The organism is Brevundimonas sp. EYE_349 (genome assembly GCF_023147505.1).
In the GTDB taxonomy this organism is placed as follows: domain Bacteria; phylum Pseudomonadota; class Alphaproteobacteria; order Caulobacterales; family Caulobacteraceae; genus Brevundimonas.
Genome location: NZ_JAHXPB010000003.1, coordinates 221,756 through 411,992, shown reverse-complemented (window position 1 = coordinate 411,992; position 190,237 = coordinate 221,756). Strand labels below are relative to the sequence as shown.

The 190,237-nt window shown below is 66.8% G+C and carries 167 protein-coding genes, 3 tRNA genes and 3 pseudogenes (1 of these 173 only partly in view); 103 read left to right on the top strand and 70 right to left on the bottom strand.

From position 1 onward, the window contains the following. Nucleotides 1-167 precede the first annotated feature (167 nt). From uraH to KZX42_RS08215, 3 genes are read right to left on the bottom strand one after another with little or no spacing between them, the layout of a single operon-like run. Nucleotides 168-575: a hydroxyisourate hydrolase gene (uraH, locus tag KZX42_RS08225; protein WP_248118715.1), complete on the bottom strand. Its 408-nt coding sequence runs from the start codon at nucleotides 573-575 to the stop codon at nucleotides 168-170. Nucleotides 576-631: 56 nt separating this feature from the next. After that, nucleotides 632-1,186 (bottom strand): lipocalin family protein, encoded by a 555-nt coding sequence (locus tag KZX42_RS08220; protein WP_248118714.1) that lies wholly within the window; start codon nucleotides 1,184-1,186, stop codon nucleotides 632-634. A gap of 44 nt (nucleotides 1,187-1,230) precedes the next feature. Further along, nucleotides 1,231-1,608: a hypothetical protein gene (locus KZX42_RS08215; RefSeq protein ID WP_248118713.1), complete on the bottom strand. Its 378-nt coding sequence runs from the start codon at nucleotides 1,606-1,608 to the stop codon at nucleotides 1,231-1,233. Between the two features lie 143 nt (nucleotides 1,609-1,751). Here KZX42_RS08215 and KZX42_RS08210 point away from each other — a divergent pair, with 143 nt between their 5' ends. Both KZX42_RS08210 and KZX42_RS08205 read left to right on the top strand, forming a co-directional pair. After that, the gene (locus tag KZX42_RS08210) at nucleotides 1,752-2,543 is read left to right on the top strand and encodes an SDR family oxidoreductase (protein WP_248118712.1); all 792 of its coding nucleotides are present in this window, start codon (nucleotides 1,752-1,754) and stop codon (nucleotides 2,541-2,543) included. Between the two features lie 50 nt (nucleotides 2,544-2,593). Continuing rightward, nucleotides 2,594-2,959 carry a hypothetical protein gene (locus tag KZX42_RS08205; RefSeq protein ID WP_248118711.1) on the top strand — a complete coding sequence of 122 codons (366 nt, stop codon included), beginning with the start codon at nucleotides 2,594-2,596 and terminating at the stop codon, nucleotides 2,957-2,959. Here the strand turns inward: KZX42_RS08205 and KZX42_RS08200 are convergent, their stop codons facing one another. From KZX42_RS08200 to fsa, 4 genes are read right to left on the bottom strand one after another with little or no spacing between them, the layout of a single operon-like run. Continuing rightward, complete coding sequence (locus KZX42_RS08200) at nucleotides 2,960-3,907, bottom strand: NAD(P)-dependent oxidoreductase (RefSeq protein WP_248118710.1); 948 nt, start codon at nucleotides 3,905-3,907, stop codon at nucleotides 2,960-2,962. Between the two features lie 9 nt (nucleotides 3,908-3,916). Then, complete coding sequence (locus KZX42_RS08195) at nucleotides 3,917-4,846, bottom strand: tyrosine recombinase XerC (RefSeq protein ID WP_248118709.1); 930 nt, start codon at nucleotides 4,844-4,846, stop codon at nucleotides 3,917-3,919. Then, entirely contained in the window at nucleotides 4,828-5,541 is a 714-nt protein-coding gene (locus tag KZX42_RS08190) for a DUF484 family protein (protein WP_248118728.1), read from the bottom strand. Before KZX42_RS08190 ends, KZX42_RS08195 begins: the two co-directional genes overlap by 19 nt. Nucleotides 5,542-5,577: 36 nt before the next feature. Beyond that, entirely contained in the window at nucleotides 5,578-6,231 is a 654-nt protein-coding gene (gene fsa / locus KZX42_RS08185) for a fructose-6-phosphate aldolase (RefSeq protein ID WP_248118708.1), read from the bottom strand. 30 nt (nucleotides 6,232-6,261) lie between these two features. On the opposite strand from fsa, the gene KZX42_RS08180 reads away from it, so the two are divergent. Next, nucleotides 6,262-8,439, top strand: a complete 2,178-nt coding sequence (locus KZX42_RS08180; RefSeq protein WP_248118707.1) for a primosomal protein N' — start codon at nucleotides 6,262-6,264, stop codon at nucleotides 8,437-8,439. Between the two features lie 13 nt (nucleotides 8,440-8,452). On the opposite strand, the gene KZX42_RS08175 is transcribed toward KZX42_RS08180, so the two are convergent. Further along, the gene (locus KZX42_RS08175; RefSeq protein WP_248118706.1) at nucleotides 8,453-8,857 is read right to left on the bottom strand and encodes a Tat pathway signal protein; all 405 of its coding nucleotides are present in this window, start codon (nucleotides 8,855-8,857) and stop codon (nucleotides 8,453-8,455) included. Between the two features lie 36 nt (nucleotides 8,858-8,893). Further along, a complete protein-coding gene (locus tag KZX42_RS08170; RefSeq protein ID WP_248118705.1) occupies nucleotides 8,894-10,378 on the bottom strand; it encodes a globin-coupled sensor protein in 1,485 nt (494 codons plus the stop codon). A gap of 197 nt (nucleotides 10,379-10,575) precedes the next feature. Between KZX42_RS08170 and ahcY the strand changes: the two genes are divergently transcribed. Both ahcY and KZX42_RS08160 read left to right on the top strand, forming a co-directional pair. Then, entirely contained in the window at nucleotides 10,576-11,967 is a 1,392-nt protein-coding gene (ahcY, locus tag KZX42_RS08165; RefSeq protein ID WP_248118704.1) for an adenosylhomocysteinase, read from the top strand. A gap of 24 nt (nucleotides 11,968-11,991) precedes the next feature. Further along, nucleotides 11,992-13,209, top strand: a complete 1,218-nt coding sequence (locus KZX42_RS08160; RefSeq protein ID WP_248118703.1) for an NAD(P)/FAD-dependent oxidoreductase — start codon at nucleotides 11,992-11,994, stop codon at nucleotides 13,207-13,209. Nucleotides 13,210-13,519: 310 nt separating this feature from the next. Here the strand turns inward: KZX42_RS08160 and KZX42_RS08155 are convergent, their stop codons facing one another. Beyond that, on the bottom strand, nucleotides 13,520-14,134 hold the full coding sequence (locus tag KZX42_RS08155) for a malonic semialdehyde reductase (RefSeq protein WP_248118702.1): 615 nt from the start codon (nucleotides 14,132-14,134) through the stop codon (nucleotides 13,520-13,522). 157 nt (nucleotides 14,135-14,291) lie between these two features. Here KZX42_RS08155 and KZX42_RS08150 point away from each other — a divergent pair, with 157 nt between their 5' ends. Then, nucleotides 14,292-14,621, top strand: a complete 330-nt coding sequence (locus KZX42_RS08150; protein WP_248118701.1) for a YbaB/EbfC family nucleoid-associated protein — start codon at nucleotides 14,292-14,294, stop codon at nucleotides 14,619-14,621. After that, nucleotides 14,621-15,223: a recombination mediator RecR gene (gene recR / locus KZX42_RS08145; RefSeq protein ID WP_248118700.1), complete on the top strand. Its 603-nt coding sequence runs from the start codon at nucleotides 14,621-14,623 to the stop codon at nucleotides 15,221-15,223. Before KZX42_RS08150 ends, recR begins: the two co-directional genes overlap by 1 nt. A gap of 6 nt (nucleotides 15,224-15,229) precedes the next feature. On the opposite strand, the gene KZX42_RS08140 is transcribed toward recR, so the two are convergent. Further along, nucleotides 15,230-15,586 (bottom strand): hypothetical protein, encoded by a 357-nt coding sequence (locus KZX42_RS08140; protein ID WP_248118699.1) that lies wholly within the window; start codon nucleotides 15,584-15,586, stop codon nucleotides 15,230-15,232. A 140-nt stretch (nucleotides 15,587-15,726) separates the two neighbouring features. Here KZX42_RS08140 and KZX42_RS08135 point away from each other — a divergent pair, with 140 nt between their 5' ends. From KZX42_RS08135 to leuA, 6 genes are all read left to right on the top strand, one after another. Continuing rightward, nucleotides 15,727-16,938 (top strand): DNA recombination protein RmuC, encoded by a 1,212-nt coding sequence (locus KZX42_RS08135; protein ID WP_248118698.1) that lies wholly within the window; start codon nucleotides 15,727-15,729, stop codon nucleotides 16,936-16,938. 87 nt (nucleotides 16,939-17,025) lie between these two features. Continuing rightward, nucleotides 17,026-17,484 carry a hypothetical protein gene (locus KZX42_RS08130; RefSeq protein ID WP_248118697.1) on the top strand — a complete coding sequence of 153 codons (459 nt, stop codon included), beginning with the start codon at nucleotides 17,026-17,028 and terminating at the stop codon, nucleotides 17,482-17,484. 3 nt (nucleotides 17,485-17,487) lie between these two features. After that, nucleotides 17,488-17,682 carry a helix-turn-helix transcriptional regulator gene (locus KZX42_RS08125; protein WP_248118696.1) on the top strand — a complete coding sequence of 65 codons (195 nt, stop codon included), beginning with the start codon at nucleotides 17,488-17,490 and terminating at the stop codon, nucleotides 17,680-17,682. Nucleotides 17,683-17,835: 153 nt separating this feature from the next. Further along, nucleotides 17,836-18,813 (top strand): TraB/GumN family protein, encoded by a 978-nt coding sequence (locus KZX42_RS08120; protein ID WP_248118695.1) that lies wholly within the window; start codon nucleotides 17,836-17,838, stop codon nucleotides 18,811-18,813. Between the two features lie 85 nt (nucleotides 18,814-18,898). After that, nucleotides 18,899-18,972, top strand: a tRNA-Gly gene (locus KZX42_RS08115). A 233-nt stretch (nucleotides 18,973-19,205) separates the two neighbouring features. After that, a complete protein-coding gene (gene leuA, locus KZX42_RS08110) occupies nucleotides 19,206-20,924 on the top strand; it encodes a 2-isopropylmalate synthase (RefSeq protein ID WP_248118694.1) in 1,719 nt (572 codons plus the stop codon). A 121-nt stretch (nucleotides 20,925-21,045) separates the two neighbouring features. On the opposite strand, the gene KZX42_RS08105 is transcribed toward leuA, so the two are convergent. From KZX42_RS08105 to KZX42_RS08095, 3 genes are all read right to left on the bottom strand, one after another. After that, nucleotides 21,046-22,050 (bottom strand): bile acid:sodium symporter family protein, encoded by a 1,005-nt coding sequence (locus KZX42_RS08105; protein ID WP_248118693.1) that lies wholly within the window; start codon nucleotides 22,048-22,050, stop codon nucleotides 21,046-21,048. 81 nt (nucleotides 22,051-22,131) lie between these two features. Next, entirely contained in the window at nucleotides 22,132-24,069 is a 1,938-nt protein-coding gene (gene acs / locus KZX42_RS08100; protein ID WP_348983620.1) for an acetate--CoA ligase, read from the bottom strand. 21 nt (nucleotides 24,070-24,090) lie between these two features. Further along, a complete protein-coding gene (locus KZX42_RS08095) occupies nucleotides 24,091-25,446 on the bottom strand; it encodes a DcaP family trimeric outer membrane transporter (RefSeq protein ID WP_248118692.1) in 1,356 nt (451 codons plus the stop codon). A 177-nt stretch (nucleotides 25,447-25,623) separates the two neighbouring features. Between KZX42_RS08095 and KZX42_RS08090 the strand changes: the two genes are divergently transcribed. Further along, on the top strand, nucleotides 25,624-26,235 hold the full coding sequence (locus KZX42_RS08090; protein ID WP_248118691.1) for a response regulator transcription factor: 612 nt from the start codon (nucleotides 25,624-25,626) through the stop codon (nucleotides 26,233-26,235). Here the strand turns inward: KZX42_RS08090 and KZX42_RS08085 are convergent, their stop codons facing one another. The 4 genes from KZX42_RS08085 to folE form a co-directional block, all read right to left on the bottom strand. Further along, nucleotides 26,236-29,604 carry a PAS-domain containing protein gene (locus KZX42_RS08085; protein ID WP_248118690.1) on the bottom strand — a complete coding sequence of 1,123 codons (3,369 nt, stop codon included), beginning with the start codon at nucleotides 29,602-29,604 and terminating at the stop codon, nucleotides 26,236-26,238. Between the two features lie 90 nt (nucleotides 29,605-29,694). Next, a complete protein-coding gene (locus tag KZX42_RS08080) occupies nucleotides 29,695-31,368 on the bottom strand; it encodes an MFS transporter (protein WP_248118689.1) in 1,674 nt (557 codons plus the stop codon). A 134-nt stretch (nucleotides 31,369-31,502) separates the two neighbouring features. Beyond that, entirely contained in the window at nucleotides 31,503-32,660 is a 1,158-nt protein-coding gene (locus KZX42_RS08075) for an acyltransferase (protein ID WP_248118688.1), read from the bottom strand. A 55-nt stretch (nucleotides 32,661-32,715) separates the two neighbouring features. Next, nucleotides 32,716-33,300 (bottom strand): GTP cyclohydrolase I FolE, encoded by a 585-nt coding sequence (folE, locus tag KZX42_RS08070; RefSeq protein ID WP_248118687.1) that lies wholly within the window; start codon nucleotides 33,298-33,300, stop codon nucleotides 32,716-32,718. Nucleotides 33,301-33,419: 119 nt separating this feature from the next. Between folE and fliQ the strand changes: the two genes are divergently transcribed. Genes fliQ through KZX42_RS08050 form a run of 4 tightly spaced genes read left to right on the top strand, consistent with a single transcriptional unit; the run spans nucleotide 33,420 to nucleotide 37,630 of the window. Next, complete coding sequence (fliQ, locus tag KZX42_RS08065; RefSeq protein ID WP_017505641.1) at nucleotides 33,420-33,683, top strand: flagellar biosynthesis protein FliQ; 264 nt, start codon at nucleotides 33,420-33,422, stop codon at nucleotides 33,681-33,683. Between the two features lie 16 nt (nucleotides 33,684-33,699). After that, nucleotides 33,700-34,473 carry a flagellar biosynthetic protein FliR gene (gene fliR, locus KZX42_RS08060; RefSeq protein ID WP_248118686.1) on the top strand — a complete coding sequence of 258 codons (774 nt, stop codon included), beginning with the start codon at nucleotides 33,700-33,702 and terminating at the stop codon, nucleotides 34,471-34,473. Beyond that, nucleotides 34,466-35,542 (top strand): flagellar biosynthesis protein FlhB, encoded by a 1,077-nt coding sequence (flhB, locus tag KZX42_RS08055; RefSeq protein ID WP_248118685.1) that lies wholly within the window; start codon nucleotides 34,466-34,468, stop codon nucleotides 35,540-35,542. The genes fliR and flhB overlap by 8 nt, the downstream gene beginning before the upstream one ends. A gap of 51 nt (nucleotides 35,543-35,593) precedes the next feature. Further along, a complete protein-coding gene (locus tag KZX42_RS08050; RefSeq protein WP_248118684.1) occupies nucleotides 35,594-37,630 on the top strand; it encodes an ATP-binding protein in 2,037 nt (678 codons plus the stop codon). Between the two features lie 24 nt (nucleotides 37,631-37,654). Here KZX42_RS08050 and KZX42_RS08045 read toward each other — a convergent pair whose 3' ends face one another. The 3 genes from KZX42_RS08045 to KZX42_RS08035 all read right to left on the bottom strand — a co-directional run bounded on the left by KZX42_RS08045 (nucleotide 37,655) and on the right by KZX42_RS08035 (nucleotide 39,606). Next, the gene (locus KZX42_RS08045) at nucleotides 37,655-38,470 is read right to left on the bottom strand and encodes a protein-glutamate O-methyltransferase CheR (protein WP_248118683.1); all 816 of its coding nucleotides are present in this window, start codon (nucleotides 38,468-38,470) and stop codon (nucleotides 37,655-37,657) included. Beyond that, nucleotides 38,467-38,844 (bottom strand): response regulator, encoded by a 378-nt coding sequence (locus tag KZX42_RS08040; protein ID WP_248118682.1) that lies wholly within the window; start codon nucleotides 38,842-38,844, stop codon nucleotides 38,467-38,469. The genes KZX42_RS08045 and KZX42_RS08040 overlap by 4 nt, the downstream gene beginning before the upstream one ends. Nucleotides 38,845-38,934: 90 nt before the next feature. Beyond that, complete coding sequence (locus KZX42_RS08035) at nucleotides 38,935-39,606, bottom strand: histidine phosphotransferase family protein (protein WP_248118681.1); 672 nt, start codon at nucleotides 39,604-39,606, stop codon at nucleotides 38,935-38,937. Between the two features lie 96 nt (nucleotides 39,607-39,702). On the opposite strand from KZX42_RS08035, the gene cysQ reads away from it, so the two are divergent. Beyond that, nucleotides 39,703-40,545, top strand: coding sequence for a 3'(2'),5'-bisphosphate nucleotidase CysQ (gene cysQ, locus KZX42_RS08030; protein ID WP_248118680.1), 843 nt, complete (start codon nucleotides 39,703-39,705; stop codon nucleotides 40,543-40,545). An 8-nt stretch (nucleotides 40,546-40,553) separates the two neighbouring features. Here the strand turns inward: cysQ and KZX42_RS08025 are convergent, their stop codons facing one another. The 4 genes from KZX42_RS08025 to KZX42_RS08010 form a co-directional block, all read right to left on the bottom strand. Continuing rightward, nucleotides 40,554-41,777, bottom strand: coding sequence for a hypothetical protein (locus KZX42_RS08025; protein ID WP_248118679.1), 1,224 nt, complete (start codon nucleotides 41,775-41,777; stop codon nucleotides 40,554-40,556). A gap of 121 nt (nucleotides 41,778-41,898) precedes the next feature. Further along, nucleotides 41,899-42,243, bottom strand: coding sequence for a hypothetical protein (locus tag KZX42_RS08020; RefSeq protein WP_248118678.1), 345 nt, complete (start codon nucleotides 42,241-42,243; stop codon nucleotides 41,899-41,901). A gap of 96 nt (nucleotides 42,244-42,339) precedes the next feature. Beyond that, the gene (locus tag KZX42_RS08015; protein WP_248118677.1) at nucleotides 42,340-44,004 is read right to left on the bottom strand and encodes a peptide chain release factor 3; all 1,665 of its coding nucleotides are present in this window, start codon (nucleotides 44,002-44,004) and stop codon (nucleotides 42,340-42,342) included. Nucleotides 44,005-44,035: 31 nt separating this feature from the next. Then, nucleotides 44,036-45,607, bottom strand: a complete 1,572-nt coding sequence (locus KZX42_RS08010; RefSeq protein ID WP_248118676.1) for a hypothetical protein — start codon at nucleotides 45,605-45,607, stop codon at nucleotides 44,036-44,038. Between the two features lie 247 nt (nucleotides 45,608-45,854). Between KZX42_RS08010 and KZX42_RS08005 the strand changes: the two genes are divergently transcribed. Continuing rightward, nucleotides 45,855-46,013: a hypothetical protein gene (locus KZX42_RS08005; RefSeq protein ID WP_248118675.1), complete on the top strand. Its 159-nt coding sequence runs from the start codon at nucleotides 45,855-45,857 to the stop codon at nucleotides 46,011-46,013. A gap of 26 nt (nucleotides 46,014-46,039) precedes the next feature. Here the strand turns inward: KZX42_RS08005 and KZX42_RS08000 are convergent, their stop codons facing one another. After that, nucleotides 46,040-46,414, bottom strand: a complete 375-nt coding sequence (locus KZX42_RS08000) for a hypothetical protein (protein WP_248118674.1) — start codon at nucleotides 46,412-46,414, stop codon at nucleotides 46,040-46,042. 242 nt (nucleotides 46,415-46,656) lie between these two features. Between KZX42_RS08000 and KZX42_RS07995 the strand changes: the two genes are divergently transcribed. Continuing rightward, nucleotides 46,657-48,801, top strand: coding sequence for a malate synthase G (locus KZX42_RS07995; protein WP_248118673.1), 2,145 nt, complete (start codon nucleotides 46,657-46,659; stop codon nucleotides 48,799-48,801). Here KZX42_RS07995 and KZX42_RS07990 read toward each other — a convergent pair. The 3 genes from KZX42_RS07990 to cysD form a co-directional block, all read right to left on the bottom strand. Continuing rightward, on the bottom strand, nucleotides 48,789-49,838 hold the full coding sequence (locus tag KZX42_RS07990; RefSeq protein WP_248118672.1) for a mechanosensitive ion channel domain-containing protein: 1,050 nt from the start codon (nucleotides 49,836-49,838) through the stop codon (nucleotides 48,789-48,791). The genes KZX42_RS07995 and KZX42_RS07990 overlap by 13 nt on opposite strands. A 64-nt stretch (nucleotides 49,839-49,902) precedes the next feature. Continuing rightward, on the bottom strand, nucleotides 49,903-51,816 hold the full coding sequence (gene cysN, locus KZX42_RS07985) for a sulfate adenylyltransferase subunit CysN (RefSeq protein ID WP_248118671.1): 1,914 nt from the start codon (nucleotides 51,814-51,816) through the stop codon (nucleotides 49,903-49,905). Continuing rightward, the gene (gene cysD / locus KZX42_RS07980) at nucleotides 51,816-52,766 is read right to left on the bottom strand and encodes a sulfate adenylyltransferase subunit CysD (RefSeq protein ID WP_248118726.1); all 951 of its coding nucleotides are present in this window, start codon (nucleotides 52,764-52,766) and stop codon (nucleotides 51,816-51,818) included. The genes cysN and cysD overlap by 1 nt, the downstream gene beginning before the upstream one ends. 180 nt (nucleotides 52,767-52,946) lie before the next feature. On the opposite strand from cysD, the gene KZX42_RS07975 reads away from it, so the two are divergent. Beyond that, a complete protein-coding gene (locus tag KZX42_RS07975; protein ID WP_248118670.1) occupies nucleotides 52,947-53,498 on the top strand; it encodes a lipocalin family protein in 552 nt (183 codons plus the stop codon). A 57-nt stretch (nucleotides 53,499-53,555) separates the two neighbouring features. Here the strand turns inward: KZX42_RS07975 and KZX42_RS07970 are convergent, their stop codons facing one another. Beyond that, nucleotides 53,556-54,125, bottom strand: coding sequence for a hypothetical protein (locus KZX42_RS07970; RefSeq protein WP_248118669.1), 570 nt, complete (start codon nucleotides 54,123-54,125; stop codon nucleotides 53,556-53,558). Nucleotides 54,126-54,455: 330 nt separating this feature from the next. Here KZX42_RS07970 and KZX42_RS07965 point away from each other — a divergent pair, with 330 nt between their 5' ends. From KZX42_RS07965 to KZX42_RS07940, 6 genes are all read left to right on the top strand, one after another. Further along, nucleotides 54,456-56,255: a long-chain-acyl-CoA synthetase gene (locus tag KZX42_RS07965; RefSeq protein ID WP_248118725.1), complete on the top strand. Its 1,800-nt coding sequence runs from the start codon at nucleotides 54,456-54,458 to the stop codon at nucleotides 56,253-56,255. 90 nt (nucleotides 56,256-56,345) lie between these two features. Continuing rightward, nucleotides 56,346-57,212, top strand: a complete 867-nt coding sequence (gene motA, locus KZX42_RS07960; protein WP_248118668.1) for a flagellar motor stator protein MotA — start codon at nucleotides 56,346-56,348, stop codon at nucleotides 57,210-57,212. 104 nt (nucleotides 57,213-57,316) lie between these two features. Beyond that, nucleotides 57,317-57,610: a hypothetical protein gene (locus tag KZX42_RS07955; RefSeq protein ID WP_248118667.1), complete on the top strand. Its 294-nt coding sequence runs from the start codon at nucleotides 57,317-57,319 to the stop codon at nucleotides 57,608-57,610. An 88-nt stretch (nucleotides 57,611-57,698) separates the two neighbouring features. Then, nucleotides 57,699-59,528: an FAD-dependent 5-carboxymethylaminomethyl-2-thiouridine(34) oxidoreductase MnmC gene (gene mnmC, locus KZX42_RS07950; RefSeq protein WP_248118666.1), complete on the top strand. Its 1,830-nt coding sequence runs from the start codon at nucleotides 57,699-57,701 to the stop codon at nucleotides 59,526-59,528. 26 nt (nucleotides 59,529-59,554) lie between these two features. Beyond that, nucleotides 59,555-59,944 (top strand): DUF6491 family protein, encoded by a 390-nt coding sequence (locus tag KZX42_RS07945; protein WP_248118665.1) that lies wholly within the window; start codon nucleotides 59,555-59,557, stop codon nucleotides 59,942-59,944. An 87-nt stretch (nucleotides 59,945-60,031) separates the two neighbouring features. After that, nucleotides 60,032-60,487, top strand: coding sequence for a hypothetical protein (locus KZX42_RS07940; protein ID WP_248118664.1), 456 nt, complete (start codon nucleotides 60,032-60,034; stop codon nucleotides 60,485-60,487). Nucleotides 60,488-60,524: 37 nt separating this feature from the next. On the opposite strand, the gene gyrB is transcribed toward KZX42_RS07940, so the two are convergent. The 5 genes from gyrB to rpsT all read right to left on the bottom strand — a co-directional run bounded on the left by gyrB (nucleotide 60,525) and on the right by rpsT (nucleotide 67,748). Next, nucleotides 60,525-62,951: a DNA topoisomerase (ATP-hydrolyzing) subunit B gene (gyrB, locus tag KZX42_RS07935; protein WP_248118663.1), complete on the bottom strand. Its 2,427-nt coding sequence runs from the start codon at nucleotides 62,949-62,951 to the stop codon at nucleotides 60,525-60,527. Nucleotides 62,952-63,095: 144 nt separating this feature from the next. Continuing rightward, on the bottom strand, nucleotides 63,096-64,217 hold the full coding sequence (gene recF / locus KZX42_RS07930; protein ID WP_248118662.1) for a DNA replication/repair protein RecF: 1,122 nt from the start codon (nucleotides 64,215-64,217) through the stop codon (nucleotides 63,096-63,098). 29 nt (nucleotides 64,218-64,246) lie between these two features. Then, nucleotides 64,247-65,365: a DNA polymerase III subunit beta gene (gene dnaN / locus KZX42_RS07925; RefSeq protein WP_248118661.1), complete on the bottom strand. Its 1,119-nt coding sequence runs from the start codon at nucleotides 65,363-65,365 to the stop codon at nucleotides 64,247-64,249. Between the two features lie 193 nt (nucleotides 65,366-65,558). Continuing rightward, nucleotides 65,559-66,989 carry a chromosomal replication initiator protein DnaA gene (dnaA, locus tag KZX42_RS07920; protein WP_248118660.1) on the bottom strand — a complete coding sequence of 477 codons (1,431 nt, stop codon included), beginning with the start codon at nucleotides 66,987-66,989 and terminating at the stop codon, nucleotides 65,559-65,561. A gap of 489 nt (nucleotides 66,990-67,478) precedes the next feature. Continuing rightward, nucleotides 67,479-67,748, bottom strand: a complete 270-nt coding sequence (rpsT, locus tag KZX42_RS07915) for a 30S ribosomal protein S20 (protein ID WP_248118659.1) — start codon at nucleotides 67,746-67,748, stop codon at nucleotides 67,479-67,481. Nucleotides 67,749-68,088: 340 nt separating this feature from the next. Between rpsT and KZX42_RS07910 the strand changes: the two genes are divergently transcribed. The 4 genes from KZX42_RS07910 to KZX42_RS07895 all read left to right on the top strand — a co-directional run bounded on the left by KZX42_RS07910 (nucleotide 68,089) and on the right by KZX42_RS07895 (nucleotide 73,732). Next, on the top strand, nucleotides 68,089-70,818 hold the full coding sequence (locus KZX42_RS07910; RefSeq protein WP_248118658.1) for a TonB-dependent receptor: 2,730 nt from the start codon (nucleotides 68,089-68,091) through the stop codon (nucleotides 70,816-70,818). 237 nt (nucleotides 70,819-71,055) lie between these two features. Continuing rightward, on the top strand, nucleotides 71,056-71,769 hold the full coding sequence (locus tag KZX42_RS07905; RefSeq protein ID WP_248118657.1) for a 2,3-bisphosphoglycerate-dependent phosphoglycerate mutase: 714 nt from the start codon (nucleotides 71,056-71,058) through the stop codon (nucleotides 71,767-71,769). Further along, the gene (locus tag KZX42_RS07900) at nucleotides 71,766-72,395 is read left to right on the top strand and encodes a bifunctional diaminohydroxyphosphoribosylaminopyrimidine deaminase/5-amino-6-(5-phosphoribosylamino)uracil reductase RibD (RefSeq protein WP_248118656.1); all 630 of its coding nucleotides are present in this window, start codon (nucleotides 71,766-71,768) and stop codon (nucleotides 72,393-72,395) included. Before KZX42_RS07905 ends, KZX42_RS07900 begins: the two co-directional genes overlap by 4 nt. Before the next feature lie 65 nt (nucleotides 72,396-72,460). Continuing rightward, nucleotides 72,461-73,732 carry a pentapeptide repeat-containing protein gene (locus KZX42_RS07895; RefSeq protein WP_248118655.1) on the top strand — a complete coding sequence of 424 codons (1,272 nt, stop codon included), beginning with the start codon at nucleotides 72,461-72,463 and terminating at the stop codon, nucleotides 73,730-73,732. A 7-nt stretch (nucleotides 73,733-73,739) separates the two neighbouring features. On the opposite strand, the gene metK is transcribed toward KZX42_RS07895, so the two are convergent. After that, on the bottom strand, nucleotides 73,740-74,945 hold the full coding sequence (gene metK, locus KZX42_RS07890; protein WP_248118654.1) for a methionine adenosyltransferase: 1,206 nt from the start codon (nucleotides 74,943-74,945) through the stop codon (nucleotides 73,740-73,742). A 157-nt stretch (nucleotides 74,946-75,102) separates the two neighbouring features. Here metK and KZX42_RS07885 point away from each other — a divergent pair, with 157 nt between their 5' ends. The 4 genes from KZX42_RS07885 to KZX42_RS07870 are packed head-to-tail and all read left to right on the top strand — an operon-like array spanning nucleotide 75,103 to nucleotide 76,748. Further along, the gene (locus KZX42_RS07885; RefSeq protein WP_248118653.1) at nucleotides 75,103-75,549 is read left to right on the top strand and encodes a helix-turn-helix transcriptional regulator; all 447 of its coding nucleotides are present in this window, start codon (nucleotides 75,103-75,105) and stop codon (nucleotides 75,547-75,549) included. A 33-nt stretch (nucleotides 75,550-75,582) separates the two neighbouring features. After that, complete coding sequence (locus tag KZX42_RS07880; RefSeq protein ID WP_248118651.1) at nucleotides 75,583-75,915, top strand: hypothetical protein; 333 nt, start codon at nucleotides 75,583-75,585, stop codon at nucleotides 75,913-75,915. A 14-nt stretch (nucleotides 75,916-75,929) separates the two neighbouring features. After that, nucleotides 75,930-76,394: a hypothetical protein gene (locus tag KZX42_RS07875; protein ID WP_248118649.1), complete on the top strand. Its 465-nt coding sequence runs from the start codon at nucleotides 75,930-75,932 to the stop codon at nucleotides 76,392-76,394. A 3-nt stretch (nucleotides 76,395-76,397) separates the two neighbouring features. Then, entirely contained in the window at nucleotides 76,398-76,748 is a 351-nt protein-coding gene (locus tag KZX42_RS07870) for a hypothetical protein (RefSeq protein ID WP_248118648.1), read from the top strand. A gap of 28 nt (nucleotides 76,749-76,776) precedes the next feature. Here the strand turns inward: KZX42_RS07870 and KZX42_RS07865 are convergent, their stop codons facing one another. From KZX42_RS07865 to hemC, 4 genes are all read right to left on the bottom strand, one after another. Then, nucleotides 76,777-77,130, bottom strand: coding sequence for a helix-turn-helix domain-containing protein (locus tag KZX42_RS07865; RefSeq protein WP_248118646.1), 354 nt, complete (start codon nucleotides 77,128-77,130; stop codon nucleotides 76,777-76,779). Nucleotides 77,131-77,307: 177 nt separating this feature from the next. After that, nucleotides 77,308-77,383: transfer RNA gene (locus tag KZX42_RS07860), tRNA-Thr, on the bottom strand. 42 nt (nucleotides 77,384-77,425) lie between these two features. Further along, a complete protein-coding gene (locus KZX42_RS07855) occupies nucleotides 77,426-78,136 on the bottom strand; it encodes a uroporphyrinogen-III synthase (protein ID WP_248118644.1) in 711 nt (236 codons plus the stop codon). After that, nucleotides 78,133-79,098, bottom strand: coding sequence for a hydroxymethylbilane synthase (gene hemC, locus KZX42_RS07850; protein WP_248118643.1), 966 nt, complete (start codon nucleotides 79,096-79,098; stop codon nucleotides 78,133-78,135). The genes KZX42_RS07855 and hemC overlap by 4 nt, the downstream gene beginning before the upstream one ends. Between hemC and tsaD the strand changes: the two genes are divergently transcribed. From tsaD to KZX42_RS07835, 3 genes are read left to right on the top strand one after another with little or no spacing between them, the layout of a single operon-like run. Beyond that, entirely contained in the window at nucleotides 79,097-80,287 is a 1,191-nt protein-coding gene (gene tsaD / locus KZX42_RS07845) for a tRNA (adenosine(37)-N6)-threonylcarbamoyltransferase complex transferase subunit TsaD (RefSeq protein WP_248118642.1), read from the top strand. The genes hemC and tsaD overlap by 2 nt on opposite strands. A gap of 26 nt (nucleotides 80,288-80,313) precedes the next feature. Continuing rightward, nucleotides 80,314-81,312, top strand: coding sequence for an NAD(P)H-dependent glycerol-3-phosphate dehydrogenase (locus tag KZX42_RS07840; RefSeq protein ID WP_248118724.1), 999 nt, complete (start codon nucleotides 80,314-80,316; stop codon nucleotides 81,310-81,312). Continuing rightward, nucleotides 81,305-81,682 (top strand): Rieske (2Fe-2S) protein, encoded by a 378-nt coding sequence (locus KZX42_RS07835; RefSeq protein ID WP_248118641.1) that lies wholly within the window; start codon nucleotides 81,305-81,307, stop codon nucleotides 81,680-81,682. The genes KZX42_RS07840 and KZX42_RS07835 overlap by 8 nt, the downstream gene beginning before the upstream one ends. 12 nt (nucleotides 81,683-81,694) lie before the next feature. On the opposite strand, the gene ppk2 is transcribed toward KZX42_RS07835, so the two are convergent. Then, complete coding sequence (ppk2, locus tag KZX42_RS07830) at nucleotides 81,695-82,444, bottom strand: polyphosphate kinase 2 (RefSeq protein ID WP_248118640.1); 750 nt, start codon at nucleotides 82,442-82,444, stop codon at nucleotides 81,695-81,697. A gap of 131 nt (nucleotides 82,445-82,575) precedes the next feature. Here ppk2 and KZX42_RS07825 point away from each other — a divergent pair, with 131 nt between their 5' ends. After that, nucleotides 82,576-83,337, top strand: a complete 762-nt coding sequence (locus KZX42_RS07825; RefSeq protein ID WP_248118639.1) for an extensin family protein — start codon at nucleotides 82,576-82,578, stop codon at nucleotides 83,335-83,337. Between the two features lie 197 nt (nucleotides 83,338-83,534). Then, on the top strand, nucleotides 83,535-83,738 hold the full coding sequence (locus KZX42_RS07820; protein ID WP_248118638.1) for a cold-shock protein: 204 nt from the start codon (nucleotides 83,535-83,537) through the stop codon (nucleotides 83,736-83,738). Between the two features lie 77 nt (nucleotides 83,739-83,815). Here the strand turns inward: KZX42_RS07820 and KZX42_RS07815 are convergent, their stop codons facing one another. From KZX42_RS07815 to KZX42_RS07805, 3 genes are read right to left on the bottom strand one after another with little or no spacing between them, the layout of a single operon-like run. Further along, nucleotides 83,816-84,721 carry a DMT family transporter gene (locus KZX42_RS07815; RefSeq protein WP_248118637.1) on the bottom strand — a complete coding sequence of 302 codons (906 nt, stop codon included), beginning with the start codon at nucleotides 84,719-84,721 and terminating at the stop codon, nucleotides 83,816-83,818. A gap of 59 nt (nucleotides 84,722-84,780) precedes the next feature. Further along, the gene (locus KZX42_RS07810; protein WP_248118636.1) at nucleotides 84,781-86,955 is read right to left on the bottom strand and encodes a histidine kinase dimerization/phosphoacceptor domain -containing protein; all 2,175 of its coding nucleotides are present in this window, start codon (nucleotides 86,953-86,955) and stop codon (nucleotides 84,781-84,783) included. Next, nucleotides 86,952-87,539: a biliverdin-producing heme oxygenase gene (locus KZX42_RS07805; protein ID WP_248118635.1), complete on the bottom strand. Its 588-nt coding sequence runs from the start codon at nucleotides 87,537-87,539 to the stop codon at nucleotides 86,952-86,954. Before KZX42_RS07805 ends, KZX42_RS07810 begins: the two co-directional genes overlap by 4 nt. Before the next feature lie 143 nt (nucleotides 87,540-87,682). Here KZX42_RS07805 and KZX42_RS07800 point away from each other — a divergent pair, with 143 nt between their 5' ends. Beyond that, nucleotides 87,683-88,459: a transglutaminase family protein gene (locus KZX42_RS07800; RefSeq protein ID WP_248118634.1), complete on the top strand. Its 777-nt coding sequence runs from the start codon at nucleotides 87,683-87,685 to the stop codon at nucleotides 88,457-88,459. 7 nt (nucleotides 88,460-88,466) lie between these two features. Here KZX42_RS07800 and KZX42_RS07795 read toward each other — a convergent pair whose 3' ends face one another. Continuing rightward, entirely contained in the window at nucleotides 88,467-90,203 is a 1,737-nt protein-coding gene (locus KZX42_RS07795; protein ID WP_248118633.1) for a M1 family metallopeptidase, read from the bottom strand. A gap of 111 nt (nucleotides 90,204-90,314) precedes the next feature. Then, the gene (gene rpmB / locus KZX42_RS07790; RefSeq protein WP_248118632.1) at nucleotides 90,315-90,611 is read right to left on the bottom strand and encodes a 50S ribosomal protein L28; all 297 of its coding nucleotides are present in this window, start codon (nucleotides 90,609-90,611) and stop codon (nucleotides 90,315-90,317) included. A gap of 217 nt (nucleotides 90,612-90,828) precedes the next feature. Here rpmB and KZX42_RS07785 point away from each other — a divergent pair, with 217 nt between their 5' ends. Continuing rightward, on the top strand, nucleotides 90,829-91,338 hold the full coding sequence (locus KZX42_RS07785; RefSeq protein ID WP_248118631.1) for a DUF3617 family protein: 510 nt from the start codon (nucleotides 90,829-90,831) through the stop codon (nucleotides 91,336-91,338). Between the two features lie 203 nt (nucleotides 91,339-91,541). On the opposite strand, the gene KZX42_RS07780 is transcribed toward KZX42_RS07785, so the two are convergent. Together KZX42_RS07780 and fdxA are read right to left on the bottom strand one after the other, a co-directional pair. Then, complete coding sequence (locus tag KZX42_RS07780) at nucleotides 91,542-92,072, bottom strand: CarD family transcriptional regulator (RefSeq protein ID WP_017505911.1); 531 nt, start codon at nucleotides 92,070-92,072, stop codon at nucleotides 91,542-91,544. 302 nt (nucleotides 92,073-92,374) lie between these two features. Then, the gene (gene fdxA, locus KZX42_RS07775) at nucleotides 92,375-92,716 is read right to left on the bottom strand and encodes a ferredoxin FdxA (protein WP_017505910.1); all 342 of its coding nucleotides are present in this window, start codon (nucleotides 92,714-92,716) and stop codon (nucleotides 92,375-92,377) included. 197 nt (nucleotides 92,717-92,913) lie between these two features. Between fdxA and KZX42_RS07770 the strand changes: the two genes are divergently transcribed. Next, nucleotides 92,914-93,540, top strand: a complete 627-nt coding sequence (locus KZX42_RS07770; RefSeq protein WP_248118630.1) for a YceI family protein — start codon at nucleotides 92,914-92,916, stop codon at nucleotides 93,538-93,540. Here KZX42_RS07770 and KZX42_RS07765 read toward each other — a convergent pair. Genes KZX42_RS07765 through KZX42_RS07750 form a run of 4 tightly spaced genes read right to left on the bottom strand, consistent with a single transcriptional unit; the run spans nucleotide 93,527 to nucleotide 98,406 of the window. Beyond that, nucleotides 93,527-93,805, bottom strand: coding sequence for an RNA-binding S4 domain-containing protein (locus KZX42_RS07765; protein WP_248118629.1), 279 nt, complete (start codon nucleotides 93,803-93,805; stop codon nucleotides 93,527-93,529). The two genes, KZX42_RS07770 and KZX42_RS07765, sit on opposite strands and share 14 nt — an antisense overlap. Next, nucleotides 93,802-96,291: a helicase-related protein gene (locus KZX42_RS07760; protein WP_248118628.1), complete on the bottom strand. Its 2,490-nt coding sequence runs from the start codon at nucleotides 96,289-96,291 to the stop codon at nucleotides 93,802-93,804. Before KZX42_RS07760 ends, KZX42_RS07765 begins: the two co-directional genes overlap by 4 nt. A 34-nt stretch (nucleotides 96,292-96,325) precedes the next feature. After that, a complete protein-coding gene (locus tag KZX42_RS07755; protein WP_248118626.1) occupies nucleotides 96,326-96,937 on the bottom strand; it encodes a response regulator in 612 nt (203 codons plus the stop codon). Beyond that, entirely contained in the window at nucleotides 96,934-98,406 is a 1,473-nt protein-coding gene (locus tag KZX42_RS07750; protein WP_248118623.1) for an ATP-binding protein, read from the bottom strand. The genes KZX42_RS07755 and KZX42_RS07750 overlap by 4 nt, the downstream gene beginning before the upstream one ends. Before the next feature lie 261 nt (nucleotides 98,407-98,667). Here KZX42_RS07750 and KZX42_RS07745 point away from each other — a divergent pair, with 261 nt between their 5' ends. The 25 genes from KZX42_RS07745 (at nucleotide 98,668) to KZX42_RS07625 (ending at nucleotide 125,996) form a co-directional block, all read left to right on the top strand. Then, complete coding sequence (locus KZX42_RS07745) at nucleotides 98,668-99,351, top strand: TorF family putative porin (protein WP_248118621.1); 684 nt, start codon at nucleotides 98,668-98,670, stop codon at nucleotides 99,349-99,351. Nucleotides 99,352-99,375: 24 nt separating this feature from the next. Continuing rightward, a complete protein-coding gene (locus KZX42_RS07740) occupies nucleotides 99,376-101,310 on the top strand; it encodes a methyl-accepting chemotaxis protein (RefSeq protein ID WP_313432194.1) in 1,935 nt (644 codons plus the stop codon). Beyond that, nucleotides 101,310-101,585 carry an STAS domain-containing protein gene (locus tag KZX42_RS07735; RefSeq protein WP_248118619.1) on the top strand — a complete coding sequence of 92 codons (276 nt, stop codon included), beginning with the start codon at nucleotides 101,310-101,312 and terminating at the stop codon, nucleotides 101,583-101,585. The genes KZX42_RS07740 and KZX42_RS07735 overlap by 1 nt, the downstream gene beginning before the upstream one ends. After that, complete coding sequence (locus KZX42_RS07730) at nucleotides 101,582-101,947, top strand: response regulator (RefSeq protein ID WP_248118617.1); 366 nt, start codon at nucleotides 101,582-101,584, stop codon at nucleotides 101,945-101,947. The genes KZX42_RS07735 and KZX42_RS07730 overlap by 4 nt, the downstream gene beginning before the upstream one ends. Before the next feature lie 27 nt (nucleotides 101,948-101,974). Further along, complete coding sequence (locus KZX42_RS07725) at nucleotides 101,975-104,188, top strand: chemotaxis protein CheA (RefSeq protein ID WP_248118615.1); 2,214 nt, start codon at nucleotides 101,975-101,977, stop codon at nucleotides 104,186-104,188. Between the two features lie 3 nt (nucleotides 104,189-104,191). Continuing rightward, a complete protein-coding gene (locus KZX42_RS07720) occupies nucleotides 104,192-104,647 on the top strand; it encodes a chemotaxis protein CheW (protein ID WP_248118613.1) in 456 nt (151 codons plus the stop codon). Continuing rightward, nucleotides 104,644-105,504, top strand: coding sequence for a protein-glutamate O-methyltransferase (locus KZX42_RS07715; protein WP_248118611.1), 861 nt, complete (start codon nucleotides 104,644-104,646; stop codon nucleotides 105,502-105,504). Before KZX42_RS07720 ends, KZX42_RS07715 begins: the two co-directional genes overlap by 4 nt. Then, on the top strand, nucleotides 105,501-106,538 hold the full coding sequence (locus KZX42_RS07710) for a chemotaxis response regulator protein-glutamate methylesterase (RefSeq protein ID WP_248118610.1): 1,038 nt from the start codon (nucleotides 105,501-105,503) through the stop codon (nucleotides 106,536-106,538). The genes KZX42_RS07715 and KZX42_RS07710 overlap by 4 nt, the downstream gene beginning before the upstream one ends. Before the next feature lie 15 nt (nucleotides 106,539-106,553). After that, entirely contained in the window at nucleotides 106,554-106,943 is a 390-nt protein-coding gene (locus KZX42_RS07705; RefSeq protein WP_248118608.1) for a response regulator, read from the top strand. Continuing rightward, nucleotides 106,940-107,482 (top strand): chemotaxis protein CheD, encoded by a 543-nt coding sequence (locus KZX42_RS07700; protein ID WP_248118606.1) that lies wholly within the window; start codon nucleotides 106,940-106,942, stop codon nucleotides 107,480-107,482. Before KZX42_RS07705 ends, KZX42_RS07700 begins: the two co-directional genes overlap by 4 nt. A gap of 2 nt (nucleotides 107,483-107,484) precedes the next feature. Continuing rightward, nucleotides 107,485-107,835 (top strand): hypothetical protein, encoded by a 351-nt coding sequence (locus KZX42_RS07695; RefSeq protein ID WP_248118604.1) that lies wholly within the window; start codon nucleotides 107,485-107,487, stop codon nucleotides 107,833-107,835. 4 nt (nucleotides 107,836-107,839) lie between these two features. Then, entirely contained in the window at nucleotides 107,840-108,427 is a 588-nt protein-coding gene (locus KZX42_RS07690) for a response regulator (protein ID WP_248118602.1), read from the top strand. Next, a complete protein-coding gene (locus KZX42_RS07685; protein WP_248118600.1) occupies nucleotides 108,424-108,894 on the top strand; it encodes a hypothetical protein in 471 nt (156 codons plus the stop codon). Before KZX42_RS07690 ends, KZX42_RS07685 begins: the two co-directional genes overlap by 4 nt. A gap of 220 nt (nucleotides 108,895-109,114) precedes the next feature. Continuing rightward, nucleotides 109,115-109,191 (top strand) — tRNA-Arg (locus KZX42_RS07680). 302 nt (nucleotides 109,192-109,493) lie between these two features. Further along, nucleotides 109,494-111,254, top strand: coding sequence for a P-loop NTPase fold protein (locus KZX42_RS07675; protein ID WP_248118598.1), 1,761 nt, complete (start codon nucleotides 109,494-109,496; stop codon nucleotides 111,252-111,254). Nucleotides 111,255-111,629: 375 nt separating this feature from the next. Further along, on the top strand, nucleotides 111,630-112,040 hold the full coding sequence (locus KZX42_RS07670) for a hypothetical protein (protein ID WP_248118596.1): 411 nt from the start codon (nucleotides 111,630-111,632) through the stop codon (nucleotides 112,038-112,040). A 71-nt stretch (nucleotides 112,041-112,111) separates the two neighbouring features. After that, on the top strand, nucleotides 112,112-113,302 hold the full coding sequence (gene qatC, locus KZX42_RS07665) for a Qat anti-phage system QueC-like protein QatC (RefSeq protein WP_248118595.1): 1,191 nt from the start codon (nucleotides 112,112-112,114) through the stop codon (nucleotides 113,300-113,302). Then, nucleotides 113,293-114,057 carry a Qat anti-phage system TatD family nuclease QatD gene (gene qatD, locus KZX42_RS07660; RefSeq protein ID WP_248118593.1) on the top strand — a complete coding sequence of 255 codons (765 nt, stop codon included), beginning with the start codon at nucleotides 113,293-113,295 and terminating at the stop codon, nucleotides 114,055-114,057. The genes qatC and qatD overlap by 10 nt, the downstream gene beginning before the upstream one ends. Nucleotides 114,058-114,170: 113 nt before the next feature. Continuing rightward, a complete protein-coding gene (locus tag KZX42_RS07655; protein ID WP_248118591.1) occupies nucleotides 114,171-114,845 on the top strand; it encodes a hypothetical protein in 675 nt (224 codons plus the stop codon). 131 nt (nucleotides 114,846-114,976) lie between these two features. After that, a complete protein-coding gene (locus tag KZX42_RS07650; RefSeq protein WP_248118590.1) occupies nucleotides 114,977-115,567 on the top strand; it encodes a hypothetical protein in 591 nt (196 codons plus the stop codon). A gap of 651 nt (nucleotides 115,568-116,218) precedes the next feature. Further along, nucleotides 116,219-117,040 carry a TnsA endonuclease N-terminal domain-containing protein gene (locus KZX42_RS07645; protein ID WP_248118589.1) on the top strand — a complete coding sequence of 274 codons (822 nt, stop codon included), beginning with the start codon at nucleotides 116,219-116,221 and terminating at the stop codon, nucleotides 117,038-117,040. Next, the gene (locus tag KZX42_RS07640) at nucleotides 117,037-119,205 is read left to right on the top strand and encodes a Mu transposase C-terminal domain-containing protein (protein ID WP_248118588.1); all 2,169 of its coding nucleotides are present in this window, start codon (nucleotides 117,037-117,039) and stop codon (nucleotides 119,203-119,205) included. Before KZX42_RS07645 ends, KZX42_RS07640 begins: the two co-directional genes overlap by 4 nt. Further along, on the top strand, nucleotides 119,202-120,140 hold the full coding sequence (locus KZX42_RS07635; protein WP_248118587.1) for an ATP-binding protein: 939 nt from the start codon (nucleotides 119,202-119,204) through the stop codon (nucleotides 120,138-120,140). The genes KZX42_RS07640 and KZX42_RS07635 overlap by 4 nt, the downstream gene beginning before the upstream one ends. A 625-nt stretch (nucleotides 120,141-120,765) precedes the next feature. Further along, nucleotides 120,766-122,019 (top strand): hypothetical protein, encoded by a 1,254-nt coding sequence (locus tag KZX42_RS07630; protein ID WP_248118586.1) that lies wholly within the window; start codon nucleotides 120,766-120,768, stop codon nucleotides 122,017-122,019. Between the two features lie 554 nt (nucleotides 122,020-122,573). Further along, a complete protein-coding gene (locus tag KZX42_RS07625) occupies nucleotides 122,574-125,996 on the top strand; it encodes a DNA methyltransferase (RefSeq protein WP_248118585.1) in 3,423 nt (1,140 codons plus the stop codon). 330 nt (nucleotides 125,997-126,326) lie between these two features. On the opposite strand, the gene KZX42_RS07620 is transcribed toward KZX42_RS07625, so the two are convergent. Genes KZX42_RS07620 through KZX42_RS07610 form a run of 3 tightly spaced genes read right to left on the bottom strand, consistent with a single transcriptional unit; the run spans nucleotide 126,327 to nucleotide 129,612 of the window. Next, nucleotides 126,327-127,217 (bottom strand): plasmid partitioning protein RepB C-terminal domain-containing protein, encoded by an 891-nt coding sequence (locus KZX42_RS07620; RefSeq protein WP_248118583.1) that lies wholly within the window; start codon nucleotides 127,215-127,217, stop codon nucleotides 126,327-126,329. Further along, nucleotides 127,217-128,089, bottom strand: a complete 873-nt coding sequence (locus KZX42_RS07615) for a plasmid partitioning protein RepB C-terminal domain-containing protein (RefSeq protein ID WP_248118581.1) — start codon at nucleotides 128,087-128,089, stop codon at nucleotides 127,217-127,219. The genes KZX42_RS07620 and KZX42_RS07615 overlap by 1 nt, the downstream gene beginning before the upstream one ends. Further along, nucleotides 128,086-129,612, bottom strand: coding sequence for a recombinase family protein (locus tag KZX42_RS07610; protein ID WP_248118580.1), 1,527 nt, complete (start codon nucleotides 129,610-129,612; stop codon nucleotides 128,086-128,088). The genes KZX42_RS07615 and KZX42_RS07610 overlap by 4 nt, the downstream gene beginning before the upstream one ends. A gap of 170 nt (nucleotides 129,613-129,782) precedes the next feature. Between KZX42_RS07610 and KZX42_RS07605 the strand changes: the two genes are divergently transcribed. The 4 genes and pseudogenes from KZX42_RS07605 to KZX42_RS07590 form a co-directional block, all read left to right on the top strand. Continuing rightward, a complete protein-coding gene (locus tag KZX42_RS07605; protein ID WP_248118578.1) occupies nucleotides 129,783-130,103 on the top strand; it encodes a hypothetical protein in 321 nt (106 codons plus the stop codon). Nucleotides 130,104-130,332: 229 nt separating this feature from the next. Then, nucleotides 130,333-130,683 (top strand): annotated as a pseudogene (locus tag KZX42_RS07600) (transposase); the annotation flags it as partial. Nucleotides 130,684-130,774: 91 nt separating this feature from the next. Continuing rightward, a pseudogene (locus KZX42_RS07595) lies at nucleotides 130,775-131,123 on the top strand (transposase); the annotation flags it as partial. Nucleotides 131,124-131,194: 71 nt separating this feature from the next. Further along, nucleotides 131,195-131,416 (top strand): annotated as a pseudogene (locus KZX42_RS07590) (transposase); the annotation flags it as partial. A 291-nt stretch (nucleotides 131,417-131,707) separates the two neighbouring features. On the opposite strand, the gene KZX42_RS07585 reads toward KZX42_RS07590, so the two are convergent. Together KZX42_RS07585 and KZX42_RS07580 are read right to left on the bottom strand one after the other, a co-directional pair. Further along, nucleotides 131,708-132,163, bottom strand: a complete 456-nt coding sequence (locus KZX42_RS07585; RefSeq protein WP_248118576.1) for a hypothetical protein — start codon at nucleotides 132,161-132,163, stop codon at nucleotides 131,708-131,710. Nucleotide 132,164: 1 nt separating this feature from the next. After that, nucleotides 132,165-132,356 (bottom strand): hypothetical protein, encoded by a 192-nt coding sequence (locus KZX42_RS07580; RefSeq protein ID WP_248118574.1) that lies wholly within the window; start codon nucleotides 132,354-132,356, stop codon nucleotides 132,165-132,167. A gap of 434 nt (nucleotides 132,357-132,790) precedes the next feature. Here KZX42_RS07580 and KZX42_RS07575 point away from each other — a divergent pair, with 434 nt between their 5' ends. Both KZX42_RS07575 and KZX42_RS07570 read left to right on the top strand, forming a co-directional pair. Beyond that, nucleotides 132,791-133,519 (top strand): Crp/Fnr family transcriptional regulator, encoded by a 729-nt coding sequence (locus KZX42_RS07575; RefSeq protein WP_248118573.1) that lies wholly within the window; start codon nucleotides 132,791-132,793, stop codon nucleotides 133,517-133,519. Between the two features lies 1 nt (nucleotide 133,520). Beyond that, nucleotides 133,521-133,742 carry a hypothetical protein gene (locus KZX42_RS07570; protein ID WP_248118571.1) on the top strand — a complete coding sequence of 74 codons (222 nt, stop codon included), beginning with the start codon at nucleotides 133,521-133,523 and terminating at the stop codon, nucleotides 133,740-133,742. 89 nt (nucleotides 133,743-133,831) lie between these two features. Here KZX42_RS07570 and KZX42_RS07565 read toward each other — a convergent pair whose 3' ends face one another. From KZX42_RS07565 to KZX42_RS07555, 3 genes are read right to left on the bottom strand one after another with little or no spacing between them, the layout of a single operon-like run. Beyond that, nucleotides 133,832-135,010, bottom strand: a complete 1,179-nt coding sequence (locus KZX42_RS07565; RefSeq protein WP_248118569.1) for a zinc-dependent alcohol dehydrogenase — start codon at nucleotides 135,008-135,010, stop codon at nucleotides 133,832-133,834. 18 nt (nucleotides 135,011-135,028) lie between these two features. Beyond that, nucleotides 135,029-135,595, bottom strand: coding sequence for an SRPBCC family protein (locus tag KZX42_RS07560; RefSeq protein ID WP_248118568.1), 567 nt, complete (start codon nucleotides 135,593-135,595; stop codon nucleotides 135,029-135,031). 33 nt (nucleotides 135,596-135,628) lie between these two features. After that, nucleotides 135,629-136,174 (bottom strand): hemerythrin domain-containing protein, encoded by a 546-nt coding sequence (locus KZX42_RS07555; protein WP_248118566.1) that lies wholly within the window; start codon nucleotides 136,172-136,174, stop codon nucleotides 135,629-135,631. A gap of 188 nt (nucleotides 136,175-136,362) precedes the next feature. Between KZX42_RS07555 and KZX42_RS07550 the strand changes: the two genes are divergently transcribed. Together KZX42_RS07550 and KZX42_RS07545 are read left to right on the top strand one after the other, a co-directional pair. Then, nucleotides 136,363-137,271: a manganese catalase family protein gene (locus KZX42_RS07550; RefSeq protein WP_282438851.1), complete on the top strand. Its 909-nt coding sequence runs from the start codon at nucleotides 136,363-136,365 to the stop codon at nucleotides 137,269-137,271. A gap of 73 nt (nucleotides 137,272-137,344) precedes the next feature. Next, nucleotides 137,345-138,061 (top strand): helix-turn-helix domain-containing protein, encoded by a 717-nt coding sequence (locus tag KZX42_RS07545; protein WP_248118560.1) that lies wholly within the window; start codon nucleotides 137,345-137,347, stop codon nucleotides 138,059-138,061. A gap of 38 nt (nucleotides 138,062-138,099) precedes the next feature. On the opposite strand, the gene KZX42_RS07540 is transcribed toward KZX42_RS07545, so the two are convergent. The 4 genes from KZX42_RS07540 to KZX42_RS07525 form a co-directional block, all read right to left on the bottom strand. Next, nucleotides 138,100-140,184, bottom strand: coding sequence for a glycoside hydrolase family 65 protein (locus tag KZX42_RS07540; protein ID WP_248118555.1), 2,085 nt, complete (start codon nucleotides 140,182-140,184; stop codon nucleotides 138,100-138,102). Next, nucleotides 140,181-140,465, bottom strand: coding sequence for a hypothetical protein (locus KZX42_RS07535; protein WP_248118553.1), 285 nt, complete (start codon nucleotides 140,463-140,465; stop codon nucleotides 140,181-140,183). The genes KZX42_RS07540 and KZX42_RS07535 overlap by 4 nt, the downstream gene beginning before the upstream one ends. Further along, on the bottom strand, nucleotides 140,462-141,067 hold the full coding sequence (locus KZX42_RS07530; protein ID WP_248118551.1) for an isochorismatase family cysteine hydrolase: 606 nt from the start codon (nucleotides 141,065-141,067) through the stop codon (nucleotides 140,462-140,464). The genes KZX42_RS07535 and KZX42_RS07530 overlap by 4 nt, the downstream gene beginning before the upstream one ends. 437 nt (nucleotides 141,068-141,504) lie before the next feature. Next, the gene (locus tag KZX42_RS07525; RefSeq protein ID WP_248118549.1) at nucleotides 141,505-142,074 is read right to left on the bottom strand and encodes a DUF1826 domain-containing protein; all 570 of its coding nucleotides are present in this window, start codon (nucleotides 142,072-142,074) and stop codon (nucleotides 141,505-141,507) included. 80 nt (nucleotides 142,075-142,154) lie between these two features. On the opposite strand from KZX42_RS07525, the gene zigA reads away from it, so the two are divergent. After that, a complete protein-coding gene (gene zigA, locus KZX42_RS07520) occupies nucleotides 142,155-143,372 on the top strand; it encodes a zinc metallochaperone GTPase ZigA (protein ID WP_248118547.1) in 1,218 nt (405 codons plus the stop codon). A gap of 437 nt (nucleotides 143,373-143,809) precedes the next feature. Here zigA and KZX42_RS07515 read toward each other — a convergent pair whose 3' ends face one another. Together KZX42_RS07515 and KZX42_RS07510 are read right to left on the bottom strand one after the other, a co-directional pair. Continuing rightward, entirely contained in the window at nucleotides 143,810-147,817 is a 4,008-nt protein-coding gene (locus KZX42_RS07515) for a YadA-like family protein (RefSeq protein ID WP_248118545.1), read from the bottom strand. A gap of 149 nt (nucleotides 147,818-147,966) precedes the next feature. Next, nucleotides 147,967-150,114 carry a PAS domain-containing protein gene (locus KZX42_RS07510; protein ID WP_248118542.1) on the bottom strand — a complete coding sequence of 716 codons (2,148 nt, stop codon included), beginning with the start codon at nucleotides 150,112-150,114 and terminating at the stop codon, nucleotides 147,967-147,969. On the opposite strand from KZX42_RS07510, the gene KZX42_RS07505 reads away from it, so the two are divergent. From KZX42_RS07505 to KZX42_RS07450, 12 genes are all read left to right on the top strand, one after another. After that, nucleotides 150,044-151,189 carry a DUF3182 family protein gene (locus tag KZX42_RS07505; protein WP_348983619.1) on the top strand — a complete coding sequence of 382 codons (1,146 nt, stop codon included), beginning with the start codon at nucleotides 150,044-150,046 and terminating at the stop codon, nucleotides 151,187-151,189. The genes KZX42_RS07510 and KZX42_RS07505 overlap by 71 nt on opposite strands. Next, entirely contained in the window at nucleotides 151,186-151,944 is a 759-nt protein-coding gene (locus tag KZX42_RS07500) for an alpha/beta fold hydrolase (protein WP_248118538.1), read from the top strand. The genes KZX42_RS07505 and KZX42_RS07500 overlap by 4 nt, the downstream gene beginning before the upstream one ends. Before the next feature lie 269 nt (nucleotides 151,945-152,213). Continuing rightward, a complete protein-coding gene (locus tag KZX42_RS07495; protein ID WP_248118537.1) occupies nucleotides 152,214-154,736 on the top strand; it encodes a TonB-dependent receptor in 2,523 nt (840 codons plus the stop codon). A gap of 31 nt (nucleotides 154,737-154,767) precedes the next feature. Next, entirely contained in the window at nucleotides 154,768-157,359 is a 2,592-nt protein-coding gene (locus KZX42_RS07490) for a M14 family zinc carboxypeptidase (RefSeq protein ID WP_248118535.1), read from the top strand. A gap of 326 nt (nucleotides 157,360-157,685) precedes the next feature. Next, nucleotides 157,686-158,846, top strand: coding sequence for an aminotransferase (locus KZX42_RS07485; RefSeq protein ID WP_248118532.1), 1,161 nt, complete (start codon nucleotides 157,686-157,688; stop codon nucleotides 158,844-158,846). 307 nt (nucleotides 158,847-159,153) lie between these two features. After that, nucleotides 159,154-160,089, top strand: a complete 936-nt coding sequence (locus tag KZX42_RS07480) for a LysR substrate-binding domain-containing protein (protein ID WP_248118531.1) — start codon at nucleotides 159,154-159,156, stop codon at nucleotides 160,087-160,089. Continuing rightward, nucleotides 160,086-160,322 (top strand): DUF6356 family protein, encoded by a 237-nt coding sequence (locus KZX42_RS07475; protein ID WP_248118529.1) that lies wholly within the window; start codon nucleotides 160,086-160,088, stop codon nucleotides 160,320-160,322. Before KZX42_RS07480 ends, KZX42_RS07475 begins: the two co-directional genes overlap by 4 nt. 96 nt (nucleotides 160,323-160,418) lie before the next feature. After that, on the top strand, nucleotides 160,419-161,408 hold the full coding sequence (locus tag KZX42_RS07470; protein WP_248118527.1) for an ATP-binding cassette domain-containing protein: 990 nt from the start codon (nucleotides 160,419-160,421) through the stop codon (nucleotides 161,406-161,408). Next, nucleotides 161,408-162,067 carry a methionine ABC transporter permease gene (locus KZX42_RS07465; RefSeq protein WP_248118525.1) on the top strand — a complete coding sequence of 220 codons (660 nt, stop codon included), beginning with the start codon at nucleotides 161,408-161,410 and terminating at the stop codon, nucleotides 162,065-162,067. Before KZX42_RS07470 ends, KZX42_RS07465 begins: the two co-directional genes overlap by 1 nt. A 16-nt stretch (nucleotides 162,068-162,083) precedes the next feature. Then, complete coding sequence (locus tag KZX42_RS07460; RefSeq protein WP_248118522.1) at nucleotides 162,084-162,878, top strand: MetQ/NlpA family ABC transporter substrate-binding protein; 795 nt, start codon at nucleotides 162,084-162,086, stop codon at nucleotides 162,876-162,878. A gap of 311 nt (nucleotides 162,879-163,189) precedes the next feature. Continuing rightward, nucleotides 163,190-164,695 carry a tryptophan halogenase family protein gene (locus KZX42_RS07455; RefSeq protein ID WP_248118521.1) on the top strand — a complete coding sequence of 502 codons (1,506 nt, stop codon included), beginning with the start codon at nucleotides 163,190-163,192 and terminating at the stop codon, nucleotides 164,693-164,695. 174 nt (nucleotides 164,696-164,869) lie between these two features. Then, nucleotides 164,870-167,965 (top strand): TonB-dependent receptor, encoded by a 3,096-nt coding sequence (locus KZX42_RS07450; protein ID WP_248118519.1) that lies wholly within the window; start codon nucleotides 164,870-164,872, stop codon nucleotides 167,963-167,965. A 61-nt stretch (nucleotides 167,966-168,026) separates the two neighbouring features. On the opposite strand, the gene KZX42_RS07445 is transcribed toward KZX42_RS07450, so the two are convergent. Both KZX42_RS07445 and KZX42_RS07440 read right to left on the bottom strand, forming a co-directional pair. Continuing rightward, the gene (locus KZX42_RS07445; RefSeq protein ID WP_248118517.1) at nucleotides 168,027-168,902 is read right to left on the bottom strand and encodes a hypothetical protein; all 876 of its coding nucleotides are present in this window, start codon (nucleotides 168,900-168,902) and stop codon (nucleotides 168,027-168,029) included. Then, nucleotides 168,902-170,428, bottom strand: coding sequence for a tryptophan halogenase family protein (locus KZX42_RS07440; protein ID WP_248118515.1), 1,527 nt, complete (start codon nucleotides 170,426-170,428; stop codon nucleotides 168,902-168,904). Before KZX42_RS07440 ends, KZX42_RS07445 begins: the two co-directional genes overlap by 1 nt. A gap of 142 nt (nucleotides 170,429-170,570) precedes the next feature. Between KZX42_RS07440 and KZX42_RS07435 the strand changes: the two genes are divergently transcribed. From KZX42_RS07435 to KZX42_RS07425, 3 genes are all read left to right on the top strand, one after another. Then, a complete protein-coding gene (locus KZX42_RS07435) occupies nucleotides 170,571-171,614 on the top strand; it encodes a LacI family DNA-binding transcriptional regulator (protein ID WP_248118513.1) in 1,044 nt (347 codons plus the stop codon). A 150-nt stretch (nucleotides 171,615-171,764) separates the two neighbouring features. Beyond that, nucleotides 171,765-174,290: a glycoside hydrolase family 3 N-terminal domain-containing protein gene (locus KZX42_RS07430; protein WP_248118511.1), complete on the top strand. Its 2,526-nt coding sequence runs from the start codon at nucleotides 171,765-171,767 to the stop codon at nucleotides 174,288-174,290. A gap of 26 nt (nucleotides 174,291-174,316) precedes the next feature. Beyond that, a complete protein-coding gene (locus tag KZX42_RS07425; protein ID WP_248118509.1) occupies nucleotides 174,317-175,624 on the top strand; it encodes a cation:proton antiporter in 1,308 nt (435 codons plus the stop codon). Nucleotides 175,625-175,666: 42 nt separating this feature from the next. On the opposite strand, the gene KZX42_RS07420 is transcribed toward KZX42_RS07425, so the two are convergent. Beyond that, the gene (locus KZX42_RS07420; protein WP_248118507.1) at nucleotides 175,667-177,523 is read right to left on the bottom strand and encodes a glycoside hydrolase family 9 protein; all 1,857 of its coding nucleotides are present in this window, start codon (nucleotides 177,521-177,523) and stop codon (nucleotides 175,667-175,669) included. Nucleotides 177,524-177,723: 200 nt separating this feature from the next. Between KZX42_RS07420 and KZX42_RS07415 the strand changes: the two genes are divergently transcribed. The 6 genes from KZX42_RS07415 to KZX42_RS07390 all read left to right on the top strand — a co-directional run bounded on the left by KZX42_RS07415 (nucleotide 177,724) and on the right by KZX42_RS07390 (nucleotide 186,536). Next, nucleotides 177,724-178,968, top strand: coding sequence for an MFS transporter (locus tag KZX42_RS07415; RefSeq protein WP_248118505.1), 1,245 nt, complete (start codon nucleotides 177,724-177,726; stop codon nucleotides 178,966-178,968). Between the two features lie 60 nt (nucleotides 178,969-179,028). Next, nucleotides 179,029-180,279 carry a TetR family transcriptional regulator gene (locus KZX42_RS07410; RefSeq protein WP_248118503.1) on the top strand — a complete coding sequence of 417 codons (1,251 nt, stop codon included), beginning with the start codon at nucleotides 179,029-179,031 and terminating at the stop codon, nucleotides 180,277-180,279. Nucleotides 180,280-180,551: 272 nt separating this feature from the next. Beyond that, nucleotides 180,552-182,777, top strand: coding sequence for a TonB-dependent receptor (locus KZX42_RS07405; RefSeq protein ID WP_248118501.1), 2,226 nt, complete (start codon nucleotides 180,552-180,554; stop codon nucleotides 182,775-182,777). 58 nt (nucleotides 182,778-182,835) lie between these two features. Then, entirely contained in the window at nucleotides 182,836-184,146 is a 1,311-nt protein-coding gene (locus KZX42_RS07400) for a serine/threonine protein phosphatase (RefSeq protein WP_248118499.1), read from the top strand. Next, entirely contained in the window at nucleotides 184,143-185,714 is a 1,572-nt protein-coding gene (locus tag KZX42_RS07395) for an alkaline phosphatase D family protein (protein WP_248118497.1), read from the top strand. The genes KZX42_RS07400 and KZX42_RS07395 overlap by 4 nt, the downstream gene beginning before the upstream one ends. A gap of 24 nt (nucleotides 185,715-185,738) precedes the next feature. Then, complete coding sequence (locus KZX42_RS07390) at nucleotides 185,739-186,536, top strand: phosphatase PAP2 family protein (RefSeq protein ID WP_248118495.1); 798 nt, start codon at nucleotides 185,739-185,741, stop codon at nucleotides 186,534-186,536. Nucleotides 186,537-186,562: 26 nt separating this feature from the next. Here the strand turns inward: KZX42_RS07390 and KZX42_RS07385 are convergent, their stop codons facing one another. Continuing rightward, nucleotides 186,563-186,877 (bottom strand): hypothetical protein, encoded by a 315-nt coding sequence (locus tag KZX42_RS07385; RefSeq protein WP_248118493.1) that lies wholly within the window; start codon nucleotides 186,875-186,877, stop codon nucleotides 186,563-186,565. A gap of 115 nt (nucleotides 186,878-186,992) precedes the next feature. Here KZX42_RS07385 and KZX42_RS07380 point away from each other — a divergent pair, with 115 nt between their 5' ends. The 4 genes from KZX42_RS07380 to KZX42_RS07365 all read left to right on the top strand — a co-directional run. Continuing rightward, nucleotides 186,993-187,340, top strand: a complete 348-nt coding sequence (locus tag KZX42_RS07380) for a hypothetical protein (RefSeq protein WP_248118491.1) — start codon at nucleotides 186,993-186,995, stop codon at nucleotides 187,338-187,340. Continuing rightward, on the top strand, nucleotides 187,340-188,020 hold the full coding sequence (locus tag KZX42_RS07375; RefSeq protein ID WP_248118489.1) for a response regulator transcription factor: 681 nt from the start codon (nucleotides 187,340-187,342) through the stop codon (nucleotides 188,018-188,020). The genes KZX42_RS07380 and KZX42_RS07375 overlap by 1 nt, the downstream gene beginning before the upstream one ends. Next, a complete protein-coding gene (locus KZX42_RS07370) occupies nucleotides 188,017-189,456 on the top strand; it encodes a sensor histidine kinase (protein WP_248118487.1) in 1,440 nt (479 codons plus the stop codon). The genes KZX42_RS07375 and KZX42_RS07370 overlap by 4 nt, the downstream gene beginning before the upstream one ends. Before the next feature lie 66 nt (nucleotides 189,457-189,522). After that, nucleotides 189,523-190,237, top strand: the 5' portion of a protein-coding gene (locus KZX42_RS07365; protein WP_248118485.1) for a DUF1206 domain-containing protein. Its footprint extends 200 nt past the window's final position; the window shows 715 of its 915 coding nt (coding positions 1-715); its start codon is at nucleotides 189,523-189,525; its stop codon lies off the right edge, out of view.

The window sequence follows — 190,237 nt, the reverse complement described above, 5'->3', positions numbered from 1 at the left end:
TCCAGCTTCCACACGTTGACCTTCCCCCCGTCCAATCAGAGCCTTGGCGATCTCCTAACCAACCGAGTCGCGCACTGCCACCATGACCGACGAAAGCGACCACACGGCCGTCCCCTCGGCTCCACCAGGCCTTTGGTTCTAATCCTAATGATGTCGGCGCGGGCGGCTTAGTTGCCGCGATAAGTGCTGTATCCGTAGGGGCTGACGACGACCGGCACGTGATAGTGGACGCTGGGGTCGCGGACCTGGAACACGACGTCGATTTCGGGGAAGAAGGGCTGGGTTTCGGCCTCGCCGTAATGGGACATGTCGAACGTCAGCTTGTAGGTGGCGGCGCGGGTGGTGATCTGATCGCCGAATGACCGCACGCGGCCGTTTTCGTCCGTGCGCGCGGCGGCCAGTTGTCGCCAGCCGCCGTCATCGTCCTTGATCGCCAGAGTGACCGGCACATCGCGCCCGCCGACGCCGCGCGCCAGGTCCAGAACATGGGTCGAGATGGTTTCGGCCGATGCGGCGCTGGGGGACAGGAGCAGGGCGGGTGCGGCGGCGAGGGCTGCGATGGCGGAACTGCGCATGGGAAATCCTCAAGGTCGGAGGGATTGTGGGGGAGGGTTCAACCGTCCGTGCGGCCTCAATGCTGGGTTGGTCTAACCAGATCCAGATCGTATCCCAACGCGCGTGTGCGGTTCATGATGACGTCGCGCGTCTCGTCCGAGGGACGGGCCGAGCGGCTGAGCAACCACAGATAACGACCGGAGGGTTCGCCGACGATTGACCAGGAATAGTCGTCCGCGTGATCCAAAACCCAGTAATCTCCGACGTAGAAGGGGCCGAAGAAGGAGACCTTCAGCTTGGCGTTCTGGCTGCCCGGAACGATCTTGGCCTTGCCTTGGGAAGTCTTCTGCGGGCCGGACACGCCGCCCTGTCTACAGGTGTTCAGCACGCCGACCCGTCCGTCTTCACGCATGGTGTACTGGGCGGTGACGCCTTCGCAGCCGCGTTCGAAGCCGTTTTCGTAGCGTCCTATCTCATACCAGAGGCCGGCGTACCGCTCGAGATCGACGGGCTTGGCCGGTTGCGGGACCGCCATGTTGCCGACCGGCCCGCGTTGCAGGGTGGCGCAGGCCCCAAGGGCCACGGCGCCGCCGACGAGAAGCAGGGGAAGAAGGGTTCGTCGAAACGTCATGGCGCCCCAAACGGCCATCGTCGCTGCGGGTTCCCGACGTCGTTTCACCGCAGGACGACATAGCCCCGTTCGATGATGCGGCGCAGCGCTTCATAGGCTTCGGCGAGTTCGTCATAGGCTGTGCGGGCCGAGGTCAGACGGGCGATCTGGTCGGGGGTGACGGCCGAGCCGGAGTGGGCCAGGCGCAGGGATTCCGCCACCCATTTGGCGCGGGCCGTGGCGGTCATGACCGCCAGCTTCTGAAGGGATGAGGGGTCGACGCCGGTCAGGGCCTGGCCGATCACCTCCCTGTTGGCGATATAGGCGGCGTAGTCGATCTGCTCCAGTTGGCCGCGCAGGCGCCGCTGTTCCTGCGGATCCGTGTCCTGCGGCTCGAAATGGTCGCTGTGGCGGCGGGTGCTGGACGTCATCTTGGTCGACATGGGCTTTAGCCCTCCCCGGCCTGTCCCGACGGCCTTCGGCGCCGCGTGAGAATAAGGGTTGCGCCGTATCGGTTAACGCCGCGTTTGCATCGCCGGGCGGCGCGTCCGATATCGCTTGGGCAAACCGCAGCGTGGAGACGATCATGGACCTGAAACTTCAAGGGAAGCGCGCCCTGATCTGCGGCGGCTCGTCGGGCCTGGGGCGGGCGGTGGCGACGGCCCTGGTCGCTGAGGGCGTCCATGTCGTCCTGCTGTCGCGCGACGGCGCCGCCTTGGCCGAGGCGGCCGAGGCGCTGAACGCCATGGGGCCGGGGCGGGCGGGCTTCGTACCGGCGGACCTGGCCGATCACGCCGGCCTGCTGAAGGCCGTCGATCAGGCCGAGGCGCTGCTGGGCGGGCCGGTTGAGATATTGCTGAACAACACCGGCGGGCCGCCGCCTTCCGGGGTCTCCGGGCTGGAGCCCGCCATCTGGCGCGACCATTTCGAAGCCATGGTGCTGTCGATCTTTCGTCTGACGGATCGGGTGCTGCCGGCCATGCGGGCGGCGGGATGGGGGCGCATTCTGAACGTCGCCTCCATCACCGTAGTCGAACCGTCGGCCGCGCTGGGGGTGTCAAATACGTTGAGGGCCTCGGTCGCCGCCTGGGCCAAGACCCTGGCGGGCGAGGTCGGGCCGGACGGCGTGACCGTCAACACCCTGTTGCCGGGCCGGATCGACACGCCGCGCATAGCGCGGCTGGACCAGGCGGCGGCCGAACGGAAGGGCGTGACGCCGCAGCAGGCGCGCGCGGATTCCGTCAGGTCCATCCCCGTCGGCCGCATCGGCGCGCCCGAGGAGTTCGGCGCCGCCGCCGCCTTTTTGGCCAGCCCGCTGGCGGCCTATATCACCGGCTCGCTGATCCGGCTGGACGGCGGAGCGATCAAGGCGATCTAGGCAATCGGCAGTTGTGAGTGTAGCCTGCCGGCTCGGACTGGAGGTTTGTGATGTTGCCCCTGTTGATGCGGATCGTCGTCGATGGCGCGGCCATCGCCCATTCCGCTGCCGCGATCGATCCGGCGATGGTTCGGCCGGCGCCGGTCGTGAATCGGACGGCGGTCGCCTGCGATCCCATGCTGCAGGAGGCGGGGGCGAAGCCCGTGGCCGCGGTTGATCGCCCTGGCGCCCTTCTGGACCGCTCGCGCGACGCGGGGCAGGCGCGACGGTATCTGCTGTTCGATCTGCGCGATCAGAGCAACTGCCCCACGCCGATCAGCTTCGATGTGCCGGGTCAGGGCGTGGCGCTGGGGCGCAATCTGCTTCGGCCGGACCCGGCGCCGGCGCCCCGACCCTTCGCGCCGCCCCCTCGCTGATCAGTTGGGAACCGGGCTGACCGGCTGGCGGTCCGATAGCACGGCCTCAAGATTGTCGATCATCAGCGCGGCCATTGCCTCTCGCGTTTGGACGGTGGCCGAGGCGACGTGCGGCGTCAGGACACAGCGGTCGCTGTCGATCAGGGCCTGGGGCGCGTTCGGCTCGTCGGCGAAGACATCCAGGCCCGCGCCACCCAGCCGGCCCGTGGTCAGGGCGGCGACCAGAGCGTCCTGATCCACCACCTCGCCGCGCGCCACATTGATCAGAACGCCGGCGGGGCCCAGGGCCGCCAGCACCTGGGCGCAGACCAGGCCGCGCGTCGATGCGCCGCCCGGAACGATGACGATCAGCACATCGACCTGGGCCGCCAGATCGACCAGGTTCGGCACGTGCCGCCAGGGCGCGTCGGCGACGGGGCGACGGGTGTGATAGGCGATCTCTCCGGCCAGCGGAACCAGCCGCTCGGCGATGGCCCGGCCGATGCGGCCCAGACCCAGCAGACCGTACTTCAGGCCGGATGCGCGGCGCGACAAGGGCGCCGGCCCCTCGGACGCCCAGCGCCCGGCGCGGACATAGGCGTCCATGGCGGGCAGTCGACGCAGCGTCGCCAGCGCCAGCAGCAGGGCCAGGTCCGCCACATCGTCGTTCAGAACGTCTGGCGTATGGGTGACGACCACGCCGCGCGACCGGGCGTGGGCGACGTCGGTCAGATCATAGCCGACGGCGTGGACGGAGATGATCTTCAGCCCCGGCATTGTGTCGATCAGCCGGGCGTCCACGGTTGCGGCGCCCGAGGCGGCGACACCGACGATCCGGCCCGCGACTTCGGGCGGCCCCAGGCCGTCCGGGCCGGGACGATGCAGGGTCCAGCCCCGCTCGTACGCCTGCCGTGTCAGGATGTCGTCGGCCAGGGCGGGCAGGCCGATCACCAAGATGTCGATGCTCATCCGACCGTTCTAGGCGCGGGGATGGGCGGCCGCATAGGCGTTCAAAAGTCTATCCGCGTCGACGCCGGTGTATTTCTGGGTCGTGGAAAGGCTGGCGTGGCCCAGCAGCTCCTGGATCGAGCGCAGGTCGGCGCCGGCGCCTAGCAGATGGGTCGCGAAACTGTGGCGCAGGGCGTGGGGCGTGGTCCGGTCGGGCAGGCCCAGTCGCCCGCGCAGCCGCTGGACCGAGGCCTGGACGTGGCGGGGACTGAGCGGTCCCCCGCGCCGGGCGCGAAACAGGGCGTCAGCGGGTTGGAGCGGAAAGGGCAGAAGCGCCAGATAGTCGTCCACCGCCTGACGCACGGCGGGCAGGGTCGGGACGATCCGGGTCTTTGATCCCTTGCCGACGATCCGCAGGGTCTCGCCCAGCGGCGCATCGGCGCGTGTCAGCGACAGCCCCTCCGATATCCGCAGGCCGCAGCCGTAGAGCAGGGTCAGGACGGCGCGGTCGCGGGCGGCCTCCCACGGTTCGGCGTCGGGATCGGCGTCGGGTTCGGCCAACAGGCCGCGCGCCTGATCCTCCGTCACCGGGCGGGGCAGGCTGGGCTTGGCCCTGGGGCCGCGCACCAGGGCCAGCTGCGGCGCAGGCGTCTCCAGCCGCCGGTCCAGAAAGGCGTGAAAGCCGCGAATGGCCGACAGGGTCTGGCTCAGCGAACGGGCGGCCAGCGGATGACCGCCGCTGCGCCGCTCGGCCATATGGGCGCGCACCTCGGCGGCGGTGATGGTTCCCATGTCATTCAGCGACGGGGCTTCGCCGCGATGGCGCTCCAGAAAGGCGACGTACAGCCGTCCGATGTGGCCATAGGCTTCCAGGGTGCGGGGCGACAGCCGCCGCTCATGCGCCAGATGATCCAGCCAGGCGCGCAGGGCGTCGGGGGCGGTCAGTTCAGGATGGGCCATCGCTCGGCCATCCGCTCGACCACCCGCGCCAGGAAGGCGGCCAGCTCGCAGCCCATGTTGGGCGTGAAGCCCTCGGGCTCGGGCGAGCCGAAGGCGCACAGGCAGGGGCGCGGCGGACCGCCGGGCGTCAGGTGCGGCGCCATGCGGACCAGGGCGATGGACTTCACCTCGTCCTCGGCGGCGCCGAAAAAGTTCAGCCCCGCGATCATCGGCCCCAGCCAGGTCAGGCCGTGCTCGCCCAGCAGGTTGTCGACGTCGCCTTCTTCCAGCGCGCGCCAGCCGAAAGGCACGCCGCCGGGCTTTTCCAGGGCGATGGCGGCGCCCGCCAGGCCGAACCTCCCTTGCGCCGCCCCGTCCAGGCGACGGGCCAGATCGGAGTGATTGCGCGCCTCCATCAGGTCCAGGGTGGAGACGTGGGTCTGGGTCTGGGCGGCGAAGTTGGCGCGGGCGACCATCTCGATCTCGCGCCGGGCGCCCGCCTCGCGCTCGGCGACGGCCTCCAGTCGTGTCAGGGCGGCGGCGCCGAAGTCCACCACATTGCGCCCATGGGGACGCAGGCCGATCTCTTCCAGCAGGGAACGGTCGTCCAGCAGGGTCTGGGCGTGGGTCTGCAACCAGCCGCGCACCTGGGGCCAATGCAGACCGTCGCCGATGGGGGCGCCTGCGTCCGTTTCAGACGTTTCGAAAAGGTCCAATGAGCCGCTCAACAGACCTCTCCGGGACGTGAAATGCTACAGAATCGACTGACCCGTCTTGGCCCAGTCCGCCACGAAGGCATCAAGACCCTTGTCGGTTAACGGGTGGTTCACCAGCGCCTTGAAGGTGTCCGCTCCGAAGGTGGCGGCGTCCGACCCGGCCACGGCGGCGGCGGCCACGTGGCCGACATTCCGCAGGCTGGCGGCCAGGATCTGGGTCTCGAAACCGTGGACGTCGTACAGGACGCGGATTTCCTCCAACAGGCCGATGCCGTCGGCGCCGTTGTCCTCAAGCCGGCCGACGAACGGCGAGACGAAGGTGGCGCCGGCCTTGGCGGCCAGCAGAGCCTGGGCGGCCGAGAAGCACAGGGTGACGTTGGTCTTGATCCCCTTGTCGGAGAAGACGCGGCAGGCGCGCAGTCCATCCCAGGTCAGGGGCAGTTTCACCACCACGTTCGGCGCGATGGCGGCCAGCGTGTCGCCTTCCTTGACCATGGTCTCGAAATCCAGCGAGACGGCCTCGGCGGAAATCGGCCCCTCGACCAGGGCGCAGATTTCGGCGATGACCTCGGCGATGTTCCGACCCGACTTGGCGATCAGCGACGGATTGGTGGTGACGCCGTCCACCATCCCGGTGGGGACCATGTCCTTGATGACGGCGACGTCGGCGGTATCGAGAAAGAGTTTCATGAGTGGCTTCATAGCCGAGGGCGCAGTTCGGTGAAAGTCGCCTCGGTCCTCATTCCCCTGCCGGTGCCGGAGGCCTTCGACTATGAGGTTCCCGAGGCGCTGACGCTGGCCCACGGAGATTTGGCGCGCGGCGATCAGGTCGCCGTGCCGCTGGGGCCGCGCCTGATCCGGGGCGTGGTGTCGGAGGTGTTCGAGACGACCGGATCGAACCGGCGGCTGAAGGCGGTGGACAGTCGGCTGGACGATCCTGCCCTGCCGGCGGGCGTGATGGAGTTCGTGGAATGGGCCGCGCGCTGGACCCTGTCGCCGCCGGGCGAGATGGCCGCGACGGCGTTGAAGGGTCTGCGCGCGCCGCGTCCCCGGCCGGAACGCCGGGTGCGGAGGGTGGGCGAGCGGGCCCCGTCGCGAGCGACCCCGGCGCGGACGGGCGTGCTGGACGCCTTGGGCGACCGGGCGATGACGGCCGCCGATCTGGCGCGCGCGGCGGGGGTCTCGTCCGGCGTGGTCAAGGGTCTGATCGACGAAGGCGTGCTGGAGATCATCGAGATCGCGGCAGAGGCCGCGTTCGAGCGACCCGATCCCGACCATGCGCCCGCCTTGCTGAACGGCGACCAGGCGGCGGCGGCGGCGGCCATGGCGGACGGCGTGACGGGCGGCGGCTTTCGGCCCTTCCTGCTGGACGGGGTGACGGGATCGGGCAAGACCGAGGCCTATCTGGAGGCCATCGCGCGGGTGCTGCGCGCCGATCCGGCGGCGCAGGTCCTGATCCTATTGCCCGAGATCGCCCTGACCCAGGCCCTGATCGAGCGGATCACGGCTCGGTTCGGCGCGGCCCCGGCTGAATGGCATTCCGGCGTCGCTCCGCCGCGCCGTCGTCAGGTGTGGGAGGCGGTGGTCGCCGGGCGCTGCAACATCGTGGTCGGGGCGCGCTCGGCCCTGTTCCTGCCCTTCGTCAATCTGCGCCTTATCGTGGTGGACGAGGAACACGACGGCTCGTTCAAACAGGAGGAAGGGCTGGTCTATCACGGCCGCGACCTGGCGGTGGCGCGCGCGCGGATCGAGGGGGCGGCGGTGGTCCTGGCCTCGGCGACGCCCTCGCTGGAGACGCTATGGAACGCCCACAGCGGTCGCTACGACTGGCTGAAGCTGGGCGCGCGGCACGGGAAGGCCGTCCTGCCGGACATCGGCCTGCTGGACCTGAGGCAGAACACGCCCGATCCCCAGACCTGGCTTTCGCAGCCGCTGCGGCTGGCCATCGGCGAGACCTTGCTGCGGGGCGAGCAGACGCTGCTGTTCCTGAATCGGCGCGGCTATGCGCCCGTCGTCCTGTGCCGCGCCTGCGGTCATCGGCTGACGGCGCCGGACACTGACAGCTGGCTGGTCGAGCATCGCTATACAGGGCGGCTGGTCTGTCACCTCACCGGCTTCTCCATGGCGCGGCCTAAACTGTGTCCGTCATGCGGGGCCGAGGACTCGCTCGTCTCGGTCGGACCGGGGGTCGAGCGGGTCGAGGAAGAGGTGCGCCAGCTATTCCCCGAGGCGCGCACGGCGGTGTTCAGTTCCGACACCGCGCCTGACGCCCGGTCGGCCCGCGCCCTGATCCAGCGGATGACGGAGGGGGAGATCGACATTCTGGTGGCGACCCAAGCCGCGGCCAAGGGGCACAATTTCCCGCGCCTGACCCTGGTGGGCGTGGTGGACGCGGATCTGGGCCTGCGCGGCGGCGACCTGCGGGCGGCCGAACGCACCTATCAACTGCTGGCCCAGGCGACGGGCCGGGCGGGGCGGTCGGACAAGCCGGGGCGGGCGCTGTTGCAGACCTGGACGCCCGAACATCCGGTGCTGATGGCCTTGGCGGCCGGCGACCGAGACGCCTTCGTGGAGGCCGAGATGGCCGAGCGCGCGGCGGCGTCCCTGCCGCCCTATGGCCGGCTGGCGGCGATCATCCTGTCCAGCGAGAATGCGGTCGCGGTGGAGAAACTGGCCAATGATCTGGCCCAAGCCATTCCCAACGCCGAGCGGCTGGAGGTTTACGGACCCGCGGATGCGCCGCTGGCCCTGGTGCGGGGACGAAGGCGCAAGCGCCTGCTGGTGCGGGCCGACCGCGACGTGAACCTCCAAGCCTTCCTGCGGGCGTGGCTGCAGCGGGTCAAGGCGCCGGGCTCGGTGCGCCTGACCGTCGACGTGGACCCCTATTCGTTCCTCTAGGGGCGGCTCGGTCTCAGACGGCCATGACCGTGCCCAGCAGCAAACGCGCGCCGGGACGGCCCAGGGTGGCGTTGGTGGCGGTCTGGAGATCGGCGGCCAGTCGGTCGACGTCGGGCACGGCGCCGGGACGAAGGCCCGCGCCGAACCGCTGGGCCACGGTGTTGTAGGCGGCGCGCAGACGCGGCGCCGACTGCTGGGCGCGGGTGCGAAGCGCGGCGTCCGGCACGTCCACCCCGGTCTCGATGGTCAGGACCCCGCGTCGCCCGTCGCCGTGAATGATCGCGGCGGTGATGATCGGCAGGCGGAAATAGGTGTCGGGCGAAGCCGCGCCGCCGCCCGAAGAGGCGCGGGCGGCCGGGGTGGTCGTGGCGGAGGCCGTCGCGACGACGGCGAGACCAAGAAGAGCGCGGCGTTCCATGCGCCTGACTTTTAGGCGTCGGCGCTTAAGAAAGCCTCACGCCGCGCGACGCGCCTGAGATTCTGGCTGCGCATCGGTCTCGTCGAAGCGGAAGCCGGCGATCTGGCGGGCCAGGGTCTCGGCCTCGTTGGCCAGTTGGCGGCTGGCGGCGGTGGCCTGTTCGGTCATGGCGGCGTTCTGCTGGGTGATTTCGTCCAACTGTGCCAGGGCCTGGCGCACCTCGGCCAACCGATCCGCCTGGTGGCGCGAGGCCGAGGCCATGCCGCCGGCCAGGTCGTCGACCGCCGCGACCCGCTGACCGATGCTCTGCAAGGCCTCGCCGGCCCGTTCGACCAGTTCGACCCCGCGCGCCACCTGGGCGGCGGAGGTTGCGATCAGGGTTCGGATCTCGCCCGACGCATCGGCCGACCGCTGAGCCAGGGCGCGGACCTCGGCGGCGACGACCGCGAAGCCGCGACCGGCGTCGCCCGCGCGGGCCGCCTCGACCCCGGCGTTCAGGGCCAGCAGATTGGTCTGGAAAGCGATCTCGTCGATCAGGGAGGTGAAGCGGGCGATCTCATGCGAGGAGTCGCGGATGGCCGTCATGGCCTGGGTGGTCTCGTCCACCACGGACCCGCCGTGTTCGACGTCTCGGCGGACGGCGACGACGGCCTGAGCGGTGTTCTGGGCGCCCGTGGCGGCCTGTTCGACCCCGGCGGCGATCTCCTCGGTGGTGGCGGCGGTGCGCTCCAGCCCGGCCGCCTGGCGTTCGGTGCGCACGGCCAGGTCGTCCGAGGCGATGGCCAGTTCGCCCGAGCCGGTCCGGACCGCCTCTGCGCTGTCGGCGACGGCGCCGAAGGCGAGGCGCAGGCTGGCGGCGGCGGCGTTGAAGTCGTCCTTCAGCGTCTCGTATTCGGGTGGGAAATCCGCCCGGATCGACACGCCGAGATCGCCTTGGGCCAGGGTCTTCAGGGCCTTGCCCAAGGCGGCGACCACCTGGCTCTGGCGCGCCTCGGCCTCAGCCTTTGCGGCGGCGACCTGGTCGCGTTCGGCCTCGAGCGCGTCCAGATAGGTGGAGATGGCCAACTCCATGTCCAGCAGGGCGCGCTGGTTCAGTTCGGCCAAAGCCTCGCCGGTCTGACGGTCGTGGGCGGCGCCGGCGAATGGCTTGCGCGGCCGCATCGCCACCGCCTTGATCAGTTCGCCCAGCAGCACGCCGTAGCCGCCGATGTACCAGCGCGGCTCCAGCCCGATGCGGGCGTGGGTGCGGCCGATGACGGCGACGGCCCGGGCGTAGTCGTCGTCGATGCGTCCTGCGATGATGGCGTCCCAGTGTCCGACCTGGGCTGACTTTGCGCGGCCCATATGAGCGTCGTCGTGGAAGAAGCGCCGCGTCTCGGCTGTGGCGCGGATGCGGTCGTAGAAGGCGTCTAGGGCGCCCGGCGCGGCGGCGCGCAGGATGTCCTGCATGGCTCGATAGGCGGCGGACGGCTGGGTCAGACCGGCGAAAGTCGTGCGTTGCTGAATCGCGACGTCGGACATGGCGTTGAACTCCACTGATACTGGCCGGACGCCCCCGTCACGGCCTCCCCGCCTTTAGCGAGCGGGGGTTTGGGTCACGTTAACACGCGGCTTGACGGAAGCTGGATCGCATAAGGATATCTTTATACGATCGTTGCCCCCAAGACATTGTCGGGGTATGAGGCGCCAAATCCATCCTTCGGCCAGGAGCCCGAGCCATGACCGACTACATCGTCCGCGACATTTCCCTGGCCGACTGGGGCAATAAGGAAATCGCCATCGCCGAAACCGAAATGCCGGGCCTGATGGCGCTGCGTGACGAGTTCGGCGCCGCCAAGCCGCTGAAGGGCGCCCGCATCGCCGGATCGCTGCACATGACCATCCAGACGGCGGTCCTGATCCAGACGCTGGAAGCCCTGGGCGCCGAAGTGCGCTGGGCCTCGTGCAACATCTTCTCGACCCAGGACCACGCCGCCGCCGCGATCGCCGCCAACGGCACCCCGGTCTTCGCCACCAAGGGCGAGACGCTGGTGGAATACTGGGACTATGCGCACAAGATCTTCGAATGGGCCGACGGCGGCTATCCGAACCTGATCCTGGACGACGGCGGCGACGCCACCCTGCTGACCGTTCTGGGCCCCAAGGCCGAGAAGGACATCTCGGTCCTGGCCAACCCGCAGAACGAAGAGGAAGAAGCCCTCTTCTCCGTCATGAAGCGCTACATCGCCGAAAAGCCCGGCTTCTATTCGGCGATCCGCGACGCCATCGGCGGCGTGTCGGAAGAGACCACCACCGGCGTTCACCGCCTGTATCAGATGGCCGAAAAGGGCGAGCTGCCCTTCCCCGCCATCAACGTCAACGACAGCGTCACCAAGTCCAAGTTCGACAATCTGTACGGCTGCCGTGAATCCCTGGTCGACGCCATCCGTCGCGGCACCGACGTGATGCTGTCGGGCAAGGTCGCCGTGGTCTGCGGCTATGGCGACGTGGGCAAGGGCTCGGCCGCCTCGTTGCGCCAAGGCGGCGCCCGCGTGATCGTGACCGAAATTGACCCGATCTGCGCCCTTCAGGCCGCGATGGAAGGCTATGAGGTCCAGACCCTGGACGACACCGCCGACCGCGCCGACATCTATGTGACGACGACGGGCAACAAGGACGTCATCACGGTCGATCACATGCGCCGGATGAAGAACAACGCCATCGTCTGCAACATCGGCCACTTCGACTCGGAAATTCAGGTCGCGGGCCTGAAGAACTTCAAGTGGGACGAGATCAAGCCGCAGGTCCACCACGTCGAGTTCCCGGACGGCAAGAAGATCATCCTGCTGTCGGAAGGCCGTCTGGTGAACCTGGGCAACGCCACGGGCCACCCGTCCTTCGTGATGTCGGCGTCCTTCACCAACCAGACCCTGGCCCAGATCGAGCTGTGGACTAACGCCGACAAGTACGAGAACAAGGTCTACACCCTGCCCAAACACCTGGACGAGAAGGTCGCCTTCCTGCACCTGGCCAAGCTGGGCGCCAAGCTGACGACCCTGACCAAGGACCAGGCGGACTATATCAATGTGCCGGTCGAAGGCCCCTTCAAGGCGGATCACTACCGTTACTAAGCCCCTGTTCGCGGGGGTCGTCCGATGACGAGGGCGTCCTACGACGTCCTTGTCATCGGGGCGGGCGCGGCCGGCATGATGTGCGCCATCGAAGCCGGGCGGCGCGGACGCCGGGTGCTGGTCGTCGATCATGCCGACCGCCCGGGCGAGAAAATCCGCATCTCGGGCGGCGGGCGCTGCAATTTCACCAATCTTGGCTGCGGACCGGCGAACTTCCTGGGCGAGAACCCCCGGTTCGCCACCTCGGCCCTGCGCCGCTACACCCAGCACGACTTCGTCAAACGCATCGATAAGGCCGGCATCGCCTGGCACGAAAAAACGCTGGGCCAGCTGTTCTGCGACGACAGCGCCAAGCAAATCGTCCGTATGCTGACGGACGACATGGCGGCGGCGGGCGTGACCCTGAAAATGAAGACCGGGGTGGAGCGTCTGGCCCGCAGCGGCGACGGTTTCACAGCCCATCTGTCGGATGGATCGCAGGTCACGACGGCGGCTCTGGTCGTGGCGACGGGCGGCAAGTCCATTCCCAAGATGGGGGCCACCGGCTGGGCCTATGAGGTGGCGCGTCAGTTCGACATCCGCGTCACCGACACCCGCCCCGCGCTTGTCCCCCTGACCTTCGAGGCGGGTCTGCTGGAGACGCTGACGCCGCTGGCCGGCGTGGCGGTGGACGCCGTGGTCGCCTCATCCCCGGAAACCAAGGCCGAGGCAAAGGCGCGAAAGGCCAGCTTCACCGAGGCCATGCTGTTCACCCACCGGGGGCTCAGCGGCCCGGCCATCCTGCAGATCAGTTCCTACTGGCGCGAGGGCGAGGCCATTGTCGCCTCCATGGCGCCGGGTCGGAACATCTTCGACGAACTGAAGGCGGCCAAGGCGGCGAATGGCCGCCAGGCCATCCACACGGCGCTCAGCCACATCATCCCCCGCCGTCTGGCCGAGACCCTGTGCGCGCGTGAGGGGGCGGCGGGCAATCTGGCCGACCTGTCGGACAAGGTGCTGCGGCGGCTGGATCAGGCGGTGAACGCCTGGAGCGTCAAGCCCGTAGGTTCAGAAGGCTACCGCACCGCAGAGGTGACATTGGGCGGCGTCGACACCGCGGCCCTGGACCAGCAGACGATGCAGGCCAAGGCCGTGCCCGGCCTCTACTTCATAGGCGAGGCGGTCGATGTGACCGGCTGGCTGGGCGGCTATAATTTCCAGTGGGCCTGGTCGTCCGGCTGGGCGGCGGGGCAGGCGTGCTGATTTTTAGGGTGCAATCCGTGCACTTTTTCGGCGATGGGGCCGAGACGGGGGCGGCGACGAAACGTCCTGCGGCCGCGCGACGCATGGCGGCGGGGCGGGGCGGCGCCTAGCTTGAACAGGCGGAACGGGCCCTCTGGCGTCACCGCGACCTGGCGTTTTCCCCTTCCTTTCGCCGGGCCGCTGGACGCGATGTCGGACCGCACGGGTGCGTCGACGCGGCGGGGCTTTCTCCCCTCCTGGCCTGTCGCGTCGACCGCCCGACCATTCTGGACGGAACGCGGCCAATGACGCCGCCGCTTGAAGGTCGGCCTCAGAGAATCTGCGCCGCCTCCTCGAACGACAGGCGCGGCGAGCGGGGGAAGAGGTTTTCGTCCGAGCCATAGCCCAGGTTGAGGATGTAGTTCGGCTCGACGTTGCTGTCAGGGAAGAACTCGGCCTTCACCGCCGCCGCGTCGAAGCCGGACATCGGCCCGACGTCCAGACCCAGGGCGCGGGCCGCGATGGTCAGATAGCCGCCTTGCAGCGAGGCGTTGCGGAAGGCGGTCTCGCGACGACCGGCCTCGTCGGCGAACCAGGCGCTGGCGCCCGGCGCATGGGGGAACAGGGCGTCCAGATGATCGTGGAAATCCATGTCCTGACCGATGATCAGGGTGACGGGCGCCTGGCGCGTCTTCTCGCGATTGCCCTCGCTCATCAGCGGGATCAGGCGCGCCTTCGCCTCGGGCGAGGTCACGAAGACGAAGCGAGCCGGCGAGCCGTTGACCGCCGTCGGGCCGAACTTGGTCAGCTCGTACAGCCGGCGCAGCAGCTCCGGCGCGACGGGACGGTCTGTCCAGCCGTTGCGCGTCCGCGCCTCGGTGAACAGTTGCGACAGGGCGGCGTCAGACAAGGGGGCGTCGCGTGAAGTGGTGGCGTCGTAGGCCATGGAATGCCATCCTGATTGGAACAGAAACGATTGCCGGTGCTAATTGGGGCGGATCGGGATGGTCGCAAGCGCGAATGCGGCGCCTCAGCGTTTCCGATTCTGCGATCCGCCGCCGAACCCCCTGTCGCGCCGGCCGTCTTCGCCCTATCTAGGACGGATGAAAGATCTGACCCAACTGATGCAGCAGGCCCAGGCGATGCAGCAAAAGCTGCAGGACGCCCAGGCCAAGATGGCCGAAACCGCCGCAGACGGCTCCTCGGGCGGCGGCCTGGTGTCCGTGTCCCTGAAGGGACCGGGCGAGATCACGGCCATCAAGATCGACGACAGCCTGCTGACGCCGGGCGAGGGCGACATCCTGGCCGATCTGATCGTCGCCGCCCATGCGGACGCCAAGCGCAAGCTGGACGAACAGAACAACGCCCTGATGCGCGAGGCCGCAGGCCCCATGGCCGGGATGAATATTCCCGGAATGCCGAAACTGTTCTGATGGCCGCCTCCGCCGGGCCGGAGATCGAACGGCTTATCTCGCTTCTGGCCAAACTGCCGGGCCTGGGGCCGCGCTCCGCCCGGCGTGCGGCCCTGGCCCTGCTGAAGCGGCGCGAGCAGTTGCTCGTGCCGCTGGCGGCGTCTCTGGCCGAGACGGCGGAGAAGGTGGTTTCCTGTTCCGTGTGCGGCGCGCCCGACACGCGCGATCCGTGCGCCATCTGTTCGGACGGCGCGCGCGACAACGGCCTGATCTGCGTGGTCGAGGAGGCGGGAGCCCTATGGGCGATGGAGCGATCCGGCGCCTTTCGCGGCAAGTATCACGTGCTGGGCGGCCTGTTGTCCGCCCTGGACGGGGTGGGGCCGGAGCATCTGCGGATCACTGAACTGATCGGGCGGGCGCGGGGCGGCGGCGTGCGCGAGGTCGTGCTGGCCCTGCCGGCCACGGTCGACGGCCAGACGACCGCCCACTATGTGGCCGAGAGGATCGCCGGGCAGGGGGTGGAGGTCACCTCCCTGGCGCGAGGCGTGCCGGTCGGGGGCGAACTGGACTGGCTGGACGACGGCACCATCGTCCAGGCCCTCAAAGCGCGTCGCCCGACTTGATCGGCCCTAGTTCGAGGGCTGGGTCGGGGCGTTGACGTTGGGCGCCTCGCCGGTCGGAACGGGTTGGGCGCGGCCCGTGGAATCGGTCGGCGCGTCGGCGGCGGGCGGCGTCTGGCTGTCGCCGTCGAAGGCGCGAGCGTCCGCCGCCTGTTCGCCGGTCGTCGGGTTCTGAGACTCAAAGGCGCCGTTCGACACGAACCAGAAGCCCAGCAGAAGCACCGCCGCCGCCAGGGTGGACACCACCAGCAGCACCAGGATGCGCGGGTTCTTCTTGCCGGAACGGACGTATTCGGCGTCCACCGGCCGGCCCTGATGCACGGCGTCGGCGGCCTTGTCATGGCGGGCGGGTTCTTGCGGGTTCATGGGATCCTCCTCCGATTTCAATCAAACCAACGTGATCCGAACCGCTGTGTTCCTGACCGCGACGTCAGGCCGCCTGTTCGCCGTTGGGAGCTTGGGGTCGGCCGCTTCTCATCGCCGGCGACTCCCGCTAGGAACGGAGCATGAACATGATCGTCGTCGTTCTCGCCCTCTTCGCCGCCGCGTTTGCGGGCGGCTTTCTTTGGGCCTTCATGGGGTGGCAGAGGACGCGCGGCGAACTGGCGGCGGCCGAGGCGCGGGTGGAGGCGGTCGAGGACAGCCGCGTGACCATGGCCGAACTGCTCAAGGCCCAGGCCGCCCAGTCGGCCCAGGTCGTCGCCGACCAGATGGTCAGCCGCGCCACCGAAACCTTCCGCGCGCAGGACCAGCTGGCCCGCGAACGGATGGCCGCCCAGTTGAAACCCGTCTCCGACACCCTGACCAGGTTCCAGGAGCATGTCGCCGCGCTGGAGAAGACCCGTTCGGAAGAGACGGGCGGCTTGCGCGAACAGCTGGCGGCCCTGATGGCGGCCTCCTCGGCCACGCGCGACGAGGCGCGCAAACTGACCGAGGCCCTGCGCGGCAACACCGGCCGTCGCGGACGCTGGGGCGAACAGACCTGCCGAAACGTGCTGGAGGCGGCCGGCATGGCCGGGCGGTTCGACTTCACCGAACAGACGTCCAGCGCCGACGACGAGGGCCATCAGAACCGACCCGACTTCATCGTGCGCCTGCCCGGCGGCGGCATGTTCGTGATCGACGCCAAGGTGCCCCTGGCGTTCGAGGACGACGACGGCGACGAGGAGGCGCGCGCCCGTTCGGTCGGCCTGCGCACCGCCGCCAGCCTGAAGACCCACGTCCGCCAGCTGTCGTCCAAGGCCTATCAGGACCAGTTCAAGCCCAGCCCGGACTTCGTGGTCCTGTTCGTGCCCGGCGACAGCTTCCTGGCCACCGCGCTGGACCATGCGCCGGACCTGCTGTCCGACGCGATGGAGTCGCGTGTGGTCATCGCCACCCCGTCGACCCTGTTCGCTCTGTGCAAGGCTGTCGCCTATGGCTGGCGGGCGGAGGAGCAGGCCGCCAACGCCGACAAGGTCGCCGCCCTGGGGCGCGAGCTCTACAAACGACTGTCCGTCATGGGCGGCCACGCCTCGGCCGTCGGCCGGGCGCTGGATCAGGCGGTCGGCAAATACAATCAGTTCGTCGGCTCGCTGGAGAGCCAGGTCATGGTCTCGGCCAGACGGTTCGAGGACCTGCAGGTCGACCACGAGGGCAAGACCCTGCCGAACCTGACGCCGGTCGAGACCGCGCCGCGCGTCTTGAGCCGTCCCGAACTGATCGCCGCGAAGGACTGAAATCTCTTCTCACTTGGAAAGGGCGCTTGACTTGGACCGGCTTATGTTGTCAATGGAACTTGTCAATTGGACAAGGGATATTGACGTATGAGCAAGTGGGGATCGGTTATCAGGGCGATCGTCGTCACCTTTGGCGGCGGCTTGGCTTTCGCCTTCCTCGGCGGTTTTCTGGTCGGCTACGGCGCCAATGCGGGTTGGCTGGACGCCACGGTGGGCGAACTGATCGTCACCGCCGCGGTGACCGTCGCGATCATGGCGGGCGCACTTTGGATCGGTGCGGAATGGATGCGCGCCATCGACGAGGCGGCGCGCGAAGCGCACAAGGCCGCCTGGTATTGGGGCGGAACAGCCGGCATGTGCGTTAGCGGCGTCGCGCTGGTTCTGTCCTCGTCCGGCTCCTGGCGCGACATCATAGCGCGCACGGCCGGAGACGGCGCCCAGCCTATCGACTATCTGTCTTTGGGGGCGGCCATGATGATCGCGCCCATGCTGATCGGCTATCTGGTCGTCTGGGGCTGGTGGTGGCTGGCGCGGATGCGGGGCTGAGCCATGAACAATCGTCTCAAGGTCCTGCGCGCCGAGCGCGACTGGAGCCAGGCGCAGCTGGCCGAACAGCTGGGCGTGTCGCGCCAGACCGTGAACGCGCTGGAGACCGGCCGTTACGACCCCTCCCTGCCGCTGGCCTTCAAGATCGCCCGCGTCTTCGGCCAACCCATCGAATCCATCTTTTCCGACGCGCAGTAGCCGACGACATGGCGTTGCACTCGTCAACGGCATGTCGGCCGCGCGGCGCGCGGACCCGGCGACCCATGCCGCCTCCTCATCCGGGCGATGTCCCGCGCGGCCTAGCCTGACCCTTTGGTTTTCATTCCTTTCCCTACACTCAGAGAGACAATCATGACCTTCACCGCCCGCCTTCGATCCGCCACCTCCACCCTCGCCCAAGGCGCCGTCGGCGTAGCCGGAGGGCTGGCCTTGTTCGCCGCCATCGCCGGCGCGCCGGTCGACGCCCAGGCCCAGGCCCAGGCCCAGCCGGCCGCGCCCGCCGCCGCCCCGGCGCCGATCCAGGGCAAGGGGCCGGCCCTGTGGGTGATCAAGGACGCCGATTCCACCCTGTATCTGTTCGGCTCAGTCCATGTGCTGCGCCCGACCACGGGCTGGGCCAGTCCCCGCGTCCAGGCCGCCTTCGACAGCGCCTCGGAGATCTGGTTCGAGATCAGCAATCCCGACGACCAGGCCGCGCTCATGCCGCTGATCCAACAGCACGGCCTGTCGCCCGACACGCCCCTGTCGAGCCGCCTGACGCCAGAGGAGAACGCCGAACTGGACGCGGCGGCCCAGGCCCTGGGCGCCTCGGGCCTCCAGCTTCAGCCGATGCGGCCGTGGCTGGCGGCCCTGACCCTTTCGGTCGCGCCGCTGGTCAAGGCGGGCTATGATCCCAAGTCGGGCGTGGAGTTGGTGCTGAAGGCCCGCGCCGAGGCGGCCGGCAAGCCGATCCACGGCTTCGAGACCATCGACAAGCAGATCGGCATTCTGGCCGGCCTGCCCGACGACGTGCAACTGGTTTTCCTGCGCGAGACGCTGAAGGACTACGAGAACGCGGCGACCAAGCTGGACGAAATGGTCTCGGCCTGGGCCAGTGGCGACGTCGATGTCCTAGGCCGCGTGATGGTCGAGGAGATGAAGGACGCCTCGCCGGCCCTGTATCAGTCCGTTCTAGTGGACCGGAACACAGACTGGGCGAACCAGATTCAAACCCTGCTGCAGGGCTCCGGCACCGCCTTCATAGCCGTGGGCGCCGGGCACCTGGCGGGCGACGACAGCGTTCAGGCCCAGCTGAAGGCGCGGGGCGTGCAGGTCGAAGCTGTCGAATGAAGCGTATCGCGCGCTTGAGCCGGCGGCGGCGCGCGGCTAAGAGTTGGATCGAGGGCGTGTCCACGCCGCCCTCGATCGACCCGGCGCGGGCATGATGTAGTGGTAGCCTGGCAGCTTCCCAAGCTGCTCGTGCGGGTTCGATTCCCGCTGCCCGCTCCAGTCGGTCGTCTTCTCCGAAGAATCTATTCTTTCGGGTGGATTGTTTCCTTAGGCGGCCCTTGGTATCGTCGGACGTGGTAAATCTTTCCGCACAAATCCTGATCTGGTCACCCGGAGCGCTTTCGCGCGCGGGACTGCGACTTATCGGCTGCCGCCGGGACTGACGGCTGCCCGGCGGCGGAAATCGCTGTCGTAACCCCCTTTCAGATCGCAAGACGTTCAGGAGACGCACGGTGTTGCGCGACCCCTCCATCAAATATCGCCCCTTCCCGACCGTCGATCTGCCGGATCGTCAGTGGCCCAGCCGCACCATCGACAAGGCGCCGCGCTGGCTGTCGACCGATATGCGCGACGGCAATCAGGCCCTGATCGACCCGATGAACGCCGAGAAGAAGCAGCGCTTTTTCGACCTGCTGGTGAAGATCGGCGTCAAGGAAATCGAGGTCGGCTTTCCCTCGGCGGGGGCGACCGAGTTCGATTTCATCAGCGGCCTGGTGCGCTCGGGCGGCGTTCCCGACGATGTGGTGGTGCAGGTGCTGACCCAGGCGCGGGCCGATCTGATCGCCCGTTCGTTCGAGAGCCTGGAGGGCGCCCGGAGCGCCGTCGTCCATATGTACAACGCCCTGTCGCCCGCGTGGCGTGAGATCGTCTTCGGCATGGATCGCGCGGGCGTCAAACAGATCGCCATCGAGGGCATGTCGCGGATGCGCGAGGAGGCGGAGCGCCGCCCTGACACCGACTGGCGCTTCGAATATAGCCCCGAGACCTTCTCCACCGCCGAGCTGGATTACAGTCTGGAGGTCTGCGAAGCGGTTCTGGACGTGATCGAGCCGACGCCGGAAAAGCCCATCATCTTCAACCTGCCGGCCACCATCGAGGCGGCGACGCCGAACATCTACGCCGATCAGGTCGAGTGGTTCTGCCGCAACATCTCGCGTCGCGACAGCGTGATCGTATCGGTCCATCCGCACAACGACCGGGGCACGGGCGTGGCGGCCGCGGAACTGTCGGTCATGGCCGGCGCCGACCGGGTCGAGGGCTGTCTGTTCGGCAATGGGGAGCGCACCGGCAATGTCGATCTGGTGACCCTGGCGCTGAATCTGTACACCCAAGGGGTCGATCCCGAGCTGGATTTCTCGGACATGGATGCGGTGATCGAGACGGTGGAGCACTGCAACGCCCTGCCGGTCCATCCGCGCCACCCCTATGCCGGCGAACTGGTCTTCACCGCCTTCTCGGGCAGCCATCAGGACGCGATCAAGAAGGGGTTCGCGGCCCAGGCCAAACGCAACGACCACATCTGGAACGTGCCCTATCTGCCGATCGACCCAGCCGATCTGGGCCGGTCCTATGAGGCGGTGATCCGCGTCAACTCCCAATCCGGCAAGGGCGGCTTCGCCTGGGTGCTGGAACAGGACAAGGGGCTGAAACTGCCCAAGCGGATGCAGGCCGATTTCAGCCAGCATGTTCAGGCCTATGCCGACCAGGTGGGCCGCGAACTGACCGCCGCCGACATCTGGGACGTGTTCCGTTCGGTCTATGCGCCGGAGGGCGGCCATGGCCCGTTCGCCTTGGTGGATTATGAAGAAGGCCGCTCGGCGCCGGGCAAGGAGCGCCGGTTTACGGGCCGCATCCGCCTGAACGGCGAGGAGCGGCGGATTTCAGGACGCGGCAACGGCTTCCTGTCCAGCGTGCTGGACGCGCTGCGCGAAGACTGCGGTCTGGCGCTGGATATCGAGGACTACCACGAACACGCCATCGGCCAGGGCGCTGACGCCCAGGCGGCGGCCTATGTCGAATGCCGCACGGCGGATGGACGGACCATCTTCGGCGTGGCGACCGACCCGGATGTGGCCACAGCCTCGCTGAAGGCGCTGCTGGGCGCCGCCAACCGCGCCGATGCAGCGGGCGTTCGCGTGGTGGAGAGGGCGCCGAGCCTAGCGGACAGCTAGGCCTAATCGACATTCAGCCCCAAGCCGTCATTCCGGGTTCTTCGTTTCGCTCCGCCCCGGAATGACGATCGAAGATTTCGGCCGACTGAATGTCGATTGGTCCTGGGTCGGCGCGATCAGATCAGCCGGCCTTGATCTGCGGCTCGTCTTTCCGGCGGGCTGCATTCTCGCGCGCGTAGCGCTGGGCGATCACGGTGCAGGCGAACAGCTGGATCTGATGGAACAGCATGATCGGCAGGACGATCAGCGGGACCGAGGCGCTGGCGAACAATATGCCGGCCATCGGAATGCCGGTCGCCATGCTCTTTTTCGAACCGCAGAACAGAATGACGATCCGGTCGGGGCGGTCGAACCGCAGCGCCCGCCCGATGAACAGGGTCAGAGCCAGAACCACGGCCAGCAGCACGACGTTCAGGCCGATCACCTTGGCCAGGTCCATCGGCGCGACCTGAGACCAGACGCCGGCGACGACCCCCTCGCTGAAGGCGGCGTAGACGATCAGCAGGATCGAGCCGCGATCCACCAGGCCGGTCAGTTTGGCGTGGCGGCCCAGCCAGTCCTTCAGCAGCGGCCGACACAACTGCCCCACCGCGAAGGGCGCCAAAATCTGCAGGCCGATGTCGAGGATGGACTGCAGATGTATCCCCCCGCCGGCGCCCCCGATCAGCAGCGCCACCAGCAGCGGCGTCACGATCACGCCCAGCAGGTTCGACAGACTGGCGCTGGTCAGGGCGCCGGCGACATTGCCGCCGGCGATGGAGGTGAAGGCGATGGACGACTGCACCGTGGACGGCAGCAGGCACAGATACAGCATCCCCGTCAGCAGATCGGGCTGAAGGGAGCCGCGCATCAAAAAGACCAGCCCCAGCCCCAGCAGGGGAAACAGCAGGAAGGTCGACAGGAAGACCGTGCCCTGCAGCCGCCAGTGCAGCAGACCCGCGCCGATGGCCGCAGGCGACATCCTCGCGCCATACAGGAAGAACAGCAGGGCGATGGCGACCTTGACCACCCAGTCCATGACCACGGCGGCCTGTCCGCTGGCGGGCAGAAGCGCCGCCAGGACCACCATGCCGATCAGGGCCAACAGATAGCCGTCGATCGGCAGGCGGGACAGGAAACGAGGCATGGGCGGCTCAGGCTGCGGCGGGTCGCCGCAGTGATAGACCGCCAAGCGACGGGCTTGAAGCCCGCGCCCTTATTTCAGCCCTCACGCCCAGGCGCGGTTCTTGACCAGATCGTCCACCACCGACGGATCGGCCAGGGTGGAGGTGTCGCCAAGCGCGCCGATGTCGTTCTCGGCGATCTTTCTTAGAATTCGGCGCATGATCTTGCCCGACCGGGTCTTGGGCAGGCCCGGCGCCCACTGGATCACGTCGGGCGCTGCGATGGGACCGATCTCCTGACGGACATGGGCGATCAGGGCCTTGCGCAGTTCCTCGGTCGGCTCGACCCCCTTGTTCAGGGTGACATAGGCGTAGATGCCCTGGCCCTTGATGTCGTGGGGGAAGCCGACCACCGCCGCCTCTGCGACATCGTCGTGGAGCACCAGGGCGCTTTCGACCTCGGCGGTGCCCATCCGGTGGCCCGAGACGTTGATGACGTCGTCCACCCGGCCGGTGATCCAGTAATAGCCGTCCGCATCGCGACGGCAGCCGTCGCCCGTGAAATAACGGCCCGGATAGGTCGAGAAATAGGTGTCGAAAAAGCGCTGGTCGTCGCCATAGACGGTCCGCATCTGACCGGGCCAGCTGTCGGTGATGCACAGATTGCCGGACACGGCGCCCTCCAGCGGCCGACCCTCGGCGTCCACGATCTCAAGCTCGACGCCCGGCAGGGGCAGGGTCGCCGATCCGGGCTTCAGGTCCGTAGCGCCGGGCAGCGGCGTGATCAGATGGCCGCCCGTCTCGGTCTGCCACCAGGTGTCGACGATGGGGCAGCGGCCGTCGCCGACCACATCGTGATACCAGCGCCAGGCCTCCGGGTTGATCGGCTCGCCCACCGTGCCGAGCAGCCGCAGGGAGGCGCGCGAGGCCGCCTTCACCGGCGCGTCGCCCTCGCGCATCAGGGCGCGCAGGGCCGTGGGGGCGGTGTAGAAAATCTCGACCTTGTGCTTGTCCACCACCTGCCAGAACCGGCCGGCGTCGGGATAGTTGGGCACGCCCTCGAACATCAGGGTCGTCGCCGCGTTCGCCAGCGGCCCATAGACCATATAGGAGTGACCCGTGACCCAGCCCACGTCGGCGGTGCACCAGAAGACCTCGCCGGGGCGATAGTCGAAGACGATCTCGTGCGTCCAGGCGGCCCAGAACAGGTAGCCGCCCGTGGTGTGCAGCACGCCCTTGGGCTTTCCGGTCGAACCCGAGGTGTAGAGGATGAACAGCGGGTCTTCGGCGTTCATCGGCTCGGGCGGGCAGTCGGCGTCGACCTTGGCGGCCTCCAGCCCATAGTCGAAGTCGCGCCCATCGGTCATCGGCACGTCGCGGTCGGTGCGGCGCACGACCAGGACGGTGTCGACCTTCACCTTCTTCAGCGCCTCGTCGACATTGGCCTTCAGCGGCACATGCTTGCCGCCGCGCAGGCCCTCGTCGGCGGTGATGACCAGGTTGGAGCCGCAGTCCTCGATCCGGCCGCACAGGCTGTCGGGCGAAAAGCCGCCGAAGACAACCGAATGGATCGCCCCGAGCCGCGCGCAGGCCAGCATGGCGTAGGCCGCCTCGGGGATCATCGGCAGATAAAGGGTGATGCGGTCGCCCTTCTTGGCGCCATGCGCCTTCAGCACATTGGCCATGCGGCACACCTCGGCGTGCAGTTCGCCATAGGTGATGCGGCGGCTGTCGGCGGGATCGTCCCCTTCCCAGATGATCGCCGTCTCGTGCCTGCGGTGGGGAAGGTGGCGGTCGATGCATTCGGCCGAGACGTTCAGCACCCCGTCCTCGAACCAGCGGATGCGGAAGTCTTCCTTCTTGAACGAGACGTCCTTGATCCTGGTCGGCGGAGTGATCCAGTCCAGCCGCCCGGCCTGTTCGGCCCAGAAGGCGTCGGGATTTTCGCGCGCCGCGATCCGCGCCCCCTCATAGGCCTGCCGGTCCATGTGGGCCTTCTTGGCCCAATCTGCGGGAACGGGATAGAGGTCGAGATCAGGCACGAAAGGCGTCTCCGGCGGAAATCAGAATCCGTATTTGGCGAACAGGATCAGACGGGTCATGTCGCCGCTGGCGCCGGTCTCGATCTCGCGATCCGCGAACATCAGCTCGGCCCCGACATCAAACGCCGTAACCGGCGACCAGATCAAGTTGGCGTGGAGGCTCTGGGCCGATCGGTTGGCGGACAGGCCGGTGAATGCGACGTCGTTGTCCACCTTCTGCGCCGACCAGATCAGGCTGGAGCGCCAGCCCGGCGCCCAGACGTGGCGATAGGCGGCGAAGCCGGCGACCACGCCGATGGCGTCAAGATCGCCCGAGGCGTTCAGCACCGCGTCGTTGGAGAAGTTCAGCCCCACATAGCGGCCGATGCCCTCGCCGCCGGTCACCATCAGGCGCAGATCGTCCTTTGATCCGACCTTGATCTTGGTCGAGGCCGACAGACCCCAGCCGGTCGCGGTGGAATCGATGTTTGTCGCCGGGTTCTGATACTTCAACTGGCGCAGCAGGCCGGCGACCTGGAAATCCCCCCACGGACGGGACACCGCATAGCGGGCGGTGAAGTCCGGCAAGCTGTTGTCGTCGGCGATGATGCGCGCGCCGCCGCCGAATGGCGTCACGGTCGTCTCGGGGTTCTCGACCGAGACCGAGAAGGGACCGCGCGTGTAGCGGACCTGGACCTGACGGGCGAAGACCGTGCCTTCCGCCGCGCCGACGAAATCGGCGGATTCGGGCAGGACCGCGGTGTTCTGGAAGTTGGTCCACTCCTGGCCGATCAGCCAGTTATCGATGGTGATGAAGGCGCGGCGCAGGGCCGGGTTGGCCGGGCTGGTGGTGCGTTGATCGCCGGCGCCGGGCAGGGTCTGGAAGTCCATCTCCATCCGGGTGCCGATCTTGTGGCCGCCGACCACGCCGTCGGTGGTCAGCCAGAAGCGGGTCTGGCGGGCGTTGAAGTCGGTCGCCGTATCCTCCTTGGAGCCGCCGATGGGGATGGAGCCGGGAATGTGGAACTCGCGCAGGGCGTCGCCATTGACCGGATCACCGCCGGAATAGCGGCTGGCGTAGGCGTCCACCTTGACGAAGCCGCCGAACTTGACCGTGTGGTCGCCGATGCGGAAGCCCTCGCCGGGCGACGCCGGCGCTGCGGCCTGCTGGACCGGAGCTGGCGCGGCCGGGCGGGTTTCCAGGCGGATGATGTCCTGGGCCTGAGCGGCCTGTTGGGTGCGGGCGGCGACGACCTCGCCCTTCAGGGCGTTCAACTCGGCCTCCAGTTGGGCGATGCGGGCCTCCAACGCCGCCTGGCTGGACTGGGCCGCGGCCATGCCGGGTGCGGACAACAGGGCGACGACGGCGGCGCCCGCGAAAAGGGTGGTCCTGGTCATGCTGAGTTCCTCCGCGCCCGTCTTCGCAGGCGTCCCTGATCCCAGCTTTCCGCCTATGTCCTCGCCAGGCCATTGGCCATTGGTCTAGTTTCGACCAAAGTCGAACGGCGCCATGGTGGCGACGACGCGGCCGGTCAGACACCGCGCATGGGAAGGACGCCCAAGGGAAGGACGCCTATGGATCGCATCGTCGTCGCCGACGACCATCCCCTGTTCCGCGCCGCCCTGCGCTCGGCGGTCGACAAGGCCGCGCCGGGGGCCCAGGTGGTCGAATGCGCCAGCCTGGCCGAGGCGCGGGCGGCCTTGCAGGCGGCGCCGGCGGACCTGTTGCTGCTGGACCTGAAACTGTCGGACAGCGAAGGGATGGCGGGGTTGGCGGCTCTGCGGGCCGAACATCCGGCTGCGCCGGTGGCGGTGGTCTCGGCCAGCGAGGAGGCGGCGGTGGTGCGAAACGCCCTGGGGCTGGGCGCCGCCGGCTTCATCCCCAAGTCCACCGCCCTGCCGCAGATGGTGGAAGCGATCGCCGCCATCCTGGCCGGCGACGGCTGGGCGCCGGACGTGCCCGAGGCCGAGGACGACGGTCTGGCCCAACGGGTGGCCAGCCTGACGCCCTCTCAGCTACGTATCCTGGAGGGGCTGAAGGCGGGCAGGCTGAACAAGCAGATCGCCTTCGACCTGGGCGTCTCGGAGGCCACCATCAAGGCGCATCTGACCAGCGTGTTCAGGAAACTGGGCGTCCACAACCGCACCCAGGCCGTCATACTGGCCAAGCAGATGGATCCGCTGTGATCAGCTGGACAAAAAGGCCTTCAACGCGGCCGGCTTGATCGGCTTGGGCAGCAGAACGGCCCCGGCGGCCGTGGCCTGTTCGTTCAAGCCGTCGCGCGTGTCGGCGGTGACCAGGGCGATGCGGCGCACGCCGTGCGGCCGCAGCCAGTCGATCACGGCGAAGCCTTCCGGCCCGTCGCCCAGATGAAGATCGACCACGGCGGCGTCGAATGGCCCCGGCGACGCCATGGCCGCCTCGACGCCGGCCGCCAGCGTCGGGCGAGCGCCCCAGCGGGTCAGAAGGGCGTTCAGCGCATCCAGGATCACCGGCTCGTTGTCCACGCACAGCACCCTCAACCCCGCCAGCGGCAGGCGCACCTCGTGCGAGGGCGCCGCCTCAGCGACCACGTCGGGCGCGCAACGTCTCAGGTCGATGCGGAAGGTCGCGCCCGCCCCTGGCTCCGAGGTCAACGACAGCGGATGGTCCAGAAGGCTGGACAGGCGTTTGACGATGGCCAGGCCCAGGCCCGCGCCCGGTTCGTCCACCGCCGCGCCGGGCAGGCGGACGAACTCGTTGAACACCGTCTCCTGCTGCGCCTTGGGGATGCCGCGCCCGGTGTCGCAGACGAACAGCCGCACCGTCTCGCCCCGCCGCCGCACCCCGACCAGAACCCGGCCCCGGTCCGTGTAGCGGATGGCGTTGGCCACCAGGTTCTGCAGCATGGAGCGCAGCAGATCGCGATCCGACGTCACCCACAGCCGCGTCGGCATCAGGGTCAGACACAGGCCCTTGGCCTCAGCCACCGGCGCGAACTCGCGTCGCAGATCGTCGAACAGGCCGCCCAGCGACACCCGCGCCACATTGGTCCGCACCCCGCCGGCCTCCAGCTTGGACAGATTCAACAGGGCGGTCAGCAGCCGGTGGGCGCTGTCGATGGCGCGGTCGGCGTTGACGGCCAGGGCGCGGCTGGCGGTTTCCTGAAGCGCCGGCTCCTCCTTCAAGGCGGCGATGAACAGGCGGGCGGCGTGCAGGGGTTGCAGCAGGTCGTGGCTGGCGGCGGCCAGGAACCGGGTCTTGGAGGCGGTGGCGTCCTCGGCCACCTGGCGCGCCTCGTCCAGCCGGGCGGTGCGGTCCGCCACGCGCGCCTCCAGCCGCTCATTGGCCTCTTCCAGCTGACGCGCGGCGCGGCGCAGGGCGGTGATGTCGGTATAGCTGGTGGCGTAGCCCCCGCCGGGGATTGGCGCGCCGGATGAGCGCAGCACCCGTCCGTCCGGCTGCTGGCGTTCGTGATCGTGGGGGATGCGGCGGCTCAGGGCCTCCAGCCGCCGCTCGACCCAGGCCTCGATATCGTTGGGGCTCTCGCCGCGCTCGGCGTTCAGCCGATAGATGCTCGCGATGGGCAGGCCGACGTGGACGAAGCCGACGGGCAGGTCGAACATGGCGACATAGCGCCGGTTCCAGGCGGTGACGCGCAGATCCTCGTCCACCACGATCACGCCCTGGTCGATGTTGTCCAGCGTGGTCTGCAACAGGTCGCGGTTGAACTGGACAGCCTGGGACGCCTCGTCCAGCATCCGCACCACGTCCTCGGGCGCGCGGCCGACCCCGGCCAGGGCGGCGGAGATGACGCGCCGGGCCGAGGCCGCGCCGATGGCGCCCGCCAGCATTCGCTCCGCCGCCCGCGCCAGCGCCGCATCGGCGGGGTCTGCGTCACGCAGGCGCGCGGCGGTTTCCCTCCCCCACGCGGAAAAGGCGCGCTCGGCCCGTTCGTCGCCGATGAAGCGGGCGACCAGGGCGCGCAGGTCCCCGACCGAGGCCCCGGATGGCGCGGGCTTGGCCTCCATCCAGTCCGGCCCCAGCCGGTCCACGAAGGCCCGCGCCTGAACCCGGTCGATCAGCCGGGGCTGGGCCAGACGCGACACCCCGACATAGGCCGCCAGGTTCAGCCCCAGGCTGACGAAGACGCCCAGGGCCAGCGGGTCCTTGATCCCCAGCATGACATAGATGTGCCAGGGCGCGCCCGGCGCCAGTTGCGGCAGGGCCAGCATCATGATCCAGACCAGAACCCCCACCGCCATGCCCGCCAGCGCGCCGTGGGCATGGCCGCCGCGCCACAGGACCGCGCCGAACAGGGCCGGCGCCAGCTGCGCCAGGGCGGCGAAGGACACCAGCCCCATGGCCGCCAGACCGTGCGACTGGTCCGTCGCCTGATAATAGAGCCACGCCAGCAGCAGGACTGCGACGATGGCCCCGCGCCGCACCTGCAGGATGATGCCCGCCATGTCCGAGGCGTCGCCGCGCATCCGCCAGCGGTCGCGCGCTAGAAAGGGCAGGATCAGGCTGTTGGACACCATGGCCGACAGGGCCACGGCCTCGACGATCACCATGGCGGTCGCCGCCGAGAAGCCGCCGACGAAGACGACGGCGGTCAGCAGGGTCTCGCCGCGCTGGAACGGCAGGGCCAGCACCAGAAGGTCGGGGTTCACCGTGGGCGCGAACAGGGCGCCGGCCGCCACCAGCGGCAGGACCGCCAGACTGGTCAGCATCAGATAGAGGGGAAAGATCCAGCGCGCCCGCCGCACGTCCGACGGCTGGGCCCCCTCCACGAAGGCGACGTGGAACTGACGCGGCAGGCAGAAGATCGCCAGGGTCGAGACCAGGGTGATGGCGGTGAAGCGCGGCGTGACGGCCGGCGGCGCGGCCAGGGCGCCCAACCCTTGCGCGATACGCGCCGGCGATCCTTGGTTCAGCAGCAGGACCAGGGCGAAGACGGCGACGAACAGCAGGGCGCCCAGCTTGACCATCGATTCCAGGCCAATGGCCTGGATCAGGCCGCGATTGTGCTCGGTCAGGTCGGGTCGTCGTGCGCCGAACAGGATGGCGAAGAAGGCCAGCACTCCGGCGAGAACCAGCACCGTCAGCCGTTCCGACCCCGCGACCGGCGTGCCCGCCGTCAGAAGGGCGCCCGCCATCGACAGCGACTTCAGCTGCAGCGCGATATAGGGCAGCGACCCCAAGATGGCGACCACGGTGACGGCCGCGCCCAAGGTCTGGCTCTTGCCGTAGCGGGAGGCCACGAAGTCGGCCATGGAGCCGACGTTTTCGCGCCGGGCCGCCGCCGCGATGCGCCGCCAAAGCGGGAACAGCAGGGTCAGGCCGATCACCGGCCCGATATAGATGGGCAGATATTCCCAGCCGTCCCGCGCCGCCGTGCCGACCGCCCCATAATAGGTCCAGGAGGTGCAGTAGATCGCCAGGGACAGGGCGTAGACCGACGGCCCCAGCCCCTTGCCCCGCGCCCTGGCCGCCGGACGCTCCTGATGCCAGGCGACGGCGAACAGCACCGCCATATAGGCGGCGACCAGGCCGAGGATCGTCAGGCTGAACATGGGGGCATCTGAACCGGCCAGAGGGTGTTTCACAAGCGAAAGGCGGGCCGTCTTTCGACGACCCGCCCCTCGTTCCACCTGAAAGCAGGATCAGGCGTTCAGGTCGACGTCCTTGCCTTCCTTGACCAGCAGGAAGCCCAGCACGACCGTCCCCAGGGCCACCACGATCGGGTACCAGAGGCCAGAGTAGATGTTGCCCGTCGCCGCCACGATGGCGAAGGCGGTGGTCGGCAGGAAGCCGCCGAACCAGCCGTTGCCGATGTGATAGGGCAGGGACATGGAGGTGTAGCGGATATTGGTCGGGAACATCTCGACCAGGGCCGCCGCGATCGGACCGTAGACCATGGTCACATAGAAGCCGAGGATGAACAGGATCAGCACCACCATCGGCTTGTTGACCAGGGCGCTGTCGGCCTTGGCTGGATAGCCGGCGGCGGTCAGGGCCTCGCCCAGGCTCTTGTCCCAGGTCTTCTTCTGGGCGGCGAAGTCGGCCGGGGCCATGGCGTCGCCGCGGAAGCTGGGGACCACCACCTGATCGCCGATGCGGACCTGGGCCACCGCGCCGGCCGGCGCGGCCTCGTTGGTGTAGGTCACGCCCGCCTTGGCCAGATAGGATTTGGCCACGTCGCAGGAGTGGTTGAACACTGTCTTGCCGACCGGATCGAACTGCAGGTTACAGTCGGCCGGATCGGCATAGACCATCACCGGAGCCGAAGCGGCTGCGGCGGCCAGTTTCGGATTGGCGGCCTGGGTCAGGGCGTTGAACAGCGGGAAATAGGTCAGGGCCGCGATCAGACAGCCGGCCAGGATGATCGGCTTGCGCCCCACCTTGTCCGACAGCCAGCCCCAAAAGATGAAGAAGGGCGAGGCGGCCAGAAGCGCGATGGTCAGCAGCACATAGACCAGGGTCGCGTCGACCTTCATGACCCGTTCCAGGAAGAACAGGGCGTAGAACTGGCCGGTGTACCAGATGACGGCCTGACCGGCGGTGAGGCCCAGAAGGGCGATCAGCACCAGCTTCAGGTTCGGCCATTTGCCGAAACTGTCCTTCAGCGGCGTCTTGGAACCTTTGCCTTCGGCCTTCATCTTCTTGAACGACGGGCTTTCGGCCAGCTTCAGGCGAATCCACAGGGAGACGCCGAGCAGCAGGATCGAGACCAGGAAGGGAATGCGCCAGCCCCAGGCGGCGAAGGCGTCTTCCCCCACGGTGTAGCGCACGCTCAGGATGACCAGCAGGCTCAGCACAAGGCCGGCGGTCGCCGTGATCTGGATGAAGGAGGTGTAGAAGCCGCGCTTGCCTTGCGGGGCGTGCTCGGCGACGTAGGTGGCCGCGCCGCCGTATTCGCCGCCCAGGGCCAGGCCCTGGATCAGGCGCATCAGCACCAGGATGATCGGCGCCGCAATGCCGATGACCGCATAGGGCGGCAACAGGCCGACCACGAAGGTCGACAGGCCCATCAGCAGCATGGTCACCAGGAAGGTGTTCTTGCGACCCCAGAGATCGCCCAGCCGTCCGAAGACCACGGCGCCGAACGGACGCACGGCGAAACCGGCGGCGAAGGCCATCAGGGCGAAGATATAGCCGGTCGTCTCGTTGACGCCCGAGAAGAACTGGACGGTGATGATCGCCGCCAGCGAGCCGTAAAGATAGAAGTCGTACCACTCGATGACGGTGCCGACAGAGGAGGCGAGGATGACCAGCCGATCGCTGCGATCGACCGTGTGCTCCCCGTCCCCGGACGCAAGGGGTGCGTCGGTTGCCATGATCCATTTCCTCCCGTGTCGCCGTTATCGGCCGTTCTGCACATCCTTAAGGATGCGTGGACGCCGACATTGACCGAGAGCGGGGCGGCTGGAGAGAGCGACTTTGGTCGAGGATCGTCGATCGCCCGGCCGGATCAGCCGTCGATGGAGATGACCGGCCCCAGTTTCGGCTGCAGCCGGCCGCGACGGACTGTGCGGCGTTTCAGCGCCGCACGGATCCGGTTCTGTATCGGATTGTCGATGGCGAAGTGGAAGGCGAAGGCGAAGCCGACCGCCGCCAGCACGCCCAGACCCCACAGGCTCCATTGGGCGGCGAGGGGCAGGGCGAAGCGGGCCACCAGCGCATTGACCACGCCGAACCAGGCGATGCGGACCACCTCGTTGGAGATGAACATGGAGAAGGACACCATGGCGGCCGTCTCGACCAGTTTGGACGGGCGCGTCACCGGCACGGCGCCGGCGGCCAGGATGATGATCGAAATCAGGGCCAGGGCGACGAGGGCGTGCTTGTCGTGAAGCTCCAGCGCGAAGAAGCCGACGGCGGCCAGCACCCCGGCCCAGCCGGCCAGACGCGGCGCGATCCAGACCTTCTGGGCGAACCACGCCAGGCACATGCCCAGCAAGAACAAGGGCAGGGCGCGCACGATGCCGTAGCCCATCGGCATCTGATAGACGGGATAGCCCAGGAAGGCCCAGCACAGCTGGTTGGCCGCCAGATAGACGCCAACGCCCAGCGCCAGCGCCGACCACGGCCCCAGCCGCATCAGGCCGCGAATGATCCAGGGGAAGGCCAAGTAGCAGCCGATCAGGGCCGAGATCGACCAGGTGGGCGCATTCCAGCCCAGGCCGCCATGGACGCCATAGGATTGCAGCAGCAGCAGTTGGGCCGGCAACTGATCCCAGGCGAACCATTCGGGATTGCGCGGCGGCGCGCCGGCCGCCGTCGCCAGCAGCACCAGTCCGACCAGCGACAGGCCCATGATCAGGTGGGCCGGCACCACGCGCAGGAACCGCTTCAGGAAGAAGTCGCCCGGCGACATCCGGCCCTTGTCCACCGCCGCCCCATAGACGCGCATCAGCACATAGCCGCTGTCGATCAGGAAGAAGTTGGTCAGCAGGAAGCCGCCACGCTCGAAGATCGGATTGATCAGATGCGCGAGGGGCTCGGGCCCGGCCGCCTGGAAGTGATGCAGGATGATCAGGAAGGCCACGATGAAACGCAGCGCGTCCAGCCAGCCGCCGCGGGCGATCTGGACTGTCTCATTGCGGGTCGAAATCAGGGACCAGGGCATCGTCAGCGCCTCCTTCGGCCCGTTCAACGCAAGGGCGGCGCCAGTTCGCGTGAAATCAGCCCCTGACCAGCCGCAGGAACTCCTCGCGGGTGCGGGGATCGTCGCGCACGACGCCGATCAGATGGCTGGTCGACAGGCTGGCGCCCGGCGCATTGACCCCGCGCAGGGTCATGCAGGAATGCTCGGCCTCGATGACCACGCCGACGCCGTGCGGACGCAGGACGGTCTGGATGGCCTCGGCGATCTCCGACGTCATCTTCTCCTGGATCTGCAGGCGACGGGCGAAGCCGCGCACCACCCGGGCCAGCTTGGAGATGCCCACGACCCGGTCGGTCGGCAGATAGGCGACGTGCGCCTTGCCCACGACCGGCAACATGTGATGTTCGCAGAAGCTGACGAAACGGATGTCCTTCAGCACGACCAGCTGGTCGTAGCCGCCCGTCTCCTCGAAGGTCTTCTCAAGATAGGACAGGGGATCGACCTCGTAGCCCTGGAACAACTCGCGATAGCTCTTGGCCACGCGGGCGGGGGTTTCCAGCAGGCCCTCGCGCGTGGGGTCGTCGCCGGCCCATTCGATCAGAGTGCGCACGGCGGCTTCGGCGTCGGCCTGGGAGACTTTCGGGGAGCGAGCGTCGGTCATGGCGGCTACATAGCCACAAGCGAAACGGAAGGGGAGAGGCTGCGAGCATCAAGCGTTGGTTAGCGGCCTGTTAACCATCCTGTCGGCATTTTCTGCCCAGTAGTTGCTGGAGTGGGCCGATGAACGGCGCGGAAGTTCTGGACGTCGGGAGGGACGCCATCTGGCTGACGATCCAGCTGTGTCTGCCGGTCCTGCTGGTCGGACTGGTGGTCGGCGTGGTGATCGGCCTGTTCCAGGCCCTGACGCAGATCCAGGAACAGACCCTGATCTATGCGCCCAAGATCATCGCCATCTTCGTTTCGCTGATCCTGTTCCTGCCGCTGATGGGGGCGCTGCTGGGCGGCTTCATGCGTCAGATCGCGGCCCGCATCGCGGGAATGTAGTGGGCGGCCTCTAGACATGGATTCGTGGGCGACCGCCGATCAGGTCTGGGCCGGGGGGCTGATCTTCGCCCGGGTCGCGGCGATCCTGATGCTGATCCCCGGCTTCGGCGAGGCCTATGTGCCGCCGCGCGTGCGGCTGTCGTTGTCGCTCGTCATCAGCCTGGCCCTGTGGCCGGTGGTGCGCGGCGCCCTGCCGGGCCTGCCCGACAGTTTGGGCCTGATGGTCGGCTGGATCATCCGCGAGGTGGTGGTCGGCCTGATGATCGGCCTGTTGCTGCGGATGTTCATGACCGCCCTGTCGACGGCGGGTGAGATCGTGTCGCTGCAGACGACCCTCAGCTTCGCCCAGACCGCCAACCCCATGCAGGCTCAGCCGGGCACGACCATCGCCGCCTTCCTGACCCTCTTGGGGGTGACGCTGCTGTTCGCCACCGACACCCATCACCTGTTCATCGCCGGGATCGTCGGCTCCTATCAGCTGATCGCCCCGGCCAAGCCCCTGATCATGGCGGACTTCACCCAGATGGCGGTGCGGACCCTGGGCGACAGCTTCATGCTGGGGGTTCAACTGGCCGCGCCGGTCTTAGTGTTCGCCCTGATCTTCAACCTGGCTTCGGGTCTGGTGGCGCGGGTCATGCCGGCCTTTCAGGTCTATTTCGCCGCCGCCCCGCTCAGCGTGATCCTGGGCCTGTCGATCTTCGCCCTGAGCCTGGGCGCGCTGGGCGCCATCTTCATCGACCGCTACCGCCGCCTGGCGGAGTATTTCGTATTTGGGGGCGCCGGTGGCTGAAGGCGCCGATCCCGAATCGAAAACCGAAGAGGCGACCCCGCGAAAGCTGGAGGACGCGCGAAAGAAGGGCGACGTCGCCAAATCGCCGGACGTCGCCCAGGTCCTGTCTCTGGCGGGGGCGGCGGCGGTGATCCTGATGGCCGGAGGCTGGTTCGCCTCGTCCATCGCCGAACAGATGCTGCCCTTCATCGCCGCCCCGCATCAGATGCTGGGCACGCTGAACTCCGGCGCAGGCAATCAGATCATGGTGCGCGCCGTCTGGGCCGTCGCCCCCTTCCTGGGGGCGGTCATGCTGGCCACCATCATCGGCGGGGCCGGGGGCAATCTGGCGCAGTCGGGCCTGATCTTCACCGCCGAGAAGCTGAAGCCCAAATGGTCGGCGGTCAGTCCGATGCAGGGGTTCAAGCGGATCTTCGGTCCCGACGGCCTGGTGCAGTTCCTCAAGACCTTCCTCAAGCTGGTCGCCGTCTGCCTGGTCTGCTGGATGGTGCTGAAACCCCATGCCCGCGAGTTCGAGAACCTGGTCGCCGTCAGCCCCCTGGCCATCCTGCCGCTGGCGCGCGACATGGCGATCTCGCTGTTCGTCTCGGCCATCATCCTGCTGGGCGCCACGGCGGGGGCCGACTTCATCTGGCAGAAGATGCGCTTCGCCAAGCGGATGCGGATGACCAAGGAAGAGCTGAAGGAAGACTTCAAACAGTCCGAGGGCGACCCGCACATCAAGGCCAAGCTGAAGCAGATCCGCATGCAGCGCAGCCGCCAGCGGATGATGGCGAACGTGCCCAAGGCCACCGTCATCGTCACCAACCCGACCCACTATTCGGTCGCTCTGCGCTACGAGCCGGATCAGGGCGACGGGGCGCCGATCTGCGTGGCCAAGGGCGTCGACGCCCTGGCCCTGCGCATCCGGGAGGTGGCGGCCGAGCACAATGTCCCCATCGTCGAGAACGTGCCCCTGGCCCGCGCCCTCTACGCCACGGTCGATGTGGACGAGGTCATTCCGCGCGAACATTTCGACGCCGCCGCCAAGATCATCGGCTTCGTCTTCCAGTCGCGGGCGCGTCGGTAAGGGTGCGTCAGGATTTGAGCGTATGATGAAGTCCTTGATTCGCGAGGCCGTATGACGTCCACCCGCCGCTCTCCGTTCGATCTGTTGTCCGCCGTGATGGCGTTCGGCGTCGTCGTGGCGATCGCGGCTCTGGCCTATCCGGCGTTTCGCGACAATCCGGTCTCGGCGCCGGGTCTGGTGCTGATCCTGACGGTGGGGATGATCGCGTTGATCGGCCTGTTCGGTTTTCGCCGCGCCGCCGGCGCCCGGCCCAACAGCGATGCGGCCATAGAGGTGCTGGACGCCATGGCCGAACCGGCGGCCCTGGTGTGGGATTCAGGTCAGATCTTGGCCTTCAACGCCGCCTGGGCCGAAGCCAACGGCTCCACCACCGCCCTGCCGCGCGGCAAGTCGGCCCAGGCCCTCTATATGGCCTTCGCCCAGGCGCGGAAGGGCGAACCCGGTCGCGCCATCGTCCTGATCGGCCAGCGCGAGGTCGAGGTGGTGATCGGCCGGGTGGCCGAGGGGCGGTTCCTGATGCGGGCGGCCCCGGACGCGGTCCTGCCCATCGCCTCGGCCCATCTGCCTTCCCCGGTGGCCGCCGCGACCGGAGAGGCCCGCGCCATGGCCGCCGGGGCGCCGTTCGGGTCGGCCGTCATCGGCGGGGGCGACCTGTTCGCCGGCCGGGCGGAAGAGGCCAATCCGGCCCTGGCGGTCCTGACCGGCCCAGCGGCGGCGCGCGACGCCGCCTTCGGCCATCTGTTCGATCCGCCCGGCGTCGCCGAGGCGCGGGCCAAACTGGCGGCTGGATCGTCGGGCCCCATCGAACTGGTCGCCCGCGCCTATCCCGACAAGATGCTGCACCTCTATGTGGCGCCCGAGGGCGAGCGTCGGCGGATATGGTTGTTCGACGTCTCGTCCCAAAAGTCGATGGAGCTGCAGCTCAACCAGGCCCAGAAGATGCAGGCCGTGGGCCAGCTGGCCGGGGGCGTGGCGCATGATTTCAACAATCTGCTGACGGCGATCCAGCTTCAGCTGTCGGGCCTGCTTGAACGCCATCCGGTCGGTGATCCGTCCTACGAAGGCCTCAACGAGATTCGCCAGACGGCCATTCGCGCCGCTGATCTGGTGCGCAAGCTGCTGGCTTTCTCGCGCAAGTCCACGGTGCGGCGCGAACGGCTGGACCTGGGCGAGTTGGTGGGCGAGTTCGCCATCCTGCTGCGTCGCCTGCTGCGCGAGGACGTGCGGCTGGAAACCGACTACGGCCGCGACCTGCCGGTGGTGCTGGCCGACAAGAGCCAGCTGGAGACGGCGGTGATGAACCTGGCCGTCAACGCCCGCGACGCCATGCGCGGCGTGGTCGAGCCGGGTGCGGGCGTCGTCACCATCTCGACCCGGCGCCTGACGGCGGACGAGGCGCGCGGCCTGGGCTGGGCCGACGCCCCGACCAGCGAGGTCGCCCTGATCGAAGTGTCCGACACGGGCCCCGGCGTGCCGCCCGAACTGCTGGACAAAATCTTCGAGCCCTTCTTCACCACCAAGGCGGTCAACGAGGGCACCGGCATGGGCCTGGCCACCGTCTATGGCATCGCCCAGCAGGCTGGCGGTCATATCGCGGTCAGCAATGTCGAGGGGGGAGGCGCCGCCTTCCGCCTGTTCCTGCCCGCCGCCGGCGAGGCGGAGCTGGCCGAGGTGCAGCCGGTCGAGGTCAAGGCCAAGGCGCCGCGCGACCTGTCCGGCGCCGGCCGCATCCTGTTCGTGGAAGACGAGGACGCCGTGCGAGGAATCGCCGCCCGGCTGCTGCGCCAGCGCGGCTATGAGGTGATCGAGGCGGCGGACGGCGAGGAGGCGCTGATGCTGGCCGAGGAACATGCGGGCCAGATCGACATGATGATCTCCGACGTCATCATGCCCGGCCTGGACGGTCCGTCGCTGTTGAAAAAGGCGCGGCCCTATCTGGGCGACGCGCCGGTCATGTTCATCTCGGGCTATGCCGAAAGCGACTTCTCGGACCTGTTGCAGGACGAGACGGGCGTGTCCTTCCTGCCCAAGCCGTTGGACATCAAGACCCTGGCCGAACGGGTGAAGCAGGAACTGCACGCCGCCTGACGAGGACGGCGCCTGTCGCGTGGTTCAGGCTGCGCGGCGCAGGGCGGACGGGGCCTTGACATACAGGCCACGCCGGCCGTTCACCGGACGGAAGGCCACCGTCTCGCCCTCCAGACGCTCGTCGGCGCCCAGGAACAGACAGCCGTCGTCGACCAGCCGCCGCTCCAGCCCGTCCAGCAGCCGCGCGCGTCGCGACGGCTCCATGTCGCCGAGCACATTGCGGCAGAAGATGACGTCGAAACGGGCGTCGTCGGTCGGTTCGTCCAGCAGATTGGCGCGGCCGAAGCGCACCGCGTCGGCCAGTTCGGCCTTGACGATCCACTGGTCCTCCATCGGCTCGAACCAGCGCAGCATGGTCCGCGCCGTCAGGCCGCGTTGGATTTCGAAACCGGTGTAGAGGCCCGAGCGCGCCTTCTCGATGGCGCGCTGCGACAGGTCGGTGGCGATCAGATCGACGGCGGTGTGCGTTTCCAGCGCCGCCATCGCGATGGACCAGGCCTCCTGGCCCGTGGAGCAGCCAGCCGACCAAATCTTGACGCGGCCGTCCGGGCGGGCCTTGGCCAGGGCCGGCAGCAGTTCGGTCTCCAGGATGCGGAAGGGCGTGCGGTCACGCCGGAACCACGTCTCGGCGTTCAGCAGCGCCTCGATCACCGACCAGGCCAGGGAAGCGACCGGATTGGCCCACAGATTGGCCAGCAGCGCCTCGACATTGGCATAACCCTCGCGTCGCGCCACCGGACCCAGCCGGTGTTCGGCCAGATGGATGCGATCCCGCGACAGGCGATAGCCGGCGCGGGTGGCGAGAAGGGACTGCAGCTTGTCGAAATCGTCCGGCGTCATGCGGCGATCGCTCCGACCTCCGCCAGCTTGGATTGCAGGATTTCCCCGTCGAAGGGCTTCATCACATAGTCGTCGGCGCCGGCGGCCAACGCCTCTGCGATCCGTTCGGGCCGGGTCTCGATGGTGCAGAACAGCACCTTGGGCCGGTCCCCGCCCGACGCGGCGCGCAGGCGGCGCAGGAAGGTGATCCCGTCCATCACCGGCATGTTCCAGTCGAGCAGCACAACGTCCGGCATGGCGCCGATGCAATAGGCCAGGGCCTCGGCGCCGTCCGCGGCCTCATCGACCTCATAACCCAGGCCTTCGATGATCCGGCGCGCGACCTTGCGGATGATGCGGCTGTCGTCGACGATCAGGCAGGTTCGAAAATTCATGGCCCTCTCCTCGATGTCGCGACGGCTCGCCCCACGGATTCGGGCGGAATATTGCCCTGATGCCAGTTAACGAGTCGTTTGGAAACGGCCTCAGGCGGGCATTCGGGCGACCAGGGCGACCTTTCCGTCCTCAACCTTGACGTGCAGGGCGCCGCCAGCCTCGGTCACCGTCAGCCAAAGCCAGTAGGGTTGGATCCACTGACCCGCCAGCCCCTCGGTCAGGCGTTCGCCCGCCAGACCCGCCGCCGCCTCGGGCTTCAGTCGGGCGCGCGATCCTTCCGCGAAGCCTTCCAGATAGACGAAACCGTCCTCGACCCGCGACTGGATCACCGCCGACCCGCCCATCGGCAGGGCGCCGACGGTCAGATAGGCCAGGTTGGTCAGGGCCCGCGCCTGGGGCTTGGAGAACTCGGCCTCCGCGATGCGCCAGTCCAGAGTGGCGCGGCCTCCCTGCGTCATGCCGACGAGCAGGCTCTCCAGTTCGCGCGCCGTGAACCGCTCGCTGGTGGTCGCCGCGCCGAAGGCCACCCGGGCGTAGTGGACCAGAGCCACCATCTTGCGGGCGCTCTGTTCGATCAGGGCCAGGGCGTCGTCGCGCATGTCCTGCGCCGCCGGGTCCTGCATCAGGTCCAGGCCCGAGACGATGGCGCCCGACGGGCTGATGAAGTCATGGCACAGCTTGGCCGCGACATAGGTGGCCAGTTCGGTCCCGTCGACGGGAAGGTCGAGCGGAACGGCGCGTTCGTCGTCGGTCGGGGTCATGGCGGCTGGAGCACTCAGGTCACAGTTCGTGTCGCGCGCGAAGGTGACGTGATTTGCCGGTTCATGGAACCGCCCGGATGGTCTATCGACCCGCCCATGACGATCGCCTCCTCCCCCGTTCCGTCCCACGCCGATCTCGAACGCGACCTGAAATCGGGCGCTCTGGCCCTGACCTTAGCCGAAATCGCGGAGGAGGCCGCGCGGCTGATCCTGCCCTATTGGCGGGCCGGCACGGCGGTCGAGACCAAGTCCGACGACAGCCCGGTGACGCAAGCCGACCGCGCGGCCGAGGCCCTGATCCTGGATCGGCTGGCGGCCGCCTATCCGGGCGTTCAGACCGTGGCCGAAGAGGCGGTGTCCGAAAGCGGCGCGCCCGCCTCGGCCGAGGACTGGTTCTGGCTGATCGACCCGCTGGACGGCACGCGCGGCTTCGTGCGCGGGGGCGAGGCCTTCACCGTCAACATCGCCCTGATGCACGCCGGCTATCCGGTGGCGGGCGTAGTGACGGCGCCGGCGACCTCGACCACCTGGCGCACGGACAAGCCAGAGGGCGGCGCCTTCCGGCGTCAGTTCGGCGCCCTTCAGGCCGGCGAGGCCCATGCCGGCGAGGACTGGCGTCCCATCCGCGTGCGCGACCGCCCGCAGGAAGGCCTGGCCCTGTTGAGCCACAGCGTCACCGACGAGGAGGCCGCGCGCCTGGCCGCCCGCCATGGCTGCACGCGCTGGCAGGGCACGGACTCCTCGCTGAAGTTCTGCCTGATCGCCGAGGGGCGGTTCGACGCCTATCCCCGCACCGGCCCGACCTCGGAATGGGACACGGCGGCGGGACAGGCGGTTCTGGAGGCGGCCGGCGGCCGCGTCCTGGCCGACGACGGCCAGCGGCTGAGCTATGGCAAGCCCCGGTTCCTGAACGGCGCCTTCGTCGCCATGGGGGGCTGACGCGGGCGTTAAGCCCTGACGCTCGACAGCAGGGCTTCCGCCCGCTCCGCCAGGACGTCGACGCCCCGTTCGCGCGCCGTCGTCGCCGCCTCGCCCAGCATCAGCCCCAGCCCTCCGGCCGCCGACCCCGTCAACCGCTGCCGCGCCAGCAGAATCTCGGCCATGCCGATCTGGTCGGCGGACCAATCCAGCGGCGTCGCATCGGGCATCCGTGCGCGCAGCCGCGTCTCCAGCGTTATCATGCCGGCCAGATCGCCGACCGCTTCGGCCAGGGCGACCTCACGGGTGATCCGCCGCTCGCGCACCGCGGCGCCCAGCACCAGATCGCGGCCCTGGGTCAGACTTTCCGCCTGGGCCAGCAGCATCAGCGGCTGTGCTTCGTCGCCCGCGCGCAGGATTTGGATGGCGACCCAGTCCAGGGGGCTGTGATCGGGGGTGAACTGTTCGGCGGCGGCGTCGAACAGGCTCCGCGCCTGGGCCCGCGCCCCCTGATGCCCCGCGACGGCGGCCAAGGCGGACAGACCGGCGCCGCACAGAGCCAGCGCTCGCGCACGCGTCAAAGGGCGATGGTCGGGCGAGGCGGTCTCGACCAGGGCGCCCAGGCTCCGGCCCGCCTGGTCCAGCAGACGCACTTCGCGTCGCACCACGCCTGTCTCTAACGCCAGAGCGGCCTGATCCATCCTCAACTCCAGGTCCTCGGCCGTATCGCCCTGAACCGCCGCCTCCATCAGCCCGCCGGCCTCGGCCAGACTGTCGACATCCCCGGCCAGCCGCGCCGTGCGCGCCTTCAGCCGTGCGTGGATTGCGGCCAAGGTCGAGGCTGCGCGTCGGCTGCGCGGGCGATTGACGCTGGCCAGCAGGGCCAGGGCGCGGTCCAGGCGCTCCGGCGCGCCGCACAGGTCGAACCTCAGCATCGCCGACGCGGCGCCGTCCGCCGCCGCCAGGGCGGCCTGATCCTGGGTCGTCGCGGAACGGGACAGGCTGTCGGCGCAGCGGTCAGCCCGATCCAGGCTTTCAGCGGCGCCCGTCCGTCGTGCGTGTTCGCGCCACAGCGCCGCGGCGCGGTGCTCGGTCTCGAACGGCCGGTTGCAGGACACCCGGCCCGCGTCGATGGATTCGCGTAGCGCCTCGGCCCGCAGCAGGTCGGGGCCGATCAGTTCGACCCAGCCCAGGTCTTCGCTCTCTCGCGCCTGAGCGAAGAGTTTTCGAAGATCGCGGCCGAATTCGAACATGCGCTGGACCTCTGTAATCCCGCTTCGAGACGCAGACTGGGTCTCTTGCGGCGTCCAATGCAAACGCAGCGCCGCCAAAGCGGTTCGGTCCGGCTTATACCCAGCCGTGGTCGCGGGTCGATCAGCCGAGATTCGGCGTCTTCTGCTGGCAGCGTTGCAGGATCGCTCTGGCCTCGGCCGCGGCGCCGTTCAACTGACGCACGGCGGCGATGCGGGCGCGGGTCTGGTCGGCCTCTGCGGCGGGGGCGGGCTTGCCGGCGGCGGTCGCGGCCTGCATCGCCGCCAACGACCAATAGAGGGCCGCGTCGTAAAGCCGGCGCCCCTGCACGCTCTCGCCGCCCTCCAGTTCCGACGCCGCCTGGGTCAGCCCGGCGCAGCGCACCGCCTCGTCATAGGAGATCAGTCCCACGGACGGTGCGGCCTGCAGCATCAGGGCGGCGCTGGTTAGGGCGAACAGCAAAGGCATCGGTCCTCCGGCGCGATTGCGCCCGACAGCCGACCATGGCCCAGACGCGGGGCCGAATAAAGTCCGAAGCGGCGCCGTGAGGCGGCCCATTGCGTCTCAGCCGCGTTCCCGGGTCTTGGTGAAGGCGATCTTGGGGAAGCGTTCGCCGACGTAGCCGGTCTCCCAACTCGATTTGGCCAGGAAGACCGGGGCCTGGTCGATGTCGCGGGCCATCTGCGGGCGGTATTTGCCGCTGAAGTCCTCGACGTCGGCGTCGGCGCCGCCCACCCAGCGGGCCTCGGCGTAGGGGCTGGGTTCGAAGACGACGTCCAGCCCGTATTCCTCGCCCAGACGGTCGGCCATGACCTCGAACTGAAGCTGGCCCACGGCGCCGACAATGAAGTCCGAACCGATTTCGGGGCGGAACAGCTGGGTCACGCCTTCCTCGGCCAGACCTTCCAGCGCCTTCTTCAGGTGCTTGGCCTTCAACGGGTCCTTGACCCGCACCCGCTGCAGGATTTCCGGCGCGAAGTTCGGCAGGCCCGCGAACCGCACCACGCCGCTTTCCGACAGGCTGTCGCCGACGCGCAGCACCCCGTGGTTGGGAATGCCGATCACATCGCCCGCGAAAGCGTCGTCTGCCAGTTCGCGATCGGAGGCGAAGAACATGATGGGCGCGTTGACCGACAACGACTTGCCGGTGTTCTGCACCTTCAGCTTCATGCCGCGCTTGAAGGCGCCGCTTGCCATTCGGAACATGGCGATCCGGTCGCGGTGGTTCGGGTCCATATTGGCCTGGACCTTGAAGACAAAGCCGGTGACTTCGTTCGATCCCGGCTCGACCTCGGTGTCCACGGGGGCAGGGGCGTTGCGGGTCTCGGGCGGCGATTCCTTCTTGGCCTTCATGACCTTGGGCGCGGGGGCCCAGTCGCCGATGGCCTTCAAAAGTTCGTCGATGCCGAAGTGGCGCAGGGCCGAGCCCCACAGGACCGGCGTCAGGTGACCTTCAAGGAAGGACTGACGATCGAACGCCGGATAGCCGCCCTCGACCAGTTCGACAGCCTCGGCCAGGGCGTCCTGCTCTCCCGCCTCGAAATACTGGGCCGCCTGATCCAGCGGCAGGGCGTCGGGGTGTTCGGGATCTTCGGCCGAACCGGCGGCCTTGCGGGTATAGGGCTGGAACCGGCCGGTGCCGACCTCGACCATGCCGCGCAGACGGTTGCCGCTTTCGGCGGGCCACCAGATCGGGGCGGGGTCAAGCTGTAGGCGGGACGCGATGTCGTCCAGCAGGGCCATCGGGTCCTGGGCCTCGCGGTCCAGCTTGTTGATGAAGGTGATGATCGGAATGTCGCGCAGACGGCAGACCTCGAACAGCTTCAGCGTCTGCGGCTCGATGCCTTTTGCGGCGTCCAGCACCATGATGGCGCAGTCTGCGGCGGTCAGGGTGCGATAGGTGTCTTCCGAGAAGTCCTCGTGCCCGGGCGTATCGAGCAGGTTGAACATCTTGCCGTCGTGCTCGAACGTCATGACCGAGGCGCTGACGGAAATCCCGCGTTCCTTTTCGATCTTCATCCAGTCCGAACGGGTGCGCCGGTTCTCACCCCGCGCCCGCACGGCGCCCGCCGCACGGATGGCGCCGCCGGCAAGCAGGATATGCTCGGTCAGTGTCGTCTTGCCGGCGTCCGGGTGGGCGATGATGGCGAAGGTCCGCCGCCTCCCCGCCTCGGCGGCGAGGGTTCTTGAAGACTTGGCGGCTTCTTCGGGCAGGATCAGTGAGGACATGGCGCGCGACTACCCCGCCGCGCGCCGAAAGTCACTCGTTGGCGGGGGAGGGGATGGCTTCAGGCGGCTTTTCCGGCGTTTCCTCGGGCTCGCTGATCTGGGGTTCGGCCGCATCGTCCGTCAGCGTCGGCAGATTCTGTCCGTTCTCGATGGCTGAGATCATGCGCGACGCCAGTGCGGATGCTCCGCCTCCGTGGGGATTGTTGGCCAGGGGCTTCAATACGGCTATGGCTTCATCCCTTTTCCCGGTCTGTATTAACGCGCTAGCGTAAGAGAATCGAACAGCGGCCAACTGTGGCGCGCGGTCTAGCGCCAATCCCAAGGTCAAAATATCGTTCTCATTGGGATAGCCGGGCTGCGTCTGGCGCAATTCGGACAGCAGCATCAAGGTGCGATAGTCGTTCCGCCCCACCTGATAGGCGTGGGCCAGATAGGCGTGCGCCTGAGCGCGAAGCTGCTGGGCCTGATCGTCATCGTCGGCTTCGCGCGCTTGTTTCAATCTTTCTTGAGCCAAGAACTGCAGGGCCTCCACATGATCCGGATCGATCTCCAGAAGGCGTTGAAGGGCGCGCTCGCCTGCCGGGCGGTCGCCGAAGTGCAGGCCGGCGTGGCCGGCGGCCAGAAGCGCCAGGGGATCGTCGCCATGTCGAGCGGCCAGTCTGGCGACCTCCTGACCCAAGGCCTGACGATCACCGTTTGGCGTCCCGATCTTGAGACGTTGATTGATCAGCAGTAGATCGTCGGCGGTCGGTGAAAGGCGTTCCACCGCAACTTCAGCAGTCGGAAACTGGCCGGAAATTTTGGTGCGTCCTAGCCGTTCGCGCGTATAGCGCCGAAGGCTGGCGCGCAACTGCTCCAGCGTCATCCCTGTCGCCTGCTGCATCGCCGTAATTGAATCCTGTCCGCCGGCAACGGCTTTCAGGTAAATGTTCAACTGGTCCAGCCGCTCAGGCGTGGAATAAAACCAATGGGTAAGCAACCAGGCGATGGGATAGTAGGTCGCCCGCTGACTTGACGCCCGAATTTCGCCAGGACGTTTCGTCAGTAGCACGTCCAAGGGGATCCAGCTTTCGGCCATGATCCAGTAGGCGCGATTGTGATTGAAGCCGCCCAGAATGACCTCACGGTCCCGAAAATCGATTTCTGCGGTCGCGTAATACTCGGCAAAGCCTTCGACGAACCAGGCTGGGTAAGATCCAGGGAAATTGCCCAACATGAAGTGATGGGCGTATTCGTGCATCAGAACTTCGTCGCCCGACAGACCGTTGCCGTCACCGCGAATGGCGACGGCAAAGACATCCTCTTCCGTGGGGAAGTAGGTTCCGACGACATTCTCGCCGCTTTGGGGGTGGACCCGGAGCAACGCGCTTCTGCTTCGCACCAAATAGATGGGTAGCTTTCTTTGAGGCTCGGTCGTTATGGCGACCCCCGACCGAAACTGCATGACCCGGTCGAACATCTCCAGCTTCTGCACATAGTCGCGCAGGGCGCGTTCGCCGCCGTCGCTGTAGACGATGAACCGCTCGCTTTCGGCGCGCAGCCAGTCCGCGTGCGCGGCCTTGGGCGCAGCCCAGGCCGACAGCCCCAAAAAGGCCGCCGTCACACCGGTCGCAATCAGACGCCTCATGAACACCCCGCCCCGCTGAGGCTTCATGATCGCAGGGGTTGCGCCTGTGAGTAAAGATCGAAGTGAGCGGGGATCGCTGAATCACGATGTTGCGCCAGATCAAATAACCCCTCGCCATAAGGGGCTATTGGAGTCATGCTCTGGTTCGAGGCGACGATCGGACCGACAGAGTCTGACGCCCTCTCCCGGCGTTCTCCGGGGTCATAGGGAAAGGAAACGAACGATGGCTGTGATCCATCCTCAAGACCGTATCGCCCACATGACGAGCGAGCGTTCGACGGCCAACCGACCGCTGCATCCGGCCGTCGGCCTCGCGGTCGGCTTCGGCTTCATCGTCGCCGTGGCGACGATCGTGCACGTCGTCTTCAACGCGGTGATGTGACGCGACGGCTTTAGGGCCGCCCGATTTCAGGCGGCCATGCGGTTCCAGACGGCGCGGTCGGCGGCCACGGCGTTCAGGCGGCGGCCCTTGGCCTGAAGCTGATGCATGACGACGTTGGGCAGGGCGCAGAAGCGCGGCTCGACCAGGTCGGGGTCGCAGGCGACGGCCGGTGCGGCGAACAGGGCGGCGTTCACGTCCGGGCTGCGCTCGGCGATCAGCCAGGCCAGGCGGCGCGCACGCTGAGGGTCGTTCCGGTGGAGCAGCGGATCCTCGGCGAACAGTTCGCAGCCCAGCTCCAGCACATAGTCGAAGGACAGCTTCTCGAACCGGCGCGTGTCGGCGGGCGTGGCCGGGCAGGCCTCGTCCAGGTCGAACACCACATCGTTCAAAAGAAACAGCATTGAAAACACGCTCGAGCGGGCCGGACGCGATGTCGTCCATAGGCGCAACATAGGCGCCGCCGCTTGCGGTCTCGTTCACGGACGCGGTTAAGCGTTTCTGACCGGCCGCGCGTCGCCTTGGACGAAAAGCGACGGCGCTGACGCGACGTGACCCTTGCGCAGTCGCGCGGGCTCCGCTTACCTCATCACGCATTGTTACAGGCCGGCTCCAGCCTTGGCGCCGGCCGCAAGGAGTCGCCGTCATGACCACCCACGAAGATCGCGCCGGGCTGAGCGTCGCAGGCGAACTGATCGCACTCATCGAACGGGAGGTGCTGCCAGGGCTGGGTCTCGATGCGGCGGCCTTCTGGGCCGGCGCCACGGCGATCTTCGAACGGTTCGCGCCGGAGAACCGCGCGCTGCTCAACCGGCGCGACGCCCTGCAGGGCCAGATCGATGCGTGGCAGCGGGCGCGGCGGGGCCAGCCCTACGATGTGAGTGCGTCGGAAGCCTTCCTGCGCGAGATCGGCTATCTGGTCGAGGAGCCGCAGCCCTTCACGATCACGACCGAGGGGGTGGACGCCGAGATCGCCCAGATGGCTGGGCCGCAGCTGGTGGTGCCGGTGCTGAACGCCCGCTTCCTGCTGAACGCCGCCAACGCCCGCTGGGGCAGCCTGTATGACGCCCTGTACGGCACCGACGCCCTGGGCGATCTGCCGCAAGGAGGCGGATACGATGCGACACGGGGCGCACGGGTCGTGGCGCGGGCCAAGGCGTTTCTGGACGAGGCGGCCCCGCTGGCGGATGGATCGCACGCCGATGTCGCCGGCTGGTCGGTGGGTGACGGCGGGCTGTCGCCGGCGCTGAAGGATGCGGCGCAGTTCGTCGGGTTCAGGGGAGAGGCGACGGCCCCTTCGTCTATCCTGCTGGTCCACAACGGCCTGCATATCGAACTGGTCATCGACCGCGACCATCCGGTGGGCCGGGGCGACCCCGCGGGACTGGCGGACGTGGTGCTGGAATCGGCCCTGACCACCATCGTCGATCTGGAGGATTCGGTCGCCGCCGTCGATGCGGCGGACAAGGCCGAGGCCTATTCCAACTGGCTGGGCCTGATGCGCGGCGACCTGTCCGCGACCTTCACGAAGGGCGGAGAGACCCTGACCCGCGCGCTGGAGCCGGATCGACAATGGACGGCGCGGGATGGGGCGTCGGTGACGCTGAAGGGACGCAGCCTGCTGTTCGTGCGCAATGTCGGGCATCTGATGACGACCCCGGCCATTCGTCTGGCGGACGGGTCGGAGGCGCCCGAGGGGATCATGGACGCGATCGTGACCAGCCTGATCGCACTGTATGACATCAAGGGGCTAGGCGGGTTCGGCAACAGCGCGACCGGCTCGGTCTATATCGTGAAACCCAAGATGCACGGGCCGGACGAAGCCGCCTTCACGGACCGTCTGTTCGATGCAGTCGAGGACCTGCTGGCCCTGCCGCGCCATGCGATCAAGGTCGGGGTGATGGACGAAGAACGGCGGACGTCAGCCAATCTGGCGGCCTGCATTCAGGCGGTGAAGGACCGGATCGTCTTCATCAACACCGGCTTTTTGGATCGGACCGGCGACGAGATTCACACCGCCATGCAGGCCGGGCCGGTGGTGCGAAAGGCGGACATCAAGTCCAGCGCCTGGATCGCCGCCTATGAGGCGCGGAACGTCGCCATTGGTCTGAATTGCGGCCTGTCCGGCAAGGCCCAGATCGGCAAGGGGATGTGGGCGGCGCCGGACCGGATGGCGGACATGCTGGAGCAGAAGATCGGCCACCCGAAGACGGGCGCCAACACCGCCTGGACGCCGTCGCCGACGGCGGCGACGCTGCACGCGCTGCACTATCACGCCGTTGATGTGTTCGCGGTCCAGAAGGACGTCGCGCGACGCGAGACGCCGGGGCTTGAGGCCCTGCTGACCCCGCCCCTGGCCAATGGCGCCAACTGGTCGGAAGACGAGGTGGCGGCCGAGCTGGACAACAACGCCCAAGGCATTCTGGGCTATGTCGTGCGCTGGATCGACCAGGGCGTCGGCTGCTCCAAGGTGCCGGACATCCACGACGTCGGCCTGATGGAGGACCGGGCGACCCTGCGGATCAGTTCGCAGCATATCGCCAACTGGCTGCTGCATGGGGTCTGCACGGCGGAACAGGTCGACGCCGCCTTCCTGCGGATGGCGGCCAAGGTGGACGGCCAGAACGCCGGTGATCCGCTGTATCGGCCGATGGCGGCGAGCCCCGAGACCAGCCTGGCCTATCAGGCGGCGCGGGCGTTGGTGTTCGAGGGCGTGGAACAGCCGAACGGCTATACCGAACCGCTGCTGCACGCTTACCGGCTGAAGGCGAAGGCGGCTCAGTCCGGCTGACGGCGCAAGGGGGAGGCGGGCGGCTCTGCGGCCTCTTCCTCCTCCTGCGCCATCACGTCGGCGGCGGCGTCGTTGGCGGTGCGTACGCCACGCGAGGGGCCGCCGGGCTGCGCCGCCGGGCCGTCGCCGTGGCCCAGCCGCTTCAGCGCCTCGTCGCCCTCCAGCCCGAAGGCGCGGCGCAGGCGCACGTCCGTCTGCGGCACCGGCACCTCCACGCCCGCCGCATCCAGCGCATCGGCGATCAGCCAGGTGTAGGCGGCGTGCATGGCGGCCGGGCGTTTGACCGCATCGCGGGTGGGCCAGACCACCAACTCGAACGACAGGCCCCGGTCGCCGAACGCCACCAGCCAGACCTGGCTCTTCCTCGCCTCGGTCTCGGGCAGGGTGAAGGGGCTGGCGCGCGCGGCCTTCAGCACGGCGTCGCGAACCTGGCCCCGGTCCGAGCCATAGGCGACGGTGAAGGGCACATGGATGCGGCGGGTGTCGCCCTTCAGCGTCCAGTTGGTCACCGGCTGTTCGATGAAGCGCGAGTTGGGCACCAGCACATTGACGTTGTCGTTAGTGCGGACGCGCGTCGCGCGCGGGCCGATCTCCATGATGGCGCCGCGAATGCCGATGTCCTCGATCTCTATATAGTCGCCGACCGACACCATCCGGTCGAAGATCAGAAACAGGCCCGACACGAACTCCTTGACCACCCCCTGCAGGCCCAGGCCCACGCCGATACCCAAAGCGCCGGCGAAGACCGCCAGGGACGACAGGTTCAACCCCGCCGCCGACAGGGCCGCCATCGCCCCGACCACGATGATCCCGTAGCCGGCCAACCGCTCCAGCAGATAGACGGCCTGGCGGCTGCGGTCGGCCCGCTCGCGCACCCGGCGCAGAGATCGGGTCACCAGCCAGTGGGCGGCGAAGGCCGCGAGGGCGATGACGCCCGCGCTGACCAGACCGCCCAGCGTCAGGTTCGTCCCGGCGATGCGGGCGATCTGCGACTGCTCGATCGCGGACAGGTCCAGCTTTCGGATAGGAAGGGTCATCGGCCTCTACAGTGCGCCAGAAACAGTCAAGGTTCCCGTGCGGCGCTCGCAGCCGGACTTCAAGTCAGATGCTGAAATCCTCGTTCCAGAACCGGCCGTCCAGCCAGGCCACGATGCGCTCGGCCGCCTGATCGGGCGACATGGTGGTGGTGTCCACCACGATCTCCGGCGTCTCGGGCGCCTCATAGGGGCTGTCGATGCCGGTGAAGTTCTTCAACTGTCCCGCCCGCGCCTTCTTGTAGAGGCCCTTGACGTCGCGGGCCTCGGCGACGGCCAGGGGGGTGTCGACATGCACCTCTACGAACTCGCCGTCGCCCAGCAGGTCGCGGGCCATGCGGCGCTCGGCGCGGAAGGGCGAGATGAAGCTGACCAGAACGATCAAGCCGGCGTCCACCATCAGTTTCGACACCTCGGCGACGCGGCGGATGTTTTCGACCCGGTCCTCCTCGGTGAAGCCCAGGTCGCGGTTCAGGCCGTGACGGACATTGTCGCCGTCCAGCAGATAGGTGTGGCGGCCGTCGGCGTGCAGCCGCTTTTCGACCAGATCGGCGATGGTTGATTTGCCCGCGCCGGACAAGCCGGTCAGCCAGATGACCCGCCCCTTCTGGTTCTTGATCGCGGCGCGCGCATCCTTGTCCACCGACAGGGCCTGCCAGTGGATGTTGTGGGCGCGGCGCAGGGCGAAGTTCAGCAGGCCCGCGCCCACCGTCCGGTTCGAGATCCGGTCGATCAGGATGAAGCCGCCAAGGTCCTTATTCTGGGCGTAGGGGGCGAAGGCGACGGGTGCGTCCAGCGACAGGTTGCAGACGCCGATCTCGTTCAACTCCAGCCGCCGGGCCGGCTGCTGCTCCAGAGTGTTGACGTTCACCTTGTGCTTGGGCTCGGTGATGGTCGCCCCGACCAGTTTGGCGCCGATCTTCAGCAGGTAGGGCCGCCCGGGCAGCAGGGGTTCGTCGTCCATCCACACCACAGTGGCCTCGAACTGGTCGGCGGCCTCGGGCGGGGCGTCGGCGCTGGCCAGCACGTCGCCGCGCGAAACGTCGATCTCGTCGGACAGGGTCAGGGTGATCGACTGACCGGCGACGGCCCGGTCCAGGTCGCCGTCGGCGGTGACGATGCGGGCGACGGTCGAGGTCCTGCCAGACGGCAGGACACGCAGCGGATCGCCCGGCCGCACGGTCCCGGCGGCGATCTGGCCGGCGAAGCCGCGGAAGTCGAGATTGGGCCGGTTGACCCACTGCACCGGCAGGCGGAACGGATAGGCCTGCAGATCGTCGCCGACCTCCAGCGTCTCCAGCAGGCGCATCAGGGGCGGGCCGGCGTACCAGGACGACCGGGGGCTGGCCTCGGTGATGTTGTCGCCGCGGAGGGCCGACATCGGAATAGCGTCGAACGTCTTCAGCCCGATCTGGCCGGCGAAGGCGGAAAAGTCGGAAACGATGGCGTCGAACACATCCTCGGACCAGCCCATCAGGTCCATCTTGTTCACCGCCAGGATGACGTGGCGGATGCCCAGCAGGCTGACCAGATAGGCGTGGCGACGCGTCTGGGTCAGCACCCCGCGTCGGGCGTCGATCAGGATGACGGCGGCGTCGGCGGTCGAGGCGCCGGTGACCATATTGCGGGTGTACTGTTCATGCCCCGGCGTATCGGCGACGATGAATTTGCGCGTCTCGGTCGAGAAGAATCGATAGGCCACGTCGATGGTGATGCCCTGTTCGCGTTCGGCGGCCAGACCATCGACCAGCAGGGCGAAATCGATGTCGCCGCCTTGGGTGCCGACGCGGCGGCTGTCCGCCTCCAGCGCCGCCATCTGATCCTCGAAGATCATCTTGGAGTCGTACAGCAGCCGGCCGATCAGGGTCGACTTGCCGTCGTCCACGCTGCCGCAGGTGATGAAGCGCAGCAGGCTCTTGTGCTGGTGCGCGTCCAGATAGGCGTCGATGTCGCGGGCGATCAGGTCGGACTGGTGCGACATCAGAAATAGCCCTCCTGCTTCTTCTTCTCCATCGAGGCGGACTGGTCGTGGTCGATCATCCGGCCCTGGCGTTCGGACGTGGTGGTCAGCAGCATCTCCTGAATGACCTCGGGCAGGGTCGCGGCCGTGCTCTCGACCGCGCCGGTCAGGGGGTAGCAGCCCAGGGTGCGGAAGCGGACGGACTTCATCTGCGGCGTCTCGCCGGGGCGCAGCCGGAAGCGGTCGTCGTCCACCATGATCAGGGCGCCGTCGCGCTCCACCACCGGCCGTTCCGCCGCCAGATAAAGGGGCACGATCGGGATCTGCTCCCGATGGATGTACTGCCAGACGTCCAACTCGGTCCAGTTGGAGATGGGGAAGACCCGAATACTCTCGCCGGGGCGCTTCCTGGTGTTATAGAGCCGCCAGAGTTCGGGCCGCTGGTTCTTCGGGTCCCAGCGATGCTCGGCGGTGCGGAACGAGAAAATCCTCTCCTTGGCCCGCGACTTCTCCTCGTCTCGCCGGGCGCCGCCGAAGGCCGCGTCGAAGCCGTGGAGAGACAGGGCCTGTTTCAGCCCGTCGGTCTTCCACAGGTCGGTATGAAGGGCCGAGCCGTGATCGAACGGATTGATCCCGCGCGCGACGGCTTCCGGGTTCTGGTGCACCAGCAGTTCGACGCCGAGGTCGGCCGCGGCCTGTTCGCGCAGGGCGTACATGGCGCGAAACTTCCACGTCGTATCGACGTGCAGCAGGGGGAAGGGCGGCTTCGAAGGATAGAAGGCCTTCTTGGCCAAGTGCAGCATCACCGCTGAATCCTTGCCGATCGAATACAACATGACCGGACGCTCGACCTCGGCCGCCACCTCCCGCAGGATATGAATGCTCTCGGCCTCCAGGCGTTGGAGGTGGGTCAGGCGTTGGCTGGGCAAGCTGTCTTGGCGTTTGGTCAGAATGGCGATGTCCACCGGCAGGTCTCCGTCGAACGGAGGTCACAACGCCAATGTGCCGCGTAAGACAAGCGATTGATACTGCCACATCCTGTGAGATTTTCGACCGCGCGCTCTGGTCTGCCCCTCAGGTCCAAAGTGTTCGCTGGCGCGTAAACCAGCCAGGACCGCCTGCCGCGGCCCTATGCCGAAAGGGATCAGCCCATGCCCGACTTCAAGCCCGTCATCGCCGCGACTGCGGCCGCTGTCGCCTTAGCCGGCTGCGTGACCGCGCCGCGCCCTTCTGAATATCGCGCGCCACAGCCCGCCAAGCCGGTGGATGTGCAGCGTCTGTGGTCAGGTCGCTGGCATGAAATCGCCCGTCTGCCGGATCGTCTGACCGACGGCTGCGTGGCCGGCGCATCCATCTATACGCCGGTCGAGGGCACGCGCGTCGACGTGCGCGACACCTGTCAGGTCGGCACGCCGCAGGGCAGGGAGAAGGCCATCGGCGGGCGGGGCGAAATCCTGGACCCCGGTACGAACGCGAAACTCAGGGTCAGATATCTGGCCGGGTTCGTGACCTGGGACTACTGGGTGTTAGACCGGGCGGACGACTACAGTTGGTTCATTTCCGCCGATCCGACGTTTGCGCGGCTGTTCATCTATACGCGCGACTTGCCGACCCAAGCCCAGGTTCGCAGCCTGACGGAACGGGCGCGCGCCTTGGGTTATGACGTCAGCCGTCTGGAGTTCCCGGCCCAACCCACGCCTTAAGCGCGGCCGCAAAAAAAGCCCCGGTGGAAACCGGGGCTCTTCTTCAGGCGACGAGGGTCAGTTCAGCGGCTGGACCGTGATCGTCGGGGCGGGCGGTCGAGCCGGGCTCGTTGTGGGGACCGTGGCCGGAGCCGTATTCAACTGGCTGGTGCTGGCGGCCGGCGACGTCGCCGCCGCATAGGGCTGCGGACCCGTGGGCGTCGCAGGGACCTCGACGCGAGGCGTGGCCGCCGGGCGCTCCGCGACCGGCGCGGCGCGGCGGGCGACCGGCTCTGCACGCGGTTCAGCACGGAGCGCGGTCAAGGCGGACGCAGCCGGCGCAGGCGCGGCGGCCGGAGCCTGAGCGGTCTCCATAGGCGCGGCCGGCGTCACGGGCGTCTCGGCGGCGGTCATCGCGGCGGGGGCGGTCTGCATGGCGGGCGCAGTCGCCTCCGTCGACTGACCGGGCGCGGCCTGTTCGCCGCCGCCCATCACCATGGCGACGCCGCTGCCCAGCAGAACCACGGCGCCGATCGGAGCCAGAATCATCCAGGTCTTCACGGACTTTTTTGACTTGGTCGGGCGGGCGTAACGCGGCACGAAGGCGTCTTCGGTGCGGGTTTCGGTATTGGCGTCAGCGTAGGTCATCGACATTGTTCTTGTCCTCCATAACGTCGATCAACCAACCCGTCGTTCGGCGCCGTCGTTCCGCCGATGGTGCAAAAGCCCCGAAGAAACACTCTTTCCGCCTGGAATGGGGCGCTGATCGCGCCTTTTGCAGTCACCTCTTCAGGGAATGCGGCAATAAAAAGCACCCGCCGGCTCTGGATTTCCCCGGCGTCAACAGAACAAATGGGTGACGGCTGTCGCCAATCCTCGAGACCCGCCAGCGATGGCGGTCGGCGCGGTTGACCCGACAGCCCGCCTTCGTCCATCACCGGCGGGGTGGAACACGCATTGACCGGAGATACGGCGCGCATGGGTCTTGTAGCCAATATCCGTCGGGATGTCCGGTTCGCGCGCGGGCTGTTCCGCCTGCTCAAACGCATCAAACCTATCCAACTGGATAGCGACGTCCTGCTGTGCGACGACTTCGAGGAAGCGGTCGATAAGTTCCCCGACAACATCGCCATCGACGATGGTCAGCGCACCCTGACCTATCGCGATCTTGACGCCATGGCCAACCGCTTCGGTCACTGGGCCAAGAATCGGGGTCTGCGCCGCAGCGACACCATCGCCCTGATGATGACCAACCGGATCGAATATCTGGCGGCCTGGATCGGCTTCTCCAAGGTCGGCATCGCCACGGCCCTGATCAACACCAATCTGAACGGGCAGGGCCTGGCCCACTGTCTGGCCATCTCCAACGCCTTCAACGTGGTCGCCGACGAGGATTGCTGGCGCCAGATCGAAGAGGCGCGGCCTCTGGTCGATCACAATCTGGCGCTCTGGGTCTTGGGTCTGACCGAGGATATGGAGACCAGCGACCGGCGGGGGCTGGACAAGCCGGTGCGCGGCGCCTCCTCGGTGCGCCCGTCCAAGACGGCGCGCGAGGGCATGACCAACCGCGACACGGCGCTCTACATCTACACCTCCGGCACGACGGGCCTGCCCAAGGCCGCGCGCATCCCCCATTCGCGCGCCCGCACCTATATGCGCGCCTTCGCCGGGGCCACGCGCTCGACGCCCGAGGACCGGATCTTCAACGTCCTGCCGCTGTATCATTCGACCGGGGGTCTGGTCGGGGTGGGGGCGGCCCTGCTGAACGGGGCGCGGCTGGTCATCCGCAAGAAGTTTTCGGCCACCAGCTTCTGGCCCGACGTGCGGTCGTCGGGGGCGACCATGTTCGTCTATATCGGCGAGCTGTGCCGTTATCTGGTCAACTGCCCGCCGCATGAGGACGAGACCCGGCACAAGCTGCGCCTGGCCTTCGGCAACGGCCTGCGCGCCGACGTCTGGCCCGACTTCCAGAAGCGGTTCCGCATCCCGGAAATCCTGGAGTTCTACGGCTCGACCGAAGGCAATGTCTCCCTGTTCAACTTCGACGGCAAACAGGGCGCCATCGGGCGGGTGCCCCGCTATCTGAAGTCCCAGATCAATATTCGTCTGGTCGAGTTCGACGTGGACACCGAACAGCCGATCCGGGGTTCCGACGGCCTGTGCCGTCTGGCGCGCGCGGGCGAGGTGGGCGAGGCCATCGGCCTGATCGGCAACGACATTCGCCACGACTTCTCGGGCTATGCCGACAAGGCCGCCTCGCAGAAGAAGATCCTGACCGACGTGTTCAAGAAGGGCGACCGCTGGTTCCGCACCGGCGACCTGATGAAGCAGGATGCGGAAGGCTATTTCTACTTCGTGGACCGGATGGGCGACACCTTCCGCTGGAAGGGCGAGAACGTCTCGACCTCCGAGGTCGAACAGGTTCTGATGGATGCGCCGGGCGTCGCCGAAGCCATCGTCTATGGCGTGCCGGTGCCGGGCCAGGACGGCAAGGCGGGCATGGCGGCCCTGGTGGTCGAGGGCAAGTTCGACGCCCAGGCCTTCTCGGATCATGTCGAGGCCAAGCTGCCGGCCTACGCCCAGCCTGTCTTCCTGCGTCTGATCAAATCGGCCGAGACGACCGGCACCTTCAAGTACCGCAAGGCCGATCTGGTCGCCGATGGCTTCGATTCCGACAAGACCGGCCCGTCGCTCTACGTTCGGGGCGGCAACACCGGCTATCAGAAGCTGACGGTCGCGGCGCGCAAGGCGATCCTGACCGGCGAACAGCGTCTCTGAGGTCCTGGACGCCGGACGCCGTTCGCGAAACGCCGTCTTAATGATTAACGGGGATGATCCCGGCCTCTCGCCTCAGGATCGTCCTTCCCCATGTTCCAGATCATCGGCATCGTGCTGCTGTTCGGCCTCGTCTTCGGCAGCTACGCGATTTCGGGCGGCAAGTTCGAAGTCATCATGCACGCCGCCCCGCACGAACTGATGGCCATCGGCGGCGCGGGCATCGCCGCCTTCCTGATTTCCAACTCCCTGCCGGTGATCAAGAGTTCGATGGGCGGGTTGGGCAAGACCTTCGCCGGGCCGAAGTGGAAGAAGCAGGACTACAAGGACCTGCTGTCCCTGCTGTTCCAACTGACCAAGACGATGAAATCCAAGGGCGTCGTGGCGCTGGAAAGCCACATCGAAAAGCCCAAGGAATCGCCGATCTTCCAGAAATACCCCAAGGTGCTGAAGGACCATTTCGCGGTCGACTTCATCTGCGACACCCTGCGGATGATGACGATGAACCTGGAGGATCCGCATCAGGTCGAGGACGCGATGGAAAAACAGCTGGAAAAGCACCATCACGAGCATCTGGAAGCCGCCCATGCGCTTCAGAACCTGGCCGACGGCCTTCCGGCTCTGGGCATCGTCGCGGCGGTCCTGGGGGTCATCAAGACCATGGGCTCCATCACCGAGCCGCCCGAAGTGCTGGGCGGCATGATCGGCGGCGCCCTGGTCGGCACCTTCATGGGGGTGTTCCTGGCCTATGGCCTGGTCGGTCCCTTCGCCGCGCGGCTGAAGGCGATCATCGACGAAGAGGCCGCCTATTATAAGATCATCCAGTCGGTGCTGGTGGCCCATCTGCACGGCAACGCCGCCCAGATTTCGGTTGAGATCGGCCGGGGCGACATCCCCTCCACCGCCCAGCCCTCGTTCGGCGAGATGGAAGAGGCGTTGAACAGCATCACCGCCGACTGAGCCGGATCGCCGCAGCGCCGATCCCGACTTGCCCCTTCCGGCGGCGCGGTCCTATCGTCAGCGACCTGAGGCGCGCCGCCTCGCGAACCGTTCGGAGACCTTCCATGCGTATGCCCGCCCTTATCGCCGTATCGGCCGCCCTGCTGGCCGTCGCCGCCTGCGGCTCGTCCAACGAGAAGAAGGCCGAGGCGCCCGCCAGCGACGCGGTCGAAGCCGCCGGCAGCGCCGAAGAGGCGGCCGTGACCGTCGATCAGGCCGCGCGCGACGCCGAAGCCGCCGCCAACCAGGCCATTCAGAACGACGCCGCCGCCGCGCCGGCCGCGACCCCGCCGGTCGAGGGCGCGGCCCCGACCACGCCGCCCGCGCCCGAGCCGGTCCCCGCGCCGTCCGGCCACTGATCCTCAGACGACCAATCCGCATAAGGGGTCGCTTCCGATGGAGGCGGCCCTTTCTCGTTGCGGCGTCGACAATGCTAAAGGCCCCGCCATGCACCCCGACGACGCCTCGCCCCGCCTGACCTGGACCGAAGAAGGAGAGCCGCGTTCCGGTCGGTTCGGCGATGTCTACTTCTCGCGCGACGACGGGCTGGCCGAGACGCGGGCCGTGTTCCTTGACGGCTGCGGGCTGCCGCAGGCCTGGGCCGGGCGGGCCGCCTTCACGGTCGCGGAACTGGGCTTCGGGACCGGGCTGAACATCGCGGCTGTGCTGGATCTGTGGCGACGGTCCGGGCCGGTCGGAGGACGGCTGCATGTCTTTTCGGTCGAGGGGTTCCCGTTGACGGCGGAGGAGGCGGGGCGCGCCTTGGCCAATTGGCCCGAACTGTCGGACGCGGCCCAGGCCCTGATCGGCGCCTGGCCGCCGGCGACGCCGGGGTTTCATCGCATCGACCTGCCGGATTTCAACGCCGTGCTGGATCTGGCCATAGGCGACGCGGCCTGGGCGTTGGCGCAATGGTCGGGCGCGGCCGACGCCTGGTTCCTGGACGGCTTCTCGCCCGCGCTCAATCCCGGCATGTGGTCGCCGGAGGTGATGGGGCTTATCGCCGCCCGCTCCGCCCCCGGCGCGCGACTGGCCACCTTCACCGTCGCCGGCGCGGTGCGACGCGGCCTGGCCGAGCAGGGCTTCGTCGTCGACAAGCGCCCCGGCCATGGCCGCAAGCGCGAGCGGCTGGAGGCCCGCTTGCCGACGCCGGTCGAGGCGGAAGCCCGCCCGCGCGTGGCTGTGATCGGGGCGGGGATCGCCGGCGCCTCCGTGGCGCGCGCCCTCAAAGCCGACGGCGTGCAGCCCATGGTGTTCGAGGTTGATCGGCCGGGCGCCGGCGGCTCCGGTTTTCCAGCCGGTCTGGTCACGCCGAGACTGGACGCCGGCGACGCAGGTATCGCGGCCCTGCACGCCCAGGCGCTGGAGCGGGCGCGCGGCCTTTATGCAGGCACGCCGGGCGCCATCGTCGGCGACGGGGTGCTGCAACTGCCCCAGATGCCGCGCGACCGGGCGCGGTTTGAAAAGATCGCGGATCAGTCGATCTGGCCGGCCGGCGCCATGACGATCCCGGACGCCGGGACCGCCGACGTCAGGGCCGGCGAGCCGGTTGGGGCAGGGGGACTGATGATGGCCGACGCCTGCACGGTTCGACCGGCCGCCATCCTGTCCGATTGGCTGGGCGATGCGGACATTCGTGCTGCCAGGGTCGCACGGGTCGCGCGCGGCGAAGAGGGCTGGCGCCTGCTGGACGACGTCGGCGCCGTCCTGGCCCAGGTCGATGTCGTGGTGGTCGCCGCCGGCTGGGGCGCCGCCGACCTGCTGGTCGGTCATGACGCCGCGCCGCGCCTGTCGCCCGTGCGCGGTCAAGCGGACTGGATCGAGGAGGCGACGTCGGTCCAGGCCATGGCCTGGGGCGGCTATGTCGCCCCCACCGGCGAGGGTTTTCTGTACGGCGCCACCCATGATCGGGGTGATGTGGACGTCACGGCCCGACCCGCCGACAGCGCGCGCAATCTGGACACCCTGCGGGCGCGCCTGCCCGGTCTGGCGGGTCGCGTGGCGTCCGCCGACGGGGCGCGCAGCCGGGCCGCCGTCCGGGCCACAACGCCGGACCGACTGCCCCTGGCCGGCGCCCTGGCCGACGGCCTCTATATTCTCGGCGGCTTGGGATCGCGCGGCTTCTGCGTCGCGCCCCTGCTGGGCGAGCATCTGGCGGCGTCGATCCTGAACCGGCCGTCGCCCGTGCCGCGCGACCTGGCCGAGCGGGTCTCGCCCCGCCGTTCGGCCGTGCAGACGAATTCGCTTGCGCTCGATCCCCCTCGGCGAGAGGGTTGAGGCGGGGCTGTCAGGAGAACATCACGATGCGCCTTGTCCTCGCCTCAGCCGCCGTTCTGGCGCTGGCCGCCTGCGCCCCGGCCGGGTCCGGTCTGTCGCCATCCGCCACGCGCACCGCCGCCAATCCCTGTTTCCGGCCCAATCTGGTGCGTAACTTCACCGCGCCCAACGAACAGACCCTGTATGTCCGCACCTCGGCGACGGAGGTGTTCCAGATCGACGCCACCGTGTGCCGCGACCTGCCCCAGGCCGTGTCCATCGCCCTGGAGCCGCTGGGCGGAACCAGCCGCCTGTGTGTCGGAGACCAGGCCCGGTTGCGCAGCCCGACGACGGGCCCCGAACCGTGCCGCGTGCGCGTCCTTCGTCAGCTTACGACGGACCAGATCGCCGCCCTGCCGTCGCGCGACCGCCCCTGATCCCGCCCGCGGAAAACCCGCGCGACGACGATTGAAATTCGCCGCGTCCAGGTATGAAATGATCGCCTTGCCTGGGGAGGGAAGAGGATGATCAGAACGATAAACATCACCGCCGCCGTGTCGGCGGTCGGACTTGGCCTGTTCGGCCTGGCGTCGTCGGCGGCGGCGGAAAGCTGGGCCGCCTTTTCGCGCAGCGACGCCGTCGTCTATCTGGTGGATATCGACGCCCTGACGCCGGTCGATGGCGTGGCCACCACCAAGATGGCGCGGGTCCATACACGCGGCGAGACGACGGACCTCAGCCATGAGACCGAGGAGGTGATGGTGCGCTGCTCGGACGGCCAGTCGCGTTCGGGCGCGACCGTGACCTATGGCAAGGACGGGGCGGAGACCGACCGCTATTCGGAGGACACGCCGTGGGAGGCGACCCCGGCCGGCGGCATCTACGGCGCCATCAAGTCCTTCGCCTGCGAGGAGATGCGGCCGCAAGCCGCCCGCTTCTCCACCATCGCCGCCTTCATCGCGGCCGGACGCGGCCAATAGGCCGCATCTCGCTCGCTGCAGTCGTCGCCTTTCGATGTCAGACGTCGACGGCGGCGTCCAGGGCGTTTTCCTGGATGAACTCGCGGCGGGGTTCGACCACGTCGCCCATCAGCTTGGCGAACAGGTCATTGGCGTCTTCTTCGTGCTCGACCGACACCTGAAGCAGGGTGCGGGCGTTGACGTCCAGCGTCGTCTCCCACAGCTGCTCGGGGTTCATCTCGCCCAGACCCTTGTAGCGCTGGATCGACAGGCCCTTCTTGCCCGCGTCCAGCACGGCGTTAAGCAGGTCCAACGGGCCGCGGATGTCGGTGGACTTGTCCTTGCGGCGATAGAGGGCGGGGGCCGAGAAGACGCCGTCGAAGGCGGCGGCGCGTTCGGCTAAACGCCGGGCGTCCAGCGAGCGGACCAGAGTCTCTTCCAGCACGATGGTCTCCTGCACCGCACGACGGGTGCGGGCGAAGACCACGGCGCCCTGTTCGCCCGGCGCGCCCGTCCATTCCCCGTCGCCTTCTTCGGCGTACAGGTTCAGGCGCGCAGCCGCAGCGGCCGAGGCGGCGGCCATGTCGGCGTCGTCGGCGAACAGACCCGCCAGGGCCGCCTGTTCGATGGCGAAGGCAGGCGCGCGCTGGCTGAGACGGTCGACCCCGGCCTTGAAGGCCTTGGCCTCGCGCACCAGGGATTGCAGGTCCAGGCCCATGCGGCGCTCGCCGGTCGACAGGTCCAGCTCGGCCTCGGACGAGCCTTCCTCGATCAGATAGGCGTCCATGTCGGCCTGATCCTTGAGGTAGCGCGACTGCTTGCCCTTGGAGACCTTATAGAGCGGCGGCTGGGCGATATAGACGTGGCCCCGCTCGATCAGCTCGGGCATCTGGCGATAGAAGAAGGTCAGCAGCAGGGTGCGGATGTGGGCGCCGTCGACGTCGGCGTCCGCCATCAGGATGATCTTGTGATAGCGCAGCTTGTCGGCGTTGAAGTCGTCGCGGCCGATGCCCGTGCCCAGCGCCAGGATCAGGGTGCCGATCAGGTCCGACGACAGCATCCGGTCAAAGCGCGCGCGTTCGACGTTCAGGATCTTGCCGCGCAGGGGCAGGACGGCCTGGTTTTCGCGGTTGCGCGCCTGTTTGGCCGAGCCGCCGGCGGAATCGCCCTCGACGATGAACAGTTCGGACTTGGCGGGATCGCGTTCCTGGCAGTCAGCCAGCTTGCCGGGCAGGGAGCTGATCTCCAGCGCCGACTTGCGCCGCGTCAGGTCGCGCGCCTTGCGAGCCGCTTCACGGGCCGACGCCGCTTCGATGATCTTGGAGACGATCATCTTGGCCTCGACGGGGTGTTCCTCGAACCAGGTGGCCAGGCCCTCCGAGCACAGATTCTCGACCGCCGGGCGCACCTCGGACGAGACCAGCTTGTCCTTTGTCTGGGAGCTGAACTTGGGGTCCGGCACCTTGACCGACAGGACGCAGGTCAGGCCTTCGCGGGCGTCTTCGCCGGTCGGGGCGACCTTCTCCTTCTTGGCCAGGCCGGAGCTTTCGATGTAGCCGCCCATGACGCGCGTCAGGCTGGCGCGGAAGGCCGACAGGTGGGTGCCCCCATCCCGTTGCGGGATGTTGTTGGTGAAGCACAGCATGGTCTCGTGGTAGCTGTCGTTCCACCACAGGGCCAGGTCCAGCTCGATCCCGTCCTTCTTGCCGCGAATGACGATGACGTCCTTCAGGATCGGGGTCTTGGACTTGTCGAGGTGACGCACGAAGGCTTCTACCCCGCCCTCGTAGTGCAGCGTCATTTCGATGGGTTCGGCATGGCGCATGTCGGCCAGGCGGATGACCACGCCCGAGTTCAGGAAGGCCAGTTCGCGCAGCCGGTGTTCCAGCGTCTTCAAGTCGAAGTCGATATGGCTGAAGGTGGTGACGGACGGATAGAAGGTGACTTCGGTGCCGCTCAGGGGCTTGCCCGTGTCCTCGCGGATGGGGGCGACGCCGGTCACCTCCAGCGACTTGGCCGTGTCGCCGCGTTCGAAGCGCATTTCGTGCTGTTTGCCGTCGCGATAGATCTTCAACTGCAGCCAGTCGGACAGGGCGTTCACGACCGAGACGCCCACGCCGTGCAGACCGCCGGACACCTTGTAGGAGTTCTGGTCGAACTTACCGCCGGCGTGCAGCTGGGTCATGATGACCTCGGCCGCCGATACGCCTTCCTCGGCGTGGATGTCGGTGGGGATGCCGCGCCCGTTGTCGGTGACGGTGACCGATCCGTCGGCGTTCAGAATGACCTGGACCAAGTCGGCGTGGCCCGCCAGGGCCTCGTCGATGGCGTTGTCCACCACCTCATAGACCATGTGATGCAGGCCCGAGCCGTCGTCGGTGTCGCCGATATACATGCCCGGCCGTTTCCGCACCGCGTCCAGGCCCTTGAGAACCTTGATGGAATCGGCGCCGTATTCGGGCAGGTCGGCAATCGGATCGGTCATGAAATCGTTGGCTCTGAAGTCCCGACCGGGACGGGGAGAGAACGCCGTGCCCGGCGTTCGAATCGACGGCGGGATCACACCGCGCCGAAGCCTGCAACATATAGGAAATTTCGGCGAAAAAGCGAGGATTTCAGCGACGAAAACCTAGTCGCTTTCCAGCGCGCCGCCTGTGACACGGACGAACTGCGCGCGGCCTTCCAGGCCGGCGAACAGGTCGCGTTCGGTGCCGGTCATGAAGGCCTGGAGGTCCAGCGCGACGATCTCGTCGAACAGGGCGGCGCGGCGGGTTTCGTCCAGATGGGCGGGGGCCTCGTCCAGCAGCAGGATCGGGCGAGTCGACTGATCAGACAGGCGGGCGATCTGGGCCAGGATCAGGTTCAGGACCAGGGCCTTCTGCTCGCCCGACGACCCCTCGGCGGCGGGGCGGTTCTTCTCTCGGTGAATGGCGATCAGATCAGTGCGATGCGGCCCGAACAGGGATCGGCCGGCGGCGCCGTCGCGCGCGCGCGCCTTGGCTAGGCCTTCGCGGATCGAGGCGGCGATTTCGTCTTCTTCCGCCCCCGCCTCGGCCATCTGTTCGGCGGCGCCGTTCAGTTCCAGGTCCGCCTGGGGAAAGGGCCGGTCGCCTCGGGCGTCGATGGCGGCCTGAAGCGCGTGCAGGGCGGCGAGGCGGGCGATGGCGGCCCGCGCCCCCGCCTCGCTCAGGCGGACTTCCAGAGCATCCAGCCAGATCGGGTCCGCCTCACGCCCGTCTGCGGCGTCATTCAGCAGCCGCAGCCGCTCGCGCAAAGCCTTCTCATAGACGGAGATGCTGGCGGCATGGTCAGGATCGGCGGCGAAGACCAGACGGTCGAAGAACTTCAGCCGCTCGGCCCGCGCGTCCGAGAACAACCGATCCTGTTCAGGCGTCGCCCAGACGGGGCGCAGATAGTCGAGCAAGCGCCCGGGCTGGGCCGTCTCGCCGTCGATGCGGACGATGCGTCGCGTCGCGCCCGCCGCCTGGACGCCGGTGCCAAGCCGCGTCTCATCACCCAGCTCGACCATGACAGCCCAGGCGCGCCCGTTCGCCTCGCCCGGCTCACGGCGGCCCATCTCAGCGGCTGTCGCGCCGCGCAGCCCCTTACCGGGGGTCAAGAGGCTGATGGCCTCCAGAAGATTGGTCTTGCCCGCCCCGTTCGGCCCATGCAGCACCACTGGCCCGGAGGTCATCTCCAGCCGCGCGCCCGCATAGGAGCGGAAGTCGGTAAGGGTGAGGGAGCGGATCACGCTCGCTCTCTAACGCGGGTGAGGCAGGATTACACCCGCAGCGGCATCAGCACATACTGAACGCCAGGGTCGCCCGGATCGAGCACCAGGGTCGGCGAGGCTGGGTCGGCGAAGCGGAAGGCGGCGTTTTCGCCGGTGATCTGGCCGGCGACGTCCAGCAGATAGCGGGCGTTGAAGCCGATCTCGAACGGTTCGTCGGAATAGCCGATCTCGACCTCTTCCTCGGCCTGGCCGGCTTCCATGTTGCGCACGGTCAGCTTTACCCGGTCGTTGTCGAAGGCCAGCTTCACCGAGCGGCTCTTTTCGGCCGAGATGGTGGCTACGCGGTCGACGGCCTTGGCGAACAGGGCGTTGTCGATGTCGGCCTGTTTGTCGTTGCCGCGCGGAATGACGCGCAGATAGTCGGGGAAGGCGCCGTCGATGACCTTGGAGGTCAAGGACGCCTCGCCTAGCTGGAAGCGGATCTTCTGGGCCGAGACCTGGACCTCGACCGGCCCGCCCGCATCGTCCAGCAGGCGGCGGACCTGATCGACGGTCTTGCGCGGCACGATGACGCCGGGGCCGCCCGCAGCGCCTTCCGGGGCCGGGGTCTCGGCCAAGGCCAGTCGGTGGCCGTCGGTGGCCACGGCGCGCAACAGGGGAATGCCCGCTTCGGCGACCGTGTGCAGATAAAGGCCGTTCAGATAATAGCGCGTCTCTTCCGTCGAGACGGCGAAACGGGTCTTGTCGATCAGACGGGCCAGATCCTCCTTGGGCAGGACATAGGATGCGCCGGCGCTGTCGGTCGACATGACGGGGAAGTCGCCCGCCGGCAGGACCGGCAGGTTGAAGCGCGAACGCCCGGCCGAGACGACCAGACGCGGATCATCGCCCGAATAGAGCAGCGAGACCTCGGCGCCTTCCGGCAGCTTGCGGACGATCTCGTACAGGGTGTGGGCCGGCGCTGTGATCTGCCCCTCGACGTGAACCTGGGCCTCGGCCTCGTCGACCATCTCCATGTCCAGATCGGTGGCGGCGAAGGCCAGTCGGTCCCGGCCTGCGCTCAGCAGGACGTTCGACAGGATGGGAATAGTGTTTCGACGTTCGACGACGCTCTGCACGTGGCCCAAGGCCTTCAGGAGCGCGGATCGTTCGATGGTCAGCTGCATGTCGTCTCGCCCGGCGCGGCCCTCGTTTGATGGGCCGCGGTTAAGTGACCTGGGACACTAGCGGATTGGGCGCAGGCTGCAAGGAAGCGGCGAGGGGTTAGTGGCGAGCAGCAAGTGGATATTGGGGGCAAATCGGCAGGAAGAGACGGTTTTCCGCGCTCGTCACTCGCCGCTAATCACTCGCCTCTCGAAATCAGCCGCGCAGCTTGCGCGTCAGCGCTTCGACGTCGCGGGCGATCTGGTCGTCCTGCGGCATCAGTTCCTCGATCTTGCGCACGCCGTGCAGGACCGTGGTGTGATCGCGCCCGCCGAAGCGACGGCCGATGTCGGGATAGGAACGGGTCGTGTGCTGTTTGCACAGATACATGGCGATCTGACGCGGCCGGGCGACCGAACGGGTGCGGCGCTCGCTGAGCAGGTCGGCCTGTTTCATGTTGAAATGGTCGGCGACCGTCTTCTGGATCTCGTCGACGGTGATGCGGCGCTCGGGCCCGCCGCGCATGGCCATGCCCAGCAGGGTCGAGGCTTCATCGACCGAGACGGCCGACAGACGCGAACCGGCGGCGGCGGCCAGGGTGTTCACTGCGCCCTCAAGCTCGCGCATCGAGCCGGGGGTGCGGTCCACCAACTGGGCCAGAACCTCGGGCGCGGCCTCGCCCTGCACGACGCCCAGCGCCGACAGGGCCTTGAGGCGGTTTTGGGCCACGGCGATCTTCAGCTCGCGGTCCCCCGCCTCGACTGGGCAAGTCAGGCCGGCGGCCAGGTGGCTGCGCAGGCGCGGCTCGACCTCGGTCAGGGCCATCGGGGCGCGGTCGGCCGAGAAGACGATGCGTTTACCGTCCTCGATCAGGGCGGTCAGGGTCGAGAGCAGTTCTTCCTGGGTGCTCGTCTTGCCGCCCACGAACTGCACGTCGTCCAGCAGCAGCATGTCGGCCGAACGCAGGCTTTCCTTGAAGGCGGCGGTCGAACGGTCCTGCATGGCCTTGACGAAGGTGGACAGGAAGCGTTCGGCGGTCAGATAGACGACCTTGGCCTCTGGCCGCAGGCGCTGGGCCTCCCAGGCGATGGCGTTCAGCAGGTGGGTCTTGCCGTAGCCATAGGGACCGCAGAAGAAGACCGGGTTGAAATGACCGTCAGCCCAGCTGGCCACCTGTTTGGCGATGGCCAGGGCGAAGGCGTTGCCCTGACCCTCGATGAAGCTGTCGAAGGTCAGACGCTCCTGCAGACCGGCGGCGCGCACCGCGCGGGCGCCGTCGGCGCTGATGGGGGCGGACTGAGGTGCGGCGAAGGCCGCCAAACGCGGCGTGGCGTCCACCACATTGCCGGCGCCGGGCAGCACGGCCGAGGCCGGCGGGACGGACCCCACCTCGGCGCGGCAACGCACCTCGAGGCGGCGCGACAAGCCGTCCAGGCCCAGCCACAACTCGTTCATGCGGCGCAGGGCGTTCTTGCGCACCCAATCCCGGGCGTAGGCGGTGGGCGTCACAAGGATCAGGCCCCCGGCGTTGTCCAGGCGCACGGCCGAAGGGGCGATGTAGGACGAGAAGGGGCCGTCGCCGATCTCGGCGCGCAGACGCACCGAGGCCTCGCTCCAGATGCGGTCCGGGTCCGTCAGTCCCGACATCTTCGTTCCGCCCGCCATCGCCGTTGCGCCCCCAACCATCTTGCCGCCGCTCCAAAACCAATCCGAACCGTCCGCACTTCAGGGCGATGGTTCAGGGACGACTTCTCCTGCGCCGAAAAGCGATGCTTTTCGGACGGGGCCGAGCTCCTGGACAGACATCTCCCGCCAACGCGAAACAATGTTCCGCGCCGTCTTCATCCGTATTGGGATGGAAGTGCGTTAGGGGCCAAAACTTACGCCCCGAGCCGGGTGGGTCAACGCTGATTCGTTGGTCGATTCGCAGTTAAATTGTTTGACTCCGTCAAACCCTGTTCCTGCTTGGAAATTTGGCCGGATCAAGGCTCGACGACCACTGTTCAGGGGTGGTGGGGCTTAGCGGCCAAACGCAAAACGGCGAAGAAGCAGATGCTTCTTCGCCGTTGTAATCGCTTGATAATCCCGTAACGAAACAGCGACAGCTGTTCCGTCCTCTGTGGGATTAATGTCGGCTCAGGCGGCCGACATCTTCTTCAGTTGGGCGGCCAGACGCGACACCTTGCGCGAGCCCGTGTTCTTGTGAACGACGCCCTTGGAGACGGCGCGCATCAGCTCGGATTGAGCTTCGACGAAAGCGGTCTTGGCGACAGCGGCGTCGCCGCCGGCCAGAGCTTCCTGGAACTTGCGCAGATAGGTGCGGACGCGCGAGCGACGCGCCTTGTTCACTTGGGTCCGCGCTTCGATCTTGCGGATCGCCTTGCGGGCGCCGGGGTTGTTGGCCATGTCAAACCTTCGAACGGAAAACGCCGCGGAGCACACGTCCACGGCGCGGAAATCTCAAGAGGGCGGGCCTATAGCTGAAAGCCCGGAGGCGGTCAACGCGGAGTCTTCCTTGATCGACTCTGCGGTTGGGCGGCGCAGCGGGGCGCTCGATGTCCTGCGGATTGCGTTCCGGACGCACCCCGACTGTCTTAAACGCGCCACGGCCCCCTTTCCGTCGCAGGTTTTTCGACCGTGTTGGAAACGCGCAACGCTTTCTCTTTCTTCATGAATTGTGTCGCTTTACGGCCATGTTTGTCCCGTCCTCCAGAGGGCTGAAAATCATCTCCCGGATCATCGTTCCATGACCCAGACCGCGCTTCTGCTTCTCGCGCTGGCCCCCAGCGCCGCCGCCCAGCCCGCTATTGTGGAGTCGTCGGCGGCGAAGGCGACCCCGCCGCAGACCGCCACGCCCGCGTCCCAGCAGGACGAACCTACGGTCATACTGCCCGACGTCGAGGTCACGGCGGCGCGACGTGGCGTGGCCCTGGGCGGGCAGGAGCCGATCGTCTCCTACGACGCCGCCCAGATCCAGGCGTTCGGCGCGACCAACATCGGCGAGCTGGTGACGTTGCTGGAGGCCCAGACCCGCAGTGCGCGGGGAGGGTCTCCGGTCTTTCTGGTCAACGGCCGCCGCATCTCGGGCTTTCGCGAGATCCGGGGCGTTCCGCCCGAGGCCATCGAGCGTTTCGACGTCCTGCCGGAAGAGACGGCGCTGTCCTATGGCTACAGCGCCAATCAGCGGGTGGTGAACATCGTCCTGAAGGCGGACTTCAAGTCGCTGACCGCCTCGGTCAACGTCAGCCGGCCCGAGCAAGGCGGCCGGACGACGACGGCCAGCGAGAACAACGTCCTGCGCATCGCCGGGTCGGACCGCTGGTCGCTGGACATCAACGGCACGACCTCCAACACCCTGTTCGAGGCCGAACGCAACATCGACCGCACCGGCTCCGGCGTCCTGTTCGACGGCCGGGGCAATGTCACCGGCCTGGGCGGCGTACCCAAGGCGGGCCAGACGGACCCCGCCGACACGGGCATCGATCCGGCCCTGTCGGCCCTGGCGGAATCGACGGTCTATGTGGCGGGCGTGCCCGTCTCGGCCGCGACCAGCGCGCCGGCCTTATCGGACTTCGTCTCCACGGCGGGCGTTGCGAATGCGGGCGATCTGAACGCCTATCGCACCCTGTTGCCCCAGACCGATCAGGCCTCCATCGCGGGGACCTACAAGCACGACCTGAACGACAAGGTCGGCATGACCCTGAGCGGCAGCCTGGAGGACTCCAGCAGCTTCAGCTATCTGGGCCTGCCCGGCGTCACCCTGACCCTGCCGTCGGCCAACCCCTTCTCCCCGTTCGGCGACGACGTGCTGCTGTATCGCTACGTCGACCGGCCCGACGCCCTGACGCGCCAGACCGATACCCGCACGATCGGCCTGGGCACGGTGTTCGACGGCTATCTGGGCGATTGGCGCTGGACGGCGACCGGCGACTACAACCGGGTCACGACCGACACCTCCACCGGGCGCGGTCTGGACGCCGCGGCGCTGCAGTCTGCGATCACGGCGAACGATCCGTCGGTCAATCCGTTTGGCGACATCGGCGGCCGTGTGACGGAGCGCGCGCGCGACACCGCCCATTCGACGGCCCAGACCGCGACCGGCGAACTGGTGCTGAACGGCCGGCCGTTCCAGCTTCCGGCGGGCGAGGTGACGTCGACCTTCAAGGTCGGCGCCGGCTATCAGTCGCTGGATTCCGAAAGCGTGCGCGGGGGCGTCGCCGTCGACCGGTCGCAGTCGCGCAATTCGGGCAGCGTCCAGGCCAACTTCGACCTGCCGATCTCCAACGTCGATCGCGGCGTCCTGCCCAATATCGGCGACCTGTCGGCCAATCTGAACCTGGCCTATCAGGAACTGTCCGATTTCGGCGGGGTCTCGTCGGTCGGGGCCGGTCTGAACTGGTCGCCGGTCCAGCGGCTGTCGCTGTCGGCCAACTATTCGGACGAGGGCAAGGCCCCTACCGTCCAGCAACTGAACGATCCGACCGTGGCCACCCCCAACACGCCGGTGTTCGACTTCAGCACCAACCAGACGGTCGAGATCACCCAGATCACCGGCGGCGATCCCAATCTGAAGGCCGAGGATCGGCGCATCCTGAAACTGGGCGTCAACTGGCAGCCGGTGTCGGACAAGGATTTCCGCCTGAACCTGGCCTACACCCGCACCGAGGCGGATAACGAGATCGCCAGCTTCCCCGCCATCACACCCGACCTGGAAGCCGCCCTGCCGGATCGGTTCGTGCGCGATGCGAACGGCGATCTGGTCTCCATCGACGCCCGCCCGCTGAACTTCTTCAAGCGCGAGCAGCAGGACGTTCAGTGGGGCTTCAACTTCTCGCGTCCGTTCGGCAAAGCCGATCCGTCCCTGGCGGGACGTGGGCCGGGCGGCCCGGGGGGCGGCATGATGATGGGCCCCGGTCCCGGCGGCCCGCGCGGTCCTGGCGGACCCGGCGGCCGGATGCGTGGATCGCGCGGGCCGGGCATGCAGCCAGGTCAGGGGATGTTCAACTTGTCGCTGACCCACACCTGGCGCGTTCAGGATGAGGTGACGATCCGCGACGGCCTGGCGCCGCTGGACCTGCTGAACGGCGATTCCATCTCGGGATCGGGCGGCCAGTCCCGCCACGAGGTCCAGTTGCAGACGGGTCTGTTCCGAAACGGCCTGGGCGCCTTCGTCAACGCCAACTGGCGCGAAGGCACGCGGGTCAACGGCGATGCGCTGGGCTCGCCCGATCTGGACTTCTCGGGGCGCACGACGGTCAATCTGTTCGCCTTCGCCGACCTGACCCAGCGTAAGGCCTGGGTGGAGCGGTTCCCGATCCTGAAGGGCACGCGCATCGGCTTCGGCGTGCAGAACATCTTCGACGACCGGATTTCCGTGACCAGCAGCGACGGCTCGACCCCGGTCAACTACCAGTCGGACTATCTGGACCCGCAGGGCCGCGTCTTCCGCATCAATCTGCGCAAGATACTGTTCTGACCTGGTCGTCGGATGTTCAAGGCCAGACGACCGCGACCGCGATCATCACGGCGGCGGCGCCGAGGGCCAGGGCGAAGAAGAGGCGGTCTGACATGACCTCTTGGTTACGCCCGCATGGGCGTGGCGGCAAGGACGGCGGGACAGGCCCTCGCGTCGCCGAACCTTGACCGATTTCTGACGGCGGCCTACCCCGCAGGGGACCGTCTGCCTGTCAGACCGACGCCAAGGACCGACCGAATGCCGCGCCTGATCCTGCTCCGCCACGGCCAGAGCCAATGGAATCTTGAAAATCGCTTCACCGGATGGGTCGATGTCGACCTGACGGCCGAGGGCGAGGCCCAGGCGCGACGCGGCGGCGAGTTGATCGCCCAGGCCGGGTTCAAGCCGGCGGTCATGTTCACCTCGGTCCTGACGCGCGCCAAGCGCACCGGCGCCCTGGCCCTGCAGGCGGCGGGCCTGACCGATGTGCCGGTGATCGAGGACTGGCGTCTTAACGAGCGTCACTATGGCGGACTGACGGGTCTGAACAAGGCCGAGACGGCCGAGAAGCACGGCGAGGATCAGGTCAAGGTCTGGCGCCGCAGCTATGACGTGCCGCCCCCGCCGCTGGCGCCGGGGGGCGAGTTCGACTTCAACGCCGATCCCCGATACGTCGGCAAGGCCATCCCGGATACCGAGAGTCTGAAGACAACGCTGGACCGGGTGCAACCCTATTGGGACGCCGAGATCGCGCCGCGCCTGAAGGCGGGCGAAGACGTACTGATCGCCGCCCACGGCAATTCTCTGCGCGCCATCGTCAAACTGCTGTTCGGCGTGCCAGACGACCGGATCGTCGGCGTCGAGATCCCGACCGGAAATCCGCTGGAGATCGACCTGGACGCCGCGCTGAAGCCGACGGCCGCGCGGTATCTGGACGCCGACCGGGCCGAAGCCCTGCCCGAGGCGTCATGAGCTGGAGCGACGCCGACCGGGGCTTCATGGCCCAGGCCATAGCTCTGGCGACCGGCCGCATGGGCGAGACCTGGCCCAATCCCGCCGTCGGCTGCGTCATCGTCAAGGACGGCCGCGTGATCGCCCAGGCCGCCACGGCGCCGGGCGGCCGCCCCCACGCCGAGGAGCAGGCCGTGCCCGCCGGCGGGGCCGAGGTGGCGGGCTCCACCGTCTATGTCACGCTGGAACCGTGCGGCGCCCGCTCGTCCGGCCGCAAGTCCTGCGCCCACTTCCTGACCGAGGCGGGCGTGGCGAGGGTCGTGATCGCCTGTCTGGACCCTTCGCCCTTCGCCGCCGGACGCGGCACCGAGCGCCTGCGCCTGCGCGGGCTGACCGTCGAGACCGGCCTGATGTGTGAAGAGGGCGAGGCGCTGTGCGAGGGGTTCCTGCACCGGCTGGAGACGGGCCGGCCGATGGTGCGCGTCAGTTCGGACGGCGTCGGATTCGACGGCCGGTTCGTCGCTTCGCCCAAGGCCGATCTGGTGACCGAACTGAAACGGCTGGGCGAGGCGGGCTACACCCGCCTGTGGACCGGCCCCGGCGAACTGGCCGACGTCCTGGCGGAGCAGGGACTGCTGACGGCCTAAGTCGGCCCAATGCGGCTATCGACAGCGTTCAAGGCTTCTTAAGCGACGACCGATAGGGTGATCCTATGGCTCAGGCTGCGGAACCCTTGGTGAGACGGCGCCTGACGCAGGCGGAACTGGACGTGGTTTGCGCCCGGCACGACCGGCTTTTTCAGGCGCGCCCGGGCGGCGCCCGCGCGGTCTTCGCCTGGATGGATCTTTCGGGCCTCAGCCTGAAGGGCCGCAATCTGGCGGACGCCGATTTCGCCGCCGCCTGTCTGGAAGGCTGCGACCTGACGGGCGCCAAGCTGGACAACGCCAACTTCTTCGGCGCGGACATGCAGGACGCGATCCTGGCCGAGGCGAGTCTGCGACGCGCCGACCTGCGGGGCGCCTGCTTGCGCGGCGCGGACCTGTCCGGCGCCGACATGTTCGAGGCGGACCTGCGCGAAGGCACGATCGCCGCCGCCGACGCCAAGTTGGGTTTCAAGGTCATCGAGCCGCGTCATCGCGACGAGACCGAGGCCAATGGCGCCTGTCTGGCCGGCGCCAATCTTCAGCGATCCAAGATGTCGGGCGTCATCGCCATGCGGGCCGATTTCTCCGGCGCGGTTATGAAGGACTGCAAACTGGTTCGGGCCAATCTGAAACAGGCCGATTTCCGGGGCGCCGACCTGGCAGGGGCTGATCTGTCAGGCGCCGACCTGTCGGGCGCGGACTTGCGCGACGCCATTCTGGTCGGCTGCAAGACGACCCTGTGGCGCGCCGACGGGGCGGACATGCAGGGCGCGCTGACGGACAAGCGGTCGGGCTGCGAGTCCGTGGACCGGATGCCGGCGGCCGAAATGCTGCGTGAACACGCCCGCTGGTGCGAGACGGGCGGAGCGGAGGGTCAGCCTTCGGTCTTCGACGGCGTCGATCTGCGTCCGCTGAAATCGATCACCGGACTGAACCTGACGGCCCTGTCGGCCAAGGGCGCAGTCTTCTATGGCTTGGACATGGAGGGGGTGCAGTTGCAGGGCGCCCAGCTCGAAAACGCGGACCTGCGGTCCGTCAGGCTGCGTAGCGCCGATCTGCGCGGGGCGCGTCTGAAGGGCGCGCGTCTGAATGGTGCGGACCTGCGCGAGGCGCAGCTTGGGCCGCTTCTGATCGCGGCGGATCGGTTGATGCCGGCCGATCTCACAGGGGCCGTTCTGCGCGGGGCCGACCTGTCCGGCGCCGATCTGAGACGCGCCGTGCTGGCCAATGCCGATCTGGCGCGGGCGATCCTGCACGGCGCCCAGACGCGCCAGATCGACCTCACCGACGCCAATCTGACAGGCGTGCGCGGCCTGATCGTCGACGATCAGGCCGCCTGACCTCAGGCTAGACCAGCGCCTTGAGCTGATCGACCAGATCGGTCTTTTCCCAGCTGAAACCGCCGTCCGCGTCCGGCTCGCGGCCAAAGTGGCCATAGGCGGTGGTGCGGGCGTAGATGGGTTTGTTCAGGCCCAGGTGCTGGCGGATGGCGCGCGGCGTCGCGCCGCCGATCAGGTCCAGAATCCTGTCTTCCAGCACTGCTTCGGAAATCTTGCCGGTGCCGTGCAGATCGACGTGGATCGACTGGGGCTTGGCCACGCCGATGGCGTAGGATATCTGGATGGTGCAGCGGTCGGCCAGACCGGCGGCGACCACGTTCTTGGCCAGGTAGCGGCAGGCGTAGGCCGCCGAACGGTCCACCTTGGTCGGGTCCTTGCCCGAGAAGGCCCCGCCGCCGTGGGGCGCCGCGCCGCCGTAGGTGTCCACGATGATCTTGCGCCCGGTCAGGCCGGCGTCGCCGTCAGGTCCGCCGATCTCGAAGATCCCGGTCGGGTTGATGTGCCAGACAGTGTTCTCGTCGGTGAAGCCTTCCGGCAGCACTTCGAGGATATAGGGTTTGACGATCTCGGCGACCTGTTCCGAGCTCAGGCCCTTGGCGTGCTGGGTGGACAGGACGATGGACGTCGCACGGACCGGCTTGCCGTCCTCATATTCGATCGTCACCTGGCTCTTGGCGTCAGGTTCCAACTGCGAACCGCCGGCGTGACGCACTTCGGCGAGCCGCTTCAGGATGTTGTGGCTGTATTGCAGGGTCGCCGGCATCAGTTCCGGCGTCTCGTTGGATGCATAACCGAACATGATCCCCTGATCGCCCGCGCCCTCGTCCTTCTCGTTGGTGGAATCGACGCCGACGGCGATGTCGGCCGACTGAGCATGCAGGTAGCAGGCGTATTCAGCCGTTTCCCAGTGGAAGCCGTCCTGCTCGTAGCCGATGTCCTTGACCGCCGCGCGGACCAGCGGCTCCAGGCTGTCGATGATGCTCTGGGTGAAGGCTTCGTTCTGTTCCTTGGTGGCGCCCGGCTGGGTGGCGCGGACTTCGCCGGCCAGCACGATGCGCTGGGTGGTGACCAGCGTCTCGCACGCCACACGCGCCTCGGGATCCTTGGCCAGGAAGGCGTCCACGACCGTGTCGGAGATGCGGTCCGCAACCTTGTCAGGGTGGCCCTCGGAAACGCTTTCCGAGGTGAAGAGGAATGAGGAACGAGCGGCCAAGGGTGGCTCCTGTCTGTGTCTAGCGGACAGACATATAAAGATATGCTTATATGTTCAAGTGATCTGACCGTCCCGGGATTGACGGATATCGTTCGCATCCTAAGCGTATGCGGCTGACACCCGCGATAAATACGGTAAACACCACGCGGGGGATCAGATGCCTGACAGCCTGACGACAAGAGAAAGCGAGTGCGTGCACCTTGCCGGCCAGGGCCTGGAGGACAAGGAGATCGCCGCACGCCTGGGCATATCCCCCCGCACGGTCGGCAACCACCTGCATCGCGCCTACGCCAAACTGGGCGTGTCCGACCGCAAACTGGCCGCGCGCCGACTGAGTATCGCCTACTCAGAGGCGTCGGTACTCATTCCCAACGCCCCGTTGCATCCCTCAGATCAACCCGTGTCGGCCGGGCTGCCGGGCGACGCAGAAACGGACGGTTCGTCCTCATGGTTGCTGCCTGCGCCGCCTCGCGGCGTTCTGGTTCGACTGGGGCTCGTCATCGCCGGCTCTGCGCTCGCCCTGCTGTTCGCCATCGGGATCGTGACGGCTGGAATGGTGGTGCCAACCCTGTTCGACCAGATCGCCCCCGTGGAAGCGCGCTGACCAAATTGTCGGGTTGGGAGCTCAAGGTTCACCATGAACAGAATGCAAGTCGGCGTGCGGGTGGCGCGCCAGGTTCAGACGGCGGAACACGCTGTCGATCAGGCCATGATCGAGGTCTGCCGTCTGGTCCAGACGGCGCTGGAGGGACGTGTCGAGGCGCGCCTGGCCGCCGAGGTCGGGCATGAGGCGCTGACCCAGATGGTCCAGGGACTCAACCGTCTGGCCGAAGTCCGGGCCGCTGTCATCGCCAGCCATGACGGCTTGGCCCAGATCGCCGATGATCATCGCATCGGCTGGCGTTTGGACGGGACGCGCGAAGACAAGATGCGCCCGACCGCCGTCGCACCCTTCGCGGTCGCCGCCTGACAGCTCCCGTCGCCATGTGGTCGCCGATCATATTCTTCGTGGAGGGCCTGACCTATCTGGTCCTGGCCCTGCTGCTGTGGAAGGGGCGCACGCCGGAGCGGATCGTGGCCATGGCCTTGATCGCGCTTCAGTGGGGCAGTCCCCTGATCGACCACCTCTTCATCGGTCAGTTCCGGTGGGCGGTGGCGAGCCTGTCGTTCGGCATGTTCTGCCTGCTGGTGACGCTGTCGCTTCGCTACGATCGCTGGTGGCTGCTGCTGGCGGCAGGGGCGCAACTCATCGCCCTCTCCACCCACTTCGCCGCCGTGGCGGGATCGGGCGCCCTTCTATGGTCGATCGTCTCGACCCGGATGGTGATCTGGTTCGAGCTGCTGCTGCTGTCATCTTTCGGCGTGTGGGAAGCGCGTAACGCGCCCTACGCCCGCTCTCAATCAAAGCTGCAGGCCAAGCCTGGCGGCGTACATTCCCTAAGGACTTGAACCATGATCACCGAACCCATCAACGGCTTCCTGCCCCTCTTCCGCTCCTGGTTCGACACAGCCGCCATGGCAGAAAAGGTCGGCGTGTCGGGCAGCCCCGAAAACCTGCTGGCCGAACTGGATTTGGGGCCCATGGTCGAGGCCGAGTCCCGGCTGCTGAACCACACGCCCGCCAGCGCCGCCGAGGCGGCCTTCATGCTGGAAGTGGTGCGTCAGAACATGGTCGACGCGGGTCGCTCGGACGGCCTTGACCTGCGCGCCCTGTCGGCTGTTCAGCGCTGGCTGGCTGATCATTCGGCCGACGAGGCCGACGGCCACCCTGTCGAACGTCTTCTGCGTCAGGCCCAGGTCTGATTTGAAGGCGTCAGGGGGCGACGGCTGATCAGCCGCGCAGCCCCTTGGCGACGGTCAGCAGGGCGTCGCGCTGGGCGGGGTCCTGAATGCCGCGGAAGGCCGCCAGCAGTTCGGCGACGCCCGGGGCGGCCAGCGCAAGCTCGTCGCCCTCGGCCGTCTCCAGCTCGCCCAGCAGGGCGGCACCGGTCGATTTCAGGACCGAGGCGATCTGCAGCAGACGCGCGGCGGATACGCGGTTGACGCCCCGCTCGTACTTCTGAATCTGTTGGAAGGTGACCCCCGCGCCCGCGGCCAGCTGGGCCTGTGTGATGCGAAGTTCCTCGCGACGCGCGCGGATGCGTCCGCCAATTGCGATGTCTACGGGATCAACTGCGTCGTTCATTTCGGCCTACGGTCAGATCTGATGCGGTGCCAAGGCCCCAAAACGCCCTCCGCGTCAAGCCAAAGCTCGCAACCTAAGGGGTGTTACTTGCGCCGGTGATCGGCAATTCAACCGCAAGGATATATGGCGCATCGCCCACGGCCGCCAGGGCGGCGTTCGACCCTCAAATAAAGGAAGTGGTGCCGCTTAGGTGACTCGAACACCTGACCCCATCATTACGAATGATGTGCTCTACCGGCTGAGCTAAAGCGGCTCCGGCTGCGAAGGGTCGGAGGCCCTGCGCGAGAGGGGGTCTTTATACGGCTCGACCGCGCTTGCCAAGCGTCGGATTCAAGATCGCGAGCAGGGCGGCTTCGTTTGGATCCGTGGCGATGAGCGGATGTAGTCCGAGGGCGGCGAGGGGCGCGGCGGCGGCGGGCGAGATGCAGGCGACTTCTACGTCGTTCAGGCGGCCGGCGTGACGGTCGCCCAGCAGTTTTGCGGCTCGGGGGGAGTGGATCAAAACGGCGTCGAAGGCGGGCGGGGCGGGCTGAGTTGTGGGATTTGTGCGGTAGGTCGACAGGAGGTGGGCTGTGACGCCGCGGGCGCCGGCCCGCGTCAGGGCCGCGGTCATGTCGCCGGCCGGGGTTTCGGCCTGGGGGATCAGGATGGCGGCCTCGGACAGGCTTTCTGCGATCAACCGGGCCAGGGCGGCCAGGTCGCCCTGGGCGGAGCGAACGTCGGGAAAGCCTACGGCTGACGCCGCCTGGGCGGTGGCGTCGCCGACAGCGAAGACGGGGTGGTCGCGGCGGGGCGTCAGGGCGGCGAAGGCGGCGACGCCGTTGGGACTGGTGAAGGCCAGGGCGTTGAACGTTGCCAGATCGGGCAGAACCGGCGTCAGCGGCTCGACGGCAAGAAGGGAGGCGATGATCGGCTCCAACCCCATGTCGCGCAGGCGCGCGGCGGTGCGCGACGCGCCGGGTTCGGCGCGGGTGATCCAGACGCGGAGCGGGGCCGCGCCGGTCATCCGTCCAGCGTCGCGGGGTCGACTTCCTGATCGCCGGCGAAGTTCTTGACCTCGGCCCCCAGCCGCTGGCCCAGGGCGCGGGCGGCGGCAGTTTCGGGCTGAGGCAGCTCGCCGACGCGCCGCCATCGGGCCGAGCCGTCGGGGCTGAGCATTTCCGTGGTCAGATGCAGGATGTCGTTGTCGATACGGGCATAGGCGCCGACGGCGGTGCGGCAGGATCCTTCAAGCGCCGTCATGGCCCCGCGCTCGGCGGCGACGCACAGGGCGGTCTCGGCGTGGTTCAGGGCTGCGACCCACGGCGCGTTCCGCTGGGCGTCAATGTCGGCGGCGCGGGTCTGGAGCGCCAGCGCCCCCTGGCCCGGCGCGGGAAGAAAAGCGTCCAGCGACAGCTTCTCGCGAATATGGTCGGTGACGCCCAGCCGCGTCATGCCCGAAACCGCCAGCAGGATGGCGTCGAACTCTCCATCGGCGGCGCGACGCAGGCGGGTGTCGATATTGCCGCGCAGCATCTCGACCTTCAGGTCGGGGCGCAGGGCCTGGGCCTGGGCCTGGCGACGCAGGCTGGCGGTGCCCAGGCGCGCGCCGAAGGGCAGGGCGTCGAAGTTGTCGAAGTCGCGGCTGACGAAGGCGTCGCGGGCGTCTTCGCGCTCGGGGATGGCGGCGATGCACAGGCCCTTGGGCTGTTCGGCGGGCACGTCCTTCATCGAATGGATGGCGACGTCGATCCGACCGGCCAGCAGGGCCTCCTCGATCTCCTTGGTGAACAGGGCCTTGCCGCCGATCTCCAGCAGGCGGCGGTCCTGAACCCGGTCGCCGGTGGTGACGATCTCGACCAGGGGCACGGCGGTCTCGATATCGGCCTCGGCTACGCCCAGGGCGCGGCCGATGGCGCGCTGCATCATGCCGGATTGGGCGAGCGCCAGCTTGGAGCGCCGGGTGCCGATGCGGAGAGGAAAGGTCATGAGCGTTGCGCACCGGTCGCCGGGTCGCTACCTCGACCCGATGGAGATGTCCGCCGACTATAGCAGCGGCGCCGATGCGGCAACTGGACGGGATGTCCCCCCTCGTCCCGGTCATGCCCTGACGGTGCTGGGCCTGGAGACCAGCTGCGACGAGACCGCCGCCTCGGTGGTGCGCCTGACCGGTGGTCGGGCGGAGGTGCTGTCCTCGGTCGTCCACAGCCAGATCGACGACCACGCAGCCTATGGCGGGGTGGTGCCCGAAATCGCGGCGCGCAGCCATGTCGAGATGATCGCCGAGGTCACGCGCCGCGCGATGGTCGAGGCGGGCATGGGTTATGACGGGTTGGACGGGATCGCGGCGACGGCTGGGCCGGGCCTGGTCGGCGGGGTCATGGTCGGCCTCAGCTTCGGCAAGGCGGCGGCCCTGGCGCGCGGGCTGCCGCTGGTGGCGGTGAACCATCTTGAGGGGCACGCGCTCTCGGCGCGCCTGGGGGCGGAGGTCGCCTATCCGTTCCTGCTGCTGCTGGTCTCGGGTGGTCATTGCCAGCTTCTTGAGGTGCGCGGCGTCGGCGACATGAGTCGGATCGGCGCCACCATCGACGATGCGGCGGGCGAGGCCTTCGACAAGATCGCCAAGGCTCTGGGCCTGGGTTATCCGGGCGGGCCGGCGCTGGAGCGGCTGGCGATGCAGGGCGATGGGTCCAGGATCGATCTGCCGCGCGCCCTGCTGGGCCGCAAGGATTGCGACTTTTCCTTCTCGGGTTTGAAGACTGCCGCCTTCCGTATCGCCCAGACGTGCGAGACCGAACAGGACAAGGCCGATTTGGCCGACGCGGTTCAAAGCGCCATCGCGCGCCAGTTGTCGGATCGGTCGGAGCGCGCGCTGGCGGCCTATGCGGAGACGCATGATCACAAGCTGTTCGTCGTGGCGGGCGGCGTGGCGGCCAACAAGATGATCCGCGCCACCCTGCAGGCGACGGCGGCCAAACACGGTTTCGACTTCCTGGCGCCGCCCATGGCCTTTTGCACAGACAATGCGGCGATGATCGCCTTGGCGGGGGCCGAACGACTGGCGCTGGGCCTGACCAGCGACATCGACGTGGTCGCCCGGCCGCGATGGCCGCTGGACGAAGCGCGCGCCCTGTCCGATCCTTCGCACAGGCCGGGCCGCAAGGGCGCGAAAGCATGACGAACGAAACCGCCTCGGGAGGGCGTATGGAATTCCGCACGGCAGGGGTCATCGGCGCGGGCGCGTGGGGCACGGCCCTGGCCCAGGTCTGCGTCCGGGCAGGTTTGAACACGATCTTGCAGGCGCGCGAGCAGCAACTGGTCGAGACGATGCGGGCGACGCGGGCCAACGACCTCTATCTGCCGGGCGTGCCGCTGGCGGACGCGTTGAGCTTCACGTCCGACCTGGCGGACCTGGGCGGGTGCGACCTGATCCTGGCGGTGCCGCCGGCCCAGCATATGCGGGCGACCCTGACGGCCTTCGCGCCTTGCCACCGGGCGGGCGTGCCGGTGGTGCTGTGCTCCAAGGGGGTCGAGCGCGGCACGATGAAGCTGATGACCGAGGTGCTGGCCGAGACCTTGCCGGGCGCCCCAGCCGCCGTCCTGTCCGGGCCCAGTTTCGCCGGCGAGGTGGCGCGCGGCTTGCCGACCGCCGTCACCCTGGCCTGCGCCAATGCGGCGCTGGGTCAGGCGCTGCTGAACACCCTGTCGGCGCCGGGCTTCCGACCCTATCTGGCGACCGATCTGGTGGGCGCAGAGGCGGGCGGGGCGCTGAAGAACGTCCTGGCCATCGCCTGCGGCATTTCCGAGGGGCGTCAGTTGGGCCGCAGCGCCCACGCCGCCCTGATCACGCGCGGCTTTGCGGAAATGACCCGTCTCGCCGTCGCCATGGGCGGGCAGGCCGAGACGGTGGCGGGGCTTTGCGGCCTGGGCGACCTGGTCCTGACCTGCTCCAGCCCACAGTCGCGCAACATGAGCCTGGGTCTGGCCCTGGGGCAGGGGCAGACGGTCGAGCAGGCCCTGGCCGGCAAACGGTCGGTGGCCGAAGGCTATGAGAGCGCGCCGGCCGTGCGCGAACTGGCGGCGCGCCTGGGCGTGGAAATCCCGATTTCCGAAGGCGTCGCCGCGCTATTGGCGGGCGAGATCGACGTGGATGGGCTGATCGACGGCCTGCTGTCGCGCCCGCTCAAGGCCGAGCGTGTCTGAGGCGGCCGCGACCGAGCGAAAACGGGTCTGGAAGACTCCGGCGGGCGTTGCCCTGTGCCCAGAGAATGACATCGCCGACCCCGGCTCGCGCGGCTTCGTGCTGCAGATCGGCGACGCCTTCTTCCACGGCTTCGTGGTCAGGAAGGATGGGCAGGTGGCCGGCTGGGTCGATCGATGCCCGCACGCGGGCTTCCCCATCGCCGTGGAGATCGACCGCTATCTGACCCCGGACGGTTCGCTGATCCTGTGCGGCTGGCACGGCGCGGTGTTCGAGCCGCTGACCGGCGAATGCAAGGGCGGCCCGTGCGCGGGCGGGCGGCTGACGCCCTGGCCGGTGGCGGCGTCGGGCGGGGTCGTCCGCACCGCCTGACCGGGCGTTGGTTCAGCGCGCCAGCCGATCCTTGGCCTTATGTGCGCCGAACACCACGTCGGGGTCCGGCTTGTTGACCGGCAGGTCGGTGTGTTTCAGCACCGACAGGATGAAGCGCCCTATGTTCAGCCGCGCCGTCTTCTTGTCGTCGGTGGCCACAACGGTCCAAGGCGCATAGTCGCGGTCGGTCTCGTCCAGCATCCGGTCGCGCGCGTCGGAATAGGCGTCGAACCGCGCCTCGGCCTCGGCGTCCAGCGACGACAGCTTGAACTTCTTCAGCGGATCGGTGCGCCGCGCCTTCAGCCGCGCCGCCTGTTCCTTGCGCGAGATGTCCAGCCAGATCTTGATCAGGATGATGCCGTCGTCGGTCAGCATCCGCTCGAATCGCGGCGCGTCGGTCATGAATTGGGCATACTGTTCGGGCGTGCAGTAGCCCATCACCGGCTCCACCCCGGCGCGATTGTACCAGGACCGGTTGAAGATGACCGTCTCGCCCGCCGCGGGCAGATGCGGCACATAGCGCTGGAAATACCATTGGCTGGTTTCCCGGTCGCTGGGCTTGGGCAGGGCGACGACGCGGGTCTGGCGCGGCGACATATATTCGGTCAGCCGCTTGATGGCGCCGTCCTTGCCGGCGGTGTCGCGTCCCTCCAGCACGATGACCACGCGCGAGCCGTGTTCGATGCTCCAGGCCTGGGCCTGAACGATGGCCAGTTGGATCTGCTCCAACTCGGTTTCATAGGCGTCGGATTTCTTTCCCATGCCAAAGAGTGGGCCAGGTTCGGCCGGGCGGCAAGCGAAAGCCGTCGTGTCGCATGGAGCGGAGCCGAGCGGGGCCAACGGCGTTAGGGGCGGGGGCCTGGCATGGAATAGGGGGCCGGGGCGGGGGACCGATGAAGCGCGATCTGGCGGAGATGTGGAACCTGGTCTGGGAGATCGGCCTGCTGATCTGCGCCGGTTTCGCCCTGCTGAACCTGTTCGCCCCGCCTCAGGATCTGCCGTGGAAGCCGCTTGATCTGGACCGGCCGGTGGGAGGCGCGACGGCGGCCAAGGTCGCCGCCTTCGAGGTGGACGCCGCCGCGCCTGCCCAGGCGCTGGAGCAGGCGACCGACGCCTGCATGAAGGCCCTGCGCGACGCCGGCGTCCAGGTGGAGCGTGCGGCCGACCGCGACGACGGCGGCTTCTGCGTGGTGCGCGGCGCCGTCAGGATCGCGGGCGGGGCGGTGACGCCGCTGGCGCCGGCCAATGTGGTGATGCAATGCCCGCTGGCCGTCCGCTACGTCATCTGGGACCGGCAGGTCCTGCGCCCGGTCGCGCGCGAAGAACTGGGGTCGGAGCCTGCGCGGGTGGAGAACTACGGGACCTATTCCTGCCGCCGCATCTACGGCTCACAGGACGAGGGCGAGCGCCCCAGCGAACACGCCCGCGCCAACGCCCTGGACGTCGCCGCCGTCACCCTGAAGGACGGCCGCACCGTCAGCGTCCTGGACGACTGGGGCGGTTCCGGTCCGGCCGGCCAGCCCGGCTCGCGCTTTCTGCACCGGGTGCGCGACGGGGCCTGCCGCCTGTTCTCGACCGTCCTGTCGCCCGACTACAACGCCGCCCACGCCAACCATCTGCACATCGACGGGGCCGCAAGAGGCATCTGCCGTTAAGGTTGAATGCGGCGATTGCGAGTCGCTTTCGCTGTTGACCGTCCGGAAAAGCCGGGTGACAACATCGGCACAGTCCGGATTTCGCGTGGGGTCCACACCTGCGTTTCGCTCCTTCGCCTGAACGAGCTGTCCAGATGGATTGTCGGATCACCGAGGAAGGGATCCGCCTGGAAAAGCGCGTTTACGGAGACGCAGACATGGCGACCGGCACGGTCAAGTGGTTCAACCCCACCAAGGGCTACGGCTTTATCCAGCCCGACAGCGGCGGCTCGGACGTGTTCGTTCACGTCACCGCCGTTCAGAAGGCTGGCCTTCAGGGCCTCGATGAAAACGCCAAGGTCGAATACGAGCTGGAAAACCAGCGCGGCAAGACGTCGGCGATCGACCTCAAGATCCTCTAGGTCGGACAGACTTCGAGATTGGAGAACAGGCGCGGCGGCTTCGGCTTCCGCGCCTGTTTTTTCTTGAGATGGTGGTTTCAGCCCGTTTGGGCTTCGGCGGAGGTCGGCTTGGCGCGTTGCGAGCGCTGGGCCAGGACGACCGCGCCCAGCACCAGGGCGCCGCCCAGGGCCTGGATCGGCGTCAGGGTCTCGCCAAACACCCACCAGCCTAACAGGCCCGCGACCACCGGCTGGACCAGAATGGTGACGGCCGTGACCGAGGCCGGCAGGCGGCCCAGCGCCCAGGCCACCCCGCCCTGACCAAAGACATGCATGATCCCCATGGCGATGCAGGCGCCCCAGCCGGCCGCGCTGGCGGGCATGATGTCCTCGCCCAGCGCCAGGGCCACGATCAGCAGCAGGGGCGCGCCCAGCAGGGTGGCCCAGAAGGTCACGCGCATGGCCCCAGCCGTCGCCCGCGCCGCCTTCACCGCCAGGAAATATCCAGAATACCAGATCGCAACCGATAGGGAGAAGACGTCGCCCAGCGGCGGATTGGTCCCCTGTCCGCCATCCGCGCCCGCCGCCATCGCAAAGGCGCCGCCCATGGCCAGGGCCAGGGCGATCAGAAACAGCCGATGCGGCCTTTCCTTAAGGACGAACCAGCCGAACAGGGTCACGACGACCGGCGTCAGGTTGCACAGCACCGTCGCATTGGCGACCGAGGTCATGACGATGCCGTAGTGCCAGAAGCTGAGGTCCAGCGCGAAGAACAGGCCGGCCAGCAGCGCCCATTTCGACGGCGTCCCGACGCCGCCCTTTTCCCGCGCCGCCAGCAGGGTCAGCAGAGGCAGGGCCAGCAGGAAGCGCCAGAACCCCGCCGCCGCCGGTCCCGTCTCGGTCAACCGCACCAGGATCGGCGCCAGGCCCAACACGCAGGCGGCGATCAGCAGCACGATCAGGGCGAAGGCGCGCGGGGAGGGGCGCTGTGCGAGGGCGGACATGGCCGGCTCTTACGCCCCCGTGCGACCGGACGCCACAGCCTCCGCGTCCAGACGAGGCTTCAGACCAGAGGGTCGATCCGCGCCTTCAACGTGACGGTCAGGCCCGGATCGCGGTCGCGATAGTCGATCTCGCCCTCCAACTGCCCGACCAGACTCTGGATCATCATGGAGCCGAAACCCTTGCCCGCAAGATACCCGCCTTCGCCCTCGTCCTCGACCCTCAGGCGGAACATGGCCCCGTCTTCCTCGAAGACGATGCGCAAGGGGCCGGGCTTGCCCTTGTAGGCGTATTTCTGGGCGTTGATGATCAGTTCGGTCAGGATCAGGCCGATGGTCACCGCCCGCCCGGCGTCGATGTTGACGGGCGCCAGATCGGTCTCGGTGGCGGCCGCCCAGTCCGGCCCCATGCTGGAGGCCAGATCCTCGACCAGACTATCGATGTAGCGCGCCATATCGACTGTGGTCGATGCGTCGCCGCGATACAGCTGGCTGTGCACGGCGGAGACGGCCCGGACACGTCGCCTCGCCTCGTTCAGGGCGGCGACGGCCGCCCAATCCGTCTGTTCGCGCGCCTGCAAGCCCAGAAAGCTGGACACCAGGGTCAGGCTGTTCTGAACACGATGATTCACTTCGCGGATCAGATACTGCTGCTGCTCCAGCCGCAGATCACGCTCGGACAGGCTGGTTTGTAGTGAGCGATTCAGGCGGCGCAACTGGTCGATGGCGGCGAAGTCGGCCAGGGCGTCGCGTAGACGGGCGACGGATTCGATCGCGGCCGGACCCCAGCGACGCGCACGGCCCGCGACCTCTTCCGACCAGCTCTCGAACGAGGCGCGCGGGGTCAGTACGGCGTTGGGTCCCGTCTTCTCGGCCGTGGCGGGATTGCCGGCCCAGCGGACGCGCTCACGCACCTCGGCGCGAAACCAAAGGACCGACATCGGATGTTCGAGGGGCAGGTTGACGGCCAGCAGCCCGCTGCCGTGCGTGGTCCAGGCCTCGGCCTCGGGCAGAGCGGTGGAAAGAGCGTGCGAGGATACCGGCCGCAGGCCCGGCCGTCCGGCGACCCAGTCGGCGATGACCCGGACACCCTCGGGCGGGGGCGTATGGCCGAACATCCGAATGTCGCCGTCGGCGACGATGGCCAGCCCGTCCGCGCCGGTCAGCTGCATCAGCGGCTCGGCGTGCTCGTCCAGGGCGTCGATCAGCGTCTTGTCCGTCGAAAGGCGCGCTACAAGATGATCTTCCAGTCGGCGCAGCCGCGTTCGGTCGCGATAGAGTTCAGCGTCGCTCTTGGCCTTCAGCTGCCGCGCCAGATTGCGAGCCAGGGTGGTGCAGCCGACCCGCAGTTCGAACGGCAATAGTTTGGGCGAGGCGCTGTGGCAGGCGACCAGACCCCACAGGGCGTCGTCGATGATGATGGACACCGAGGCCGATGCCCGCACGTCCATGTTCTTCAGATACTGAAGATGGATCGGCGACACCGAGCGCAGACCGCTGTCGCTCATGTCCAATGGCGTCTCGCCGGGCGTGATCGGCCGCAGGGGATGGGGCGTGTAACGGCTGTCGGGGATGACCCGCACCGGATTGCGCAGATAAAGCGCGCGGGCCTGGCGCGGAATGTCGGTGGCGGGGAAGTGGTGGTTCAGGAAGGACCCGGTTCCCTCTGCGCGCGCCTCGGCCACCACCTCGCCGGCATCGTCGTCCTGGAAGCGATAGATCATCACCCGGTCGAAGCCGGTCAGGCGGCGGAAGGCCTCGGCGGCCCGTTCGCACAAGCCCTGAACCGTGGGCGCCCGCTCAAGCGCGGCGCCGGCGGCGTCCAGGCTGGCCACTAGGTCGACGCCCAGTCGCGCCTGCTGCGAGCTTTGCTCGACCTCGATGATCATCAGATTGCTGGGCAGGCCCGACGAGGCGGACGGGGCCATACGGACGATGACGTCGTATTCCAGCCGGTTGGTCGCCCGCCAGCGGCAGGCGAAGCCGGTCTCCTGCAGGCTCGCCATCGAACGGATGCGGCGATCCGCGACATCGCCCAAGACCTCGCCGACCGAGCGGTCGATCCAGACGCTGCGTCCCGTCAGGTCTTCGATCATCCCCGCACCCTGGCGGATCGCCAACGACTGCAGGTCCAGCACCAGCATGAAGCCGTGCGGCTGGATCGATCCGGGAATGTGAATCGGTTCGCGGTCGCACTGGGTCAGATCGGGCCCGACCTGATCGACGGTCTCGGTCAAGCGGCGACCTCCTGCGTACGGGGCTGAAGCACGCGGCGCGCGAAGGCGAAGCCGTCCACGCCGCCCTTGACGATCTGATCGACATCCGCGCGCCCGGCGGCGCAGGCCTGATCCAGCAGGGCCATGAAGGCGCGCCAGCGGGCGCCGGTCTCCTCGCCATAGGGATCGAGGAAGTTCAGGCCCTCCAGCCCGCGTCCCTCGGCGGTCAGCCGTTTGCGGATGATCCGGCCGCCCAACATCGAGCCCTCGGCCACATAGACCCAGCCCAGGGCCTCGCCGGGAGACGCCGGTCCGTCGACGCTGGCCGCGGCGGGCGGCGCGACACCCAAGCTCGCCAGGTCTTGAGCGATGCCGCCCGCGCGCGAGCGCGGCTCGAACCCGCCGCCGATTTCGGTGTTGAGCCGGGCCGTCAGGGCATGGCTGACCGGCTCGAGACCGGCGTGAAAGCGGTAGAAGGCCGCCACGGTGGCCGGCCGGGTTGCCGGATTGGCAAGACGCGCCTCGATCCGGGCTTCGGTCTCGAGCGTCTCGTGTGCGGCGGCTGTGGCTTCCCGTAGGGCGAGAAGGATGGGGGAAGCACTCATGGGATCAGATTAACATATTGTGTTGGCTTGTCGATTTCCTCCCGGCGAGAGGCGCGTTACAAGGCTGGGCGTTGCACGGAACGGCTCAGGTCGCCTGACGTTCAGCAGCCTCTCTCGCTTTTTTCGCCTGGATCGGTCGCCCCATGAAACTGCGCGTGCGCGCCGAACTCGTCTATCGTTTTGATCCGCCGACGGACGCCATCTACAAGATCCAGGTCGCGCACTGGCCCGGTCAGGACATTCTGGAGGAAAGCCTGACCTTCGACCCCCCGGTCGATTTTCACGAGGATCAGGACGTCGATTTCGGCGCCCGCACCCTGCGCTGTCACGTCTCGGGCGAGGTGACCCTGGTCTATGAGGCCCTGGTGGACAATGGCGTGCTGAAGGGCCTGCCGCCGGAGGTGTCGCAGCACGACTGGGGCGAGCTGCCGGCCGAGGTGCTGCCCTATCTCCAGCCCAGCCGCTACTGTTCGTCGGACCAGTTCGGCCGCTTCGTGGCGCGCGAATTCGGCGAGACCGCCGGCGGGGCGCGGGTTCTGGCGATCCTGAACTGGATTTCCGAACACGTCGATTACGAGCATGGCGTGTCGGATACGGAGACGACGGCGGCTCGCACCTTCATCGACCGGGCCGGGGTGTGCCGCGACTTCACCCATCTGGGCATGACCCTGTGCCGCGCCTCCGGCATTCCGGCGCGCGCCGTCAGCGCCTTCGCCCACCAGCTGACCCCGCCCGACTTCCACGCCATCTTCGAGGTCTGGCTGGACAATGGCTGGTGGCTGGTCGACGCCACGGGCCTGGCCCCGGTCGAGGGGCTGGTGCGGATCGCCTGCGGTCGTGACGCCGCCGACATCGCCTTCCTGACCACCCAGGAGCGGTGCCAGATGGTGCGTCAGTCGGTGACGGTGGCGGCGGCCTGAAAGTCGGCTATTTGGCCTCCGCCTTCGCCTTCTGCGTGGCCTTATAGGCCTGCAGGTCGTCGATCACGTCCATCTGGCGCAGCACCTTGTTTTGCGGGTCGATCAGGATATGGGCGCCGGGCGCGACAGCGATCTCGCCCCGGCCGCCCGTCATCGCCACCACCTGGACCCCGCCGTCGATCTCCACCTCGACCGGCATGGGGAAGACCCCGCCGTCGCCCGTCGTCCACTCCAGCCGCAACAGCCCGCCTTCGCGCGTCTGCTTCAGCACCGGCAGGGCGGCGTTGTAGAGGTAGCCCCGGAAGAACCAGCCATAGTCCTGGCCCGTCACCGCATTGACGATCTCCAGGAAGTCGCCGGTCGAACGATAGAGCGGCGCGAAATTGCCGGGCTGGGGATCGGGCCGCCCATAGACCAGTCGCGTGATCGCCTCGTGGAAGGCCGCGTCGCCGATCAGCATCCGCAGCGAATGGCTGATCAGCGAACCCTTGGAATAGATGTCGTTGCCCGGCCCGACATCGCCCTTGTAAACCTCATCCTCGGTCTTGGGCGCGCCCGAGACGACCGGATATTTGTTGATCAGCCCCTCGCGCTGATTGGCCAGTTCGCGCTGCATGTAGCGGTCGCCCAGCAGCCAGCGGGCGTAGAGCGGCTGCATGTAGCTGCCCAAACCTTCGTGCAGCCACATGTCGTCGGCGTTCTGATTGGTCAGCTGATTGCCGAACCATTCGTGGGCGAACTCGTGCTGCAACAGCCAGTCGTAGCCCCGGCCGTCGATCTTGTAGCCATTGCCATAGGCGTTGATGGTCTGATGCTCCATGCCCAGGTGCGGCGTCTCGACCACCCCCATCTTCTCGTCGCCGAAGGGATAGGGGCCGACCGTCGCCTCGAAGAAGTCGAGCATCTGCGGGAACTGGGCGAACAGGGCCTGGACCTGTTCCGGCGCATCCGACTTCAGATGCCAGTAGGCCATCGGGATGATGTTGCCGAACCGGCTGCGATAGTCGCTCGTCACCGCCTCATAGGGGCCGACGTTCAGGGCGATGGCGTAGGTGTTGGGCGATTTGGCCGACCAGTTCCAGGTGGTCCAGCCGTCGCCGTGATCGACCTTGCCCAGGAACCGGCCGTTGGACGGCGCCGACAGGTCGGACGGCACGGTGATATGCAGGTCGACCCGCCCCGGCTCGCCGTGCGGACTGTCGATGCAGGGCCAGAAGATGTCGCAGCCCTCGCCCTGGACGGCCGTGGCGATCCAGGGTTCGCCGGTCGGGGCGGTGGACCAGACGAAACCGCCGTCCCAAGGCGCGCGTGGCGCGACGCGCGGCTGGCCGGCGTAGGCGATCCGCAGAGCCGTCTTCTGTCCTGCCGCCAGCGGGCGGGGCAAGGCGACCGTCAGCCGTCCTTCCGGGTTGGACCAGCGGTCGGCGGGAATCTCCACCCCGTCCACCTGCACCGAGGATAGGGTCAGCAGCGTATCCAACTCGACCACCAGCCGCTCCAGCGGCGCGGTCGCGGTGAAGTCCAGAACGGCGACGGCGTCGATGGCCTTGTCGGCGGGTATGACCTTGATCGTCAGATCGGCCTTGTCGAACTGCATGGCCATCTGTTCGGCTGTGCGCGGTTGGTCCGTGGCCAGGGTGAAGGCGGTCGATTCGCGTGGCGGGGGGGCGGTCGGCTGCGGCGCGGTGGCGCAGGCGGCTAGGGCCGTCAGGCTGACGGCGGCGAGCAGGGTCTTGATGCGCATCGGACTTTCCCTTCCAGCGGCGGGAAAGGCTTAGCGCGGCAGGTCCGACGCGCAAAGAAAAAGGCCGGCGTCTCCGCCGGCCTCTTCCAGAACTTTATGACGTCGCCGGACTTAGGCGGCGGCTTGTTCGGCCAGCTTGGCGCGAACCTGACGCTTGATGCGCTGGGCGGCGATCGACAGCTGCTCGTCGCGGGCCTTGACGATGAAGGCGTCCAGGCCGCCCTTGTAGTCCAGGGTGCGCAGGGCGGCGTTCGAGATACGCAGGCTGAAGGTCTGGCCCAGCGAGTCCGACGTGACCTTGACCGTCTTCAGCGACGGCAGGAAGCGGCGCTTGGTCTTGATGTTCGAGTGGCTCACGTTGTGGCCGACCATGGGGCCGATACCGGTGAGTTCGCAACGACGCGACATCGTCAGATCCTTAAGGTGCGGCGTTCGCCCCAAAAACGCTGGGAGCAGACGCATGAAACAGTTGCGCGCGGGAACCAGCCCGCGCGAGAGGGGGCCGTATAAGGGAAGAGGCGGTTCGGCGTCAAGTCGAGTCTGGACGGGAACGGTCGATCCTTCGTCCGTCCGGGAACGGGGCCGTTCAGGCCTCGTTCAAATCCTGACCTTTATGCCCCATATCATGAACATCTCCCCTGAACAGAAGGCCGCCATGTCCCGTCCGTCGCTGATCGACCGCCTGCCCAAGAGGGCGCTCGCCGTTCTGGCCCCGGTGATGGTCGGCGGCGTCATGCTGGCCGCCCCCGCCATCGCACCCGCCCAGACGGCGGCCCAGAGCGAGGTCCTGCCGGGCTATTGGGAATACACCACCAGCGCGGTAGGTCAGCGCGACACCGAGCAGAAGTGCGTGCGCCCCAGCGAGATCAACCGCTTCTTCGGCGGTCTTTCGACCAACAAATGGCGCTGCACCTATCCGACGCGCGTGGTCGGGGGCGGAAACGCCCGGTTCGAGGGCACGTGTCAGGATCGCAAGGGCCGGCGCATCGCCGTGCGCCTGAACGGAACCTACACCGACACCAGCTTCAGCTTCCGCGGCGGCGCTCAGCTGGTGCGCGGCACCCCCTACATCCCCGCCAGCATCACCGCGCGCCGTCTAGCCGCCCAGTGCCCGGCGAACGCGGAATATTTCTGAAGGCGGGGGTGACGCTCAAATTTTGTCATCCTCGCCCTTTGTGGCGAGGATCCGTAGATTCAGATGTCTGCTGTAAGCCTCGATTTCGTCCGCGCCGGAAATCCGGCGTCAAGGGCCAGGATGACGGGTCCGGAAATAGGCGAGGCTGAAACAAAAAGGCCCCGGATCGCTCCGGGGCCTTTTCGTTTGTTCGACCGTGAAGCCTAGGCGGCTTCGGCGGTTGGGACCGGCTTCTTGGCGCTGAGCGACTTGGCCAGCAGTTCGACGGCGGCGTCCTTGTCGATCTTGTTGGCGGCTGCGACTTCGCGGGCCATGCGGTCCAGAGCCGATTCATAGAGCTGGCGCTCCGAATAGGACTGTTCCGGCTGGGTGTCGGCGCGGTGCAGGTCGCGGACCACTTCGGCGATGGAGATCAGGTCGCCCGAGTTGATCTTGGCTTCGTATTCCTGGGCGCGACGCGACCACATGGTGCGCTTGATGCGCGCCCGGCCCTTCAGGGTGGTCAGGGCCTTGGTCACGACGTCGTCGGCGGCCAGCGAGCGCAGACCCGCCGTCACGGCCTTCTTGGTCGGGACGCGCAGGGTCATCTTCTCGTGGTCGAAGGTCACGACATAGACTTCCAGCGACATGCCGGCGACTTCCTGCGTCTCGATCGCGGCGACCTTGCCGACGCCGTGCGCGGGATAGACGACCGCGTCGCCAACCTTGAACTCCAGACCAGTCTTGCTCGTCATATTCGTCCTTTCCCGGTCAGGGCCGGGCGACGCGAAGGCGCAGGAAACGCAAACAGAATCTCACCCGCCGGATCGCTCCGTCGGAGGGGATGATGTAGGGCGTCAAATGCGGAAACGGATCACCAAACCTCTGGCCGATCCCGTCTGTGGGCGGGATTCTGTCGCAAACACGGGCGGCGCGAAGTTTTCGCGGACCGCCCGATCCAATGAAACAGAACCTATCACAAATCTGCGGAATTTCAAAACGTCCACAAGGCGGACGCGGATCTGCCGCAAGGCTGGCCCGGGCCCGAGCCTTGGCGTCAGGACCCCTTGCCCGGTTTGGGGCTGAAGTATTTCTCGTACTTGCCGGTCTCGCGCTCGTACTGTTCGCGGTCGGCGGGGGGCGTGCCCTTGACGGTGATGTTGGGCCAGACCTTGGCGTATTCGGCGTTGACCTGCAGCCACTTGCCGTCCGGCTCGTCCTCGGTGTCGGGCACGATGGCGTCGACGGGGCATTCCGGCTCGCACACGCCGCAGTCGATGCATTCGTCCGGCGCGATGACCAGGAAGTTCTCGCCCTCGTAGAAGCAGTCCACCGGACACACCTCGACGCAGTCCATGAACTTACATTTCACGCAGGCGTCGGTGACGATGTAGGTCATTGGGCGGGGAACGAGCGTCAAACTGTGAGCGGGAGGCCTGCGACATGGCGGCCACGCAACCAACTGTCAACAGCAGGGCTTAAGGCGAGAGCCGTTCTCAGGGTGAATGGACGACATCCACCGCGCCTTGACAACGGTCAGGCTTAATCGCAACTGTATTGATTGCATATCCGCCCTTCCATCACAGGATCTCCCCCATGCGCACGCCCTTCGTGAAATACGCCCTCGCCGGCGCCCTGGCGCTCAGCCTCGCGGCCGGCGGCGCCGTGGTCGCCCAGGCCGCCCTGACCACGAACCCGACCGAGGTCACCGCCGGCAACTACGACCTGGAATCCAGCCACGGCAAGATCACGTGGTCGGTCAATCACTTCGGCCTGTCGACCTATACGGGCCAGTTCGTGAACGTGAAGGCCCAGCTGAAGCTTGACCCGGCCAATCCGTCGGCCTCGACGCTGACCGCCACCATTCCGCTGACCGACGTGGCGCCCAACGACGACCGGCTAAAGGCCCACCTGCAGACCGCCGACTTCTTCGACACCGCCAATCATCCGACCGCGACCTTCGTGTCGCGCTCGGTGACGGTCGATCCGTCTGATCGCAACGAAGCGACGGTGGTCGGCGACCTGACCCTGAAGGGCGTGACCAAGCCGGTCACCATTGAGGTGAAGTTCAACGGCGCCGGAACCGTCATGGGCGCCTACAAGTCCGGCTTCGACGGCGAAGCGACCATCAAGCGCTCGGACTTCGGCATCAACTACGCCCTGCCGGCCGTGTCCGACGAGGTGAAGCTGCACATCGAAGGCGAGTTCGTCATTCAAAAGTAAGGGCGTAGAGGGCGCGGGCTTCCTCGGCGGGTCCGCGCCTTTCACCCAGAGCCTCGACACGCAGGCTGACGACGCGCCCGTTCTGGGCGAAGGTCAGCCGGTCGCCGACGTGGACGCAGCGACTGGGCTTGTCCAGCCGCGTCTCGCGCCCGTGATGCGTCAGCCGCACGGCGCCGCGCTCGACCAGGCCGGCGGCCAGGCCCCGCGTCTTCACGAACCGGGCGCGCCACAGCCATATGTCGATGCGGCAGGCGTCCTCGCTCAAGCCTTTGCCTTCCGGCGCGGGCGGCGTCGCTTGGCGCGTGCGGGCGGCGCCTCCGTCAGGGCCGCCAGCGCCGCGAAGGGTGAATCCTTCACCGGCCTGGGCGCGGCGCCTGGCCTGTCCGGCTGTCTGGCGCGGTCGGTCTTCAGGGCGGCGATGACCTGTTTCGCCTGATCGGGGCTCCACCCTAGTTCGGTCAGAGCTTCGTCCGACAGCCGTCCGTGATTGGCGGCGCGCAGTTCAGCCATCCTCTCCAGCGTGTCGACCGGCGCCAGCCAGCGGCCCGCCAGACGCAGGCCATGCGCCGACAGCAGGCGCGGCGAGGGCGTCTCGACCGGGGTCGGGATCAGGTCGGGCGTCGCCGGGATCAGGGGCGCGGCGATGAAGGCTTGGGCGAAATGGCGTGCGCGGGGCTTCTGCAGGCCCGGCAGCCAGACCGAATGCACCCCGACGCGGATGGCGAAGCTTTTCAGCGTGCGCCGCTCCACCTGGCTCAGGGCGGCCAGATCGCGTTCGACCTCGCGCCGGTCGATCAGGCCCCCGGCTTCGATCAGGCGAAAGGCGACGCCGCGCGGCAGGCCCTTGAGGGCGCCGGTCTCGACCGCCTGACGCAGGCGGCGCAGATCACGCAGCGCCCGGCCAGCCTCCGAAGCCAGCCACGCCTCCAGCCGACGCTGCGCCCGCTCGCGCGCAGGCGTGGGGCCAAGATCGCCCAGCAGCCGAACCTGGGGTGAAAACGGATCGGCCCCCTGCGGCGTCGCTGTAATCTGGGCCGTCAGCACGCCGCGCCACAGCACCGCACCGTCGGGCGTGACCGAATAGGCGTCGTCGGTCTCGGCGGCCAACCGTCCCAGACGGCGGTTGATCTCGGGCGTCACGGCGCGGACGGCGGCCTGGCGCAAGGTCCGGTCTTCCAGCGCGGACGACCCCTTCTCCATCTGGAAATGGACACCCTGAAGCTGGCCCACCACCTGTCCCTCGACCGTCACCTCGCCGTCGTCGGCGACGCCTGCAAAGGTGTCGTCGCGCACGTTCAGGGCGCGCATCAGGGCGGTGGTGCGGCGATCCACGAACCGCGCGGTCAGACGTTCGTGCAACACGTCGGACAGCCGGTCCTCCAGCGCGCGGGTCTTGTCGCGCCAACCTTGGGCGTCGTGAACCCAGTCAGGCCGGTTGGCGATGTAGGAGAGGGTGCGCACGGCCGACAGCCGCGCTGAAAGTTGGTCGATCTGGCCGTCGTCACGGTCCACGAAGGCGAAGCGGGGCGCCATCCAGTCGTCCGCCAACCGCCCGCGCTTGCTGGTCAGGGCGGTGAAGACGTCCTTGGCCAGACGGCTGTGCTCATCCAACGTCGTCTTCTGGAAGTCCGGCAGCTGACACGCCTCCCACAGACGCATGATGGCCCCGCGCGAGCGGCCGATGCGGGCGATCTCCTCGTCCCTGATCAGGCGGCGCAGCAGGGTTTCGTCCAAGGCCTCCGCCGTCAGGCTGAGGCCCGACCGCTGGGGCGTGACGGTCAGGGACCGCAGCAGGTCGGGCAGGGTGTCAAAGTCCAGCCGGGCGTTGCGCCACTCCGCCGCCTCGACCGGATCGAACCGGTGTTCGACCACCTGTTCGACCAGATCGGGATCCAGGTCCTCGGCTTCGGCCGTCACGCCGAAAGTGCCGTCGCGCAGATGGCGGCCCGCTCGGCCCGCGATCTGGCCGATCTCATGGGCGTGCAGCCAGCGGGTCCGCCTGCCGTCGAACTTTCTCAGGCCCGCAAAGGCGACATGGTCCACGTCCATGTTCAGCCCCATGCCGATGGCGTCGGTGGCGACCAGGAAGTCGACCTCGCCCGACTGATACAGGGCCACTTGAGCGTTGCGGGTGCGGGGACTGAGCGAGCCCATGACCACCGCCGCCCCGCCGCGCTGACGCCGGATCAGCTCAGCGATGGCGTAAACCCGGTCGGTGGAGAAGGCGACGATGGCGCTGCGTCGAGGCAGGCGGGTCAGCTTCTTGGACCCCGCATAGGACAGGGTGGACAGGCGATCCCGCGTCACGATCTCGACGTCCGGGACCAGACGGCGGATCAGCGGCTCCATCGTGCCCGCGCCCAAGAACATGGTCTCGAACCGGCCGCGCGCGTGCAGCAGCCGCTGGGTGAAGACGTGGCCGCGCTCCGGGTCGGCGACCAGCTGGATCTCGTCGATAGCCAGGAACTCGACCGAGCGTTCCAGCGGCATCGCTTCGACCGTGCAGACGAAATAGTGCGGGCGCGTCGGGACGATCTTCTCCTCGCCCGTGATCAGGGCGACGGCGGCGGCCCCGCGCAACCTGACGATCCGCTCATAGATTTCCCGCGCCAGCAGCCGCAGCGGCAGGCCGATCATGCCCGAGGCATGACCCAGCATCCGCTCGACCGCCAGATGGGTCTTGCCGGTGTTGGTGGGGCCCAGAACCGCGGTGACGCGCGATGGGGCCAGGCCTGCGGACCGGTCGCTCATGATTGTTCTAAGGTGGCGACGATTTCGCTCCGGCTCAAGCGTCGCCTAGACGCATTCCGATCCGCACCAGGGTGGACAGGTTCGGCGCCTGCATCTTGGTCATCACCTTGGCGCGGAAAATCTCGACGGTGCGCGGGCTGATCTCCAGACGAAGGGCGATCTCCTTGTTGGAGCAACCGTCGATCAGGGCGTCGAACACCTGGCGCTCGCGGTTGGTCAGGGAGGCGAGGCGGCCTTGCGCCTCCTCGCGCGCGGCGCGTTCGGCCTCCAGCCCGCTCAGCGAGGCGATGCAGCGGCCGACGCTGTCCAGGATCTGCTGCGGATCGAACGGCTTTTCGATGAAGTCCGAGACGCCCGCCTTCATCAGCTGCACCGCCAGCGGCACGTCGGCGTGGCCGGTGATGACGATGACCGGCCAGCTGTCGCCGCGCAGGGTCTTCAATCGGCGCACAAGCTCCGGCCCCTCGACCCCCGGCATCCGAACGTCGGTGACGACGCAGGCGCTGGCGTCTGTCGGCAGGTCGCCCAGAAAGTCGTCGGCGCTGACGAAGGCTCGGGCGCGAAACCCGGCGCCGCGCAACATCAGGGTCAGGGCGTCGCGCATGGCGGGATCGTCGTCGACGATGAAGATGGAATGCGGGGTCATGGGGCTTCAGACTCCGTGGGGCGTGACAATCGAAACGTGAAACAGGCTCCGCCGTCCTGCGGACGGCTGACGACCAGGGCCGAGCCGTGGCTTTCGACAATGGAGCGGGTGACGGACAGGCCCAGGCCCATGCCGCCGGTCTTGGTCGAGATCATCGGGTCGAAGATGCGGTGCATCTGATCCTCGGCGATGCCCGGCCCATTGTCGCGCACCGAAATCTCGTAGCCCTCGGAGCCAAGCGTGCGACCGATCACCGTCACCAGACCGTCGTCGCGGTCCATGACCGCATCCACGGCGTTTCGGATCAGGTTGGCCAGGGCCTGCTGTAACTGGATGCGGTCGGCCAGCACCTGATCGTCCGCTCCGTCGGTTTCTATGCGAATGGCGACGCCGGTGTCCTGACCGATCAGGGCGATCACCGGCTCCAGGTCGCGAATGATCTGCGCGGCCCGCTCCTCGCTGAAGGCGCGCGACCCGTTGGAGATCATTTCGCGCATCCGCCGGATGATGTCGCCCGCGCGCAGCAACTGGGCCTTGGCCAGGTCCAGGGTGTCGACGGTCGGTTCGGCTGCGGGGCCGATCCGGGACAGATCGGTCCGACCTGCGTGCAGATAGACTGCGGCCGCGCTGAGCGGCTGATTCAACTCGTGCGCCAGCGTCGCGGCCATTTCGCCCATGGAGTTCAGACGCCAGACGCTGCTGAGGCGGTCGTTCAACTCACGTTCCTGGCGTCGGGTCGCCTCGGCCTGGCTCTGGTCCGTCAGGGTCAGGACGATCCGTTCCGGCGCGGCGTCGTCGGCCAGCTTATGCGCGTTGATGGTCAGGCGGACCGGCTCCTGGCCTGGACGCTCGATCAGCCACAGCCGGGACGCCTCGTCGCCCCGCGCCGAACCCTCAGCCGGCGTTGCGTCGAAACCGGGCGCCAGATCATCGAAACGTCGCCCGATGGCCTGTTGCGGTTCAAGCCCCAGCAGCGCGGCGGCGCTTCGGGTGATGCGCCGGATTCGGCCGCCGTCGTCCAGAGTGACCACGGACATGGAGGCCAGGATGGTGGTCAGCAGCGTCTTGCGATGCGCCAGGTTGCGGGCCAGGGTTTCGGCCGCATCGCGAGACGCCCGCAGGCGGCTGCAGGCCTCTGCCACGGCTAGCCCGACCAGGGCGAACAGGCCGCCGTTCGCCATCGTATCCACCACGCCGCCCCGTCTGACCGTCAGCTCTATCCCGACGATGGACAGAATGATCGACAGGAAGACCGAGCTGCGCGGCGCCAGAAGGGCGGTGATCATCACTGCCGGCACCATTGGCAGGTAATAGAATTTGGCGACGGGCTCCAGCGCCAGCCTCAATCCCATCGCCGCCAATACGCTGGTGCATGCGATCAAGGCGCCGCCCGGCCAGGTGTTCGCCAGGCGAAGGTTCAGAAAACCCCGCGCGCCAGCAAGGGGAAAGTCGCTTTTACCAGGGCTCATGCTGACGGACGCAAAACAGCCGGGCGCTCCCTTAGCCGTCTTTTCGGCGTATTTCGGTATAGGCCATCCTCTAATGCGGGGAAATACGTAATCCGCGGAGTTGAGGGCTGTGCGCGCAATCGGTGTGCCGCAGATGTGCGAAACAGAGGCTCGAAGCCGGCTGCGGCTACGCACTTCTACATAAGGATGAAATTCCGCCCGGCATTAATCATCGCCTCACGCTTGGAAAGCATATTGCGACGGTTCCAGGGGCTTTCGATCTTGCGTCGCCAAACCATTGCATTCCCAGCGGTCGTCGTAGGCCTCGTTTTCGCGTTTCCCCTTGTCGCCCAGGCGCAATCCCTTTCCGGCGAGGCGGGCGTCGCCAGCCAGTACGTCGGCAAGGGCCTGGGCAAGAGCGACGGCGACATCGCGCCCTTCGCCAAGGTCGAGACCGTGCTGGGCCAGGCTTACGTCAGCGTCTTCGCGACAGACGCCGCCGGGTCGCAGGGCTACGATATGGAAATCATATCGACCTTGGGCTGGCGGCCGAGAGCGGCGGGTTTCGCCTTCGATCTGGCCGTCCTGAACCGCGACCTGCCGGGCAGCCGCGCGGGCGTGGACGCCAACTATTGGGAATATCAGGCTGACGCCGCTCGCAAGCTGGGCCCGGTCGCGACGCGGATTCGCGTCAACTATTCGCCCGACGGTTTCGCCGCGACGAAGGCCGCCTGGTGGCTGGAGCTTCAGGGCGCCGTCGCAATGTCCGCCGCCACCAAGGTTTCGGCTGCCGTCGCTAATCGCATGGCGGACGGCGGGGTTGATTACAACGCCTGGAACCTGGGCGCCAAACGCCGACTGACCGACGCCGTCGGCCTGGATCTGCGCTGGTACGACACCGACCGCCACAACGCGGGCGAACCCTATGAAGGTCGCCTCGTGGCCTCCGCCGCCTATTCGTTTTGATTGACCCAGTAAGGGGATATTGAGTTGAAGCTTATCGAAAACATGCCGGTCGGCCGAAAGCTGTTCACGGCCTTCGCCCTTGTGCTGACGACCATCGCCGTAATGGGCGTGGTCATCGTCGCCAGTTTGGTCAGGATCAATGCGGCCGGCGATCAAAGGACGTTGGAGAACAAGGCGATCCGCGACGCCGCCGCCGCCGAGTTCTATGTCACGCGCCAGGAAAACGCCTTCCGCGGGTATCTTCTGTCCGAGGATCCCTATTATCGTCAGCGGGTCGATGAGCATCGCGCCAAGTTCCTCGAGGCGATGGAGGAACTGCGTGATGACCTCTCGGGCCAGCGCGAGACGCCGATCGACCGGGCGATCCAGGCCAACACCGTATGGTACGAGAACGTGGTCGTGGCGGGATCGGCCATGATGGCGAATGGTCGCAAGGCCGAGGCGCTTGGCCTTGTGGGGCGCAAGGGTCTGGCCGACACCTATCTGGCGCCGCTGGAAACAGCGATCGACGAGATCAAGGAAGCGAACACCGCTGCGGTCGCTGCTGCGCGGCAGGCGCAGTCGCAGGCCTCCAACGCCGCCATGGTCGCCGTCGTCGCCGGCCTGATCGCGGCCCTGCTGATCGCCCTGGCGGCGGGTTTCCTGACCTCGCGCGCGATCGTGCGTCCGCTGTTCGCCATCATCGGCCATATGCAGAAGCTGATGGCGGGCGACACGGGGATCCAGATTTCCGGGGCGAACCGCAAGGATGAGTTCGGCAAGATGAGCCAGGCTGTCGTGGCCTTCCGCGACGCCGCCGTCGAAAAAATGCGCATCGAACAGGAAGCCCTGGCCCAGCGTTCGCTGTCTGAGCAGGAGCGTGCGGCCAACGAGGCGGAGAAGGCCAGGATCGCGGCCGAGGACAAGGCGGCCCTCGAGGCCCTGGCCACCGGCCTGTCGGCCATGGCGAACGGGGATCTGACGCACCGCTTCACCCTGGAGGTGGCGCCGCGAGCCGAGCGGTTGAAGTCCGACTTCAACGCCGCCATCGCCCAGCTTCAGGGCGCGGTGTCTGTGGTCGTCGCCAATGTGGCGGGCATCCGCTCGGGCGCGGGCGAGATCAGCCAGGCCGCCGACGACCTGTCGCGACGCACCGAACAACAGGCCGCCAGCCTGGAAGAGACCGCCGCAGCCCTGGATCAGATCACCGCCACGGTGAACAAGACCGCCTCGGGCGCGCGCCAGGCGTCGGATGTCGTCCAGGCCGCGCGCGGCGACGCCGAGAAAAGCGGCGTGGTGGTGCGCGACGCCGTCTCCGCCATGACGGCCATCGAGACCTCCTCGTCGCAGATCAGCCAGATCATCGGGGTGATCGACGAGATCGCCTTCCAGACCAACCTTCTGGCCTTGAACGCGGGAGTGGAGGCGGCGCGGGCTGGCGACGCCGGTCGCGGCTTCGCGGTCGTGGCGTCGGAGGTTCGCGCCCTGGCCCAGCGTTCGGCCGAGGCCGCCAAGGAGATCAAGACCCTGATCTCGGCCTCGACGGGCCAGGTCGGCGCGGGCGTCAAACTGGTCGGCGAGACCGGGGAGGCGCTGCAACGGATCGTGGACCGGGTCGCCGAGATCGACAGCCTGGTCACCGAAATCGCCGCCTCGGCCCAGGAGCAGGCCGTCGGCCTGGCCCAGGTCAATACGGCCGTGAACCAGATGGATCAGGTCACCCAGCAGAACGCCGCCATGGTCGAACAGTCCACCGCCGCCAGCCATTCGCTGGCCCAGGAAGCGGAAAGCCTGCAGGCCTCGGTGGCCCAGTTCCGGGTCGGCGAAAGCCCGTTGCGGATGGCCCCGGTCGCACCGCCGCGCGCATCCGCCCCGTCCGCGCCCAGCCGAATGGTCGCCGCGCTGAAGACCCTGGGACGCGGCGGCGCCGCCCTGAAGCCGCAACCCGCGCCTACCGAAGACGGATGGGAGGAGTTCTGATGGCCGATCTGCTGGTTCTGCCCGAAATCCTGGACCTGAAGGCGGCGGCGCCGCTGAAGGCCGAGCTCCTGGCGCGACGCGGCCGCGACCTGGTGCTGGACGCCTCCGGCGTCCAGCGGCTGGGTGGTCTTTGCCTTCAGGTGCTGCTGTCGGCCGCCCGAACCTGGGCCGCCGATGGCGTCAACCTAAGGTTAGGTTCTGTGTCGCAACCTTTGGGCGAACAATGGGCGGCTTTCGGCGCGCCCGATCTGATCAACGAAGGGGCTCAAGCGTGACCAAGACCGTTTTGACGATCGACGATTCGCGCACCATGCGGGACATGCTGTTGCTGGCGCTGGAGGATGCGGGCTATACCGTGATCCAGGCCGTGGACGGGATCGACGGTCTGGAAACCCTGGCCGCGCGGGGCGCCGACGTCGTCATCACCGACATCAACATGCCGCGCATGGACGGGTTCGGGGTGATCGAGGGCGTGCGCGCCGATCCGAACCACCGCGCCACGCCCGTCCTGGTCCTGACCACCGAAAGCGATGTCGAGAAGAAGGCGCGCGCCCGCGCGGCCGGCGCCACGGGCTGGATCGTCAAACCCTTCGACCCCGCAAAGCTGGTGGACGCCGTTCGCCGCGTCGCGGCCTGATCGACACGCCCGCCGGACCCGCAATCAATGGACGCCTTCGAATCCATCAAAGCCACCTTCTTCCAGGAATGCGACGAACTGCTCGCGGACCTGGAGGCCAAGCTGATGCTGCTTGAGCAGGGGCAGACGGACCTGGAGACGATCAACGCCGTCTTCCGCGCCGTCCACTCCGTCAAGGGCGGGGCGGGGGCCTTCGGGCTGGAGGCGCTGGTCCGGTTCGCCCATGTGTTCGAAACCCTGATGGACGAGTTGCGCGCGGGCCGGAAACCGTGCGACGCGGTCACGATCAAGACCCTGCTGCGCGCCTCCGACGTGCTGGCCGATCATATCCAGGCCGCCCAGGGGCTGATCCCGCCGGTGGACGAGGCGCGCTCGGCCGCCCTGGTCGGCGAACTGGAGGTCCTGACGCATGGCGGCGAGGCTCCGCCGCCCGTCATGGAGGAAGACGACGACTTCGGCTTCACCCCCATGGCTTTCGATATGGCGTTGGACGAACCCGCCGCGCCCATGGGCGCCGCCCCTGCCGGGTGGCGGATCGTGTTCAGGCCGATGGGGCGGATGTACGCCAACGCCAACGAGGCGGGCCTGCTGCTGCGCGAACTGGGACGGCTTGGCCCGACCCAGGTCAACCTGGACGACAGCGCGGTTCCCACGCTGGACGCCCTGTCGGTCGAAGACGGCTGCCTGACCTGGACTGTCGATCTGTCGGCCGATGTGGACGAGGCCGAGGTGCGCGAGGTTTTCGACTTCGTGGAAAGCGACTGCGACCTGACCATCACGCCGCTGGGCGAGGCGTCCGACGCCGTCCCTGATGCTTCCGCCGCCGCCGTTGTCTTTGAGGACGAGCCAGCCGCGATCCTGCCCGCCGCCGACGATCTGGACATCGCCGCCCTGCTGGCCCGCGCGACCGGCGCTGTGGCTGACCTCGTACCGGAGGCGGCGTCCGAAGCCGTGCCCGAAATCCCGGCCTTCGTCGCCCCCGCGCCTGAACCGGCCCCGGCCGCCATGCCGATGGCGACGCCCGCCGCCTCGGCCGCCGCGCCCGTCACGATCCGGGTCGATCTGGATCGGGTGGATCGTCTGATAAACGTGGTGGGGGAACTGGTCATCCAGCAGGCCATGCTGTCCCAGCGCGTGCTGGAAAGCGGCCTGGCCCGGTCCTCGGGCATCGCGCTCGGCATGGAGGATCTGGAGCTTCTGACGCGCGAGATTCAGGACAGCGTCATGGCCATCCGCGCCCAGCCGGTGAAATCGGTGTTCCAGCGTATGCCGCGACTGGTGCGCGAGGTCGCGGACATGGTCTCCAAACAGGTTCGCCTGGTCACGGCCGGCGAGGATACCGAGGTTGACAAGACCGTGGTCGAACGCCTGGCCGAGCCGATCACCCACATGCTCCGCAACGCCATCGACCATGGGCTGGAAACGCCCGAGGAGCGTGTCGCCGCCGGCAAGCCGGCCGAAGGAACGGTGCGTCTGGCCGCCCTGCACCGCTCGGGTCGGATCGTCATCGAAATCGCCGACGACGGACGCGGCATCAATCGCGAGCGGGTCAGGAAGATCGCCGTGGACAAGGGTCTGATCGCGCCCGACGCCGCGCTCAGCGACGAACAGGTCGACAATCTGATTTTCGCGCCCGGCTTCTCCACCGCCGCCGTGGTGTCCGACATTTCGGGCCGTGGCGTGGGCATGGACGTGGTCAAACGTTCGATCCAGGCCCTGGGCGGCCGCATCTCCATCAGCTCGGTTCCGGGCAAGGGCTCGACCTTCACCCTCAGCCTGCCGCTGACCCTGGCGGTGATGGACGGGATGGTCGTCACCGCCGCCGAGCAGACCCTGATCGCGCCGCTGCCCGCCATCGTCGAAAGCCTGACGCCCCAGGCTGTCGATCTGCACCATGTCGGCGGCGTCGATCCGGTCATCCGTTTCCGCGACCGCTTCCTGCCGCTGATCGACGTGGCCTTCATCATGGGCTTCAGCAGCACGCCCATCGATCCCACCGGCGGCGTCGCCGTAGTGGTCGAGACCGAGGGTGGTCAGCAGGCAGCCCTGCTTTTCGAGGCGATCCAGGGCCAGCGCCAGGTCGTCATCAAGAGCCTGGAGACCAACTACCAGCCGGTGGAAGGCGTCGCCGCCGCCACCATCCTGGGCGACGGCCGCGTCGCCCTGATCCTCGATATCGACGTTCTTGTCGCCGACATGCGCCGCAAGGCGGCCCGCCCCGACCTCAAGCTTGCGAGCTGATTCATGACCGAAGCCAAAGACCCCCAGCGCGAACTGATCGCCTTCCGCATCGGCGCCCAGGAGTTCTGCGTCGACATCATGTCGGTGCGCGAGATCCGCGGCTGGACGCCGGCGACGCCCCTGCCGCGTTCGCCCGGCTATATGAAGGGCGTGATCAACCTGCGCGGCACCGTCCTGCCCATCATCGACCTGGGCGCGCGTTTCGGGCTCGAGACGTCCGAGCCGACGGCCCGCCACGTCATCATGGTCGCCCACATCGGCGGCCGGATGGTCGGCCTGCTGGTCGACGCCGTGTCCGACATCCTGCAGATGAGCGAGGCGGCGGTCCAGCCGACGCCCGATGTCGCCAGCGACCGCGTGAAGACCTTCGTCAAGGGCATCTTCTCCATCGACGGCCGCATGATCAGCCTGATCGAACTGGATCACATCCTGCCGCAGGTCGAGGCCGAAGCCGCATGAACGCCGCCGCCGGTCGGGGATCTATCGTCGAGGGGGAGTTCGTCTTCACCGCGGATGATTTCCGCCACATCGCCGAAATGCTGCACGCCCACGCGGGCATCGCCCTGAACGAGGGCAAGGCGGCCCTGGTCTATTCGCGCCTGGCCAAGCGGCTGCGGACCCTGGGTCTGACCAGCTTTCGCGACTACTGCGCCCTGATCGAGGGGGTGGGCGGGGTGGACGAACGTCAGAAGATGACGGCGGCCCTGACCACCAATGTCACCCGCTTCTATCGCGAGCCGCACCATTTCGACGACCTGCGCGACCGGGTCATGCCGGAACTGGCCGCGCGCGCCCGCGCCGGCGGGCGGGTGCGCCTATGGTCGGCGGCCTGTTCGAACGGGCAGGAGCCGTATTCCATGGCCCTGACTGTGCTCCAGGCCCTGCCCGAGGCGGCGGACCTGGACGTTCGGATCCTGGCCACCGACATCGATCCCAACATGGTCGCGCAGGGCCATGACGGGACCTATTCCGAAGAGGCGCTGGAGCCGGCCCCCGTCACCCTGTGGCGCAAATATTTCGACCGCGCCGACCGCGGACAGTGGACGGCGGGCCAGCAGCTGAAGCGTTTGGTCAGCTTCAAGGAACTGAACCTGATCGGCGATTGGCCGATGAAGGGCCGGTTCGACGTCATCTTCTGCCGCAACGTGGTCATCTATTTCGACGACGCGACCCAGGAACGGGTGTGGCGGCGCTTCACGCCCCTGATGACGCCCGGCGCCACCCTCTACATCGGCCATTCCGAACGGGTGTCAGGGCCCGCAACCAGCCAGTTGCAGACCGCCGGCCTGACCACCTATCGCCTGGCGGCCGCATGAGCCCCGTGCGCGTCCTGGTCGTCGACGACAGCCTGACCATGCGCGGCCTGATCTCGGCCGCGCTCAAGTCTGACCCGGAGATAGAGGTCGTCGGCACGGCCGCCGATCCCATCGAGGCGCGCGCGGCCATCAAGGCCCTGAACCCCGACGTCATCACACTGGACGTCGAGATGCCCAATATGAACGGGCTGGAGTTCCTGGAAAAGATCATGCGGCTGCGGCCGATGCCGGTGGTCATGGTCTCGACCCTGACGGCCGCCGGGACCGACGTGACCCTGGCCGCGCTGGAGATCGGGGCCGTGGACGCGGTGGCCAAGCCGGCGGTCGCCAGCGTCGGCGCCTTCCACGACCTGATCGGCAAGGTGAAGACCGCCGCCCGCTCGCGCGTCCGCGCCAGGGGCGACACGCCGGCCGCCGCCGAGGCCCCGCGCGCCTATCGCCCCGCACCCGATCATGTCCTGGCCATCGGCTCGTCCACCGGCGGGGTCGAGGCCCTGCTGACCGTGCTCAGCGGCTTTCCCGCCAACTGCCCCGCCACCGTCATCACCCAGCATATGCCGGCGACCTTCACCGCCAGTTTCGCCGCTCGTCTGGACCGCGTCTGCGCCCCGACCGTGACCGAGGCCGTGGACGGCGCGCCGCTTCAGCCTGGCCACATCTATCTGGCGCCCGGCGGCGCGACCCATCTGGAGGTCTCGCCCGGCCTGACCCCGCGCTGTCGGTTGGTCCCCAGCGATCCGGTCAACGGCCATCGACCGTCCGTCGACGTTCTGTTCGAATCCGTCGTGCGGCTGAAGCGTCCGATGACGGGCGTCATCCTGACCGGCATGGGCCGCGACGGCGCAAAGGGCCTGTTGGCCATGCGCCAGGCCGGCGGTCGCACCCTGGGCCAGGACGAAGCGTCCTGCGTCGTCTATGGCATGCCCAAGGCCGCCTTCGACCTGGGCGCCGTGGAGCGCCAGTTGCCGCTGCACCGCCTGTCACCCGCCATTCTCGAATCGTGCGCCGATCCGGCCGCACGATCAGTCGCCTAGATCGGGAGCGTAACCATGCCCGCCGCCGCTGCTCTGCAATGTCTGGTCGTCGATGATCAGATGACCATGCGCTCCCTGGTTCGAACCAGTCTTCAGCAGCTCGGCGTGCGCGATATCCGCGAGGCGGCCGACGGCGAGATCGCTCTGCGCGAAATCGTCACCAAGCCCGCCCATCTGATCATCTCGGACTACAATATGCCGAACCTGGACGGCCTGGGCCTGCTGCGCGCCGTCCGCGCCCACCCGCCTACGTCCAAGACCGCCTTCATCATGCTGACCGGCCGCGCCGACCGCGAATTGGTGCAGCGCGCGGTGCAGTTCGGCGTGAACAACTATCTGGTCAAACCCTTCACGGTCGCCCAGCTGAAGGGCAAGCTGGAAGCCGTCTTCGGACCGCTGACATGACCTCATCGGCCGTGACAGACAGCGTGGAGACACGGGTTCACGTCGGTCAGGGCGAACATTTCATCACGTCCGATCCCAACGTCGTCCTCAGCACCATCCTGGGCTCGTGCGTGGCCATGTGTTTGCGCGACCCCCTGGCGGGCGTCGGCGGCATGAACCACTTCCTGCTGCCTGAAGGCGCAGGGGCGGGGACGGATGCGGGCCGCCGCTACGGGGCCTACGCCATGGAACTGCTGATCAATGACCTGCTCAAGGCCGGCGGGCGTCGCGAACGGCTGGAGGCCAAGCTGTTCGGCGGCGGGCGGATGTTCGACAGTCTGCGCGACGTCGGCCGCGCCAACGCCGACTTCGCCGAACGCTTCCTGCGCGACGAGGGGATTCGCGTGGTGGGCGGCAGTCTGCGCGGCGACGGCGGACGACGCCTGCACTACTGGCCCGTCGCCGGTCGCGCCCTGCAACGCGCCGTGACCGACGTGGTCGCGCCCAGGCCCGCGCCCGTCGCAGCCCCGGTCGGCGCCGGCGCGCTGGAACTGTTCTGACCATGAGCGCCCCGTCCGACCACGCCGATCTGCTGGCCGCCGTCTCCGACGAGCTGATGCGGGTGCGCCAGGGCGTCGACGGGATCGAGGCCCTGGTCGGCGACCTGGTCCGCCACGCGCCGCCCGATGAGCGTTCGCACGCCCTGACCCAGGCCCAGGCGCTGGACGCCCTGACCCAGCGCATCGAGGCCCTGTCCGGCGTTCTGCGGCTGTTGAGCGGCGGCGCCAGCCCGTCCGACGCCGTCAGCCAGGTGCCGCTCGCCGACATGGCCGGCCGCCTGCGGCCCGCCGCCGGCCAGCATCGCCCGATCTCCGGCGCAGGCGCCGACGCCGGCGACCTGATGCTGTTCTGATGTCATGACAAAGAACGACCGGGTCAATCTGGCGCATACCACGGTCCTCCTGATCGACGATCAGCCCACGTCCTTGGATATGCTGGCCTCCATCGTCCAGGGCTTCGGCTGCAAGGAGCAGATCAAATGCAACTCGGCGCAAGGGGCGGTCGAACTGCTGGCCCGTCGCGCCGTCGATCTGATCCTGATCGACTGCATCATGCCGGAGATGGATGGCTACGAGTTCGTGCGCTGGCTGCGCCGCGACGCTCCGACGCCGACCCGATACGTCCCCGTCATCATGATCCTGGGTCATGCGTCCCAGGCCAAGGTGCATCAGGGCCGCGACTGCGGCGCCAGCTTCATCGTGGCCAAGCCCCTGTCGCCCGCTCTTCTGCTTAAACGCATCGTCTGGCTGGGCGGCGAGGACCGCGATTTCGTCGACGCCGCCCACTACGTCGGGCCCGACCGTCGGGTGCGCAACTACGGCCCGCCGACCGGCGACGGCCGGCGCGAGGGGGACCTGTCCGGCGAACTGGGCGAGGCGGTGGAAGAGAATATGGATCAGGACGCCATCGACATGATGATGAAACCGATGAAGGTCAGTCTGTGACGGACGCGCCGGCCAAGCCCATCATCCGTAAGGTCCATACCTCGCTGCAGCGTCAGATGGCCCGCCCCGGCGGACGGCTGATCGCCGAGGCCGAATCCCGCGCCAATCAGGCCCTGGAAGGCCAGCGCGACCATGTGTTCTCGCTGCTGAAGAGCAAGATCGACGCCGTGGAGGGCCTTTGCGCCAGCCGTCCGGCCGAGGCCCCGGCGCAGGTCTACGCTTGCGCGTCGGCCATGGTCGACATGGCCGGCTTTCTGGATGTGCCGACCTTCTTCGATGCGGCCTTCAGCCTGTGCGAAATCGCCGATCGCATGCGCGCCGCCGGCGTCTGGTCCTGGCCCTCTGTCGAGGTCCATGTCCGCGTGCTGCGGATCACCCTGGCCGACGCCGGCCAGCCCACGCCTGAATCCAAACGCCTTTTGGAAGGGCTGAACGCCCTGACCGCACACGTCCCTCCCGTGGATTAACGCACCGGCCGTGACTGGCGGAACAAGCGCGAAACGAATCAGGACCGAATCGCCGACACCGCCCCATTCGTCCTTTGTTCACCGCGATATCTGGTAGATTAACCGGCCTTAACCACAAGTGGCCTGTATCCTCCATTTGGGACGTGCACCCCACTTTTTCGTCGCCCGACCGCTCCGACCGCTTCCCCACCCGCCCGCAAATCGCTAGGTCATCGCCCGTGGCCCCGTAGCTCAGCTGCATAGAGCAAGGCTTTCCTAAAGCCGAGGTCGGAGGTTGGAGTCCTCCCGGGGTCGCCATGTTGTTTGTCGAGACCACCTAACGCTGGCTCAGAACCAGCTTAAGTGGCGCAGAATCTGCACTTGGTATGGTTGACATACGTCGTTCGCCCGCTGCCGGGCACGATCGGCCGCTCCTGACCCATCGCGGACGTTCGGAAGGACCGCTTGCAGACCGCCGGGTCATACCCTGTGGCGAAGCCGCACCTGCTATGCAGGTTGGGTTGACGCGGCGGGTATCCCGCTACGCCCTACCGTCGTTCCGGACGAAGGCCTAGGAATCTCTACCGCAATAGTTGTATGGTTAAGGTTCGGGGGAATACATGTGGCGCGATAGCGAGAGCGACCAGGATTTTTTGAACTTTACCGAGGTTGCTGAGCAAATTGCAGTGCTCGCGACTCGCCCTGATTTGTTGCCAGTCTCCATTGGAGTATTCGGAACTTGGGGCACCGGCAAGTCGACCGTGCTGCGCCTCGTCGAAAGCCGATTGGCCCAAACAAACCCTGCGCCCATCATTATCAAGTTCGACGCTTGGCTATACCAAGGCTACGACGACTCCAAAGCCGCTCTTATGGAGGTGGTAGCAGAGCGCCTTCTGAAGGAGGCCAAGGCCGATGAGGGGTTGCTAAATAAGGCAAAGAGCTTCGCGTCTCGGATCAACTATTTCCGAGCGCTCGGCATGGCTGCTGATGTCGGATTGGGAATGGCGCTTGGCGTGCCGCCGGGTCTGTTGACCAGCGCAGGGAGCGCTATCGGCGCAATGGTCTCTGGCCAAGGCGACGCTTCGGACATCGAGGATCTGAAAAGCGGTGGGAAACAGGTGGCCGACGCTTGGTCCAAACTGGTTAAGCCGGCCGAGGCAAGAACCCCGCCCAAAGAAATCGCCGCTTTCCGTGAGGAGTTCGCGGAAATTCTCTCTGACCTTGGGCGACCGCTTGTCCTGTTCATCGACAACCTCGACCGATGCCTTCCCGACGTCGCAATCGGGACCCTTGAAGCGATAAGACTGTTCCTCTTCATCGAAGGGACAGCCTTCGTCATTGCGGCTGATGAGGACATGATCCGCCATTCCGTCGCGAAACATTTCAGTGATCCGAACGCGCAGCACGTCCACGACTACTTGGACAAGGTCATACAGGTGCCAATGCGGGTGCCTCAGGTTGGGGCCGAGGATGTCCGCGCGTACATGTATTCGCTATTTGTCGGTAAGACCGCGCCTACCAAACTCGGCGAAGTTCAAGCCGTTTTGCTCGTAGCCCTCCAGGCGAGCTGGACGGGAGCCACATTCACCCGTCAGGAAATCAACACCGTGGCGGGGAGTCCCGTCGGTCTCCTCGATGAACTGGCCGTCTGCGACAGGCTGGCGCCGATTCTGGCGACGGCACCCACGATCAACGGCAATCCCCGGATCGTAAAGCGACTTCTGAACGCCATCACACTCCGGCAGACTCTAGCGGCTGATCGGAAGATGAACGTGGATTTAGCAACCTTAGCGAAACTTGCGGTCTTCGAGCGAAGCACGGACGCGCTCGCGGCGCAGAAGCTCTATCGGCTGGTCATGGAAGAGGCCAATGCCGACAAGTACCTAATGCCGCACGACAAGCTGAAGGGCGAGCGGCCCGAAACGCCGCCCGAATGGAAAAAGTACGAGCCCTTCATTGCGGAATGGCAAGAAATGGAGCCGCACTTCGAGAATGTCGCGGCTCTTCGGCCAGCAGTATTCCTGAGCCGTGATGTGATGGCTCCGGCGCGCGGCCGGACAGGTCTGAGTGAGGCCGCGAAATCTGCCTTCCAGGCTCTTCTTGGTGTGAACAGCATCAATTCGCCCGCCGCCATTGGCGTGATCGGAAACCTCTCACCGGTGGACGCGAAGGCCGTCATGACTTCCCTTGTCGCTCATCTCCGAGAAGAGGACTGGACGAAAAAGGTGCAAGGCATCCATGGCGCGATCATCCTGGCGGAAACGTCGGCCGAACTGAAGACAGACCTTCGAGCCTTCACGAGCACGCTACAGACCAAGACGATGCAAGCCGGCGTGAAGGCCTTGCTCAAGGCTAAGGGCTTCGCAGCCGAGGGAGGCTAAATGGGAACATCTCAATCGAAGCCGTCAGCCAAACCGGGATCGCCTTTGATCCCCTCTTGGGCTGAGCAGGACCCTCCTCCCACTGGGGTGCCGCAACCGCAGCCTCCCCAAAACGAAGAGGTACTGGAACCGCGAAGAACGACGGGGCTTAGGCGTGCCCTGAAGGACTATCTAAAGACCGGGGACGAGCGCATCGGACGCCGCGCGCTGGGACACTATGCTCGCGGTTCCGCAGGAGGGGGAGCAGCTGGGGCGGCACGTCTCGGACGCGCCGCCCGTATAGGAGGCCAAGTCTTCGGTGCGCTTTCTGGAGCTGGGCGCGGCGAAGGGCCTACTCCTGGATCCTTCGACATCAGCACACTGGCCGGTCAGCCTGTGGTCGACGCCATTGCGGCCATTGTAGATGCATTTTGTCCGCCGGGCATTTTGGATGAGGACACGATAAGAGCCTCACTGGCGGAATCGCTCGCCGAGGCGCTGGCCGGGGCTGATCAGTTCGATCCCACAGCATTGGATGACTATACGGTCGTCGTGGCCATGCGCTGCTTCGTAGCCGAGATGGTGTTCGCTGCGGTAGCGGTGGAACAAGGGCAGGCAGCGGCGAACATTCCCCCGGCACAAGCGGTCTCGCGAGAGAACGATCTGAGAGACATCGTCAGGGAGTTGACGGATGTAAAGGCTACTCCGGTGCTCCAGCAGGCCGCTGGTCCTCTTAGTCAAGCCAACATCGAAATCCTGGTCAGGCAGATCGCGGCCGACGTGATCGCGGAGATGGCGACATGGTAGGGACAGCAATCCGCGCGACCCCTGATGCTCCTCGAGCCGCCGCCTTTCACAACGGAGCGGACCGGCTGGGGGTGGCTCTATTTCACTCTGGCAGCAGAGACCTGCCCGGGCTGGGCGCAAACCTGCGCGACCAGGTTCGCCGGGGTCTACCGCGTCCTCCTTCGCAGCTAGCCTGGGACTTTCTTTCCATCGCGATGTCGATATTCGCGGCTGATCGGTTCGTCTTGCGAAGCGCGTCGGAAGACGGGTGGACCCGCGTGATTTCTGTCGATGTGGCTGTCCAGAATCCGGTCATTTGGGAGCCCCATCGTGAGCGCCTCGCGGCGGCTTTCCGGTTCCTCACCGGCGATATCTGGCACCTCTCCTTTTCGCCCGACGGCGATGAAGCACCAGCGTTCCCGCCACAGCTGACGGACCGGGACTGCATTTGCCTCTTCTCAGGGGGGCTCGACAGTTTGCTTGGGGCGATCAAACTGCAGGCCGAAGGACGCACTCCCCTCTTGGTGAGCCAAGGGTCTCCAAAAGAAATTTCGCCTCAAGTCTCCCTATCTGAGGCCATAGGCCTGTCGCAGCACCGCTTTGAGGGGCGGGTCAGCGAAAAATGGCGGGCCCCCTACGAAGGATCGACACGGGGGCGGTCGCTCATCTTCTTTGCCTACGGTGCCCTGGCCGCGTCAGCTCTCGGGTTGGGTGAGGTGATCGTGCCGGAAAACGGCTTCATCGCGATCAATCCGCCGCTCACGAGACGTCGTCTCGGCTCCTTGAGCACGAGGACTACTCACCCGCACCTGCTCAAGGAGCTGAGCGAAATTCTAGATGCCGTCGGCATTCACGTTCGGCTTCACAATATTTTCGAGGGAAAGACGAAGGGTGAGATGCTAGCCGAATGCGATCACCCTCAACTCGGCCTCCTGGCTTCAGGGTCCTACTCTTGCGGCAAGGGCAAGCGGCTGAACAAGCAGTGTGGGCGCTGCATTCCTTGCCTCATTCGCCGGGCATCCTTCCACGCGTCGGGTGTGCCGGACATGACGGAGCGGGGCTACGCCGCTAGGCTTGACCGATCAAAGGACAATGACGACGTACTGTCTGCGCTTCTAGCAGGTGCTCGGCGCGGGCACCTCGACCCGGCGGCCGTTGAACGATGGGTAGCGGCTGCTGGCCCACTACCGAGTGATCCCCTGAGGCGGGCCACGATCATCGGAACGGTGGATAGAGGGTTGGCCGAAGTAAGCGCGTTTCTTGAAACGGTTCGATGGCGATAGTCGATTTCCATTGCCACCTAGACCTATTTCCAGACCCGCAAGCCGTGGCATGTGAAGTCGCGAACCGGGGCGTCTACGCCCTCTCGGTCACCACGACACCGAGCGCCTTCCTCGGAACGGCGGCACTGGCTCCGCCAAATAGTCGGATCCGGACGGCTCTAGGGCTTCATCCCGAACTTGCGGCTGCCCGGGCTGCTGAGTTGCCTCTGTTCGAGACTCTCCTTTCGAAGACTGCCTATGTCGGCGAGGTTGGCCTGGACGGTTCCAGACCCCACCGTGACACCCTCGATATCCAGACGGGTATCCTCATGGACATTCTCATCCTGTGCGCACGCGCGGGCGGAAAGACGATCTCCCTCCATAGCCGCGACGCTGCGCGCCTAGTGCTTGATCTCCTAGAAGCCGAACCGTTGGCGGGCCGCCCGGTCCTTCACTGGTTCGTGGGCTCGCCGCGCGAAATCGCCAGGGCCGCCGAAATCGGATGCTGGTTTTCAGTAGGTCCGGCCATGCTCCGTTCGGACCGTGCTCGGCGGGCCGTCGCCTTGATGCCGCGCGACAAACTGCTGCCTGAAACCGATGGCCCTTTTGGGCTGAACAACGGGAAGCCTCTATATCCTTGGGAGGCAAGCTTAGTCGTGCCGGTCCTAGCGCAGCTCTGGGCGGAGCCGGAGTCTGCGGTCACCTCACAGCTGGAGAACAACTTCCGAAAGCTGTCGGCATTGAGCGTGGCGACACCGAGCGACACCAGCCAATAGGCACCGCGCTCGGGGCCACTTAGATCGGGATCGGTGGCGCACCCGAGATGTCTTGGATCTGGTGACTCGCCGCTTTTCTTGGTCGATCCGCACTGGGGTAATATCTCTACCAGATGGCGAATCGAAAACGGGGAGCAGTCGGGCTTGGGACCGCCATCGGTGGTTTGATCCTGCTTGCGGCGTTCAACGAGAATATCGCTTCCATTCTGGAAGACACCCAACTCAACCGGGCTTGGACCTTGGTTGAGCCCTCCCTGCGATGGCTTTCTGGACTGCTCGTCGCCATGGTCGGCTATCTCGTTCATCCAGTGGCCACACACCTCTACGCCTTCGTCGTGGGCGGTGTCGTAACGATCGGCGCTGTCCGGTTCGCCGTTTCCCGGCAAAACCTGCCGTCGCGCAGAGCGGAAATGATCTCGCTTCCTGATCTGGTCGAATACCTCACGATGGAAACCGAGTGGGCGCAGAGCCGACGCGCCGTGACTGATCGCGACTTGCAGTTTGAACTGCTCGATATCCTCACGACAGGGAAGCTGAACGCCTATGCCCGCCAGCAGCTCTTCGGTCATCCAGGGCCGCTTAGGCGAATTTCGCCAGGCTATTTCGAGGCCGCCATCATCAACACCCACGCGATCCGAAACGGGGCTCCGCAACAGATCACGCTAAAGCCGACGTACTCGGGTGATCACTTCGAACACTGGCAGTTCCAACAGCGCGAAGTGGAGTCGATCTGGCCGCGGCCAAAGACGCCTAAGGAGGGATGGCCGACTAGGTTTCTAGGTCGCTGAAACTTCGCGTCCCGATCGATCAAGACCGCAGGCTTGTAAGCCGTCGTTTCCTACTCGGCTGCAGCGCCCATTGACCGTTGATCGTTCAACCGGCCAGTTTGGCGTGTTGTTCAAAATTCTGCAGGCTGGCGATGCTTTACAAAGTCATGGAGCAGATTAGCTCGGCTCCCGTGCGGCTCTCCGCCGCCTTCGCTACCCTGCTTGCCCTAGCTGTGCTCCTGGCCCCGGGCGCGGGGTGGACCTTCGAATGGGATCGCGCTTCAGCGTTTGTCGTCGCCTTCACCCTTTGGGCCGTTTCGGAAGGCCGCGCCTTGGTGGCGCGGCACCCGCACGATCTTCGGCTTATGGCCCTTATCGAAAATACCCTTTCGCAGAAGGAGCGGGCCAATCTGCGGTCGATGGAGATGAGCGAAGACTTCCAGTGGTCCGACTTCAGCGGACTGCGTGAGGTCGCCGTCTGGGAAGGACCGGACTATCGCTTTTTGGACAAGACACTGGAAAAGGCATGGGCGCCGGTCCTAGAGGCGCTTCAGTCTTTCCGGACCGAACTAGCGCGACGCTCCATGCCCAAGGCCGGTGATGGCGGTTGGTATTCCGTTCGAGCAGAAGCGCGGCGGGAACAGTGGGAGACCGATGCTGCCTTCCTTAACGACGCGTCCGATAAACTGACCCAACAGTTGGACGCATTTCTTGTGTTGGGTAGGCGCCGTCTCGGCGCTTGAGGTTGATCGCCGTGGGGCACATTCCAGCGCGTTGACTCGTCGCCTGTCCAAATACATGCGGGTGAAGCAATCGCCAGTCATGCGCCCATTGGCGATTGAATGTCGGCTTATCGACAGGACGCCAAGGTCCGCTCTTGGCGCCATGCGGCGGTTGAGCGGAATGCGGATGTCGCCAAACGGCCGATCATGATTCAAGTGGATCTGGCTTAGAACTGACGCCCGATCCTCGACCCTCCGTCCGCGCCAAATATTGCAAAGAACATATATAAGCTTCCGACCCGTCTACTCCGCCGATAAGCAAAATTATTACTTTGGACTCTTGGCTATTGGCCTGCGAAAATCCCGCCCGTCCAGCGGTGAGTCCTTTGCGATGCTCTTATTAGATCGCGCCTCGCCTCGCCCATAGCAGTCGCGGAGGAAGACGTGAGGCCGCCCTAAAAAATCCAATAGGATCCGTTGCTTGGAAGCGGAAACAACAAAACCCGGGGCTGGCCCCCCGGGCTTCTGTTGGGAACCACGCAAGGTCCCTTCGTTTGATCACGATGAGCATAGCATCTCCTCAATGAGATACGAAGTCAACGGCCTTCCAAGTGAGGCCGGCCGCCTTCGCTTGCACGGTTCCTAACTTCATCAAAATCAATGGAGTTGAGGATGACGAACATCGCTCATAACCCTCGCACGCCTGCCAGTATGCAGGCCGATACCCTGGCCCATGCGTTGGAACAGGTCGCAACGCCTGCCGTCACAGCATGGTGCTGGGAGGCCCTCGCGGCCTCCGCCACTTTGGTGATCACGCCCAAGGGTCAGCCGATCCGAACCATCATCACCGGTCGCCGGCGCATCACGACAGGCGCTTACGCCAGCAGGAAGGCTGGCCGGGCGTTTCCATTCGAAGGAATGAACGAGCGCGCCTTCCTGATGCACAGCGAGGTCGACACAGCAGTCGTTGACTACCGCGCCCAGCCGTTTCGGTTCGAGTTCGTTCTCGACGGCGAGAAGCGGACGTACATAGCCGACGCCGTACGCCTGCTCGATAGCGGCGTAGTGGAAGTCGTCGAGATCAAGAATGATCGGCGTTTCCAGAAGGATCTCGATTACGCGCTCAAACTCGACTGTGTAGCCGAAGTTTGCCGCCAGATCGGGTGGCGCTTTCGAGTGATGTATCGTGAAGCGCTATTCGAGCCCCGGATATGTTTCGACAACGTCCAGGACGTTCAGTCCTGGCGCCTTGCGAACTACGGCGAGACGGATGTGTACTGCGTGCTCGACCGTCTGGACGCCTGCGGCGGTAGCCAAGCCCTCGGATCACTGGCTGATCTCATCGGTGGCCGACCCGTAGGAATGGCCAAGTTGAAGGCGATGATGGTTGGCCGGATCGTTCGTATCGACCTTTCGGATCGGCTCAGCATCGATAGCGAAGTCGTAGCGGTCACCACGCAGACCCCCGCCGGTCGGCTGGAGGCGGTCCAATGATCGACATTCAACTGAAGACCGGCGAGCTCTGGGAGATCGACGGTGAGCGCCACTATCTCGAGCAGGTAATGGGCGGCGGCTTCCTACTGCTGCGCTCGGAACGGACGTCAACACCCTATCAGGTGCAGATTGGGGACGGAGGGGTCGTATCGCCCACCATGGCGTGGCTTAAGGCGCAGATAGCTTCAGGATCGGCTCGGCGCATCGACGCCGTCGGCGGTTCGAAAGCTCGAAGAATCGCGGAGCGCCGAGAGGACAGCTTCGAAGCGATCATTGCGCGAGACCCCCGTGCGTTCGTTCGCCAAGCGGTACTGATCGGTCTGGATCGCATGGGTCATTATTCGCGCAGCGACCAAGGCTTGAGGCGAGCAGTCGCCTCGATTTGGAAGGCTAAGCCACTGCAGTTGGACAAGCATCGGCAACCTGCTCCCTCGACCGTCCGGCGGTGGCTAAACGACCGCGGGGCTCCGGGACTACGCAAGCTCCGGTCGATGACCAGCATGTCTAGCCGGGTACCTCGATCGCTGCGCCTCGCTCCGAGTATCCACCGGCAGATGCATCGATGCGCTATGGCCTACTGGGCCGAGCGAGGGACCAGCATCGGCGAAGCGTATGCACGCCTTTGTACGAGAGTTGCCAGGATCAATAGGTGGCTTGGCCGTCACGAACGCCGGGTGCTGGCGGTTCCCAGCAAGGAAAGCTTTCGCCTCCACGTACGCTTGACCGAGTGCTGGGAGACGGTCGCCGCCAAGTACGGGCCAAAGGAGGCTGACAAGCGCTTCAAAGCCTGCGGGAAAGGGCTGGTGTCCAACCGCCCGCTGTTACTGGGCGCGATGGATCACACGATCCTAGACTGCTTCGCAGTGATCAACGCCAAGGGGTGGAGGCTGTTAGGACGGCCCACGTTGACGGTCCTGATCGACGTTCATTCTCGCTGCATCGTCGGATGGGTCCTTTCATTCGAACCTCCATCTCTCTTCGCAGTGATGGAGTGCATCAAGCGAGCGAACCGCCCCAAGCTTCACCTGCGCGAGCGATACCCCGACAATCCCGAACTGGAGGACATTTTCGGCAAGTTTGACGAAATCGTTGTCGACAACGGGTGGGAGTTTTCGGGCACATCGTTCGAAGCAGCGATGACAGACATCGGCACGACCGTGAGGTGGGCGCCGACCCGCTCTCCAACCTACAAGGCCGTTGTCGAGCGCTTTTTCGGCACGCTGAACTCGATGCTGAATCGCAAACTCCCTGGAGCGACATTTCCAATCGCTCAGCTACGCGCGTGGGAACTCGATCCGCGGAAGGACGCAGTCTTAACCCTGGATCAGCTGGAAAAGCTCATCTGGGCGACGATCAGCACCTATCACCTTCACCAACACCGGACGCTCGGCGCCGCACCTGTGCGCATTTGGTCTGAAGGTGTTCGGGAATGCGGGATCCAGGTCATCAGCGATGAGCAGCAGCTCGACAAGATGGCCGGCGCTTATGAGACCCGTACTCTTTCTAGGTCTGGCGTCTCCATCTTCAATTTGCAGTATCATGACCCCGCGATCACTGGCCCGCTTTTGGAGAAGCTAGCCGCACGTGAGCCGGTTCGCGGCAAGGCTGAAGGCTCGGCCCGGGCCAAGGTGACGTTTAAATACAACCCGGCCAATTTAGGTGAGATCCACGTTTGGGATGCTCCGGCTGGCCAGTTCGTCACGCTGCCGTGCGTAGATCCTGAGTACGCGGGCGGCTTGTCCCTTTGGCGGCACCAACGGATCAGCGAATGGAAGCGCGAAGGGGGCGATGAGCGCGCCGCGAAGGAGGCGGAATCGACCATCGCATTGAAGGATGCCTTCGAGGAGGCGTGGCCGGATGGTCAGTTTGGCCGACGCAAGCGTACTGCAGCGCGCCTGTTGTCCTCTCCTCGGATTGAGCAACTCGCAGGTAAGGGCATGAGGATCGCCTTTGCGGAGCCCCGTCATGACGGCATGGCCCCCATCGTGCCCACCAATGCCCTCGCCAACGAGCGTTCAGACGACGGCATTAAGCCCGTGCGGCTGCCTAGGGGAAGAAAGCGAAAGCCCGCTCACAGTCGGCCCCAGCAAACATCGTGTGAGCCTGAGACAGGAGCATTTCCGGTATTCGATCACGGTGGCGATGAATGGAAGGAATTCCAATGAGCGAGGATTTTACCGATCCGCCGTCGGCCGCTGACTTGAACGACATCGTCGCCGAAAAACTTGAGCGCTTCAAATCGATATTCGTCCCTTACCCCAAGCACGTCGAGCTTCATGATCGCTTCGACTACCTGCAGAAGCTTGGAAGGAGAACCATCGGCAAGCCCCAGATGGGACTACGCATCCTTGCTCCAACCGGTTCGGGGAAATCCACGGCAGCCGAGGCCTACATTGACTTGGTGCAGCGACGAAGGCCTCGTACCGACACCTTCGTGCCGATCCTGAAGATCAACTTAGAGAAAGCGTGCACTTCCAAGAAACTCATGACGTCGATTCTTAACGAGTTCGATGATCCGTATGTTGCGTACGGAAACGAGCTCACTCTCAAGCGGCGTGCTTTTGCCTGCATTGAACGATTTAGAACCGAGTTACTGATCGTTGATGAGGTGCAGCATCTAAACTACCGCAACGGCCAAAACAACGATGTCACAGACACCCTAAAAGGCATGCTTGATGGCGGCGTTGTCCCGATGGTGTTCCTCGGCACCGATGACGCCGAACAAATGTTCAAGCGCAACCTTCAGCTGAATGGCCGGCTCCTAGCGCCGTGCGATCTGGATCCTCTGAACAGCAAAAGTGCGGAAGATCGGCGCCTGTTCGCTGCGTTTGTGGCGAAGCTGGAGGCCGTCATCGTCGCGCAGGATATACTCCCCGAGCCTTCATGCCTCGGTGAGGCGGGACTTTTGCCCGGACTGTTTGAGGTCTCAAAAGGCGTCGTAGGCCGTGTATCTCGACTGTTTCTTGCAGCGCTGGATATCGCCATCCGTCGTGGCGCGACCCGGTTGGAACTCTACGACCTGGCGTTGGCCGTGGATCGCTGGGCCATCCCACAGGCCTTCGCCAAGACCAATCCGTTCCGGAAGCTGTCGGATGCCTAGCTCATCTGACTTGCTGCCGGCGACGGCGCGTCAGGAGACGGGGAAGAGCATGCTCTTCCCCGTCATACCTGCGCCCGGCGAAACTCTTCCGGGATACCTGCTTCGAAACGTAGAGCCCAACTTCCTCCCAGGAATTTGGCCCATCTTCAAATCGCTAGGCCTCAACGTCACGTTGGCAGGAAATTGTATCGACAAGGTCGGGAAGGTCGCCGATCAACTATTCGAACGCTTCGCGGCACCCCCCGATGCGTGGGCCAGGCTGTGGGGTGTGGAAGGTCCGCAGGGCGGTCGCCGACGCCTCGGCGGTGTTTGGCTGACGCCCGGTCAAATAGAGAGCGGTATACGGCGGGTGCCCCCGCGACATGCAGCTGGCGATCCCGACCAAGCCATATGGATGGTGAAAGACCTGGGCTTCTGTCCGGTTACTTGGGAGATGTTGATCGATCGGTGCCCGAGACGTGGATGCCAACACCTCACCTGGATGAGCGCAACCGCGCTCCACATCTGCGGTCATTGCAGAACGCCTGTCTCGGATGCCAAGCGTCAAACCGTACCTCGACCGGACCGCAGGGCGCTGACTTGGGTTCTTGGGCTATTCGGCGACGAAGCCGCGCAGGAAAGGTCGATGATGGCCTTGCCGCCAATCTACGCCGCTCGCTGCCCAACAGACGTTTACGACTTGATCCTCGCCATCGCCCGCCCGCTTAGGGTGATGAGGGATCCCGACATACGTGGACGTGTAAATCTGGAAGTCTGCGATGTCGCGGCGGCTGGCCAGTTCCTCCTCGATTTCCATCGCGCCCACTGGGACCTTCGTCAGCATGGTGATGAGGTCGTGTCGGCGTTTCGCAAGCGCCTCGAGACTCTGCTGCGGTTCTCGCTCAGGCCCGCCGTGAGAGCCGACGTGATCAAAATTCTGCAGTATGGGCGGCCCGACAGAGGCAACATAACGCCCGGCTGGGAGGCAAACTGGCTTAGCACCACCCAGGCCGCCGGCTTGCTGCGGGTCGAGCGTCGCGACGTCCGGTTGCTCGCCAGTTCTGGTCTCCTGCCTAATGAAGTGACGATTGGAGGCGAACACCGAACGCACGGCTCATTCCTGAAAACTCACGTGGACCGAATGCGCGATGAGCTGAGAGCACAAATGTCCTTGAGAGAATTTCAATCGCGCACCGGTCTCCAGCGTTCAGCGGTGGAGCAGTTGCTTGGGCTCGGCCTTATAGCTGAAACGACGAGCGCTGCGGCGAAGTTAGTTTATGACGGCCTTCACATCACGCGCGAAAGCGCAAAAACCCTTGTGAGCCAGGTGGCCGATGCGGCGATGTCTGACGCTTCTGACGAAGACGTGCCTCTTCGAGAAGTCATGCAGGGCGTTGGAGGTAGGCCAAAGCCATGGGCTCGGCTCCTTAGAGCCGCGCTGAACGGAGAACTTCCAGGGGGGCTGCGACGCGGTCGCCCCGACAATCGCATCATTGACCTGAGAGTTCATCCAGTGACGGCGCGGCACATCCTCATGGGGGGCTCGGAAGGTGGGCGCCCCTTCGCTTTTCAAGCTGGCGACCTGGCCGAGTGGCGGCGTGAGGAAATGACGCCGTCGGAGGTAGAAGAGCACCTCAACTGTACGGCTCAAGACGTGAGCTGGCTGCGTTATCGAAAGTACCTCACACCGATAATCGCGAAAGGCGCCGCCGTGTATGGCCGGCCAGAAGTTGAAGCGTTAGGGCGGCAGCTGATCACAACACGAGAGATCGCGGCCCGGATAGGAAAATCGCCAGCACAACTTTGGCCGGAGCTGCAGGCCTTCACCGCAGGCGGGAGCTTGGGGCAAGGCTTTTACGATCGTGCTCTCATGGAGAGCTGGATGGTGGCCGGTCAATGAACGATGAGGTTAAGCGTCGGGTCCGGCAGCGTCGGATTCTGCATTGGGCTCAGAATGGGCGCTGCGCAGGATGTGGCGAGCCGATGAGCCTCAAGCGGGGCTTTCCGCGAGATCGCCCTAGCTATCCGACCTATGATCACGTCGTGCCAAAATGCCGAGGCGGTGGCCATAGCCTGATCAATGGGCTGCTTAAGCACTTCGCTTGCAACACGCGACGAGGGTCTGATCCCCCCACCGGATGCGACCGCATCTGGCATGCTTTGGTGTTAGAGCGACTGTATTCCCCGGCAGCTGCCGATCGGTGGCGATTGGAAATGCACAAGCGCGCGACCTTCGTCGTTGAACGCCAGGGTAAGGATTGATCTCCAGCTCCGCGTCGTTCACGGGCGCGGGGGCCCGCTCTTCGCCTAAGCGGCATTCTTGGCAGCCCAAGCAGCGGGCAGAATCCGCGCCAGGACCTGTCAGCTCGACCTCATTTGGAGGCGTTTGTCGCGTGGTAAGCGATCGATTAACGAGGCTGCCCTACCAATCAGTGCGTGCGAAGGCGGGGGGCCATGGTCGTCGAGGAATTCATCAAGCGTTGGACGGCTTCTGAAGGGGCTGAGCGGGCTAACTATGCCCTGTTTCTCAGCGAGCTCTGCGATCTAATCGGCGTGCAGCGCCCCCATCCCGCGCGGGCTGACAGCGCTCTGAACGACTATGTCTTTGAGCGTGCAGTTCGCTTCCATGACCCAGTCTCTGGAAGCAGCACAGGCCGGATCGATCTCTACAAGCGCGGCTGCTTTGTTCTGGAGGCCAAGCAGAGCCGCGAGCGAGGACAGCCGAAGGCCGTCGAGCGTATGGAATCGGTCGAGCCGACGGACGGCCAGCGCTCAACGCGGCGCTCTTGGGATGTCCTCATGCTAAACGCCAGACGACAGGCTGAGGACTACGCGCGCGCGCTGCCCGACGACCACGACTGGCCTCCATTCCTTATCACCTGCGACGTCGGAAACTGCTTTGAGGTCTTCGCAGATTTCAGCGGACGAGGTCGCAACTATTCTCAATTTCCCGATCAGTCTCGCTTCAGGATTTATCTCGACGACCTGAAACGCGAGGATACGCGCGAGTTCCTGCGCATGATCTGGACGAAGCCGTCCGCGCTAGACCCGTCGAAGCGGACCGAGGCAGTCACCCGAGAGGTGGCGGCCAGCCTCGCAAAGGTATCAACCACCTTGGAGAGCGAGGGCAACGATCCAGAGGCTGTCGCCATGTTCTTGATGCGATGCCTTTTCACCATGTTCGCCGAAGACGCGGGCCTCCTTCCCGAGAAGGCGTTCGAAAACCTTCTGGCGCGCTGCGAGCAGCAGCCCGAGCTATTCCCCAACTTGGTTGGTCAGCTTTGGTCCGCCATGGACACTGGTACCTTCGCCTACGCGTTCGAGCAGACAGTCCGCCGCTTCAATGGCAAACTGTTCCAAGATGCAACTGTCTTTGAACTGAAGCCGGCCGACATCGGACATCTGCGTGCGGCTGCATCCAAGCGCTGGACCGAAGTTGATCCCTCGATCTTCGGCGCGCTTCTGGAGCGCGCGCTAAGCGCAAAGGACCGCGCAAAGCTCGGCGCCCATTTTACACCCCGGTCCTACGTCGAGCGCCTTGTTGTCATCACGGTGATCGAGCCGCTTCGCCAAGAGTGGAACGCGGCTCAAGCCGCAATGGACGAAGCGCGTTCGAAGGGACGCTTGGCTGATGCTCGCAAGATCGCCGCCGACTTTCACCATCGTCTCGCCACCGTAAAAATCCTCGATCCTGCGTGTGGGACTGGGAACTTCTTGTACGTCACTCTCGAGCTGATGAAGCGCCTTGAGGGCGAGGTCCTGGATGCGCTTGGCGGATTGGGCGAGGGAACCGCGCGACTCGGGTTCCAAGGTGAAACGGTCGACCCTCACCAGTTTCTCGGACTAGAGTTGAACCCGCGGGCTGCGGCGATTTCCGAACTCGTCTTGTGGATCGGCTATCTCCAGTGGAACCTTCGCAACGCTGGCGGAGCCGCGCCATCCGATCCCGTGCTTCAGGCCTATGGCAACATTGAAGTGAAGGACGCCATCCTGGACTGGGATCATCGCGAGCCCGTGCTGCTCGAAGACGGCACGCAGCGCACCCGATGGGACGGCGAGACCAAGATGCTGCATCCGGTTACGGGCAGGAAGACCCCAGACACAAGCGTACAGGTGCCGGTTTGGCGCTATATCAATCCCCGCGAACGCCAGTGGCCTCCAGCCGAATTCATCGTCGGCAACCCGCCTTTCATCGGCATCCGCGTCATGCGGGATCGTCTAGGCGATGAATACCGCGACGCAGTTTTGGCGGCCTATCCAGACATTCCCGGCACGGCGGACATCGTCATGTATTGGTGGGTCAAAGCCGCAAGGTCAGTAGGCGAAGGCGCGACTAAACGGTTCGGCCTGGTCACGACAAATAGCATCACCCAGCAATATTCCCGCGTGGCTGTTGAACAAGCTCTAACTGCGCGTCGAGCGCCCAAACTCATCTTCGCGGTCGCCGATCATCCTTGGGTCGAGGACAAAGACGGAGCCAGTGTCCGTATCTCACTGACAGTCTGCGCGGGGCCCCACCACACCGGTCCTCTCCGCCTGGGAACATTGAAGAAGAAGAATGACGCCCGATCCTTGCGGATCACTGAGGTGGAAAGTCTCTTCAGCGACCTGACCGCCTCGGACGCAAGAGGGCGGGTCAAGCCCCTCAAAAGCAATCGGTCCATGTGCTTTCAGGGAGTAGTGCCGGGCAACGACGGCTTCAAGCTATCGCCGGCGGACATGACAGGGTTTGAATTTGCGGTGCGTGATAAACGTATCCGTCCCTACATCATCGGAGATGATCTCACTGATCGGCTGTCCCACGGATACATCATAGATGTTGAAGATTTGGACGAGGACCAGGTAAGACGTCTATATCCCGAGATCTACCAACGTCTCCTGCTAACGGTGAAGCCCGAGCGGGAATTGAACCGGAATCCCTCGCGCAAAAAGCGCTGGTGGCGATATGCAGCGCCAGCGAAGACAATGAGACAGGCGATCGAGGGGCTGCCGCGTTTCATTGCCACTCCTTACACCGCTAAGCATCGACCATTCGTCTTCGTCGCCAACGACGTCATTCCCGACGCCATGGCTTACGCGGTTACTAGCAGCAGTGCGGCTGTCCTCGCTGTTTTATCGTCATCCGCGCATCATGCTTGGTGTCGTTATTTCGGGGGGACGTTAGAGGATCGTCCTCGTTTCAACAACACCGAGATATTCCCGCAGTTTCCCTTCCCCGATCTTGACGGCGAGCAGGGGGAAAGGTTGGCGGATCTCGGCGAGACCCTGGACAGCCTCCGTAAGGAGCGCATCGAAAGCCACCCCGCGTTGACCATGACCGGGCTCTACAACGTCGTGGAGCGCTTGAGAGCCTTGCGGCGCGATCCGACTGAGCCGCCACTGTCAACAGTGGAACGGGCAATACACGACGCGGGCCTCGCGTCTCGAATTCTCGAGCTTCATGATCAGATCGATGCCGCGACTGCGGAGGCATACGGCTGGCCTACCGATCTCCTAGCGGAAGACATGTTCAAGCGGCTTGTCGACCTAAACGCCGCTAGAGCCGCGCAAGAGGCCGAAGGCGATATAAAATGGCTCAGGCCTGAGTACCAGGCGGTGCACACGACCGTGACGGCTGAAGAAGACGTCGAGATGAATCTTGAGGTGGACGCCGGAGAGGAGCGACCTGAGTTCCCCGGCAACGGCATTGAGCGAGCGGGCGCAATCATGGCCGTTCTCGCCAACGCAGACCGGGGGCTGTCCTTGGAAGAGCTCGCCAGCCGCTTCACCCAAGGGATGCGCGCTAGACAGCCGATTATCAGCATATTGCTGTCGCTGGAGCGCACCGGCGCGATCAGCCGCTCCGACGGACGGTACTACCTGCGCCGGGTCGCTTGATCGAAACGCTGCCAGCCCCAGCGTGGAGCATCATTTATCGACGTCCGCCGCGCGCGAGAGGTGGCGCCGAGACCTGAGAAGGCGGCGCGTAAACGACCGCGCCGGAAATCGGTGTATGACCGCTTTCGACGCGCTCAAGAAGCCGGCGGCTGAAGCAGATTCATGTGATCCTATCCCAACCGCCGACTCCGGCTAGCCAGATGTCGACCAGCCTAGCGGGCTCCGAACGGGATCGCCGTCATCCCCGCCACCGTCCTTGATCCGCCCCACACGGCGGCTTCTCCGACGGTCCCGGCGCTTATTGGGTCCCGGTCCCCAAACGCACTTTGGTCAGGCGGCTTGAGCCGTCTGATCGAGAGACGCCGCCGCTACGATCGAACGGAAGTTCTGCAACATCTCTGGATGCGCGTCGGCCAGGTAGGCATCGATGGCAGGACGAGACAGGAGCCGCTCCAGAAACCCTGCCGCGATGACCAGCACGAGGGTGTCGTCGCCAAACGACGCCTCCAGCTCGTGGTAGTCATGGGACCCCGCATCGAGCTCGCGCTGCAGCCGATCGATCTGCTCAGGGCTTAGGCCAGGGACGGCCTTCGCTTGTGGATTCACGAGGTCGGTCGCCTTGGTTGTGACCAGCAGAGCGCGGGCGTAGCTGGCGCTGAAGTTGTTGGCCGACACCATCAGCTCCGCGACCTCCAGCTGTCGGATGGGCTTCATCTTGCGCAGCTTGCTGAAGGTCTGGATCCCGACGGGCTTGTCCTTGAGGAGCTCGGCCACGTCATCATGGATGCCATTCAAAAGCTGTCGCCTGCTCCTGATGGAACCGATGTCGACGTTGAGAGCGCGCGCCAACTTCTCTTCTGAGACGCCACGCTCGATGGCCCGGACGATCATGTAGTGCTCTTGGATTGTCGCCAGCCGGTTGACCCGCTTGTTGTAGGTGAAGGCCTCGTCATCGGACGACACGACGCAGCGCGCTCGTTCAACGCCGTGTTCTTTCAGGATGCTTAGACGGACATGGCCGTCCAGCAGGGTATAGGTGCTTCCCGGCTTCACCTGCGCCACGACGAGAGGTTCAACCAGACCCACCTCAGCCACCGATGCGGCGATTCTTCGATACTTCACCGAGTCGATGACCGAGGCCGTCAGCATCTTCGACGGCAATATCTGCTCGAGCGGCAGGAGCCGGACGCGCTGCTCAAACGCGATCTTGACTGCGTGCATCAGCTCCGCTCCTGGGCCAACCGCGACGCCAGCGCTGTTGGAAGCGTGTGCAGGCCCTCGGCCTTCATCAGGGACTGGAAACGCTCCTCGCTGAGCAGATGCCTCAAGGCGTTGGTGACGAACACCAACCTGGAACGTGTCAGCGAAGCCCGACGCGCGAAGGACTGCCTCCGTTCGGTCTCGCGCTGAAGGGAGCGGATGAGAGCACCCGCCGTTGTCGGCTTCCGACTGAACTTCGTCGTCCTGTGAATGCCTTTGCCGCTGGTGTTTCGCTGATTGATGATCTGGCGGATCGCGAGAACCTGATTGCCGGGTATCGATTTCTCTTCGTACGCCTGGGCCAGGGCCTGCTGAACATCGCCTTCTTTTGCTTTGGCGATCTCCATGGCGATGGTGTGAGGGATCACGCCGCGTTCAACCGCGGAGATCAGCTTCTCTTCGCCGTTCTCCAGCAAGTGGCAGATCGCGCTGATGTAGTCAGGACCGAAGTCGACCTTCGCAGCGATCTCATCGATCGAGTAGCCCCTTTCCCTAAGCGCTCCGATGGCCCGCACCAGCTCGAGCGACGTGTGCTGCCGACGAGCGAGGTTCTCCACGAGGCTCATGACGAAACAGTCGTCCTCTGACGCATCGACAATGATCGCTGGAATCTGGTCTTGGCCAAGAGCGATGAAGGCCTCGAGCCGCCCCTGGCCGCAGACAAGATCATAGCGAGATCGGCCGGGCCGAGGGCTCACGGTGATGGGCTTCTTCAAGCCAAGATGCTCGATGCTGGTGACCAGCTCCTGGAACACGCGCTTGTTGCGCGCTCGCGGGTTCAGGACCGTGATCTGATTGACGGGGATCAGCCGGATTTCAGGTGCGTCTGTCATGCGGCGGCAAGCTCCGTGCGCCTAGCAAGGTCGTAGAAGGGCCCAAGCTCGTCGAAACGGAAGGTGTCGAGCAGCAGGCCGTTGTCGGGCGCCAAGCGCAGGCTCGGATCAGCGCCGTACTCAATCCAAGGCAGGAGGTAGTAGTCCCGGATCTCCGTGTTGCCGGGCTCCATCCGCACTGCGATGGTGAGGTTCGGCCTCAGCCCCTGGTCGAGTCTGAGCTTCCATCGCAGACCGCCTGCAGGCGTCTCTAGACAGCGCGCGATGATGATCGAGGCGCTGAACTCAGCATTGATCTTAAGGAGCCCGTTCGCATCAACGTCGGCGTGGCCGCCGGCGGCGTGCAGCCCCTCCACCACGGAGGCGACTACGTCCGGGTGCATGGCCCGCAGCGCGCGGTTCGTCTCGATGTAGCGGAAGTCCCGGCTGGGGGAGTAACCGACCAGCTGATACGCCCTTAGAAGGCTGCCGAAGCGCTTCCGATAGACGGACGTGGATGGCATCTCATCGACTTCATCGATGATAAGGCCTGAGAGGAAGCCCTTGTTCTCAAGGAGCTGGGACAGTCTGGCGAGCAACTCCTCGTCGCTGAACCGTGCGCTTCGCGCCTGGATGATGCGCTGAGCGGCGTCGAAAAAGTCCGCATCGACGATGCCCTCGAAGGCGCCGTCCTTGCGCACCCACATGTCCGGGGTATTCGTGACCCGCTTCGCCTTCAGTTTGAAGGAGCGGCGATTGTAGATGTTGTTGCCGATGTACTTCTCATTGGTCAGCACCTGGTGGACGGTGGCGCGCGTCCACGGGTGCCCCAGATCCGTACGCAATCCCTCGGCGTTCAGCTGAGCGGCAATCTCAGCCTCGGATCGCTGCTGCAGCACGAAGAGCCTATAGAGGCGGCGGACCACCTCCACCTCTTCGGGTGGGCCTGGTGTCAGCACCACCCGGTCGGTTTGCAAGCTCTTCTGCTCACCACGTTCCAGAAGGCCTTTCGGAGCACCGTGCTCATCGATGAGCTGGCGGCGCAGGCCGTATCCGGCGGGGCCGCCTTGCCTGTAGCCCAAGGTGATAAGGCGGCACTGGCCTGCAAACACCTTGGCCGATAGCTCGCGGCTGTACTCGCCGGCCATCGCGCGCTTCATGCTCTTGATGACCGTCGCGCTCAGGCTGCCATCGTTCTCGAACTGCTCGGCGCAGTAGTGGACCGCCAGGCCGGCCTCGCGACAGATGAACTCGTAGTAGGCGCTCTCGTCGGAGTCCTGGAAGCGGCCCCATCGACTGACGTCGTAGACCAGAATGGCGTTGAAATCGGTCGAGCCGCTCCGGACGTCGGCGATCAGCTTCTGAAGCCCCGCGCGGCCATCCATCCGCAGCCCGCTCTTGCCGGCGTCCTCATAGGTGCGGACGATCTCGAACCCGCGCCGGGCAGCGTAGGCCGCGATCGCCTCCGCCTGGTTCTCAGTCGAGTATTTCTGATGCTCGGTAGACATGCGGACATACTGAGCCGCACGCACGGAGCGCTTCATCTCGCCTTCGTGCTGAACTCGCTGTCGGTCCATCTCGCACGCACAAGCTCCGCACCTTCACGATGCGGTCAGCGAAGCGGCGTACTGACAGCGGAAGCGAAAGTCTTTTCCGAAAATGGACTGAAAACTTCGGTCCAAAATCGGAAAACAATTTCCGGTCTGTGAGGTGTATGATGGACGCCTTCCCGAAGCTCATCGCTGACGCCCTGCACCATGAATGGGGCTCTTCGCTTTCGTCGCGCAAGATCGTCAGCCGAATAACCAACGCCAACGAGCGGGCCGTGAAGAACTGGTTCGAAGCGCGCAACGGTCCAAGCGGCGAAAACCTGGTTGAGCTCATGAGGCATTCGGACGCCGTGCTTGAGGCGATGCTATCCGCCTCCGGTCGAGGTGGTCGACTTCAAGCCATCAAGCTCGAGACCATGGAGAAGCCCCTTCGCGAGCTGCTTTCCCTCATCGATCATGAGCGGCGAAACGCGGGCCTGCATTGAGCGAGCGGGAAGCGCCGTCCCCGCGAGGAAACCGACTGAGCAGGTCTTAGGTGGTTTTGCGCCAGTTTGAGGCGCTCTTAGCTGGTCTCGCTAAGTGGTCGATTTTCTCAACCCCAGCGCCTATCGTGTTCGGGTGAGCCACTGTTAAGTGGTCCCGATATTGTTTTCGGGACAAGTTAAAACCTGCTCAGAACAAGCTAAGAGCTGCGCAGGCTGCGCATGCTGTGTATCGGGCATGACGCTGCATCGATACTGGGACAGAGCCAGTTGTTCAGGCTGCAGCATCAAGGCTCAGTGCACGCCTGCGGTCGAACGAAAGGTCACGCGGTGGGAGCATGAAGCGGTGATCGATGCGCTCCAGGCCCGGATGGACCTCAGGCCCCGAGCCATGCGCGAAAGGCGAAGCCTGGTCGAACATCCGTTCGGCACGATCAAGGCCTGGATGGGCCACACCCACTTCCTGATGAAGCGACTACCCAACGTGAAGACCCAGATCAGCCTCCACATCCTGGCCTACAACATGAAGGGGGGAATGGCCGTGCTGGGAACCAAGCCGCTGATGGAAGCCATCAGAGCGTGAGCAGGAGGCGTCCTGGGCTTCGTCTCAACCTCCGCCCCGCCGTCGCTCAGCACGTTTTTACACGGCCTCGACTCATTGTGGCCGCTAGGAGGGTCAGGTCAGCGACTACATCGGCGCTGCCGCTCTTCTGGACAGCCTGCCACGCGCCCAGTGGCTTCTGGGAGGCGGGGGCTACGACGCCGACTGGTTCCGGGACGCCTTGCAGGCCAAGGGGATCACGCCGTGCATCCCAGGCCGCAAAACTCGCACCGAACCGATCCGCTACGACAAGCGCCGCTACAAACGGCGCAACCGCATCGAGATCATGTTGGCTGCTACGCGCCGCCCTTCGGGTCGGCAGGCTGAAGGACTGGCGACGGGTCGCCACGCGCTATGATCGCTGCCCGAACGTCTTCCTGTCCGCCATAGCCCTCGCGGGCAGGGTGCTCTTCTGGCTATGAGTCCTGAGCCTAGGATCGCTCCTGTCGATGTGAGGCTTGCGATCTGATTCAGGCTCCGAAGGAGTCTGGATATGATTAGCCTGTATTGGCCGGCGAACGAGCAGATGGCTCGGCAAGAACCCTATTTCAACAAGAACCACGGCAAGCCCCGGCTAGATGAGCGTAGGTGTGGAGCGGATCGTCTTCGTCAGCCGCAACGGGCTGCGCTGGCGGGATGAGCCAGCGGCCTATGCGCCGCGTACGACGCTCTACAATCGCTAAAGCGTTGGAGTGAAAGCGGTGTCTTCGTTCGATACAGGATGATCGGCGGCGCCGACCGCCTTCTTTACATCGCGCGCTATCGACCCGCAGCCCATCTCTGTCCGAGCCCGTCGCCTCGTGCGAGGCGTTAAGCGACCTCGGCCGGCTGCGGGTTCGGTCCCTCCATCCACCAAGCCGGGCGCGTGCACCTGGTGGGCGTGAGCGTGTCCAATCTGGTGACGGCGGGCTGCGGCGCCGATCGACTGGCCTTGTCGCGCCGCGCCAGGGCAGATCGATCTGTTCGGCGGGTCCGGTCCGGCCGAGTCGGTTGTGGCGGGGTTCGATTATTGGGCCGAGGCCCTGACCGCCTCCAAATCCGCCAACAGGGTTTGGCGATCCGTCGCATGGCGGGCCTTCGCCTTTCGTCGCGCTGCATCAAGCGCGGTCTGTTGAGCGTCGAAATCGGCCATCGCCGCCTGGTGGCTCTGGTCCAGATCGGCGAGCGCGGCTTGCAGCGTTTTGATCCTGGCGGCCTTCGCCCTTGACGGCCCGCGCGTCCTGGATCGCCTGGCCTTGCCGATCTTGCCGAGATCGATCGCAAGACTGCGCGTGATCACCTCGCCCGGGGCGGCCAAGGCGGCGTCATAGTCGGGACCGCCCGTGAGCGGGCGGGCCAGGCCGGTCGCGAAAAGGTCCTGCTTGGAGCCCCAGGCTTCAAGCGCCTTCGGTCGCGACGTCGTGGCGACGGTGAAGGCGTGAAAGCCGTCGGACCAGGCGAAGACCTTCAGCTTGGCGGCCATATCAGGCGATCGCCTCCTTGTCGAAGGCCTGCCCGGCCTCGGCCTTGATCGCGTCAGCGAGGGTGCCTGCGGGTTTCCGGCGCCGCGTCGAGAGCCGCCAGGATGACCGCAAGACCTGTCGTCGGGCGAGCGGCTCTAAGGGCTGGAGGCGGACCCAGGCCCGCGCTTTGATGAGGGTCTTCCGCGTCGCCATCTTCAGTCCTCCCGGCGCCAAGGCTGACACGGCGACGACGGTTTGTGGAGTCGGACGGCGCTTCAACGGGGCGGCCTTCGCGCCCAGCGGCCCCGTGCGGATGCGGCGCGCAAGACGCGTTCGGCGGCGATGCGTCGGGCCGTCAGCCTTGAAGCCGTATCAGCGTATCGACGACCAGAGCCGTCGCGACGCCGGCGCAGGCCAGCGCGATGAACCAAGCCGTCAAGCGGCCGAAGCGGCCGTTTGAGCACCGCGCGCGTCGAAGTTTCGGGCCAGAGAACATCGCCATTCGTCACCGATGACGCAGGTACGCCTTCCTCTCACTAACCTGCGTTAAGCGCCGACGCTTTTGCGGATCACCGTTCGGGCGTTAGCGAAGGTGCAATCTTCGCGTGCTCCGGTTAAGGTCGGGCTGGAACGACGAGGCGAGCAGCATGATCGACCCCTTCATCCGCAAGCTCGAGCACGGCGCAGACCTGACTGATGACGATCGGGCCGAGCTGCGCGCCGCGGTCCAGGACGTTTGCGCGTTCAAGGCCGGAGAGGATGTGTCGCCCCAAGGCGATGTCCCGCGCAACGTGCACGTGGTGCTTGAGGGATGGGGATGCCGCTACAAGCTGCTGGATGGGGGACAGCGTCAGGTGATGGCGATCTTCGTCCCCGGAGACATGTGCGATCTGCATGTCCAGATACTGACGGAGATGGATCATGGCATCGGGGTCCTGACCAACGCCAAGGTGGCGCAGATCACTCCGGCGTCCATTAACCGTCTGACGGAAAACCCGAGGATCAATCTCGCGTTCAACTGGGCGACCTTGGCTGACGAAGGCACCCTTCGCGAATGGCTGGTCAACATCGGCCAGCGGCCTGCCGATCAGCGTCTGGCGCATCTGATCTGCGAGCTCCATGTGCGCCTTGGCGCCATCGGCGCCGCAGACCCGGACGGGTTGGAAATGCCCCTGACGCAGACGCAGCTGGCCGACATGACGGCGATGAGCCCGGTCCATGTCAACCGCACCCTCATGGCCCTGCGGGGAGAGAATCTGATCCAGACCGCAGGGCGATACGTAAGGATTCCGAACGTCGAACGCCTTGCGGCGTTTGCGGGTTTCGACCCGAGCTACCTTCACCTCCGAGGCACCAAGCCGAACGCCAAGGTCTGAGATGCGATATTTCTTCGATACGATCGATCAGACAGGCGCGCGACGCGACCCGATCGGCGTCGACTGCGCGACCGCGACGGCTGCGCGCCGGTTGGCCCGCGAGGCGCTTGCGGAAATGTTCGTCGATGCGCGCGACGGTGGCGATGCGACCCTCGTGATCGCGGTCCGCGACGCCGAGGGCTCGCCCGTATTCGAGGGACGCCTTGTCTACGCCGAACGGTGACGACCGCACCGGATCTGTCCCCGATCAGCAGGGTGCAAGGGACGCGGCCGCCCAGGCGAGTGGGGTGAGGCGAACGTCCCTTGCGATCCTCATCCGTGCGGCGTCAGCACCACCTTGGTCCATTCGTTCGGATTGTCGTGAAAGTTCTTGTAGGCCTCCGGCGCCTGCTCCAGCGGCAGCCGGTGGCTGATGAGATCGGTCGTGTCGATCTTGCCGTCCAGGATGAGTTGCAAAAGCGCGGGCAGATATTTCTGAACATGGGTCTGGCCGGTCTTGATGGTCAGGCCCTTCTGCATGAGCGCGCCGATCGGCAGTTTGTCGCCGATGCCGCCGTAGACGCCGGGAATCGAGACGCGTCCGCCCTTCCGACACGCCATCAGGGTTTCGCGCAGCACATGCTGGCGATCGGTGCCCAGTTTGGTCTCCTGCTTGACCGCATCGATGAGGTTATCGGGGGCGAAGCCGTGCGCCTCCATGCCGACGGCGTCGATACAGGCGTCGGGGCCGATGCCGGCGGTCATCTCCATCAGGGCTTCGCGCACTTTCACCTCGTGATAGTTTAGGACCTCCGCCCCATTGGCCTTGGCCAAGGCCAGCCGGCGTGGGTGGTGGTCGATCGCGATGATGCGGCCTGCGCCCATCAGTTTGGCGCTCTTGATCGCGAACAGGCCGACCGGGCCGCAGCCCCAGATCGCTACGGTGTCGCCGGGCTCGATCTCGGCGTTCTCGGCCGCCATCCAGCCGGTCGGGAAGATATCGGACAGGAACAGCACCCGCTCGTCCTCGATGCCGTCGGGAACCACGATCGGGCCGATGTCGGAATAGGGGACGCGGACATATTCCGCCTGACCGCCGGCATAGCCGCCCGTCAGGTGCGAGTAGCCGAACAGGCCGGCGGCCGGATAGCCATAGGCGATCTCCGAGGCGTCGGACTTGTCCGCCGGATTGGAGTTGTCGCAGGCCGAAAACTGCTGCTTGCCGCAGTGGAAGCAGGAGCCGCAGGCGATCACGAACGGGACGACCACCTTCTGCCCGACCTGAAGGCTGGTGTGGCCCCGGCCGATCTCGACCACCTCGCCCATGAACTCGTGGCCCAGGATGTCGCCGTTCGACATGCCGGGAATAACGCTGTCGTAGAGGTGAAGGTCAGAACCGCAGATGGCCGTCGCCGTGATCTTGATGATCGCGTCGCGTGGATTGACGATCTGCGGGTCGGGAACCGTGTCCACCTGAACATTGTGTTTGCCGTGCCAGGTCAAGGCGCGCATGGGATTTCCTTCCGGGGATCAGAAATGACGGTCGGCGCGCGGCCCCGCGTTGGGGGCCTTGGACGTCGAGATTTCACCCGTCTCCATCAGCTGTTTGAAGCGCCGCAGCTCGCGCCGAGCCTGAACCCGAGGCTCGCGCTGCATCACCTTGGCGACCAGCTTGCCGACCGCGCCGGCGGGTGGGTCGTAGCTGATCAGGACCCGGACCTCCGTGCCGCGACCAAAGGCGTTGTCGCGAAACTCGATCCAGCCCTCATGGTCGATGTCGCTGTCTTCGGTCGATCGCCAGGCGATGTATTCGCCGGGCCGGTCCTCGGTGATCTCGCTGACCAGTTCGATCTCGGCCCCGGCGGGGCCGGCGACCGTCCAGCTCGAACGGGCATCGCCCAGCACATCGACCGCCTTCACGTTTTCCATGAAGCTGGGCAGGTTTCGGAAGTCGCGCCAGTAGTCGTACAGGTCCTGACGCGGCCGGTTGATCATGACGGCGCGGACGCTGGTGGCGTCATAGGCGCCCTCCACCTCGTCCTTGTCGTTGAAGGCCGGCGATTGAACGTCGGCGTCGGTCGATAGGGGTTCGGCCATGGTCGATGCCTCCTTTTCGTTGAACAGTCGGAATCAGGCGGCTTGGGACGTCGGCGCGCCGACATAGCGGCCGAACTCCTCGGCGTAGCGGGCTCCTAGACGCGGCTGATGCTCGCCCTTGGCTTTCAGCCTCGGGAACCAATCGCTCTCTTCTTCGAACATGTGGGTCAGGACAGCGCCTTCGATATGCTCCCACTTGTCCAGCCAGGCCTGTTTGGACGGCGCGATGTTCTCAAGCTCGGCCATCTGCGCCTTGGCGGTGGTCTGTTCCAGATAGGCGTGGGCGGCGTGCATCTTTTCGCCGGCCTGACCCATGGCAGGATACAGAACCAGCTCCTCGGCCAGCGAATGGCCGTTCAGCACCAGAGCGAGCGCCTTGAACGCCGCCGTGCGATCCGCCGCGCCGGTCGCTGCGCGCCCGGCGGCGAAAGCTGACCGGATTTCGTCATGGTGATCCAGCACCATCGACAGCCAGTCCCCGGGCGAGGCGGCGGCCCGGGCTTTCGCCGTCGCCTGGGCGCGTTTTTCTTCGCTGGGTTGCGGCGTGACGGCGGCGAGCGCCTTGTCGACAATAGACATGGAGACCTCCTCGAAAAGAAGGTTCAAGGCCGCCTTTCGGCGGCCCGTTCCGAGTGTCCAATTCCGTGCATGGCTTATGGAAGCGGCGAACAAGCCTCGCTGTTCAGGGCCTAAAGCCCAACAAGCGACCTTCGGAACAGGCGATCCGAGGCCCGGTTACCTCGACTGAATTGAGAGGACCATCCCCAATGTTCATGCACAATAAGAGACTGATGTACACCGTCCGCGTCTCCGAGCCGAACCCCGGCCTGGCGACGCTGATGCTCGAACAGTTCGGCGGGCCGCAGGGCGAGCTGGCCGCCGCCATGCGCTATTTCACCCAGGCGCTGGCGGACGAAGATCCCGGCCGCAAGGACATGCTCCTGGACATCGCCACCGAAGAACTCAGCCACCTGGAAGTGATCGGATCGATCGTGTCGATGCTGAACCGAGGCATCAAGGGCCATCTGGCCGAGGCTGCGATGGAGGAGGCCGACCTCTACGCTTCTCTGAACGCGGGCGGCGAAAGCCACACCACCTCGATCCTCTACGGCGGCGCGCCCGCTCTGGTGAACTCGGCCGGCGTGCCGTGGACGGCGGCCTACATCGACTCCATCGGCGATCCGGCCTGCGACCTGCGCTCCAACATCGCCGCCGAGTCGCGGGCCAAGATCGTCTATGAGCGGCTGATCAACTGCACCGACGATCCCGGCGTGAAGGACGCCCTGGCCTTTCTGATGACCCGCGAGGTCGCCCACCAAAAGTCGTTCGAAAAGGCCCTGTACGCGATGGAGCCGAACTTCCCGGCCGGCAAGCTGGGCGGTCTGCCGGACTTCGCCGACAAATACTATGACATGTCCCAGGGCGAGGGCGATGCGCGCGGCCCCTGGAATCAGGGCGAACAGTGGGAGTTCGTCGACGATCGCGACGCCCAGTCCGCCGTCGACGGCGGCGACGGGTCGGCCAGCGTGGCCTTATCGCCCGCGCAAACCGACAGTGTGACGGCGTTCGCGCTTCGCACCACGTCCGATCCGGACAGCAATCCGGTCACCGGCGCCGATCTGGGGGCCGGGCCGGGCGCGGGGTCCACCACGCGTTTCGAAGACGACGAAGACTGAATGACGTTATTCTGACAAGACGCGGCTTAACGCATGTGAATGCGGCGGTTCGTTAGGGACGTATTGTTGAGGGATGGCCGTTCTCCCGACATCCGACGATACGCTGACCGACCCCCAGCCCTTGCGCGAAGACGTCCTAAGCCTGTGGCGCGCGTTTGAACCCCTGTCGTTCGAACGGCGCAGCCGCGCTCTTCGCTTGGGCGAAATCCGCGCGCCGGGCGCTGGCGATCCGTTCACACCTGACGGTGAGATCGGTGTGGTCCTGTCCGGTTGTCTGCTGCTGCGGGTGGATCAGAGCAGGGTCAACGCCGGGGTCGCGGCGGCGGGTGATCTGGTTGACCTGGGCGGGGGCGCGTCAGGGCGCTGGTTGACGGGGGGAACGCTGTATCGGGCGCCGCTCGTCGGCTTCCTGCGAGAGGCGGGCGACGAGGGGCTGCGGTTCCTGCTGTCCGCAGGCGTTCGGCGAACGCGCATCCTGGAGGGGCGGCTGGCCTGCGCCATGGCGCATCCGGCCGTATCGCGTGTGGCCAGCCTGCTGCTGGAAATGGATGCCGCCTGCAATGGGGCCGATGTGCCCCTGTGTCAGGCCGCTGTCGGCGAAATGCTGAGCCTGCGCCGAAGCAGCGTCAACGGCGCGTGCCAGACCCTGCGGACGGCGGGCGCGATCCGCACGGTGCGCGGCCGAACCATTGTGCTGGATCGCGCCGTGCTGGCCGCCCACGCCTGCTGCTTGCGGCACGCGCCGGAGGTCAAGGGGGAGGCGGTCTCGACGTCCTCCAGGGCGGCCTGAGGGGATCGCCGCCGTCGGGGCCTCCCTCGTCCTGCCGGTCAGAGCGAGGTGAGGCTGGCCCGCGCCCCATGCTCGGCGTTCAGGCGAACGCATCGGTCGCCCAGCCATATCCGCTCAATCGTGATGGCCTTCCAGCCCGACGGCAATATGGCGGCCCGCGTCGGCCAGGCCGTCGGCTCGCCTCGCGCCTCCAGCCCCGTCAGACCATAGATCAATCCCATCAGCATGCCGCCCAGATTGGCGAAGAAGGGGCCTGCCGCCGTTTCGCTGTCCGGATGGTCTGGACGGTATTCCAAGCATTGGTGGAAACGGCCGGCGTCATAGGCGGCGTATCCGGCGTCGAACAGCTCAAGGGCCGACGCCCGGTCCCCCGCCATCGCGGCCCAGGCGGCATAGAGCGCCGGGAACATCGGCGCGCCGACATAGGCCTGCCAGTGAGACAGATAGAGTTCGAGCGTACGGCGCGCCGTCGCTGGCTCGGCTCGGTGTCCGCCGGGAAACAGACCCGCCAACGGCGAGGGCGTCGCGCCCTTGGGCTCGTCGACGCGGAAGTCGTCGTGGGCCGCGATCGCTCCGTCCGACCGGATCGGAAGATACAGGTTTTCGCGAATGGCTTGCCACGATGCGGGCGGCGTTCGTCCCAGAGACCGCGCGGCGTCGATGGCTCGCGACAGCACATCGTCGGCCAACATCAAGGTGAAGGCGTCGTTGTCCGGTGGATCGGGAACCTCCGCCGGTCCCGTGGCGCGTTTCAGTTCGTAGCCGCGGCCCGTCAGGGTCAATCGACTGACGATCCAGTCCGCGACGCCTTCCAACACGGGCCAGGCCTGTTCGCGCAAGAAGGCCTCGTCCCCGGTGGCGTCTGCGAACAGGCTGAAGGCGCGCGCCACGTGTAGAGAGCCGTGATCCTCATGCGCGGCCCCCGAACCGCCGCCAGGCGTCGCCTCCTGCCCCGTCAAAGGCGCCGCTTCCCACGGGAACTGAAGACCCTGACGACCGGACAGCCGCGCATTAGACGCCGCCGCCGCTAGGCCGCGCGATCGAAAGTCCAGCAAGGCGCGCGCCGCATCAGGTTGGCTCAGGATCAAAGGCGGCACGCAGAAGGCGTCGATGTCCCACATCACATGGCCGAAATAGTAGGAGTAGTCGCGCCAGGCGGCCAGGCCGAAGATCGAGGTCGCGGCGGGCGAGGCGGCGTGGACCGAGCTGTTCAGATAGAAGAAGGCCGCGTCGATCAGGGCCTGATGCGTCGGCTCTGCGCCCGTCACGACGATCCGACCCCGCCACAGCTCACGCCAGGCGTCGCGGTTGCGGGAACGCAGCAGCTCGAACCCGGTCTGCGCCGCGCGCGCGACCCGACGCACCGCCTCTTCGTCGGGTCGCGCATGGATCAGGGATGGAACCAGGGCCGCCATCTGCCGTAGGCGCGCGCCGAGCTTGCCTACCCGGCCCAAATCGTAGGTGGTTTGCAGCGGGCCTGACGCATCCCAGCGCGTCACGTCACGTCCGGCCGCCGGCTCCGCCTCCGTCCACAGCGCGATCCCGCAGGTCGACAGGTCGCCTTCGGTCGACCACAGCAGAGAGCCGTCGCAGGCGGGTTCTGTCTCTCCGGGCGTGTCGGTTCGGCGCCGAACAACCCGCCCTCGCAGATCGGCGGTCGAGGTTCGGGCGCGCAGGCGGATGTGGCATGGCGCGTCCGGCCGCACGGAGACCTCCTGCATGACCACGGCTGGCGCCGTGCGGCTGGCGAATGTGACGACCTCGATATCGGCGATCACGCCAGCCATATGGGCGCGCCAGCGGCTGGTCAGTTCGGCGGTCGCGAAATCATAGGTTTGGCGCAGGTCGCCCACGCACCAGGGCTGGTCCGACAGCCAGACGCCATTGATGCAAACATCGGCTTCCAGCGGATAGGGGACCGGCGCGCCGGCCTCGATACGGCGTTCCGGGTCTTCGCCGACGACGCCGTTGACAATGGTCATGCCCGGGGCGAGCGCCATCTCCCGTACGCGCAATCCGATCATGCCGTTGGCCACATAGGCGGGAAGTGCGCCATCTCGGGCGCCGCGCTCTTCCGGCGGACTGATCGGTCGCCAGTCCGGAACGGATTTGCCGGTCGTCATTCCCGCCTCGCTTGCGCTGGGGCGGGGAAGACATAGACGCCCGCCTCGACTAGCTGGGCGATAAGGTCGGATGGTCCGTCATTGACCGAGGCGGTCGTTGAAGGCGGGCATTCGGCGATCAGCACACCGTCGCGCCACAGGGCGAGGGCCGCCCCATTAAGTTCGGCGCGCTGGCGGGCCTGGCGCATGGCGTCGGTCATATCGGCCGCGATCAGCGTCTCGGGATCCCCGCCCTCAACGTAGCGAATCTGGTAGCTGAGAATGGAAGGGCCGGACTTCATCCGCGCCAGCTCGACAGCACCTCTTGGCTGTCCGCAGTTTCCACCTGCTGGCTGAATCGGTCGCTGTAGAGGGCGAGCAGGTTGTCGTGCGGCCCATCGGCCGAACTGCAAACTGCATCCGTGACCACGACCACGCGATAGCCGAGATCGACGGCGCCCAGCACGGCGGCGAGAACACACACATCGGTTTCGGCGCCGGTGATCAGGATCGTGTCGACGCCGGCCTGCTGCAATTTTTCGTGCAACGCGGCGCCGAACCAGGGCGAATAGGCGCGCTTGTCCACCACACGCTCGTGCCGCGCAAATCGCTGAAGGGGCGGGGCGAGGTCGATCAGGCCCGGGTCAAGCGCTTCGAGCGTCATCGACGACCAGTGTTCCCAGTAGCCGACCCATGCGCCGACGGCGTCGGCTGGGTTGGCGGCGGGAATGAAGCGGGTGAACCAGACGCGATCCGGTCGAGCTTCGCAAAGCTCGACAATGACCGGCAGAATGCATTCCGCCCACGGCGCTCGCCATTCTGTGGTTTCCACGAACAGTCGCTGCATATCGATACAGAGATGCGCGGCGTTGGAAGGTATCGGTTTTTTCAGACCGGCGGTCATGATCGCAAATTGTCGGGGCAGGGCGGTTCACCGGAGTGGTGTTCGATCGCGCCGTTTTCGACCTCTGCACGAGAAAACACTTCTTCCTGACCGTCTTCGAGAAGTTCGTCCTCCAAGCCTCCCAAGCCCCCTTGGGCCAAGCCGCGTCGAGAGTCGGCTTTGATCGGGCGGGCAGGCGGATTCGAGGTCATGATCCAAGTCTCGCGGCGAGCGTCGATGTGATCAAAACCGCAACGCCAAGTCGCGGTTTCCTGTGTCCGTTTCCGGCCTCAGGGTTGCGGAGAGTTGAGCCATGTGAAAGCGGCCGCCGGCCAGGCGTCGCTGGAAGCGAAGGCGCTTCTTTGGATCGCCCATTCTAGCGCGGGCGAAATCCCCACGCTGATTGATCTTGCGCCTAAGTGGAGGTGATGAAGCTCACTCCGACACCACCGAAGCCCCTAGCCCTCAGGCTGCAAGACGTCGATGGTCAGCACCCGCCGGATCGCCTTGCGGCTGGCCGGCGGCGAGCGGTGCAGCACGACAGGAAACTCGGGCCAGCACTCCCAGCCGGGCGCCGAACCTTTCAAGATGGCGATATCGCCGGGGTGCAGGGTACGGATACGACCCCGTGTTTCGGCGCGGCGGGCGTCCATATCCTCGCCGAGATCGCTGGCGAAAGCCCATTCCGTGCCGGGCCCTTCGTAGGTCGCGATCAGTCGCACGGAGATCGCATCCTGGTGAAACCGGGGGCAGACGCGCGTGGTCGCCGTGCCGAAGCGCGCCCGCCATGTCAGGCCGCCGCTGACGGCGGACAGGATGTCGCCCAGCCCCAGGATGTCGTTCATCAGCCAGCCGGGCGCCGGTCCCGACGAAGCGATCCGCAGGCCGTTCCACACGGCCTCGAAGTCGTCCGGTCCGTCGACCTCGGCTGGCGCCGGGCGAGACCAGACCGCCATCCTGACCTGGGGTTCGACCAGGGTGGTGAAGACCGTGGGACTCATCCCCTGAACGACAGCGCCAACCGCCATAAAAACCTTGATGCCTATATATGTTATAACATAACATTCGCTTCTAGCCCCCTCGCTGTCAGGCTTCAAGAGAGATCGTCATGTCCGCCTTTCCCAAATTGCCCGTCACAGTCCTGTCCGGCTTTCTCGGGGCCGGGAAGACGACCCTGCTGAACCATGTGCTGGCCAATCGCGACGGCTTGAAGGTCGCGGTGATCGTCAACGACATGAGCGAGGTGAACATCGACGCGGCCCTGGTGCGCGACGGCGGCGGCGCGGACCTGTCGCGCACCGAGGAGCGGCTGGTGGAGATGTCGAACGGCTGCATTTGCTGCACCCTGCGCGAGGATCTGCTGATCGAGGTGGGTAAGCTGGCGCGCGAGGGGCGGTTCGACCACCTGCTGATCGAATCCACCGGAATCTCCGAGCCGATGCCGGTCGCCGCCACCTTCGACTTCCGCGACGAGGACGGCTTCAGCCTGTCGGATCTGGCGCGGATCGACACCATGGCGACGGTGGTGGACGCCTTCAACTTCCACCGCGACTATCCCTCCACCGACCGGCTGAAGGCTCGCGGCGAACACATGGGCGAGGACGACGAGCGCACGGTCGCCAATCTGCTGATCGACCAGATCGAGTTCGCCGACGTCATCGTGCTGAACAAGGTTGACCTGCTGGACGAGACGCAGAAGGGCGTGCTGCGGGCCATGCTGGCCCAGTTCAACCCCCGCGCCCGGATCGTGGAGGCGGTGCGCGGCGCCGTCCCGTTGAAGGCGGTGATCGGCACGGGCCTGTTCGACATGGCGCGCGCCGAACAGGCGGCCGGCTGGTCTCAGGCCCTGCGCGGGGAGGTCACGCCCGAGACCCAGGAATATGGCGTCTCCACCTTTGTCTATCGGGCGCGCAGGCCCTTCCACCCGCGCCGTTTCCATGACCTTCTGCACCGGGAATGGCCGGGCGTCTGGCGCTCCAAGGGCTTCTTCTGGCTGGCCAGCCGCATGGATTATGTGGGGTCCTGGAGTCAGGCCGGCGCCGTGACCGAACATGAGTGGGGCGGCCTGTGGTGGGCCTCGGCGCCGCGCGACCGCTGGCCCGACGACGACGCGGACTGGTTGAAATCAATCGAGGCGATCTGGCGCCGCCCCTATGGCGACCGGCGTCAGGAGATCGTGCTGATCGGCAAGGACATGTATCGCGACCTGCTGACCTCGATGTTCGACGCGGCCCTTCTGACTCGGTTCGAGATGGAGCGCGGGCCCAAGGGCTGGGCCAAGTTCGACGACCCCTTCCCCCACTGGGGACCGCGCGCCGCCGCTTGATAAAAGCCCCGGTCGTGCCGTTGCCGTTCTTGTCGGCGGATCGGCAGGTGAAAGTTCCCAGCCCGTTTGTTTCCGCTTCGGAGCGGTCGTTTTCGTCTTCTGGATCTGGGGCATCTCGCAGATCGGGATCGCCGCCGCGAGACATCGTCGGCCGTCAGAAGGTCCGAGGTTCAGCTGCGATCCGATCTCGGTCAGAGGAGCCAAACGACGGCTGATGTCTGCGACCGGTCCGGCGTTGCCTGAGCATCTCATGGTAGCAGTCAGCCAGTTCCAGGAGCTGAAGATCTGTCAGCCTGTCGCCTGCCGCAATGAAGCGGACCTTCATCGCTGCGAAATCGTCGTCGTTCATCGCGGAAAAGCGAGGGGGATGCATGCTGTCTCTGATCCGTTGCGTTGAAGAAAAGGAGCGGGGGAAGCCTCCATTCCCCCGCCCCGTGTCAGAACCGCCAGCCGACCCCGGCGTTGGCGCCGACGTGGTTCTGGGTGTCGAAGGTGGCGCCGGCCCGGAAGACCATGGAGCCGTCGCCCAGGGCGCGGGAGTAGCCCATGGCCATGGCCGACTGGCCCTCATAGGCGCCGTAGCCGACCGCGAACATCGACTTTCCGCGCTCGGCGATCTGCGGCATCCCGGCCGCCGCCAGGGCGCCCGCCGTGCCGGCGAAGGCCAGCTTGCGGACTTCCTGGACATTGTAGTTGACCGCCGCCAGCCGCATGTCGGTGTAGGTGTTCGACTGCTGGATCGCTTCGTTCATGCTCTCCCGCAGTTGGAGCACATTGACGGCGTCGGTGTCGGCGACCCCGGCCGAGACGTTGCTTACGGTGACGGCAGGTCCGTTGCTGCGGCCCAGAACGACACGGGTCTGGCCTTGATCGGCGTACTGAAGCGAGTTTTGACCCAGAGCGAGCGCGTTGTCGGCCGTCGTCTGGGCCGTCGCGACGGCCTGGTTGGTCTGGAAAAGCTGTGATCCGTTGATCGCCTCTGTAGAGGTGGCTGTAACCGCGCCGGCCGCGACATTGTTCAGCGTCACCGGGGCGGTGGCGTCGCCGCCCTGGAAGGTGATGCTGTTCGTGCGACCGCCGTTCGCGTCGGTGTCGTACTGGACCGCATTGGTCGCCGCGAAGGCCAGTTGATAGATTTGGCCGCCGTTGACGGCGTCGGTGGAGCCGGCGGCGATACGGCCGTTGGCGACATTATGCAGGCCCACCGCGCCGCCGCTGGCGCCGACCAGGGTCAGGTCGTCGGAGCGGACGCCGCCGTTCGGCGTCTCGGGATCATCGCCGTCGCTATATTGCACGGGGCCCAGGCCGCCGTTGGCGATGTTATTGGTCAGATTGGTGATCGCCGTGGTGTTGAGCGCGACCTGGGTGTTGGTGGCGTGCAGCTGCGATCCGTTGACGGCGTCCGTCGAGGTCGCGTTGACCTGCCCTGCGGCGACATTGGTGATGGTCGTGCCGTTGGCCCCTGCAAGGGTCAGGGTGTCGCGGGTGGTCGTGTCGTAGGATACGGCGGTCCCCGCCAAGGCATCTACGCGGTTCGAGACGCCTTGAAGTTGGGCGACATTGACCGCATCGGTCGCCGCCGTGCCCGCGGCGACGTTTGTCAGCTGCCGTTCGGCGCCCGCCGAGCCGAACGACACCGACCCGACCGAGGATTGCAAGCCCGTGACGCCCAGGGCGACGTAATCGGTCTGGGCGGTGCGATCCGCAAGGCTGCCTGCGCCAAGAGCGATGCTGTTGTCGGCGACAGCCTGGGCTTCAGGGCCGACGGCGACGCCGTCCTGACCTTGAGCAGTCGCCGGCGCCAGGTTGGAGTTGACGGCCAGATAGGCGCTGGAGCCGCCGCCGACCGGAGCCGCCGACAGGGCGTTCAGGAAGCCTTGGATGCTGGCGTATTGGACGCCTTGGTAGGTGATGGCGACGTCCAGGGTGTTGGTCAGCGGATTGAAGGCGGAGCCGCCGCCGAAGCCGGTGGCGAGGCTCTGGCCGAGCGCGAAGGCCTGGCCGCCGTTGACCGCATCGGTTGACCCGGTCGCAATCAGGCCGGCCCCGACGTTATGCAGTCCCACCGGACCGGTCAGGGCGCCGACGAGCGTTACGTCGTTGGTGGCCACGCCGCCGTTCGGAACCGTCGGATCGGCCGCGTTCGAATACTGCACCACGCCGACCGCGCCATTGTTCAGATTGTTGGTGATCGTCGTGATGGCGGTCGTATTGGTGACGACGTCGGCGGTGTTGTTCGCCACCTGGGCGTTGGTCGCGAACAGCTGGGCGCCGTTGACCGCTTCGGTCGACGCCGCGCTGAGCTCGCCGGCCGCCACGTTGCTGATAGTGGTGCCGGCGGCGCCGGCCAGCGTCAGGGTGTCGAAGCTGGGATCGTCGTAGACGACCGCCAATGCCGACACCGCGGCGATATTTGCGATGGCGTCGGTATTCAGGGCCACCTGGGTGTTTGTGGCGAACAGCTGGGCGCCGTTGACGGCCTCGGTCGAGGTCGCGTCCAGAGCGCCGGCGGCGACATTGGCGAGCACGGTCCCGTTGACGCCGGCCAAGGTCACGCGACCGGCAAGCAGGTCGTCATACATCACGGCCGTGTCGGACAGGGAGCCGAGATTGGTGGTCAGATTGGTGATGGCGCTCGTATTGATGTCGACCTGGGCGTTGGTGGCGAACAGCTGCCCGCCGTTGACGGCCTCGGTCGAGGTCGCGTTCAGGGCGCCGGCTGCGACATTGGCGAGAACCGTGCCGTTGACGCCGGCCAGGGTCACGCGACCGGCCAGCAGGTCGTCATACATCACAGCCGTGTCGGACAGGGCGCTGAGATCCGTCCCTAGATTGGTGATGGCCGTGGTGTTCAGCGAAACCTGGGTGTTGGTCGCGAACAGCTGGGCGCCGTTGACGGCCTGGGTGGAGCCGGCGGCGAGGTCGCCCGCCGACACATTGGAAATGACCGTGCCCCCGACGCCGGCCAACGTCAGGCTGGCCGCCGTGGGATCGTCATAGGCGACGGCGATGTCGGCCAAGACCTGCAGGTCGTTCGAGACGCCAAGCAGCTGGCCGACATTCACCGCGTCTGTCAGCTCTGAGCCGGCCGCGACATGCGTTAGCTGACGCTCCGAACCGACGCCGCCAAGCGACACTTCGCCAGCGGAGGTCTGTAGCGCATTGAGACCAAGGGCGGCATAGCCAGCCAGGGCCCCGCGATCGGCGAGGCTGGCGGCGCCCAGGGCCACGCTGTTGTCGGCGGCGGCAGAGGCGGCCGGTCCGACGGCTGTGGCGTTGACGCCGGCGGCAAGCGCCCCGCCCAGGGCGGAGTTGACCGCCAGGAAAGGCGTTCCGCCGCCGGGCGCGGCGAGGATTGCATCAAGCGCCTGTTGCACCGTGCTGTAGACCACGCCGTCGTAGGTCAGGCCGATGTTGATCGTGCTCGTCGCGGGATCGAAGGCGGTGCTTCCGCCGATTTCCGCGGCCAAGCTGGATCCCAGGCCGAACAGTTGGCCGCCTGTCACGGCGTCGGTCGAGCCGGCGGCCAGCTGGCCCAGCGTCAGATTGGTGATCCGCGTTCCGCCAAGTCCCCCAAGCGTCAGGACCGAGGCGCTGAGATCGTCATAGGTGACAGCCAAGTCGGCCAGAGCCTGAAGGTTGGTCGACACCCCACGCAACTGGCCGACGTTGACCGCGTCTGTGTCGTCTGAGCCGGCGGCGATGTTGGTAAGCTGACGTTCCGCCCCGGCCGCGCCGAAAGACACCTCGCCGACCGAGGTCTGAAGCGTGGACAGTCCCGTCGCCGCATAGTTGGCGAGCGCGCCCCTCAGGGCGGCGCTGCTGGCGCCCAGCGCCAGGCTGTTGGACACGCCGACAGAGGCGTCGGCGCCCAGGGCGACGGACCGCCCCGCATTAGCCAGCACGCGGGCCGTGCGACCCAGGGCGATTGCGTCGGCCGAAGTGGCCGCAGTGCGAGAGCCGTTGCCGAAGGCGATGGAGTTGAGCTCGCCGGCGATGGCGACCGCGCCGCCAGAGCCCAGCCCGGTGATCCGGTTGCCGCCGATGGAAATCCCCGCCTCGTTGGAGAGGGTGAAGGCGTCGGCCTGGTTAATGCAGCTATTGGCTGCATCGACGACATTGCCGTTCACGTCGAGCACGCGCAACGTGATGTCCCGCCCGCGGGCGGCGTCGTCGAGCAGGGTGGTCGCGTTGAGCGCCAGGCGCGGGGCCAAAACCGACAATAGGCCGTTGACGCTGTTTTCGATGGGGCTGGCGATGCCCGTGATCACAGGGCGTATAATGTCGGTGACCGCGGACCTTGGGAGCGCGACGCCCGTGCAGACGTCCACGATGCTTGTCTGCGCCCGTGCCGGCGCGGCGGCGAATACGCCAAGAGGCAAGACTGCGCCCAAGGCGTAGAGGGCGGCGACCAGCAGCCGCGTCGCCAAGTTTGCGCCGCTCAATGTCGGCAGTCTGTCGAGCGTCGAACGAGTTTGCATTCCTAACCTCCCAGCGTCGGAAGGCGCAGAGGCGGCTCCCGACTGGAGAGGCTAATGTCCGCTCGGACACAATCGTGACGTGTTTTCGAATCCCTAGATGTCGCGCGAGGGTTCTACTTTCGAACGGTCTTCGGTTCGATCGGGTAGGGCCGTTCCGGCGTGAAAAGGTCTGTCGCCTGGCTGACCGTGCGCAGCCCCAGCTTGTCCAAAGCCTTTCCACGATGATAGTCGACCGTCCTCGGACTAAGGTTTAATGCGCGCCCGATCGTCTTGGACGTACCGCCCCCGACGGCCAGGGACAGGATCTCCTGCTCGCGGTCCGAAAGCCTGGAAAGCGCCTCCCTGGCAGCTCTACTAGGTAGGTCGTCGAGCGCGTTGAAATCGTGATATTTTTCGGTGTGTTTCAGGATCGCCGAGACGTGGCTGTCGTCATCGTCCGAATAGGACATCAGATCGGTCACTCCGGCTTGATGCAGGGTGATGATGGCGCTCGGCGACGCCGCAGGATCTCCGAGTACGACCAGCGGAACGGGGGGCCATGTCCGCTTGACGTGGTCAGCCATCTCCAGGATGTCCGCGACGGTCGAGGACGAGCAGTAGAGGATCGCGTTCGTCGTCTTTCGGGTGCGGGGCGGGGACGGAAGGCTCACAACCGTCTGGACGGTGATCCCGGCATCCCGCAAGCGACGCGCGAGCGGCTGGCCGCGATCCGTAGGGTCGATCATGAGGATTTCGGTCCGGGGAAGCGCTCGGATCGCGCTTTCACCGACGAACATCCGGATTGCGCCATCGCCTTGGATCACCGGATGGGCCACATCGTCGACGGCGAGAACATCCCCGTTTCGGGCGAGTACACGGTAGCTCAACGCCATGGGCTGACCGGCTTGAAGCGTCCGACGCGCCGACTCGTAAGCGGGGCGATCCACTTCGAAAACGGCGGCGAGCTGATCGGACCAGGTCACGCGAGCGCTCCGTTCATCCGGCCAGCCCGCCTGAGCATTCGCGCCGAGGTAGTCGCGTGCGCCATCGGCGGCGTCGGCGGTCCAGAGGAAACGCCGCGGTGAGGGCGAAGATGTCGGCTCGAGCAGTTCCGTGGCCGCTGAGTGCCATTCGGTCAGCGCTCTCGATTCGTCGAACTGGGGCGCCGCCCGGATATCGAACCATCGGTAGTCGCCGGCGACGTCCCTCAGGCGGTGTCGGCTTTCGAAGGGCTCGGCGAGGGCGACCGATCTGCCCCAGGTCGCCACAACCTGGTCGCGCTCTGTCGGGTGGAGCCAGCCGACCCATCCTTGCGCCTTGGCCTGCGCCAGACCCACGCCGAGATAGGTTTGTGCGCGGGTGTTCATCCAGCGGACGACGCCACGGGCGTCCAGCCGCCAGAGAAAGAGCGGCGCAATATCCGCCAGGGATTGGAGGCGGCTTTCCGCTGTGTTCAGACGCGCGCGCAGAGACCTTTCCTCGGTCACGTCGCGACAGACGCCGAGAAGGGCGAGGGGCTTGCCGCCGCGAGAGACCGGCGTGATCGCTACGGTCAACCAGGTTTCTTGAGCGCCGCCTGGACGATCGACGTGAAGGTGGAGATCGGTCGCCGACGTCTGCTCGTCCGCCCATCCCCGTTCGAATGCGGCGGAAAGCTGTGCGGCGAGAGACGGCGCGACGTCCTCAACCTTCGCGCCCTGAACGGCGGCTGGGGAGAGCAGGAGGTCCCGGAAGCCCGCATTGAAGTAGGTCGCTTCACCGCGCCCGACGACGATGAAGGTTGGAAAGGCTTGCCGGAGCAGCAGTTCGACCGATCGGATCAGCCAACTTTGCTCGTCGGGGTTCGGACCGTCGGTCCTGCCGGCCGCCTGTTCGAATCCTTCCGCCATCGCGTTTATCATTCGCCGTCTCCGTGGATCAGCGTTACCCATGTTATTGTGCAACTTGAGGTAATCGACGTCCGGCCGACAAGTTCCTGCGCGGCGTCGCAGCGGCGGGATCGATGTCGAACGTCCCGAAACATCATCCGACACCGGTACGATATCGAACATCGCCCCCCGCCCGTCCGCCTGCCGTCGGCCCGCTTGAGCGACTATCCAGCCGCGTGCCGCCAGAGGCTGATCAGTTTCAGCGTCCGCAAAAAGAATGGTCCGGCGTTCTGAACCGTTGAGGCGTGTTCGGGTTGACCTCCGACAGGAGGCGCCAACCGCCATGACCTTCGTCGATTCACTCGGCATCGCCCCGATGCCTTCCTTCACGAACGCCGCGGCGCTTGCGGCCATCGCGCTCTTCGATCCGGCTGGGCACAATCCGGGAAACCTGCACGACCAGGCGTCGAGACAGATGCTTGTCTCACGCCTCGCGGCCCTTCTGCGGCTCCCTGTCGTCGACCTCGTTTCGGAGGCCGAAGACATCGGCCCCGACGTCCTGCTGGTTCCACGTGACACCTTGATCGGCGAGGACATGGCGTCGCGGACCGCCTTCACATCGGCCAATCTGCTGGGGGGCAAGGTCCCTCTTAGGTTTATCGCCACCAAGGCGATCACGCATGGTCTGATCCACCGGGACGCGGCTTGCCCGGCGGGTTGGTCCGCCGCCATGGCCGATCGTCTGGGCGACGCGGCTTTGGACGGCTACACCGCCTTCACCGTCGCGGACGCGATGGAAGCTGGCCGCCGCCTTCTGGAGACCGGACCCGTCCGCATCAAGGACGTGCTGGCCAAGGCCGGTCTGGGCCAGACCGTCGTGGAGACCCCGCAGGCGCTCGCCTCTGTCATCGCCGAACAGGACGAAGCGCAGATCGGCGCCTTCGGCGTCGTGCTCGAGGAAAACCTGGTCGGCGTGGAGACCTACAGCGTAGGAACCCTCTCAGTCGGCGGATTGCGCATCAGCTACGTGGGCGACCAACGCGAAACCACGGACCACAAGGGACGCGAGGTTTACGGCGGGTCCAGGCTCAAATGCGTCAGAGGCGATCTCGACCGTCTGACCCACCTCGGATTGTCGCGTGAAGCGGTCGAAGCGGTGCGTTGCGCGGCCGTGTTCGACGACGCGGCCCAGCGCGCCTATCCGGATCTGATCCTGACCCGGCGGAACTACGACGTCCTCGCCGGCAAGGACGCGCGAGGCCGCAGGCGCGTCGGCGTGCTTGAGCAGTCCTGGCGTGTCGGCGGCGCGACCGGCGCCGAGATCGCCGCTCTTGAAGCCTTCGCGGCGTCCCCGGAACTCACGGCGGTCGAAACCGCAACGGTGGAGGTCTATGGCCTCGAAGAGGTCGGCCCGGACGATGTGATCTATTTCCGGGGGGTCGATCCAAAGGTCGGACCGATGACGAAATATGTGACGAGGACAGCGTGATCGCGCCTGAAGAGGTCGATGAAGGGCGCGTTCGACTGTCGGTCGACGGACAGCGGTTGACCGGCACGCTCCTGACGCCCGAAGCGCCCGTGCCGGGGTTTCTGTTCGTCCACGGATGGGGCGGCGACCAGGATGAAGACCTCGGCCTCGCCGAGGAACTCGCGCGCCTGGGCTGCATCTGTTTCACATTCGACCTCAGGGGCCATGCCGACAGCGATGCGAGCCGAGACGAGGTCACTCGGCAGAATGGTCTGGACGACGTGACGGCCGCCTATGATTATCTGGCTTCTCAGCCGCTGATCGATCCGGGCGCGATCGGCGTGATCGGCACAAGCTACGGGGGCTATTTGTCGGCTCTGCTGACGAAGACGAGGGCGGTGCGTTGGTTGGCGCTGCGTGTCCCGGCCCTCTATCCGGATCAGCACTGGGACGTGCCCAAGGCCAAGCTCGATAAGGCGGCGGTGCGCGCCTACAGACAACAGCGCCGGACTCCGGGAGAAGACAGGGCGCTCGCCGCCTGCGCGGCGTTCCAGGGCGATGTCCTGATCGTGCAGTCGGGCAAGGACGATCGTATTCCGCCAGAAGTGATCGCGTCCTACCAGGCCGCTTTCAAGGACGTGAATTCCTTCAGCCACAGGATCATGCCCGATGCCACCCATGCGATGCGGGACCCGGCCGATCAGCGGTTGTACGCCACACTGCTGATCAACTGGGTGGAGGAAATGGTGCGCGCGAGCCGCAGGTCCTACCGGTGAGTATGGCGCCACCCTTCTGGCGAGAGTGAACTCAACGCCAGATAGAGACGTCTGTGCAGTTTAGAATTTCTAACGTTCATGCAGCCGAACTCACAGGGCTTGCGGCGAAAATACGGCTTAGGTCGCGGTCCTCCCGCAGCTTCTCACATAGTCTCTACATGTCGAAATACGCCACGGCGCTTCTCTCCAGCGCCGCGATCCTAGGTTTGCCCGCGCTTGCGCATGCTCAGTCCGCTGCTCCCGCTCAGGCGACCACTGAAAGTGCGACTGTGGCCGATGTCGTGGTCACTGGATCCAACATCAGACGCGCCGCGGCGGAGGGCATAAATCCTGTGCAGGTCATCGGGCGTGAGGAACTGGACACGTCCGGCAAGGTCACGGTCGCCGATCTGCTGCGTTCGATCTCGGCCAACACCGGCAACTCGTCGAACGAGACCAGCAATAGCGGCTGGGCCTCGGGTTCGGCGGGCATCGGTTTGCGCGGCCTGTCGCAGAAGAACACCCTGGTGCTGCTGAACGGCCGCCGGGTGGCCAACTACGGCTTTCCATCAGGCGGCCTTTCGGACACCTTCGTCAATCTGAACGCCCTGCCCATCGTCGCAACCCAGAGGCTTGAGGTGCTGAAGGACGGGGCCTCGGCGGTCTATGGTTCTGACGCGGTGGCCGGGGTGGTCAATGTCATCACCCGCCAGGACTTCCAGGGACTGGAAGTCGGCGGCAGTTATGGCACGTCCGACGCCGGGGGGCTGGACACCTGGCAGGGCAAGATCGTCGGCGGCTATGGCGATCTGGAGGACGATGGTTTCAATGTCCTGGTCAGCCTGGAAGCCTATACCCGCCAGCGTCTGGATCAGGACGAACGGGATCTGACCCGGTCGGGCGTCTATTCCGGCCCCGGCGGCCGCTGGAACGGCTGGAGCGCCAAGGGCGCGCGCTTCCTTATCAACGGCGCATCCGTTCCGTTCGTCGATCCCCAGGGCGCCTGCCCGCAGGGCATGGTCCTGACCGCCAGCGCGCCCATCGATGGCCTGGCGGGGAACACCTGCGCCATCAATCTGGCGCCCTATACGACACTGATCCCGTCGACCGACCGCTATCAGGCCTACGTCCATGCGACCGCCCGTGTCGCGCCGGGAATCGAGGCCTTCGGCGAACTGCTCTACAGCCATATCGAGGGGACATCGATCTTCGGCTCCAGTCCCTATTTCACGCTGGAGGCCGGGCGGTTCGCGCTGAACGCCCGGACCGGTCTGGCCGAGCCGGTGTCGAACCTGCTGCCGGCGAACAACCCCTACAATCCTTATGGCCGCGCCGTGCCGATCGAATACACCTTCTTCGACCTGGGTCAGTCGTTGAAGACCAATACGTCGCAGGCCTATCGCGCATTGGGCGGTTTGCGCGGGACCGGCGACCGGTTCGATTGGGAGGTGGCCGTCTTCGCCAGCGCCAGCCGCGAACGTGAGCGCGTCGCGGCCGGTTTCGCCAATCGTTTCACCTTGGCCGACTCGCTGGCGAACGGCACGCTGAACCTATGGGAGCCAAACGCGACGCCGCAGGCCGTCCTGGACGGCATCCGATTGAGCACCCTGCGTCCGGCGGATTCGACGCTCTATGGGGCGGACTTCAAGATTTCAGGCGAGGTGTTGGCGTTGCCGGCTGGCCCCATCGGCTATGCGGCGGGGATCGAGTACCGGCACGAATCTCTGGAATCGCGCAATCCGCGCGAGATCGACGCAGGCCTTCAGGTGCGCCCTGCGATTGCGGCGGTGGATGGCGAACGTGATGTGGCGGCCGTCTATGTCGAGGCCAACGTTCCCGTGCTGTCGAACCTGGACGTCCAGATCGCGGGTCGTGGCGACCATTACAGCGACTTCGGCGAGGCCTTCTCGCCCAAGGTCGGGTTGCGCTGGCGGGCGCATGACGCCGTTTTGGTGCGCGCCTCCGCGTCGCGGGGTTTCCGGGCGCCTTCGCTGTCGGAGAACTCGGCCTCGACCAACATCTCCTATGGTTCGGTCGTCGACCCGTTCGATCCCGACATTCCCGGCTCGCGCCAAAGCCCGACCTTCTTCACCGTCGGCAACACTGATCTGGAGCCGGAAAAGACGCGGTCCTTCAACTTCGGCGTGGTGTTCACGCCGACGCGCGACACCATCCTGAGCGTGGACTGGTATCGGGTCGAGCTGGACCATCTTGTCGGGACCAACAACACAACCAGCATCGTTCAGGCCAACAATCCCGCCGATGTCGTTCGTGATGGGCGCGGCAAGCTGGTGGCGGTTTACAACCGCTATCAGAACCTGAGCGAACTGAAGACCTCGGGCGTTGATGTCGAGTTTAGCCAGCGCTGGCGCACCGACCGCTGGGGCGATTTCGCCCTGCAGACGGCCTATACCCATGTCATCGACTATCGCCGTCCGGTCACCGTCGGCGGGCCGCTGGTCGACTATGCGGGCACGAACCGGGGCGCCAGCCTGCCCGCGGACAAGGCCACGACCCGCGCCGGGTGGTCCAGGGGTGATCTGGAAGCGGATCTGACCTGGTACTACACCAGCGGCTATGACCTGGTTCCGGTCGTGGCGGGCCAGTCCAGCGTCGACGCCTATAATCAGTTCGACCTCTACCTCGGCTGGTCCGGGCTGGAGAACGCCAAGCTCTACCTCAAGGTCGAGAACATCGCCGACGAACAGCCGCCTTATGACGGCTCATTCCCCGGTATTCGTGCGCCCTACGACTTCAGCCAGTACGACCTGCGCGGCCGCCAATTCCGTATCGGCTTCGACTACCGGTTCTGATCGTCTCTCATTCTTTTCTTGATAGGTTCTCATGTTGAAAGCCCTGATGGGCGGCGTCGCCTCGGTGGTTCTGGCCAGTGTCGTCCTGTCTGCTGTTCCGGCGCCGGTCCTGGCCCAGTCCGACTATTACTTCCCGGCCGTCTCTTCTGCGGATCTGGATCCCGCCATCCCCAGCCCGGAGCAGTTTCTCGGCTATCCAATCGGCTCGCGCTATACGCGGCACGACCGGGTGGTCGAGTATCTGCGCGAACTCGACCGCCTGTCCGACCGGATCACGGTGCGCGAGATTGGTCGGTCCTATGAGGATCGGCCGCTGTTGGAGGTTATTGTCACCTCGGAGGCCAATCAGGCCCGGATCGAGACCCTGAAGGCCGCGCACGCGCGTCTGGCGGATCCCTCAGCGGCGCCGGATGCGACTGCGCCGGTGGTGGTCGGCCTCTATTACGGCGTCCACGGCAACGAGACCTCCAGCGGGGAGGCGGCGCTGCTTACGGCCTATTATCTGGTTGCGGGGCGAAGTGCGGAGACGCGGGATTGGCTCGACAAGGCCGTCATCCTGATCGATCCGGTGCAGAACCCGGATGGTCGCGACCGCGCCGCCAACTGGCACAATGCCTGGGCCAGCAATCCGCCGGTCAGCGACCCCGCCGACAAGGAGCATGTCGAGCCGTTCCCGGCAGGCCGGACCAACCACTATTTCACCGATCTGAACCGCGACTGGCTGGCGGTCACCCAGCGTGAGACGGCGGCCAAGCTGGAGGTGTTCCACCAGTGGCTGCCCAACGTCCAGATCGACTTTCACGAGATGGGCGCCGGCAGCACCTATTATTTCGAGCCCTCGCCGGCCAGCATGGAAAGCCCTCTGCTGCCCCGCGCGTCGTATGAGGCCAATGTGGTGTTGGCCCGGTATCACGCCCAGGCGCTGGATCGGCTGGGGTCGCTCTATTACACCAAGGAGAATTTCGACAATTTCTCCCCGGTGTACGGTTCGACCTACCCCGACTTCCATGGCGGGGTCGGGGTCACGGTCGAGCAGGCCAGTTCGCGCGGCCTGGTGCAGGACACCGACAACGGCCCGCTGGAGTTCCGCTTCACCATCCGCAACCAGACCGCCGTCGGCCTGGCCACCATCCGCGGCGCGGTCGAGCAGCGCGACTATCTGCGCAACCTTCAACGCGACTTCTTCCGCTCGGCGGTGGAGCAGGGGCGCAGGCACGACCACGCGGCCTTCGTCTTCGGCGATCCCGCCAATCCTGGGCTTACCGCGCAGACGCTGGAGCTGCTGCAGCGGCACCGGATTCGAGTCTATCGTCTGGCCTCGGCGGTGAACCTGGATGGCCGCACCTTCCGGCCCGACAGCGCCTATGTCGTGCCTTCGGCCCAGCCGCAGTTTCGCCTGATCCATTCGATCTTCGAGCCGACGCCGGAGGTGAAGGGCGGCGTCTACGGCAGCACCTCTTACGGCATCGCCGACGCCTATGGTCTGGCGGTCGGACGGGCGCGCCGGGCGCCAGCCCTGGGCGAACAGGTCGCGGCGATCCCGCGCCACGTCGGCGGGGTGAAAGGGGCGGAGGCGGCCTATGCCTACGCCATCGACTGGCGCGACCTGAACGCGCCCGCCGTCCTGTCGGCCCTGCTGCGACAGGGGGTGTCGGTGCGCGCCGCCTTTCAGCCCTTCACCGCGCGCACGGCCGAAGGCGAGACGACCTTCGAGCGCGGCAGCCTGGTGGTGACCACGACAGGTCAGGAAAAGGACGCCGCGACCCTGAGGTCTCTGGTCGATGCGGCGTCGCGTCAGGCCGGCGTCGACGCCTGGAGCCTGGCGACCGGCCAGAGCCTTTCGGGTGTCGATCTGGGCAGCGACAGCGTGCGCCGCATTCGCACGCCGAAGATCGCCTTGATCATGGGGCAGGGTGTGAATGCGACCGAGATCGGCTCGACCTGGTTTGCGCTCAGCGAACGCCTGGCCTGGCCGGCGACCCGCCTGGACCCGTCGCAGATCGGCGGGGTCCCGCTTGACGATTATACGAGCATCGTCCTGGCCGGCGGTTCCTATGACGACTGGAGCGATCGGCGCATCGCCGCTCTCAAGGCCTGGGTCGAGGGTGGCGGGTCGCTGGTGACCTACGGCTCGGCCTCGGCCTGGGCTGTCGACAAGGGACTGGTCAAGACGGGGCCGAAGCCAGAAGCGGGCGACCCGGCGGCCGCGACCCCGGCCGACCGTCTCAGCTTCGCCGATCGGCGCGACTATCTGTCGGAGCAACGCACGTCCGGCAACGCCCTGTCGGCCGATGTGGACGTGACCCATCCGCTGGCCTTCGGTCTGACCGGCCGGTCGCTGGTGGTGAACAAGGAGACGGACGTCGTCTTGCGGCCGGTCGATGATCCCTTCGCCAACGTCGTGCGCATCGACGATCAGCCGCGCGTGAACGGCTATCTGGCCGAGGGTCTGCGCCGCGCAGTCGCTGGGTCGGTCTGGGCCCAGACGGTGCGCGCCGGGCGGGGCAATGTCGTGCTGTTCGCCGACGATCCGGCTCATCGCAAATACTGGTTGGGCACCGAGCGTCTTCTGATCAACGCCCTGTTCCTGTCCAACTATCTGACCCCCGCCGAGCGGCGGTGAGGCGCGCCGCCCGGACCGTCTATGGGGCCGGGCGGGTTGTCGTCTCGATTCGCCGGGGCTTATGGATCGTCCAACCGCCACGCGGCGCGCAGGCCACGGCGACGCGCACACGGTCGAACGACACGGCGCCGCTGGAACGAGGGGACGGGCCGAAAGGCTTGGCGGACATGAGGGGCTCCTGTGACGTATCCACCCCGGCATCAGGCGCACGCGGCGGTCGCCTCGCAATCCAGATCGACTGAAGCGGCCGGCAGGAAACCTAAAGCGTCGCTTTGCTTCGACGGGCCGGACTTGTCACCCCGTCCACGACAGGCTTGGGTGACGTCATGAGCGCTCATCCCGTCTTCGCCGGCATGCCGGTCACCGTCTTCGAGACCATGTCGGGGCTTGCCCGCCAACACGGGGCGATCAATCTGGGGCAGGGGTTTCCGGACGCGCCCGGACCCGAGGCGCTGCGGCGCCTTGCAGCCGAAGCGGTGCTGAACGGGTCGAACCAGTATCCGCCGTCGCGCGGCGATCCAATTTTGCGCGAGGCTGTCGTCGAGCATTATCGGCGCCTGCAGGGCGTGGACTTGGCGTTGGACGGTGTGGTCATAACCTCGGGCGCCACCGAGGCCCTGGCCGCGACTTTGCTGGCCAATGTCCGGCCCGGCGACGAGGTGATCATCTTGGAGCCGGCCTATGACGCCTATCGCCCCCTGATCGTGCGGGCGGGCGGAGTGGTGCGGGCCGTGACGCTGCAGCCGCCGGCGTGGCGGTTGACCGAGGCCGCGCTGGAGGCGGCGGTGGGGCCTCGCACGCGAATGGTGCTTGTCAACAACCCGCTGAACCCGGCCGCGCGGGTTTTCGACGCCGAGGAGATCGCGGCCCTGGCCCGCGTCTGCGTGCGGCGGGATCTGGTCGTCGTCAGCGATGAGGTGTGGGAGCATGTCGTCTTCGACGGGCGGCTTCATCGGCCGCTGCTCGCCGCGCCCGGTATGGCGGACCGGGTCGTCAAGATTGGCTCGGCAGGCAAGATGTTCGGCCTGACCGGATGGAAGGTCGGATTCGCTTGCGGTTCGCCCGACCTGATCGCGCCCTTGGCCAAGGCGCACCAGTTTTTGACCTTCTCCACCCCGCCCAATCTTCAGACCGCCGTGGCGGCGGGCCTGACCTGGCCCCGGTCGTGGTTCGAGGACATGCGGGCCGGCCTGGGACGGTCGCGCGACCGGCTTTCGGCGGCCCTGACAGCCGAGGGCTATGTCGTCACGCCCAGCGAGGGCACCTATTTCCTGTGTCTGGACCTGGCGGCGTCAGGGCTGGCGCTCGACGACACGGCCTTCTGTCGGCGGATCGTCGAGGAGTTCGGCGTCGCGGCCATTCCGTTGTCCGCTTTCGAGAATGAGCCCGTGACCCGCACCGTGGCGCGCTTGTGTTTCGCCAAGGGCGACGCCGTGCTGGATGAAGCCGCCGAACGATTGGGGCGGGCAAGACGCGCCCTTCTCTGAATAGAAATTCTGGGCGGCGCGGCAATCGTTCTGCGATGGACGACGGACGGCCGGGCGCTATGACGGGGGCGTGGGCGCCTCGCAGCCGCACATTCTCGCACTAGGCCGCGCCCTTTTATCCCGGGGCGCGGTCTTTTTGATTTCAGGGGTCTGTCGCTGATAGCTGATCTTCACTCCAGGTCTTTGTCGGATCGGAAGCGCTTAGAGACTTCTCATTCGGTCGTAGTTTTTCTACAGGTTCGTCCATGGCGAACCCCTTTCTTTTCCCGCTCCCCGCGCGCACCGTGTCGGCGCCATCGAGCGTGTCATGAACCCGGCGTCCGACACCCGGCGTCTGCCGCCGCTGAATGCGCTGAAAGCCTTCGAGGCGGTGGCCAGGCTGTCCAGCGTATCGCTGGCCGCTCAGGAATTGGGTGTTACGCCGGGGGCCGTCAGCCAGCAGGTCCGTTTGCTCGAGGATCACGCGGGCGCGCCCCTTATCCGTCGCGAGGCCGGGGGGCTCGCCCTGACCGATCTGGGCGAGCGGCTTCTGCCGGACTTGCGCGACGCCTTCGAACATCTGAAGCGCGCGGCGGATGTGGTCTATGGGCCGATGCAGCGGCAGTCCTTGGCGGTCAGCGTGCCGCCGTCCTTCGCCGTGCGCTGGCTGGTGCCGCGCATGGCGCGGTTCTCGGCCGAACACCCAGAGATCGAAATCTGGATCTCGGCGGACATGAAACTGGCCGACATCGCCGGGGGACGCGCCGACGTCGCCGTGCGCTACGGACGGGGCGACTATGCGGGCGTGCGAAGCGAAGTTCTCATTGAAGCCGGGGTGATTCCGGTCTGCAGTCCCGCTCTGCTGGGGACCCTGCGCGGTCCCGCTGATTTGGCCAACCATACGCTGATCCATGTCGGACAAGGAACGCTGGAGGAGCCGCGGCCGGATTGGGCGGCCTGGCTGAAGTCGCGGCGGCTGGACCGGATCATCGACGCCGCGGCCGGCCCGCGCTTCGATCAGACGGCCTTCGCCATCGAGGACGCCGCGCGCGGGCGTGGGCTGGCCCTGGCGCCGCGCGCCTTCGTGGCCGAGGATCTGGCGTCTGGTCGGCTCGTGGTGCCATTCGCCGACGGCTATCTGGCGACAGACATGGCCTATCGGCTGGTCACGCGACGGGGCGTCCTGCGCTCCGAAGCTCAGGCTTTTATCGGCTGGTTGCGCGCAGAGGCCCGCGCCGACGCCGTGGTGGCGGACGAACTATGAGGGCCCGTCTGCTGTCGCTCTTCCTCCGTCACCCGGCCGAGCGTGGCGAGACCTATTTGCAGCACTTCAAGGTCGCGGTCTCGATCGGCGGTCCCATGGTGCTGGCGGGTCTGGCCTGTGTTCTTCATGCGGTCTTTCCGTTCTGGTTCAAGACCACGGCGAGCCGAATCCTCGTGGTGCTCACCGACAGGGTCCGGCGCGTGTCGCGGCCGACGTCTGTCGAGCGGGAATAGCCTCGCTGATCGATGCCAGCGCCTTGCGTCAGGCGCATTGTCCTTGCCTCTTATCCCGCCGCATCGCACTAGAACGCCCCAATGTCAGACCGATCCATGATCCAACTTGAAGGCGTCACCCGGCGCTTCCGCAGCGCCGTCGGAGAGCGAACGGCTCTGGACGCCGTCGATCTGACCGTGGGGGCGGGCGAGGTGTTCGGCGTCGTCGGTCGGTCCGGGGCCGGCAAATCGACCCTTGTGCGGACCATCAATCTGCTGGAACGACCCGACGCCGGTCGGGTCTGGGTGGATGATCGCGACCTGATGGGACTGAAGCCTGCCGCGCTGCGCGCCGCGCGTCGCCGGATCGGCATGATCTTTCAGCATTTCAACCTGCTGCACAGCCGCACCATCCGTGACAACATCGCCCTGCCTCTTACGCTGGAGGGGCGTTCTCGCGCGGAGACCGCGAGACGGGTCGACGAGTTGATGGAGCGGCTGGGCCTGTCCGAACACGCTCGCAAACATCCGGCGCAGTTGTCCGGCGGTCAAAAGCAGAGGGTCGGCATCGCTCGCGCCCTGGCCTGCGAACCGTCCATCCTGCTGTGCGACGAGGCGACCAGCGCGCTCGATCCCGAGACGACCGAAGACATCCTGTCCCTGCTGGACCAACTGAACCGCGATCTGGGCCTGACCATGGTGTTGATCACCCACGAGATGGAGGTGGTGCGCCGGGTCTGCGACCGGGTGGCGGTGATGGAGGCGGGGCGGATCGTCGAGACCGGTGCGACCGCCGATGTCTTCCTGAACCCGCGGACGGCCGCCACACGAAGCCTGTTGGCCGAGGGCGAGAGCCATGCGGCGACCCCGCCTCCGGTTGGCGGCTTGGTGGCTCGCCTTGTGTTCCGGGGCGCGCGGACTTTTGAACCGGTGTTGAGCCGGGTTTCGCGCGAAACCGGCGTCGATCACGCCATCCTGGCTGGCCGCATCGGTCGGTTCCGCGACCAGCCGTATGGCCAACTCGAGATTTCGTTGGTGGGCGGCGATCCGCAGACGGCTCTCGCCCGACTGCGGGCGGACGGCGTCGAAGTGGAGGTCGTATCCTGATGTTCGGATCAAACATCGACTGGACCATCGTGGGCGAGGCCGCGAGCGACACCCTGCTGATGCTCTTCGCCTCCCTCGTCATCACCGTCATCCTGGGCCTGCCGCTGGGCGTGGCGCTTTATGCGACGGGACGCGGGCGTATCCTCGAGAACCGCCTCGGCCATGCCCTGCTGTCCTTCGTGGTCAATGTGCTGCGCTCGGTTCCCTTCATCATCCTTCTGATCGTCATGCTGCCGGTGACCGTGCTGCTGGTCGGCACGTCCCTGGGCGTGGCCGGCGCCATTCCGCCGCTGGTCGTTGGGGCGGCGCCCTTCTATGCGCGCCTGGTTGAGACGGCCCTGCGCGAAGTCGAGCGCGGCATGATCGAGGCGACCCAGGCCATGGGCGGCTCGACCTGGCAGATCGTGCGGCGTGTCCTGCTGCCTGAAGCCCTGCCGGGGCTGATCGCCGGCGCCACCGTCACCGCCATCGCCCTGGTCGGCTATACGGCCATGGCCGGAGTGGTGGGGGCGGGCGGTCTGGGCGACCTGGCCATCCGGTTCGGTTATCAGAGGTTCCAAACCGACGTCATGGCGGTGACCGTAGTTCTGCTGCTCGTGATCGTACAAATTCTGCAAGTGCTCGGCGACCTCTGGGTGGCTAGGGTCTCCCACCGTTAAGTCGAAGGTTCTCTCCATGCTGCGTCGCGCGTTTCTCGCTTCCGCCCTCGTTCTCGCCCTGGCCGCCTGCGGCCGTCAGGCGCAGCAGAGTGAAGGGTCGCTGAAGGTCGGCGCGACCGCCGTGCCTCACGCAGAAATCCTTGAACAGGTGAAGCCGATCCTGGCTGCGGAGGGGATCGATCTGCAGATCATCGTCTTCAACGACTATGTTCAGCCTAACACCCAACTGGCCGAGAAGCGTCTGGACGCCAACTATTTCCAGACCAAGCCCTATCTGGACGAGTTCAACGCCGGGCGGGGTACATCCCTGGTCACTGTCGCCGGCGTCCATGTCGAGCCGCTGGGCGCCTATTCCCGCAAGTACAAGGCTCTTGCCGCCCTGCCGAACGGCGCCGAGATCGCCCTGCCGAACGACGCCTCCAACACCGGCCGCTCGCTCCTGCTGTTGCAGACCGCCGGCCTCATCACCTTGAAGAAGGCCGCCGATCCGGTGCAGACGGTCGCCGACATTGCGGGGAATCCGCGCGGCTTCCGCTTCCGCGAACTGGAGGCCGCCACCCTGCCGCGCGTGCTGGATCAGGTCGATCTGGCGGTGATCAACACAAACTATGCGCTCGACGCTCGTCTGAATCCGCGCAGCGACGCTCTCGCGCTGGAAGGCGGCGACAGCCCGTATGTGAACTACCTCGTCACACGCGCCGATAATCGCGACGACCCGCGCATCAGGGCCTTGGCCGCCGCCCTGACCAGCCAGACGATCAAGGACTACATCAGCCGGACCTATGGAGGGGCCGTCGTCCCGGCCAGATAGCGCCGAAAGTGGATCGGACGTCCGTCAATGTGCCGATCCAGACCACCTCGCCGGCGCAGCGGCGGGCCGTAACCAAAATGATGCGCGGCGATCCGGCGGGATTTTCCCGCACGCGGCGGGCGCACTCACCGGATACATTCCCTAAAACTGGGGCCGACGGCGTCGCATGGGTTGGAATGACAAGCTAAGCTTGCTTCAAACTTGCATGACGATGCGCAAGCAGGGCAGATCAATGACTTGCGTGGTCGTTGTCAGGTTGTCCCGACACCGCCCTGCAGCTTGTCCACCGCACCGCAGGGGGGATTGCGTTGATGCAGTCGTCACAGGCCATCGATCGCATCGTCATTGTCGGTGGAGGGACCGCCGGCTGGATGGCGGCGGCGGCGCTCGCCCATGTGTTCGAGGGCGCCGGAAAGTCGGTGACGCTGGTCGAATCCGAGGCCATCGGCATCATCGGCGTGGGCGAGGCGACGATCCCCGAGATCCTGAAGTTCAACGCGCGGCTCGGTATCGACGAGGCGGATTTCCTGCGTGAGACCAAGGCCACCTTCAAGCTGGGGATCGAGTTCGACGGCTGGCGTCGCGAGGGCGAGCGCTACTTTCATCCGTTCGGCGCCTTCGGGGTGGATATGGAGGGCGTCGCCTTTCATCACTTCTGGCTGAAGGCCTGCGCCGAGGGTCAGGCTGATCCGCTCGAAACCTATTCGATGGCATGGCAGGCCGCGCGGCGGGGGCGCTTCGTCCATCCGCAGGGCGGGCCGCAGTCGCCCCTGTCCAGCCTGGGCTACGCCTACCATTTCGACGCCGCCCTCTATGCCGGCTTCCTGCGTCGCTACGCCGAGGCGCGGGGCGTCGTGCGATGCGAGGGGCGGGTGGTCGAGGTTCAGCAGAGCCAGGCCGGCGACGTCTCGGGCGTGGTGCTGGAGGACGGTCGCCTGGTGGCGGGCGACTTCTTCATCGACTGCACCGGCTTCATCGGCCTGCTGATCGAAAAGACCTTGAAGGCCGGCTACGATGACTGGTCCGCCTGGCTGCCCTGCGACAGCGCGGTCGCAGTCCCGTGCGAGCGGGTCGAGCCGCTGTCGCCCTACACCCGCTCCACCGCGCGCGAGGCGGGATGGCAGTGGCGCATCCCGCTGCAGCACCGCGTCGGCAAAGGCTATGTCTATTCGTCCAGCCATCTGTCGCATCAGGATGCGGAGGACGCGCTGATGGCGCGGCTGGAAGGGCCGCCGCTGGCCCAGCCGCGTCGCCTGCGGTTCGCCACCGGGCGTCGCCGCGAATGCTGGAAGCGCAACTGCGTGGCGGTCGGCCTGTCCAGCGGCTTCCTGGAGCCTCTGGAATCGACCAGCATCCATCTGATCCAGAGCGCCATCACCAAGCTGATCACTCTGTTCCCGTCGCAGACGACCGACGAGGGCCTGAGGCGCGAGTTCAACGCTCTGATGGAGGAGGAATTCGTCACCGTCCGGGACTTCCTGATCCTGCACTATAAGGTCACGCAGCGCGACGGGCCGTTCTGGGCGCAGGTGCGCGCCATGCCCATCCCGGACCGGCTGGCCGACAAGATCGCCCTGTTCGAGCAGACGGGGCGGATCGTCAGGCGCGACCACGACATCTTCTCCGAATCCAGCTGGCTGGCGGTGGCGGTGGGCCAGGGCCTGGCGCCGCGCGGGCGTCACCCGATCTCGGACGTTCTCGGCCGCGATGAAAACCGGGCGCGGCTGGCGGCGATCCGCGACAGCATATGGCGCACCGCTGACGCCCTGCCGTCCCACGCAGACGCCCTCGCGGCGACGATGAGACCTCACGCCTGACAGCCGCGCTGACAGCACGCGCCGATTCCGCCACGCCGAAGAAAAACCCGACCAAGACCGCCGCCAAACGTTGACATCGCTGTCAATCGGTAGTCCATACAGTCTGCGGACGGTCGATAAGGCTGCCGAAATTCTTGCGACGGGCAGCACCGTCGGACCTCGGGGGAAACCAAGATGAAGTCAGAGCTCTTCCATTCCGGACGTGCGCCCGCCGCGCGCGGCCTGCGCCGTTCCGTATCCGCCCTGGCCTTGACGGTCGCTGTCGTCGGCGCGACCGCCGCTCATGCCCAGTCGACGACGGCCCCGCAGACGACTGCGCCGGCCACGGACGACGCGGCCCAGGTCGACGATATCGTCGTCACCGGCATCCGCGCGCGCATCGCCTCGTCCCAGGCGATCAAGCGTGATTCCGACACCTTCGTCGACGCCGTGACCGCCGACGACATCGGCGCCCTGCCGGACAAGTCCGTCAACGAGGTGCTGCAGCGCATCCCGGGCGTGAACATCAACCGCTTCCAAGGGCCGACCGATCCCGACCACTTCTCGGTCGAAGGCTCCAACGTCATCATTCGCGGCCTGTCCTACGTCCGCTCCGAATTCAACGGCCGTGACGCCTTCAGCGTCAACACGGGTCGCGCCCTGGGCTTCAACGACGTCTCGCCCGAACTGCTGTCCAGCGTTCAGGTCTTCAAGAACGCCACGGCCGACCGCATCGAAGGCGGCATCGCCGGCGTGGTCGATCTGCGCACCCGCAAGCCCTTCGACAGCCGCAAGTTCGTCTTCGGCGCCACGGCCGAGGGCTCTTACGGCGATCTGCGCGAAAAGGCGGGCCTGGGCTATTCGGCCCTGGTCAGCAACGTCTGGGACACCCAGCACGGCGCGTTCGGCGCCCTGTTGAGCTATGGCGAATCCGACCTCTATTCCGAAGCCTACGGCACCCACCTGACGGACTTCGTCTATCGCCCCGACCTGTCGAACGGCGAGGACCGCCGCTATGTCCCGCGCGGCGGCGCCGTGCGGACCCAGCAGTTCGACCGCTCGCGCTCGACCCTGGACGGCTCGCTGCAGTGGGAATCCAATGACGGTCGCGCCAAGCTGACCGGCGAATACATCCGCGCCGACTCGCGTTCCGGCTGGACCGAGCGTGTGATCGAGGTCGATCTGGGCAGCGGCGGCGATCCCACCCCGACCGCCGGAAATCCGTTCACCTATGGCTCCAACGGCGTCTTCACCAGCGGGCTTCTGGTCAACAACGCCCCGAACCTGCAGGTGGCGCCCAAGCGCGAGCGCGATCTCCAGACCCTGACGGAAGACTTCTCGCTGGCGGCGGAGTTTCATCCCACCGACCGTCTGTCGATCTGGCTGGACGCCCAGTACAGCAAGGCCTCGGCCGACGACGTGGACATGAGCGTCTACGGCGCGATCACGCCGGTCTACACCCTGATCGGCGAAGGCCGTCACGGCGTGCCGGACATTCAGTTCGTCGACGCCTCAGGCCAGCCCTCTGCCCTGACCAACGATCCGGCCAACTTCTACTACCGCGCCGCCATGGATCACGTCGAACAGTCCGAGGGCGACCAGAAGGCGTTCAAGGCCGACCTGAAATACGACTTCGACAACTCCTTCCTGCGCGCCATCCGCATGGGCGCCCGCTATTCGGATCGCGAACAGACGCGCCGCTACAGCGCCTACAACTGGGGTGCGATTTCCGAAAGCTGGGCCGGCGGCGTCTCGCCCTTCCAGACCACTGGCCCTCTGGCTGTCGAACAGTTCGACTTCCCCAACTTCCAGCGCGGGCACAACCCCTCGCCGATCAACGGCTATTATCCGACCATCGGTCTGGCCTCGGCCTATCGCGATGGAACGTTGCAGACCGCTCTGGAAGGCGTCCGCAGCTCGGGTTCGACATGGGTGCCGCTGGACAAGCGTCCCGGCGCCATCGCCGGCACCCGCTTCCTTCCGGGCGAAATCAACAACTCGAACGAGCAGACCACCTCGGCCTACGTCAGATTCGACTTCGGTCGCGACGACATCTTCGGACCCGACACGGCCCTGACCGGCAATCTCGGCCTGCGCTACGCCAAGACCGAGTTCCAGACGATCGGCTTCGTGGCCAGCCCCAATGTCGGGCTGAACTTCGGCGACGCCAACCAGAACGATCCGCGCTTCCCAGGCCAGAACATTCCGGTGACGCAGAACAATGCGGCGGCCATCGCTCGCTATCGCTGCAGCCTGATCCAGCCGGGTCAGTCGGCGCCGGGATACTGCCTGCTGTCCGACACGCGCCTGAACCAGCTGATCGCCTTCAGCGACGGCAGCAACCAGGAAGTCGAGCGCAGCAACAGCTACGATGATTGGCTTCCCAGTCTGAACCTGAACCTGAAGTACAAGGAATGGGTCTTCCGGGGCGCGGTGTCGCGCGCCATGACTCGCCCGGACTTCGGTGTCACAGCTTTCTCGGCGACGCTGTTCTACACCGACATGAACCAGATTCGCGCGAATGGCGGCGACGTCAACACGGCGCCCTTGCTGACCACCTTCACCGGCGGTTCGCAGCTGACGGGCGTTCGCGCCTGGAACTATGATCTGGGTGTGGAGTGGTATTTCAAGCCCGGCAGTTCGCTGACCTTCAACGCCTTCTACAAGGACCTGACGGACATCCTGGCCAGCGGCTCGAATGTTCAGCAGTTCAGCAACGCTCAGGGCGTCACGACCGACGTCCAAGTTAATCAGCAGGTCAATATCGGCTCTGGCTGGATCAGGGGCTTCGAGGTCGGCTATCAGCAGACCTACAGCTTCCTGCCGGGTCTGCTCAGCGGCCTGGGGATTGAGGCCAACTACACCTTCGTCGAGCCCTCGACCTTCCCCAATGAGGTGAACGAGCCTCGCTACGTGGGGCTGGAGTTGCCGCTGCAGCAACTGTCGCGCCACACCTACAACTTCTCGGTCTTCTATGAGCGGGATCGTCTGTCGGCGCGGCTGGCCTACAACTGGCGCAACGGCTTCCTGTTGACGCCGCGCGACGAGGTGAACCCCTTCTCGCCGATCTTCAACGCCTCGACGGGGCAGTTGGACGGGTCCATCTTCTACACCCTGAACGACAACTGGAAGATCGGTCTGTACGGCGCGAACCTGCTGGACGAGGTCACGGTCACGGAACAGCAGACCTCCTACCCGCTCAACGGCGTAAACCAGGCCGGCCCGCTGGCCCCGCGCTCCTACTTCCGCAGCGACCGCCGCGTGACGCTGAGCCTGCGCTACACCTTCTAAGACCTTCTCTGAGCCGAAGGCCTGGGGCGTCGATCACTGATCGACGCCCCTTTTTTATGGATCAGCCCGCGCCGTACAGGTCGGTCATGACCGTGTCGTGCGTCGGCAGGGCCGCCAGAGTCTGGTCGAAGGCCATGACCATTCGTCCTAGCGCGCCGAGGGCGGCCGACAGGTCCAGCCGGTCGACCTGCACGTCATGGCGGCGGGGCGCCAGGCCCAGACCCGCCATCAGCATCGCCCAGTGCTGGGCGTCATAGGGATCGCCGTCCAGCCGGACGGCGCCGTTGCGCGACAGAAACTGGCCAACCCGCCGTTCCAGATCCGGCCCGAATGGCGCCAACGCCGCGCCTCGCGGGCCCTGACGCAGGATCAGATTCAGGCGGTCGGCGCGGCAGCCGAGGTCCCTCATGATCGCCGTCGTATAGGCCGCGGCGCAGGCCGGAATCTGGTCCGTCGCGCCGGGCAGGCAGGCGGCCAGCGTTTTCAACTGCTGGCCGAGAACGATGTCGTCCAGACCCAGGGCTGGGCCGAAGCGAGCGGCCGCCGGCCCCAGCGCCAGTCTGTCGCCGAGCCAGGGCGTCCGAAGGAAGCCGGGGCGGGCGGCGGCATCGGACAGGTCGACGATCTCTACGTCGCCAAGGGCGCCCAGGGGCTCCTGCTCCACCACCGCTACATCGCGCTCTTGGCGCCAGTCGCGCAGCACGAGGCCCAGGCAGAAGCCGCCGTGGGCCTGAACCATCAGGTCGTCGCCCCCGTCGGCCAACTGCAGGAGCAGGCCGTCCGGCTCCACCAGAACGGGCTGCAACTCCTGGGCCTCCGGTTCAGGGCCTTCCTCGATCGTCACCACATGGCCATCCGGCAGGGCGCGGGCCAGCAGGGCGGCCGCCGCCCAGGCGGCCAATCCGTCGCCCTGAATCTTCCAGGTCTTCGTCGCCATCAGACCGCCCCTCGCCTGGGCTGACCCATGGCCTGAATGAAGCCCATATGATCCGGTGTCCGGTCCACCGCGCTCCGAACCGCGTCGCGCATTCCGGTCAGCTTGGCGGAAAGCCTGGCCGCATCCAGACGGTCCACGCGCGGGTCCCAGCCCTGGGGCACGATGTTCTGGCCTATCAGCACGGCCAGCCAACTGGGCGGATGGAAGACCCCGACATCATAGTCGGGCAGCAGGCCGCGCGACACGAAGGCCTCGACCTTGGCCGACAAACTGTCCGGCCAGGCCATCTCGCGCATCGCGCGCCAAAACGGCTCGTCGCGCTGGTTGGCGACATAGTGCAAGACTAGGAAGTCGCGAATACGGTCGAACTCCAGCGCCATGATCGCATTGTATTCGCGTGCATCGTCCGCCATCCCCGCCTGATCCGGGAACAGGTCGAGCAGGGTCGTGACGCCCAATTGGATCAGATAGATGCTGGTCGATTCCAGCGGCTCCAGGAACCCGCCCGACAGGCCGATGGCGACGACGTTGCGGTCCCACAGCCTGCTTCGCCGCCCGGTGCGGAACGACAGGCGACGCGGCTCCGCCAGCGCCGGCCCCTCCAGATTGGACATCAGGGTCTGTTGCGCCACCTCGTCCGAAAGGTGGGCCGAGGAGAAGACCAGCCCGTTCCCGGTCCTGTGCTGAAGCGGGATCCGCCATTGCCAGCCGGCGTGACGCGCCGTCGCCCGCGTATAGGGGCCGACGGGCGCCGCTGTCTGGCACGGCACGGCGAAGGCGCTGTCGCAGGGCAGCCAATGGCTCCAGTCCTCGAAACCCGCGTTCAGGGCCTCGGCGATCAGCCGCCCGCGAAAGCCCGAACAGTCGACGAACAGGTCGCCTGCGATGCGCCGTCCGCCTTCCAGGGTCAGGGCCGTGACATGGCCGGTCTCGGCGTCCAGATGATGCTGGACAACCTTGCCTTCGGTGCGGACCACGCCGCGCCCGCACGACACCTCGCGCAGGAAGGCGGCGTAGAGGCTGGCGTCGAACTGGAAGGCGTAGGAGAAGGTGGACAGAGGCGATCCGGCGTCCGACGTCGGACGCTGGAACCGGCAGGCCTCCGCCGCCCGCACCGGATAGCTGTAGTCGTCCAGGGGCGTCGGGTCGCCGCCCGCCCGGCGCGCGGCCCAGACCTGGTGGAAGTCGATCCCCTCGATCGGCTCGCCATAGGCGCCGAAGGGGTGGATGTAGGCCTCGCCGGGCCGTCCCCAATCGACGAACTGGATGCCCAGTTTGAACGTCGCCTGGGTGCGTTCGATCAGGGTCTGTTCGTTGATGCCCATGGCGGTGTTGAAGGCGCGTATATGGGGCAGGGTGGCCTCGCCCACGCCCACGATGCCGATGGCGTCGGACTCGATCAGTTCGATTTCGACGCCCCGCCCCGCCAGCCGATGCGAGAGGGCGGCCGCGGTCATCCACCCCGCCGTGCCGCCGCCGAGAATGACGACCCGTTTAATCGAGCCCTGATCTTTGATCGTGTCCATGCGACTTCGTATCAGATGAAATCGGCCCATGACAGCGCAGGACAATCGGCGAAGAATATGCGTTCGCGCGACATCGCTATTCCCGTCTTAGGTGCTAAGAACGACGGCAGCGGATGCTGTTCGGGGGCGGAATTTGGCGACGGTGACGATCTATGACGTGGCGGCCAGGGCCGGCGTCTCCATCAAGTCTGTGTCGCGCGTTCTGAACAACGAGCCCAATGTCAGTCCCTCGCTGCGGGCCAAGGTGGAGGAGGCCGCCACCGCGCTTGGCTATCGGCGCAGTCTGTCGGCGCGCAGTCTGGCGGGCGCCTCCTCGTCCCTGATCGCCGTCCTGGTCGACGCCGACCTGACGATCGAACACTGGAAGAGCGGCCGGGGAAGCGACTATCTGGGGCGGTTGGAGTTCGGCGCCCTGATGGAGGCGCGTCAGGTCGATTATCATCTGATGGTCGAACTGGTGGATCACAACTCGGCGGACCTGGAACGGGACCTGATGGCCCTGCTGAATTCGATCCGGCCCGAGGGCGTCATCCTGACCCCGCCGAATTCGGACAACGCCATGGTCATGGATGTGCTGGACGCCGCCGGCACGCCTTACGCCCGGATCGGGCCGGAGGCCGCTTTCGACCGGGGGTATTGCGTCGAGATGGACGAGCGGCGCGCGGCGCGCGAGATGACCGCCCATCTGATCGCTCTGGGTCACGACCGGATCGGCTTCGTCACCGGGCCCATCGCCTATGGGGCCAGCCGCCGTCGCCTGGCCGGCTATCGCGACGCCATGGCCGAGGCCGGGCTGGAGGTTCAGGCGAACTGGGTGGTGGAGGGCGACTTCACCTTCAGGTCGGGAACCGTGGCCATTGAGCGGCTGCACGAGGCGGCGCCCGAGATCACAGCCGTCTTCGCCAGCAACGACGACACCGCCCTGGGGGTGCTGCATGGCGCGGCGCGTCTGGGCCTGTCCGTTCCGGCCGACCTGTCTGTCGCCGGCTTCGACGATTCGCCGGGCGCCGGGTTCAGCACCCCCGATCTGACCACCATTCGTCAGCCGGTGGCGGAGATGGCCGCCGCCGCCGCCCAGCGGTTGATTCCCCCGCTGCGCCGCCTTCTGGCGGGCGACCCGAACGCCCGGGTCATCGTCGGTCACGACCTGATCGCCCGCCAATCGACGGCGGAACGTCCGCGCTGAGATCCTCGCTCCGCCTTTTTCTTGACAGCGCTGTCATTGGTTTGGCACAGTCGGATCGTCCATTGTTTATCGGACGTCAGCATTGGCCTGAATGCGCGCCGCCGGGGTTGGCTTGGGCGGTGCGAGGGCCGTAAGGATCGGGCCTCATCCATGCGAAAGACCGCCACCGCCTTGGTGATCACCTTGATGTCGAGCGCCTGCGCGGTCGCCTTGCCCTCTCGTCCTGTCCCGGTTCAGGCGGTGACGGCCGAAGCGTCGATCGTGACGGATGCGGCGCGGGCCCATCCCGGGCTTTGGCCCCATGCGGCGTCGCCGGCGGCGATGACGGATCGGGCGACGGAGGCCTTCGTCACCGAACTGATGAGCCGGATGACGCTGGAGGAGAAGGTCGGCCAGACGATTCAGGCCGACATCGGCTCGATCAAGCCCGAGGATCTGCTGACCTATCCGCTGGGGTCGATCCTGGCGGGCGGCAACTCTTCGCCCGGCGGGGACGAGCGCGCCTCGGCCGACAAATGGGTTGAACTGGCCCAGGCCTTCCGCGCGGCGGCGGCCCAGCGGCCGGGCGCCAAGGTTCCGCTGATCTACGGCATCGACGCCGTGCACGGGCACAACAACATCGTCGGCGCCACCATCTTTCCGCACAACATCGGCCTGGGCGCCGCGCGCGATCCCGACCTGATCCGCCGCATCGGCGTGGCGACCGCGCTGGAAGTGGCGGTGACCGGCGCCGACTGGACCTTCGGCCCGACCCTGGCCGTGCCCCGCGACGACCGCTGGGGCCGCGCCTACGAAGGCTATGCCGAGAACCCTGAGGTGGCGCAAAGCTACGCCGGTCCGATGACCCTGGGCCTGCAGGGGACGTTGTCGGCCGATCATCCGCTGACGGCCGGCCATATCGCCGGCTCGGCCAAACACTTCTTGGCCGACGGCGGCACTACGGGCGGCAAGGACCAGGGCGACTACGCCGGCTCCGAAGAAGAGATGATCCGCACCCATCTGTCCGGCTATCCTCAGGCCATCGACGCGGGCGTTCTGTCGATCATGGCCAGCTTCTCCAGCTGGAACGGCGTCAAACATTCCGGCAATCAAACCATTCTGACGGACGTGCTGCGCGGCCCCCTGGGCTTCGACGGCTTTGTGGTGTCGGACTGGAACGCACACGGCCAGCTGCCCGGCTGTTCGAACGAAAGCTGCGCCCTGGCCTTCAACGCCGGCATCGACATGTTCATGGCGCCCGACAGCTGGAAGCCGCTCTACGCCTCGACCCTGGCCCAGGTGAAGTCGGGCGAGATTCCGATGGCCCGGCTGGACGAGGCGGTGCGCCGCATCCTGCGGGTCAAGGTCAAGACCGGCCTGTTCAACGACAGCCGCCCGGTCGAGGGGCATCTGAACGAACTGGGCTCGCCCGCTCACCGCGCCCTGGCCCGCGAGGCGGTGCGCAAGTCGCTGGTTCTGCTGAAGAACGAGGGCTCGGTCCTGCCGATCCGTGCGGGCGCGCGGGTGCTGGTGGCGGGCCATGCCGACGACATCGGCCAGGCCTCGGGCGGCTGGACCCTGACGTGGCAGGGCACGGGCAACACCAACGCCGATTTCCCCAACGGCCAGTCGATCTGGAGCGGCATCCGCGAGGCGGTGACCGCAGGCGGCGGCCAGGCGACCCTCAGCGCCGACGGGTCCTTCACCCAGAAGCCCGACGTCGCCATCGTCGTCTTCGGCGAGACCCCCTATGCCGAGTTCCAGGGCGACGTGGACACGCTGGACTTCCTGCCCACCGAGCCGCTGGAGACGCTGAAGCGCCTGAAGGCGGCGGGCATTCCGACCGTCTCGGTCTTCCTGTCGGGTCGTCCGATGTGGACCAACCCCGAGATCAACGCCTCCGACGCCTTCGTCGCCGCCTGGCTGCCGGGCACGGAAGGTGCGGGCGTCGCCGACGTGCTGATCGGCGATGCGGCCGGCAAGCCGCGCAACGATTTCCACGGAACCCTGTCCTTCAGCTGGCCCAAGACCGCCAAGGGCGAGCCGCTGAACGTGGGCCAGCCGGGCTATGACCCCCAGTTCGCCTATGGCTACGGCCTGACCTACGCCCGTCCCGCCCGCGTCGGCGCCCTGTCCGAGGACAGCGGCGTGGTCAGCACGGGCAGCAGCCTGGACCGCTACTTCGTCGATGGCCGCTTCGTGGCCCCCTGGTCGCTGATGTTGCGCGACGCGGGCGGCGATTTCCGACTGGGCGCCGAGAAGGCCGGGGCCAGCCCGCGCGGCGGCGTCTCCGTGCGCTCCACCGACGGCGCCGGCCAGGAATCGGCGCGCGCCCTGGCCTTCTCGCCGGCCGGCGGCATGGCGATGATCGTGGCCCAGCCTGTCGATTTGACCCGTCAGTCCAACGGAGAGATGGCCATCGCCTTCCGCTATCGCGTCGACGCCGCGCCTGTCGGCCCCGTGCAACTGGCGCTGGGCGACGGACAGGTGGACCTCACCAGCCTGTTCAAGGCTGCGCCGCTTGGCGAATGGCGGACGCTCAAGGTCCGTCTGTCGTGCCTGCGCGACGCCGGTGCCAATCTGGCGGCGGTCGAACAGCCCTGGGGTCTGCGTTCCAACGGCGCCTTCGCGGTGACGGTGGAGAATATCCGCCTGGCCTCCAATGAGGGTGATACGGTCTGCCCGACGACGCGATAAGCGTCCTTCGGGGGGAGGGGTGGACGATGACGAACGCTGAGCTGAGCGTCGCCTTCTTCCTGCAGATGGCGATCATCGTCGCCGCCTGCCGGATCGTGGGCTGGCTGGCCAAGCGTTACCTGGGCCAGCCCCAGGTGGTGGGCGAGATGATCGCCGGCGTCATCCTGGGACCGTCGTTGCTGGGCCTGCTGTCGCCCGATCTGCAGGCGGCCCTTTTCCCCAAGGACTCGCGCTCGATCCTGTTCGTCGGCGGCCAGTTGGGCGTCGGCCTCTATATGTTCCTGGTCGGCCTGGGCTTCCGGCGCGATCATTTCCAGGCCAACGCCAAAAGCGCGGCGGCCGTCTCCCTGGCGGGCATGGCCGCCCCCTTCATGGCCGCCGTCGCAATCGCGCCGTGGCTGGTCTCCATGGGTCTGTTCGGCGAGGGCGTCGCCCCATGGCAGGCCATGCTGTTCATGGGCGCGGCCATCTCCATCACCGCCTTTCCCATGCTGGCGCGCATCATCCATGAGCGGGGTCTCAGCGGCACCCGTCTGGGGTCGCTGTCGCTGGCGGCCGGCGCCATAGATGACGCGGGCGCCTGGTGCGTTCTGGCCGTCGTCCTGGCCAGTTTCGGGGCCGGCCCGATGGTGGCGATCGCGGCGATTTGCGGCGGCGGCGCCTTCGCCCTGTTCATGCTGACCCTGGGCCCCAGGCTGCTGGCGCCCCTGGGGCGGATGGCCGAGCGCGAGGGGCGGGTGGGGCCGACCCTGCTGGGCGTCGTCGTGATCCTGTTCATGGCCAGCGCCTGGGCCATGGACGCGGTCGGGGTTCACGCGGTTTTCGGCGGCTTCATTCTGGGCGTCGTCATGCCGCGGGGCGTGTTGGCCCAGGACGTACGGCGTCAATTGGAGCCGCTGGTGGTCCTGTTGCTGCTGCCGATGTTCTTCACCTTCTCGGGCCTGAACACCCAGCTGACCTTGGTCGACAATCTGGGGCTGGTTGCGGTGACGGGCGTCATCCTGATCGGCTCCATCCTGGCCAAGGGCGGCGCCTGCTGGGCCGCCGCCCGCCTGACGGGTCAGGACAACGCCACCGCCCTGGGCATCGGCGCCCTGATGAATGCGCGCGGCCTGATGGAGCTGATCATCATCAACATCGGCCTCCAGCGGGGCGTGATCGGCCCGGCCCTGTTCTCGATCCTGGTGCTGATGGCCATCGTCACCACCCTGATGGCTTCGCCGATGTTCGAATGGGTCTATGGGCGAAAGGCGCGCGAGCGCGGTGATCTGGGCGGCCTGGACGCGGCGGAAGATGACCTGGCGGCCCGCGCCGTTCCGGCGTCCAAAACCTGAAAAGGCATTGGCCCGCCGCGAGATCGCAGCGGGCCTTTCGCTTCAGCGATCGTCGATGAAGGCGGCGACCCAGACCAGGGGCGCGTTCCAGTTGATGGCCACCTCGTTCAGCGCATAGGCGTTGATGTCGTCGGCCCAGCAGGTCTGGGCCGCGCATTTGCCGACCAGGGTCTTGGCCACGTCGTCGATCATGGCCTGATTGTTCGGCCCGCCCGACAGGGCGCCGGCCGGGGGCAGGGGATAGGCCGGGTTGGCCTGATGCGCCCAGAACCGATGGTGCGGATTCTGGACCGGCCGGTCGCCATAGCCCGTCACATAGGACCGATCCAGCGGATTGCGCCCCAGCACATAGTCCAGCGAGGCGATCACCGCGTTTCGGAAGTTCCAGTCGCCGGTGTAGTCGAAGGCCGAACCCAGCACGACCGCCCGGCTCATCAGGGCGCCGTTCGAACCCCACTCGTATTTCTCGCCCGAGACCGGCAGGCCGTAGCCCTGGCCATAGCCGGCGTCGACATAGGTCCGGGCCGCCGCCACGATGTTGGCGCGCACCTTGACCAGGTCTTCCTCGGGCAGCACGTCCGGCACGGTGGCCAAAGTCAGCGAGCCCAGGGCCGCCGTCCACGAATAGCCCGGATCGCCGGTCGCGCTTTTGCCCGATGTCGGGCCTCCGAGATAATAGGGCGAGGTCTTCAGCGCCGTCATATAGGCGGGATTGCGCGTGGTGGCCAAAAGCTCGGCCGTCGCCCAGTAGAACTCGTCTGAGAAGTCGCTGTCGCCATAGGCGCCGCCGCCGGCGAAATTCTCTCCAGCCCGAACGTCGCGATTTCGCAGGGCGGCGCGGAAGGCGCGCTGCGAGGCGGCCAGGCACTGTCGGGCGAAGGCGGGGTCGATCTCGCGCCAGATGCGCGCGCACTGGGCGCCGACGGCCGCCAGGTTCAGGGTGGCCGCCGTGCTGGGCGGATACAGCAGGCGTGTCTCGTGATCGTCGGCGGGGGCCAGGGGGATGCCGGTCCAGCGCGCGTCGTGGACCTTGTGATGCGCCATGCCGCCGGCGTCGATCTCGGTCAGGGTCAGCGGCTGACCCGGCGTCTGGGCGCCGACGGGCACGCGCAGCTTCACCCCGTCCGGAATCTGCATCTTCAACAGGAACTCGATCTCGTAGCGGGCCTCGTCCAGCAGATCGTTGACGCCGTTTCCGGCCTCCGGGATGCTGACCTTGCCGTCCGCGAAGGCGTCCGCGCCCGGCCCTTTACGCGCCATCGCCCGCTCATAGGCGTTCAGCAACATCCAGACGGAAATCCCGCCGTTGACGACATATTTGCCGTGATCGCCCGCGTCGTACCAACCCCCGGTGACGTCCAGCGTATAGTCGCAGCCCGGCCAGACCACCCCGGCCTGGTCCGCGCCCGAGAAGCAGCCGGCGACCTCGCGCGGGTGCCCGGCCGCGCGGGCCAGGTCGGGCCGCGCCACATGGGCGGCCAGGATCGGCACGCCAGCCCGGTTCTGATAGAAATAGGCCAGGGCGTCGTATTTCAGCCGGGCGTGGGGATGCTGCTGGATCGCGAAGGGGCGGCTCTCGTGCGATCCGACGATCAGCCGATAACCGTCGCCGTCCGTCTGTAGCGACTGGAAATCGACCGTGTGCACCACCTGGCCCGAGGCGGCGTCCTGGCCAAAGACCTTGGACGTCCCTTGCGCCACGGTGGCGCCCGCCGGGTCCACGACGCGCCAAGGCAGGGGCCGGGTCGCCCGATCCTCGACCGTGGCCGTCTTCGGACCCTGGGTTTCGAACCCGACCTGGCTCATGCGCACGGCGGCCGCTTCCGGTTCCGCGTGCGCTGCGCCAAAGGCGGCCGCCAGGGCCAACGCCGCGACGCCGGCCGTCAATCTCTTCCTCACCCCAACCTCCCTCAAGGTCTGTGTTCTTCACGAACGACGCCGATCCACGCCAGCGTCCCCTTGCAAAAACTCTAGCATCTGACAGCGTTGTCACAAGAGGCGGGCTGATCGCATTATGTTGCAGCCGTTCACGCCGCAGGGCGCCATGATCGCCCTAGCAAGCGCGTCGGGCCTCGTGCCATAGAGGCGAGGGCCGTTCGATGGAGGAGGGCGAAGTTTCCAGCCGTTCCCAAACCCGCCGCACGCCCCTGGTCCTGGCCGCCTATCTGGTGCTTTTCCTGGCCGCCTTCATCGGCCTGGCGCCCCTGTTCCAGATCGTCGCCCCGCTGCACGCCGCCGGTCTGGACGCCAGGGCCAAGACGGAGATCCTCAGCCGGGCCATGGTCTGGGGCGCCGTCACCGCCGCCGTCGCCAATATCGCCATGGGCGCGATCAGCGATCGGACCCGCTCTCGGTTCGGTCGTCGTCGGCCCTGGATCGCGCTGGGCGCCGTGCTGACGGTGCTCAGCTATGTCGGCATCTGGCGGTCTGCGACGCCGGGTCACTTCGTCTGGGCCATCATCGGTTTCCAGCTTGCGTTCAACGTTCTGATGGCGCCGCTGTCGGCGGTGTTCGCCGAGCGCGTGCCGCTGGCCCTGCGTAGCACCGCCTCCGCCCTGATGGGCCTGTCCTACCCCCTGGCGGTCGCCCTGGGGTCCAGCCTGATGGCGCTGGGGCCGCAGCACGAGCCGGGGCGGCTGGCGCTGCTGGGCGGCATTCTGCTGGCCGCCGCCGCCCTGTTCCTGATCGTCTTCGACGAACCGGCCTCGACCGAGGGTCCGCAGAGCGAGGCGCCCAAACCGGCCGCCGAGGGCGGGGCGTTCTTCGATCCGTTCCGATCGCGCAACTTCGTCGTCGTCTGGACCTGCCGGCTGCTGATCGCGACGGGATATGCGCTGGTCAGCGTCTATCTGCTTTACTTCATCACCGATGCGGTGGGGTGGGCCGGCCGCACGCCCGAAAGCGCCCACGCCCTGCTGACCGGCGTCGGCTTCGGCGGGGTCGTGATCGTCGCCGGACTGGTCGCGGTGTTCGGTCGGCGCATCCGGCGCCGCCAGCCGGTCGCCTTGCTGGGGGCTGCGCTTCTGTGCGGCGCGACCCTGGTCCTGGCCCTGACCCAGTCCTGGATCGTCGCCGTGGTCGCCTTCGCCGCCTATGGTCTGGGCCAGGGCGCCTATGGCTCCGTAGAGATGGGGCTGATGGCCGACGCCTTGCCCTCGCGGGAGAACCGGGGGCGCGACATGGGGCTGAACAATCTGGCGGTGGCCCTGCCTCAGGCCCTGGCGCCCATCGCCGCCCTGATCCTGGAGCGCGCCGACATCGACGTCCGGGGACTGTACATCGCCGCCGCCGCCTGCTTCGCCTCGGCCGTCGTGGTCGTCGGACTGTTTCGTCGGCAGGCTTGATCGCAACGCCCCGACCCCGCATGACATGACGCCTTTCCGCGCACTTCGGCCTAAGGACCCATGTCGATCAGCCAGAGCCACAGTCGCGCCGTCGAAGCCGCGCTCATTCTGGACGCGGCCATCGAGCGGGCCTCGGCGGAGGGGCTGCACAGCCTGACGCTGCGCGACCTGGCCCAGGCGGTGGGCAAGAGCACCACCGTCATCGTCAATCTGTTCGGGGCCAAGTCCGGCCTGATCCAGGCCGTGGGCGAGGAGGCGCTGCGGCGCGATGCGGCCTTTCACGACGCCTTCTTCGGCTCGGTGGCGGGTCTGCCGCTGGCGCGCGACGGCCTGCTGGCCCTGGCCCAGACCTATCTGGGGCATCGGGTGGCGGACGACGCGGGGTTCGCCCGCATCTGGGAGGCCCTGCTGCTGGACGCCGAGCCGGCCCCGGAGCAGCGTGACATGGTGGGTCGCTGGCACGCCATGCGCTGCGACGCCTGGCGTCGGCATCTGGCGCGCGATGCGCGGTTGGACGGGTTCGTGGAGCCCCTGGTCGCCTGGCTGACGTTCGAACAATACTATGCGGGCGCGCTTCGCGGCCGGGCGGACTATGGCGTCGTCGCCGCCGAGGGGTTGGGGGCGATGATCGACCGCGCCTTCGGCCTCGCCGATGGTCCGCCTACGGCGACCTTTTGGTATCGCGACGCCATGGTCCTGCCCCAGGCGCCCGCGGGGGACGCCGAGCCGGAGGCCATGCGGCGCAAGCTGCTGGACATCGCGGCGGACCAGATTCTGGCCGGCGGCATCACCGCCATCACCAATCGCTCGGTCAGCGCCGTGGCCGCGACCTCGACCTCGACCATCGCCTATCACTGGCCGGACATGCGCCATTTCGTGCTGGACGCGGTCTGGCACAGCGTGTTCCGCGACATGCCGGGGCATTTGGCCGGCCATACGCCGGACGGCGATCCGGCCGGCGTCGATCTGGATCGCTGGGCCGCCATCATGGCGCCGACCGTGGCCATCGGGCGCGAGGCGGAAGGCTTCTATGTCCGATACGCCCGTCTGATCGCCAGCATTTGCATCGAGGCCCGGCGCGATCCGTCCTTGCGCGACCTGGCCATGCTGCTGCGCGGGCCGGAGGGCGGGGGCACCTACTACAAGCGAACAGGCGTCTGGCCGGCCGATTTCGACCTCAACCGTCTGGCGGCGACCCGGTTCGCCCTGTGGGTCAAGGCCGAGGCCCTGCTGGCCTGCGGGCGCGGTCGGGCGCTTGACGAAGACGCCCTGAAGGCGGCGGCCAGCCTGCTGGTTGCGCGCGTAGAGTAGTAGAACGCGCGTTACTATCCTGTTGCGGCTGGCGGGCCGCCATCTGACAAAAACAGTTCCTACAAGCGTCACAAAAGCATCGTTCGCGCGGCCTATTGCGGCATCGTTGTCGAACAGTTGTTTTTCCGACGCGACGAAGACGCTCCAGGCTCGTCTCCCCCGGGCCGCGCGCGTCTCGACCCAAGCGTGGATCAGGCGGCTGTTCGGCGACATCCCGAAACACATCGACACGCGAGGGCGGGGCCCCGCGCGTCGCCCGATGGATGGTCAAAATGAAACGTCTTCTTCTCGGCGCCTCGGTCGCCGCGCTCACCCTGGCGGCCCTGCCCGCCGTCGCCCAAATCCAGTCCGAGGCTGCGACCGCATCGGTCGACGACGTCATCGTCACGGCCCAGCGCCGCGCCGAATCTTCTCAGAAGGTCGGCCTGGCCCTGACCGTCATCTCGGGCGAGGCGCTGGACGACCGCAACATCCAGACGGTCAACGACCTGGAGAACTCGGTGCCCAGCCTGGAGGTCGACAGCCAGCTGGGCGGCGGCCAGCCCCAGTTCCGCATTCGCGGCGTCGGCCTGACCGACTACGCCGCCAACAACACCTCGACCGTGGGCATCTATGTCGACGAGGTGGCCTATCCTTACGGCGTGATGACGCAAGGTCTGCTGTACGACATCGCCCGCGTCGAGGTGCTGCGCGGGCCGCAGGGCACGCTTTACGGCCGCAACACCACCGGCGGCGCCGTCAGCGTGATCACCAACGCCCCGACCGACCATGTCGCCGCCGGCCTGAACCTGAGCTACGGCAGCTATGACGCGGCCAAGCTGGAGGGCTATCTGTCGGGGCCCGTCGCTGAGAACCTGACGGCGCGCCTGTCGGTGGCGGCGGAATCGGGCGGCGCCTGGCAATACAACCGCGACACCGGCGAAAGCCTGGGCGACAAGGACACCAAGGCCGCCCGCCTGCGCGTCAACTGGACCCCGACGGCCCAGACCGACATCGACCTGAACCTGCACTACAGCCGCGACCAGTCGGACGGCCGGGGCCTGCGGCTGATCACCAGCCCCTTTACCGCAGGCGGCGGCCGGGTCTATCCGATCGACACCGCGCACCGCATCACCGGCTGGGGCATCAGCCCTTATTTCGCCCAGCTGATCGGCGCCTCGCCCAACGCCAAGCCGTTCCGCGACAACGAGGGCAAGGGCGTCAGCCTGCGCCTGAACCAGGATCTGACCTGGGCGACCCTGACGGCCATCGCCAGCTATGAGACCTTCGACCGCAACGAGTTCAACGACTGGGACGCCACCGCGTCCAACGAGGCCGGCACCTTCTTCTTCAACGACATCAAGACTTCGTCGCAGGAGGTCCGTCTGGCCTCGCCGACCGGCGGCCGCGCCCAGTGGCTGGCCGGCGTCTATCACGCCAACGAAAGCGTGGACGGCGGCTTCTACTCCGACTTCTCGCAGGCCCGCACCCTGGGCTTCTACATGAGCACCACCTACGGCCAGAAAGTCGAGACGACGGGCGTGTTCGGAAACCTGGACTACAGGCTGAACGACCGCCTGACCCTGGTCGGGGGCCTGCGCTACGAGGACGAAAGCCGCGAGCTGAACAACTTCAAGACCGAGATCCTGGCCCCCAACCCCTCGGTGCGGGCCACCGCGTCGAAGTCGCAGTCGATGCGCGAATGGACCGGGAAGCTGGGCGTCGAATACACGATCAGCGACGACATCCTGACCTACGCCAACGTCTCGCGCGGGGTGAAGTCGGGCGGTTTCACCACCTATAACAGCGGCCTGCCGGACCAGCTGGAGCCGTTCAAGTTCGAAGAGCTGATCGCCTATGAGACCGGGGTGAAGTCCAGCTTCTGGGACCGCAAGCTGCAGTTCAACGCGGCCGCCTTCTACTACGACTACCGCGACCAGCAGCTGCAGGGCGTGCTCTACACCCAGACCGGGCGCGTCGGTCGGATGATCAACGTGCCCAAGTCCCACATCCAGGGCGCGGAGATCGAGGCGGTGTGGCGGCCCCTGCCCAACCTGACCATCACCCAGGCCCTGGCCTACAAATACGGCGAATACGACGAGTTCTTCTTCGTCAACTCGACCGCGACCGAGGCGGCCAAGGACCCGGCGACGGGCCAGTACAACACCATCATCTACAGCGACCGCGCCGGCGAGCGGCTGCCCTTCCCCAAATGGGACTACAAGGGTTCGGTCGCCTACGACTGGCGGATGGGCGACTGGGGCGTGGAGGCGCAGACCAACTACGCCTTCCGCGACGAGAAGTTCTCCACCTCATCCAACTCGATCATCGACTCCTACTGGCTGGTCAACGCCGGGGTTACGGCGCGGCCGATGAACGGGAACTATGCGTTCGGCGTCTATGTGAACAATCTGACGGATTCCTACTCCGAGGAATCGCGCAACCGCTTCATCTCGGCGGCGACGGGTTCGCCCAATCCGCCGCGCACCTGGGGCGTGCGCCTGAGCTATCGTTACTGATCCAACCCGGGCTTCGGTCGTCAGGCCGAAGCCCGTCCTTTCGCCGGGAGACCGCGCCGTGCAGACTATCTGGAAACGCCTGACCTGCGCCCTTCTGGCGGGCGGGATCGCCCTGGCCTCGGGCGCGGCCGTGGCCCAGCCGGCGCCGGGCCGGTTCACCATCGCCGTCATTCCCGACACCCAGAACTACGCCGATTTCACCCATCAGCGCGCGGCGGGCTTTCCCTTCGACGCGCGGGACATGATGACCGAACAGCTGCAGTTCATCGCCGACCACGCCGTTTCGCGCGGCGGCGACATCGTCTTCGCCACCGCCGTCGGCGACGTGTGGCAGCATCCGGTCGTGGCCATCGACCCCGACCATGCGGCGCGCGGCTTTCGTCCCCGCCCTGCGCCCGGCGGCGCCAATCTGGACAAGATTGCCGAGGGCGTGCGTACGGTCGAGATTCCGGCCTCCATCGCCGCCTATGACCGCATCGACGGCGTCCTGCCGTTTTCAGTGGTGTCGGGCAATCACGACTACGACGGTCAGTGGTGGGATGAACAATGGCCTCAAGACCTGACCGCGCCGGCCGGCGACCTGCGCCGCCTGGGCATGATTCACATCGGCGGCCTGACCGCCTGGAACCAGGCCTTCGGGGCCGAGACGAAGTTCTTCAAAGACCGCCCCTGGTATGTGGCTTCGCACGACGGCGGGGCCGACAGCGCCCAGGTGTTCGAGGCGGGCGGCTATCGCTTCCTGCATATCGGCCTGCAGATGGCTCCGTCTGACGCCAGCCTGAAATGGGCCGAGACGGTCATCCACGCCCATCCGGGCCTGCCGACCCTGATCACCACCCACGACTTCATCGACAAGACCGGCCAGCGCCGCGCCCATCCGGTGGTCGATCTGCACGCCCTGGACCCGTTCGACAACGACGCCCAGGGGGTGTGGGACAAGCTGATCGCCCGCAATCCGCAGATCTTCATGGTGCTGAGCGGCCACCACAACGGCCAGGCCTTCCGCTCCGATCTCAACCGCCAGGGCGGCGCCGTCTATCAACTGCTGTCTGACTATCAGGACCGCAATCAGACCGCGCTGGACGCAGGCTTGGCGCCGGATCGCGCGCCGGGAATCGGCGACGGCTGGATGCGGCTGATGGCCTTCGACATGACCGGCGAGACGCCAACGGTGCGGGTTCGCGCCTATTCGACCCGTTATCGTCAGTATGCGTCGGACCAGCCGGAATACGCCCGCCGTTATAAGGCCAACGAACAGCCCCGGATGAGCGACGCCGACTTCGTCGCCAGCGACGACTTCGTCATCCGCCTGCACGATTTCCGCGCCCGATTCGGCCCGGGCGCCGCTGCGGGGAGCGCGGGTCGATGAGTGTTCTGAACACGGGCTTTTCTCGCCGCGCCCTGATCGGGGGGCTGGTCGCCGCCCCCGTCGTGCTGCGTTTCGGCCGAGCCCAGGCGGGCGGCGCCTATCTGTTCCCGTTGGGCGTCGCGAGCGGCGATCCGTGGCCGGACGGTTTCGTGCTGTGGACCCGGCTAGCCGTCGATCCGGTCGCCGCTGACGGACAGGGCGGTCTGGGCGCGTCCATGCCGGTGCGCTGGGATGTCGCCGCCGACGAGGGCTTTTCCCGCATCGTCGCCTCGGGCCAGGTCACGGCCGAGGCCGCCGCCGCCCATTCGGTCCATGTGGAGGTCCAGGGCCTGACCCCCGGCCGCCCCTACTGGTATCGGTTCACCGCCGCCGGCCAGCGCAGCCCGGTCGGTCTGGCCCGCACGGCGCCGGCGCCGAATGCGGAGGTGGATCGGCTGAAGCTGGCCGTCGCCTCCTGCTCGAACTGGGAGGTCGGCTATTTCAGCGCCTATGGCCATATGGCCGACGAGGCGCCGGACCTGACCCTGTTCCTGGGCGACTACATCTACGAATACACCCGCACCGGGGCGCGGGCGGCCAATATCGTGCGGCCCTACGGGTTCGAGGACGCCACCACCCTGGCCGGCTATCGCAACCGCTATGCGCTGCATCGGACCGACGCGGACCTGCAACGCCTGCACGCGGCGGCGCCCTGTCTGGTCGTCTGGGACGACCATGAGGTGCTGGACAACTATTCCGGCGTCTGGCCCGACAAGGGCGGCCGGCCCGACGATTTCCTGCGCCGCCGCGCCGCCGGCTATCAGGCCTTCTACGAGGCCATGCCGATCCGTCGCACCCGGCTGGATCGCCGCCTGCAGATGCCGATCCACAAGCGCGTCCGCTATGGCAGGCTGGCCGAGTTCTTCATGCTGGACGGACGCCAGTATCGCTCGCGCGGGGCCTGCGTCGACGAGGGCGGCGCCAAGGGCCAGATCGTCGCCGACGCCCAGTGCCTGGACCGCCTGGACCCGTCGCGCACCTTCCTGGGCTTCGAGCAGGAGCGCTGGCTGTACGACGGCCTGGCGGGCGCCGAGGCGCGCTGGAACATCCTGGGCCAGGACCTGGTCATGGCCGGTCTGCGGTTCGAGGACCCCAATGGCGAGACCCGCTACTGGACCGACACCTGGGATGGCTTCCCCGCCGCGCGCGACCGCATGACCCAGGCGCTGCACACGATCAAGCCGCGCAATCCGGTGGTGCTGGCCGGGGACTACCATTCCTTCTGGACCAACGACGTCCTGCTGGACAGCCGCGACGAGCGTTCGCCTGTCGTCGCGACCGAGTTCGTGGGCACCTCCATCACATCGGGCGGGCCGCCCTACGACAGTCTTATGGCGGCCATGCCGGCCAATCCGCACATCAAATTCTTCGACAGCCGCGTGCGGGGCTACATGTCGATGGACGTCACGCCCCAGCGAATGACCGCCCGCTATCAGGCCGTCAGCGACGTGCGCGATCCCAAGGCCTCGCTGTCCACCTTGAAGACCTGGGTCGTCGAGGACGGCCGTCCCGGCGCCCAGGTCGCCTGATTTCCCGAGAGTTTCAGAGTGTCCATGCGTCTTTCCCTCTTGGGTCGCCGGTCGACGGCGGCCGCCCTGGCCCTGACCCTCGTCGGCTGCGCCTCGGCGCCTGCGCCAAACCCTGTCTTCTGGACCGGCTTCCGCGATCACCCGCGCGGTTACCTGGACGAGGCGCATGCGCCCGACGCCTCCGCCTTCCTGCCGCCGCCGCCCGAGGCCGGATCGCTGAGGGCGCAGGACGACCTGGCCTATTACCGCGCCACCCGCGCCCTGAAGGGGACCGCCCGCTGGGACCAGGCGCGCGCGGACAACGAGATCGAGACCCCGTCCGCGCCGCGCGTGTTCGACCAGGCGCTGGGCGTCGCCTTCCTTCCCGAACGGATGCCGACCCTGACGCGGCTGCTGGGGCGGATGCTGGGCGACCTGGAGACGATCCAGACCCCGGCCAAGCGCGGCTTCACCCGTCCGCGCCCCTTCGTGGCCGAGCCGGCCGAGACCTGTTTCGCGCCCGAGCCTTGGCTGGCGGCCAGCGGCTCCTATCCATCCGGCCATTCGGCCCTGGGCTGGGCCTGGGCGCTGGTCCTGTCCGAAATGGCCCCGGACCGGGCCGACCAGATCCTGGCGCGCGGTTTGGCCTATGGCGACAGCCGGGCGATCTGCGGCGTCCATTACGCCAGCGACGTCGAGGCCGGCCGCATCGTCGGCGCGGCCTTGTTCGCCGCCCTGAAGGCCGACCCGGCCTTCCAGGCCGACTTCGCCATAGCCGCCCGCGAACTGGCCCAGGCTCGCGCGACGACGCGCGCCCCGGCCGTGTCGACCGGGGCGCGCTGATCTGCCGAAGGGTCTGTCCTGAGGTTTTAGCCGCGCCAGTGGTCGCGGTCGCCGCGCTGGTGGCGGATCTGGGCCGACAGGCGGTCGAAGCGGCGGTCCAGGTCGGCGCGCTCCCAGGCGGTCAGGCCGCCCCGGCGGTAGTTGGCTTCCAGCCGCAGCAGGCTGTTGAACTCGCCGCGCAGGCGGACGGCTTCGCGGCGGCTGAGCTGGCCGGTGCGGACGCCCCGGTCGATGCGGCGATCCAGATTGGCCTGGCGGGCGTCGATCGGCGGCCAGGCGCCATGGCCGGGCTGATGGGGGCCATGATGCGGCGGCGTCGGCCGGTGATAGGACTGGGCCATCGACGGGGTGGCCGGATCGACAGGTTTGCGCGATCCCCGGTTTGGCGCGCGGCGTCGGTTGACCTATACGAGGCATTCAGCACCCGTTCAGATGAAGGGGGCTAGATCGGTCGCCATGTCCCGCAAACCCGCCAGTTTCATCGTCGCCGCCCAAAGCCTGGTCATGGCCTTGATCATGGCCCTGGCCGTCACGCCTGCCCTGACGACGCAGGCGGCCGCCCAATCCCGCGATCAGGACCCGCGCTCGCAGGATCGCGGCCCGCGCGTCAGTCCCGACGAGGCGCGCCGTCGCGGCGGCGAGGCCGGGGGCGGCCGTCCCATCGACACCCAGCCGCGCCGCGACGGCAACTACTCCGTCCTGGTCGAACGCGACGGGCGCGTGCGCGAGGTCGTCGTCGACGGCCAGACGGGCCAGGCCCGCCAGGGTGGTCCCGACAACACTCAACGACGCAGGCCCAACTGATGCGCGTGCTTTTGGTCGAGGACGACGCGGACCTGTCGCGTCAGCTGAAGGCGGCGCTGGGCGACGCGGGCTATGCGGTGGACCATGCCCCGGACGGCGAGGAAGCCCATTATCTGGGCGAGAACGAGCCCTATGACGTCATCGTTCTGGACCTGGGCCTGCCCAAGATCGACGGGGTGTCGGTGCTGGAGCGCTGGCGGCGCGAGGGCAAGACCACGCCGGTCCTGATCCTGACGGCGCGCGGCGCCTGGTCGGACAAGGTGGCGGGTTTCGACGCCGGGGCCGACGACTATCTGACCAAACCCTTCCATACCGAAGAGCTTCTGGCGCGTCTGCGGGCCCTGCTGCGCCGCTCGGCGGGCATCGCCTCGGCGACCCTGTCGTGCGGGGGCTTGCGGCTCGATCCGCGCGCCGCGCGGGCCAGCGTCAACGGCGAGCCGTTGCGGCTGACGTCGCTGGAGTACCGGCTGCTGCATCACATGATGATGCATCAGGGCCGCGTCATCAGCCGGACCGAGCTGGTCGAACATCTGTACGACCAGGATTTCGACCGGGATTCCAACACCATCGAGGTCTTCATCGGCCGGGTCCGCAAGAAGGTGGGGCCTGACCGGATCGAGACGGTGCGCGGCCTGGGATACCGGCTGACGCCGCTGGCGGGCGAATCCGAACCAGCGTGACCGAGGCGCCGGTCGCGAAACGTCTGGACTGGGGGCGATGGTTCGGGCGGCCGGGCCGGTCGCTGACGCGCCGGCTGATCTGGCTGGCCTCGGCATGGATCCTGGTCGCCCTGGTGATCGCGGCCCTGGTGCTGACCCAGGCCTTTCAGGAGTCGGCCCTGCGGCGACTGGGGGCCACCCTGAACGAGACCATCGACGAGATCGTGGTCGCCGCCAGCCGCACCCCGCCCGGCGATGTGTCGCCTCAGATCCAGGACGCCCGCACCCTGCGCCTGCTGTCGGGCAAATATTGGCAGATCCTGGAGGTGCGGCCGGACGGGCGTCTGGTCAATCTGGCGCGCTCCAACTCGCTGTGGCGCTATGATCTGGCGTTGCCGCCGGACCTGCCGCGGCGGCTGGATGCGGCCTTCGGCGACGTCATCACCTTCAACACGACCGGCCCCAAGGACGACGCCGAGACGCGCGAGCCGCTTCGAGTCGCCGCCAGCATGAAGTCCATCCCCCGGCACGAGCATCCGATCATCTTCATCGCCGCCGTGGACCGGTCCGAGGTGGACGCCGACACGCGCCAGTTCGCCCATGTCGCCTGGATCGCCCTGCTGATCCTGGGGCTGGGGCTGGTGTCGGCGGTCTTCATCCAGGTGCGGATCGGCCTGCGGCCCCTGTTCGACCTGCGCGACGAGATCGCGGACGTGCGCAAGGGCAGGTCGGCGCGGATCGGCCGGTCCTATCCGCTGGAGATCCAGCCCCTGGCCGAACAGGTCAACCGCCTGCTGGACCATAATCAGGAGGTGGTGGAGCGCCAGCGCACCCATGTCGGCAACCTGGCCCACGCGCTGAAGACGCCGATCTCGGTCATGCTGGCCGAGGCGGGGACGCAGGAGGGGCAACTGCCCGAACTGGTGCGCCGCCAGACCCAGGTCATGCAGGGCCAGGTGGATCACCACCTGCGCCGCGCCCGCGCCGCCGCCCGCGCCGCCCACGGCCTGGGCGAGACGACGCCGGTGCCCGAGGTGCTGGACGAACTGGCGGTCATGATCGAACAGGTGTTCCGCACCAAGGGGGTCGAGATCGACTGGCGCGCACCGGACGACCTGGCCTTCCTGGGCGAGCGGCAGGACCTGCAGGAGATCCTGGGCAATCTGATCGAGAACGCCGCCAAGTTCGCCCGACGCCGTGTGCGCGTCTCGGCCGGCGGCAGCGGCCTGGGACAGATGATCCTGGTGGTCGAGGACGACGGGCCGGGCCTGCCCGCCGACCAGCGCGACACGGTCATGCAGCGCGGCGCCCGGCTGGACGAGAGTGCGCCGGGGTCGGGCCTGGGCCTGTCGATCGTGGACGACCTGACCCGCGCCTACGGCGGTCGGCTGACCCTGGCGGACAGCGACATGGGCGGGCTGAAGGCGGTGCTGGAGCTGCCGGCGGCCCAGAGCTGACGCGCGACGGACGGGAGCCTTTGCCGGCGCGGCGGCGTTCAGGGGCTTCGCGCCGCCGGAGACCCGATGACCGCCGTTGAAAGCCTGAGACGCGCCGCCGCCGGCCTGGGCCGCACCGTTCGCCGCCGTTGGCCCCCGGCGCGCCGCACGCCCCGCCTGCACGTCCTGATCGAGGGCGCGGCGCGGATCGGATATGGGGCGCGCGGCTTCGTCTATCTGTCGGCGGGCGCCCTGACGCTTCTGGCCGCGACCGACCGGATCGGAGAGGCGGTGGGGACCAGCGGGGCGGCGGGCTGGCTGGCGGAACAGCCGTTCGGCAAGGTCTGGCTGGTGCTGCTGGGCCTGGGCCTGTGGGCCTTCGTCGGCTGGCGCGTACTGCAGGCGGTGTTCGACGCCGACCATGAGGGGGCGGACCTGAAGGGCTGGACCACGCGGGCGGGCCAGGCCGTCAGCGGCCTGTTCTACGGCGTGCTGGCGTCGGGGGTGTTCGAGTATCTGGACGAGTTCGCCGAGGCGACCGACGCCTCCTCCGCCCAGGCCGAGAGCGTCGCCGAGAACCAGGAGAAGGCCGCCGCCCTTCTGGCCCTGCCGTTCGGCGAGGCGCTGCTGATCGGGGCGGGGCTGACGGTGCTGGGTGTCGGCGTCGGCAATATCGTCAGGGCCTTCCGCGACGACTTCGACGACGCCCTGGCCTGTCCCAAGGCCTTCTGCGGGACGGCCACCGCCCTGGCGCGGGCGGGATACGCGGCGCGGGGCTTCGCCTATCTGCCGCTGGGGGTGT

Coding starts and splice junctions, on each gene's coding strand:
- uraH (WP_248118715.1), bottom strand. CDS start 575: ATGCGCAGTTCCGCCATCGCAGCCCTCGCCGCCGCACCCGCCCTGCTC.
- KZX42_RS08220 (WP_248118714.1), bottom strand. CDS start 1,186: ATGACGTTTCGACGAACCCTTCTTCCCCTGCTTCTCGTCGGCGGCGCC.
- KZX42_RS08215 (WP_248118713.1), bottom strand. CDS start 1,608: ATGTCGACCAAGATGACGTCCAGCACCCGCCGCCACAGCGACCATTTC.
- KZX42_RS08210 (WP_248118712.1), top strand. CDS start 1,752: ATGGACCTGAAACTTCAAGGGAAGCGCGCCCTGATCTGCGGCGGCTCG.
- KZX42_RS08205 (WP_248118711.1), top strand. CDS start 2,594: ATGTTGCCCCTGTTGATGCGGATCGTCGTCGATGGCGCGGCCATCGCC.
- KZX42_RS08200 (WP_248118710.1), bottom strand. CDS start 3,907: ATGAGCATCGACATCTTGGTGATCGGCCTGCCCGCCCTGGCCGACGAC.
- KZX42_RS08195 (WP_248118709.1), bottom strand. CDS start 4,846: ATGGCCCATCCTGAACTGACCGCCCCCGACGCCCTGCGCGCCTGGCTG.
- fsa (WP_248118708.1), bottom strand. CDS start 6,231: ATGAAACTCTTTCTCGATACCGCCGACGTCGCCGTCATCAAGGACATG.
- KZX42_RS08175 (WP_248118706.1), bottom strand. CDS start 8,857: ATGGAACGCCGCGCTCTTCTTGGTCTCGCCGTCGTCGCGACGGCCTCC.
- KZX42_RS08170 (WP_248118705.1), bottom strand. CDS start 10,378: ATGTCCGACGTCGCGATTCAGCAACGCACGACTTTCGCCGGTCTGACC.
- ahcY (WP_248118704.1), top strand. CDS start 10,576: ATGACCGACTACATCGTCCGCGACATTTCCCTGGCCGACTGGGGCAAT.
- KZX42_RS08160 (WP_248118703.1), top strand. CDS start 11,992: ATGACGAGGGCGTCCTACGACGTCCTTGTCATCGGGGCGGGCGCGGCC.
- KZX42_RS08155 (WP_248118702.1), bottom strand. CDS start 14,134: ATGGCCTACGACGCCACCACTTCACGCGACGCCCCCTTGTCTGACGCC.
- KZX42_RS08150 (WP_248118701.1), top strand. CDS start 14,292: ATGAAAGATCTGACCCAACTGATGCAGCAGGCCCAGGCGATGCAGCAA.
- recR (WP_248118700.1), top strand. CDS start 14,621: ATGGCCGCCTCCGCCGGGCCGGAGATCGAACGGCTTATCTCGCTTCTG.
- KZX42_RS08140 (WP_248118699.1), bottom strand. CDS start 15,586: ATGAACCCGCAAGAACCCGCCCGCCATGACAAGGCCGCCGACGCCGTG.
- KZX42_RS08135 (WP_248118698.1), top strand. CDS start 15,727: ATGAACATGATCGTCGTCGTTCTCGCCCTCTTCGCCGCCGCGTTTGCG.
- KZX42_RS08130 (WP_248118697.1), top strand. CDS start 17,026: ATGAGCAAGTGGGGATCGGTTATCAGGGCGATCGTCGTCACCTTTGGC.
- KZX42_RS08125 (WP_248118696.1), top strand. CDS start 17,488: ATGAACAATCGTCTCAAGGTCCTGCGCGCCGAGCGCGACTGGAGCCAG.
- KZX42_RS08120 (WP_248118695.1), top strand. CDS start 17,836: ATGACCTTCACCGCCCGCCTTCGATCCGCCACCTCCACCCTCGCCCAA.
- KZX42_RS08105 (WP_248118693.1), bottom strand. CDS start 22,050: ATGCCTCGTTTCCTGTCCCGCCTGCCGATCGACGGCTATCTGTTGGCC.
- KZX42_RS08095 (WP_248118692.1), bottom strand. CDS start 25,446: ATGACCAGGACCACCCTTTTCGCGGGCGCCGCCGTCGTCGCCCTGTTG.
- KZX42_RS08090 (WP_248118691.1), top strand. CDS start 25,624: ATGGATCGCATCGTCGTCGCCGACGACCATCCCCTGTTCCGCGCCGCC.
- KZX42_RS08085 (WP_248118690.1), bottom strand. CDS start 29,604: ATGTTCAGCCTGACGATCCTCGGCCTGGTCGCCGCCTATATGGCGGTG.
- KZX42_RS08080 (WP_248118689.1), bottom strand. CDS start 31,368: ATGGCAACCGACGCACCCCTTGCGTCCGGGGACGGGGAGCACACGGTC.
- KZX42_RS08075 (WP_248118688.1), bottom strand. CDS start 32,660: ATGCCCTGGTCCCTGATTTCGACCCGCAATGAGACAGTCCAGATCGCC.
- folE (WP_248118687.1), bottom strand. CDS start 33,300: ATGACCGACGCTCGCTCCCCGAAAGTCTCCCAGGCCGACGCCGAAGCC.
- fliQ (WP_017505641.1), top strand. CDS start 33,420: ATGAACGGCGCGGAAGTTCTGGACGTCGGGAGGGACGCCATCTGGCTG.
- fliR (WP_248118686.1), top strand. CDS start 33,700: ATGGATTCGTGGGCGACCGCCGATCAGGTCTGGGCCGGGGGGCTGATC.
- KZX42_RS08050 (WP_248118684.1), top strand. CDS start 35,594: ATGACGTCCACCCGCCGCTCTCCGTTCGATCTGTTGTCCGCCGTGATG.
- KZX42_RS08045 (WP_248118683.1), bottom strand. CDS start 38,470: ATGACGCCGGACGATTTCGACAAGCTGCAGTCCCTTCTCGCCACCCGC.
- KZX42_RS08040 (WP_248118682.1), bottom strand. CDS start 38,844: ATGAATTTTCGAACCTGCCTGATCGTCGACGACAGCCGCATCATCCGC.
- KZX42_RS08035 (WP_248118681.1), bottom strand. CDS start 39,606: ATGACCCCGACCGACGACGAACGCGCCGTTCCGCTCGACCTTCCCGTC.
- cysQ (WP_248118680.1), top strand. CDS start 39,703: ATGACGATCGCCTCCTCCCCCGTTCCGTCCCACGCCGATCTCGAACGC.
- KZX42_RS08025 (WP_248118679.1), bottom strand. CDS start 41,777: ATGTTCGAATTCGGCCGCGATCTTCGAAAACTCTTCGCTCAGGCGCGA.
- KZX42_RS08020 (WP_248118678.1), bottom strand. CDS start 42,243: ATGCCTTTGCTGTTCGCCCTAACCAGCGCCGCCCTGATGCTGCAGGCC.
- KZX42_RS08015 (WP_248118677.1), bottom strand. CDS start 44,004: ATGTCCTCACTGATCCTGCCCGAAGAAGCCGCCAAGTCTTCAAGAACC.
- KZX42_RS08005 (WP_248118675.1), top strand. CDS start 45,855: ATGGCTGTGATCCATCCTCAAGACCGTATCGCCCACATGACGAGCGAG.
- KZX42_RS08000 (WP_248118674.1), bottom strand. CDS start 46,414: ATGCTGTTTCTTTTGAACGATGTGGTGTTCGACCTGGACGAGGCCTGC.
- KZX42_RS07995 (WP_248118673.1), top strand. CDS start 46,657: ATGACCACCCACGAAGATCGCGCCGGGCTGAGCGTCGCAGGCGAACTG.
- KZX42_RS07990 (WP_248118672.1), bottom strand. CDS start 49,838: ATGACCCTTCCTATCCGAAAGCTGGACCTGTCCGCGATCGAGCAGTCG.
- cysN (WP_248118671.1), bottom strand. CDS start 51,816: ATGTCGCACCAGTCCGACCTGATCGCCCGCGACATCGACGCCTATCTG.
- KZX42_RS07975 (WP_248118670.1), top strand. CDS start 52,947: ATGCCCGACTTCAAGCCCGTCATCGCCGCGACTGCGGCCGCTGTCGCC.
- KZX42_RS07970 (WP_248118669.1), bottom strand. CDS start 54,125: ATGACCTACGCTGACGCCAATACCGAAACCCGCACCGAAGACGCCTTC.
- KZX42_RS07965 (WP_248118725.1), top strand. CDS start 54,456: ATGGGTCTTGTAGCCAATATCCGTCGGGATGTCCGGTTCGCGCGCGGG.
- motA (WP_248118668.1), top strand. CDS start 56,346: ATGTTCCAGATCATCGGCATCGTGCTGCTGTTCGGCCTCGTCTTCGGC.
- KZX42_RS07955 (WP_248118667.1), top strand. CDS start 57,317: ATGCGTATGCCCGCCCTTATCGCCGTATCGGCCGCCCTGCTGGCCGTC.
- mnmC (WP_248118666.1), top strand. CDS start 57,699: ATGCACCCCGACGACGCCTCGCCCCGCCTGACCTGGACCGAAGAAGGA.
- KZX42_RS07945 (WP_248118665.1), top strand. CDS start 59,555: ATGCGCCTTGTCCTCGCCTCAGCCGCCGTTCTGGCGCTGGCCGCCTGC.
- KZX42_RS07940 (WP_248118664.1), top strand. CDS start 60,032: ATGATCAGAACGATAAACATCACCGCCGCCGTGTCGGCGGTCGGACTT.
- gyrB (WP_248118663.1), bottom strand. CDS start 62,951: ATGACCGATCCGATTGCCGACCTGCCCGAATACGGCGCCGATTCCATC.
- dnaN (WP_248118661.1), bottom strand. CDS start 65,365: ATGCAGCTGACCATCGAACGATCCGCGCTCCTGAAGGCCTTGGGCCAC.
- dnaA (WP_248118660.1), bottom strand. CDS start 66,989: ATGTCGGGACTGACGGACCCGGACCGCATCTGGAGCGAGGCCTCGGTG.
- rpsT (WP_248118659.1), bottom strand. CDS start 67,748: ATGGCCAACAACCCCGGCGCCCGCAAGGCGATCCGCAAGATCGAAGCG.
- KZX42_RS07910 (WP_248118658.1), top strand. CDS start 68,089: ATGACCCAGACCGCGCTTCTGCTTCTCGCGCTGGCCCCCAGCGCCGCC.
- KZX42_RS07905 (WP_248118657.1), top strand. CDS start 71,056: ATGCCGCGCCTGATCCTGCTCCGCCACGGCCAGAGCCAATGGAATCTT.
- KZX42_RS07900 (WP_248118656.1), top strand. CDS start 71,766: ATGAGCTGGAGCGACGCCGACCGGGGCTTCATGGCCCAGGCCATAGCT.
- KZX42_RS07895 (WP_248118655.1), top strand. CDS start 72,461: ATGGCTCAGGCTGCGGAACCCTTGGTGAGACGGCGCCTGACGCAGGCG.
- KZX42_RS07885 (WP_248118653.1), top strand. CDS start 75,103: ATGCCTGACAGCCTGACGACAAGAGAAAGCGAGTGCGTGCACCTTGCC.
- KZX42_RS07880 (WP_248118651.1), top strand. CDS start 75,583: ATGAACAGAATGCAAGTCGGCGTGCGGGTGGCGCGCCAGGTTCAGACG.
- KZX42_RS07875 (WP_248118649.1), top strand. CDS start 75,930: ATGTGGTCGCCGATCATATTCTTCGTGGAGGGCCTGACCTATCTGGTC.
- KZX42_RS07870 (WP_248118648.1), top strand. CDS start 76,398: ATGATCACCGAACCCATCAACGGCTTCCTGCCCCTCTTCCGCTCCTGG.
- KZX42_RS07865 (WP_248118646.1), bottom strand. CDS start 77,130: ATGAACGACGCAGTTGATCCCGTAGACATCGCAATTGGCGGACGCATC.
- KZX42_RS07855 (WP_248118644.1), bottom strand. CDS start 78,136: ATGACCGGCGCGGCCCCGCTCCGCGTCTGGATCACCCGCGCCGAACCC.
- tsaD (WP_248118642.1), top strand. CDS start 79,097: ATGAGCGTTGCGCACCGGTCGCCGGGTCGCTACCTCGACCCGATGGAG.
- hemC (WP_248118643.1), bottom strand. CDS start 79,098: ATGACCTTTCCTCTCCGCATCGGCACCCGGCGCTCCAAGCTGGCGCTC.
- KZX42_RS07840 (WP_248118724.1), top strand. CDS start 80,314: ATGGAATTCCGCACGGCAGGGGTCATCGGCGCGGGCGCGTGGGGCACG.
- ppk2 (WP_248118640.1), bottom strand. CDS start 82,444: ATGGGAAAGAAATCCGACGCCTATGAAACCGAGTTGGAGCAGATCCAA.
- KZX42_RS07825 (WP_248118639.1), top strand. CDS start 82,576: ATGAAGCGCGATCTGGCGGAGATGTGGAACCTGGTCTGGGAGATCGGC.
- KZX42_RS07820 (WP_248118638.1), top strand. CDS start 83,535: ATGGCGACCGGCACGGTCAAGTGGTTCAACCCCACCAAGGGCTACGGC.
- KZX42_RS07815 (WP_248118637.1), bottom strand. CDS start 84,721: ATGTCCGCCCTCGCACAGCGCCCCTCCCCGCGCGCCTTCGCCCTGATC.
- KZX42_RS07805 (WP_248118635.1), bottom strand. CDS start 87,539: ATGAGTGCTTCCCCCATCCTTCTCGCCCTACGGGAAGCCACAGCCGCC.
- KZX42_RS07800 (WP_248118634.1), top strand. CDS start 87,683: ATGAAACTGCGCGTGCGCGCCGAACTCGTCTATCGTTTTGATCCGCCG.
- KZX42_RS07795 (WP_248118633.1), bottom strand. CDS start 90,203: ATGCGCATCAAGACCCTGCTCGCCGCCGTCAGCCTGACGGCCCTAGCC.
- rpmB (WP_248118632.1), bottom strand. CDS start 90,611: ATGTCGCGTCGTTGCGAACTCACCGGTATCGGCCCCATGGTCGGCCAC.
- KZX42_RS07785 (WP_248118631.1), top strand. CDS start 90,829: ATGAACATCTCCCCTGAACAGAAGGCCGCCATGTCCCGTCCGTCGCTG.
- KZX42_RS07780 (WP_017505911.1), bottom strand. CDS start 92,072: ATGACGAGCAAGACTGGTCTGGAGTTCAAGGTTGGCGACGCGGTCGTC.
- fdxA (WP_017505910.1), bottom strand. CDS start 92,716: ATGACCTACATCGTCACCGACGCCTGCGTGAAATGTAAGTTCATGGAC.
- KZX42_RS07770 (WP_248118630.1), top strand. CDS start 92,914: ATGCGCACGCCCTTCGTGAAATACGCCCTCGCCGGCGCCCTGGCGCTC.
- KZX42_RS07760 (WP_248118628.1), bottom strand. CDS start 96,291: ATGAGCGACCGGTCCGCAGGCCTGGCCCCATCGCGCGTCACCGCGGTT.
- KZX42_RS07755 (WP_248118626.1), bottom strand. CDS start 96,937: ATGACCCCGCATTCCATCTTCATCGTCGACGACGATCCCGCCATGCGC.
- KZX42_RS07750 (WP_248118623.1), bottom strand. CDS start 98,406: ATGAGCCCTGGTAAAAGCGACTTTCCCCTTGCTGGCGCGCGGGGTTTT.
- KZX42_RS07735 (WP_248118619.1), top strand. CDS start 101,310: ATGGCCGATCTGCTGGTTCTGCCCGAAATCCTGGACCTGAAGGCGGCG.
- KZX42_RS07725 (WP_248118615.1), top strand. CDS start 101,975: ATGGACGCCTTCGAATCCATCAAAGCCACCTTCTTCCAGGAATGCGAC.
- KZX42_RS07720 (WP_248118613.1), top strand. CDS start 104,192: ATGACCGAAGCCAAAGACCCCCAGCGCGAACTGATCGCCTTCCGCATC.
- KZX42_RS07715 (WP_248118611.1), top strand. CDS start 104,644: ATGAACGCCGCCGCCGGTCGGGGATCTATCGTCGAGGGGGAGTTCGTC.
- KZX42_RS07710 (WP_248118610.1), top strand. CDS start 105,501: ATGAGCCCCGTGCGCGTCCTGGTCGTCGACGACAGCCTGACCATGCGC.
- KZX42_RS07705 (WP_248118608.1), top strand. CDS start 106,554: ATGCCCGCCGCCGCTGCTCTGCAATGTCTGGTCGTCGATGATCAGATG.
- KZX42_RS07700 (WP_248118606.1), top strand. CDS start 106,940: ATGACCTCATCGGCCGTGACAGACAGCGTGGAGACACGGGTTCACGTC.
- KZX42_RS07695 (WP_248118604.1), top strand. CDS start 107,485: ATGAGCGCCCCGTCCGACCACGCCGATCTGCTGGCCGCCGTCTCCGAC.
- KZX42_RS07690 (WP_248118602.1), top strand. CDS start 107,840: ATGACAAAGAACGACCGGGTCAATCTGGCGCATACCACGGTCCTCCTG.
- KZX42_RS07675 (WP_248118598.1), top strand. CDS start 109,494: ATGTGGCGCGATAGCGAGAGCGACCAGGATTTTTTGAACTTTACCGAG.
- qatD (WP_248118593.1), top strand. CDS start 113,293: ATGGCGATAGTCGATTTCCATTGCCACCTAGACCTATTTCCAGACCCG.
- KZX42_RS07655 (WP_248118591.1), top strand. CDS start 114,171: ATGGCGAATCGAAAACGGGGAGCAGTCGGGCTTGGGACCGCCATCGGT.
- KZX42_RS07650 (WP_248118590.1), top strand. CDS start 114,977: ATGCTTTACAAAGTCATGGAGCAGATTAGCTCGGCTCCCGTGCGGCTC.
- KZX42_RS07645 (WP_248118589.1), top strand. CDS start 116,219: ATGACGAACATCGCTCATAACCCTCGCACGCCTGCCAGTATGCAGGCC.
- KZX42_RS07640 (WP_248118588.1), top strand. CDS start 117,037: ATGATCGACATTCAACTGAAGACCGGCGAGCTCTGGGAGATCGACGGT.
- KZX42_RS07635 (WP_248118587.1), top strand. CDS start 119,202: ATGAGCGAGGATTTTACCGATCCGCCGTCGGCCGCTGACTTGAACGAC.
- KZX42_RS07630 (WP_248118586.1), top strand. CDS start 120,766: ATGATGGCCTTGCCGCCAATCTACGCCGCTCGCTGCCCAACAGACGTT.
- KZX42_RS07625 (WP_248118585.1), top strand. CDS start 122,574: ATGGTCGTCGAGGAATTCATCAAGCGTTGGACGGCTTCTGAAGGGGCT.
- KZX42_RS07620 (WP_248118583.1), bottom strand. CDS start 127,217: ATGCACGCAGTCAAGATCGCGTTTGAGCAGCGCGTCCGGCTCCTGCCG.
- KZX42_RS07615 (WP_248118581.1), bottom strand. CDS start 128,089: ATGACAGACGCACCTGAAATCCGGCTGATCCCCGTCAATCAGATCACG.
- KZX42_RS07610 (WP_248118580.1), bottom strand. CDS start 129,612: ATGAAGCGCTCCGTGCGTGCGGCTCAGTATGTCCGCATGTCTACCGAG.
- KZX42_RS07605 (WP_248118578.1), top strand. CDS start 129,783: ATGATGGACGCCTTCCCGAAGCTCATCGCTGACGCCCTGCACCATGAA.
- KZX42_RS07585 (WP_248118576.1), bottom strand. CDS start 132,163: ATGGCCGCCAAGCTGAAGGTCTTCGCCTGGTCCGACGGCTTTCACGCC.
- KZX42_RS07580 (WP_248118574.1), bottom strand. CDS start 132,356: ATGGCGACGCGGAAGACCCTCATCAAAGCGCGGGCCTGGGTCCGCCTC.
- KZX42_RS07575 (WP_248118573.1), top strand. CDS start 132,791: ATGATCGACCCCTTCATCCGCAAGCTCGAGCACGGCGCAGACCTGACT.
- KZX42_RS07570 (WP_248118571.1), top strand. CDS start 133,521: ATGCGATATTTCTTCGATACGATCGATCAGACAGGCGCGCGACGCGAC.
- KZX42_RS07565 (WP_248118569.1), bottom strand. CDS start 135,010: ATGCGCGCCTTGACCTGGCACGGCAAACACAATGTTCAGGTGGACACG.
- KZX42_RS07560 (WP_248118568.1), bottom strand. CDS start 135,595: ATGGCCGAACCCCTATCGACCGACGCCGACGTTCAATCGCCGGCCTTC.
- KZX42_RS07555 (WP_248118566.1), bottom strand. CDS start 136,174: ATGTCTATTGTCGACAAGGCGCTCGCCGCCGTCACGCCGCAACCCAGC.
- KZX42_RS07550 (WP_282438851.1), top strand. CDS start 136,363: ATGTTCATGCACAATAAGAGACTGATGTACACCGTCCGCGTCTCCGAG.
- KZX42_RS07545 (WP_248118560.1), top strand. CDS start 137,345: ATGGCCGTTCTCCCGACATCCGACGATACGCTGACCGACCCCCAGCCC.
- KZX42_RS07540 (WP_248118555.1), bottom strand. CDS start 140,184: ATGACGACCGGCAAATCCGTTCCGGACTGGCGACCGATCAGTCCGCCG.
- KZX42_RS07535 (WP_248118553.1), bottom strand. CDS start 140,465: ATGAAGTCCGGCCCTTCCATTCTCAGCTACCAGATTCGCTACGTTGAG.
- KZX42_RS07530 (WP_248118551.1), bottom strand. CDS start 141,067: ATGACCGCCGGTCTGAAAAAACCGATACCTTCCAACGCCGCGCATCTC.
- KZX42_RS07525 (WP_248118549.1), bottom strand. CDS start 142,074: ATGGCGGTTGGCGCTGTCGTTCAGGGGATGAGTCCCACGGTCTTCACC.
- zigA (WP_248118547.1), top strand. CDS start 142,155: ATGTCCGCCTTTCCCAAATTGCCCGTCACAGTCCTGTCCGGCTTTCTC.
- KZX42_RS07505 (WP_348983619.1), top strand. CDS start 150,044: ATGACCTTCGTCGATTCACTCGGCATCGCCCCGATGCCTTCCTTCACG.
- KZX42_RS07510 (WP_248118542.1), bottom strand. CDS start 150,114: ATGGCCGCAAGCGCCGCGGCGTTCGTGAAGGAAGGCATCGGGGCGATG.
- KZX42_RS07490 (WP_248118535.1), top strand. CDS start 154,768: ATGTTGAAAGCCCTGATGGGCGGCGTCGCCTCGGTGGTTCTGGCCAGT.
- KZX42_RS07485 (WP_248118532.1), top strand. CDS start 157,686: ATGAGCGCTCATCCCGTCTTCGCCGGCATGCCGGTCACCGTCTTCGAG.
- KZX42_RS07480 (WP_248118531.1), top strand. CDS start 159,154: ATGAACCCGGCGTCCGACACCCGGCGTCTGCCGCCGCTGAATGCGCTG.
- KZX42_RS07475 (WP_248118529.1), top strand. CDS start 160,086: ATGAGGGCCCGTCTGCTGTCGCTCTTCCTCCGTCACCCGGCCGAGCGT.
- KZX42_RS07470 (WP_248118527.1), top strand. CDS start 160,419: ATGATCCAACTTGAAGGCGTCACCCGGCGCTTCCGCAGCGCCGTCGGA.
- KZX42_RS07465 (WP_248118525.1), top strand. CDS start 161,408: ATGTTCGGATCAAACATCGACTGGACCATCGTGGGCGAGGCCGCGAGC.
- KZX42_RS07460 (WP_248118522.1), top strand. CDS start 162,084: ATGCTGCGTCGCGCGTTTCTCGCTTCCGCCCTCGTTCTCGCCCTGGCC.
- KZX42_RS07455 (WP_248118521.1), top strand. CDS start 163,190: ATGCAGTCGTCACAGGCCATCGATCGCATCGTCATTGTCGGTGGAGGG.
- KZX42_RS07450 (WP_248118519.1), top strand. CDS start 164,870: ATGAAGTCAGAGCTCTTCCATTCCGGACGTGCGCCCGCCGCGCGCGGC.
- KZX42_RS07445 (WP_248118517.1), bottom strand. CDS start 168,902: ATGGCGACGAAGACCTGGAAGATTCAGGGCGACGGATTGGCCGCCTGG.
- KZX42_RS07440 (WP_248118515.1), bottom strand. CDS start 170,428: ATGGACACGATCAAAGATCAGGGCTCGATTAAACGGGTCGTCATTCTC.
- KZX42_RS07430 (WP_248118511.1), top strand. CDS start 171,765: ATGCGAAAGACCGCCACCGCCTTGGTGATCACCTTGATGTCGAGCGCC.
- KZX42_RS07425 (WP_248118509.1), top strand. CDS start 174,317: ATGACGAACGCTGAGCTGAGCGTCGCCTTCTTCCTGCAGATGGCGATC.
- KZX42_RS07415 (WP_248118505.1), top strand. CDS start 177,724: ATGGAGGAGGGCGAAGTTTCCAGCCGTTCCCAAACCCGCCGCACGCCC.
- KZX42_RS07410 (WP_248118503.1), top strand. CDS start 179,029: ATGTCGATCAGCCAGAGCCACAGTCGCGCCGTCGAAGCCGCGCTCATT.
- KZX42_RS07405 (WP_248118501.1), top strand. CDS start 180,552: ATGAAACGTCTTCTTCTCGGCGCCTCGGTCGCCGCGCTCACCCTGGCG.
- KZX42_RS07395 (WP_248118497.1), top strand. CDS start 184,143: ATGAGTGTTCTGAACACGGGCTTTTCTCGCCGCGCCCTGATCGGGGGG.
- KZX42_RS07390 (WP_248118495.1), top strand. CDS start 185,739: ATGCGTCTTTCCCTCTTGGGTCGCCGGTCGACGGCGGCCGCCCTGGCC.
- KZX42_RS07385 (WP_248118493.1), bottom strand. CDS start 186,877: ATGGCCCAGTCCTATCACCGGCCGACGCCGCCGCATCATGGCCCCCAT.
- KZX42_RS07380 (WP_248118491.1), top strand. CDS start 186,993: ATGTCCCGCAAACCCGCCAGTTTCATCGTCGCCGCCCAAAGCCTGGTC.
- KZX42_RS07375 (WP_248118489.1), top strand. CDS start 187,340: ATGCGCGTGCTTTTGGTCGAGGACGACGCGGACCTGTCGCGTCAGCTG.